Origin of the sequence: Micromonospora sp. NPDC005205, assembly GCF_040608275.1 — a bacterium.
Taxonomy (GTDB): domain Bacteria; phylum Actinomycetota; class Actinomycetes; order Mycobacteriales; family Micromonosporaceae; genus Micromonospora.
Map to the genome: position 1 here is coordinate 57,672 of NZ_JBEXHV010000011.1, position 196,324 is coordinate 253,995.

Sequence of the window (196,324 nt, forward strand, 5' to 3'; positions counted from 1 at the left end):
CCACGGTGACCCGGACCAGCACCCGGGGCCGGACCCCGCGCTCGCGGGCCAGCGTAGTGAGCCGGTCGATCTCGGTGAACGAGTCGACGATGATGCGGCCCACCCCGGCGTCCAGCGCGCGACCCAGCTCGGCGACCGACTTGTTGTTGCCGTGGAAGCCGATCCGCTCCGGCGGCATTCCCGCCGACAGGGCGGTGGCCAGCTCGCCGCCGGTGCAGACGTCGAGGAACAGCCCCTCCTCGGCGATCATCCGGACCACCGCCCGGCAGAGGAACGCCTTGCCCGCGTAGAAGATGTCCTCGGTCGGGAAGGCCGCCCGGAAGTCGCGGCAGCGCGAGCGCAGGTCGGCCTCGTCGAGGACGTACACCGGGGTGCCGAACTCGGCCGCGATGTCGCGGACGCTCAGGCCCGCGACGGCGACCGCGCCGTCCGCGCCGCGCGTCACGCTGCGCGGCCACAGCGTGGGCAGCAGGGCGTTCACGTCCTCCGGGGTACGCAGCCAGGCCGGCCCCCGGTTGCTGATGTCCGCGTGCAGCGCACCAGCCTCATGAGCCCTCATGTCACATCCTCTCGGGTGCGGAGACGCCGAGCAGGTGCAGGCCGTTGGCGATCACCGTGCGGGTGGCGTTGTTGAGCCAGAGCCGGGCGCGGTGCAGATCGGTGATCTCCTCGTCGCCCAGCGGCAGCACCCGGCAGTTGTCGTAGAACCGGTGGTAGGAGGCGGCGACGCTCTCCTCCAGGTAGCGGGCCACCCGGTGCGGTTCCCGCAGCTCGGCGGCGGTCGCCACCACCGCGGGGAACTGGGCGAGCGCCTTGAGCAGCTCGTTCTCCTTCTCGTGGGCGAGCAGCTCGGGGCGGAACGCGTCGGCGTCGCCCGGAACCAGCCCCACCTCGGCGGCGTTGCGGGCCACGCCCGCCGTCCGGGCTGCCACGTACTGCACGTAGTAGACCGGGTTGTCGCGGGTCGCCCGGGTCCACAGCTCGATGTCGATGTCGATCGGGGAGTCGCTGGAGTAGCGGGCCAACGCGTACCGGGAGGCGTCCACGCCGATCGCGTCGACCAGGTCCTCCAGGGTGATCACGGTGCCGGCCCGCTTGCTCATCCGCATCGGGGCGCCGTCGCGCAGCAGGTTGACCAGCTGCCCGATGAGGATCTCCAGGTTGCGCTCCGGGTCGTCGCCGAAGCAGGCGGACATCGCCTTCATCCGGCCGATGTAGCCGTGGTGGTCGGCACCCAGCATGATCACGACCCGCTCGAAGCCGCGCTCGCGCTTGTCCAGGTAGTAGGCGCAGTCCGCGGCGAAGTACGTCCACTCGCCGTTGGACTTGCGCAGCACCCGGTCCTTGTCGTCGCCGAAGTCGGTGGTGCGCAGCCAGGTGGCACCCTCGGACTCGTAGAGGTGCCCCTGCTCGCGCAGCCGGTTCAGCGCCAGGTCGAGCTCACCCCGGTCGTGCAGGTCCTTCTCGTTGAAGTAGGTGTCGAACTCCACCCCGAAGTCGCGCAGCGAGGAGCGGATCTCGTCGAACATCAGCGCGACGCCCTCGACCCGGAAGACCTCCTGGGCGGCGTCGTCGTCGAGCGAGGACACCTCCGGCCGGCGGGCCTGCACCTCGGCGGCGATCTCGGCGATGTACGCCCCGCCGTAGCCGTCCTCCGGCGCCGGCTCGCCCTTGGCGGCGGCGAGCAGCGACCGGGCGAACCTGTCGATCTGCGAACCGGCGTCGTTGAAGTAGTACTCAGTGCCGACGTCGGCACCGGTGGCCCGCAGCAGTCGGCTCAGCGCGTCACCGACGGCAGCCCACCGCACCCCGCCGATGTGCACCGGCCCCGTCGGGTTGGCTGAGACGAACTCCAGGTTGATCTTTTCGCCGGCGAGCCGGTCGCTGCGGCCGTACTCCGCGCCGGTCTCGACGATGACCCGGGCGAGCTGACCGGCGGCCGCCGCGTCGAGCCGGATGTTCAGGAAGCCCGGCCCGGCGATCTCGACCGATTTGACACCTTCTGCCCGGCTCAGTTCGTCCGCCAGGGCACCCGCCAGATCCCGGGGCGGGACGCCGACCTTCTTGCTCAACTGCAGCGCGAGCGTCGAGGCGTAGTCGCCGTGCTCGGGGTTGCGCGGTCGCTCCACCACAGTGCTCGCCGGCAGCGCGGCGCGGTCGAGCCCACGCTGCTCGAAGACGGCGTGGGCGGCGGCAAGGACGACCGAGGCTAGTTCTGCAGGAGTCACCCAACCATGTTATCGGGGGTAGACTCGGGCACTCGGCGGCTCCCCTGCGCGTCTACCGGCCCGCCACTCCCCTGACCGACCGACTTGACGAGGCACGATGAGCATCAGCACCCCGGGTGGCCCTGAGCGCCGCCCGACCGTGGTCAGCACCGGCAAGAAGCCGGCCGCGGGCCGGCCGGCGTCCGGCGCCAAGGCCAGTTCCGGCAAGCCGGCGGGCTCCCCCCGGGCCGGGGGCAAGGGCCCACGCAAGCCGGTCACACCGGTCAAGGTGAGCCAGGGCCGCGCCTGGGGCCCCATCGCGCTCTTCGTCGCGGTGGGCGTGCTCGCGGCCGGCATCATCGGCTACGGCGCCTGGGCGTCGTTCCAGGGCTCCAAGCCGTGGGACAAGCGGGCCAACGCCATCGACGGCATCACGAACATCCGCAAGTCCGACCCGGAGAGCCTGAAGTACGAGTCGCACAAGTCGGGCCCGCTGACGTGGAAGTACGCGCCGCCGGTGGGTGGCGTGCACAACGCCGCCTGGCAGAACTGCATGGGCGACGTGTACGACGCCCCGATCGCCAACGAGCACGCGGTGCACAGCCTGGAGCACGGCGCGGTGTGGATCACCTACCGCCCCGACCTCCCCAAGGACCAGGTCGACAAGCTCGCCGGCAAGGTACGCGGCGTCGAGAAGACCTTCATGAGCCCGTACGAGGGTCTGGACAAGCCGATCTCCCTGCAGGCCTGGGGCTACCAGCTCAAGGTCGACAACGCCGACGACTCGCGGATCGACGAGTTCATCAAGGACCTGCGGGTCAACGCCTCCGTCGAGGGCCCGACGGCGCTCTGCAACACCGGCATCACCGCCACCGGCACCACGCCGCGTGAGCTCCAGCAGCAGCCCCAGCAGTAAGGACGGCAATGACCGCTCCGGCGACCACCGACAGCGAGTACGACGAGATCCCGGCCGACCCGGACGAGGGCGGCCGGGCACCGGCGTCGCGCTACGGCGTGCTGGCGCTCGCCATCATGCTGGTGGTGGGGCTTCTCCTCGGCTACGCGGGTGGTCTGCTGACGCCGCGGCTCACCCGACCAGGTGACGCCTCGGTCGAGGCGGGCTTCGCCCGGGACATGACGACCCACCACGCGCAGGCGGTGGAAATGAGCCTGATCGCGTACCGGTCGGCGACCCTCCCCGAGGTGCGGCAGATCGCCGTCGACATCGCCACCGGGCAGCAGGGCGAGATCGGCGCGATGCAGACCTGGCTGCGCGAGTGGGGCCTCAGCCCTACCGCGTCGAACCCGCCGATGTCGTGGATGTCCGACGGGGCCACCGTCAAGGACGGTCTGATGCCGGGCATGGCCACGCCGCAGCAGATGACCGCCCTGCGCAACGCTCAGGGCATCGAGGTCGACAGGCAGTTCCTGACCCTGATGTACGACCACCACCTGGGCGGCATCCACATGATCGACGCGGCGCTCGGCGGGACCGACAACGCCGAGGTCGTGCGGGTGGCCCAGACCATGAAGAACACCCAGCAGAGCGAGCTGAACAACCTCCGGCAACTCCAGGCGCAGGCCAAGGGCTGACCGACCGGACGGGCGCAACGGCCCGCGTCCTCGCCGATCCGTGGCGGTGACGCGGGCCGCACCATGTGTCCCGTCCGCACCGACCTCCGCCGCACGGCCTTGATCGACTCGGGTTGCAGGAAACCGCGCCGTCCACGCGACCGGGACGCCCCGAGTTCCACGAACCCGAGTCGATCAAGGAGGCCAGACCCGCCGCGTATGACCTGAACACCCCTCTCGTCCCTTCTGGGCGTTTTGCGTGGCACAGGCGATTACGTTGCTTAGAGAGTTTTCTCCCCACATATCGTGACCAGTTGCGATTCGGGCTCGTTGCCCAAGACGTGGGGGTTGCACTCAGAGACGCACGGCGCTCGGTCACCAGTTGGTGCCGACGCCACACCATCGGTGGTGACGGGGCGGTGGCAGCCGTCCGTCGCGGACAGCGGCAGGGCGAGCCGGGAATGCTCAGCCGCGAACAGGAACTCGAGTTGATCGACATGCTGCGGGGCGTCCATCCCGACGAGTTCGGCCTGGACGAGGAGCTGTGGACGCGGCAGAGCCTCACCACGCTCATCCAGCGGCGCTTCGAGCTGCCGCTGGACACCGGCGCGGTCGGGGCGTACCTGCGGGCCTGGGGGTTGGGTCCGCGGGAACCGCGCGAGCGCGCCTGCGGGCTCTGCGTCAGCGCTGTGGAGCGCTGGGTGCGCAGCGAGTACCCGGCGATCACCCGGGCCGCCCAGGAGCACCTCGCGGAGGTCTACTGGATCGGCCGGGTCCGGCTGCGCGGCACCATGCCGGCGGCGGACGTGATCTCGGCGGTCTCGTCCCGTGGCCGGGTGCGCTTCATGATCACCACGCCGACGGTGGACCCGCCGCTCCCCCGCGACTTCGTGCTGCGACTCAGCGGCGAGGAGGAGCGCACCGTCCACCTGATCGTGGACGGCTCCTGGCCACGCAACGAGTGGCCGCGCCGGCTCCCCCGGCGAATCGTCCTGCACCCGCTGCCCAGTTGCGGGCGGGCGGTAGCTGCGGCCTGAGCACCGGGTGAGCCGGTTGCCGACACGATCGGCTCACCCGATACCGATTCGGCGTACACGGAGGAGGTTTGCTAGTCTTCTCCAGTCGCTGAGCCCCCGTAGCTCAGGGGATAGAGCACCGCCCTCCGGAGGCGGGGGCGCAGGTTCGAATCCTGCCGGGGGCACCACCGCTTGAGCAACACAGAAAGGCCTCTGACCAGGAAACCAGGTCAGAGGCCTTCTTCGTGTCTCCGACCGTCCCGGCCCGCCGGAGACCCGACCTTCGCCGGGTGTCAGGCCGGCACGGTCCCGTTCAGGTACGCGTTGATGATGTCGATCTCGGCCAGGTTGAAGGTGTCCGGCTGGGCGGCGGCCTGGTTGGAGTTGATGATCCGCTTGAACAGGTTGTAGTGGGCAATTGTCCGGAACCCGATGACGCGGTTGGGGGTGACCAGGAAACCGGTGCCGGAGGTGCTCCAGATGAGATACATCAATCCGTCCTTCGTGAGAACTTCGGGGGGAGATCCGGGCGCCCCGGCGTAGGGCGCGCCGGCGAGGACCGACTCCGGGTCGACGAGTGAGCCGCCGGGGCGGAACACCTCGAGGTGCAGGTGCGGCCCGGTCGAGCGGCCGGTGGTGCCGACCACACCGACCTGCTGCCCGGCGGCGACCTGCGCGCCCGTCCGGACCACGGGAGTGTCCCGCATGTGCCCGTAGAGACTCTGCCAACCATCGGCGTGGGTGATGACCGCGTAGTTGCCATAGCCGCTCGCGTTGTAGCCGACGCTGACCGTGCCGGCGGCGATCGACCGGACCGGATAGCCGAGGATCCCGGAGTAGCTGTAGTCGGTGCCGGCGTGATACTTCGTCTCGCCCGTGATCGGGTCGACCCGCGACCCGAACGACGACGTGATCGGGACCCACTTGTCGAACGGGCGGTTCCACCGGGGTGTGGCGCCGTACGCCGCTTCCGCGAGCCACGCCTCCGGGATGACGCCGGCGGCGAGCGCGGCCGTGATCACGCCGAGCAGATGACGACGGTTGATGTGCTGCGGCGAGTGCCCAATGTCCACCGCTGCTCCTTCGGTTTGCCGCACAGACGTCCTCGCTCCCATCGGAACGCGGGTGCTCAACGCTCAACATGAAGCGGTAGCGATGAGCCCGTCGCGGTGATGTGGATCTTAAGACAATCAATGTGTGGCCTGTCAAGACTGTTGCTCCGGGCATCCTTTGCTCTACCGCAAGATGGGTGTCGGCAACCTGCCGTCATCCTGCTGCTTCGGCGTAGCGGCGGGCGAGTCCCCCGAAGGCGGCCTTGAGCTCGGCCGGCCCGATCACCTCGATGTCCGCGCCGAACCTGCCGAGCGCGGCTGCGAGGCCGACCCAGGACCAGGAGCCCTGTGCGAGCCTGCAGCGGTCGGGGCCGAGTTCTTCGACAAGCCCGTCGCGGGTGTACGCAGCGACGACGGCGGCGGGAAGGTCGATGATGACCTCACCCACGCAGGGCCACGCTGAGCTGTCGGTGGAACCTCGGAAGCGGCCCGTGACGTACGTGGCGACGTCTCCCATGGGTAGTTGTCGTGGGGTGAAGCGTGGTCCGGTCGGTGTACGCGGGCTGACCCGGTCACAGCGGAAGGTTCGCCAGTCGTCCCGGTCGAGGTCCCAGGCGACGAGATACCAGCGCCCATTCCAGGTGACGAGGTGGTGGGGCTCCACGCGGCGAGGCGTCGCGTCGGTGGCGGCGCTCGTCGAGGCGTAGTCGAAGCGCAGAACCTCGCGGGCGTTGACGGCCGCGCCGATGGCTGTCAGCACGGTGCGGTCGACCGGGGAGTCCGGCTCGGTGGTGGGTTGTCCGACGGCGGTGACCTGGAGAGCGTCGATGCGGTGCCGCAGTCGGCTGGGCATGACCTGCCGCATGGTGTTCAGCGCTCGCGCCGCGCCCTCCTGGATGTCCGCCCCGGAGAGGGCTGCCACCTGGAGTGCGACGGCGATGGCCACGGCTTGATCGTCGTCGAACAGCAGCGGTGGCAGTTGGGCACCGGCGTCGAGCCGGTACCCGCCGTCCGGCCCCTTGAAGGCGCTGATCGGGTAGCCGAGCTCGCGCAGCCGGTCGACGTCGCGTCGCACCGTTCGCGGGCTCACGTCCAGCCTCTCGGCCAGGAGGCCACCCGGCCAGTCACGTCGGGCCTGGAGGAGCGAGAGCAGCGACAGCAGTCTCGCGGAGGTCGTGGCCATGCATCCGAGTCTGCCCCAGGTAGCGGACACAATCTGACCGCTACCCCTGCCATCGTCGGCGTTGCACCCGGGGCACCAGCCGCGGGTCACGTCACACGAGGAGCAGCAATGAGCATCAACACCGTCGCGCACATCAACCTTCGGGGCAACGCGCGGGCCGCCCTCGATTTCTACCGGTCCGTCTTCGGCGGGGACCTCGCCGCGGTGACCTACGCCGACGCCCACAACGTGCAGAGCCCGGACGAGGCCGACCAGGTCATGTGGGGTCAGGTCACGTCCGCCGAGGGCTTCCAGATCATGGCGTACGACGTGCCGTCGGCGCGGCCGTGGAGCCAGGGCGAGAGGCCGTTCTTCGTCTCGGTCCGGGGCAGCGACGCAGACGAGATCACCGGCTACTGGAAGAAGCTGAGCGAGGGCTCGACCGTCCTGGTCGACCTGGCGCCCGCCGGCTGGGCTCCCCTCTACGGCATGCTCACCGACCCGTTCGGCGTCACCTGGGTGCTCGACGTCGCCGTCGGGTACAAGCCTGCCTGACCAGAAGGAGCAGCCCACCGCCGATCACGAGGGATCGGCGGTGGGCTGCGGTGCCGCTCAGTGCGCCTCGGCCGGCACCAACCTCAGGTGCGGCCCGGATGCCGTACCCGCGTCCGGGCCGCCGGAGTCCGAGCGGCGCTCGCGGCGTTTGAGCCACTGGTCGACCACGAGGTTTCCGACGAGCCCGACGGCGCCCCAGATGGCGATGACCAGCAGATTCTGCCCGACGCCGACGCCGCCGAAGTACCGCAAGGATCGGGCGATGTCGACCGCCGCGGGCAACGGCAGCACGTCCTGAAGGGGGCGGAACACCTCGGGGACCAGGTACACCGACATGCCACCGCCGGAGGCGGGTACGCCGGCCATCATCAGCACCACCATCATCGGGATGATGCCCGCCAGGCCGACGGTACGGGTGAGCACTCCGGTGGCCAGGGAGACCGAGAAGATGGTCAGAGCGCCGTAGGCGATCGTCTCCAGGGCGTTGCCGCTGATCGCGCCGATGAGGACGTCGAAGAGGAACCACAGCCAGACGGACATGCCGATCGCCCAGCCGCCCAGCAGCGGCAGGAACTGGCGCAGGCGGCGCACGTGCGGGGCACCGCCGCGCAGGACGGCCAGGAACAGGAACCCGGCCATGATCCAGGACATGCCGACGTACATGCTGTTGCTGCCGCCGGTGTCGGTCTCGCTCAGGGGTTGCACGTCGGTGAGCATCAGCGGGAGGCCCTGGGCCGCGGTGATCGGCTGGAAGATCGCGCGGATCGCGGACTGTTGGCTGGCGTTGGCGGCGGACGCCGAGTACAGCGTCGCCGGAGTGTCCGGTGCCGACGGCAGGACGAAGGCGGCCACCACGTCGCGGGACTGGATCTGCTCGGTGGCTTCGGCGACCGTGTCGGCGACGGTGACGTCGAGGATGCCGTCGAGCTGCGCGTTGAGACCGGCAGCGGTCTGCTGAGCCTGCCCAGGGGCAGCGGCGACCACGACGACCGGGATGTCGTGCGGTTGCGGTTTGTGCATGGAGAACCCCATGGCACCCACGACGACCACGAGGATGGCCAGCGGGAAGCCCGCTGCGGCCACGTACCGGAACCGCTTGGAGCGCGGCGGCCCGCCGGCCAGAGCGGGGGCCTTCGCGTCGGGGTCGGTGATCGGCGGGACGCCGGGGATCATGTTCCCGCTCGCGCTGCGCTCCTTGAGCAGGCAGAGCGCGAGGGCGGCCACGATCCACACAGCCAGGACGATCAGGTGGGTGCCCAGACCGTTGCCGTCGAAGTACAGAACCGAGCGCAGCGCCTCACCGGCCGCCGGAAGCGGCAGCACACCATGGAGGAACTGGAAGAACCCGGGCATGTTGTGCACGGACAGGGCCAGGTTCGATGCGGGCATGCCGAACACGACCCAGAGCAGCATGCCGGGCAGCACCGCGAGGGGCCCGATCAGCTTGGAGAGCAGCAGCTGGGCCAGGCCGACGGCTGCGGTGGCGAGCATGCCGACGCCGAGGAAGGTGGGGTAGTGGCCGTCGACGGCACCCACGACGGGCCCGAGGATGAGCCAGATGATCGAGCTGGTGAGCGCGGACCAGCCGGCCAGCACGGGCAGGAACCGTCGCAGCCGCAGCAGGTGGGGGACGCCCATCACCATGATGCTCAACGGCACGTAACCGGCCAGCATCATGCCCATCGCCGCGAACAGGACCGCGATGCCGGCCGAGTCACCCGCGGGTAGCGGTGCGACGTCCTCGGTGGTGGCCCGCAAGCTGTTCTGGAAGACCACGGGCGCGAGCAACTGCTGAACGGTGGCGTTCTGCGAGGCTCCGGCCGCCGAGGCGGTGAGGATTGTCGCGTTGGCGCTGCCGTCGGTGGGCAGGACGAGCGCGCCGGCGACTTCCTGGTCGTGCAGCAGGTCGACGGCGTCGTCGCGGGTGGTCACCAGCGTGGCCTCGGTGCTGTCGCCCGAGTTGAGCCCGTCGACGAGGGCCTGCGCCGTGGCGCCGCTGCCGACGACCGCCACCGGCATGTCCCGGGGGTGCGGTGAGTGCATGGTCGACATGTAGGTCGCGAACATCATCGTGACCATGAGGAACGGCATCACGAACAGGGCGACCATTCGGATGATCTGTTCCTTGCGGTCCGCGCCGGGCGGGCGGCCGTCCACCACGTCGGCAGCCTCGATCACGGCTTCGGTATCCATGCACGCTCCAGCTCATATTTGTACGCCAAGTGACTTACAAACTGTAGGCGGCGGATGCCGGGAGCGGGAATCCGGCTAGGTTGACCTGAGTCACAGCCGGGCGAGGACACGAGGGGGCCGGTCATGAGGCGGTCCGAGGCGGCCCGCACCGCGCTGCTCGACGCGGCGGAGCGGCTGTTCGCCGAGTCGGGAGTCGCCGAGGTCTCCGACCGCAGGGTGGCTGAAGCGGCCGGCAACACCAACCATTCAGCAGTGCGCTACTACTTCGGCGGGCGCGAGGGCCTGCTCAAGGCACTGATGGCCCGCCACGTGCACGACGTGGCGCAGGTGCGCGCCGGCATGCCCCCAACCGAGGACTCCGTCCTCGGCGACATACGCGGTCTCGTGGCACCGAGCATGCGCGTCCTCGACCAGCTACCGCGCCCGAGCTGGCGGGCCCGGTTCCTCGATCACGTGCTGCACAACCCCGCCACTGAGCCGTTCATGCGGGAAGCCCAGGACACCACGCCACAGGCACTACAGCTGCGGGCCTCACTGGCCGCGCGACTACGGCACCTCGACCCGGACGTGGTCGCCGGTCGGGCGCGCCTGATCACCCGCATCGTCAGCACCGCGACAGCCGAGGTCGAGGCACTCGCCGAACGCAACGGAGAAGACCCCCGATGGCCCGAGGTCGGCGACTTCCTCGTCGACGCCATCACCGGAATGCTCAGCGCCCCCATCAGCCGGCCACGCCGAGCGGAGCGCTGATCGCCGTCCACGGGCTCACCTGCCGACGTACGCCGCCAGGTGCTCGCCGGTGAGGGTGGAGCGGGCGGCGACGAGGTCCGTGGGTGTGCCCTCGAAGACGATCCGGCCGCCGTCGTGGCCGGCGCCGGGACCGATATCGATGATCCAGTCGGCGTGCGCCATGACCGCCTGGTGGTGCTCGATGACGATCACCGACTTGCCGGCGTCGACCAGGCGGTCGAGCAGGCCGAGCAGTTGCTCGACGTCGGCCAGGTGCAGACCGGTGGTCGGCTCGTCGAGGACGTAGACGCCGCCCTTCTCGGCCATGTGGGTGGCCAGCTTGAGCCGTTGCCGCTCGCCGCCGGAGAGGGTAGTGAGCGGCTGCCCCAGGCTCAGGTAGCCGAGCCCGACGTCGGCGAGCCGCTCGAGGATGGCGTGCGCTGCCGGCGTACGCGCCTCGCCGGCGCCGAAGAACTTCTCGGCCTCCGTCACCGACATCGCGAGCACCTCGCTGATGTCCCGACCGCCGAAACGGTATTCCAGCACCGATGCCTGGAACCGCTTGCCCTCGCAGTCCTCGCAGGGGGCGGCGACGCCCGCCATCATTCCCAGGTCGGTGTAGATGACGCCAGCGCCGTTGCAGCTCGGGCAGGCACCCTCGGAGTTGGCGCTGAACAGCGCCGGCTTCACCCCGTTGGCCTTCGCGAACGCCTTGCGGATCGGGTCGAGCAACCCGGTGTAGGTGGCCGGGTTGCTGCGCCGTGACCCGCGGATCGCCCCCTGGTCGATCGAGACCACGCCCGCGCCGGCCGGAATCGAGGAGTGCACCAGCGAACTCTTGCCGGAGCCGGCGACGCCGGTCACGACGACGAGCACCCCGAGGGGTACGTCGACGTCCACGTCCTGGAGGTTGTTGGCGGTGGCGCCGCGGATCTCCAGCTTGCCGGTGGGCGTCCGCACCGCCTCCTTGAGAGCCGCCCGGTCGTCGAGGTGCCGGCCGGTGATGGTGCCGCTGGCCCGCAGACCTTCCACCGTGCCCTCGTAGCAGACGGTCCCGCCCTCCGTGCCCGCGCCGGGCCCGAGATCGACGACGTGGTCGGCGATGGCGATGGCCTCCGGCTTGTGCTCCACGACCAGCACTGTGTTGCCCTTGTCGCGCAGCTGGAGCAGCAGCTCGTTCATCCGCTGGATGTCGTGCGGGTGCAGCCCGATCGTCGGCTCGTCGAAGACGTAGGTGACGTCGGTGAGCGAGGAGCCGAGGTGCCGGATCATCTTGGTGCGCTGCGCCTCACCGCCGGAGAGGGTGCCCGACGGTCGATCGAGGGACAGGTAGCCCAGCCCGATCTCCTCGAACGAGTCGAGGAGGTGTTGCAGGCCGGCCAGCAACGGGGCCACCGACGGCTCGTCGATCCCGCGGACCCAGGCGGCCAGGTCGCTGATCTGCATCGCGCACGCGTCGGCGATGTTCCTGCCCTTGATCTTCGACGACCGGGCCTCCTTGCTGAGCCGGGTGCCGGCACACTCGGGGCAGGTCGTGAAGGTCACCGCGCGCTCCACGAAGGCGCGGATGTGCGGCTGCAAGGCGTCGATGTCCTTGGCGAGGAAGGACTTCTGGATCGACGGGATGAGGCCCGCGTACGTCAGGTTGATGCCGTCGATTTTGATCTTGGTCGGCTCCCGGTGGAGCAGGTCGTGCAGCTCCCGCTTGGAGAACTTGGCGATCGGCTTGTCCGGGTCGAAGTAGCCGCAGCCCCGGAAGATCCGGCCGTACCAGCCCTCCATGCTGTAACCCGGGATGGTGATCGCGCCCTCGTTGAGCGAGAGGTTGTCGTCGTAGAGCGCCGACAGGTCGATGTCGGTCACCGCACCCATGCCCTCGCACCGTGGGCACATGCCACCGAGACGGTTGAAGGTCGCCTTCTCGGTCTTCGTCTTGCCGGCACCGCGATCGACGGTGATCGCCCCGGTCGCCTTCACCGAGGGAACATTGAAGGAGTACGCGTTGGGCGAGCCGATGTGCGGCTGCCCGAGCCGGCTGAACAGGATGCGCAGCATCGCGTTGGCGTCGGTGGCGGTGCCGACGGTGGAGCGGGAGTTGGCGCCCATCCGCTCCTGGTCCACGATGATCGCCGTGGTCAGGCCATCCAGCAGGTCGACCTCGGGCCGCGCCAACGTCGGCATGAAGCCCTGCACGAAGGCGCTGTAGGTCTCGTTGATCATCCGCTGCGACTCGGCCGCGATGGTGCCGAACACCAGCGAACTCTTGCCGGAGCCGGAGACACCGGTGAACACCGTCAGCCGCCGCTTCGGGATCTCGACGCTGACGTCCTTGAGGTTGTTCACCCGCGCGCCCTGCACCCGGATCAGGTCGTGGCTGTCGGCGACGTGCGGCGCGGACCGCTGGATGGCCGTGCTCATCGTGTCTCCATCTGTCGGGCGCGCAGGACTCAGCGCACTTCCTGGATGCGGATCATGTTGCCGGCGGGGTCCCGGAAGGCACAGTCGCGCACGCCGTACGGCTGATCGGTCGGCTCCTGGACGACCTCGGCGTCGCTGGCCTCCAGCTTGGCGAAGGTGGCGTCGAGGTCGGTGGTGGCCAGGTTGACGCCGAAGTAGCTGCCCTTGGCCATCAGCTCGAGGATGGTCTGCCGCTCGTCGTCGGTGATGCTGGGGTTGGCGGCCGGCGGGTGCAGGACGATGGCGGTGCTGGGCTGGCCGACCGGCCCGACCGTGATCCACCGCATCCCCTCGTACCCGACGTCGAGGCGGACCTCGAAGCCGAGGATGTCGCGGTAGAAGGCCAGCGAGGCCTCCGGGTCGGTGTGCGGCAGGAAACTCGAGTGAATGGTGATGTCCATGCTGGTCACGCTAGTTGCGGCTCGGCGACCCGCGCTTCTCGATTCCTGACCGGTCTGGTCACCTGTTTCGCCACGCAGGACGGCATCCCGGCCGTCGCCTGCGCCGCCTGCCGCCGGTAGACGCTGGGCGGCACGCCCACCAGCTCGGTGAAGCGGGTGCTGAAGGTGCCCAATGACGAGCAACCGACAGCGAAACAGACGTCGGTGACGCTCAGGTCGCCACGGCGCAACAGGGCCATCGCCCGCTCGATCCGACGGGTCATGAGGTAGCTGTAGGGAGATTCGCCATAGGCGAGCCGGAACTCACGGCTGAGGTGCCCGGCCGACATGTGCGCGCCACGGGCGAGCGCCTCGACGTCCAACGGAGACGCGTACTCCCGGTCGATCCGGTCGCGGACCCGGCGCAGCCGCGCCAGGTCGGCCAGTCGCTGGGTCGCGTCGGATTTGCTGCTCACCTGCGAAATCGTGCCACAACCCACCGACAATCCGCCGCTCGCCGGGCGGGGCCGGCAGGCCGGTCAGCCGGCCTCGCGGCGGGCGCGGGCCCGGCGCTTCCCCTCGTGCATGGCCTGCACCCGGGCGACAGGGATGGTCCGACCCTCGGCGACCAGGTCGGCGGGGAGCGGTTGCGGGGGCGGCATCAGCGCGGCCCACGGGTCGCCGTTGGCGAGCAGTGCGGGCGCGGTCCGGATGGTGAAGTCGGCGGGGGTCACCTCGGTCAGGTCCGCCCAGTCGACCGGGAACGAGACCGGCATTCCGGGGCGCAGCCGGGGGCTGTACGCGGCGGCCACCGTCGCCCCGCCCGCCCGGGTGGCGTCCACGAAGACCCTGCCTCCCCGGTCCTCCTTGATGTACGCGGTGGTGGCCAGCGCCGGGTCGAGCCGCTCGGCGCGGACGGCGAGCGCCCGGGTGGCGGCGGCCAGCTCCTCGGCCGTTGGTTCGTCGGTCACCGGAACGAAGACGTGCACGCCCTTGGCGCCGCTGGTCTTGACCGCACCGGCCAGGCCGGCGTCGGCGAGCGCCTGACGGACCAGCAGGGCGGCGTCGACCGCCGCGCGGAACCCGTCGCCGTCCGGCGGGTCCAGGTCGAGGATCAGGTGGGTCGGGCGGTGCAGATCCGCCACGGTGGCCAGCGTCGGGTGGTACTCCACCGCCCGCTGGTTGGCGAACCAGAGCAGGGTGCGGCGGTCGTCGCAGAGGGCGTACGAGATCTCCCGGTGCGATGCCTCCGCCCAGACCGGCGCCCGGCGGACCCAGTCCGGGGTGTAGCGGGGCAGGTTCTTCTGCATGAACGGCGGCTGGCCGGGGCGGACCCTGATCACCGACAGCGGCCGGCCCCGCAGCTGCGGGAGGATCCGGTCGGAGACCGCGTCGAGGTAGTCGACCAGGTCACGCTTCGTCGCGTCGTCCCGGTCGGACAGCGGCTGGTCCAGGTTGGTCAGGGCCACGCCGTCCCGGGTCTCGTCAGCCTTGCTCACCCGACCACCCTCCCGGCCGCACCGCCGTCGGTCAACTGGACGCGGCGCTTCGGTACGGATCGATTCCGGCACCCACCCCGGCCGGCTCCGACGGGTCGGCCGCCGACGACGGCCGGGCCGGGCGTCGGGGCAGTGTGGTCAGCGCCACCAGCCACGCGGCGACCACGAGACCCACGGCCACGGCGAACGCCGTCCGGTAGCCGGCGGCGAGCGCGGCGGTCTCGGCCCAGCCGGCGGCCCGCAGCCCGTCGGTGCGGGTGGCGGCAATTGTGGCCAGCGCGGCCAGGCCGACCGCTCCGCCTACCTGTTGGGTGGTGTTGACCAGGCCGGAGGCGAGCCCGGCGTCGGTGTCGGTCGCGCCGGCCATGGCCACCGTGGTGACCGCCGGCAGGGTCAGGCCGCCGGCCACCCCAAAGATCAACATCGCGGGGAGTACGTCAGCGACGTAGGCGCCGTCGGCGGGCAGCCGGGCGAGCAGGAGGAAGCCGACGCTCGCCAGACCGAGCCCGACCAGCAGGACCATCCGGGCACCGAAGTGGGCGATCAGCCGACCGGCCAGGCCGAGCGAGACCACGGCGATCACGACCGGGGTGGGCAGGAAGGCCCAGCCGGTCGCGGCGGCATCCAACCCCAGCACCAGTTGCAGCTCCACGGCGAGCAGGAACTGGAACCCGAAGTACGCGCAGACCATGAGGAACTGCACGGCGTTCGCCGCCACCAGGCCCGGAACGCGCAGCACCCGGGACGGCACGAGCGGGGCCGCGGCCACCCGCTGGCGCAGCGCGAACCCGCCGAGCAGCAGCACCGCGAGGGCCACCGCGCCGAGCGTCCGGGGGCTGGTCCAGCCGTGCTCGCCCGTTCCGACGATGCCCAACACGGCGGCCATCAGACCGGCGGTGGCGAGCAGCGCGCCGGGCAGGTCCAGGCCGGCGCGCAGGCCGATCCCTCGTTCGGCCGGCAGCCGGCGGAGGGACGCGATGAGGATGACCGCCCCGATCGGCACGTTGACAAGGAAGATGGTCCGCCATCCGGCGGCCTCGGTGAGCACCCCTCCGGCGACCGTGCCGACCGACGCACCGGCCGCGCCGGTGAAGCTGAAGACGGCGATGGCGCGGGCCCGCTCGGCCGCTTCGGGGTAGAGCCGGACGATCATGCCGAGGCTGACCGCCATGGCCAGAGCGCCGCCGATGCCCTGCCCGAACCGCGCGCCCACCAGCAGGGCCGGCCCGGTGGCGACCGCGCAGGCCAGCGAGGCGACTGTGAACATCGCGACGCCGGCCAGGAAGACCCTGCGCCGGCCCAGCAGATCTCCGAGCCGGCCGGCGAGCAGCAGCAGCCCGCCGAACGCGACCAGGTAGGCGTTCACCACCCAGGCCAGGTCGGTGGCGCTGAAGCCCAGGTCGCGCTGGATGGCGGGCAGCGCCACCGCGACGACGGTGCCATCCAGGATGATCATCAAGCTGCCGGCACAGAGCACCAGCAGCGCCGGCCAGCGGGATGGGACGACACGTTCCACGGAACCCCTCCTTGGTGCACGGTTTGTTACCGAGGTCATCGTCTGTGACCATTAACCGCGGCGGAAGGAGGCACTTTGATGTCCCAGAGGAACAGCGATGTGTCCGCGCTGGTCAAGGCCGAGCTGACCTGCTCGGCCGAGAACGTGCCGTTCACCCCGGGCCAGGCTCGCGCGTGCACAGTCCGCGAGGTGCTCGACCGGGTCGGCGGCAAGTGGAGCATCGGCATCCTGGTGGCCGCCTCGCACGGCCCGGTGCGCTTCACCGAACTGGAGCGGCACATCGAGGGGATCAGCCGGCGGATGCTCACGCTGACGCTGCGCAACCTGGAGCGGGACGGCCTGCTGCACCGCACCGTCTACCCGACCGTCCCACCCAAGGTCGAGTACACGGCCACCCCGATGGCGCTGGAGCTCTACGAGTCGCTGGTCGCGCTGACCAGTTGGGCCGAGCGGCATCGGCGGGCCATCGCCGAGGCCCGGACCAGGTACGACGCCCAGCACGCCTGATGAAACCGGCCAGGGGTGTGGTGAACGCCACCGCTTCCATCTGACCGATCGGTCAGGGTCTGACCGATCGGTCAGGCATGCTGGTCTGCGGGAGGTGGACCGGGCATGGGCAGAGCGGTACCCGACACGCACGGCGAGATTCTCGCTGCGGCGGCGCGGCAGTTCACGGTGACCGGCTACCGGGGCACCTCCCTGCAGGACATCGCCCGGGAGGTCGGCTGCTCCAAGGCCACAGTGCTCTACCACTTCGCCAACAAGGAAGCCCTGCTCGCCGAACTGATGGCACCCGCGATCGAGGTGCTTCGCAGCCTCGACGACCAGCTCAACGGCCTGACCGGAGCTGCCGCCCAGGAGGTCGCCGCGCGGGGCTTCGTCGACCTCGCGGTGCGGTTCCGACAGGAGATCGCCGTACTGCGCGGCGAGTTCCCGGAGCTGCTGTGCCAGCCCGCCTTCGCGCACATCCAGGAGATCTCCGACCGGCTGCGGGACGCCCTTGCCGGGCACTCCGACCGGCCAGGCGCCCGGATCGCCGCGCTGGTGCTGCTCGCCGGCATCTCCGAGGCATGCGCCGAGTTCGCCGACATCCCCGACGACGAACTGCGCCTCGCCCTGCTCACCCTCGCCCGGCGGGCCGTCGAGCCCGTCGACGCACCAGTGCCCCATCCACCCACGACCGAGGACAAGGACTCCTGATGGCCACCCTGCTCTACCGGCTCGGCCGGGGCGCGCTGCGCCGGCGACGGCTCGTCGTCGCGCTCTGGCTCGTCGTACTCGTCGTCGCCGGCCTGGCCGCGGCGACCCTGCGCGGCCCGACGGCGAGCAACTTCACCATGCCCGGCACCGAGAGCCAGCGCGCGCTCGACCTGCTGGCCGACCAGTTCCCTGCGGCCAGTGGTGCCACCGGCACCATCGCGCTCAAGGCACCCGCCGACGGCCAACTGGCCACCCCCGACGGCCAGGCCGTGGTGCAGGAGCTGGTCCAGGAGGCCTCGACACTGCCCGGCGTGGTCGGCGCGGTCAACCCGTTCCAGGTCGGCGCGGTCTCGCCCAACGGCCGGTACGCGCTGGTCCAGGTTCAGTTCGCCACTGGCGGCGACGAGGTGACCGACGAGCAGCGCACCGCGTACGAGGAGGTCGGCGCGGCCGTCGAGGCGAAGGGTTGGCAGGTCGCCCCGGGTGGCGAGGTGCTGGGCGGTGAGCCGGAGATCGGCTCCACCGAGGCGCTCGGCGTACTGGTCGCCGCGATCGTCCTGATCATCACGTTCGGTTCACTGGTCGCCGCCGGAATGACCATGCTCAACGCGCTGATCGGCGTGGGTGTCGGCATGGCAGGTCTGTTCGCGCTGAGCGGTGTCATCGAGTTGACCAGCACCGCGCCGATCCTGGCGCTGATGCTCGGCCTCGCCGTCGGCATCGACTACTCGTTGTTCATCACCTCCCGGCACCGACAGAACCTGCTCGAAGGCCTGTCCCCGGAGGAGGCGGTCGGCCGCGCGGTGGGCACCGCCGGTTCCGCCGTGGTCTTCGCGGGCGCCACAGTGGTCATCGCCCTCGCCGGCCTGGCCGTGGTGAACATCCCGTTCCTCACCGTGATGGGTCTCGCCGCCGCCGGTACGGTCACCATCGCCGTGCTCGTGGCGATCACCCTCCAGCCCGCGCTGCTCGGCTTCGCCGGCAACCGGGTGCTCCCGCGCCGGCTGCGCTCCACTGTCGACTCCGCCGCGCCAGGTGAGCCGGTGGGCGAAGAGACGCTGCCGGTCGAGGACCGCTCCGGGTTCGGCTTCCGCTGGGCGCGGTTCGTCACCCGCTTCCGGGTGCCGGTCATCCTGGTCGCGCTGCTCGGCCTGGGGCTGCTCGCGCTGCCCACGCCGGACATGCGACTGGCTCTGCCGGACGCCAGTACGGCGACCGAGGGCTCACCGGCCCGGGTGGCGAGCGACCTGACCACCGAGGGCTTCGGTCCGGGCTTCACCGGCCGGCTCGCGGTGGTCGTGGCGGGCGACGACGCGCAGGCGACCGCAGCCGCGGTGCCGCAGGTCACCGCGATGATCCAGCGCACCGAGAACGTCCTCGCCGTGGCACCGCCGCAGCTGAGCCCGGACGGTCGGACCGCGCTGCTCGGCGTGGTGCCGAAGACCGGCCCGACCGACGAGGCCACCGAAACCCTGGTGCATGACGTCCGCGACGCGGTCGGCGGGGTGCAGGGCGCCGAGGTGCTGCTCACCGGCGCCACCGCCATTGGTATCGACGTATCGGAGAAGCTCTCCGACGCGCTGCCGATCTACCTGCTGCTGGTCGTCGGGCTCTCGGTGCTGCTGCTGATGTTGGTGTTCCGGTCGCTGCTGGTGCCGCTCAAGGCGGCGCTGGGCTTCCTGCTCACCGTGGCCGCCACGTTCGGCATCACGGTGGCGATCTTCCAGCAGGGCCACCTTGCCGACCTGGTCGGCCTGGACACCCCGGCCCCGCTGGTCAGCTTCCTGCCCATCCTGCTGATCGGCATCCTGTTCGGGCTGGCCATGGACTACGAGGTGTTCCTGGTCTCCCGGATGCGGGAGGACTTCGTGCACGGCGACACCGCGCGTGAGGCCACGATCAGCGGCATGGGCCACGGTGCCCGGGTGGTCACCGCCGCCGCGCTGATCATGATGTCCGTCTTCGGCGGCTTCGTGTTCCTCGAAGACCCGATCATCAAGTCGATGGGCTTCGCGCTCGCCATCGGCGTCGCCATCGACGCGTTCGTGGTCCGGATGACCATCGTCCCGGCGGTCATGTCGCTCCTCGGCGACCGCGCCTGGTGGCTGCCCCGCTGGCTCAACCGCGCCCTGCCCAACGTGGACATCGAAGGCGAAGGCCTGCGCGAGCACCTGGAAGACCGCACCCCCACGCGCGTCTGATCGCACCACCTCGGTCGATCATGGAGTTGTGGTGCCCGTCGTGCCCCGATCAGAGGCCTTCGTCCAGCACCACAACTCCATGATCGACGCCGACGGGCCCGGGTCAGACTCCTGCTGGGTAGGTTTCCATCTCGCCGGGGGCCGCTGGCACCGGTAGCGGGTGCAGTGCCGTGGTGTCGTCGCACCAGATGAAGGCGTCATAGCGGTCGCCCAGCCGGGTGGGCACGTAGTTGCCCCAGGACTCGAACGACGGGTCGTAGACGACCCCGATCGCCCGGTGGTCAACGGTTTCGGTGACCCAGCCCGGCTGATCGTCGCCGCCGAAGATCAGCACCGCCCGCTCCGGCATCAGCTCGTGCAACCGCCGCTCGATCGAGCCCTCCCGAGCCGGGGGCACCACCATCGCCTCGGGCGGCGAACCCCAGCGGGGCGCGGCGATCACTGTGCCCCGGTAGCTGCCGAAGCCGACCAGGGCCACCGCGTCCTCGCCGTGCCGCTCCCGGGCCAACTGGCCAATGTTGATCATCCCGTCGGCGGCCATGTCGGTGGCCCGCGCATCCCCGACGTGCGTGTTGTGCGCCCAGACGACGCCCCGGGCGTCCGGGCCGTACCGGTCCAACAGCCGATCCAGGGTGTCCTGCATGTGGGTGTCGCGGATGTTCCACGAGTCCGGACCGCCGGCCACCATCGCCCGGTAGTACCGCTCGGCGCCGGCCACCACCTCCGCGTTCTGCCAGGCCGAGAAGCGGTCCGGGCCGTCGGAGAGGGCGTGTTCACGGGTCCGGGCGAGCAACCGGACGACCTCCTCCTCGCACCGGGCGGAGACGAACCGGCTGGCCGCGCCGTACTCCTCGACCCTCTTGCCGTACGGCTCGAAACACCGGTAGGCGTCCTGCGCCGCCTCCAGCGACTTCGGGTCCTCCTCCCCCAGGTAGTCGAAGATCGCCTGCATCGACTCCCAGAGGCTGTACACGTCGAGGCCGTGGAACCCGGCCCGTTCCTCCTCCGGCAGCTCCAGGTTCCAGGCCCGCAGCCAGCTGGCGAACCGGGCCACCTCGGCATTGGCCCACATCCAGGTCGGCCATCGCTCAAACTGGTCGAGTGCGAGCTGCGGTTCGAGCGCGCCACCCGGCGCGGCCGTCACCGAACGGTGCACCCGATCGCAGTCGGGCCAGTCACCCTCCACCGCGACGAAGGAGAAACCACACTCCGCGATCAAGCGGCGGGTGAGCTGCTCGCGCAACCGGTAGTAGTCGTAACTGCCGTGGGTGGACTCGCCGATCATCACCACCCTGGCGTTGCGAACGCGCTCCAGCAACGGGTCGAAATCGCTCGGCGCGCCGAGCCGCTGAACCAGCATGCCAGCGGCTACCCGACCGCCGCTGCGGCAAACCGTGGGCGCGTCGCGGGCCGACACGCCGGCCGCCGGGCCGTCGTGGGCTCCAACCAAGCCGGTGTACGACCACCGCGAGCGGGTAGCCGGCCGACATGACCGTCACCGGGGTTCAGTTGCAGGAGTACCTGGCCGGGCTCGACTACCCGGTCTCGCGGGAGGACCTGATCCGCTGGGGTCAGGAGAACGGGGCCAGCACGGCAATGTTGCAGATGCTCCAGGCCCTACCACCCGAGCAGTTCAACAACCCGGACGAGCTGAACGCCGCCCTAACCACCCCCACCTAAACCCAACCAACCCCGCCCAACCCAACCCCGCCCAACCCAACCCCGCCCAACCCCGCCCAACCCCGCCCCGGTGATCATGAGGTTATTGCCATCCGCCACGGCGTGTCGCGCCGCTAACTTCATGATCACCGGGGCGACGGGCGGTGGGGTTGGGGGTTGGGGGTGGGGGGTTAGGGGTTAGGGGAGGGGGATGGTGCGGGATTCGGTTCGGGCGGTTTCGGCGGCGGCGAGGATGGCGACGACCTCGCGGCCGAAGCGGACGTCGCAGCGGTGGTCCCGGGTACCCGCCCGCACCTGCTCGACGAGTTGGTCGATGGCGACGCCGAACGCGGTGGCCGCGTCGTTCTCGCCGAACGGGACGTTCTCGATGCCGTTCTCGCCGTAGAACACGAACTCCCGGGCCATCGACTCGGTCGGGGCGTCCAGGGAGAGCGAGGCGCTGCTCGTGGCGCCGCCCTCGTGGGTGAGCAGCAGATGCACCATCCCGCTCGGTCCGTCCATCGCCGCCACCTGCGTCACCCGGCCCAGCACCGGCAGGAGGATCGAGAGCGCGTGCGGGGCGATGTCCCAGAGCGCACCGTGCTCCCGACGCCACAACGAGCCGCCGTACGGGCTGCCGTCCTGAAAGATCGAGGCGAACGCGGTCGTCCGGCCGTGCTGCCAGCCCCCGGCGGCGGCGGTGGCGGCGAGGAACGCTGTCACGTTCGGCTGGAACCGCTGGGTGAAGAAGACGACCGAGGCGACCCCGGACTCCTCGGCGGCGGCCACGACCCGGTCGGCGTCGTCCACGCTGAGCGCCAGCGGCTTGTCCAGCAGCAGGTGCCGACCGGCGCGGGCCGCCCGGACCGCGATGTCGGCCTGGATGTCCGGCGGCAGGGCGACGGCGATCGCCTCGCACTGCTCGATCAGCGCGTCGACGTCGGCGTAGGCGGGCACCCCGTACCGCTCGGCCAGTGCGGAGGCCCGCTCCGGGTTGCGACCCCACACACCGACCAGCTCCGCGTCGGGATGGGCGTGCAGCGCCTTCCCGTGCGTCTCGATCGCCCAGTGACCGGTGCCGAACAAGCCGAACCGCAGCACGTGTACCTCCGCTGTTTCCCCGCACCGCGACAACGCCACGGACGTGATCCACGCTAGTCGCCCTGGCGGCCGGAACGGCGGCGGGTTCGACCAATCGAAGCAGCTCACCTTGCATTTCCGTTTCGGTGGCCGAGCTACCCCCGCTGTCGGTGAGGCGCGGTCCACCGGCACCGCTCTCGGTAACGTCAGGTCCGATCACCGCCAGACAGACCAGGTACGGCGGGGCAGTCTCGACGGCATGCGGAGCTCGGATTCAGCGATCACCAGCGGTGTCGTGGCGTTTGAACACTGGTACGACTTCACCGAGGGCGGCCCGGTGCACCGCGCGCTGCTGCCGTTCCCGTCGACGGCGCCCGCCCCGTTCGAGGTCGCGCGCTGGTCGGTGGCCCCGAACACCTCCAACGACCTGGATGTCCATCGCTCCCGTGAGGTGTGGATCATCGTGTCCGGGACCGGAACCCTGACGTTCGCCGACCAGGCGCGTGTCCTGCGGGCCGGCGACGTCGCGGCGTTCGACAGCAGGGTTCCGCATCAGATTCGGAACGACGGACCGGACCCACTCCTCGCCGTCTCCGTCTACTGGCTGCAAGCAGGCGACTGACGCCCGGTGGGCACCGGGGCCGCAGACCCCTCGACGGGCGCGCGTCACACGCGGAGAGGCAGGGCACCCCTTTACTACGACGGTTAGTAGGCTGTGCCGGTGACCGAGGCAACGACCGGGTGGTGCCGGTGACCAGCGCGGGCGTCGATTCGCCGGTGGACGGGATCGTCGCGGCAGTGCCGATCGTGCTGTCGCTGCTCGTGGCGGTGTGGGCGCTGGTGGCTGCGGTACGCCACCGGCCGCCGGACCGGGTGCAGTTCGTCGGTCTGGCCGTACTCGAAGTGGCGTTGCTGGTGTTGAGCGTGCTGGCGCTCGTCGCGGTCGGCGGCGGGGATCGGCCCGGCGAGCCCGGCGCCTTCTTCGGCTACCTGGTCACGCTGGTGTGTCTGCCGCCACTGGCCTGGGTGCTGGCTCGGATGGAACCGACCCGCTGGGGCTCGGCGATCGTGTGCGCGGTCTGCCTGGTGGCCCCGGTGGTGGTGGTCCGGTTGCAGCAGACCTGGGAGGTGCTCGGTGGTTGAGACAGGATCGGCTCGACAGCGCACGAACTCCGGCCCGGGGCGGCTGCTGATCGCCGTCTACCTGCTCTTCGCCATCGCGGCGACGAGTCGGGCGGGTTTGCAGATCGCCACCAAGTTCGACGAGGCGCCGGTGGCGTACCTGCTCTCCGGGGTGGCCGCGCTCATCTACATCGTTGCGGCGGTGGGGTTGGCCCGCGCCGGGCACACCGGCCGTCGGGTCGCGCTGGCGTGCTGCTCGGTGGAGCTGGTCGGGGTGGTCGCGGTCGGCATCCTGAGCCTGGTCGACAAGGATCTCTTCCCGGACGAGACGGTCTGGTCGCAGTTCGGCAGCGGGTACGGCTACATCCCGCTGGTGCTGCCGGTGCTCGGCCTGATCTGGCTCTGGCGCACCCGCCGCGCACCCGCCTGACCCACCGCGCCGCACCCGCCCGACGCGCTCTCGGCTGACCCGGCGCCAGGCCCGGCGACGAGGGCGCCGGCTTGTCTGCCGGAGCGCCCTCGTCGGGAGTACGGGTCAGTTCCGTGGGCCGCCCGCGACGTAGATGACCTGACCGGACACGAAGCCGGCGCCCTCGCTCGCCAGGAACGAGATGGTGTGCGCGACGTCCTCCGGGCGGCCGGGGCGGCGGACCGGGATCTCGGCGGCGGCGTGCTTCTGGAAGTCGTCGAAGTCGACCTTCATCCGGGCGGCGGTGGCCGCTGTCATGTCGGTGACGATGAAGCCGGGTGCGACGGCGTTCACCGTCACCCCGAACGGACCCAGCTCGATGGCGAGCGTCTTGGTGAAGCCCTGCAGACCGGCCTTGGCGGCGGCGTAGTTCGCCTGGCCCCGGTTGCCCAGCGCCGAGGTGCTGGAGAGGTTGACGATCCGCCCCCACTTCTTATCCACCATGTGCTTCTGGGCGGCCTGGCTGAACAGGAACGCGCCGCGCAGGTGCACCCCCATCACCGTGTCCCAGTCGGCACTGGTCATCTTGAACAGCAGGTTGTCGCGGAGCACACCGGCGTTGTTGACCAGCACCGTGGGCGCGCCCAACTCGGCGGCGACGCGGCTCACCGCCGCCTCGACCTGGTCGCGGTCGGACACGTCGGCGCCCACCCCGAGCGCCCGACCACCGGCCCCGGCGATGGCGTCCACCGTCTCCTTGGTGGCCGCCTCCTCGATGTCGACCACGGCGACGGCCATTCCGTCGGCGGCCAGCCGTCGGGCGGTGGCCGCGCCGATGCCGCGTGCGGCTCCGGTGACGATGGCGACGCGGGACTCCTCCGACATGATTACCTCCCGGTAACTTGGGGTCGATCGGAGGAGCTTAACCTCAACAGGCCGACCCTCGGCATAGGCGAATCCACCGGTATCCGTGGCCGGAGACCTTGACCGCGCCGAGCTTGCCCAACTCTCCGTAACCACGGTCGGCGAGCACGTCGATGGGCAGGTCGGCCTCCGCTTCGAGGCTGCTGAGGTCCACCTCGACGTCGTCTTTGCCGAGGTTGTGCACGAAGACCATCGTTCCGGTCGGCCCGTCGGCCCGGTGCGCGAGCACTCCGGCCGGCATCGCCACGTCGATGTGGGTCGTCGAGCCGGAGCCGATCTCCGGGGCCTCCCGCAGCGTACGGATCATGCGCTCGAACCAGGCGAGCAGCGACTTGGCGTCGCCGCGCTGGGCCGTGACGTTGACGCTCTGGTACCCGAACTCACCCTTGTCGATCACCGGACGGACCAGCTTCTCCGGGTCCGCCGTGGAGAAGCCGGCATTCGGCTGGTACGACCACTGCATCGGCGTACGGATCGCCTCGCGACCGGGCAGCGACAGGTCCTCGCCCATCCCGATCTCCTCGCCGTACCGCAGCACCGGAGTGCCGCGCATCGAGAACTGGAGGGCGTACGCCAGTTCGATGTGCCGCCGGTCGTTGCCGAGCATCGGGGCGAGCCGGCGACGGATGCCCCGGTCGTAGATGCGCATGTTCTCGTCCGGGCCGAACTTCGCGTACACCTGGTTGCGTTGTTCGGTGGTCAGCCGGGACAGGTCGATCTCGTCGTGGTTACGCAGGAAGGTGGCCCACTGCCCGCCGACCGGCAGCTTCGGGGTGTCGCGCAGCGCCTCGACCAGCGACTCCGGGTCCTCACGGGCGAGGGCGAGCATGAGTCGCCCGTTGAGCATGAAGTCGAAGAGCATGTGGATCCGGTTGCCGGAACCGCTGGCGTCGCCGAAGAACGTCGGCAGCTGGTCCGGCTCGACGTTCGCCTCGGCCAGCAGGACGGCGTCGCCGCGGCGCCACTGGACGTGTTGGCGCATCTCGGTGAGGAACTCGAAGTCCTTCGGGGAGTTCGGGTTGCCCGGCTCGGTCAGCTCGATGATGAAGGGCACCGCGTCCATCCGGAAGCCGGAGACGCCGAGCTGGAGCCAGAACGACATGATCTTCTTGACTTCGGCCCGGACCTCCGGGTTGGCGAAGTTGAGGTCCGGCTGGAACTTGTAGAACCGGTGGTAGAACCACGCCTTGGCGGTCCGGTCGTAGCTCCAGGTCTCGTCCTGCTCGCCGGGGAAGACCATGCCCTGGTGCCGGTCGGCCGGCTCGGTGTCGGACCAGAGGTACCAGTCCCGGTAGGGCGAGTCCGGCGAGGAGCGGGCGGACTGGAACCACGGGTGCTCGTCGGAGGTGTGGTTGACCACCAGGTCGATGATCACGCGGATGCCCCGGTTCTGCGCCTGGTGCAGCAGCTCGGCGAAGTCGCCGAGAGTGCCGAAGCGCGGGTCCACGTTGTAGAAGTCGGTGGCGTCGTAGCCGTCGTCGCGGTTGGGTGACGGGTGGATCGGGTGCAGCCACAGACAGGTCACGCCGAGGCGGGCCAGGTAGTCCAGCCTCCCGATCAGGCCACGGATGTCACCGACCCCGTCGCCGTCGGAGTCGGCGTACGTGTCGATGTCGAGGCAGTAGACGACAGCTTCGGAATACCAACGGTCACCCATGCCGAAGAAATCTCTCCAGTTGATCATCGCGGCAAACCAGCCGGGCCGACCGGCGACCGGCGACCGGTTACCGTGCCCGTCATGGAGAACGACCTCGTGCCGCCGAGCGAGTTGTTGGACTGGTCCCGGGGCAGCTGGCTGCACCCGCCGGTACGCGTCGAGGAGGGCCCGGCCGGCGAACTGGTCGTCGAGCCGGCCGCGGAGAGCGACTTCTGGCGGCGGACCAGTTACGGCTTCGTGCACGACGACGGCCCGGCCCTGCTGGCGCCGCTGCCGGTGGGCACCGCCATGGAGGTGAGCTTCCGGCTCGACTTCTCGGCGCAGTTCGACCAGGCCGGCGCGTTCGTCCGCGTCGACGAGCGGACCTGGACCAAGGCCGGCGTCGAGGTGAGCGACGGCGAGGCGCAGCTCGGCGCTGTGGTGACCCGGGAGTTCTCCGACTGGTCGGTGGCGCCGGTGCCGGAGTGGGCGGGCCGGGAGGTGACGGTCCGGGTCAGCCGGGCGGGTGACGCGGTGACCGTTCGCGCCCGGGTCGACGACGAACCGTGGAGACTGGTCCGGCTCGCTCCGCTGGACCCGACGGCGGAGGCCCTGGCCGGCCCGTTCTGCTGCGCGCCGTCCCGCGCCGGTCTGACAGTGGTGTTCACCGGTTGGCGGCAGGGTCCGGCGGACACCGCGCTGCACCCGGAGGTGTGAATCGGGCCCGGCTGGGTATGACCCTCCGATCCCCGACAGCCGACCGGAAGGACCACCATGGCGTACGCCCAGACTGGCGATCCGTCCGAATTCACTGGGTTGACCGGTTGGGTGGCCTCGGTGATCGAGGCGATGGGCCCGGTCGGGGTGGCGCTGCTGGTGGCGCTGGAGAGCATCGTCCCGCCGATCCCCAGTGAGATCGTGCTGGCGCTCGCCGGCTTCCTCGCGCACGAGGGCAAGTTCAACGTCTTCGTCGTGGTGCTGGCCGCGACAGTCGGTTCGCTTGTCGGCGCGCTGGTGCTCTACTGGCTCGGCGCGGCGCTGGGCGAGGAACGACTCAAGCGCTGGTTGGACCACATTCCCCTGGTGGACAGCGACGACCTGGAACGGGCCGACAAGTGGTTCGAGCGGCACGGCCGGTGGGCGGTGCTGATCGGCCGGGTGGTGCCGGTGGTCCGCAGCCTGGTCTCCGTGCCGGCCGGGGCCAACCGGATGCCGATGGGTGAGTTCATCCTGCTCACCACGATCGGCAGCGGGGTGTGGAACGGTCTCATCGTGGGGGCCGGCTATGCGCTGGGCAGCCGTTGGCAGGACGTCGCACGTTACAGCGACTGGTTCAACTACGCGATCGTCGCGGTCTTCGTCGTGATGGTGGCCAGTTGGGCGATCCGCAAGGTCCGCAAGCGTCGGGAGCGCGACGACCGGCGGTCGGTGACCGCCGGTCGCTGATCCGCTGTGCCGCTGGCGTTTCGGAAGGCCAGCGGGGGTGGTCAGGGCAGGGTGTCGAGGTGCGGTCCCACCGTGTTGGCGAAGCCGTTGCCGTTGCTGACGTCCCAGTTCACCGACCAGGTCATCGCGCCCCGGATGCCCGGGTAGGTACGCGGCGGGCGGAAGCTGCCGCAGTTGGTGCCCCGGGCCAGGCAGTCCAGGGCGGCGTTGACCACGCTGGGCGCGACGATGCCGCCGCCGGCCGCCCCAGCTCCGGCGGGCAGACCGAGGCCGACCTGGTCGGGGCGGAGCCCGGCCTCCAACTGGATGCAGGCCAACGCGACGATGAAGTTCACGGTGCCCTGGCCGTACGCGGCGTTCTGGTCGCAGCCGAGCATCGCGCCGGAGTTGTAGTACTGCGTGTTGACGACGGTGAGGATGTCCTTGATGTCGAGCGCCAGCTTGAAGTAGCCGCCGGCCGGGTTCTGCATGTCGATGGTCTGCGGCGCCATCGCGATGATCAGGCCCGATCCGATCTTGGCCCGCAGGGCGCGCAGCGCCTGCGCCATGTACGTCGGGTTCAGTCCGTTCTCCAGGTCGATGTCGATCCCGTCGAAGCCGTACCTGGCGATCAGCGCGGCGGCCGTGTCGGCGAACGCGGTGGCCGAGGCGGCGTTGTTCACCGTGACCCGGCCGGTCTCGCCGCCGACGGAGAGGATCACCCGCTTGCCCCGGCTGTGCAGGGTGCGGACGTCGGCGGTGAAGTCCGCGTCGGTGTAGCCGCCGAGCGAGGCGGCCAGTCCGGGGTCGACGCCGAAGGTGAGCGCGCCGGGCGTCGAGGTGGCCTCGGCGAAGGCGACCGCCACCAGGTCGTACTCGGTGGGGACGTCGCGCAGCCGCAGCTCGACCGCGGGGTTGTCGAAGTTGTGCCAGTAACCGGTGAGCAGGTGCTTCGGCAACCCACCGGTGGGTGGGTCGGTCGGCGGTGGGGTGGTCGGCGGAGGCGTCGTCGGCGGCGGCGTGGTGGGTGGTGGCGTGGTGGGTGGTGGCGTGGTGGGTGGTGGCGTGGTGGGTGGTGGCGTGGTGGGTGGAGTGCCGCCGCCGCAGGACACGCCGTTGAGCTGGCAGCCACTCGGCGAACCGGAGCCGCTGGCCAGGAAGCCGAAGGAGACCGACGCACCCGGGGCGACGGCGCCGTTCCAGGACCTGTTGGTGAAGGTGTGCCGCTGGCCGGTGGAGCTGAGCAACGCGTCCCAGTAGCTGCCGAGGGTGGTGCCGGACGGCAGGTCGAAGGTCAGGTTCCAGCCGTTGATGGTCGAGCTGCCGCCGTTGGTGATCGTGTACTTCCCCTCCCAGCCTGAGCCCCAGTCGGCGGTCTTGACGAAGCTGGCGGTGGCGCCGGCGGCGTACGCGGGCAGCGCCACCCAGGCCGCGCCGAGGGTGGCCGCGAGGGCGGCGACGAGGGACAGGACAAGGGATCTGGAGCGTTTCATGCGACCCTCCGGGCCCGGACGGGCATTTATGGACGTCAACGTTGCCGCTAATTATTAAGACAGTTAACTGTTTCTGTCCAGAGCACCCGTCGGGGAGGCCTGCGGGCGGCGGAGCACCGCCTGCTCACCTGCCGACCACACGCTCGTGGTGACCAGGTAGATCACCGCGGCGAGCGGCAGCACCAGCGCCACCAGCACCGTCGTGAACGGCAGCAGGGGCAGCAGCCGGCCGAGCGTGGCCGCCCCCGGCCCCTCGGTCGGCGTACCGGCCACCGTGCCCACCGCCGCCGCCGCCCGCCGGGCCCGCCGCGACGACCACCAGGCCACCGCCAGCAACACCACCAGCAGTACGCCGAACAGCGGTCCGGCAGCACCGGCCAGCCCGTCGCTGAGATGGTGACCCAGCGGCACGCCGGCCAACCGCTCGTCCAGCAGCCCGGTGCCGCCCTCGCTGGTGCTGAACAACCGGTACAGCACCAGCAGGAACGGCGCCTGGATGAGCAGCGGCAGGCAGCCGGCGACCGGGTTCGCGCCGGCCTCGCGGTACAACGTGAAAACCTCGCGCTGAAGAGTCGCCGGGTCGTCCGCGTACCGCTGCTGAAGCTCACGCACCTGCGGGGCGAGCGCCGCACGGCGCCGCTCACCGCGGACCTGCGCGACGGTCAGCGGCGAGATCAGCAGCCGCACGGCGATGGTGAGGAGCACGATGGCGGCGGCTGTCGCTCCGCCGCCGGCCAGTGGTTCGAGCAGTTCGGTGAGCCAGTTCAGCGCGCTGCCGGCAGCGGCGACAGCGTCGTGCAGTGGTGCGAAGGCAAGCATGGGAAACCCCTCGGTCCGATTCCGGTGAGGCCCTCCCCCGGGCGGCGTCCGCCCAGCGAGGGGGGCCGGTGACGGCGGGATCGGCCGCGCGGCGGCGAGGCGCTACGCGGCCGAGGGGTGCCCCGGAGCACGGGGACGAGGTCGACCCGCCGCATCCGGGTCGATCTGGCGGGGCATTCGGCGACTGCGGGAGCGGGCCCGCAGTCCGGCCGACCGCGGCCCGGCACCGGGCGCGCCCGCCCGGTCGCGCACCCGGGCCGCGAGCACCACCGCGAGCATCACCAGGGCGGTCAGCGCGGCCCCCGCCAGCAGGTCGACAGGGCGGCCCGCGAGCAGGGTGAGCTGGGCGAACGCGGACATCCACGCGACCCCGACATAGCCCAGCAGCACCGGCACGGGCTCAGCATAGGACCCGCTGTCTCGTCACCCGGCCGAATCGGCGGCCCGCCTTCGAGGACGACGTACCGCCGCCACGTTTCCCGGCATCGCCACGTTGGGTAACCAAGCGAAGGACCGACGCGGACGGACCGCGAACGGCAGAAACGGATGGGTGATGTCGATGACCGGTCAGGTGGCGGACGCGCTCAGCGACAGGGCTGCGGCCACCGGGTTGCTCACCGTGGGTGTCGAGGAGGAGTTCCTGCTCGTCGACCCGCACACCGGGGCCGCCGTTCCGGCCGTGGACCTCGTCATGGAGCAGGTGCCGGCCGAACTTCGCGGGCAGGTGGAACGGGAGTTCCAGACCAGTCAGATCGAGATCGGCAGCCCGCCCGGCCTGGAGCTCTCGTCGATCCGACACTCCCTCGGCGTACTGCGTAAGGCGCTCTCCGACGCTGCCGAGCGGGCCGGCGTACGCCTGCTCGCCATCGGTACCGGCCCGGTCGACGGCCCGGTGCCACCGGTGGTCGACAAGCCACGCTTCGACCGCATGATCGAGCGCTTCCGGCTGCTCGTCCCCGGCCCCGGCAACAACGGCATGCACGTCCACGTCGGGGTGCCCGACCCGGACACCGGCGTGCAGGTGCTCAACCACGTACGGCCGTGGCTGCCGATGCTGCACGCGGTGACCACCAACTCGCCGTTCTCCCGGGGCGAGGACACCGGCTACGCCAGTTGGCGCTCCGTCGAGTGGGAGCGCTGGCCGTCGGTGGCGCCGACCCCGTTCCTGGAGTCGCACGAGCACTACCAGCGGCTGATCCGTCAGTTGATCTCCAGCGGGGTGATGCTCGACGAGGGGATGCTCTACTGGTACGCCCGCCTGTCGGCGAAGTACCCGACCGTCGAGCTGCGGATCGGCGACGTCTGCCCGTCGGTGGACGACGCGGTCCTTGTCGCCGCCCTGGTCCGGGCGCTCGTCGCCACCGCCATGGCGGATGTCGAGGCCGGCCGACCGGCGTTGCAGACCGACCACCACCTGCTGGTCGGGGCGCACTGGCGGGCCGCCCATGACGGCCTGGAAGGCGAAGCCGTCGACGTCACGAACGGTGAGCTGCGCCCGGCCTGGGAGCTGTTGGACCGGTTCGTGGAGCGGATGCGGCCGGCGCTGGAGCAGCACGGCGACTGGGCCGAGGTGAACGACCTGCTGGGCGGCCTGCGCCGGCACGGCAGCGGCGCGGCGCGGCAGCGTGCGGTGTTCGAACGCACCGGCCGACTCACCGACGTGGTGCAGGACGTCGCACGGCAGACCCGCGGCTGATCACCGCGTGACAAGATGAGCCCGTGGCGCAACGGCTGATCGTCATCGGCGGGGACGCCGCCGGAATGTCGGCGGCGTCCCAGGCCCGCCGCCGCCGTGACCGTGGCGACCTGGAGATCGTGGTCTTCGAGCGGGGCAACTTCACCTCCTACTCGGCGTGCGGCATCCCGTACTGGATCAGCGGCCTGGTGCCCGGCCCCGAGGCGTTGATCGCCCGCGACCCGGAGACGTTCCGCACCGAGTACGCGATGGACGTCCGGATGCGCCACGAGGTCACGGCCATCGACCTGGAACGCCGCGAGGTCGTGGCCCGGGATCTGACGGGCGGCGGCGAGGTCCGCGAACGCTTCGACGACCTGGTGTACGCCACCGGCGCGGTGCCGGTGAAGCCGCAGTGGGCGGTCACCGACGCGGACGGCGTGTTCGGCATGCAGACCCTCGACGACGGTGCGGCGCTGCGGCACTGGTTGGACGCCGAGCCGCAGCCGCGCCGGGCAGTGGTGGTCGGCGGCGGTTACATCGGCGTCGAGATCGCCGAGGCGCTGATCCGACGCGGCCTCACGGTGACCCTGGTGGAGGCGGGCGAGCAGCCCATGGCGACCGTCGACGCCGAGATGGCCGAGCTTGTCAGCGAGGCCATGCGCGGCCTCGGCGTCACCATCCGCACCAGCCTGCCGGTGACTGGCCTGGAACAGCGGGACGGCCGGGTCTCCGCGGTGATCACCGCCGAGGGGCCGATCCCGACCGACGTCGTGGTCCTGGGCCTCGGCGTACGCCCCAACACGGCGCTCGCCAAGGCCGCCGGGCTGCCCCTCGGACCGACCGGCGCGATCCGGGTGGACCGTCGGATGCGGGTGCCCGAGCACCCCGGCGTCTGGGCGGCCGGTGACTGCGTGGAGACCCTGCACCGGGTCAGCGGGTTGCCGGTGCACGTGCCGCTCGGCACGCACGCCAACAAGCAGGGCCGGGTCGCCGGGATCAACATCGGCGGCGGGTACGCCACCTTCACCGGCGTGATCGGCACGGCTGTCACGAAGGTCTGCGACCTGGAGGTGGGCCGGACCGGCCTGCGCGAACGGGAGGCCACCGCCGCCGGCTTCGAGTTCGTCTCGGTGATCGCCGAGTCGACCAACCGGGCCGGCTACTACCCCGGCGCCCGGCCGATGACGGTCAAGCTGATCGCCGAGCGCCCCAGCGGTCGGTTGCTCGGCGCGCAGATCGTCGGTTGGTCCGAGGCGGCCAAACGGATCGACACGCTGGCCGTGGCGTTGTGGAACGGCATGACGGTGGACGATATGACGCAGCTGGACCTGGGCTACGCTCCGCCGTACGCGCCGGTCTGGGATCCGGTGCTCATCGCTGCCCGAAAAGCGGTCGACGCGCTCGCCGCCCTCGACCGTTGACCCGCGCCCGCCGTGGAGGACCACCCCGTGACCCAGACCCCGACCCGACCGACCGTGCGTCGGCGTCCCACGATGGTGGACGTGGCCCGGCGGGCCGACGTCAGCCTGAAGACGGTCTCCCGGGTCGTGAACGACGAGCCGGTGGGGCAGGAACTGGTCGGCCGGGTGCTGGCCGCCATCGCCGAGCTGGGCTTCCGACGCAACGACATCGCCCGTAACCTGCGCTCCCGGCAGCTCAACGCCACCGTCGGGCTGCTGATCGAGGAGATCGCCAACCCGTTCTACGCGACCATCGCCAGCGTCGCCGCCGAGATCGCCGCCGCGCACGGCACCATGCTGATCACCGCGTCGTCGGAGGAGGACCCGGAGCGGGAACGCGCCCTGCTCCAGGACTTCACCCAACGCCGCGTCGACGGTCTGCTGGTGGTGCCGGCGGGCCTGGACCACTCGTTCCTGCGTCGCGAGGTCGAGCTGGGCATGCCTGTGGTGTTCCTGGACCGGCCGCCGCAGGGGCTGCACGCCGACGCCGTGCTGTTGGACAACCGGGGTGGCAGCCACGCCGGGGTGAGTGCGCTGCTCGACGAGGGGCACCGACGGGTAGGTCTGCTGCTCGGCGCGCCGAGCGTGCCCACCATGCGGGAGCGGCTGGCCGGGGCGCGGTCGGCGCTGGACGCTGCCGGCGTCGAACCGGACGAGTCGCTGATCCGCGAGCGGCTCATCGCGCCAGAGGAGGCCGGTCGAGCGGTCGCCGCGCTGCTCGACCTCCCGGAGCCGCCCACCGCGTTCTTCTGCGCCAACAACCGGCTCACCGTCGGCGCGCTCCAGGAGCTGCACCGGCGGGGCAGCGACGCCGCCCTTGTCGGTTTCGACGACTTCGAGCTGGCCCACCTGATGCCCCGACCGCTGACCGTCGTCGCCTACGACACGAGAGAGCTGGCCAAGGTGGCCACCGAACGCCTCTTCCAGAGAATCGCCGGAGACGACACCCCACCCGACACGACAGTCCTCCCCACCAGGCTCCTCAAACGCGGCCTGACCTGACCCCGCGCCCGTCCGGGTCGCCCTGCCCACGTTCCTGCCCCGCCCCTGCCCGCCCTGCCCCTCGTCGATCATGGACTTGTGGTGCCTCACATATGCCGCAAAGCGGTGTTGAACGCCCACCACAAGTCCATGATCGACCGGGGCCGGGCCGGGCCGGGCCGGGCGGTAGCGCCGGTCAGGTTGCGGGGGTCAGGAGGGCTTCGACCTCTGCTTTTGTCGGGGGGTTGGCGCCTCGGCGGGCGCAGGTCAGAGCGGCCACCGTGGCGGCCTGTCGGAGCACCGCACCCCACTGCTGCGGAGTCACCGCGGCGAGCCGGTCGGCCGGGCGGTCGCCGAGCGCGTCGAGGTCGGCCAGCGCGGCCAGCAGGCCACCGGTGAACGAGTCGCCGGCGCCGACGGTGTCGACCACCGTGGTGCGGACCGCCGGCTCCTCGTGCAGCGAGCCGTCGGGCGCGAGCAGCAAGGCGCCGTCCCCGCCCCGGGTCACCACGGCGCAGGACACACCGGCGGTACGCCATTCGGTCATCACGTCGGCCACCGAACGGTCCGGGTAGAGCCAGGCGAGGTCCTCGTCGCTGGCCTTGACCAGGTGCGCGATGCGAACCTGCCGGCGTACCCGCTCCTGCTCCGCCGCCCGGTCGGTGACGATGCTCGGGCGCAGGTTGAGGTCGATGGAGACGGTGAGCCCGTCCCGCTGGTGTTCCCGGGCGAGCAGGCCCTCCAGCGCCTCCGCGCCGGGCGCCAACGCGAGCGCGAGGGAACCACTGTGCAGCGCGATCGCCGGTGACCCCGCCAGCTCGGGCAACTCCTGCGGCGTCCACTGCCAGTCGGCCGCACCGGCCAGCCGGAACTCGTAGCTGGCCTGCCCGGCGGCGTTCAGAGTGGCCACCGCCACCGACGTGGGCTCCGCGGCGCGTACCGCCCACTCCAGGTCCACCCGGTTGGCGCTCAGGTGCTCGACGAGTTGCCGACCGTAGTCGTCGTCGGCGAGTCGGGCCAGTAATCGTACCGGCTGGTCGAGCCGGGCCAGGGTGACGGCGACGTTCGCCGGCGAACCACCCGGGACGGCACGCTGCCCCTCGGCCGTGACGACCAGGTCGATCAGCGCCTCACCCGCGACGACGATCACGCGGTCACCTCCCCCGGTGCGAGCGGGCCGGTGCCGCCGAGCCCGTCGGCCGCGCGGGACAGCAGTACCGCCTGGTAGGCGTGGTAGACGTCCGGCCGGCCGTGCCAGACCGTGTCGGCGGGCAGGTTCTGCGCGTCCAACTCGTGCCGCCATCCGGTCTGGTCGATGAGATTACGACGGGCGTACGCCCAGAAGACCCGGTACCAGTCGAGGTAGACCGCGTCCCCGGTACGGCGACGCAGGGTGATCGCCGCGCCGATGGCCTCGGCGAGAACCCAGTGCATCCGGGAGCGCACCACCGGCTGGTCGTCCCAGTCGATGGTGTAGACGAAGCCGTCCGCGCCGTCGACCGCCCAGCCGCGACGCACGGCGGCGGCGAACAGGGCACGGGCGTCGGCGAGCAGCCAGCGGGGTGGCTGCGGCAGCACCGCCTCCAACTCCAGCAACAGTCGGGCCCACTCCAGCCAGTGTCCGATCGTGGAGCCGTACGGCCGGAACGGGTCGGCGGGCTGGTCCCGGTTGTAGTCGGGCAGCGGCGTCCAGTCGGTGGTGAAGTGCTCGGGCAGCCGCCAGTCGTGTCGGGCCGCCTCACCGTGCACGAGGTGGGTGGCGATCCGCAGGGCCCGGTCTGCCCAACTCGCGTCACTGGTGGCGGCGGCAGCGGCGAGGAACGCCTCGACCATGTGCATGCTGCTGTTGGCGCCCCGGTAGTCCTCGGTGACCGTCCAGTCCCGGTTCCACGATTCGCGGACAGCGCCGGCGTCGTCGTCCCAGAACCGGTCCCGCACGACGGCCAGCACGTCGGCGAGCAGCCGGTCCGCGCCGGGGCGTCCGGCGCGCGCGGCGCTGGAGGCGGCGAGCAGCACGAACGCGTGGTCGTAGCCGGCCTTGCGGTCGTTGACGGGTACTCCCTGCTGGTCCACCGCACCGAACCAGCCGCCGTACCGGTCGTCACGCAGCAGCGTGCTGAGCGCGGCGATCCCGTGGTCGACCAGGGCGGCGGCGTCCGGGTCGCCGTTGCGGTGGGCGAGGGCGGCCACGTGGGTCATCCGGCAGGTGATCCAGGTGTGGATTGGTTCTCCGCGATCCGGGGTGCGGTCGTCGGTGAGCCACCAGAAGCCGCCCTCGGGCCGGACCGAGCGGCGGGCGGTGTCGAGCAGCGTCCGGGTCTGGTCGACGAGGAACTCGTCCAGCTCGGGCAGGTCTGGTGACCCCGGCGGAGCAGGGGTCGTTGCGGCGTCGGATCGGGGCACGTCGGTCATCTCAGCTGGTCACCGTGGGGTAGGAAAGGGACATACGGCCAGGATCGGCGAACGGACCGGGTCCGCGCCGCAAAACTGCCAACGGTACGCCACGAATCGACTGGCAGGGGTCGGCGCGCAGCTAGAGGGTTTTCCTCCTATTTGACCGTTGACATCGTTGTCACCGCTCAACCCTGCTCCGGCAGCCGGCCGACTGTCAATTCCGGCTGCGTCACACCGACCCAGAGCGGCTCCGCTCAGTAGTAGTCGTCGATCGGCCGGCGTGCCTCGTCGAACAGCGCCGGCCCCTCGTAGCGGACCGGGGGCAGCGGCGGGGTGGCCGGCTTGACCTCCTCGAACTGCTCGGTGGACAGCGCGTACACCACCCGCCCGAGGCCGGACCGGTCGATTGCCGTCGCGCACATCGCGCAGGGCTGACAACTGGTGAACATGGTGGTGCCGGCGGCCACCTCGGGAGTGAGTTCCCGAGCCGCCCAGCGGGCCAGCTTCAACTCCGGGTGGGCGCTGATGTCCGCGTCGGAGACCACTGTGTTGTGGTCCTCGATCAGGACGACGCCGGCCGCGTCGACAAGCAACGAGCCGAACGGCCGTTCGCCGGAAGCCCCCGCCCGCCTGGCGATTTCGACGGCATGGCGGAGAAACTTCTCGTCGTCGGGGGTCATCGCTCCTCCTGGGTTCTGCGATGTGCGGCCACTGCCGCAAGGGTCCGCCACGCGCGTTCGGGCTGGCGGATCTCGGTCAGGTCGCCGTTGAACGGGTCCAGCACCACCGTCTCCGCGCCGAGCACACGAAGCTGGTCCAGGTCGGCGACGATCTGGTCGATGGTGCCGACACCGGCGAGCCGGTCCGGGCCGGTGATCGGTTCCCGGGTCTCCTGGAGCGCGATCCGCGGCACCAGCGCGGGCACCGGGCGACCCAGCTCGCCGGCGATGTCCTTCAGTCGTCCGACCGCGTCGGCCAGCCGCCCCGGTGTGACCCGCAGCGGGTGCCAGGCGTCACCGAGCAGTACCGCGCGGCGCATGCCGGCCTCGCTGTTTCCACCGACCCAGATCGGGATCGCTGCCGTGTCGTAGTCGTCGGCGTCCTGCCAGGCCGCGCGCATCGTCCGCAGGTACTCGTCGGTCAGAGCACCGCGCTGCCGGAACGGCACGCCGAGCGCCTCGAACTCCTGCCGGGCCCAGCCAATGCCGACACCGAGGACGAGCCGGCCGCCGCTGAGCCGGTTGAGGTTCGCCGCCATCCGGGCGGTGAGCAGCGGGTGCCGGTACGGGACGATGAGCACCGTGGTGCCCAGCCGAACCCGGCTGGTCACCCCGGCCAGCCAGGACAGCGTGGTGAACGGCTCGTAGAACGGCGCCGGATACTGCTCGGCCACGTCCGGGGTCACCGCGATGTGATCGGAGACCATCAACAGGTCGAAGCCGAGACCCTCCACCGTCTGCGCCCACCGACGCAGCACGTCGGGGTCGGTGCCCGGGGCGAAGTTCGGTACGTTCACACCAATCTGCACCCGTCCACGCTAGCCACTGTGGACCGGTGTGTGAACGCCGCAGCCCGGCTGAGTCACCTGGCAGCCGCCGCGGATCGCCGCACAACTCAGGAGCGCCGGATGGATCTGCCCGAGGGACTCGACTGGGTACGAGGATCACCGGCCGGTTGCGCCTGGCTGGCCGCACTCCCGACGTGGCTGAACGAGTGCGCCGAGCGCTGGTCGCTGCGGGTCGGGCCGCCCTTCCGGCAGGCGTACGCGTCACTGGCGCTCCCCGCCCACCTGCCCGATGGCACCGCTGTGGTGCTGAAGCTCCAGTACCCCGACGAGGAGAGCCGGCACGAGGCCGACGCGTTGGCGCTCTGGGACGGCGTCGCGGCGGTCCGCCTGCTCGCCCACGACCCCGGGCGGCGTGCCCTGCTGCTCGAACGCTGCCAGCCCGGCACTCCCCTGCACGACCTTGCGCCGGACCGAGCGCTGGACGTGGTGGTCGGACTGCTCCCCCGGCTCTGGCGACCGGCCGACACGCCGTTCACCCCGTTGGCACGCGAGGCCGCCGGCTGGATCGACCGGATGCCCCGGGCCTGGGAACGGGCCGGCCGACCGTACGAGCGACGACTGCTGGATGCGGCGCTCGACCTGCTCACCGGCCTGGCGTCGAGCCAGGGCGAGCAGGTGCTGGTCAACCAGGACCTGCACGCCGGCAACATCCTCGCCGCCAACGCGCTCGGCGGCGACGGGCTCGGCGGCGACCGAGGGCCGTGGCTGGCGATCGACCCGAAGCCGCTGACCGGGGAACGGGAATTCTCGGTCGTGCCGATGGTGCGCGGTCCGGAGTTGGGCCACTCACCGGCCGCCGTCCGGCATCGATTGGACCGGCTCAGCACCGACCTGGGACTGGACCGGGAACGGGTCCGAGGCTGGACGATCGGACACACCCTGTCCTGGGGCCTCTCCGACGAAACGGTCTTCCCCGAGAAGATGGAGGTGGTCCGCTGGCTGCTCGACGGCGACTGAAGTCCAGCAGCGCGCGGGTTCCCGCACCCGCCCCAACTCCGCGATCTTGCACTTTCTGTCCCGACACAGCGCGCCTATCCACCCATGCCGACAACAGAAACCGCAAGATCGGCGGCGCGGGGCGCGGGGCGCGCGGGCGCGGGGCGCGGGCGCGGGCGCGGGGCGCGGGCGCGGGGCGCGGGGCGCGGGGTGGCCCGGGTGGGTGGGTCAGCTGGTCTGGCAGGTGCGGCACCAGTACAGGTTTCGGCCGGCCAGTTCGCCGCGACTGACCTCGGTGCCGCAGACGTGGCAGGGTGCTCCCGGGCGGCGGTAGACGTACACCTCGCCGCCGTGCCGGTCCACCCGCGCCGGCCGGCCCATTGCCTCTGGCAGGTGCGCGTCGCGGACCGTGTCGATCCGACCGTGCTCGACAGCGAGCCGCATCAAGCCGACCAGGTCGGCCCAGAGCGCGTCCCAGCCGGTCCTGGTCAACTGTCGGCCCGACATCGTGGGCGGCAGCCCCGCCCGGAACAGCGCCTCGGTCACGAAGATCAGACCGGTGCCGGCCACCACCGACTGGTCCAGCAGCAGAGCGGCGAGAGGGGTGGGGCTGCGGGCGATCCGGGCGTACGCCCGCTCCAGGTCGGCGTCGGCGCGCAACGGATCCGGCCCGAGACGGTCCCGCAGCGCGGCCACCTCGGGTGGGGTGAGCAGCTCACAGGCCGTTGGCCCGCGCAGGTCGAGCCAGTGCCGGTCGCTGGCCAGCCGGAGTCGCACCTGCCCGACCGGCTCCGGCGGCTCCCCCGGCCCGTCGGTGAACTTGCCATACAACCCGAGGTGTACGTGCAACGTCAGCTCGCCGGCGTAGTGGTGCAGCAGGTGTTTCCCGTACGCTTCGGTGCCCTCCAGCACTGTCCCGGAGAGCCGGGCGGCACCTTCGGCGAAGCGGCCCTGCGGGCTGGCGGCGAGCAGCTTGTCCCCGGCGAACAGCTCGGCGTGCCGGGCTGCCAGGCGATGGATCGAGTGTCCCTCTGGCACAGGTGCCAAGGATAGCCAGCCCCGCCCGACCGGCCCGCGCGCTGATCCGCACCGGGCCAGCCGCCGCCCCGATGGACAGAGCCCCCGCCGCGCTGATCCGCACCGGGCCCGCCGCCGCCTCGATCGACCCGGTCCCCGTCGCGTTGATCGACTCGGGTTTCAGGAAATCGGGGTGTCCGCGGAGACGGGAAACCGCGACTTCCGGGAAACCGAGTCGATCAAGGCCGAGCCGAGGCTGGTCCGGGCCAGGCGGGGCGGCCGGCGAGGCCGGTCTTGGCGGCCGGCGAGGCCGGTCTTGGCGGCCGGCGAGGCCGGTCTTGGCGGCCGTACCCAGGATTGGTGTCAGGAAACGCCCAGGTGGGTAGTTGAGGGCCGACACCGCGTGGGTGCCACCCTTTCCGTCGGCCACCACGCATTCATCAGGAGGTGTGTAGTGGTCAGGATTCCTTCGCTGTCCCGCCGGTCCGAGCCGGCACCGACGCGGGACGAGAACCTCGACGGCCGCGTGGACGGCCGCGACACCCCGGTCACCGAGACCGCCCAGTCCGACGACAGCGTCGGCCGCCCGGTGGTCACCGACCGGGACGCCGACCAGACGACGTACCGCAGCGCCGGCACGACCGACGGCCAGACCAGTGAGGCCGAGCGGCGGGCCAACGAGCGTGCGGCGGTGGCCCGAGCCGCCACCGGTCGACCGGCGGAGGTCGACTCCCGGGGCACCGCCCACCCGGTCGCGCCCGAGCCCTCGAACGGCACGACCCGCCCGGTCGCACCCGAGCCCGTGAACGGCACGACCCGCCCGGTCACGCCGGAGCCCCGCACCGGCACCACCAGCAAGGTGGAGACCGAGGCCCGGCCCGCCGTCGCCCCGACCACGGCACGCACCGCCGAGCGGGACGCCGACCTCGAAAGCACCACACGTCGGCCCGACACCACCGACCGGACCAACACGGACCGCACTGTCGACCCGACCCCGACCCCGGGCACGACCACGCCTGAGCCGCCGGTGACGCGTGGCCCGAAGCCGCGGGCCAGTCTGCTCGCCACCCTCGGCCTGATCGTCTCGGTCGTCGGTGCGACGTTCGTACTGACCGGAACCTTGGCCGGGTACGGCATCGGGCTCGGCGCGTTCGGCGCGGTGCTGTCGGTGCTCGGCCTGATGGCAACCCGCCGCCGGCACGTCGCCGGCAAGACCGACGCGCTCTTCGGTGTGCTGATCGGTCTGGCCGCAGTCGTGATCGGGGTGCTCGCGATGACCGGCCAGTTCGACTGGCCGACCACCGACGGCGACTGGGTGCAGCGCTTCCGGGAGTGGCTTGACTCACAGTTTGTCGATCGTTTCTAGCGGGCACTGTTCCGCTCGCCGGTGATGCACCGGCGAACAGCCGGCGGTTCGCCGGCAACCCGATCAGTCCGGTGGTTCACCGGCCGGGGAGACACCCTTTCAGGGGCGGCGGTTCGCCGCCCCTGAAGTGTTTCCAGGGTCGGACGGCTCCGGTCCGGGTCACTGCGGCGATCTCGCCCGTCACCCGGAGATCCGCGCCTCTCGACTGCCGGACGAACCACGTACGCCAGCCTTTGCTCTGCTGCCCTATGTGCGCCAGCGAGGTCGGGGCCAGGCGTTCGACGAGCGGCGCCAGGAGTGGCCGGCAGATTCCGCTACTGGTCCGCGAGGGCGGCGCCGTCTGGTGGCGCACATAAGGCAGCAGAGCAAAGGCTGCGAACGAGCCTCCCGGCCCTGCCTCCCGGCTCTCGGCTCCCGGATCTCGGCTCCAACGCAACGAATCGCCTCAGAGGTCTCGCCACACGCAACGGATCTACGCTCTGCGCAACTCCTAGTGGTGGATCCTGCCGCTCACGCCGCATACCGTTGAGCAACGGCGCCAGCCCGTGGGCCACGGTGGCCGGGCGCGCCCGACCCCTGGGAGCAGGACAATGACGATGGACGCCACCAGCCAGCGCCTGTTGATGTGCCGGCCGACGTACTTCGCCGTCGACTACGCGATCAACCCCTGGATGGACCCGAACGCGCCGGTCGACGCCGCGCTGGCCGTCGGGCAGTGGGAGCAGCTGCGCCAGACGTACCTTGACCTGGGCCACACCGTCGAGGAGATCACTCCGGTGCCCGGCCTGCCCGACATGGTCTTCGCCGCCAACGGCGGCACCGTGATCGACGGCAAGGCGATGGCCGTGCAGTTCCGGGACCCGCAGCGCGCCGACGAGGCGCCAGCGTTCCGGGCCTGGTTCGAGGCCGCCGGCTTCGAGACGTACGACCCGAAGCACGTCAACGAGGGCGAAGGCGACGTCCTGCTGGCCGGTGACCACCTGCTGGCCGGCACCGGCTTCCGTACGGCGCACGCCGCGCACGCCCAGTTGCAGGAGGTCTTCGGCTACCCGGTGATCACCATGCAACTGGTCGACCCGCGCTTCTACCACCTGGACACCGCGTTGACAGTGCTCGACGAGCGGACCGTGGCGTACCTGCCGGAGGCGTTCTCCGCGGGCAGCCAGGCCGTGCTGCGCCGGCTCTTCCCCGACGCGGTGCACGCCACCATGGCCGACGCCGAGGTGCTGGGGCTGAACGCGGTCAGCGACGGGCGGCACGTTGTGCTGCCCGCGCAGGCCACCGACCTGGCCGCCAAGCTGCGCGACCGGGGCTACGAAACCATCGGGGTCGACCTGTCCGAGCTACGTAAGGCCGGCGGCGGACCGAAGTGCTGCACGCTGCGACTCCGTCAGGGAAAGGCAAGCAAGTGATCGTGGATGACAAGCTGCGTACGCCGGGAGCGGTCCGGGACGCCGAGCGCTGGACCGCGCACAACTACCACCCCCTGCCGGTGGTGATCTCGTCCGCCGAGGGCGCCTGGCTCACCGACGTCGACGGCCGCCGCTACCTGGACTGCCTGGCCGGCTACTCGGCGCTGAACTTCGGTCACCGGCACCCGCAGTTGATCGCCGCCGCGCACGCCCAACTGGACCGGCTGACGCTGACCAGTCGCGCGTTCATCCACGACCAGTTCGCCGACTTCTGCCGGGAGCTGGCCGAGCTGTGCGGCAAGGACCTGGTGCTGCCGATGAACACCGGCGCCGAGGCGGTGGAGACCGGGATCAAGGTGGCCCGCAAGTGGGGCTACCAGGTCAAGGGCGTGCCCGCCGGCCAGGCCAACATCGTGGTCGCCGAGGGCAACTTCCACGGCCGGACCACCACCATCGTGAGCTTCTCCACCGACGAGGACGCCCGCGCCGACTTCGGGCCGTACACCCCGGGGTTCACTGTCGTGCCGTACGGCGACCTGGAGGCGCTGACCGCCGCGATCGACGAGAACACAGTGGCCGTGCTGCTGGAGCCGATCCAGGGTGAGCAGGGTGTGGTGGTGCCACCGGAGGGCTACCTGCCGGGCGTACGCCAGGTCTGCACCGAGCGCAACGTGCTGTTCATCGCCGACGAGATCCAGTCGGGTCTGGGGCGTACCGGCGCGACCTTCGCCTGTGACCACGAGGGCGTCGTGCCGGACATGTACCTGCTCGGCAAGGCGCTCGGCGGCGGCATCGTGCCGGTCTCCGCGGTGGCTGCGAACGCCGACGTGCTCGGGGTGCTCAAGCCCGGCCAGCACGGCTCCACGTTCGGTGGCAACCCGCTCGCCTGCGCGGTGGCGATCGAGGTGGTCCGGCTGCTGGCCACCGGCGAGTTCCAGCGCCGCTCGGCCGAGCTGGGTGAGCGGCTGCGGGCCGGCCTGGAAGGGTTGGTCGGCAAGGGTCTGGTCGGGGTACGCGTCCGCGGCCTGTGGGCCGGGCTGGACATCGACCCGGCGCTGATGAGCGGTCGCGAGGCGTGTGAGCGGCTCGCCGAGCGCGGAGTCCTCGCCAAGGACACCCACGGCTCCACCATCCGGCTCGCCCCACCCCTGGTCATCACCGAGGAGGAGATCGACCTGGCGGTGACCCAGCTGGCCGAGGTGTTGGCCGGCTGACCAGGGAACGTGCTGAAGGGCGGGCGTCGGAGTTCCGACGCCCGCCCTTCGCGTCAGGGGCGGGGCAGGCGCATCGCCATCGTGGGTGCCTCGGCCATCACCGAGGTGGGAGTGAACGGAGCGCCGGTGGGCAGCTCCTCGGCCCGACCGATCTGCACCCCCGGGTACAGCTCGATCATGTCGTTCTCGCCCAGCACCCGGGACTGCTGCGGCGCCAGCGGGATCCGGTCCGACTCGGTCATCGAACCGCCCGGCCGGATGCCCGAGCCGTTGGTGCTGACGTCGGTCACGATGACCTCGCCGACCCGCAGCTCGAAGCGGACGTGACCACGGCTGATCCAGCGCCGGGCCTCGTCGTTGAGCCACTGGCCGAGCATGATCCCGCCGTCCTGCTCGGGAGCCCGACCGGCAACGATCGGCTGTTCCTCGCTGAGCACGAACCGCCGTCGGACCAGGCCGCCGACGCGCACCGCGAGCACCTCGGTACGCGGACGCGGGCCGCCGTCACCGAGCCGTGCGCCGTGTCGGGGGCAGGTCGGCACGCCGTTGCGCAGCGCGGGCGGCGGCTGCGCGGCGGGGCTGCGGTCGGCACCCCCGGCCAGGTCGGCGAACGCGCCACCCCCACCACCGCCGCCGAACAGCGCGCAGCCCGACTCCGGGCAGCGCCACTGGCGGGCCAGCAGCTTGACGCCGGTCGGCGACCGTTTGCCGGCCACCGGCGAGTGGCCACCACCGACGTGCGCGATGAACACCGGCCCGCCGGCGCCGGGCACCGGCGCGACCACCCGACCGGGCTGCTCGACCAGCCACGGGAAACGCCCGCGCAGCCCGTCGAAGCGGACCCGGCTGAGCACCGGCAACCCGAGCAGGTCGGCGACCTCCAACATCCGGTCACCCGGGTTGTCCAGCACCTCGACGAGCCCGTCGTCGGCCCAGCGGCGAACGACCATCCGCTCGTTGGAGGTGAGGTCGGCGTCGGAGAGCAACGCCCGGTGCACCACCGCGTAGACCTGGACGCTGTCCTCCTCCAGCTCGCGGGAGAGCGCGTCGATGACCATGCCGAGGCGCAGCAGGCTGGCCGGCCGACCACCGTCGATGTCCTGGTAACGGATCACCTCGGCCAGGTCGATCACGGCTCGGGCCAGTGACGGGTCCGTGCAGACCCGGCCCTCGATGGCATCCAGAACCTTGCTGATCTCGAATCTCATGCCGCACTCCGGACGATGTCGTCAATTCGCCGGGCCAGCTCGATGTCCCGGTGGGTGACCCCACCGGCCGAGTACGTGACACAGCGGAAGGTCAGGGTCCGCCATCGGATGTCGATGTCGGGATGGTGGTCGAACTCCTCGGCCACCGTCGCCACCCGGTCCACCACCGCGATGGCCGCCGGGAAACTGCCGAGCTGGACGGTACGACCGATGCCGGTCGGGTCACCCGACCAGTCGGGCAACCGGCTCAGCTCTTCTCGCACCGCGTCCGCGGTGAGCAGGTCTGCCATGACCAGACCCTACCGGTGGCGCGTCCGGCGAGCCGGATCCGCTCCCTCGAGCCCAGGGTTTCCGCCAAGCGGTGCCGGCCAGGAACACGACGGCGGGGCGGCATCATCAGATGCCGCCCCGCCGATCGATGTCGTGACGGCCGCGTAACGGCCGGTCTGGTCAGCCGCGCAGCGGCGCGCCCACCTCGTGCAGGTGACCGAGTGCCTGCCGGTACGACTCGACAAGCCCGGTCTCGGCGTACGGGATCCCCTGCTCGACGCAGTAGGCCCTGACGATGGGCTGGGCCCGGCGCAGGTTGGCGCGGGGCATGTTCGGGAAGAGGTGGTGCTCGATCTGGTAGTTGAGACCGCCGAGGGCGGTGTCCACGAGTCGGCTGCCGCGTACGTTGCGGGAGGTCAGCACCTGCTTACGCAGGAAGTCCAACTCGTCTTCGGCGGTCGGCATCGGCATGCCCTTGTGGTTCGGCGCGAACGCGCACCCCATGTAGAGGCCCCACAGGGCCTGGTGCACGACGGCGAAGAGCAGCGCCTTGACCGGGGACATGACCGCCAGCAGCAGCGCGACATAGCCGACGGTGTGCGCAAGGAGCAGCGCCGCCTCGGCCGCCCGGTACCGCATCGGCACGGTGTACCCGCCGTTCGGCTCCCGGCCGACGATGGCCCGGATGCTCGCCACGTGCAGGTTCAGGCCCTCCAGCAGGAGCATCGGGAAGAAGAGGTACGCCTGCCGCTTGGCCATCCAGCGACCGATCCCACGGGTCTCCAGCGCCTGTTCGTGCGTCCACACCAGGGCGCCCGCGCCGACGTCCGGGTCCTCGTCCTCGTGGTTCGGGTTGGCGTGGTGCCGGTTGTGCTTGTCGACCCACCAGCCGTAGCTGAGCCCGACCGCCGCGTTGCCGGCGAACAGGCCCACCAGCTCGCTGGGGCGACGCCGACGGAACATCTGGCGGTGCCCGGCGTCGTGGCCGAGGAACGCGACCTGCGTGGTGGCCACCGCCATCAGGGCCGCGAGGGGAAGCTGCCACCAGGAGTCGCCGAGCAGGAACACGGCCACCCAGCCGGCCACGAAGGCGCCGAGGGTGAGCACGATGCGGGTGACGTACCAGCCGGGGCGCCGCTCCAGCAGGCCCGCCTGGCTGATCAGTCGGGACAACTGTGCGTAGTCACTGCCTCGCCGTCGTACCGGCGGTTCCGCCACCGCTCCGAGCGCCATCGCTGCTCCCGTTCCACTTGCGCCCGCGCCAGGATGGTTCGGGCTTGCTGTCAAGTCTCCTGATCGCGGTAGCGGTGAGTAACCCCGACAGCCCCCGAATGGGGGGTAGGGCAGGCCCTACCCCTACGGGTTCGGCTCAGCTCAGTCGGCCCACCGCGGCGCGCAGTCGAGCCAGGTCACGTCGACGCCGCTCGTAGGTGGCGGCGAGCCCGACCAGTGCCAGCCCGCCGATTCCCAGGTAGATCCACCGGGGCAGCAGATCCCACCCCCGGGCCAGCTCGTGCAGCGCCAGCAGCGTCAGCGCTCCGCCGCCGAGCAGCACCGGCGCCTGCCACCGGCGGGTTGCGCCGGCCAGCACCGCGCCGGTCGCCGCCGCGCCGAGCAGCAGTCGCCGCCAGGGCTGTGGGTCCGCCCCGGCCAGCACCGACACGAGGCTGGGCAGCAACGCCGCGACCAACCCCGGGCCGAGGGCCGGCCAGCTGGTCAGCCCCGGCCGGGTGCGCAGCGCCAGCAGACCCGCTCCGATGGCGAGCGCCGCGGCCGGCAGCGTGTACGCCTCCAGCACTGTCACCCCTCCGGCTGCCAGCAGCACCCAGGCCCCGAGCAACTCACTGCCGGCGGCGATCCCGGCGAACGCCCACCGCCGGCCGGCCGGTTCACCCCGGCGCAGCAGCCGCAACGCGACGGCGGCACCCCAGAGCACGCAGATGGTGGCGAGGTGCCGCGCCGCCTCGACGGCGAGCACCGCCGCCACCAGCGCGACGGCCTGCGCGGCGGCGTCCAGCACCCGTCCCAGCCGGACCCGCGTCGGGGTGACCGCGGCGGCGACCAGCACCAACGCGGCCACCCCCAGCAGTGGATACGAGGCAGCCCGCAGGGGCAGCCCACCGGCGAGGGGCGCGGTCACCGCCAACGCGGACGCCGCGCCCACGGCGGCGAGACAGCCGGCGACCCGTACCTCGAACCGGCGCGCGCCGGCGGCGACCGCGACCGCCGCCACCAGCAGCGCCCCCTCGGCGGCAAGCGTCCCGGCCCGGGTGGCCAGCAGACCGAGCACACCGGAGGCCACCAGCACCACGCCCACCGGCACGGCGACCGGTGTGAGCGCCGGGCGCGCGGCGGCCAGCGCGGTGAACAGCAGCGCCGCCAGGCCGGCGAGCAGAACGGCGGCCGGTAGCACCGGCCACGGCGCGCCGATCGCGATGAGCAGCACCGGCAGCGCCGCCGCGAGGAACGGCAGCGCGGCCGGCACCGGCAGGCCGACCCGCCGACCGGCCAGCGCACCGGCCACCGCCAGCACGACCAGCGCGAACCCGACCGGGAGCACCGTCGGGTCGGCGACGACGGTGGGCGCCCCCGACCACACCCGGCCCCAGCCGCCGTAGGGCGACCCGAGCGCGGTCAGCACTGTAGGCAGGGCCGCCAGGACGGCGACCACCGCCAGCGTTCCGCCGGCCGCCAGTAACAACGCCGACCGGGCCGACTCGCGCCCGTCAACCGCCGGCCGCTTCCCGAGGGCCGCCTGGCCGGAGGCGCTCGCCGACGGCAGCCAGCCGGCGACGAACGCGACACCCAACGCGGCCAGCGCCGCGTACGGCGCGAGCGGCTCGTCACCCGCCGCGACCAGCGGCGCGAGGCCGGGCACGGTCACCGCGGCGACGGCGCCGGTCACCGCGTACCCGATCAGCTCCACCCGGTGGCGACGGACCGCGAGGGCCGCGACCAGCGACAACCCGGCGGCGGCCAGCGCGAGCCGGGCCTGCCACCAGGGCGGCCCGCCCACGACGAACGTCGCCACCGCCGCGATCGCGGGCAGCGCGAGCTGCCCGACCAGCAGACCCGTACCGGCCACCTCCCGGTACGCGCCGGCCCCCTGTCGGACGGCCAGCGCCAGCCCGACCACGGCGAGCACGCCGAGCGCCACCAGGGCACCGGCCGGGGCGGCCAGGGCGACCAGCAGCCCGTGCCCGAGCAGGACTGCACCGCCGAGCGCACGCGAGCGCAGGGCGACGGGCGGGGTGGTCGGACGGGCCAGTACGGCGAGCAGCAACGCGACCCCGCCGACCAGGTCGATGGCCACCACCTGAGGCCAGGAGGCCGTCCAGCCGGCGGGTACGGCGAACAGCACCGCCGCCGCGCCGGCCGTGGCGAGCACCGCCCGCGTGCTGGCAGGGAGCAGCAGCACCGTGGCGCCGATCGTCAGTGCCACCGCCGGTGCCAGCTGCCAACCCCAGCTCAGGTCCGGCCCCGTCCCAGCCCCGCCCCAGGGCGGCAACGACCGGCCGACTGCGGCGACCGCCAGCCCGACGGTGATCAACAGGGTGACCTGCGCCGTGCCGGCCGCGACGAACAGCGCGCCGGCTCGCGGACCGGTCCGCCAACCGCCGCCACCGTCCACCGCCGCCAACGCCGGCAGGAACCGCACGGCGGCGGCCATCCCCAGCGCCACAGTCGCCGCCGCGAGCAGCAGCACTGACGGCCGCAGCTCCGCCACCGGACGCAGCAGGGCGGCGGCGAGCACCGGCACCAGCAGCCCTGCCGCCACCGCCCGCAGCGCCCGCCCCCCGACGAGCCAGGCCGCGCCGAACCCGGTCAGCGCGACCAGCAACAGCGGCACCCCGGCCAGCAGTGGCGAGCCCCCCGCCCGCCCACCGACCAGCGGCACCACCGCGCACGCCGAAGCGCCCACCAGCGCGGCGACGTGACCGGTGCCGGCCAACACCCGGCCGACGAGCTGCGCCGCTCCTCCCCGACCACGCAGCGCGGCCAGCACGGCCAGGTTCAGCGACGCCACCCCGAGCAGGACCAACGCCCACCCCGCCGCACCCAGCCCGGCCTCGGCGGCGAGCAGCGGCAACGCCGGCTGGGCGGCCACCAGGGCGGCGAACCAGGGCCCCGTCAACCCGCTCCACCGGCCGTACGCCACGGCGACCGCCGCGCTGGCCCCCCCGACCAGCGCGGCGTACCGGCTGCCCGGCCAGCCGGTCACGCCCGCCAGGTCCACCGACCAGGCCGCGTAACCGTCCAGCACCACCAGCAGCAACCCCACCGCGGCGAACGTCTCCGCCGTGCCGCGCAGCCCTCGGCGGACCGCCAGCAGCGGTACGCCCAGCGCGAGCGCGGTGAACGCCACCAGAATCAACGCCCGGCCGGCGACCCCCACCGCCGCCCAGGCGACCGCGGTGAACACCACCGCCGCGGTGCCCAGCAGGAGTCCACCGAGGACGAAGAGCAGACCCTGGACCGTCCGGGTCGAGGTCTCCGCCGCACCCGGCCGCGAACCCGTCGCGACGCCGGGGCCCGGGCCGATGAACGGCGCCGGGCCGGCGGCAGGCACCGGGCGCGCCACGACCGGGGCCGCCAGCCCGGCGCGGACGACCGCGGCCAGTTCGGCTCGCCGCCCGGACACTGTCGACAACCGTCCGGCCAGCTCGGTGTACGTGCGACGAGCCCGCTCCACCTGCGGCTCAAGCTCGGCGACCTCCCGGCTCAGCCGAACCACCTCGGCGGCGATCGGGTCGGGTGCGCGCCGGCAGCCGGAGCATCCGGCGCTCAGATCGGCCGGTGCGCCGCAGGCGGGGCAGGGGTAACGGGTGTCGTCCACCGGGTCATCATCGACAACCGACCGGGGTGCGACCCAGAGTGCGCGTACTCAGGATCGGGTGTGCTCGTACACCCAGGTGGCGTAGTCGGGGTTACCGCTCTCCACCCTGGACACCAGGATCTCCGGCACCTCGTACGGGTGGCTGACCCGGATCTGATCCAGCAACGCGGTGAGCCGATCCGGTGCGGTCTTGAACTGCACCGACCACTCGGTGCTCGTCTCCATCCCGGACCGCCACCAGTAGGTACTGTCCACCTGACCACCCACCTGGGCGCAGGCGGCGAGCCTGCCGGCGACGGCCGCAGCCGCCAGCACGTCGGCGACCGAACGCGCGTCCACCACCGTTGTCACCACGCAGATCTCGTCCACGCCCGCACCCTACGCGGACATTTACCGATTAGCGGCGATCCAGGCATCAATCTGCGCCCACCAGTCGAAGAGCCAGTCGATGCGTTGCTGCCGTCCGGTCGGTACGTCCTCCGGCGGCACGGACCAGAACCTCATCACGATCCGCTTGTCCATCGGCAGTTCCCGCCACACGTCGGCGACGGTGAGCATCCGGTCCAGACCGGTGTGGGCGACGAAGATGACCCCGGCGTCGGGTGCGGCGTCCAGCGCGGCGAGCATCCCACCGGGCTGCGGGGCGAGCACGTGGCGCATCCGCTCGGCGCGCAGGGCCATCCGTTCCAGGCCGAGGGAGCGCAACCGGGCGATGGCGCGCAGCCGTCGCCGGGGGGTGAAGTTGCCGCCCTCGGGGAAGATCACGAACGCGTCGTTGTCGTCCAGGCCGGTGGCGAGGTGCCCGACCTGGCGTACCGTCTCCTCGCCGCGCTCCGGAGTCGGCGCGATGAACCGGTTGGGCAGCCGGTTGAGCAGCACGTCGATCGCCGGATCCCACTGGAGGCTGTCCTTGAGGACGATCCGAGGCTCCCGGTGGAACCAGTTGACCAGCCCGTGGATCAGGATGAACGAGTCGCCCGGCCCGGCGTGCCGACAGAGCACCAGCTCGGGCCGGCCGGGCAGCGCAGTGTCCGGGTCGGTGCCCACCACGTCGATGCTCAACCGCAGTGTCCACCGTGCCTGCCAGAACAGCACCCGCAGGAACCAGCCGGCCAGCACGTAGTGCGCGCGCTGGAAGGCCGGCGACCGGGTCCGCCAGCCGAAACCGGAGACGACCCAGAGCACGAAGAGCGCGAGCAGCGCGGCAGCGTCCCAGACCAGGTAGAAACAGCCGATCCAGAGCAGTCGCAGTGGACGCAACCGGCCCGGGACCAGCGGCGACGCGGCAGCGGCCAGCAGCGCCCAGATCGGCAACGTGGTGACCACGAGGAAGGCGAGCAGCACGACGGCGGGCGCGAACAGCAACCGACGCAGCCACCGCGGAGGTAACGGCATCAACGCTCCTGGTGGGCGGCGAGGTAGCGCCGGGAGGCCGTGTACGCGCGACTGATCCGACGTCCCACCGCCGCCATGTCCCGGTACGCCCACGGCGTGTCGTCGCGGGGGTTGAGCCCGCCGGTCGGCAGGACGTGCACCTCCACCCCCTCCGGCAGAGCCGCCAACTCCCGGAAGAAGCGGTGCCGGCGGGAAATCTCGAACGCGACCTGCGCGATCTCCCACGGCCGACGGGGTGGAGTCAGCTCCCGTTCGATCCGACCGACCTGGAGGACGTAGATCCGGCGGGCGCCGACGGCCACCGCCTCGCCGATGGGGATGGAGTTGACGATGCCGCCGTCCACGTAGTGCGCGCCGTCGATCTCCATCGGCGGTAGCAGGCCCGGCACCGAGGCCGACGCCATCACCGCCGGCACCACCGGACCACTGTCGAACCAGTGCTCGGCGGCTCGCTCGATGTGGGCGGCACAGCACCGGAACGGCACCCGCAGGTCGGCGAAGGTGGTGTCCACCCCCAGCTCGGTCTCCAACAGGCGGCGCAGCGGCCGGGGCGAGTGCAGGTGGGTGCGGGCGGCGAAACGGCGCAGCTGCCGGGCGACCGAGTCGCCGTACACCTCGCTCGCCTCGGGTGAGGCCCAGAGCCGGACCAGCCGGTCGGTCACCGCCTCGGACGGGTCGGCGGCGACCAGCGCGCCGTTGACCGCGCCGATCGAGGTGCCGAGGACCATGTCGGGTTGGATGCCGGCCCGGAACAGGGCACGCAACATGCCGACCTCGACCGCGCCGAGCACTCCCCCGCCGCCGAGCACGAACGCCACCGGTCCCCCCGCCATGTCGTCCATCCTGGCACGGGCCCGCCGCCGACCGGTGGGCCGCTGTCGGCCGGCGGTCGGCGCACGGCAGGCACCGTCCGTCGACGGCCGGCGGCGACGGCGTTGACAGGCAGGACACATTCGCGCAACCTGATACCGCTCCCACCCCTGAGGCAGGTGCGATCCGTGAAGGCAGCGCTGCATCCGGGCCGATTGCTGGCTCGCAGATACCGACTTCTGGACCAGATCGGCGCCGGTGGCATGTCGGTCATCTGGCGTGCCCGGGACGAGGTACTGGACCGGGTGGTCGCGCTCAAGGTGCTCGCCCCGTCACTCGCCGCGGACGCGCGGTTCCGGGGAATGGTGCGCGAGGAGGCACGGGCCGCCGCCCAGTTGGTGCACCCGCACCTGACCTCAGTGCACGACTACGGCGAGACGGTCGACCCGGACGGCTCGATCACCTCGTTCGTGGTGATGGAGCTGCTCAACGGCGAGGAGTTGAAACTTCGGCTCACCGAGGGGCCGCTGCCGTGGACCGAGGCGGTCCAGGTGGGCGCGCAGGTGGCGGACGCGCTGGCGGCGGCGCACCGGCTCGGCATCGTGCACCGGGACATCACCCCCGCCAACGTGATGATGACCGGGACGGGCGTCAAGGTGCTCGACTTCGGCATCGCCACCCGGATCGGCGCGCCCGACGAGGACGAGGACGGCGAGACCTTCGGCACCCCGGCGTACGTCGCACCGGAACGTCTCGACGGCGCGCCGGCCCAGCCGTCCACCGACGTGTACTCGCTCGGCGTGCTGCTGCACGAGGCGCTCACCGGCCGGGTCCCGTATCCGGCGGACACCTGGGAGCAGCTCAGCGCCGCGCTGGCCAGTGGCCCGCCGCCGACGCTGGCCGATCTACCGGACCTGCCCGCGCCGGTGGCCGAGATCTGCCTGCGCAGCCTCGCCCGGAATCCGGCCGACCGGCCGACCGCCCGGCAGGTCGCCACCGCGCTCCGCGACCATTCGCTGCCCGCCGAGCCCTCGACGGCGACCATCCGGGTGCCCACCCAGCCCCTGCCACCACAGTCGACCGCCGTCGCGACGGCCGGCGTCCCGGCGGCGGCGCGACTGGATGGAGCCGCCTCGGACGGCGGAGCCTCCTCCAGCGAGGGCGAGCCGCCGACCGGGTCGGGCTGGTCGCGGCGGCGACTGGTGTTGCTGCTGCTGGTGCTGGCCGTCGGGGTGACAGTGGCCGGGGTGGCGCTGCTGCCCGAACAGCAGCCGACCCGCCGGGCGCAGCCCTCCGCCGGGCCGGTGACGACCCCGTCGACCGACCCGCCGACCCCCCAGCCGTCCACGCCGATCACGTCCGCCCCGCCGACCCCGACGCCCTCGACGAAGCCGACCGCCGGGGCGCCCACCTCGAACCCGGGCACCCTCACCGAGGTCGCGAGCCGGGTCGACGGGTTGATCGGCACCGGGCTGAGCGCCGGCGAGATCCGCGAGGACGTGGCCCTCGACCTGCGCAACGAGCTGCGCAACCTGACCGTCGCGGTCAGCTCCGGCCGCGAAGAGCTGGCGCCGCCGGTGGCCCGGCTGCGCGCCAAGGTCGCCGTCCGTCTCGGTGAGGGCGGCATCAGCGCGGCGTACGCCTCCCGGCTCGACGCCGCCATCGCCGAGCTGGGCGCGACCGGCGCCTGACCCGGCGACACCGGTGGGTCAGCGCACCGGCACCCGGGCCGGTTCACGGACGTCGTGCCGGCCGAGGCCGAAGCGCCGATAGACCTCGGCGTAGCCGCTCGCCATCCGCTCGACCGAGAAGTTCCGGGCCACGTGCGCCACGCAGTCCTCCGGGTCGAGTCGCTCCGCCGCGAGCAACGCCGCGGGCAGCTCCTCCGACCGCTCGACGACGAGCCCGGTCAGCCCCGGCCGCACCAGCTCCGGCACCGCACCCCGGTTGAGCGCCACCACCGGCGTGCCGGTGGCCATCGCCTCCAGCATCACCATGCCGAACGGCTCGTCCCACTGGATCGGCATGATCAGGCAGCGCGCGTCGACGAGCATCCGCAGCGTCGTCGCGCGGTCCGCGTTGAGCACCACTGTCACGTCCTCGTCGACCATCGGCGCGACGACCTGCTCGTAGTAGCGGCGCTCGGCCGGCTCGTTGCACTTGCCGGCCAACACCAGGGGCAGTCCGGCCGCCCGGCACGCCCGGATGGCGGTGTCCGGGCCCTTGTCCGGGCTGAACCGGGCCAGCCACAGCACCGGCCCCGCGCCGGGCGTGTGCTTGCGCGGGAAACCCCGGATGTCGAGTGCGTTGTGCACGGTGCCGGCCCAGGGCAGGCTCGGGTTCAGCCGACGCTGGGCGTGCGAGATGGCCACCAGCGCGACGCCCGCGTCGATGTCGCTCAGCACGTCGCCGTACTCCCCCACGGGGTTGCCGTGCACCGTCGCGACCGTCGGCACGGCCCGACGGCCGGCGACCAGCGGACCGATCGTGGTGTGGTCGTGGATCACGTCGAAGTCGGCCGGGCTGATCAGCCGATTCACCCGGGCCAGGTGTGCCAGCTCGGGCAGTGACTCGCCGAGCCGCTCGTACTGGACCTCGGCCACTGTGGAGACGAAGCCGTCGGCCGCCGTGCCGTGGTCACCTCCGGCGCCGAACAGGGTCACCGAGTGCCCCTGCCCGCACAGCGCGTCCACCAGGCCGGCGACGACCTGCTCAAGGCCGCCGTAGCCGGGCGGCGGCACTGACAACCACGGCGGAACCACCATCGCGATGCGCAACGACCGCTCCTCGGGGCGGCCCGCAGGCGGGTGGTTCACGGCCACGAGTCCTCCCCGTTGCTCCCCGGTACGGCGGCACCGCTGGTCGGCGGGGGTTTCCCGGTGGCGTCCGAGGTAAACCGGACATGGCGGACGGCGATCACCCGCCCACCAGGAGCTGGTCGTGGACCACCCGCACCCCGGGCGCGGACCACGCCACCCGTTCGACCTGGTCACGTTCCCACCAGGAACGGACCACCCCGGCGAGGACCAGCGTGTCGCCGTCCACCTCGACGGTCACCCGCTCGCCGCCGAGCGTGCGCAGCAACGCCCGCTGGACGTCCCGCCGCAGCCGCTCGGCGTCCGGTGGCGCTGCGGGTCGTACCTCGATCAGGTTGGTGATCCCCCGGCCGCCGTCGAGCCGGCGCACCTCGCCCTCGGCGGCCCGCCGCTGCCACCCGAACTCGACCTCGCCGCGCAGCATCAGCCAGCCGTTGGCCACTGTCACGTCCAGCCGTTCGGCGGGCACGAAGCTGTCCCACTCCAGGGCGCGGGTGGCGGCGTCGGCGACCTCGGCGTCGGTACGCCCCGGGGTGCCGGGCAGCCGCACCTCCATCTCGTCGGCCACCGCCCGTACGCCGCGAACCCGCTGTGCGCATCGCGTCGCGGCCCAACCGCGAGCGGCACCGTCCACGAACCCGGTCAGGGTGACCACGCCCTGGTCGACCGTCACCCCGACATCGTTCGGTTGCAGTTGGGGGTCCCAGGCCAGCTCGGCCAGGACGTCGCGTTGGATCCGCTGGTCCTCGCGGACACCCGCCACCTCGGTCATGGCACTCCACCCCCGGTTTCGGTCGTCGCCCTGCGAACGTGCCGGGCGGACGGGTGACGGCGGTTCACCCGATCCGGGTGAACCGCCGTCCGGTCGTAAAGAAGCGGCGGGTGACGGAGCCGACCCCCTCGGCCCCGCCACCCGCCGCTGGAGGGAGGAAGCAGGTTCAGTAACTGGTCAGGACGTCTCGGCGAGCGTCACGGTCGCCGACTTCTCGACACCGTTGCGCTTGAACTGCACCTCGACCCGGTCGCCGACCTTGCCGGCCTGCACCGCGCCGACCAGGTCGTCCGAGTCGTTGACGGGCTTGTCGCCGAACCGGGTGACGACGTCGCCGCGCTGGAGGCCGGCCTTCTCCGCCGGGCTGCCCGGGGTGACCGACGCGACGAGGGCGCCGCCGCCCTCGGCCGGGTTCACGCCGACTCCGAGCGACGGGTGGCTGACCTTCTCGCCACGCTGGAGCTTGCCCGCGACGTCCTTGGCCTTGTTGCTGGGGATGGCGAACCCGACACCGATGTTGCCGGTGCTCTGCCCAGAGGTCGCGATGGCGGTGTTGACGCCGATCACCTCGCCCCGGGTGTTGACCAGCGCGCCGCCGGAGTTGCCGGGGTTGATCGGGGCGTCCGTCTGGAGCAGGCCGGAGATCGAGCTGACCGCCTGGCCCTGCTGCTGGGTCGGGTCCTGCGGCTGCCCCTCACCGGCCCGGATGGTGCGGTCCCGGGCGCTGAGGATGCCGGAGGTCACCGAGCCCTGCAGACCGAGCGGGCTGCCCAGGGCGAGCACCTGGTCGCCGACCTGCATGGCGTCGCTGTCGCCGAACTTGGCCGGCTTGAGGTCGCTCACCCCGTTGGCCTTCACCACGGCCAGGTCGGTCTTCGGGTCGGTGCCGATGATCTTCGCGTCGGCGGTCTTGCCGTCGGCGAAGACCACCCGCACGGCGTCGCCGGTGGCGGACGCGACCACGTGGTTGTTGGTCAGCACGTACCCGTCGGCGCTGAGCACCACTCCGGAGCCCTCACCGCTGCCGGTGGTGATCGAGACGACGCTGTCCTGCACCGACGCGGCGATCTTCGGCAGGTCCGCGCCATTGATCACGGGAGCCGCGGAGTAGGTGCGGGTGATGCCGCCGCCGTCGCCGTCGAGGGCGAGCGCGAGCGCACCACCCGCGACACCGGAACCGAGCATCAGGGCGAACACCGCCACGCCGGCACCGGCGAACTTGGCGATTCGACCCGGCCGGGGGCCGCTGCCGGGCGGCGCGACCTGCGGGCCCCACGGCGGGACCGGCTGGCCCGGGTGCTGTCCGAGGTGCTGCTGGTGCTGCGGGTGCTGCCCGGGGTGCTGCTGGTGCTGCGGGTGCTGCGGGTGCTGCCCGGGGTGCTGCTGGTGCTGGGCGTACGGCATTCCCGGCTGGCCCCCGCCGGCCCAGCCGGACTGCTGGCCCTGGTACCAGGGGGCACCGGGATAGTGGCCGGCCGGCTGCGGGTAGCCGGGCTGGCCAGGCGCCGGGTGACCGGAGACCGGGTACGGCGGTGCGGACGGCGTGGCAGCCGGGCGCTCGTAGCCGGTCGACGGCTCGTACCCGGTCGGCTGGCCGGCGGGCACGGCGTACCCGGGGGGCGCGGCGGCCGGGGTGGCGGCGGTGGTCTCCGCGTCACCGGTGGTGGAGGCGACCGTCGGGTCGCCGCCGGTCGAGACGACCGGTACGGGAGTGGTCGGGGAGTCGGACTGCACACGCTCGTCGCGCGGCAGCTCGGCGGTGGGGTGCGACGGCTCGGCGTCGGTGGGGGCCGGCCGGCGCTGCGGGTCGGACTCGAACTCGGTCATGCCACTACCTTCTCCCCCGGCACTGCAATCAACCTGGAACCGTCCTGGAAGTTGGCTGAAAGTCACTCGCCCGATCCGTCGACCTGTGGCAGCAGCGGCAGCCGCACCCGGAAGGTGGCCCCGCCGCCGGGCGTCTCGGCCACCTCGACCAAGCCGTGGTGGGCGGCGACCAGCGCCGCCACGATGGCCAGGCCAAGGCCGGTCCCGGTGTTGCCGTCGGCTCGTCGGGTACGGGCCGCGTCGGCCCGGTAGAACCGTTCGAAGACGCGTTCCGCCTGCTCGGGCGAGAGACCGGGGCCGGTGTCGACCACCTCCACGACGGCGAAGCCCCCGGGTTCGGCGCGCAGCCGTACCCGGACATCAGCCTCCGGTGGGGTGTGCGTGAGCGCGTTGGTGACCAGGTTGCCGATCACCTGCCGCAGCCGCGCGTCGTCGGCGGAGACGACGAGCGGGCCGGATTCGGGCGCGATCTCCAGCTCGATCCGCCGGTCCGGTGCCATCGCCCGCGCCGCCTGCACCGCGTCGGAGGCGAGCACCGGCAGCTCGACCGGGGTCAGCGAGAGCGGTCGTTCCATGTCCAACCGGGCGAGCAGCAGCAGGTCCTCCACCAGCAGTCCCATCCGGGCGGCCTCGTCTTCGATCCGGCGCAGCAGGCCGGCGGTCTGCTCCGGTTCGCGGGCCGCGCCCTGCCGGTACAGCTCGGCGAAGCCACGAATGGTGGTGAGCGGAGTCCGCAGCTCGTGCGAGGCGTCGGCGACGAACTGCCGCATCCGCTCCTCGGAGCGGATGGCCCGCGCCTCGGACGCCTGAGCTGCGGCGGCGGCATCCCGGGCGGCGCTCTCCGCCCATCGGGCCGAGGTCTCCGAAGCGGCTCGGGCGGTGAACGCCGCCTCGATCTGGGTGAGCATCGCGTTCAGCGCGCGCGACAGCCGGCCCAGTTCCGAGGTTGGCTCGGCCTGGCCCTCCTCCGGGTCGGGCACCCGACGGGTCAGGTCACCGCCGGCGATCGCGGCGGCGGTCTGTTCGATCTCGACGAGGGGCTTGAGGCTGGTCCGGACGATCGCGGCGCCGACCGAGGCCAGCATGATCAGCACTGCGCCACCGACCAGGAGGTCTATCCAGACGAGCTGCTTCACCGCCCGGTCCACCTCGGTCAGCGGCTGACCCACGGCCAGCACCGAGCCGTCCGGCTGGGGGGCGTAGTACACCCGCCAGCGGGTGAGGCGATCGTGTGAGATGACGGTGCGCGGCTCGCCCTCCGCCGCCTCGAAGTCCTTGCGGGTGGCGGGAAACGTGGGCAGCTGTGCGGGGTAGAAGTTGCGCGTGTCGTACTGGGGGTCGTACACCTGCCGCTCGTCGGCCACGATCACGACGTAGTCGCTGGGCAGCATCGCGCCGACCTCACCGCTGCGCAGCTTCTGAAGAAACTGGCCGAGGCCCTGGGCGGTCGACCGGACCTGCCCGTCGACCTGGCCCTCCAGGTAGTTGCGGAGGAAGTACGCGGTCAACGAGCTGATCACCAGAAGTGCGACGGCGACCAGCGCGAGCACCGAGGCGACCAGCTTCACCCGCAGCGGAACGCTGCGCACCCGCCCCTTCGCCTGCTGGACTGCGTTCACGCCGCCGGCTTGCGCAGGACGTACCCGACCCCGCGAAGAGTGTGGATCAGCCGGGGCTGGGTGGTGTCGACCTTGCGCCGCAGGTACGAGATGTAGGACTCGACGATGTTGTCGTCGCCACGGAAGTCGTAGTTCCAGACGTGGTCGAGGATCTGCGCCTTGGACAGCACCCGGTTGGCGTTGAGCATCAGGTACCGCAGCAGCTTGAACTCGGTCGGCGAGAGCTGCACCCGCTGGCCGGCCCGGTGCACCTCGTGGGTCTCCTCGTCCAGCTCCAGGTCGGCGAAGGTGAGCCGGGACGGGGCCTGCTCGCCGGTGGTGGTGCGACGCAGCACGGCGCGGATCCGGGCGGTCAGCTCCTCCAGGCTGAACGGCTTCGTGACGTAGTCGTCGCCACCCAGGGTCAGCCCACGGATCTTGTCGTCGGTGGCGTCCCGGGCGGTCAGGAACACCACGGGGGTACGCGTGCCGCCCTCGCGGAGCATCCGGATGACCTCGAAACCGTCGAGGTCGGGGAGCATCACATCGAGTACCACCAGGTCGGGCCGGTGGTCCTTGGCGGCGTTGAGCGCCGCGCTTCCACTTGTCGCGGTGGCCACGTCGAAGCCCGCGAACCGCAGGCTCGCGGAGAGCAGTTCGAGGATGTTGGGGTCGTCCTCGACGACAAGCAGTCGCGCCTCGGTCTGGGTAGCGGGCATGGGCCCATCATCGGTGACGTCACTGCGCCACCGCTGGACGCTTCCTGCAAAAAGGCTGTGAGTCGCCGACCGGCCGACGACGCCGGTCAGCGCAGCAGGCGACGCAACCCGTCCAGGGCGCCGTCGAGCAGCCGGATCGCGGTGCGCAGCTGGGTGTCGCTGAACTGTCGGGCGCGCATCAGCCGGCCCACCTCGGCGGTGAACGCGGCCAGCCGCTGATCGAGCTCGTCGAACAGCTCGGCCTGCGGCCCGCCGGTCGACGCCGGCCTGGGCGGCGGTGCGGGCGCCTCCCACCGGGCCCGCCGGGTCTGCCGGGTGGCCTCGCTCAACTCCCGCTTGAGGTCGCGTGCCGATCCTCGTACCTCGCTGCGGATCTCGCCGGCCAGGCTGGAGAGGTCCGCCACGGAGGCCGCGATGTCCGTTTCCAGCGCTGTCAGCTCACCGGCCCGCTGGCGCAGCTCCGCCCGGCCAGCGTCGGTGATGTCGTACGTCTTGCGGCCCCCGGCCGCCGTGTGGCTGACCAGACCCTCGACCTCCAGCCGTTGCAGGCGGGGGTAGATGGTGCCGGCGCTGGGCGCGTACAGACCGAGGAAGCGGTCCTCCAGGAGGCGGATCAGCTCGTAGCCGTGCTTCGGGCCGTCGTCGAGGAGCTTGAGCAGGTAGAGCCGGAGCCGCCCGTGGCTGAACACGGCGGTCACGGCAGCTCCTCTCCATCGTCGTCGACGGCTCGGGCGAGCAGGGCGATGCTCCCCGAGGTCGCGGAAGCCCAGAGCTTACCGTCGCCGGCGCCGAGCACCCCCTCGCTGCTGGGCAGCGGGAACGTCGAGCTGTGCAGCTGCGGAAAGCCGCTGGTGATCCGGCCGGAGGCGGTGTTCAACTGGACGGCGAGGTCGCTGTCCGCGCGGACCCGGACGGTGATGCTGCCCGAGATGGTGGTCAACCGGATCTCACTGCCCCGGGGGTTGTCCAGATCGCAGGTGATGGCGCCGGAGACGGTCTGGGCCCGCACCCGGTCGGCGGCGCTCTCGGCGAGGATCACCTCCCCGGAGATCGTCTCCACTGTGAGATCACCGCGGACGCCGAGCGCCTCCACCGGGCCCGAGGTGAGCTTCGCCGAGGTGCTGCCGCGCAACCCCATCAGGGTGATCTGGCCGGCGACGACGTGGGCGGTGGTCTGCCGACGCAGGCCGGAGGCGACCAGCGAGCCCGCGACCAGGCCCAGATCGGCGAGGACGTCGGCGGGCACGGCGATGGAGACGTCCACCCGGGGATAGCGGTGGATCATCCGGAACCAGCGCAGGACGTCGGGCCAGCCCCGACCACGCTCCTGGCGGACGCTGAGCCGACCGTCGGTGTGGTCGATCAGGACCGGCCGACGGCCGACCTGGGTCACGTCGATCCGGGTCGGCCCGTCGGTGGCGACCACGTTGAGCCGCCCACTGATCAGTCGAACGTCCAGCCGGACGACCGGAGCGTCCACTGTGAGCCGTTGCGGGCTCTCGACCGTCCAACCGGCCATGGCGTCCCCCTCTCGACGACGCGCGGAAGGCACGCCGAACAGAAGGAGACTGTAACGCGATACATCGCGACACCACAAGACTGTGGCGACTCTCGCGCCGCCGAGGCGGTAGGGGCGGGGGCGGCAGGCGTACCTCCCCTAGGCAGCCAGGTCCAGGTCGCTGCCCGTGGCGGGCGGTGGCACGGAAACGGCCTGGGTCGCCGTCGGGACCGGCCGCAGCCGGGCCCGCGCCACGGCACCCGCCGTGGGCACCAGGTGTACGGCCGACTCGGCGGCCCGGGCCAGCAACCGCCGGTCGGCGTCACGGGCCGGGTGCAGCGCGGCGGCGATCGTCACCGAGACCACCAGCTCCCGCGCCGCCACCACCCGTGCCACCGATCGCAGCAGGGTGTCCGCGCCGAGGAAGGCCGCTGCCGTGGTGGTCGACCCGGTGGCCGCACAGCTGTAGGTGAGCCGCAGCGGGACCACCGGGCTTCCCGTGTCGATGGCCGCCTGGAACGTCGCGGGCCGGAACCCACCGCCGGGGCGGCAGTCGGTGGCACCGTTCCCGGCACACCACGTCGTACCCTCCGGGAAGACCGCCACCGACCGCCCTGCGCGCAGCGCGTCGGCGACCCGGGCGACGGTCCTCGGCAGCGCCAACGGCCGGGCGCGGTCCACGAAGACCGTGCCCGCCGCCGCGGCCAGCAGACCAACCACCGGCCAGGAGCGGATCTCCCGTTTCGCCACCATCCGGGTGGGCGCGACCGCCAGCACTGCCAGGATGTCCAGCCAGGAGGCATGGTTCGCGACCAGCAGCGCGCGCCGCCGGGGCAACCGACCCCGGACCACGAGGCGGACGCCGAAGGCGCGCACCGTGGTCCGCGCCCAGCCACTGACCAGCGCCTGCCGTTCCGGAGTGGGGAGCACCGGCAGCAGCGCCACCACCGGAATCCCGGCCAGCAGCATGCCGAGCACGGCGACCAGCCGGAGCACCCGGCGGGCCAGCGGCACCGTGGGCACCTCGCCGGCCGCTGGCAGGCAGTCGTCGTCGCAGCCCGAGGAGGGCCGCCACAGGTCGAGCGGCACGGCGCTCACCGCTGCTCACCGCCCAGGAAGTGCCGCAGGTAGCGAGGGTTCATCCGGTCCAGGGAGAAGAGGACGTAGAAGTCCGCGCACCCGAAGTCGCTGTCGTAGGACGGCTCGCCGCAGATCCACGCGCCGAGCCGGAGGTAGCCACGCAGCAGCGGCGGAACCGCCACCCGCCCGGCCGGGGCACCGGCGACCGGGACGGCGGCAGCCGGCTCGGTGAACCAGGGTCGCAACGGGCGGACCCGCAGCGGCGGCGGCGACAGGTGCCGGGCCCGGGCCTGGGTCCACACCTCGGCCACCGTCCGCCCGCCGTCAGCCACCGGCACCGACGCGCAGCCGCCGAGCCAGTGGGAGCCGCGTAGGTGCAGGTACCGGATGATGCCGGCCCACATCAGGTTGATCACCGCGCCGGAGCGGTGGTCCGGGTGCACGCAGGACCGGCCCGCCTCGACCAGGTCGTCGCGGAGCGGGTCGAGCGGCCTCAGGTCGAACTCGTCCTCGGCGTAGCGCCGGCTGGTGCGCCCCGGCGGCAGCAGCCGGTACGTGCCGACCACCGCGCCGGTGCTGTCCTCGCGGACGATCAGGTGGTCGCAGTACGCGTCGAAGGGGTCCACGTCCAACCCGGCCTCGCCGGGAAGGAGGGTGGCGCCGAGCTCGGTGGCGAACACCTCGTGGCGCAGGCGTTGCGCGGCCGCGACCTGGGTGGGGTCGTCGGCGATCAGCAGGGTGTATCCGCTGGTCTTCAGGGGTGCGCCAGCGGCATGCAGAACGGCCATGGGATCTGTGTAAGGGCCCGGGTTGCCATTCACGGGGACCACTGGTGTCGGCAGGATGAACGCCGGCCGGCAGATGGCTCTCACCGCGATCGTGCGAGGCTGCGATACGGCCCGGCGACGACGCCGGCACGTTCCACCGGAGGCCGACAATGCGCATCGAAACCCGCTACAACGGGCCCGCCGGTTCCGGCAACGGCGGCTGGAGCGCGGGGATCTTCGCCGCCGAGGCGGGCGGCGGCGGGCCGGTCGAGGTGACGCTGCGCCGGCCACCACCGCTGGAGACCGAGCTGACCCTTGTCGACGGCGAGGTTCGGGACCCGGCCGGCGAGCTGGTGGCCGAGGTACGCCCGGCCGGGGTGATCGACGCCGTCGTACCCCCTGTCGACCTGGAGACGGCGGTCGCCGCCGCGGCCCGATACCCCGGCCTGGTCGAGCATCCGTTCCCCACCTGTTACGTCTGCGGGCCGCAGCGGGCCGACGGGCTGCGGATCTTCCCCGGCCGACTGCCGGACGGGCGGACCGCCGCCCCGTTCCGCGCGCCCGCCCAGGTCGGCGCGGCAACGGTCTGGGCTGCGCTGGACTGTCCCGGTGGTTGGGCGGTGCTCGCGCCGGGCCGCCCGTACCTGCTGGGCCGGATCGCCGCCGTGGTCGCGGCGCTGCCCGGGCCGGGCGACGAGTGTGTGGTGACCGGGGCGTTGCTGCGCGTCGATGGGCGCAAGGCGCTCGTGCACACCAGCCTGTACGGCCCGGACGGGTCGTTGCTCGGCGCGGCGCGGGCAACCTGGATCGCCCGCTGAACCCGGGCCGTAGTCCGCAGGGATGAGTCGCCTCCGCCCCGCGACGGAGGCAGACGTACCGACCGCGCCTGATTGACCTTGTTGCCACGGGCCGTCACGCTGTGCCACGGCGTACCTCTACGCCACACACGGGAGGAGAACGATGACTGACGGGCAGCGAAGCCCCACCAGCGACGGTCAGATCGTGGTGTCCGGTCTGACGAAGCAGTACAAGAACGTCCGGGCGGTGAACAACCTGTCCTTCACAGTGGCGCCGGGACGGGTGACCGGCTTCCTCGGCCCGAACGGCGCAGGCAAGACCACCACGCTGCGCATGCTGCTCAACCTGGTCACGCCGACCGCCGGCACGGCCACCATCAGCGGCCAGCGGTACACCGACCTGGCCACCCCGCTGCGGCAGGTCGGGGCGGTGCTGGAGGCTTCCAGCGCGCACAAGGGCCGCACCGGCATCAACCACCTGCGGGTCATCTGCGCGGCGGCCGGGCTGCCCAGGCAGCGGGCCGACGAGGCGTTGGCCCTGGTCGGGCTGACCCCGGCGGCGAAGCGCAAGTTCAAGGGTTACTCGCTGGGCATGAAGCAGCGGCTCGGCATCGCCGCCGCGATGCTCGGTGACCCCCGCGTGCTGATCCTCGATGAGCCGGCCAACGGGCTGGACCCGGAGGGCATCCGGTGGATGCGTGGGTTCCTCAAGAACCTCGCCCACGAGGGTCGTACGGTGCTGGTCTCCAGCCACCTGCTGTCGGAGATGCAGTTGCTCGCCGACGACGTGGTGATCATCGCGGCCGGGCAGTTGGTCCGGCAGGGTCCGGTCGACCAGGTGCTCGGGTCGATGGCCCAGGGCGCCAGGGTCCGGGTCCGCACCCCGCAGGCCGAGGTGTTGACCGCCGCCCTGAAGGCGCAGTCGGCGACCGTCGAGACCGACGAGCAGGGTGTGCTGCTGGTCGGCGGGGTGGACGCCCCGACGATCGGTCGATCCGCTCTCGCCGCCGGGGTCGAGCTGCACGAACTGACCACCGAACGGCCCGATCTGGAACGGGTCTTCCTGGAGCTGACGGCCGGAAAGGCGGGCATCCGATGAACCTGGTCCGATCGGAGCTACTCAAGATCCGTACCACCAGCACCTGGTGGTGGCTGGCTATCGGCGCGCTCCTCTCGATCGCCCTGGCGTTCGCGATCAACGCGTGGTTGGCCGTCACGGCGCTCGGCGGTGACGCCGAGAACATCGGCGTCAGCCCCGAGCAGGCGACCGCGCCGGCGCAGGCGGCGAACCTCTACACGTCGGGCCAGTACCTCGGGCTGATGTTCGTGATGCTCATCGGCATCCTGATGGTCACCAACGAGTTCTTCCACCAGACCGCGACCACGACGTTCCTGACGACCCCCCGGCGAACGTCGGTCATCGTCAGCAAGCTCGTCGCCGCCAGCCTGCTCGGCTTCATGTTCTGGCTGGCCACCACGCTGATCGACCTGGCCGCTGGCGCGATCTTCCTGTCCGCGAACGACTACGGCACTCAGCTCGGTGAGTGGCCGGTGCAGCGGGCGCTGCTGTTCAACCTGCTGGCCTACGCCATCTGGACGATCCTCGGGGTGGGCATCGGCACGCTGATCACCAACCAGCTCGGAGCGGTGATCACGGCGGCGGTGCTCTACCTGATCGGCACCCAGGTGGTGGGTCTGCTCTTCCTGCTCCTGTCGAACCTCCTCGACAGCGAGGCGGTGCTCAAATGGCAGGTGGTCTGGCCCGCTGTGGCATCCCAGGTCATGATCACGGAGGGCACCTCGGAGTTCACCCCGTCCTGGTGGGTCGGGGCCCTGGTGCTGATCGGCTACGCGCTGGTCAGCGGAGTCGTCGGAATCCTGCTCACCCGACGGCGCGACATCGCCTGACGGCGTCTGCGACCCCGGGGCGGCAACGAGCTGGCCGTTCCGGGGTCGGGCGTCCGCTCGGCGTCCAGCCCCTGGTGTTACCAGTTCGACACGGTGTGCGCAGGCGTTGCTGAACTTCTGGCATCTTCTGTGAAACCGGCCACGGGACCGAGGCGGAAATGCCTGCGGGATCGGTACGGCGTAGCCTGGGATACGTCTAGTCCGTGCTCCTCATCGGGCGCGGCGGACCCACCGCGTGCCACACAAACCCGCGTGAAAGAGGCGATTACCGGCCGTGTCGACCCAGCAGACTTCGCAGGAGAACCCACTGGCGGGTTTCGGCCCGAATGAGTGGATCGTCGAGGAGATGTACCAGCGTTACCTCGCCGACCCATCGAGCGTTGATTCGGCCTGGCACGACTTCTTCGCCGACTACCGACCGGCACCGGGAGCGGGCACCCCGCGCGGCGCCGAGTCGTCGGACAAGCCGGCCGCCGCCCCGGAGCCGGACGGTCAGCCGGAGGCAGCCGCCACCGTCGCCCAGCCGAGCGCCCCGGCCAAGCCGGCGACCACGAGCAAGTCGGCCGCCGCCCAGCCGGCGCCGGCCAAGCCCTCCGCCCCGGCCACGCCGAAGGCCGCGCCGGACAAGGCGCCGGAGAAGGCCGCTGCGGCCAAGCCGGCCGCCAAGGCCGCCGCGCCGACCGCCGACGGCCCGCAGACCACGCCGTTGCGGGGCGTCGCCGCGAAGATCGTCCAGAACATGGACGCCTCGCTGAGCGTGCCCACCGCGACCAGCGTTCGCGCGGTCCCGGCGAAGCTGCTGGTGGACAACCGCATCGTGATCAACAACCACCTCGCCCGTGGGCGGGGCGGCAAGGTCAGCTTCACCCACCTGGTCGGCTACGCGATGGTGCGCGCGCTGGTCCAGCACCCCGAGATGAACAACTCCTTCACCGAGGCCAACGGCAAGCCCGCGGTGCTCCGCCCGGCACACGTCAACCTCGGCATCGCGATCGACCTCGCCAAGCCGGACGGCAGCCGCAACCTGGTGGTCCCCTCCATCAAGGGCTGCGAGCAGATGGACTTCCGGCAGTTCTGGCAGGCGTACGAGGACGTGGTCCGACGGGCGCGGCGCAACGAGCTGACCATGGAGGACTACTCCGGCACCACCATCTCGCTGACCAACCCGGGTGGCATCGGCACCGTGCACTCGATGCCGCGGCTCATGCAGGGGCAGAGCGCGATCATCGGCGTCGGCGCGATGGAGTACCCGGCCCCCTACCAGGGGATGTCCGAGGCCACCCTCGCCGAGCTGGCGGTCAGCAAGATCATCACGCTGACCAGCACGTACGACCACCGGATCATCCAGGGCGCGCAGTCTGGCGAGTTCCTCAAGGTGATGCACGAGCTGATCCTGGGCGAGCACGGCTTCTACGACCAGATCTTCACCGCGCTGCGCATCCCGTACGAGCCGGTGCGCTGGATGCGCGATGTCGCTGTCAACTCCGAGGGTCAGATCAACAAGACCGCCCGGGTGCACGAGCTGATCCACGCCTACCGGGTGCGCGGTCACCTGATGGCCGACACCGACCCGCTGGAATTCAAGATCCGCAAGCACCCCGACCTGGACGTCCTCCAGCACGGGCTCACCCTGTGGGACCTGGACCGCGAGTTCCCGGTCAACGGCTTCGCCGGCCGGCAGCGGATGAAGCTGCGCGAGATCCTCGGTGTGCTGCGCGACTCGTACTGCCGCCGGGTCGGCATCGAGTACATGCACATCCAGGACCCGGAGGAGCGTCGCTGGGTCCAGGAACGGATCGAGCGCAAGTACGAGAAGCCGTCCGCGGACGAGCAGAAGCACGTGCTCAACCGGCTCAACGCCGCCGAGGCGTTCGAGACCTTCCTGCAGACGAAGTACGTCGGCCAGAAGCGCTTCTCGCTGGAGGGCGGCGAGTCGCTGATCCCGCTGCTCGGCGAGGTGCTGGAATCCTCGGCCGAGAACGGGCTGGACGAGGTCGTCATCGGCATGGCCCACCGGGGTCGGCTCAACGTGCTGGCCAACATCGTCGGCAAGCCGTACGAGAAGATCTTCTCGGAGTTCGAGGGTCACCTGGACCCGCGCTCGACGCAGGGCTCCGGCGACGTGAAGTACCACCTGGGTCAGAACGGCAAGTTCACCACCCCGGGCGGCGAGCACGCGGTCAAGGTGTCGGTGGTGGCCAACCCGTCGCACCTGGAGGCCGTCGACCCGGTGCTGGAGGGCATCGTCCGGGCCAAGCAGGACCGGATCGACCTCAAGCTGGAGGGCTACACCGTGCTGCCGCTGGCGGTGCACGGTGACGCCGCCTTCGCCGGGCAGGGCGTGGTCGCCGAGACGCTCAACCTGTCCCAGCTGCGCGGCTACCGCACCGGTGGCACCGTGCACGTCGTGGTGAACAACCAGGTCGGCTTCACCACCGCACCGGAGTACAGCCGGTCCAGCCTCTACAGCACCGACGTGGCCCGGATGATCCAGGCGCCGATCTTCCACGTCAACGGCGACGACCCGGAGGCAGTGGTCCGGGTGGCCCGGCTGGCATTCGAATACCGGCAGACGTTCAACAAGGACGTCGTGATCGACATGGTCTGCTACCGCCGGCGCGGGCACAACGAGGGCGACGACCCGTCGATGTCCAACCCACAGATGTACAAAATCATTGATTCGAAGCGCTCGGTCCGCAAGCTCTACACCGAGGAGCTCATCGGTCGCGGTGACATCACCGTGGAGGACGCGGAGGAGCTGCTGCGCGACTACCAGGCGCAGCTGGAGAAGGTCTTCAAGGCCACCCGGGACGCCGCCTCGGCACCGCGCCAGCTCAACCGGCCGCGCCGCGAGGAGGAGCCGGAGCCGCAGGTCGACACCGCCACCGACGCGTCAGTGGTCAAGGCCATCGGCGAGGCGCACATCAACCTGCCGGAGGGCTTCACCCCGCACAAGCGGATCCAGCAGCTGCTGGACCGGCGGGCCAAGATGTCCGTCGAGGGCAACATCGACTGGGGCTTCGGCGAGATCATCGCGCTCGGGGCGCTGCTGCACGACGGGGTCACCGTCCGGCTCGCCGGGCAGGACTCCCGCCGCGGCACGTTCGTCCAGCGGCACGCCTCCGTGGTCGACTCCCGCACCGGCGACGACTACCTGCCGCTGAAGTCGCTCACCGGCGATGGCGACCGCTCCCGGTTCTTCGTGCACGACTCGCTGCTCAGCGAGTACGCGGCGATGGGCTTCGAGTACGGCTACTCGGTGGAGAACATCAACGCCCTCGTCGCCTGGGAGGCTCAGTTCGGCGACTTCGTCAACGGCGCCCAGTCGGTGATCGACGAGTTCATCTCGTCCGGTGAGGTGAAGTGGGGTCAGCGCTCCGCCATCACCCTGCTGCTGCCGCACGGCCACGAGGGTCAGGGCCCGGACCACACCTCCGGCCGGCCCGAGCGGTTCCTGCAGATGTGCGCCGAGGACAACATGCGGGTGTCCATCCCGACGACCCCGGCGAACTACTTCCACCTGCTGCGCCGCCAGGCCCTGTCGCCCAAGCGCAAGCCGCTGGTGGTGTTCACGCCGAAGTCGCTGCTGCGGCACAAGCTCTGCGTCTCGTCGGTGGAGGACTTCACCACCGGCACCTTCCAGCCGGTGCTGCGCGACACGGCCGCCCCGGCACCGGAGGCGGTGAAGCGGGTTCTGCTCTGCTCCGGCAAGGTCTACTACGACCTGTTCCAGGCCCGGCAGGAGCGCGGCGTCACCGACACAGCGATCCTCCGGCTGGAGCAGCTGTACCCGCTGCCGGTGGAGGAGATCCGGGCCGCCCTCGCGCAGTTCCCGAACGCCGAGGACTTCGCCTGGGTGCAGGAGGAGCCGGCCAACCAGGGTGGCTGGTCGTTCGTCGCGCTCAACCTGCTGGAGCACCTCACGGACGTTCGGCTGCGGCGGATCTCCCGTCCGGCCGCCGCTGCTCCGGCGGTCGGCTCGGCCAAGACCCACGAGGTCGAGCAGAACGCGCTGATCGAGGCGGCTCTCCCCCGCCCGTGACCTGACCTGAGCACGGAAGCCGGGGTAGGGCCGTTTCACCACGGTCTTACCCCGGCTCTCGTAGGTCCCGCCAGCCGGTTGACCATTCACCCACCACCCGCCCGGCCCGCGCCGGGCCGAGCACGAGGACGTACCCATGTACTTCACCGACCGTGGCATTGAGGAGCTGGTCGAGCGCCGGGGCGAGGAGCAGGTGACCCTGGAGTGGCTCGGCGAGCGGCTGCGCGACTTCGTCGACCTCAACCCCGACTTCGAAACTCCCATCGAACGCCTGGCCACCTACCTCGCCCGCCTGGAGGACCCCGACGACGAAGACGCCTGACCCCGTTCCGCACCCGGTGATCAAGAAATTTCGGTCACGATGGGGGCCGGGGCTGACGCAAACTTCTTGATCAACGGGCAGGGGGTGGGAACGTGGCTCGGAGTGTTTACCTGACCAGCGTGGGGTCCGGCGGGGGTAAGTCGACGATCGCCCTCGGGTTGGCGGAGTTACTGTCCCGCCAGGTCGGGCGGATCGGCGTGTTCCGACCGTTGGTGGCCGACAGCGGCAAGGACCCGATCCTCGCCCTGCTGAGCGAGCGCTACCGGGTCGAGGTGCCGCTGTCCGAACTGGCCGGGGCGAGCTACGCCGAGGCTTCGGCACTGGTCGCAAACGGCCGACGGGAGCAGCTCATCTCCGCCATCGTCGAGCGCTACCGGGCGGTGGAGCGGCAGTGCCCGGCGGTGGTCGTGGTGGGCAGTGACTTCGACGAGCCGGGCGACCCGGCCCACCCCCGGGAGCTGGCCTTCAACGCCCGGCTGGCCACCGAGTTCGGCAGCGTGGTGGTGCCGGTCGTGGACGGCTTCGGGCAGGAGCCGGCGGCTGTCGCGTCGGCGATGCGGGGGGCGTACCACGATCTGGCCGACCTCGGCGCGACGGTGCTCGCGGTGATCGCCAACCGGGTCACCGAGCCGATGACGCTGCCCGAGCTGCCGGTCCCCGCGTACGCCATCCCCGAGGTGCCGAGCGTGTCCGCGCCGACGGTTGCCGAAGTGGCGACGGCCCTCGGCGCCACCCTGCTGGCCGGGGACGACGCCGCGCTCGGTCGCGACGTGCTGGACTTCGTGGTCGGCGCGGCACACGTGCCGACCCTGCTGGGCCACCTCACCGAGGGCGCCCTGGTGATCACCCCCGGGGACCGGGCCGACCTGCTCGTCGCCGCGAGCGCCGCGCACGTGGCCGGACAGGTGTCGGTGGCCGGACTGGTGCTCACCCTCGGCGAGCAGCCCGACCCCAGGGTCATGCGGCTGGTGGAGGGGCTCAACACCGGCTTGGCGGTGCTCTCCGTGCGCAGCGACAGTTACGACACGGTGGCCGCGTCCAGTCGCATCGAGGGCCGGCCCAGCGCTACCAATCCCCGCAAGGTGGAGGCCGCGCTCGGCGCGTTCGAGCGCTGTGTGGACACCGACGACCTGGCCCGTCGGCTGCGGGTCAGCCGGTCGGCGCGGGTCACCCCACTGATGTTCGAGAACGAGCTGATCGACCGTGCCCGCTCGAAGCCCCGGCACCTGGTGCTGCCGGAGGGCACCGACGAGCGGGTCCTGCGCGCGGCGGAGATCCTGCTACGGCGTGGAGTGGCCGAGCTGACGGTGCTCGGCCGGCCGGACGACATCGTCCGACGCACCCGGGAGTTGGGCATCGACCTCGGCGCCGTGCGGGTCGTCGACCCGGGGGCCAGCGAGTGGCGCGACGACTTCGCCGCCGAGTACGCCCGGCTGCGCGCCCACCGCGGCGTCACCGCCGAGTTGGCGCACGACATCGTCGCGCAGCCGAACTACTTCGGCACGCTCATGGTGGCCACCGGCCGAGCCGACGGCATGGTCTCCGGCGCCACCCACACCACCGCCGCGACCATCCGGCCGGCGTTCGAGATCATCCGTACGCTGCCGGACGTCTCGGTGGCCTCCAGCGTCTTCTTCATGCTGCTCGCCGACCGGGTGCTGGTCTACGGGGACTGCGCGGTCAACCGCGACCCGGACGCGGCCCAGCTCGCCGACATCGCGATCTCGTCGGCCGACACCGCCGCCCGGTTCGGGATCGAACCCCGGGTGGCCATGCTGTCGTACTCGACCGGCAGCTCCGGCGCGGGCGCCGACGTGGAGAAGGTCGCCGCGGCAACCGCGCTGGTCCGGCAGCGCCGGCCCGACCTGCTGGTCGAGGGGCCCATCCAGTACGACGCGGCGATCGACCCGGCGGTGGCGGCCACGAAGCTGCCCGACAGCCCCGTCGCGGGGCACGCCACGGTCTTCATCTTCCCGGACCTGAACACCGGCAACAACACGTACAAGGCGGTGCAGCGCTCGGCCGGGGCGGTCGCCGTCGGACCGGTCATGCAGGGCCTGCGGCGGCCGGTGAACGACCTGTCGCGGGGTGCCACGGTTCCGGACATCGTCAACACCGTGGCGATCACCGCCATCCAGGCGGCCACCGAGGAGGCGTCGTGAGTCGGGTGCTGGTGCTCAACTGCGGGTCGTCGTCGGTGAAGTGGCGCCGCTACGACGGGGACCAGGCAATCGACCACGGCACCGTCGAGCGGATCGGTGAGCCCGGTGGCGGCCCGGCGGACCACGCCGAGGCGGTCCGGCAGATCCTGGACGGGCTGGACCTGACCGGGCTGACGGCGGTCGGACACCGGGTGGTGCACGGTGGCCGGAGGTTCAGCGCGCCGGTGCTCGTCGACGACGCGGTGCTGGCCGCGATCAAGGATCTGGTGCCGCTCGCCCCGCTGCACAACCCGGCCAACCTGGCCGGCATCGAGGTGGCCCGCGCGGCGCTGCCGGACGTCGGGCAGGTCGCCGTCTTCGACACCGCGTTCCACCACACCCTGCCGGAGGCCGCCGCGACGTACGCGATCGACCGGGACACCGCCGAGCGGTACGACATCCGCCGGTACGGCTTCCACGGCACCTCACACGCGTACGTGTCCCGGCGCACCGCCGAGCTGCTGGGCCGCCCGTACGAGCAGGTCAACACGATCACCCTGCACCTGGGCAACGGGGCCAGCGCCTGCGCGGTGGCGAACGGCCGCAGCGTCGCCACCTCGATGGGCATGTCCCCGTTGCAGGGGCTGGTGATGGGCACCCGCAGCGGCGACGTGGACCCGACCGTGATCTTCCATCTGCGCCGGGAGGGCGGGCTGTCGGTGGACGACATCGACGACCTGCTCAACCACCGCAGCGGCCTGCTCGGGCTGACCGGCGTCAACGACATGCGCGAGGTGCTCGAACGCCGGGCCGCCGGTGACCGGGCGGCGGCGCTGGCCTTCGACGTGTACTGCCGGCGCATCACCGAGTACGTCGGGGCGTACTACGCGCTGCTCGGCCGGGTCGACGCGATCACCTTCACCGCCGGGGTCGGCGAGCACGCCGCGCCGGTGCGGGCCGCCGCGCTGGCCGGCCTGGGCCGGCTCGGCATCACTGTGGACGACGCCCGCAACGACGGCGAGGGCGACCGGTTCATCTCGCCCGACGGCGCCGAGGTGAGCGTCTGCGTCATCCGCACCGACGAGGAGCGGGAAATCGCCCGGCAGACCCGGGACGTGGTCGGGGCAGCCTGACACCACTGAGGCGCGCACCCCCGGGAGGCCCGAGGGTGCGCGCGAGTCGGTGAAGCCCATTCAGTGCCGGGGCCAGCCAGGCGGCTCGATCAGCCGGTCGCCAGCCAGGCGGTTCGGTCAGCCGGTCGCCAGCCAGGCGACGAGTGCCACCAGCACCACGACGACCACTGCCGCGCCGATGATGAGCGGCAGGCGGGACGGAGCCTCCGTCGGCGTCGCAGTCTCCGGCGTCTGGTTGAAGGCGCGGAACGCCTCGGTGTTGCCGCTGGGGTCCGTGTAGTTCTCAGGCATGTCGGTGACCCTAGCGAAGCTGGTCACGCCGCACCGTCCCCGGCCCGCTGCGTCCCAGGGGTGGACCCGGCCGGCGGAGGCGACCCGACCGGGTGGCGGGTGCACCCGAGCCGGACGGCGGGGACGCTACGCCCACCCAGGCACCTACCGTGGAACGATGGGGGCGGGCCGGCTGATGGCCGCACTGGTGACAGCGCTGCTGACCGGTTGTGCGCCGGCCACCGCCGTGGCTGGCGGGGCCACCGGGCCGGCGTCGGCGCGTCGGGCGCCCGAGGGGTCGTACGCCGTCGGCGTGCATACGCTCACCCTCGATCCGCGCTCGGCGCGCCCTCTGCCGGTGACGATCTGGTACCCGGCGTCGACCGGTCAGGTGGCGGCCGGACGGTTCCCGGTGGTGATCTACAGCCACGGGCTGGGCAGCCGACCCGAGCTGCACGCCGGCCTGACCACCCGCTGGGCGGCGGCCGGTTTCGTGGTGGCCGCACCCGCGTATCCGCACACCCGACAGGGTGCCGCCCACTTCACCCGGGCCGACGTACGCCACCAGCCGGCCGACGCCTGGCGACTGATCCGGTATCTGGGCGACCTCGACCGGAGCCCTGTCGATCCCCTCGCCGGGCACCTCGACCTGACCTCGGTCGCCGCCGCCGGGCACTCGGCGGGCGGCTTCACCACCTCCGGCATGTTCAGCGAGGGCCACCCGGCCCGGCTACGCGCCGGGATCGTGATCGCCGGCGGTGGGCTGCCGGGCAGCTTCGCCGGACCGGCAGCGCCGGTGCTCTTCGTGCACGGCACCGCCGACCCGGTGGTGCCGGTGACGGTCGGCCGGGCCGCGTACGCGCGCACCCCCGGGCCGGCCGCGTTCCTCAGCCTGCTCGGCGGGGACCACGGCGCGTACCTCGCGCCGGACCACCCGGGCTTCGCCCCGGTCCTCGCCACCACCACCGACTTCCTGCGCTGGACCCTCTACGGCGACCGGGCCGCCGCTGCCCGCCTCCCCGCCGACGCCCACTCCCCCACCCTGACCCGTTACGAGTCCCGCCCGGCCCACTGACCCCGACCGACACCGGTACGGTCGTCCGGTGGACGAGCTTGCGCGCCGGCAGTTGGCGAGCATCGCCGAGGTCATCGAGGTGACCGGTGCGGACGGCATCCCGGTGTGGCTGCGCGGCGGCTGGGCGATGGACTTCCAGCTCGGCGCGGTGACCCGCCCGCACGTCGACGTCGACTGGTACTGCTGGCGCGGCGACGCCGACCGGCTGGCCGGCCTGCTGCTGGCCCGGGGCTGGCTTCCCGACCCGAGGATGCCCGTGGAGTCGCAGCTCGACCTGTTCGCCGCCGACGTGGAGGTCAGCTTCGCGTACCTGGGTCGCGACGCCGCCGGCCGACCGACGGTGGGCGCCGGGTCCTGGACCGGCACTCCGCTGCCGGCCGGGATGCTGGACGCCCCACCCGGCCGGATCGGCCCGCTGTGCGCGCCGACCATCTCGGTGGCGGCCCAGATCGAGTTCAAGCAGATGTACCCGGTCTGGATGCCGGAACGTCCCCGCCGCCCGAAGGACGCCGACGACCTGGCCCGGCTGCGCCAACTCGCCTCGGCTCCGTGACGCTTCCCCGGAAACGGTGGGTGAGTCGACGGGCACACCGCGTCGAAGTCCACCGGGCACGTCAGCGGGGCGAGGCACAATCGGATTCATGCCACGTCGCGTCACCCCCGCCCTGCTGGCCAGCGCCGTGCTCATGGCCGGTCTGGTCGGCTGCTCGGCGGACGCCAGAAAGACCGAGAGCCAGCAGGCGCCCGTCGAACCACCGCCCGCCGCCACGCCCACACCGCAGGTTCCCGCCGGCAAGGCCCCGCAGCGTGCCTTCGCGGTCGGCGTACGCCAGCTCAAGCTGAACCGGGACGGCCGCGCGCTGCCGACGACGCTCTGGTACCCGGCGGCCGGGCAGTCCGGCGGCGCGGCCAAGCGGTCGGCGACGGCGGCAGAGGGCCGGTTCCCGGTGGTGATGTTCAGTCACGGCCTGGGTGGGCGACCGGACGACTACGCCACGCTGCTGACCCGCTGGGCGGCGGCGGGTTTCGTGGTGGCCGCGCCCACGTTCCCGCACACCTCGCGGGGCGCGGACAACAACGTCCTCGACGTGCTCAACCAACCCGCCGACGTGTCGTACGCGCTGGACCAGGTGCTGGCGCTGGACGGCAAGACCGGCGACGCGTTGCGCGGGCGGCTGGACGGCGAGCGGGTGGCCGCAGCCGGGCACTCGGCGGGCGGGGTGACCACCATCGGCCTGTTCACCGCGAGCCGGGACAAGCGGCTGGACGCGGGTGTGGTGTTCGCGGGCACGGCGCTGGGCGTGGGCACCGCGTTCGCCGGTGCCGCCGCACCGCAACTGTTCGTGCACGGCGAGTTGGACGAGGTGGTCGAGTACGCGGCGGGCCGGGCCGCGTACGACAAGGTGCCCTGGCCGAAGGCGATGCTGAGCCTGCCCAAGGGCGACCATGGGCGGACGATGCTCAAGGACAAGGCCGCGCTGCGGGTGGTGTCGGACACGTCGATCGAGTTCCTGCGCTGGTCGCTCTACGGAGACGCGGATGCCAAGAAGCGCATCTCCACCGACGCGACGCGCGGCGACATCGCCACCTTCGACGACCACCTCTGACCGCGCGCCCGACGCGCCCGCGCCGCGAGCGCTCCGCCGCGCCCGCGCCCGCGCCCGCGCCCAAGATCTGCGCAACATCGGGGATGTTGCCGCCTCGGGACACCCGGGAGGCAGCAGTTTCCCCGATGTTGCGCGGATCTTGACGTGAAGGCCGCAGGGCCGGGCGTCAGGCGGTGTGGTCGATGACGACCTTGCCGAAGGCGTCGCCGGAGTGCAGGCGGGCGAAGGCGTCCTCGACCCGGCTGAACGGGATGACGCTGTCCACCACCGGGCGCACCTCGTTGTCCGAGCAGAAAGCCAGCAGCTCGTACAGCTCGCCGGGCGTGCCCATCGAGGTGCCCAGGATCTCCAGCTGCATGGCGAAGACCCGGCGCAGGTTGACCGACGGTTCGTGCCCGGCTGTCGCGCCGGAGACCACGATCCGGGCCATCGGCGCGGCCGACTTCAGCGAATGGTCGAAGGTGGCCGCGCCGACCGTCTCGATCACCACGTCGACCCGCTCCGGCAGCCGGGCACCCGGCTCGAAGGCGGTGGCGCCGAGGGCCGAGATCCGGTCCCGCTTGACGGCGTCGCGGCTGGTCGCGTACACCCGCTTGCCCATCGCGACGGCGAGTGCGACGGCCGCGGTGGCGACGCCGCCGCCCGCGCCCTGGACCAGCACGCTGTCGGCGTCCGCGACGCGTCCCTTGGTGGTCAGCATCCGCCACGCGGTCAGCCAGGCCGTGGGCAGGCACGCCGCGTCGGTCGCCGCCATGCCGTCGGGCAGCGGGATCAGATTCGACCGGGGTACGACCACCCGCTCGGCGAGCGTCCCGGCAAAGTGCTCGGAGAGGATGGAAACCCCGCGCGGGTCACCCGGCGTGACGACCACGGGGTACACGACCACCGGGCGTCCCTCCGGGTCCAGCCCGACCGCGTCGCAGCCGAGGATCATCGGTAGCTGGGCCTCGGTGAGACCGACCCCGCGCAGCGACCAGAGGTCGTGGTGGTTGAGCGAGGTGGCCCGCAACTGCACGGTCACCCAGTCGTCGGCCGGCGGGGTCGGCTCGGGCCGCTCGCCGACGGTGAGCGCGGCGAGCGGATCGGCGTCGTCGAAACGGGAGGCAAAGGCAGCACGCATGATCGGCACGGTAACAAGCTGAGCGCTCGTTAAGAAGCCGTGCGCGTGGGCCAGCGGCGCCTGCGGGGCCGGAGCGCCCCTGGCCCACGCCTGCGGTTACCGGGCGGCGCCGAGGCGCCCCGGGCCTACGCGTGCGGTTTACCGGCGGGCGACGCCGTCGCGGCGGGCGGCTTCGGCGACCGCCTCGGCCACTGCCGGCGCGACACGCGGGTCGAGCGGGGACGGAACGATGGCGTCGGCGGTCAGGGACTCCGCCACCACACCGGCGATGGCGTCCGCGGCGGCGACCTTCATGGCCTCGGTGATCCGGGTGGCACCGGCATCCAGCGCGCCGCGGAACACCCCGGGGAAGGCCAGCACGTTGTTGATCTGGTTGGGGTAGTCGCTGCGCCCGGTGGCGACCACCGCGACGTGCCGGGCGGCCACCTCGGGGTGCACCTCGGGAGTCGGGTTCGCCAGCGCGAACACGATCCCGCCGGGCGCCATCTGAGCCACTGCGGCCTCGGGGATCTGCCCGCCGGAGACCCCGATCAGCACGTCCGCGCCGCGTAGCGCCTCGGTGATGTCGCCGTGGCGGCCGTCGGCGTTGGTGCTCGCCGCCAGCTCGGCCTTGGTGCCGGTCAGTTCAGTGCGGTGCCGGCCGATGATTCCCTTGGAGTCGCAGACCACCACCTGGTCGGGGTTGACGCCCCCGGCGATCAGCATCTTCGTCACGGCCACGCCGGCCGCGCCCGCGCCGCTCACCGCCACCCGCAGGTCACCGAGCTTGCGGTCGAGCAACATCGCGGCGTTGCGCAGCGCGGCCAGCACCACGATGGCGGTGCCGTGCTGGTCGTCGTGGAAGACCGGGATGTCCAGCGCCTCGTCGAGCCGACGCTCGATCTCGAAGCAGCGGGGCGCGCTGATGTCCTCCAGATTGATCCCACCGAACGAGGGCGCCAGTGCCCGCACCACCGCGACGATCTCGTCCACGTCCTGGGTGTCCAGGCACACCGGCACCGCGTCCACCCCGGCGAACTGCTTGAACAGCACCGCCTTGCCCTCCATCACCGGCAGCGCGGCCCGGGGGCCGATGTTGCCCAGCCCGAGCACCGCCGAGCCGTCGGTGACCACCGCTACCGTGTGCGACACCCAGGTGTAGTCGTCCACCAGGGCGGGGTCGGCGGCGATCGCCTCACACACCCGGGCCACCCCCGGGGTGTACGCCAGGGAGAGGTCCTCCCGGCTGGTGAGCGGCACGGTCGAGGTGACGGCCATCTTGCCGCCCCGGTGCAGCAGGAAGACGGGATCAGCGGGGTCCACGGTGGACGAAGACATGGTGGTGACTCCAGGATCTGTCGAGCAGATGTGAGGCGGCCTGCCCCGCCGCGAGGTGGGCGGCGAGCGGTGGCACGCGGTGCGGGGGGTCACCCGGGCACTTTCCGAGCATAGTGTCGACACCACCCTCCGGATGTGAGCAGGGTCATAACTGACGACGAGGCACCCGTCCGGGGCGCGGCCAGTAGCGGGCCACCACCCGTCCACGTACGTCGGCCACCCCGTACGCCCGGGAGTCATCGGTGATCAGGTCGTTGTCGCCGCGTAGCCACCAGCCGCCGTCCTGCGGTCGGACCGCACGCTTCACCACCAGCAGATCGGGCCGGGTCCGGAAGACCGCGACCACCACGTCGCCGGCTCGGATCGGGCGGCCACCGGGACGAACCAGCACCGCGTCACCGTGGCGCAGAGTCGGGGCCATGGACGGGCCGATCACCAGGACGGCGGTCAGCGGCCTCCGCAACCGGGGCACCTCAGCCGGGTGATCGGCGGCCACTGGTTTCACCTCCACCCGGTTCGGGGAGCATTCCCAGGAGTAATGTCGCCTTTGATCATCGCAAACTTCCCATGGAGGATCCTGATGCGACTTCCGCGCATCCTTGCGCCCCGCGTCACCGCGAGCGCTCACTGCGACCTGCCGTGCGGTGTCTACGACCCGGCACAGGCCCGGATCGAGGCCGAGTCGGTCAAAATGATCTGCGAGAAGTACCAGTCGAACACCGACCCGGAGTTCCGCACCCGCGCCGTCATCATCAAGGAGCAGCGCGCCGAGCTGGTCAAGCACCACCTCTGGGTGCTGTGGACCGACTACTTCAAGCCGCCGCACTTCGAGAAGTACCCGAACCTGCACAGCCTGTTCAACGAGGCCACCAAGCTCGCCGGCGCCGGCGGCGTCAAGGGCAGCCTCGACCCGGCCACCGCCGACAAGCTGCTCGCGAAGATCGACGAGATCTCGAAGATCTTCTGGGAGACCAAGAAGGCGTGACCTCCCCGGTCATTCCGACGATCCGGCCGGTACGTCCCGAGGACGTGCCGGCCGTCGTCGCCATGGTGCACGAGTTGGCCGAGTACGAACGCGCCCCGGAGCAGTGCCACCTCACCAACGAGCAGCTGACCTCGGCGCTCTTCGCGGCTGCTCCGGGTAGCGGCGCGCCGAGCCGCAGCGGTGGTACGACCGCTGCGGCGCTCTTCGGTCACGTCGCGGTCGACGAGCACGACGAGCCGGTCGGCTTCGCGCTGTGGTTCCTCAACTTCTCCACCTGGGCCGGCGTGCACGGCATCCACCTGGAGGACCTCTACGTCCGGCCGCCCGCCCGGGGCACCGGAGCGGGTCGACTGCTGCTCGCCGCGCTGGCCGACATCTGCGTACGGCGGGGCTACCAGCGGTTGGAGTGGCAGATGATCGATTGGAATCCGGCTGCCGGCTTCTACGCTTCGATCGGCGCCGAACAGATGAGCGAGTGGGTTGCCTACCGGCTCAGCGGCACCGCGCTCCGCGAGCTGGCCGAGCAAGCCACCACCGCCGGCACGCGTAATGGGCGACCGACCGGGTAGAGTCCCCGACCGGGGGGATGAGGCGTGACTCAACTGACTGGCCAACCAGCGACCGACGACGACGTGGTGCACCTCACGGTGCCTGCCGACGGCGGTTACCTCGGCGTGCTCCGCACCGCCACCGCGGGTCTCGCGGCCCGGTTGCAGTTCGCGCTCGACGAGATCGAGGATCTGCGGATCGCTGTCGACGAGGCGTGCGCCATGCTGCTCGCCATCGCCACCCGCGACGCCGAGTTGGAGTGCCGCTTCGCGGTCACCGACGACGCGCTGACGGTCGAGGTGACGGTGCCGACGGTGCGCGGTGCCACCCTGCCCGCCGAGTCGTCCTTCGCCTGGAAGGTGCTCACCGCGCTGACCACCTCGGCGTCCGCCACCTCCGCCGGCGATCGGGCCACTATCGCGCTGCTCACCCGTCGCTCCGGCGGCTACTGACCGGTCCGACGCACTGGCGCGGTCACTCGAAGCCGAGGGCGCGGGTCGTCGGTGGGCAGATCAACAGCCAGGCCACGCCCAGGCCGAACACCATCAGCGGCACGCCCAGCCAGCCCAGGCCGGCCTGGATCATGAACCACCCGATCGGCAGCAGCATCAGCTGAAGCACGATCGCGGGGGCTCGTGCGCCCGCCTGACGCCGTAGCAGCGCCCGACCCAGGGCCCAGAGCGCGACGGCCGCCCCGACGGCGAACACGGTCACCAGCAGTGCCGCCAGCAGGTCGGTGCGGGTGGCGGTGAGGTCGGCCCAGACCAGCCAGACGGCGATCAGCCCGACGACGGCGGCCTCCGCCCACAGCAGCCGGACCGCCCAGCGGAGCGTGACGGGGATCGGGGCCGAGTCGATGGTCACGCGCGCCACGATACCCGGGCTGCCGGGAGGTACAGTGCCGCCCATGCGGGCCGTCCTGGTGGTCAATCCAAAGGCCACCACCACCAGCGAACGCAGCCGGGACGTGCTCGTCCGGGCGCTGCGCAGCGAAGTCGATCTCAGTGTGCGCTACACCCGTCGGCGTGGGCACGCCGTGGCGCTGGCCCGGGAGGCAGCCGCTGAGGGCGTCGACCTGGTCGTCACCCTGGGTGGCGACGGCACAGTGAACGAGGTGGTGAACGGCCTGATGACGGCCGAACCGCCGACTCGCGCCGACGACGCGCCGATGGCCGAGCGGCTGCCCGCGCTGGCGACCGTCCCCGGTGGCTCGACCAACGTGTTCGCCCGCGCGGTGGGTCTGCCCCGGGAATGGCCGGAGGCGACCAGCATGATCCTGGAAGGGCTGCGGCTGGGCCGGAGCCGGACGGTGGGGCTGGGCCTCGCCGACGACCGCTACTTCACCTTCTGCGCCGGCTTCGGCCTGGACGCCGCGGTGATCCACCGGGTGGAGCAGGCCCGGCGGAAGGGTCGGGTCTCGACGCCGTCGCTCTATCTGCGTTCGATCATGAATCAGTACTTCTTCGCCTCGGACCGCCGGCACCCGGCGATCGTCCTGGAGCGTCCGGGCGAGCCGGCGGAGGCCGAGCTGGCCACCGTCATCATCCAGAACACGGCACCGTGGACGTACCTGGGCGACCGGGAGGTCAACCCGAACCCGGCGGCGTCGTTCGATCTCGGGCTCGATGTGCTGGCGTTGCGTCAGCTCCGGGTGGCTAGCACAACACGGACAGTGACGCAGTTCCTGTCCCGGCAACCGGATCCACGCGGTCGGCAGGTGTTACGACTCCATGACACGCCGGAGTTCACGCTGGTCTCAGGCCGTCCGCAGGCATTCCAGCTGGACGGGGACTATCTCGGCGAGCGGGAGAAAGTCAGATTCACCTCCGTTCCCGCCGCACTGAGAGTAATCTGCTAGGTCTCGGGTACTGCCCTTGGTCGACACGGTGGCCACAACCGATCGACTTGGTCGCCGCCACACCGAGGAGCAGGTGCCGGAAATGTCAGCAATGTCACGCGGACTGTACTATATTGATCCTCGACTGTGGCACGGCGGGTAACCAGGAAAGCGCTGGAACCCGGACAAATAGGTTGTGGGCTTGCTCACCGCCCGGAGTTTTTCCGAGCGTCACCCTTGACATCGCGACTGTTCGTGAAAGTATTCACAAGCGAACTTGAGTTACCGGGACATTGCCTGGATATGCTCGTCAGGTTGAGCTGTTCCAGCAGGTCCCCGGCGCTGAACGCCTGCTCACGCACTGCCGAATGGACAGACGCTAACTGTCACCATCGGCACTGCGGATGCATATAGGAAAAGCACGACAAGCAATTGTTCGCCACCCATCCAGAATGAGGAGTGTTGCCGCCATGGACTGGCGTCACCATAGTGTCTGCCGCGACGAGGACCCCGAGCTGTTCTTCCCGATCGGGACGTCCGGTCCGGCTCTCCTGCAGGTCGAGCAGGCCAAGGCCGTCTGCAGGCGCTGCTCCGTGACCGACCAGTGCCTTCAGTGGGCACTCGAGTCTGGTCAGGACGCCGGCGTCTGGGGCGGAATGAGCGAGGAAGAGCGGCGCGCCGTCAAGCGGCGCGGCGGTCTCCGGGTGCTGCGCGCTCACTCCGCCTGATCCCCAACGACACAGCTGTACGCCCCGGTGGGTTCGCCCGCCGGGGCGTTCTGCCGTCCGGCACCGGATCACACAGTGTCGGCACCGTGGATCCCACAGTGCCGGCCGGCACGGGTCAGCCCGTGGACGGCCGGCCGGCACGGGTCAGCCCGTGGACGGCCGGCCGGCACGGGTCAGCCCGTGGACGCCAGCGCGGGCCGGTCGTCGACCCGACGCAGCACCAACTCGACCAGCTCGGGCGCGTCGGTCAACGGCGCGGCGACCGCCACCGCACCCGCCGCCCCGGCCGCCTCGGTCACCGCGTCATGGAACAGCCCCGGCGCCAGGAAGTACGCGGACACCGCGACGCGGCGCGCGCCGGACGCCCGCAACCGGGACACCGCCACACCGGCAGCCGGTGGAGCCGCCGAGGCGTACGCCACCCGGCAGGGCACCCCGAACTCCACACCGAGCGCATCAGCGACCCGGCCCACCGACCGTCGCGCCCGCGCGTCCCGGGTGCCCGCCGCAGCCAGCACCAACGCGTTGAAGCGGCCCTCACGCGTCTCGCCCAGCCGCCGACACAGCCCGGCCAGCAGCCCAGGATCGGGCGTGTCGTCCGCCGGCCCGAGCACATCGGTGACCCGTACCGACAGCGGTGGCCCGGACCGCGCCGCCGCGGCGACCGCCGCCGGGATGTCCACCCGATGGTGGTACGCGGCGGTCAGCAGCAGCGGCACCAGCACCGCCCGGCGGTGACCGGCCACGGCCAGGTCGCGCAGCACCTCGGTCGGCCCCGGCTCGGTGTGGTCCAGCCAACTCGCCAACACCGGTGTGCCCGGCCGGGCCGCCGACACCGCCCGAGCCAGCGCCCGGGTGGCATCGGCCGCCCGTGGATCACGGCTGCCGTGCGCGACCAACACCACCGGATCCGCCCCGCCGGCCGCACCGAGGCCGGTCGGGGTCGTCGCCGGGGAGGTCAGACGTGCAGCCCGCACTCGGTCTTCTCGAACATGGCCCACCGGCCGGCCCGCGCGTCCTCGCCGGCCTTCGTACGGCGGGTGCACGGCCAGCAGCCGATCGACCCGTAACCCTGCTTGAACAGCTCGTTGACCGGCACGTTGTAACGGGCGATGTAGGAGTCCACATCCTGCTGCGACCAGGCCGCGATCGGGTTGACCTTGACCTTGCCCCGACGCGCGTCGAAGGTCACCACCGGTGTGTTGGCCCGGCTCGGCGACTCGTCCCGGCGCAGCCCGGCAGCCCAGGCGTCGTACCCGGTCAGCGCCCGTTCCAGCGGCTCCACCTTGCGCAACTGGCAGCAGTCGTCCGGCGACTTGTTGAACAGCCGGGGGCCGTACTGGCCGTCCTGCTGCCCGACGGTGAGCCGGGGCCGGATCGACCGGACGTTCACCGGCAGCGTCCGGGCGACCTCGTCGCGTACCCGCAGCGTCTCGGGGAAGTGCAGGCCGGTGTCGAGGAAGACCACGTCCACCCCGGGAGCCACCCGGGAGACCAGGTGCGCCAGCACGGCGTCGGCCATCGAGCTGGTCACGCAGAACCGCTCACCGAAGGTCTGCGCCGCCCAGCGGGCGATCTCCAGCGCCGGGGCGCCCTCCAGGTCCCGAGCGGCCTGCTCGGCCAGGGCCCGCAGCTCGTCCGGGTCGCGCCGGGCCGGGTCGGCCGACGTCGAGCCGCCCGGACCCACCAGGCGCAGGTTCGCAGCCGAGACGAGACTCATGAGGTCACCGCCCGACTCAGCAGCCCGGTGAACTTCACCGAGAAGACCCGGGTGCAGGCGTGGCACTCCCAGGCGCCGTGACCCGCCTCGTGCGGCCGCAGGTCCTCCTCGCCGCAGTACGGGCAGTACAGGGGTGCCGCTCGGTTCTCGCTGCTCACCGCAGTTCCTCCTCGTCGACTCTGATCACCCAGTTGGCGAACGTCTCGCCCTCGCTCCGACCGGCCAGGTAGCGAAGGGCCAGCCGTTCCACGTACTCCGGAAGTTCGTCGGCGGTGGTCTTCAGGCCGCGAAGCTTGCGGCCGAAACCGGCGGTCTGCCCCTGGGCCATGCCCAGCCCGCCGCCCAGGTGCACCTGGAAGCCCTCGACGTGTCGGCCGTCCGGGCCGACCACCAGTTGACCCTTGAGCCCGATGTCGGCCACCTGGGTACGCGCGCACGCGTTCGGGCACCCGTTGATGTGGATCGAGATGTCCGCGTCGAAGTCGCGCAGCCGCTGCTCCAGCCGGGCCACCAACTCCTCGCCGCGGGCCTTCGTCTCGACGATGGCGAGCTTGCAGTACTCGATGCCGGTGCACGCCATCGTGCCGCGCCGCCAGGCCGACGGCCGGGCCTCCAGGCCGATAGCGCGCAGCCCGTCGATCAGCGACTCCGTCCGCTCCGACGGCACGTCGAGCACCAGCAGTTTCTGGTACGGGGTGAGCCGCACCCGGTCGCTGCCGTGTGCCTCGACCACGTCGGCCAGCTGGCTGAGCTGCGCGCCGGAGACCCGCCCGACCACCGGAGCGGCGCCCACGTAGTGCCGCCCGTCGGCCTGCTCGTGCACGCCCACGTGGTCGACCGGCTTCGACGGCAGGACCGGTGCCGGACCGTCGAGCAGCGTACGACCGAGGTAGTCCTTCTCCAGGACCTCACGGAAGCGCTCCACGCCCCAGTCGGCCACCAGGAACTTCAACCGGGCCCGGTTGCGCAGCCGGCGGTAGCCGTAGTCGCGGAAGATCCCAACCACCCCGGCCCACACGTCCGGTACCTCGGCCAGCGGCACCCAGACGCCGAGGCGCTTGGCGAGCATCGGGTTGGTGGAGAGGCCCCCGCCGACCCAGACGTCGAAACCGGGCCCGTGCTCCGGGTGGTCGACGCCGAGGAAGGCGATGTCGTTCGACTCGTACGGGGTGTCCACCAGCCAGGAGATCGACGTCTTGAACTTGCGGGGCAGGTTGGAGAACTGCTTGTCGCCGACGTACCGGGAGACGATCTCGTCGATCGCGGGGGTCGGGTCGAGCAGCTCGTCGCGGGCCACCCCGGCGACCGGGCTGCCCAGCACGATGCGCGGGCAGTCGCCGCACGCCTCGGTGGTCTGCAGACCGACCGACTCCAGCCGACGCCAGATCTCCGGCATGTCCTCGACCCGGATCCAGTGGTACTGGATGTTCTGCCGGTCGGTGATGTCGGCGGTGTCCCGCGCGAACTCCCGGGAGATGTCCGCGATCACCCGCAGCTGGGCGAGGCTGAGCTGCCCGCCGTCGATGCGGACTCGGAGCATGAAGAACTCGTCCTCCAGCTCGTGCGGCTCCAGCACTGCGGTACGCCCACCGTCGATGCCCGCCTTGCGCTGGGTGTAGAGGCCCCACCAGCGGAACCGGCCCCGCAGGTCCTGCGGGTCGATCGAGGCGAAGCCCCGGTGCGCGTAGATGGTCTCGATGCGGGCCCGGACGTTGAGCGGGTCGTCGTCCTTCTTGATCCGCTCGTTGGGGTTGAGCGGCTCGCGGTGGCCGAGCGCCCACTGACCCTCACCCCGTGGCCGGCGCGGCGCTCGGGTCGGACGAGCCGTCGGGTCCTCGGAACGGGCCGGGATGCTGCTGACCGCCATCGCGGCGTCCTCCGTTGTCTGCTGTGCCTCGGGATACGCGGGGCGCGGCGGCCGGCCCGGCGAAGCGGGCGGGACAACGGTGTCTTCAGACAGCCGGCGCGGAGCGCGCCCGAGACGGATTGGTCGGGCGTCGTCAGTAGGCCGGACAGATCGCGCTGCGCACGCGGCCGTAATCGACGTGGCGACGTGCCACGAAGCGGCGGACGACTGCGGCGGTCATGGGCCCATGCTGCCACACCCCATGGGGGCCGGCCAATGTCCGCGTGCTGGATCCCACATCACGGGCCGAGTTCTCGCGACGAGCGTGGCAGGCTCGAACCGTGGGGCAATTGTCCGAGAGGTCGGCCGGGACGGCGTGGGAGCACCTGCGCCGCCTGCCGGTCTGGCTTGCCCCGGCGCTGGTGACCCTGGCGGTGACAGTGACCGGGCTGGGCTCCGCCCAGCTCTGGCGCGACGAGCTGGCGACGTGGAGTGCGGCCACCCGGTCGCCCGGCGACCTGGCCCGACTGGCCGGCACCATCGACGCCGCCACCGGGCCGTACTACCTGCTGATGCACCTCTGGACGGGGGTCTTCGGCGACTCCACCATCGCCCTGCGCGTACCGGCGGTGTTGGCGATGACGGTGGCCGCCGGGCTGCTCGCCGTGCTCGGCGCGCGGCTCGTCGACCGGCGCGGCGGCCTCTTCGCCGGGCTGTTGTTCGCGGTGCTCCCCGGCACCTCCCGCTACGGGCAGGAGGCTCGCCCGTACGCGCTGGCCACCATGCTCGCCGTGCTCGCCACACTGCTGCTGGTGAGCGCGCTGCGCCGACCGAGCTGGGCCCGTTGGGCCGGTTACGCGGCCGCCGTCGCCGCTCTCGGGCTCATCCACCTGATCGCGCTCACAGTGCTGGCCGCCCATGCGCTGGTCGTCCTCGTCGCCTGGTGGCGCGGCCCGACCCCGGCCGGCATCGTCACCCCGGCCCAGCCCGACGCCGCGCGGGACCGGCGGGTGTGGCGGTGGCTGGTCGCCGTGCTGCCGGTCGCGCTACTGGCCGGTCCGCTGCTGGTGAAGGCGCGGACCCAGCAGTCCCGGCAGTTGGACTGGGTCCACCTGGCCCGGCTGGACGACCTGACCGCGCTGCCCGGCGGCGTGGCACAGAGCAGCGTGGTGGGTGGCCTGCTGCTCGGGGTCGCCGCGCTGGGCGCGGCCCGGCTCGGGCGGCGCGCCCTGCTGCCGGTCAGCGCGGTGCTGCTGCCCGTACTGCTGCTCTTCGCCGCCGGCACTGTCGTACCGCTGTGGGTGCCTCGGTATCTGGTCTTCGTGGTGCCCTTCGCGTGCCTGCTGGCGGGCGCGGCGCTGGCCGCCGTGGCCGCTCCGGCGGCGCTCGTCGTGGTGGTGCTGGCCGGGCTGCTCGGCCTGCCCGATCAGGCCGCGCTGCGACGGACCCACGAGTGGCCGCGCAGCGCGCCGGTGGACTACGCGGGGGCGGCCCGGGTGATCGCCGACGGTCAACGCCCCGGTGACGCGGTGGTCTACTCACCCCGGCACAGCTGGCTCTTTCTCGATCTCGGCATCGAGTACCACCTCAGCGACCCACCACGCGACGTGCTGGTCACCGAGGACGAGGTCCGCCGCGGCGATCTGTGGGCCGCCGAGTGCCCCCAGCCGGAACCGTGCCTGGCCGGTACGACACGGGTGTGGCTCGTCGTCTCCGGCCGGCACGCCGAGCCGCTGGCCGCCGTGCCCGACGCCAAGGGCGACGCGCTCCGCAGGGACTTCACCGTCGCCCAGGTCTGGCAGCGCCCCGGCCTCACCGTCGCCCTGCTGACCAGCCGCCCCGACCGCTGACCCGACCCCCAGGTGCCGGCGGGGGTCTGCGGCGGGGATCTGCGGCCGGAGCGGACATCAGGATGGGCGTGATGCCTGTCAGTCATCAGGATGACTCACCGTCATCAGGCGTATCGAGGTGGACGGGCCCGGTCGCCCGCCCCACCGGAGGCGGCAGAGCGGGTCAGGTCTGCGAGCGGCCGTCGTGGGTGGTGGTGCGGGCCAGCGGGATTACCAGCATGGCCTCGGTGCCACCGTTGGCGCCGGCGCGCAGTTCGATGGTGCCGCGCAGCTCCCCGGTGATCAGGGCCCGGACGATCTGGAGGCCGAGCCGGCTGCCGCGTTCGGCGTCGAAGTCCGGGGGTAGGCCGCGCCCGTTGTCGGTCACCGAGACGTGCAGCATCTTGCGGAACCGGTGCGCGGAGACCACGACCTCGGGGCGCAGCGACGGGTCCACCTCGGCAGGGGCGACCGGCACCATGCCGGAGGCGGAGGCCACCAGGGTCTCCTCCTCCGCCTCGTCGGCCGGCGGGAAGCCGTGCTCGACGGCGTTGAGCAGCAACTCGTTGAGGACCATCACCAGCGAGGTGGCGATCTCCGCCGGCAGCACCCCGAAGCTGCCCCGCCGGCGCATGCCGACGCTCACCTCGGTCGCCGCGACCTCGGTCGCCGCGCTGGCCACCCGGTCGACGATGCCGTCGAACTCCACCGCCTCGTCGCTGGACATGGAGAGCGTCTCGTGTACAAGGGCGATCGACGCGACCCGGCGTACCGACTCCTCCAGCGCGACCCGCGCCTCCGGCATGGCCACCCGGCGGGCCTGCAACCGCAGCAGCGCGGCCACCGTCTGGAGGTTGTTCTTCACCCGGTGGTGGATCTCCCGGATGGTGGCGTCCTTGGTGATGAGTGCCCGGTCCCGGCGGCGGACCTCGGTGATGTCCCGGACCAGCACCAACGCTCCGATCGGCACCCCGGCCGGCATCAGCGGCAGCGCCCGGGTGAGCATCGTGGCACCCCGTGCGTCGATCTCCCGGCGGGGTGGCGCCTCACCACGCAGCGCGGCCAGGATGCCGTTCGAGGCCTCGGTGCCGTCCAGCGGGTCACCGGCCAGCCGACGGTGCAACGCGGCCAGGTCCTCCCCCACCAGGTGCGAGGCGTAGCCCAGTCGGCGGTACGCGGACTGCGCGTTGGGGCTGGCGTAGGTGACCTTGCCGCCGGCGTCGAGCCGGACCAGGCCGTCGCCGACCCGGGGCGCCGAGGTGGTCTCGCCCGGATGCCGTGGCGGCGGGAAGGTGCCGTCCGCGATCATCTGCGCCAGGTCGTCGGCGGTGGTGAGGTAGTTGAGCTCCAGCTGGCTGGGCGTACGCGCGGTGGAGAGGTTGGTGTCCCGCCCCACCACGGCGATCACCTCGCCGGCCTCCCCCTCGGCGGTACGCAGCCGGACCGGGATCGCCTCGTGCCGGGCCGGCACGTCGCCGTACCAGACCGGGTCGCCCTCACGCCAGATCCGAGCCTGGGAGTACGCCACCCCCAGGTGGGCCACCTCCGGCCCGCCGACGATCCGACCCACCTGGTCGTCCTGGTAGGCGGTAGGTGCGGTGGTCGGGCGCACCTGGGCGACGCAGAGGAATGTGCCCTCGGCGTCGACCGGCACCCAGAGCAGCAGGTCAGCGAAGGACAGATCGGAGAGCAGTTGCCAGTCGCCCGCGATCCGGTGCAGGTGGTCGATGTCGGCCGGACGGAGATGGGTGTGCTCCTCGGCGAGGTCGCGCAGCGTGGACACGGTGACCAGGGTGCCACGCCACGCCTCACATCGTCGCGGTGACCTTCTTCAACCCGCGCGGCGCGTCCGGGTCCTCGCCCCGCGTGAGCGCCAGGGCCAGCGCCAACCGCTGCATCGGCAGGATGTCCAGCAGCGGGGCGTACCGCTCGTCGACCTCGGGGACGGCCAGCCGGGTGGCGCCCGGAACGTCAGCGGAGCCGACCACCACGACGTCGGCGCGGCGTTCCCCGAGGCGGGGCAGCACCTCACCCATCGACCGGCCGCCGGGGCCGGAGCCCACCACGGCGAGCACCGGGACCTCCGGGTCGGTCATGGCGAGCGGGCCGTGCAGCAGGTCGGCGCCGGAGAAGGCGAGCGCCGGCAGGTACGAGGTCTCCATCAGCTTCAGCGCCGCCTCCCGGGCGGTGGGGTAGGCGTACCCCCGGCCGGTGGTGACCAGCTGACGGGCGAACCGGTAGCGCGGGGCGAGCTGGGCCGGGGTGCCGTCGGCAAGGGTGCGGGCGGCCAGCTCGGGCAGTGCGTCGAGCGCCTCCCGTTCGGCGTTCGGGAGCACGCCGTCGCCGGCCCGGATCCCCTCCACCAGCATCAGCAGGGCGAGCAGCTCCGCGGTGTACGTCTTGGTGGCGGCGACCGCCCGCTCGTGCCCGGCGGCGATGTCGACGCTCAGCTCGGCCACGTCGACCAGCGGCGAGTCGGGAGCGTTCGTCACCGCGAGGGTGAGCGCACCGGATGCTCGGGCGGCGCGCAGCACCTCGGCCAGGTCGGGCGAACCGCCGCTCTGGCTGACCCCGACGACCAGCGCGTCGGAGAGGTCGGGGCGGGCCCCGAAGAGGGTCACGACGCTGGGCGAGGCCAGCCCGGCGGGCAGGCCGAGCCGGATCTCGGTCAGGTAGGCCCCGTAGAGCGCCGCGTGGTCGGAGGTGCCCCGCGCGGTGAAGACCACGTGCCGTGGCCGACGTTCCGCGACGACCGCCGCCACCCGGGCGATCTCGGCGGCGTTGGCGGCGGAGAGCAGGCGCGCGTAGCCAGCTGGCTGCTCGTCGATGTCGGCGGCCATTCCAGCCCCTGCACGTGTCACGGAAACCCCTCCCCCTGCGCGGTTGCCGCGCGATTCTTGCTCAGTCTTGCACTTTTAAGCGTATCTCAGCAATCGAACGAGCAGGACTGCGCAGCTGATCACCAGTTGATCTCAATATCAACTACGCTTTACCCGTTGCATCCGGTCTAACTGCCACGAGAGGACGACGTGCCCGAGGGAACGGACGATCCCGCGCTCTCCGCGACGGAGGAGCTGGCACTGGCCCGCCTGGCACTCGACGAGGGCGACCTGCACCACGCCGCCGGCCACCTCGCCGGCGCGTTGGCACGGGCCCCCACCCTGCCGGAGGTGCACGAGACCCTCGCCCGGCTCGCCGTGTCGAGCGGCGGCGGCCTCGACCTCTTCCCGATCAACCACCACACCTTCGTCGGTGCGGTGGTCGCCCGCGCCCACCTCCTCGCCACCGCCGGGCGTCCCGCCGAAGGGCTGGAACTGCTGGCCGCGGCGACGTCGTACGCGCCCGGCACCGAGTGGGCCGGCGTGCCCTGGGTCACCGCGCCCGAGCTGACCGAACGACTGGAACCGGAGCACATCGCCCGCGTCCTCATGCAGGTCTGCGCCGCACTGCCCGACCCGGTGCCACGGATCGGCCGGGCCCCGCTGACCCCGTACCTCACGCTCGCCCGCAACGCGGCGACGGTGCACCCCGAACACGGCCTGCTGCTGGGCGCGGCGTCCGCGCTGGCCCGGCGCCTCGGCGAGGTCGAGCTGGCGGTCCGCTGGGCCACCCGAGGGGTACGCGCACAGCCCTCGAAGATGGGCGAGGTGTGGCTCGGGTACGCGTACCGCAGCTCGGGCCGGACCCGCGACGGCCTCGCGGCCCTCGGTCGGGCCGTCGAGCTGGACCCCGACGACCTGGCGATCTACGCGGACATCGCCGGCACCCTGGCCGAGATCGGCCGGCTGGACGAGGCGTTGGAGTGGACCGAGCGGGCACTGGCGCGCGATCCGTCGTTCGACTGCGCGGTGCACACCGCTCACCGCCTGCGGCACCTGCGCGACGGTGACCTCGCCCACCTGGTCGCGCTCGCCGACTTCGTACGCGACCACCCGGACGACAGCCACGAGCACGGCGACCTGGCCCAGTGCTGCCGAGGTCGGCCCTGGCTCGGCCAACTCACGCCGGCCGGCGGGCCCCTGGTCGACGCGATGCGCCAGGCGGTGGCCGATGACGACAACGGTCTCGGCGGTGCCGTACGCCTGTCCGCCGCCGCCCCGCCGAGCGCGGTCGGGACGGCGATCTCCACAGCCCCCGGGCTGCGGATCGAGGTCGTCGGCGCGCCGGAGCCCGACCCGCGCGAGCCCCGGCGGGAGTCAGCTCAGCGGTTGTGGCACTACGCGGACACGGTGCCCACACCCGCGCTGGCGGCGCCCTCGGCGACGGCTGTCGAACGGATCGGGCAGATCGCCCATCCGGCGTGGGCACATCCGCCGGCGGCGTACGACGCCGCGGTGGGTCTGGCCGGCCTCGACGTGGACGACCTGCTCGGTCTGTTGGTGCACCCGCCGGCGGCACCGGCGAACGCGGTGGGTCGGCTGCTGGCGGCCCACGACCCGTCGGTCTGGGTGCGTGGAGTCCAGGTGTGGGCCTGTCTGGGGCTGCTGCACCACCGCACCGACGAGCCGTGGGAGGGCTCGACCCGACGCCGGGTGCTGCTCGATCTGATCTGGGGCGTCGAGGACTGGGTCACCGAGGCGGCCCTGTTCGCACTGGTCACCGCCGCCTGGGTGGACCCTTCGGTGCGACCGGACGTGGCCCGGGTGGTGGCGGAGCGGCTGGCCGACGCGGCTGACGTGGCGCGCAGCCGACCGGTCCCGATCGCCGCCTCGCTGGCTCACCTGGCACTCGCCGCCCCGCAGTTGGATCCGGCGACGGCGGCACTGGCCACCGAGCTGCTGAGAGCCAACTCCCCCCGGCTCCCCCGCCCTCGCAACCCCCTGCGCCGCCTCTGGCAACGCCTGCTCCGCCGCTGATTCCCCGCAACCCCGCGATCTTGCACTTACTGTCGCCGTTTTGTCGGAAACAGTGCTTGTGCACGCGCACAAAGTGCAAGATCGCGGGGTTTGGGCGTCAGGCGACCGGGGCCTTGCCGAGGGCGACCTCGGCGTCCTCCTCCGGAGTGGCCTGCGGCGGCGCCTCGTTCGCGGTGCGCAGCGGGATCTCCTTGATGAACCAGGCGAGCACCGGGATCGCGACGGTGAACAGCACCGCCCAGAGGAAGACGTGCGAGATCGAGTCGGCGAGACCGCCGAGCACCGCCTCGCGCGCCTGGGCGGGCAGTTCCCTGAGCTTCGCCAGGTCCATCCCGCCTCCCCCGCCTCCGCCATCGAAGGCCGCGCCGGCGGCGGAGTCGGCGAGCCGGTTGGCGAAGATCGCGCCGAACAGCGAGATGCCGAACGAGCCGCCGATCGACCGGAAGAACGTCGCCGCGCCACTGGCCGCGCCGAGGTCCTTCTGCTCCACGCTGTTCTGCGCGATCAGCATCGACGTCTGCATCAGGAAGCCCATACCGGCGCCGAGCACGACCATGTACAGCGAGGACACCAGCTTGCTGGTGTTGACGTCGAGCATCGACAGCAGCGCCATGCCCGTGGTCATCACCACGCCACCGATGATCGGGTACGCCCGGTACCGTCCGGTCTTCGTGATTGCCCGGCCGACGACAAGCGAGACGACAAGCATGCCGAACATCAGTGGCAGCAGCAGCAGGCCACTGTTCGTCGCCGACGCCCCCTGCACCGTCTGCTGGTAGAGCGGCAGGAAGTTCATCGCGCCGAACATCGCGAAGCCGAGCAGGAAACCGATCAGCGAGATCAGCGCGAAGTTGCGGTTGGCGAAGAGCTTCAGCGACAGGATCGGCTCCGTCACCCGGCGCTCGACCAGGCCGAACGCCACCAACGCGACGACGGCCAGCACGGCCAGGCCGAGGATCTGCGGCGACGTCCAGTCGTACTCGTTGCCACCCCAGGTGGTGATCAACACGATCCCGGTGATGCCGACCGAGAGCAGCCCGGCGCCGAGCCAGTCGATCCGGTGCTCGGTGCGGTACTTCGGCAGGTGCATGGTGCTGATCAGCACGAGCAGCGCGATACCACCCAGCGGCAGGTTCACGTAGAACGCCCAGCGCCAGGAGAGGTGGTCGGTGATGAATCCGCCGGCCAGCGGGCCGGCGACCATGGCGATGGCCATGATGCCGGCGATCATGCCCTGGTAGCGCCCGCGCTCGCGGGGCGGGACCAGGTCACCGATGATCGCCATCACGCCGACCATGAGGCCGCCGGCGCCGAGGCCCTGCACGGCCCGGAAGGCGATGAGCTGGACCATGCCGTCCTCTGGACCGCCGAGCATCCCGGAGCCGGCCATGCCACAGAGGGCGGAGCCGACCAGGAAGACGACGACCGAGGTCAGGAAGACCGACTTGCGGCCGTAGAGGTCACCGAGCTTGCCCCAGATCGGGGTGGAGACGGTGGTGCCCAGGACGTACGCGGTAACCACCCAGGTGAAGTGGTTGAGCCCGCCGAACTCGCCGACGATCCGCGGTAACGCGGTGCTGACGATCATGTTGTCGAGCATCGCGAGCATCATCGCGATCATCAGCCCGAACAGCACGACCCGGATGTTGTTGGGTCGCGTGCCGGCCTGGGTTGCCTGAGTCATGGGTAAGCTCCCCCCGAAGATTGCCGTACTTACTTGCCGCCCGGCTAGTCACCTTACTAGCCGCACGGTAAGTTGGGTACGAGGAACGGTCAAGCCATTTGGGGGGCGTGGGTGAGCGAGAGCACAGGCGGCGGGACGCGGGAACGGATCAAGGCCGTCGCGCTCGAACTCTTCACCGAGCAGGGGTACGAGAAGACCTCGCTCCGGGAGATCGCCGAGCGCCTCAACGTCACCAAGGCCGCGCTCTACTACCACTTCAAGAGCAAGGACGACATCGTCGCCAGCTTCGTCGAGGACCGGCTGGAGCGGATGGACGCGCTGACCGCCTGGGCCGCCACCCAGCCCGCGACCCTGGCCACCCGGCGCGAACTGATCTCCCGCTACGCCGACACGATGTTCGACGGCACTCAGCCGTCGGTGATGCGCTTCTTCGAGCAGAACCAGACCGCGCTCAAGAGCCTCTCCTCCGGCCAGAAGATGCGCGGCCGGATGATGGAGCTGGCCGAAGCGCTCTGCCGCGGCGACGACTCCCCCGCCGCCCAGCTACGCGCCGCGCTGTCCCTGTTCGCGGTGCACACCAGCTGGTTCGCGGTCCGCGCGCCGCACATCAGCGACGACGAACGCCGCAAGCTCGCCCTGGAGGTGGCCGACGAACTGCTGGCCGCCATCGGCACGCAGCCCGACGCCTGACCATCTCGTGATCGATGTGGCCGGTCCGGCCTGTCGGTGGTCCGCCGGCCGGCCGACCTGAGCCCGCCGGTCGCCGGCTCAGCCGCGCGTCAGCTCCAGCCGGAGGCCGAGCAGGTCCACACCCGGCAAAGGTGACCAGTCCTTCTCCGGCGAACGGACGAAACCGCGCCGCGAGTAGAGCCGGTGCGCCGAATCGGCCATCCCCGCCCGGACGCAGATCGCCACCGCCGTGCAACCCAACTCGGTCGCCCGGTCGACACACGCCTCGACCAGTGCGGCACCCACACCCCGCCCCTGAGCGCCCGGGTCGACGGCGAGCATCCGGAACTCGGCCTCGCCCGGCCCGGCCAGCTCGGCGAACGGGCTGCCCGGCAGCACGAACGTGACCGAGCCGAGCACCGCCCCGGTCACCTCGTCGACAGCGACCAGCACCTCGCCGCTGGCCGCCCGGGTCGACACGTCGGCCAGCACCTCGCCGTACCCGTGTTCGCCCTTGAGCTGGCCGTCCGCCTCGTACGCGGCGACTGTCAGCCGGGCCACGCCGGGGAAATCGACCGACTCGGCCGAACGGACCCGCAGCCCGGTCAAGCGATCACGGCGATCAGGTCACCGTCCTGCACGACGTCGCCCTCGTTGACGACGAGCTGCTGGAGCACACCATCGGACTCGGCGACGACCGGGATCTCCATCTTCATCGACTCGAGGATCACCAGGGTGTCGCCCTCGGTCACCGTGTCACCCGCCGTGGCGACGACCTTCCAGACGTTGGCCACCATCTCGGCGCGGATCTCCTCGGCCATGTCCAGGCCCTCCCTCTTCGCGACGTGCCTGCCGATGTATCCAATCATGCGTCGACCGGCGGTGGGCGGGCAGCGGCGCAGCCGGGATGACAGGCCCGCCCTGGGGAAGGCGGCGGGTGTCGACCGCACTACCATCAGCGGGTCGGACCCGACGCCGGACCGCCGGTGGCCGCATCCGCGCCGAGGTCGTGCGCAGGACGGATCCGACCCGTCACGAGGAGGTCAGCATGGCGAAGAAGTCCAGGAAGAAGAAGGCTCGTAAGAAGAGCGCCGCGAACCACGGCAAGCGTCCCAACTCCTGAACGGGTCGGCGGGCCGACTGCCCGTCGTCGCTCAGCCGGCCGAGGCCGGGTACACCGGTGGCCCGGGTCGACATCGACCCGGGCCACCGGTCTTGCCAGCTGGTGCCGACGCTCGGTCGGCGGGCTCAGACGATCAGTCGGCCAGCTCACGGGAGTCGCTGGTCTCGAAGACCACCAGCTCGGTGAGCTTGACCCGCAGCCGCTCACGCAGCTCATCCGGCGCGGTCTCGTTGCCGCAGCAACGCGCCACCAACGCCCGCACCTCCTGCTCCAGCCCGTACTCGCGCAGGCAGGGCCCGCACTCGTCCAGGTGGTGCCGGATCAGCGAGCGACGTTCGTCGGCGCACTCCAGATCCAGGTAGAGATACACCTCCGCGAGCACTTCGCGGCAGTCCGTCTCGTGCGGCTCCCCACAGCTCACGTCACACCTCCCGGCCGGCAGCGGCAGTCGAGCCCTTCGCCGAGCGGGCCGCACTGAAGCCCCGCTCCCCGGCGTAACGCTCGAGCAGCTTGCGCAGATTACGACGGCCCCGGTGCAGACGCGACATCACGGTGCCGATCGGCGTGCCCATGATGTCCGCGACCTCCTTGTAGGAGAAGCCCTCGACATCGGTGAGATAGACGGCCAGGCGGAACTCCTCCGGCAACTGCTGGAGGGCCTCCTTGACGTCACTGTCCGGCAGCCGGTCCAGTGCCTCGGTCTCGGCCGAGCGCAACCCGCTGGAGGTGTGCGACTCGGCCTCGGCGAGCTGCCAGTCGGTGATCTCCTCGGTGGGCGCCTGGATCGGCTGGCGCTGCCGCTTGCGGTAGGAGTTGATGTAGGTGTTGGTCAGGATCCGGTAGAGCCAGGCCTTGAGGTTCGTGCCCTGCTCGAACTGGTGGAAGGCCGCGTACGCCTTCAGGTACGTCTCCTGGACCAGGTCCTCGGCATCCGCCGGGTTGCGTGTCATCCGCAGCCCAGCAGCGTAGAGCTGATCGACGAATGGCATCGCGTCCCGCTCGAATCGGGCCCTGCGCTCGTCCGTCTTCTCGGTGGTCAACCGCACATCCCCTCGCGTCGGATGCTTTCCCGCCGAGGATACGCGCACGGACCTGCCCGCAGATTCACTTCCGGCCGGTGTGCCCGTGCTCACCGCACCCACCCCGCCCGGTCCCGCTGTCGCGGGCCATTCCGGGCCGTCCAGCAGCCGCTTCAGCTGCCGGGCGTCCCGCTCGTCCCGTTCCAGGCTTCGTGTCTCGGTTGGCACCGGTCACCCCCCTCGCAGAAAAGTCGTCCGGGGGTAGTAACGCGAGATGACCACTGGGGCATTCCGGCCGCCCCTCCCCGTTCCTGGTCCCGGCCCCGACGGCGGCCGGCGCTGGGACCAGGAAGGGCCTGGGAGGACTGGTGTCACCGGCCCTGCTCGGGCCGGCGGCACCAACGGATGCAACGACCCGTGCCCGCGCCGGAAACGGTCGACCCGGCGAGCCGGGCGCGACGGGTCAGCCGGCCGCCCAGCCCTGGGCGGACAGCCAGTCGCGCACGACGGCGGCGGTGCCGGCCGGATCGCGGCGCAGGTCGTGCGTCTCACCGGGACGACTCACCACCTGCACGGTCGGTCCCGGCTCCGGCGTCCCGAACGGATCCCGGTCGCCGTTGACGACCAACGTCGGCAGGCCGGTGCCCAGTTCGGCGGCGCGGGAGCGTTCCGGCCGGCCAGGCGGGTGCAGTGGAAAGGCCAGTGCGACCACACCCACCGCGCCCACCGCACGGGCCGTCCGACAGGCCACCCGTGCGCCGCTGGAACGCCCACCGACCACCACCGTCGGCACGTCGGCGTGCCGGGCGCGCAGCTCGGCGAGCACCGCCGTCCAGGCCTCGTCGAGGTGACCTGCCGGTGCCGGCGCACGTCGACCGGCGACCCGGTACGGCTGCGTCACCCGGACCACGGCCAGGCCGGCCGCCACCGACGCGTCCCGGACCGCGAGCAGGTCGGGTGCGTCGACGCTGCCGCCCGCGCCGTGCCCGAGGACGAGCAGGGCGGTGGCCGGGCGGACCGGCAGGTCGGTGTCGATCCACGCCGGGCCGCGCGGGGTGTCGATCTCGTTGCTGGCTGGCACCGGCCTATTCTGCGCCGCCGGACGGGTATCGCGTGCGAACCGGGCCGCCGATCAGCTCAGCGGGACCAGGGCGAGCAGGCGATCGCGCACCGGCGGGCCGGCGTCGTCGATGGCGTCCGGATCGGGTTCGACCTCCCCGCGCCAGGCGACCAGCATCGCCCGTCGTTCCCGCGGCGTGGTGCCGCCCCACACGCCGTGGCAGTCACCGACGTCGAGGGCCCACGCCAGGCAGGACCCCTGCACGTCACAACTGCGACACAGCGCGACGGCGGCGTCCGCCGGCTCGTTCGGTGCCGGAAAGAATGTCTCCGGATCGACGCTCTGGCAGGTTCCTCTGGTGCGCCACGCGTCGTCCTGTCGCCGTTCTCGCACGGCCCGCAGCAGTCGCGGATCTCGCCGCGCCGCTGCCACCTCGTGCGGGCGCGGCATACGTGCCCGTGTCATCCGCCCACCTCCCCCGTGGGACCGGCAAAAGCTGTGGACGTCGTCCGCCCCGTGCGGACCGACAGCCACTACCGGCGCTGTGTTCTATCGCACTTCGCAACCCCGGGACAAGGGTCTGCCGGGAACATGACTGAACAGCCAGGAGACGAATCGCGCGAACCCTGGCAAATCGGCGGCCGACTATGCGCCGCAGCGTCAGAACAGGGTCAGCTCCTGCGGTGACACCGTCGGCGCCACCGCCACCCGCGCGGTCAGCTGCGGCCCGTCGTTACGAACGTCCCCCACCGCCGCACCCACCGGCCGGATCTCCAACCCCGCCAACTGCTCCGCCGACGCCTCGGTGAGCAGCCGCCCCGGCTCGTCGGTCGGCGCGAGCCACGACGACCACCGCTCAGCTGGCAGCAGCACCGGCATCCGGTCGTGCACCTCGGCCAGGTCGCCGAGCGCCGTGGTGGTCAGCACGCTGAAGGTGAGCCGGGTCTCGGCGTCGGACTCCCAGACCGACCAGATGCCGGCCAGCGCGAGCACCGAGCCGTCCCGGGGGGTCATGAAGTACGCCTGTCGCCCGCCGTCGGGCAGCCGGACCCACTCGTACCAGCCGTCGGCCGGGACCAGGCAACGGCGACGGGAGAAGGAACCCGCGTACGCCCGGCTGGTGGCCACCGTCTCCGCCCGCGCGTTGATCATCCGGGCGGCTCCCGACGCGGACCGCGACCAGTGCGGCAGCAGACCCCAGCGGCCGACGCAGAGGCTGCGGTGCCCCTCCGGGCTGACCCGGACCAGCGGCACCCTGTCGGTCGGCGCGACGTTGTGGTCCGCCCGAACCAGGCCGTCGGAGTCGTCGGACGACTCGAACAGCGCGCTCAGCTCGCCGGAGCTCCGGGTCGTCGCGTACCTGCCGCACATGGGGCACACGCTAACGCGTCGGAGGCCCCGTCGGCTGTCCCGCCAACCGGGAGTACGAACGCCGGGTACCGCCGCCCGCCCGCCGACACGGCAGAATGTAACGGTGGGCAACCTGACCGCGACCCGGCCGCCGCAGCCGTGGACCGCACCGACCGCATCCGACCCGGTGGCGGCGACGCTGCGCCTGCCCGGTTCCAAATCGATGACCGCCCGGGCCCTGGTGCTCAGCGCGCTGGCCGCCGGCCCGTCGACGCTGGCCCGGCCACTGCGCGCCCGCGACACCGAGTTGATGGCCGCCGGCCTGCGGGCGATGGGCGCGCACGTCTCGATCAGCGACGACGAGCGCTGGCTGGTCCGACCGCACCCGCTGGCCGGCCCCGCCCACGTCGACGTCGGGCTGGCCGGCACCGTGATGCGGTTCGTGCCACCGGTGGCGGGCCTTGCCGACGGCCAGGTCACCTTCGACGGTGACCCGTACGTGCGCACCCGCCCACTCGGCCCGCTGGTCGACGCGCTGCGCTCGCTGGGCGTCCGGATCGACGTCACCGGCACCGGCAGCCTGCCGCTGACAGTGCTCGGCACCGGCCGGGTCACCGGCGGCGAGGTCGTGATCGACGCGTCCGCATCCAGCCAACTCGTCTCCGGGCTGTTGCTGGCCGCCCCGCGCTTCGACCGGGGCGTCGTGGTCCGCCACGTCGGGCGGCCGGTGCCCTCCGCGCCGCATCTTCGGATGACGGTGCAGATGCTGCGGGCCGCCGGCGCGGCGGTCGACGACAGCACCCCCGACGTCTGGGCCGTCGAGCCCGGCCCACTCACCGGGCGCGGCTGGGACATCGAACCGGACCTCTCCGGCGCCGTGCCGTTCTTCGCCGCCGCACTGGTCACCGGCGGTGAAGTCACCTTGCAGGGCTGGCCGCACAGCAGCGCGCAGCCGGTCGAGAAACTCCGCTCGCTGCTGCAGCGGATGGGCGGCGAGGTCACCCTCTCCACCAACGGGCTGACCGTCCGTGGCACCGGCGTGGTGCACGGTCTGACCGCCGACCTCTCCGACGTCGGCGAGCTGACCCTCGTGCTGACCGCGCTGGCCATGCTGGCCGACTCGCCGTCGGTCTTCACCGGCGTCGGGCACATCCGCGGCCACGAGACCGACCGGCTCGCCGCGCTCGCGCGCGAGTTCGGCGGGCTCGGAGCGGACATCACCGAAACACCTGACGGGTTGGAGATCCGGCCCCGACCGCTGCGCGGCGGCGTCTTCCGCACTTACCACGATCACCGCATGGCGCACGCCGCCGCGGTGGCCGGGCTCGCCGTTCCGGGCATCGAGGTGGACGACGTGGGGTGTACCTCCAAGACAATGCCCGAGTTCCCGGCACTATGGTCAGCGATGGTGACCGGCAAGTGAGCGTCCGGACGCTCACCAAGAGCTGACGCGAGAAGAGGACAGGTCCTGGCGACCAAACGGCGGGAGTACGACGAGGACGACGTGCGGGTCCGGCCCGGAAAGTCGTCGCGCCCACGTACGCGCACCCGCCCGCAGCACGCCGACGCGGTGGACGGGTTCGTCATCGCCGTCGACAGAGGGCGCTACACCTGTGTGCTCTCCGGGGCCGAACGCGGCGTGGTCGGCGCCGAGCTGCCCACTGTCACCGCGATGCGGGCCCGCGAGTTGGGCCGCAAGTCGGTGGTGGTCGGTGACCGGGTCAGCCTGGTCGGCGACACGTCCGGCGCGGAGGGCGCGCTCGCCCGCATCGTCCGGATCGCCGAACGTCGCTCGGTGCTGCGCCGCACCGCCGACGACGACGAGACCACCGCCGAGGGCCGGCTGGAACGGGTCGTGGTGGCCAACGCGGACCAGTTGGTGATCGTGAGCGCCTTGGCCGACCCACCGCCGCGCACCGGGTTCATCGACCGCTGCCTGGTGGCCGCGTACGACGCGGACGTCGAGCCGCTGCTCTGCCTCACGAAGGCCGACCTGGCCGGGCCGGAGGAGGTGCTCGGCTACTACACCGAGCTGGAGCTGCCGTACGTGCTCAACCGCCCCGACTCCGACCTCGACGCGCTCCGCGCGCTGCTCAGCGGCAAGGTGTCGGTGCTGGTCGGGCACTCCGGCGTGGGCAAGTCGACGCTGGTCAACCGCCTCGTTCCGGACGCGCTGCGCGCGGTCGGCGTGGTCAGCGCGATCGGCCGGGGCCGGCACACCTCGACCAGCGCGGTGGCGCTGCGGTTGCCACCGGTGCCCGGGATCGACACCGACCCGGGTTGGATCATCGACACCCCTGGGATCCGCAGCTTCGGGTTGGCGCACGTCTCGGCCGACAGCCTGCTGCACGGCTTTCCGGACCTGGTCGAGGGCACCGTCGACTGCCCACCGAACTGTCCCCACACGGCCGACGAGGCCGAGTGTGGGCTGGACGCCTGGGTGGCCGCCGGTAAGGCCGACCCGCGCCGGCTGGCCTCGTACCGTCGGTTGCTCGCCTCCCGGGCCGGCGAGGGCGACTCGCGCGGCGACAGCGACCAGCGCGGCCCCGGCGAGGATGACCGGCGCGGCCCCGACGAGTGACGCGACGGGCGTGGGCTAGGTTGCCGGCATGACCGGGTACGCCGACGACCTCGCCCTCGCCCACCTGCTCGCCGACCGGGCCGACGCCATCGCCACGGCCCGGTTTCGCGCGCTCGACCTGCGCGTCGAGGCGAAGCCCGACCTGACCCCGGTCTCCGACGCGGACACCGCTGTGGAGCGGGAGATCCGCGCCCTGCTGGCCGAGCATCGGCCGGCCGACGGGCTGCTCGGTGAGGAGTTCGGCGCGCAGCCGTCCGCCGACCCGAACGGCCGCCGGTGGATCATCGACCCGATCGACGGCACCAAGAACTTCGTCCGTGGCGTGCCGATCTGGGCCACCCTGATCGCGCTCTACGACGGCGACCGGCCGGCTGTCGGCGTGGTGTCCGCACCAGCGCTCGGACGACGTTGGTGGGCCAGCGCGGGCGCGGGCGCGTACGCCGGGCCGGGCCCCGCGGCCGGTGAGCGGATCGGCGTGTCCGCGGTGCGCGGGGTGGCGGATGCCAGCTTCTGCTACTCCTCGTTGAACGGGTGGGAGGAAGCCGGGCGGCTCGACGCGGTGCTCGACCTGATGCGGGACAGCTGGCGCAACCGGGCGTACGGCGACTTCTACGGCTACATGCTGTTGGCCGAGGGGGCACTGGACGTGATGGTCGAGCCGGAGTTGTCACTGTGGGACGTGGCGGCGCTGGTGCCGATCGTCACGGAGGCGGGTGGCTCGGTCACGGATCTGGCCGGACAACCGGCTCCCGCCGGTGCTCCGGGCACCGACAGCAGCGTGGTCGCCACCAACGGTGTGCTGCACGCCGACATCCTCGTGCGCCTCAACCGACCAGCCGAGCGCTGACCCCCGGCAACCTCTATCCTCGCCAGGTGGTCTCCTCCGGTTGGTGCTTCCTCGCGGTGATGATCGTCGCGTACGGCTTCGCCAATCTGCTCCAGTCGGTGGCGGCGGCCCGCACCACCGTCCACCACACCTTCGATCCGGGCCTGCTTCTGCGCCTCGCTGGGCACCGGACTTACCTGGTCGGTCTCGGCTGTCAGATCGCCGGTTTCGTGCTCGCCTTCCTGGCCCGGCGGGACCTGCCGCTGTTTCTCGTGCAGGCCAGCGTGGCCGCCGGGCTCGGGGTGACCGCCATCCTCGGGGTGCTGGTGTTGAAGTGGCGGCTGCCGGCGGCGGAGGTGGTGTTGCTGGCGCTGCTCTTCGCGGGGATCACCGCACTGGTGTTGTCCGCCCGGCCGGCGCCGTCGAAGCAACTCGGCACCGCCGGCTCGATCGCCCTGCTGGTGGCACTGGGCGTGATAGCGGTGCTCGGCTTCTTCGCCGTCCGGCTGCACGGGGCGCCGGGCTCGGTGGCCCTCGGCTCACTGGCCGGGCTGGCGTTCAGCTCGGCCGCTGTCGCCGCCCGGCCACTGGCATCCGCGCCGTCCGCCGAGGCGTTCCTCGCCGACCCGCTGTTCTACCTGCTGATCGCCCACTCGATAGTGGGTCAGCTGCTGCTCGGTCTGGCCATGCAGCGCGGCTCGACGACCGCCGCGGTCGCCGCGATGGACGCCGCCGGCGCGGTGCCGGCCGCGATCGTCGGCCTGCTGCTGCTCAACGACAAGATCTGGCCGGGGCGGGAGTGGCTGGCCGCGGTCGGCTTCCTGGTGACCCTGGCCGCGGTCATCGGCCTGACCCGGTACGCCGAACCGCAGCAGCACCGTTCGGTGACACGCCGTCGGGACCCCGCCATGGTCGGTGCCGGCCAGCCGGGCTGACCGTCCGGCACCGCACCACGGTTGAAGGTCCCGCAGCACCGCCGACTCACGCCTCGACGGGCTTGCGGCGGCTCACCACCCGTTCGTAGAGGCGTTCCAGCGCACCGGCGGTCCGCTCCCAGGTGTAACTGCTGCGCACCCGGTCCACAGCGGCGTGCCCGTACGCGAACCGACCGGCGTTGTCGCCGAGCAGCCGGCGCAGCGACACTCCGAGTGCCCGTACGTCACCGGGGGGCACCAGGCGGCCGGTGACCTCGTCGACGACGGCGTCCGCCAGACCGCCCATCGCGTAGCCGATCACCGGCACACCGCAGGCCATCGCCTCCAGCGAGACCCGTCCGGCCGAGGAGTAGTGCGGCGTGCAGGCGACCACGTCCGCCGACCGGTACCAGGTGGCCATCTGGTCGTGCGGCACCGCCCCGACGAGCCGTACCTGGTCGACGACGCCGAGCTGTTCGGCCAACTCGCGCAGCCGTCGCGCCTCGGCGTGGTTGACCAACTGGTCGGCCGGCGGCCCGCCGGCGATCACCAGCTCGGCGTCACCGACCAGCCGCATGGCCCGGATCAGGTCCTCCTGGCCGTGCCCGGCGGCCAGCGAGCCCACCGAGAGGATCCGGGACCGCTGTTCGCGCGGTGCCGCCTCGCCGTCGGGATGGAACAGGTCGATGTCGACGCCGGCCGGCACCAACGCGACCGAGCTGCGTTGCAGACCCATCCGGGTCAGCTCGTCGACCTCGTCGTTGGACTGGGCCACGGCGATGTCGACGGCCCGGGTCAACGCGCGCTCCAGCGTGATCCGCTGGCCCGGCCCGTCGTAGTGACCACCCAGGTGACGCAGCTGTTCGATGCCGAGCGAGTGGAACGTCTGCACCACCGGAATGTCGGTCTCCCGGACGGCGTGCGCGGCGGCCAGGCCACCGACCCAGTAGTGCCCGTGCACCACCTCGGGCCGCCAGGACCCCGACCACTCGTCGGCCAGCCAGCGGCCGACCTCCGTCACGTACGGGATCAGCTCGGCGGTGGGCAGTGGGGTGGGCGGGCCGGCGGGCACCTGGTGCACCTGGTAGCCGTCGACGTTCATCGTCGCCGGCAGCGTCGGGTCGTCCCGGCGCACGTAGAGCCGGACGTCATGGCCTCGCTCGGCCAGCTCGGCGGCGACCCTCGCGGTGTGCTGTCGGGTGCCTACGGGCGGGCCGTCGGCGTGGCGGTAGGAACTGGCGTGCGCGCAGACGAGGCCGACGCGCATGGGTCACCTCCCTGCGATCTTTCCTCGGCGGTGGTCCTCCCGGTCAGAGCGTCCCATTAACCCCGCGACGCTGAGCCGAAACCTGGCAGATCAGGAAGAGTCCCCGCGAGTGCCACCGACACTTGCGCCACGGCAAGCACACGCGACACGCGACAGCACTTCGACGATGATCGACAAGCCGTCGTCGGTGTGACCAGGCCCGGCCGGGGGTACCGCTCAGAAATGCCGCTGACCCGCAGTCTCGACGATTCGACAGTGGTGATCACCGGTGCGTCCAGCGGGATCGGCACGGCGACCGCGTACGCGCTGGCCCGCCGTGGTGCCGCCGTCGTGCTGGCCGCCCGCAGCGAGCCGGCCCTGCTACAGGTCGCACAGCGCTGCCGGGAGTTGGGCGGCCGGGCGCTGGTCGTACCGACCGACGTCACCGAGTTGGAGTCGGTGCGGCGGCTGGCCGACCAGGCGGCGGCCGAGTTCGGCCGGATCGACGCCTGGGTGAACAACGCCGCGGTGAGCGCGGTGGGACTGTTCGACGAGATCCCGGTCGCCGAGTTCCGCCGGGTGCTGGAGGTCAACCTGCTAGGAACGGTGCACGGCATCAAGGCGGCCCTGCCCTACCTGGGTGCCGCCGGCGGCGGTGTACTGGTCAACAACGCCTCGGTGCTGGCCGAGGTGGCAATGCCGTACCAGTCGGCGTACAACGCCACCAAGCACGGCATCCGTGGGCTGGCCGACACCGTCCGACAGGAGCTGCGGGTCACCGGTCGCGGTCACATCTCCGTCTGCACCGTGCTGCCCGCCACGATCGACACCCCGTTCTTCCGGCACACCGGCAACCACAGCGGGCGGGAGCTGGTGCCACCCCCTCCGATCTACCCGCCGGAGGTGGTGGCCGAGACCATCGTCCGGCTGCTGCGGCGGCCTCGCCGCGAGGCGTACGCCGGCGGCGCCGCCCGGCTGATCGGCCTGCAGTGGCGGCTGGCGCCCGCGCTGGTCGAGCGCACCCTCGGCTGGTACGCCCACCGGACCCAGTTCGGCCCGGGTGCCCGGGTGGACAGCAGCGGCAACGTGTTCCACAGCGATGCTCAGGCGCGCCAGGACGGTGGCTGGCACGGTCGGCGGCGACAGTTGGCGCGGATGACCGCCGCGTTCGGTCTGGCCGCCGCCGGCACCGCTGTCGGCACCCTGGCGGCCATCAACCGCCGTTCCCGGTCGGACCGCTGATGGCCGATGTCGAGCGCCCGAATGCGCTGACCGTCACCGGCGCGCACAATGGGGCGATCATGTCGAGCTGTCTCGTGGAAATCGACGAGTCGTCAGCGGTGGTCCGACTGACCGGCGTGCTCGATGCCGCCGGTGCCGAGGCGGTACGCGGCGCGCTGCTCGCCCGTCTGCTGGCCCGGCCCGGCCCGGTGGTGGCCGACGTGACCGGCCTGCGGGTCGTCGACGCGGCCGGACGCGGCGTCTTCGCCGACGTACGCCGGGAGGTCGCCGACTGGCCCGCCGCGGACCTGCTGCTGTGTGACCCGGCGGTCGACGGGCCCGCCCAGCCGGACGCCGCGCTCGCCGGGGTGCCGGCCTGGCCGACGCTCGACGGGGCGCTGGCCGCTGTGGCGGCGACACCACTGGCGGCGGTCCTCACCGCCGAGCTGGCTCCGACGGTGGGCGCCGCCAGGCAGGCTCGCGAACTGGTCAACACCGGTTGCGAGCGCTGGGGTATGCCGACGCTCACCGACCCGGCGTGCATCGCGATCACCGAGATGGTCAACAACGTGGTGGCGCACGCCCGGACCCCGATGACGGTTCGGCTGGCACCCCGGGAGACCACCCTGCACCTGGCGGTTCGCGACCACTCCCCGCGTCAGCCGACGTTCGCCGGGATTTCCCCACCAGACCGGGCCGGCGGTCGGGGACTGCTGCTGATCGACACGGTGGCCCGCCGCTGGGGCAGCACTGCCGTACCGGACGGCAAGGTCGTCTGGTGTGTGCTGCACCCCGACGACGAGGCCGCCTGACGGGGCTTTCGCCGTCGGCGCCCGATTCGGCGCCGTACCGTCGACTGCCGCCCGGTTACGGCGGCAGGGCAGCGGGTAGTGATCAGACATGCGCGACAACGAGTACCCGACCCCCGTGTCCGACACCGAGGCGCAAGGGCTGCCCGACACCGCCGATGACGACTCGACCGCCAACGACGACGTCCTCACCGGGCGCGAGGCGGACGGCCCGGACCCGGCCCAACTGCCCGGCGACCGGACGCCGGTGGCGGTGGACCGGTTCGGCACGACCGCCGAGGAGCAGCTCGACGGTGAGTCGTTGGACTACAAGCTCGGCCGCGAGGTCTACGAGCGCCCGGCGGACGACCCGCTGGCCGGCACCATCGACCCGAAGATCGCCTTCGAGGCGGACAACCTGGAAGCCGCGGCGGAGGCTCAGCTGGACGCCGACGTGATGGATCCCGGGCCGACCTCGGACCCGAACTCACCGGTCTCCCTCTATGACCACGGTCAGCTCGGCACCGTTGCCGACGCCACAGTGGGCCGGCTGGTGGAACCCGACGAGGGGGCGCACACCGACCAGGAGACCGACTCGGTGGCGTACGACGCCGGATCGGCCGGGGGCGGAGCCACCGCCGAGGAGCTGGCCATCCACGAGACGGAGCCGCCGCGCTCGGTCTGACGTCGCTCAGTCGTCCAGACCGCGTTCGATGGCGTACCGGGTCAGCTCGACCCGGTTGTGCAGTTGCAGCTTGCCCAGGGTGTTCTGCACGTGGTTCTGCACAGTGCGGTGCGACAGGCCGAGGCGCTGGGCGATCTGCTTGTACGACATCCCCTTCGCCACCAGCCGCAGCACCTCCGTCTCCCGTTCGGTGAGCTGGGGCGTCGCGGGTTCGGCAGCGCCGGCCGGGCCGGTCCCCCGCCCCGGTCCGGCGGCCAGCCGGCGGTACTCGCCGAGCACCAGCCCGGCCAGGCCGGGAGTGAAGACCGTGTCGCCGGCCGCGGTGCGGTGCACCGCCTCCAGGAACTCGGCGGGCGCTGTCGACTTCACCAGATAACCGGTGGCCCCGGCCTTCACCGCGTCCAGCACGCTCTGCTGTTCGCCGCTGGCGCTGAGCATCAGCACCCGTACGGCGGGCAGCGCCGCGCGCAACCCCAGGATCACCTCGACGCCGGAGATGTCGGGTAGTTGCAGGTCGAGGACGACGACGTCGGGCTGGGCCGCGGCGGCCACCCGGATGGCCTGTCGTCCCTCGCCGCTGGTCGCCACCACCAGGAAACCAGCCTCGGTCAGGTCGCGGGCCACGCCCTCCCGCCACATCGGATGGTCGTCCACCACCATCACTCGGACCGGGTTCGCCGCCGTCACCTCGGCACGCTCAGCTCGATCTCGGTGCCCGCCTCGGGGGCGGACACGATCCGCACGGTGCCGCCCACGTCGACCACCCGTCCCCGAATCGACTGGGTCACGCCGAGCCGACCCTGGGCGGCCGCCTCGTCCAGCCGGCCATCCGGAATGCCCGGCCCCTCGTCGCGGATCGACACGGTCACCGTCGCCCCCTCGTCCTCGATCAACACCCAGGCCCGCCCGCCGGCGTGCCGCCCCACGTTGTCCAGGGCCGCGCCGGTCGCGGCGGCCAACTCAGCGGCCACCCGTCGGGGCAGCGGCACCGGGCTGGCCGGGGCGGACAGCGCCACCGCCGCCGAGGCGTACCGGCCGAGCAGGGTCCGCAGGTCCACCGCCTCGCCGCCGTCCGGGAGGCTCGCGGCGGCCGGGCCGGCCCCGGCGATCAGCGCCCGCAGAGCAACCTCCTGCTCGCCGGCCAGTCGGGCCAGCTCGCCGGCCTCCCCGGGCAGGTCGGCGCCGCGCCGCTGCACCAGCGCCAGCACCTGGAGCACCGAGTCGTGAATGTCCCGGGCCAGCCGCTCCCGCTCCCGGGTGGCGGCCTCCAGCTCCACCGCGCGCTGCAACCGCTCCTCGGCGCTCACCGCGAGTCGGGCCACATGCCCGACCACCACCCCGGCGAGCAGCATCAGGATCACCCCGGTGAACGAGGACTGACCGATCCGCTCCCTGGTGGCCAGGTCCGCGCCGGCGACCAGCAGCGCGGCGACAGTGCCCCGCCGCCGGCCACCGGAGACGGCCCAGGCCAGCACCGGGCCGGCCATCCAGGCCACCCCCAGGGTGGGTACGCCGTGGGCGAGCGCCGTCCGGCCGACCACCCACGGGGTGGCCAGCACGATGGCCACCACCACCCCGAGGTCGGCCAGCAGCAGCGGCCAGCGCCGCCAGGTCGGCCGGGCGTACCCGACCGCTGTCGCGCCCGTCCAGGCGATCATCAGAAGGATCAGGGCACCGACGGCGTACGGGTGGGCGTACCGGTCGGCGTCGCGCACCGCGAGCACGCAGACGTACGCCAGGGAGGCCAGTCTGAACACGGTGAGCGCACGCCACAGCGGCACCTCGAACCCACCCGGCGGCGACGGCATGGCGGTCAGGATGCCACAACCGGGCCGGCACACGGCGAGCAGCGAGTGCGGTTCAGGAAACCCTGACGTACGGTGGAAAAGCCGCGAATTACTCCGAGATGTGCCGCCGGGACGGGCCCATGACAAACGCAGATCCGCACGCACCGCGTACGGTTGTGCCCATCGAACCTGCCCTCCTGATCGCCGAAGCCTTTGACCAGGCCCAGGTGACCGAGATTCGACACTCGGTCACCTCCTGCGCGCATGCCTCCGGCCTCAGCGGCCAACGGCTGGACGACTTCGTGCTCGCGATCAACGAGTTGATCACCAACGCGGTGCGGCACGGCGGCGGGCGCGGCTGGCTGCGACTCTGGCACGAGTCGGGTGCGCTGGTCTGCGAGGTCGCCGATCACGGGCACGGGATCAGCCCGCAACGCCTCGGCGACCGCAGTCGGCCCGCCCCGGACACCGCCGGCGGCTGGGGCCTCTGGCTGGCCCGCGAGCTGAGCGACGCGATGGAAGTGGTCACCGGCACCGCCGGCACCACCGTCCGCATAACCACCGGCCTGACCAGCCACAACCACACCCCGCACTAACCCACCCCCGGCCTGACCGCCCCACCCCGCTCCGCCTCGCCACGCCGCGTTTCGCCACGCCCCGGCCCGGCCCGCTCCGTCGATCACGGAGTTGTAGTGGGTGACAAAGTCCTCGAATGACACCAAAACGGGCACCATAACTCCATGATCCACCGGGCGTGGCCGCGATCTTGCACTTACTGTCCCGACATTGGTGGCACTCCACGCTTTTCGACAACCGAAACTGCAAGATCGGCGGAGGCAGGTACGGCGCGGGGCAGGGCGCAAGGCCCGCGGGGCAGGGCGCAAGGCCCGCGGGGCAGGGCGCAAGGTGCGCGGGTCGGTCAGGCGAAGAGGGCTGAGACGGATTCTCCGTTGTGGATTCGGCGCGTCGCCTCGGCCAGGGCGGGGGCCACCGACAGGACCTGCAGCTTGGGGACCCGCTTGGCGGCCGGGATGGGCACCGTGTTGGTGCAGACGATCTCCAGGACGCCGTCCTGGTCGCTGAGCCGCTGCAACGCGTCGCCGGAGAAGAGGCCGTGCGTGCAGGCGAGCCGGATCGACCGGACCTTCAGACCGCGCAGATGCTCCATCAGCTCGACCACCGTGCTGCCCTTGGCGATCTCGTCGTCCAGCACGATGACGTCCCGGTCGGTCACGTCGCCGATCACCGCGCTGATCTTGACCAGGTCGTCGCTGAACCTCTGCTTCGCCCCGGCCGCGACCGGAGTGCCGAGCAGCCGGGCGAAGGCTGCGGCCTCCTTGGCGTTGCCCAGGTCGGGCGAGACCACCACGGTGTTGCTGAGGTCGTAGCGCCGGAAGTGGGTGGCTAGCTCCCGCAGCGCGTGCAGGTGATCCACCGGCACGCTGAAGAAGCCGTGCACCTGCGGCGAGTGCAGGGTCATCGCGAGCACCCGGTCCGCCCCGGCCGAGGTGAGCAGGTCGGCGACGAGCCGCGCGCCGATCGAGATCCGTGGGGCGTCCTTCTTGTCCGAGCGGGCGTACGCGTAGTGCGGCAGCACCACGGTGATCCGACCGGCGGAGGCGCCCCGGGCGGCGTCGATCATCAGTAGCAGCTCGACCAGGTGCTCCTGCACCGGCGGCACCAACGGCTGGATCAGGAAGACGTCCCGCTCCCGGCAGTTGGCCTGCAACTGGACTTCCAGACAGTCGTTCGCGAACCGGGAGACCCGCACCGGGTGCAGCGGCACCCCCAGGTGGGCGCAGATCTCGGCAGCCAGGTCGGGATGGGCGGTTCCACTGAAAACTGCGATGTCGCGCACGTTCGCACATCGTAGGGGAAGCCGACGGCCGCCGACGGCGGCGGGCCGGAACCCGCCGTGACGCCTGTCGCGCCGCGCCGCAGTCCGGGTACGGTGCTGCGGTGACCCCCCAGTACGTCGCCGCCATCGACCAGGGCACCACTTCCTCGCGGTGCATCGTCTTCGACCGGGCCGGGGACATCGTCGCCGTGGCCCAGCGCGAGCACCGGCAGATCTTCCCCCGACCGGGGTGGGTGGAGCACGACGCCGAGGAGATCTGGGACAACGTCGAGCAGGTGGTCGCCGAGGCGCTGCGGGCCGCCGGCACCGACGCGTCCGGGCTGGCCGCTGTCGGCATCACCAACCAGCGGGAGACCACCGTCGTCTGGGACCGGGCCACCGGCCGCCCGGTGGCCAACGCCATCGTTTGGCAGGACACCCGGACGGGGCCGCTGCTGCGCGAGCTTGCGTCGGCGTACGGCGAGGAGCGGTTCCGGGCCCGCACGGGCCTGCCGCTGGCCACCTATTTCGCCGGGCCGAAGCTGCGCTGGCTGCTCGACGAGGTCGAGGGCCTGCGCGAGCGCGCCGACCGCGGCGAGGTGCTCTTCGGCACCATGGACAGCTGGCTGATCTGGAAGCTGACCGGCGAGCACGTCACCGATGTGACTAACGCCAGCCGGACCATGCTGATGGACCTCACGACCCTCGACTGGGCCCCGGATCTGCTGGACGCGATGGGTGTTCCGGCGGCGATGCTGCCGGAGATCCGCTGCTCCGCCGAGGTGTACGGCACGGCGAGGGGGGTGCTCGCCGGGGTGCCGGTGGCCAGTGCGCTCGGCGACCAGCAGGCCGCCCTGTTCGGGCAGACCTGCTTCCAGCCGGGTGAGGCGAAGTGCACCTACGGCACCGGCAGCTTCCTGCTGCTCAACACCGGCGCCACCCCGGTCCCGTCGACGCACGGTCTGCTCACCACCGTCGCCTACCGGATCAAGGACCAACCACCGGCGTACGCCCTAGAAGGCGCCATCGCGGTCACCGGCTCGCTGGTGCAGTGGCTGCGGGACAACCTCGGGCTGATTTCCACGGCCGCCGAGGTGGAGGAGTTGGCCAGCACCGTGAACGACAACGGCGGCTGCTACGTGGTGCCGGCGTTCTCGGGACTGTTCGCCCCGCACTGGCGCAGCGACGCCCGGGGGGTCATCGCGGGCCTGACCGGTTACATCACCAAGGGACACCTGGCGCGTGCGGCGCTGGAGGCGTCGGCGTGGCAGACCCGCGAGGTGGTCGACGCGATGAACGCCGACTCTGACGTGGCGCTGCGTCGTCTCCGGGTGGACGGCGGGATGACCGCGAACGGCCTGCTCATGCAGTTCCTCGCCGATGTGCTCGACGTGCCGGTGGTCCGTTCCCGGATCACCGAGACCACCTGCCTGGGTGCCGCGTACGCGGCCGGTCTGGCGGTCGGCTTCTGGCCGGACCTGGCCACACTGCGGGCGCAGTGGCGCTCCGACGCGCAGTGGGAGCCGGCCATGGCTCCGGACCTGCGCGAGAAAGAGCTGCGCCAGTGGCGCAAGGCAGTGCAGCGCACCCTCGACTGGGTGGAGTGAGCCGGTCACTCCCAGCGGTTGCCGGTGAGCTTCTCGTAGACGTCGATGTAGCGGGCCCGGGTCGCCTCGACCACCTCGGCCGGCATGTCCGGGGCGGGGGCCTGCTTGTTCCAGCCGCTGCCGGTGGCCCAGTCCCGCACGTACTGCTTGTCGTAGGAGAACTGCACCCGGCCCGGCTGGTACGACTCGGCCGGCCAGAACCGCGACGAGTCGGAGGTGAGCAGTTCGTCGGCGAGGACCAGGGTGCCGTCCGGCGCCCAACCCAGCTCGATCTTGGTGTCGGCGACCAGGATGCCCCGGTCGGCGGCCAGCTCGGCGCCGCGCCGATAGATGTCGATGGTGATCTGCCGGAGCCGCTCGGCGGTGGCCTGACCCACCTTGTCCACCACGTCGTCGTACGTGATGGGCTCGTCGTGCTCGCCGGCCGGGGCCTTGCTCGACGGCGTGAAGATCGGCTCGGGCAGGATCGATGCCTCGCCGAGCCCGCGCGGCAGCTCCACGCCGGAGACCGCGCCGGTCTTCTCGTACTCCCGCAGGCCGCCGCCGGTCAGGTAACCGCGGGCGACGCATTCGACCGGGAGCATGTCCAGCCGCTGGCAGCGGATGGCCCGCCCGGCGAACTCGGCGGGCACGTCGGTGGCCGAGATGACGTGGTTCGGCACGAGGTCGGCGAGCTGCTCGAACCACCAGAGCGAGAGCGCGGTGAGCAGACGACCCTTGTCCGGGATCGGCGTCGGCAGCGCCACGTCGTAGATCGAGATGCGATCCGAGGCCACCAGGATCAGGTCGTCGCCGTCGGCGTAGACGTCCCGGACCTTGCCCGAGTGCAGAAGTTCCACGCGCCCTAGTACACCACGCGAGATCGCGGGGCCTGATTCGACCACCCGGCCGAGGGTGACCGGACGGACGTTGACACCTTCGTGTGCTGCCTGCGTGAATGGTCCGACCGCCACCCCCGTAGGTCCAGGAGAGCCCCGTGCCCGTTGTTCGCCCCTCGCTCGACCGCCTCGGCGCGGACCCGGGTCGGCGCCGACTGCTCAGCGCGCTGCTCGGCGCACCTCTGCTCGCGTCCGGCGGGCTGGCGGGGTGCAGCGACGACGCCGCCACCTCGACCCAGGACGGGCCCGTCGAGCTGTCGGTCTTCTGGTGGGGTGGCACCAAGCGGGCGGAGCTCACCGAGAAGGCGCTGCGGCTCTACTCGGATCGCAACCCCCGGGTCACCTTCCGGGTCACCTGGCAGGGCGCCGACGGCTACTACGACCGGCTGGCCACCCAGGCGGGCGGCGGGAACGTACCGGACCTGATCCAGATCGACGACGCCATGCTGACCGAGTACACCCAACGTCAGGTCATCCTCGACCTCACCGACCACCACCTGGATCTTCGGGGCCTGCCGGAGGGTCTGATCCGCTACGGCACGGTGGAGGGGCGGACGATGGCGGTGGCCGCCGGGCAGACCCACGCCGTGGTGGTGTTCAACCGGGACCTGCTGCGGGAGCTGGAGATGCCGGAGCCCCGCGCCGGGATGACCTGGCCCGACTACATCTCCTGGGCCACGCAGGTCACCGAGGCCAGCGACCGCCGGGTGGCCGGCACGATGGACGGTTCAGGCGACTACCGGGCACTCTGGCTCTGGTTGAGGTCGCAGGGCGGCGAGTTCTACCGGGGCAACCAGCTCGGCTTCGGCGCGGACGAGCTGATCGCGTGGTTCGAGTTGTGGCAGCGCGCGCGTCGGGACCGGGCCACGCCGAGTGCGGCCCTGGTCGAGCAGGCCGACAGCGGCGAGCCGGCCCGGCAACTGGTGGTGAGCGGGGCGACGGCGGCGTCCTTCGCCTGGTCGCACCAGCTACCGGAGCTGCAACGACTCACCGAGTCCGAGTTGGGCATCGTCGGCTTCCCCGGCCCACCGGGGGCTCAGTGGGCGCGGGCGTCGATGTACTGGGCAGGGTTCCGGGGCACCCGCCACCCGGACACGGTCGCCGACGTGATCAACTTTCTGACCACCAATGGTGAGGTCGGCGCCGTTCTCGGCCACGAACGTGGGCTGAACGCCAGTGCCCAGGTCCGCCGCTACGCCGAGGGCAGCATCACCGACCCGGCCCAGCGACGTGCCGCCGAGTTCGGTGCCAGCATCGCCGACCTGCTCGGGCCGGCGCCGGCGCCGCCACCCCAGGGGCACGCCAAGGTGCGCACCCTGCTGGTCGCCGCCGCGGAGCGCATCCGCGTCAAGCGCGACGGCACCCGCGAGGCCACCGCGCGTTTCCTGTCCCAGGCCATCGCGGCCCTGGCGGCGGTGAGCACCGGCGGCCAGACCGGAACCGGCCGCTGGTGACCCTCCGGCGTCGCAGGCGCGGCCAGCGCAGCGAGCGCGGTCAGCGCGGCGGGCCACCCCGGCGGTTACGCATCAGACGCAACACCAGGAACACCACGATCGCGACCACCACCAGGCAGCAGAGCAGCGGGAGCACCCCGAAGCCACTGCGGCCTCGCCGCCGGGCGGCCTCCACCACGAGTTCGCCAGTGCCCGTCGACGCCCAGGCTGCGACCGGCACGAAGACCGCCAGTACGACCGCACCGAAGACCGCGCTCAGGCGGCCCCACCACTTACCGAATGAAGACATGTGCCCATCCTCGCCGAAGGGCGCAACCTCGGCACGTCGGTCCACGCCGAATCATGGGACCGGATGGTGCGGAAGCTCCCCGGCTGGTGCGCAACGCGCTCGCAACGTCCCGGCAAAGATGATGATCTTTACATGAATCTCTCGAGGTGATCGGATTCGCCTCATGCTCACCTCTTTAGGCAGTGCGCGGATCTCTCGCACCCGAAGATCTGCGGCGGCAGCGGTCGGCGTCACAGTCGTCGCCGCTCTCCTCACCCCCACGGCGGCGCACGGCGCCCCACCACCCCCACCGCCGCCGACGAGACCCGCTCCGAGCGGCGACGCGGACCGCACCCCCGTCACGGTCACTCTGATCACCGGCGACCGGGTGACGGTGACCCCGGGGGTCCACGGCGCAACCGAATCGGTGGACGTCAAGCGCGCCCCGGGCGCCACCGGCTCCGTACGCATCTCCACTGAGGGCCGGGACACCTACGTGTACCCGGACGAGGCGTTGCCGTACCTCGCCACCGGTCGACTCGACAAGCAGCTGTTCGACGTCACCCAGCTCATCGCCCAGGGCTACGACGACGCGCGGACCGCCGACCTTCCCCTGATCCTCACCCGCACGACGGGTACGGCGAAGCTCAGGACCGGCACCACGCTGCCGGGCGCGCAGACCACGCTGGAGCTGCCATCCGTCCGTGGTGAGGCGATCCGCACCCGCCGATCGCAGGCGGCGGACTTCTGGTCGGCCCTCACCAGTGGACAGTCGCCGACCGGCCGCAGCGCTGCCACCCCGGCGCCCTCCTTCGCGGCCGGCGTCGACAAGGTGTGGCTCGACGGCAAGGCGAAGGCCACCCTGGCCGACACCACCGCCCAGATCGGCGCGCCTGCGGCGTGGGCCGCGGGTGGCACCGGCAGCGGCGTCCGGGTCGCCGTCCTGGACAGCGGAGTGGACACCACCCACCCGGATCTCGCCGACCAGGTGGTGGCCTCCCGAAGCTTCATCGCCGGCCAGGACGTGATCGACCGGAACGGGCACGGCACCCACACCGCGTCCACCGTCGCCGGGACGGGCGCCGCCTCCGGCGGCAAGGAACGAGGCGTGGCCCCCGACGCCGACCTGGTGATCGGCAAGGTCCTCGACGAGTACGGCAGCGGGTCCATCTCGGGGATCATCGCGGGCATGGAGTGGGCGGCACGGGCCGAGCACGCCAAAGTGATCAACATGAGCCTCGGCGTGAGCGCCTGGCACACCCAGGACGACCCGCTGAGCCAGGCCGTCAACCAGCTGACCGCCGAGACGGGTGCGCTCTTCGTCGTGGCCGCCGGCAACAGCGGGCCAGACCCGTACACCCTCGGTGCGCCAGGCACCGCGGACGCCGCGCTGACCATCGGCGCGGTGGACACCTCCGACCACCTGGCGGGCTTCTCCAGCGTCGGGCCCCGGATGAACGACGAGGCCCTCAAGCCCGACATGACCGCACCCGGGGTGGACGTGCTGGCGGCACGCTCGCAGCACATCCCCTGGGGCGAGGGCTACTACTACACCGACAGTGGCACCTCGATGGCAGCGCCGCACGTCGCCGGGGCGGCCGCCCTGCTGGTGCAGAAGCACCCGTCCTGGAGCGCGCGGCAGCTCAAGGACGCGCTGATGGGCACCAGCGTCCGCACGCCCGACTACGACGCCTACCAGGCCGGTAGCGGTCGGTTGAACGTCGCCGCCGCCTACCACCAGGACCAGATCGTCGCGTCCGGGTCGGTGGACGCCGGACTCGTCGGTTGGGGCAGCGCGCCACAGCCGATCAAGCGGACGATCACCTACGCCAACACGACGGACAGCCCGATCGCGTTGGAGCTCTCCGTCGATCACGGCACCGCCCCCGTGCAGACGTTCACGGCAACCGCCGACCGCGTCACGGTGCCCGCTCGGGCCAGCGCGACTGTCGACGTCGTGGTGGCCCCGGCCGGCCTCTCCCCCGGCAGGTACTCCGCCCAGGTCACCGCCCGCTTCGCCGCCGGCGAGGTGCACACGGCCGTCGGGGTCGCCGTCGAGTCCAAGAAGTACGACCTCACCATCCACCTGAAGGACCGCGCTGGCCAGCCCATGAGCGGCGAGGTCGAGGTCGTCAACGCCGAGACCGGCTCCGCCTTCATGTGGGTGCCGGACGGAAAGCTCACCGCCCGCCTGGCGCCCGGCTCCTACACCGTCGTCGCGGCGGCGGACGTGGAGGGTCTGCACGGGCCCCGCTCTCTCGGGCTCGCGATGCTGACCGCTCCCGAGGTCGACCTGACGACCAACCGGGTAGTGGAACTCGACGCCGCGCAGGCCCGCCAGGTGAAGGTGGCGACGCCCCAGCCGACCGCCGTCGTCAACAGTCGAATCGATGTCTACCGCTCCTTCACCTCGAGCGAGCCGACGCCCACCGACTGGAGCGCCCTGCGCGAGACGTTCTGGCCGGGTGCCGCCTACGACAGCCTGTGGGCCCTGCCGACCAGGGACAAGGTGCGCAAGGGCAGCTTCGTCTTCACCACCCGGATCCGCGCCGAGCAGACGCCACTGGCGATCAGCTACCAGGGCCGGCAGCTCAGCGACCCGCTCGCCCAGCCCGGTTCCCCGCCCCTGCCCGACGGCACCTCGCGCCTGGACGCCGTCTTCGCGGGTGCCGGCGGCACCGCCGACTACGCCGGCCTGGCCGCCCGCGGCAAGGCCGTGGTGGTCCGCGGCAACGAATCGGTGACCCCCACGGACCAGGCAGCGGCGGCGCACACCGCCGGCGCGGCGATGCTCGTCGTGGTCAACGACCGCGCGGGTCGCCGGAGCGAGTGGTACGGCAACTCCGACGCCGTGACGACCGGACCGATCCCGGTGGCCTCGGTGACAATGGACGAGGGCGAGGCGTTGATCCAGAAGATCACCGCCGCCGGCCGCAACCCGGTCCGACTGGTAGTGGTCGCCCACCCCCGGGCGAAGTACCTGTACGACCTTGTGGACTACCACAGGGGCGGGGTGCCGAAGGACCCGTCCGCCAAGACCGACCCGCGCAACCTCGCCCGGATCGATCTCACCTTCTCCCCGCCGCCGGGGAAGCAGTCCAGCGAGACCCGGATGGACTTCCCGCCGTACGAGTACGCGGCGGCACGGCCGTTCCCGTTCGAGCCGGTCGCGCCGGGGCCGCGTACCGACTGGGTCTCCGCGGGTGGCGGCATCAAGTGGATGCAGTACGCCGACGTCGCCGACTGGGCGCGGTCCAACACGGAGGCCATCGCCTACCGGCCGGGCAGTGTCCAGAAGGACCGCTGGTTCGGGCCCATCACCCGGCCACGGATGCTCAGCACCGAGATCCCGTTCCGTGGTGAGACCGCCATGAGCGCCTACATCCAGGGCTTCGGCGACGCGGGCGCCGCCCACAGCGGCGGGGCCAGCATGTCGCAGATCGCCACGTTCTATCAGGGCGACAAGCAGCTGACCCAGTTCGACGGCTGGCCGGAGATCGGCGCGGGTGAGCTGTCGCCGGAGAAGCTGCCGTACCGACTGGTCGTCGAGACCAAGGGCAAGCCCGAGTTCAGCCCGTACTCGACCGCCACGCACACCGAGTGGAGCTTCATCTCCGGCGGCACCACCGAGGTGCAGGCCATCCCGTTGGTCCAGCTGGACTACGGGACGGACGTGGACTTCGCGGGTCGGACGAAGCGCCGGACCGACTTCTCGATCACGCCAGTGGTGGTGGGCAGCACCAAGGCTCGGGATGCCGTGTCGTCACTTGAGTTGGAAATCTCCTACGACAACGGAGTGACCTGGCAGCGGCAGAACCTGCGGGAGAAGAAGGGGACCTGGCAGGCGTCGTTGAACGCGCCGCCCCGGGCCGACTTCGTGTCTATCCGGGTCACCGCCAAGCAGCGCAACGGTGGCGGCGTCACCCAGAGCGTCACCCGGGCCTTCGGCCTGCGGTAGACCCCCCCGGGGGTCGGTGCCGACGAGGTACCGGCCCCTGCGGGGCCCTCGCTTCTGACAGCGGCACCAAACAAGTCCGGCCCCCACACTGTGGGGGCCGGACTTGTATCACTTTCAGTGGTAGCGGGGACAGGATTTGAACCTGCGACCTCTGGGTTATGAGCCCAGCGAGCTACCGAGCTGCTCCACCCCGCGTCGACTGGTTAAGACTAACTCACCCGTTCCGGGCGATGATCAGTGGGGTCGCCATCCGCTGTTGCCAGCACCCCGGGATGTCGAAAGCCCGCCTCCGGTGAACCGGAGACGGGCTTCGAACTGGTGTTTCTCTCGTAGCGGGGACAGGATTTGAACCTGCGACCTCTGGGTTATGAGCCCAGCGAGCTACCGAGCTGCTCCACCCCGCGTCGGTTCACTAACCGTAGCGCACCAACCCGGGACACCGCAAAGCGACTCCGATACCGCCGACACAGACAGCTCTGACCTGGGCGTTGTCAGTCGAGCCAGTTCTCGATCGCCGCGACCGCCCGTCGACTGTCAGCATCGACCTGGGACCGAACGGCGACCGTGTGCTCCCAACCCTGCTCCCAGAGCACCGTCACCACGTCGCCGACCCGGACCGCCCGGACCAGCCGAACCTCCTCCGTACCCGGCTCACCCATCCCGTCCGGCATCGGAGCCCGCATCTCGAACAGCACCGACCCGTCCCCGTACGCCCCCGAGGCCAGCAGCCGCTGTCGCCACGTCCTGTTGTCGTCGGGCAGCAACTGGTCGGGGCAGCCGCGCACCGCCTGCCGCAGCTCCCGCAACGCGTCGTCGGCACGACCTGCCCGGTAGATGGTGATGGTGTGCCGGTAACTACCGTCCGGCACGTGCCCAGTCGGCGTCTCCGGCATCTTGTAGGCCAGGTAGCGACCACGGCGTTGGACCATGGCCGAGTCGCTGGGCAGGCGCGCACCGCACAGCGTCGGCAGTGCCGGACCCTCCCCCGAGGATTCCAGTCCGGTCCGGTTCGGGGCCGCCAGCAGGAAGAAGGCGCGGTCCGGGATCGAGGTGGGCGGCCGAGGTGCCGCCGGTCCGGTGGTGACCGGCTGCGACGGCGTACCGCCCGCTGTGGTCCGCGACGGTAGCGGTGCCGAGGGAGTCGGCGTGGGTGACGGCAGGGAGGTCGCCGTCGCCCCGGTCGGCGACGGGCCAGGGATGTCGGCGGGCGGCGGTGCGGAACCGTCCGCCGGGTACGCCAGTCGGCCACCGACGACAACCCCGCCCACGAGCAGCGCCACCGCGAGCGTCGAACCGGCTACCCGTGCTCGGGCCCGCCGGTCGGCGAACCGCCGAAGGGACTCGGGGCGGGTCAGCTCGTGCCCGTCCGCGACGGTGCCGAGCGACCGGTACAGGTCAGAGAGTTCAGCTGACATCGTTCGCCTCCAACTCCACGACGCTGAGGTCGGGCAGCAGCGCGGCCAGCCGGGACCGGCCCCGGGACAGCCAGGACTTCACGGTGCCGACCGGGACGTCGGTCTCCCGGGCGATCTCCTCGACGGACATGTCGAAGAGGTAGTGCAGGGCCAGTGCCTGCCGGTGCGTGGCGGGCAACTGCCGGAGCGCTCCGACCAGGAGCACCCCGTCCTCGCTGGGTGGGGGTGCGACCGCCGGCGGTCCGGTACGACTCAGCACCACCCGCCAACGGTGCAGGCGCCGCCAGCGGTCGGTCGCCAGCCGGGCCACCACGAGCCGCAGCCACGCCTCCGGCGCCGGATGCGACGACAGTCGCCCCCACTGCCGCCAGGCCCGGGTGTACGCCTCCTGCACCAGGTCCTGCGCCTCACCGTGGTCGCCAGCGACCGCGTAGCCGTACCGCAGCGTCCGGCGGGCGGTGCTGCGGTAGAAGTCATCGAAGCTCTGCGCGTCCCGCACCACTGTTCCCCCTCGTCCCCACCCCGTTGCAGTGAGGACGGCGGACCGGCACCGCAGGTTGCGGGCCCGGGCGGTGCTGTCGGTGACGTGACAGATACGCACAGATCAGGCCAACGGCCGAGCCCCCGCCCCTCGGACCTGATGCGGTCCGAGCGACGGGGGCTCGGGGAGGAACTGCGTGCGGTGGCGGGTCAGCCTCCAGCACTCGGGCTGGCACCCGGCGCACCAGCGGCCTGCTGCGCCTGCTGGAACGCGGTGAGCGCCTCGTCGAGGGCCTTCAGCGCACGCCCGTACCGCTCGAAGTCGCCCGACGTCTGCGCGGCCCGGACCTCGGTGATCGCGGTCTGCACCCGGTCCGCGGCGGCACCCAGGTCACCGGTCGGCGGTGGGGTGCCGGCGCTCGGAGTCGGCGATGGCGATGCCGTCCCCGAAGGCGTCGGAGTCGGCGTCGGGGTCGTCGGGTTGCCCCCGGTCGTCGGCGGCGGTGACGTGCCCTGCCCGGCCTTCTTACCCTGCTCGACCAACTGCTTGATGCCGTCGTTGATGTTGTCGGCGAGCGCCACGAAGGAGCCGCCGTCACCGTACGAGAGCAGCACCTTCTGCAACAGCGGGTACGCGTCCTGCTGGTTGCTCTTCACGTAGACCGGCTCGACGTAGAGCATCCCGTCGGCGAAGGGCAACGAGAGCAGGTTGCCGTACTGCACCTGCGCCTGGTTGCTGGAGAGCAGGTTGAGCTGCTGACGGATGTTCGCGTTGTTGGTCATCTGCTGGTGCACCTGCACCGGGCCGGAGATCCGGGTCTGATCCGGCAACTCCAGCACCTCCAGTCGGGGCTGCCCGTCGACGTACGACCCGGAGATCAGCGCGGCGAGGTTCTGCCGGCCGTTCGGGGTGACCGCCGAGGTGAGCTGGAACCGGGGGCTCTCCTGGCCGGGGAACTGGGTGAACAGGTAGTACGGGGGCTGCTTCTGACCGCTGTCCGGGGCGTCCGGCACGTTGGGCACCTGCCAGAAGTCCTGTGCGGAGTAGAAGTCACCCGGGTTCGTCACGTGGAACTTGGTGAGCAGGTTGCGCTGCACCTTGAACATGTCCGCCGGGTAGCGCAGGTGCTCGTTCAGCTCGACCGGGATCTCCGCCTTCGGCAGCACCAGGTCGCCGCCGAACGCCTTGTTCCACGCCTTGAGCACCGGGTCGGTGTCGTCGTACTCGTAGAGCTTCACGGTGCCGTCGTACGCGTCGACTGTGGCCTTGACCGAGTTGCGCATGTAGTTGACGTCTTCGCGGGCCAACTGGAAGGTGCCCCGGTTGGTCAACTCGTCGGTGGTCTCGGTCTGCAGGTTGACCCGCTCCGCGTACGGGTAGGAGGCGGCCGTGGTGTAGCCGTCCACGATCCACTGCACCCGACCGTCGACCACTGCCGGGTACGGGTCGCCGTCCAGGGTGAGGAACGGCGCGACCTTCTCCACCCGGTCGCGCGGGTTGCGCACGTACAGCAGCTTGGAGTCCTTGTTCACCGCCTCGGAGAGCAGGAAGTTCGACTCCTGCTCCTTGATGGAGTACAGCAGTCGCCGGGTGAAGGAGCCGATCTCCACACCGCCCTCACCGGTGTAGGTGTAGGACTCGCCGCCACCCTCACCGACCGGCCTGTCGAACTCGGCCTTCTTGTTCGGGTCGGACTGCCCGACGATGGCGTAGTCGTCTGCCGCCATCCGCTCGCCGTAGTAGATGCGCGGTTGCTTGGCCGGAATCTGCTCGGTCTGCGAGGAGCACGCCTCCTGGGTCTTCTCGCCGAGGAACCCGGAGACGAAGAACGGCTGCCCGCCGCAGACCACCTGGTTGGCCGGGGCGGCCACCAGCCCGTACCCGTGGGTGTAGACGGTGTGCCGGTTGATCCAGGTGTTCTGCTGGTCGGTCAGCTCGCCGTAGTTGATCTCCCGGACGCCGACCACGTAGTCGGAGACCTTGCCGTTCACCCCGTACCTGTCGATGTCCAGCTTCGGACCGAAGTCGTAGAAGCCACGCACCTGCTGGAGCTGGGTGTACGTCTCGCTGACCAACTGCGGGTCGAGCAGCCGCACGTTCGACACCACCGAGGTGTCGGTGGCCAGGTTCGCCGGTGGGGTGAGGTTGTTCGCCGCGTACGGGGTCGTCTCGGTGGCCCCCAACCCGAACGCCGCGCGCGTCGCGTCGATGCTGCGCTGGATGTACGGCGCTTCCTTGTCCTTGGCGCTCGGCTTGACCTCGAAGGTCTGCACCGCCCAGGGGTAGATGCCGCCGATGGCCACCGCAGACACGCCGAGCAGCGCCAGCGAGATCCCCGGCCAGACCAGGTTGCGCATCCAGGCGTTGGAGAACACGAGGATCGCGATGGCCACCACGATCGAGATGTAGGCGAGGATCTCCTTCGCCGGCAGCAACGCGTTGACGTCGGCGTAGCCGGCGCCGTACAACTTGGCGCCCTCGTTGTACTCCAGCAGCATGGCCCGCCGGTCCAACACGTACGCGATCGCCTTCAACAGCACGAAGACCGCGACCAGCGTGCTCAGGTGCGCGCGGGCCGCGTTGCTCATCCGGTCGCCGACGCCCTGCAGTCGGACCCCGCCGAAGAGGTAGTGCACCGCCAGCGCGCCGATCACGGCCAGCACCACAGCGGTGAAGGCGACCCCGAGCAGGTAACGCCAGAACGGCAGTTGGAAGACGTAGAAGCCGATGTCGACCCCGAACTCCGGGTCCTTGATGCCGAAGTCACCGCCGTTGCGGAACAGCAGCCACTGGTTCCACCGGTTCTGCGCGGAGAGACCGGCGAAGAGCCCGACCACCGCGGCGGTCAGCGAGATCCAGGTGCCGAGACGCGGGCTGAGCAGCATCCGGTAGCGCTCGAGGGTCGCCTGCTCGACCGAGTGCGGACGCAGTCGCGGGCGCAACCGGTAGGCCAGCCACAGGTTGCCACCGACGATCACCGCCATGCCGAGGCCGATGGCGAGGAAGAGCACCAGCCGGGTGAGCAGGACGCCGGTGAAGACCTCGGTGTAGCGGACCTCGTCGAACCAGAGCCAGTCGGTCCACGCCTGGACACCCCAGCCGAGCAGGGTGAAGAGCACGAACACCCCGACCAGGACCGCGATGGTGACGCGCCCGCGCCGGCTCATCCTCGGGAGGGGGCTGCTGCTACGCATGACCACTGTTGGCTCCGCACGCTCGATATGATCGGCTCCGACCAGGCACCCAGAGTACGGGGTGTTCCTGAGCGTGTCGGGGCACGGTCACACCGGTCAGCAACGCGTCGGCTGACCACCCGCGCGCAACGTCTCCAGAGCGGTCATCGCCTCGTCCAACGAGCCCACCCGCAACAGCGGCAGATCGGGCTGCGGATTGCGGACCGCCTCCGCGCAGTTGTCCGCCGGCACCAGGAAGACCTTCGCCCCGGCGCGCTTGGCACCGACCAGCTTCTGGGCGATCCCACCGATCGGCCCGACGGCGCCCTCGTCGTCGATGGTGCCGGTGCCGGCGATGATCTTACCGCCGGTGAGATCGGCCGGGGTCAACTTGTCCACGATCCCCAGGGCGAACATCAGACCGGCGCTCGGCCCACCGATGTCCCCCAGGTCGATGCCGAGCGTGAACGGGTGCGGCTGCTGCTGATCGATCTCGACACCGATCCGCGGGCGGCCGTCCTGCTCCTGACTGGTCACCGTCGCGGTGGCCGGCGTGCCGTCACGGGTGTAGCCGATGGTCAACGCCGTGCCCGCCGGCTTGGCCCGGACCAGCTCGGTGACCTTCGCCGCCACCGGCACCGGCTGGCCGTCGACCGACGTGATCAGATCGCCGACCTTCAGCGCACCGGCCGCCGGGCCGTCCCCGGCCACCGTCTTGATCACTACCTGCACCGGAAAGCCCAGCTCCCGCAGCGCTGCGGTCTCCGCGCTGGTCTGCGACGCCTTGAAGTCCTCGGCGTTGCGCTGCTCGACCTGCTCCGTCGACTCCCCCGGCGGGTAGACCAGCTCACGCGGCACCACCGCCTCGTCGTCGGAGAACCAGCCCGCGATGGCCCCCCGCAACCGCACGGAGGGTTGCACCCCCACCGTGGTGAGCCGCAACTGGCCGGCCGAGGTCGAGGTCTCCCGACCGGTGACCTGGATGACCTCCTTGCCGTCGGTCGTACCGAGGGTGTTGACGGTCGGCCCCGGGCCCAGCACCACGTACGGAATCGGCACCCGGAGCACCCCGATGCTCAGCAGGGCGGTGAACAGGGCACCGAGCAGGACCGTCAGGCCACGACGTCTCATGCCGCAGAGCGTACCGACCGGTTGCGGCCCGCCCGCCGGATGCGCCACGCGACTTCGCCCTCAGCGCAACGCCAGCGACGGCTACCTGGGGCGCGGTCCGCGTACCGTAGATGTCGTGCCTGATATTCCGTTCGGTTTCGCGCTCCCGGGTGGGCAACCACCAGACCCCAACGATCCCGCGCAGATGCAGCAGTTCATGTCGCAGTTGCAGCACCTGCTCTCCGCGCCGGGCAGCGGGCCGGTCAACTGGGACCTGGCCCGGCAGGTAGCAGCCAGTCAGCTCGCGGCCGCCGGTGACCCGGCGGTGTCGATGTACGAGCGCAACGCGGTCGAGGAGGCGCTACGCCTCGCCGACCTGTGGTTGGAGCCCGCCTCGGCGTGGCCCAGCGGCATCCAGAACCCCGTTGCGTGGAACCGCAACGAGTGGATCTTCAAGACGCTGGACGTGTGGCGCAAGCTGTGCGACCCCGTCGCCAGCCGGATGGTCGGCGCGATGGGCGACCTGGTGCCACCGGAGGCGCGCGCCCAGCTCGGCCCGATGCAGTCGATGGTGGCCTCCCTCGGTGGCGCGCTCTTCGGCGGTCAGCTGGGCCAGGCCCTCGGCTCGCTCGCCGCGGAGGTGCTCTCCGCCGGCGACATCGGGCTGCCGCTCGGCCCGGCCGGCACGGCCGCGCTGATTCCGGCCAACATCCGGGCGTACGGCGAGGGCCTGGAGCTGCCCGAGGACGAGGTCCGCCTCTACGTGGCGCTGCGCGAGGCCGCCCACCAGCGGCTGTTCCAGCACGTCCCGTGGCTGCGTGGGCATGTGCTCAGCGCTGTCGAGATGTACGCCTCGGGCATCCGGGTCAACCGGGAGGCGATCGAGGAGGCGATGGGCCGGGTCGACCCGACCGACCCCGAGTCGATGCAGGCGATCGCCCTGGAGGGCATCTTCACCCCGGAGGACACCCCGGCGCAGAAGGCCTCACTGGCCCGCCTGGAGACCGCACTCGCCCTGGTCGAGGGCTGGGTGTGCCACGTCGTCGACAGCGCCGCCAGCGACCGGCTGCCGAACGTCGTCCGGCTGGGCGAGGCGTTCCGCCGTCGCCGGGCCGCCGGCGGTCCCGCCGAGCAGACCTTCGCCGCGCTGGTCGGTCTGGAACTGCGGCCCCGCCGACTGCGGGAGGCCGCGGCGCTCTGGGCCGCGCTCACCGAGCACCGTGGCATCGAGGGCCGCGACGCCGTCTGGGGCCACCCGGACCTGCTCCCGTCGGACGACGACTTCGCCGATCCGGTCGCCTTCGCGATGAACGACATGGATCTCAGCGAGCTGGACAGCTTCGACTTCACCGCCCCCGGCGGGGTGGAGGAGAAGGCCCCCGGCCAGTCGGATCAGTCGGGGCGGCCCGGTCCGTCCGACGAGACCGACGGCGAGGGCGACGCCAGGTCCTGACCCCCGCCCGTCGACGGCCTGCGCCGCGGGTGCCCGCAGATCCACAGCGGGCACCCGCAGCATGTTCGGCGGTGCCGACGGTTCAGGTGGGTCAGCCTGCCCCGGAGACGTTCAGGTGGGTCAGCCTGCCCCGGAGAGGTTCAGGTGGGTCAGCCTGCCCCGGACAGCAGGGCGCGGGTCGCTTCCCAACCCTCGAAGGCCGGGTCGAGCGTGGCCAGGTCAGCCGGGCCGCGCAATCGTCGCCAGCCGGTGGTGACCGCCACGTCACCCGGGCGCGGGGCGTTGGCGCGCGCCTCAGCTGGCGTCGCCGTGTCCAAGTCCAGCGTCGGCAGCCAGTCGGGCGCGGGTAGTCGTACCGCGACCCCGAGCAGACCCGGGCCACCGCCCTCGACCGGAGCCACAGCGACCGGCCGGCTGGTGAGTGGGCGAAGCAGCTTGCCGACGGTCAGGGCGGGCAGGTCGGGCACGTCACTGACCAGCACGGCCGCCTGGTCGTACCCCTTCAGCGCGGCGAAGACGGCGTTCGGCGTCGGCTCGGCCACCTCGTACACCGCCGTTCCGGGCCACACCAGCGCATCGGCCAGGGCCCGGTCGGCCGGGGTCACCGCGACCGCGACCTCCACCTCGTTGAGCGTGGCGAACAGGTCGATGACGTCTTCTGCCAGCGCCGCTCGCCACTGCGCCAGGTCGACGCCGGGCGGCGACCAGTGCACCGGCCCGAGCAACGCCACCACCACCCGTCGCGCCATCCCCCGACCCTAGCGCCCCACCCCACACAGCCACCCGACCCGCCCGACCCAGGTAGCTGAGCGGGACCCACGGCATGATCGACTCGGTTTCACTGGAGTCGCGGTGTCCCGGAGCTCCCGACAGCGCGGTATTCAGGAACGCGAGTGGATCTTCGGGGCGGCTGTGTGCGGTCAGGTGGGGAGCGGCGCGCAGGAGGAGGCGGCGGCGACCCCTTCGAGGTAGCCGCGGGCGCGTTCCGACTTCGGGTAGCGACCGACAAGCGCCCAGAACCGGGCGTTGTGGCTGGGCACGATGAGGTGCGCCAACTCGTGCAGCAACACGTAGTCGATCACCCAATCGGGCATCTCCTGGACGCGGTGGGAGATGCGGATGCTGCGGTCCGCCGGCGTGCAGGAGCCCCACCGGCCGTTCTGGTTGGTGACCCATCTGACGCTGGCCGGCACCGCCTTCGAGGCGTACCCGGTGAGGTAGAGATCGATGAGCCGGTTGGCGCGGGCCAGCAACTCGTCGTCGGACCGGGCAAGGCGCCCCTCCCGGGCGGCGAGCCGGGCGAGCATCCGGTCGACCCACTCGCTCTCCTCGGCGCGGGAGAACTGGTCGGGGATGAGGACGACCACTCGCTCACCGTCACGGTACGCGGACACCGTGCGTCGTCGACGCTGACTGCGTCGCACCTCGACGACCGGCTTGCGCGTGCCCGCCATCACTGGGCCGCGCAGCCTCGACTACGTGTCACGAAGGAAAGCTAATGCCCACTGACCAGGGGACCGCAAGGGTCAACCACCCGACACGCGCCCAGAAAATGGTGATTGGTCGCCAGGCGTCCCGAAAATTTCTTGACCGCAGCGCCAGCACGCCATCTCGTCACCCTTGGTGAACGTCGACGGCGCCGGTTCGCAGCACATCTCCTACCGTAGGTGATCACCGCTCCGGATGCGCTTCGGAGGTACTCGCACGGGTGGCTGTCAGGGTTTGGTCGGCGTGTCCCCGCCAAACTGACTTATCCGACCTATTTCGCCATGCACACTCTCGACGTCGACTTGCTCACAGTGTCGATGCACAGCTGACATGGAACTGCCCAGACCTGGGTAGGGTCCGCGGACCAGCGGTCACGAAGGTGGCCGCGGAGTGAGACCCAGCGCCGGCGCCCCGTGTGGCCCGCCGCCGGGCACCCCGCCGGGACGGTTATGACCGGCGGACGAGACGAGGAGGGCACCGTGGCCGACCAGGCCCAGACGACCTACAACGGTTACTGCGTGAAGTGCAAGGAGAAGCGGGACTTCGAGGGGCACGTCGAGGTCTCGAAGACCGGAATGAACATGGCCAAGGGCAAGTGTCCGGTATGCGGTACAACAGTGAACCGCATCCTGGGCAAGGCCAAGGTCTGACCCGAACGGGTGGACGGGGGTGGGGTGGCCGAGTGGCCACCCCACCCCCGTTGCCAGGCCGGGAGTGGTGACACCGCTGCGGTAGCCCTGTCGGGTGGCCGACAGCAGGTGGGAAGGGCTGTGGAAAACTCGTGAAATCCTGTGGATAGCGCTGGATAGCGGCCTGACCGCCTGTGGACAACGATCGACCGAACGCGAAGATGCGGTCACGATTCGTGACCATGAGCCGCACCGTACTGCCCCGCCCCACCCTGCTGCCCGGCCTCAACCGGCTCTGGCGGGACCGACACACCCTCCAGCTCGGCGTCGGCCCCGGGCCGGCCGCCCTACTGGAGTTGGCCAACCCCCGCGCCGCCCACCTGCTCGACCTGCTCGACGGCACCCGCAGCGAGCGGACCGTGCTGATCCAGGCGGCTTCCGCCCAGGTCAGCGTCGACGACGCGCGTACCCTGCTCGACACCCTGCGGGCAGCCGGCCTGTTGGTGGCCGCGCACAGCCTGCTCCCCCGCGACCTGACCGGCCCGGTCCGCGCCCGGCTCGCGGCGGAGGCCGGCGCGCTGGCCCTGGCCGCCGCCCGACTGCCCGGCACCCCCGCGCAGGTCCTGCGTAGGCGGCGGGCGGCCCGCGTCCTGCTCACCGGTGCCGGGGCGCTCGGCGGGCCGCTGACCGTGGCACTGGCCCAGTCCGGCGTGGGGCAGGTGATTCCCCAGCTCACCGGCTCGGTACGCCCCGTCGATCTGGTCGGCACGGGCATCCCCGCCGCCGAACTGGGTCGGCCGCTCGCACCGGCCGTGCGGGCCGCGGTCAACCGCGTCGCACCCGGCACCGGCACCCGTCCGAGCCGCGCCGGGCGGATCGACCTGGTGATCCAGCTCGGCACGGACCGGCCCCCGGCGCTGCTGGCAGCCGGTCTCGCCCAGCGCCGGCAGCCGCACCTGCTGGTCACACTGCGCGAGGGCGTACCGGTGATCGGGCCGTTGGTCCGCCCACCCGCCGGGCCCTGCCTGCACTGCGTCGAGCTGCACCGGGCCGACCGCGACCCGGACTGGCCCCGGCTCGCCGCGCAACTCGCCGCCGCCGAGCCGGTGGCCGCCGCCACGACCGGGGCGCTGCTCGTCGCCTGCGGGTACGCCCTGGCCGAGGTGCTGACGCAGCTGGACGGCGGCCACCCGGAGACGCTGGGCAGCGCCATGGAGATCACCGGCGCCGGCCGTTTCCGTCGTCGGGGCTGGCCGCCACACCCGGCGTGTGCGTGCTCGCGAGGGCGAGTGTCCGCACCAGCCCAGCCGCAGAGCAGCAGCGGGGCCCTTCGGTCGGTAACAATGACCGGGTGACCGACATCCCGCGCCGCGCCGTGTCCCGCACCGCCAAGCTCGCCGCCCTGCCGCTCGGCTTCGCCGGCCGGACCGTTCTCGGGATGGGTAAGCGCGTCACCGGGCTGGCCTCCGACGTGATCTCCGCGGAGATCCAGCAGCGCACCGCCGAGCAGCTGTTCAGCGTGCTGGGCCAGCTCAAGGGCGGGGCGATGAAGTTCGGCCAGGCGCTGTCGGTCTTCGAGGCCGCCTTGCCGGAGGAGATCGCCGCGCCCTACCGGCAGGCGCTGACGAAGTTGCAGGAGGCGGCGCCACCACTGCCGGCCGCCAGCGTGCACAAGGTGCTGGCCGAGCAGCTCGGCCCCGACTGGCGGGACCTGTTCGTCGAATTCAACGACGTCCCGGCCGCCGCCGCGAGCATCGGTCAGGTGCACCGGGCGCGGTGGCGCGAGCCGGGCTTCGACGAGTCGGGCGAACCGAACAGCCGCGACGTGGCGGTCAAGATCCAATATCCGGGGGCCGGCGACGCCCTGCTCGCCGACCTCAAGCAGCTCTCCCGACTGGGCGGAATGTTCCGGGCCATCCAGCCCGGCCTGGACGTCAAGCCGCTCCTGGCCGAGCTTCGCGAACGGATCACCGAGGAGTTGGACTACGAGTTGGAGGCCGAGTCGCAGCGCACCTTCGCCGCCGCGTACGCCGACGACCCGGAGATCTACATCCCGGAGGTGATCAATGCCTCGCCCCGGGTGCTGGTCACCGAATGGGTGACCGGCACCCCGCTGGCCGACATCATCCGCGAGGGCACCGAGGAGGATCGGGACGAGGCGGGTCGGTTGATGGCCACCCTGCATCTCTCCGCACCGCAACGGGCTGGGCTGCTGCACGCCGACCCGCACCCGGGAAACTTCCGGCTGCTGCCCGACGGTCGACTCGGGGTGATCGACTTCGGCGCGGTGGCCCGGATGCCGGAGGGCACCCCGGAGCCGATCGGTCGTATCGCCGCGACGGCGCTGCGCGGCGATGCCGACGAGGTCGTGGCGGGGCTGCGGTCGGAGGGGTTCATCGGCTCGGCCGAGGAGATCGACGCCGAGGGGGTGCTCGACTTCATCCGCCCCATGCTGGAGCCCATAGCGGCGGACGGTTTCCGATTCACCCGGGCCTGGCTACGGGCCGAGGCGGGTCGACTGGCCAGCCCTCGCTCCCCCACGTACCAGCTGAGCAGGCAGCTCAACCTGCCGCCGTCGTACCTGCTGATCCACCGGGTGACGCTCGGGTCGATCGGGGTGCTCTGCCAGTTGGAGGCGAAGGCGCCGTACCGAAGCATCCTGGAGCGCTGGCTGCCCGGTTTCGCCCCGGTCGCCTGACCGTCGAGGCCCGGGGCGGCTGATCACGTCGAGGCCCGGGCGGCTGATCACATGGGGAAGGGCGGGTGCCGGTCGGCACCCGCCCTTCTGCGTGGGGTGGTACTAGAGAACGCCCAGGTCGCGGGCCGCCTTGTTGCGGCTGTTCATGGCGACGGTACGGGCGGATCGGGTTGCCTCAGTGCTCGTGGTGGTACGACCGGCCTGAGGCCGACGCATTCGAGCCCGGGACAACGCTTCGTGGAGTAGTTGCATCTCGAAGGCTCCACTCGGAACGTTCAACATCGTTTTCTCACTCACTGCCGGTGTGCCACCGGCGTAGTTGGAACGGGTCGGGAACATGTCAGGCTGCCAGCCGGACCGCGCCACGCACCTCGGACAGCCCACTGGCCGCCAGGCGCGCCTCGGCCTCGACCCGAAGCTCGGCGTCACGGGCGACGTCCTCCTTACGCGGACGGCCACGGGGCCGCTTACGCGGGACAACCGCGCCACGCTCGAAGATCTCGCCGCCCCAGACGCCCCACGGCTCCGCTCGCTCAACGGCTCCGGCCAGGCATTCGACACGCAGCGGGCAGTCCCCGCAGAGTGACTTGGCCAGCTCGAGCTCGGTGGGCGAGTCGGAGAACCACAGGTCGGGGTCGAACTTCCGGCAGGGCAGGTTCGCCTCCATCTCGACGCTCATGTCGAGGGGGGCCAACGCCAGACTCATCTCCCGGTCACCTCTCTCTCACTTCGATCTCGTGGATCGCATTCCGACGTACTTACGGCGGGCAAAAAACTGAGGCCGCGGATCCCGGTAAGCGGGTTCCGCGGCCTCGAGGTGAGCCGGAGTCTGATGGTCAGACCGGTTTACCTCGAGGTGGAACGCCGCGGACATCCATGCGCTTCTTGGCGACCCGGATGCCATTGCCCGTGAAGCCACTGGTCCCCTCGACTCCAGCGGGCGCGACGGTCAGGGTCAGCTCGGCCTGAACCTGGTGCACCTGTGGAACCGACGGTCGTGCAGCCGCAAGGGCCACCCGGACAGCCGACAGCGGAGCGCAGACAGACGGCATCGCCGCCAGACGCTCATAGGTGAAGATCTTCACGGGTGCCACCTCCCTCACGTTCCTCGAATCGACTGGACCGACCTCGTGAGCAGCCGGAATGGCGCCGCTCGCGTGGTGTGTTCTGAGGCTATTCCTCGCGCCGGGGCGAGGGCAAACGAATTTACGACGAGATTTCGAAAGTTTTCTCCGGGCAGACATCGTCCACCCCGGCGCCGGCTACGAGGGCCAGCACCGACTCCCCGTAGAGGCCCAGCTTGCGAGGACCGATACCGGCGATGGCGATCAGCTCCTCCGACCGGCCCGGTCGCCGCTCGGCCAGGGCGACGAGCGTCGCGTCGGTGAAGACCACGTAGGCCGGGACCTTCTGCGCACCGGCCATCCGCTGCCGCCACTCGCGCAGCCGTTCGTGCAGCTCATCGTCTATGTCGGACGGGCAGGTGGGGCAGCGGCCGAGCTTGCGGTCCGGGCCGGCGAGCAGGGTCGCGCCGCAGATCCGGCAGGAGACGATCTGGGTTCGCCGTCGCTCGGGACCTCGGGCCGGACCGGTGCCGCTGCTCGCCCGTTCCGTGCCACCGGAGCGGTCCAGTTGGGGCAGGAACCGCGACGGCCGCCGGGCTCGTCCGCCCGGCGAACGCGCCGAGGCGTACGACAGCCAGAGCCATTCCCGGGCGCGGGTGATCCCGACGTAGAGCAGCCGGCGCTCCTCCTCGACCTGTTCGACGGTCTTGGCGTAGGTGGTGGGCAGGGTGCCCTCGGCGAGCCCGACCAGGAAGACGGCGTCCCACTCCAGCCCCTTGGCCGAGTGCAGGGACGCCAGCGTCACGCCGTCCACAGTCGGCACGTGCTGCTGGGCGGCCCGGCGCGCCAACTCCTCGGTGAAGTCGGTGAGGGTGACCGGGCGCTCCACCGAGGCGGCCTCGCCGATCGGCACGACCTCGGGGGTGGCCGCGTACTCCTCGGCGAGCTGGACCAGCGCGGACAGCGCCTCCCATCGCTCGCGGGCGGCGCCGCCGGCCGGGGGCGCGTCCGGGGCCCAGCCGACGGCGGTGAGCGCCTCGACGACGGCGGTCGGCAGCGGCGTCTCCCCCGGGATCGAGCGGGTGGACGCCCGCAGCGCCACCATCGCCTGGCGCACCTCGGTCCGTTCGAAGAACCGCTCGGCGCCCTGCACGACGTACGGCACCTCGGCCTCGGTCAGCGCCTTCTCGTACGCCTCGGACTGCGCGTTGACGCGGAACAGCACGGCGATCTCCTTCGCCGGTGTGCCCGCGTCGATCAGCGACCGGCAGCGCGCGGCCACCGCGTTCGCCTCGGCCGGCTCGTCGGTGAAGATCCGCAGGTCCGGCTCGGGGCCGGGTGGGCGCTGCCCGCTCAACTCCAGCCGCAGGCGCGCCTCGGTGCCCCGGGCCTGGGAGATCACCGCGTTGGCCAGCCCGACCACCTGCGGGGTGGAGCGGTAGTCACGGACCAGCCGGACCACTGTGGCGTTGCGGTGCCGGCGGGGAAAGTCGACCAGGTACGCCGAGGTCGCCCCGGTGAACGAGTAGATCGTCTGGCTGGCGTCGCCGACCACGGTCAGGTCGTTGCGGCCGGCCAACCAGGCGTCCAGCAACCGCTGCTGGAGTGGGTTGACGTCCTGGTACTCGTCGACCACGAAGTGCCGGTACTGGCTGCGGATCTGCTCGCCGACGTCCGGGTGCTCCTCGATGCCCCACACCGCGGCCCGCAGCATGTCCTCGAAGTCGATCACGCCGTTCGACCGTTTGAGCTGCTCGTACGCGGTGAACACGTCGGCGACCTTCGTCGGCTCGTGCGGTGTGTCGCGCAGGGCCCGGGCAGCGGCCACCACGTATTCGGTCGGCTCGACCAGCGACGACTTCGCCCACTCGATCTCGCCGGCCAGGTCGCGGGCGGCGGCCCGGTCGGTGCGCAGGCCGACCCGCGCGGCGGCGAGGGTGACCAGTCGTACCTTGCTGTCCAGCAGTTCGGGCATGGCGCGGCCGGCCAGCAGCCGGGGGGCGAAGTACCGCACCTGGCGCAGCGCGGCCGCGTGGAATGTCCGCGCCTGGACACCCTGCGCCCCGAGCAGAGTGAGACGGTGTCGCATCTCGGCGGCGGCCCGGGCGGTGAAGGTGACAGCGAGCACGTGGCGGGGGGAGATTTCCCCGGAGAGAGCCCGGTGGGCGATTCGGGAGGTGACCGCCCGGGTCTTGCCGGTGCCGGCGCCGGCCAGGATGCAGACCGGGCCCGCGGGCGCGGTCACGGCGGCCCGTTGCTCCGGGTCCAGCCCGGCGAGCACCTGTTCCGACGCTGAGTGAACCACCACAACCAGGAATCATCTCAGCTCCTCCCAGCGTTGCAGCGAACAGCCTCGGCTTGATCCCCAAGTCGCGGCCGGAGGAGTTGGAGGATCCGACCATGCTGACGATGTATTCCACCCCCTGGTGCGGCTATTGCCACCGGCTGAAGTCGCAGCTCGACCGGGAGGGCATCGGGTACGAGGTGGTCGACATCGAGCAGGACCCGAAGGCCGCTGACTTCGTGATGAGCGTCAACGGCGGTAACCAGACGGTGCCGACGCTGCGTTTCGCCGACGGCAGCGCCCTGACGAATCCCTCGATCACCCAGGTGAAACAGCACCTGGAGACGCTCAACGCCTGATCCGCCGGTTCATTCTCGGTGCGCGGCCGCCCCACCCGGGGCGGCCGCTCGTCGTGTTCGGGAACGGGTCACGGTGACCACTGTCGGTGGGTGCCGCAAGCCCGGGCCGGTCGGCGTCCTCGGCGGGACGACGGGGTGCCGGGAGCCCTGGTCGGTCGGCGTCCTCGGCCGGACGGCGGGGTGCCGGGAGCGTCGGGCGGGTGGGCGGCGTCGGCGGGCTGGCCCCGGCCGGGGCGCTCAGGTGCCGGCCCCGCCACAGGTAGCTGCCGGCGGCCAGGGTGGCCACCCCGACCAGCGCGAACAGCAGCCGGTAGTCCAGGAACCCGACCAGCAGGGCCCCCGCCCCGATGGAGACCGCCTGCGGCCCGCGGACCACCGCCTGGGTGGCGGCGGCGACCCGGCCGACAAGCGAAGGCGGCGTGCGGCGCTGGATCAGCGTGTGCAGACCCACCATCGTCAGCGGAAGCGAGACCCCGGCCAGCAGCACCGCCGCGAACCCGAGCCACAGATTGGGGAACGCGAGCGCGAGCGCGGCCGGAGAGAAGAAGGCGACCCCGGCGGCCAGCGTGCCGACCTCTCCGAGCCGGCGGACCAGCGTCGGTGAGCAGAGTCCACCGAGCAACCCACCGATGCCCTGCACTGTGAACAGCACCCCCACGAACGCGGCATCCCGGTTCAGCCCCTGGTCGACGTAGGCGAAGATGAGCGACTCGCTGAAGCCCATCACCAGTGACCCGAGCCCGTAGCCGAGCAGGGCCCGCCGCAGGGCCGGCTCGTCGGCCAGGTGCCGCAGACCGGCACCCAGTTCGGCCGGCCACCGCAGCCGGACGGCCGGTGGTCGCTGTTGCGGAGTGGGCAGCGCGGTGACCACCGCCGCCGCGATCAGAAATCCGACCATGCCGATCCCGGCCAGCGCCCATCCGCCGAGCGCCGCGTAGAGCGCCGCGCCCACCAGCGGGCCGACAAGTCGAATTCCCTGACGTACGGTCTGCAGGACGCCGTTCGCCTCCGCCAGCAGCTCGATCGGCACCATCTCGCGGATGAGCCCACTGAGCGCCGCGCCGAGCGTGATGGACGAGAGTCCGTACAGGGCCGCCACCAGATAGACGATCCAGACGTCGCCCGCGTCGCGGACGGTGAACAACGGGGCGAGCAGGGCTGCGGTGAACACGTTCGCGGCCACGAAGAACGGTCGGCGCGGGTAACGGTCGACAACCCAGCCGACCAGCGGCGCCATCGTCATCGGAGCGATGACCGCGAAGATCGTGGCACCGGCCAACCCGTTCGAGCCAGTCAGATCCTTGACCCAGATGGCGAGTGCGAGCAGCAGGATCGACTCGGCGGTCATGCTGGCCAGCAGACCGCCGAAGAGCAGGCGGAAGTCGGGTCGGCGCAGGATCGTGCGCATGGGTCCCTCCGGCGGAATGGCGTGCCCGGGTGGGCGAGGTCGACGGGCGCGACCGCGGGTCCGTCGTCATCCGGCATTCCCGTGGTGCGATTTTCGCAAGACACGCCCTCGCCGGAACCTCCGACACCGGTCGCGCCGTCCATACTGACCGTGGGGGGCGAATTTCATACAGTTACCGTCGCGTCTGCGTCGGTCGACGGGAAAGAGGACACTGTGCCTCCTGCCGCACCCAGCCCGATCCTGCGTCGTCGCCGGTTGGGCATCGAACTGCGCCGCCTACGTGAGGCCGCGGGCCTCACCGGCGATCAGGTAATCGAGCGTATCGGTTGGGCCTCCGCGTCCAAACTGTCCCGCCTTGAGAACGGCCGCAGCCGACCGGACCCGCAGGACGTCGGCGACCTGCTCGACCTCTACGGCGCCGACCAGGCACTGCACGACGAGTTGCTGGGCATCACCAACGAGGCCGGCGACATGCGCGGCTGGTTGAAGAACTTCCCGGTGATGACGCAGCAACAGCGCGGTTGGGCCGAGTTGGAGGCGGGCTGCGCGGAGATCTCCGAGTACAACCCGGTGCTGGTGCCGGGCCTGTTGCAGACCCCCGGTTACGCCCAGCTCCGGATCGTGTCGGCCCGGCAGGTGAACGCGGGCGCGGGCGAGCCGGAGCCCGGCGACGAGCCGGAGACCGAGGTGCAGGCGCGGCTGGCCCGCCAGTCGCTGCTGACCCGCGAGCCGCACGCTCCCCGCTACACGGCCGTGTTGGAGGAGGCGGCCCTCGGCCGCCGGGCCGGGCCGCCGGAGGTGCTGCACGAACAGCTGCTCCAGCTCTGCGAGTTGGCGCTGCTGCCGAACGTGGCCCTGCACGTGCTACCCCGGGACACCCAGATCGGCGATTGGTACCTCCCGCCGACCGCCTTCTCGGTCTATCGGTTCGCCGATCCCCTCGATCCGGAGACTTTGGCCATCGAAGGTGGCTTCACCGACGTCATGTCGACCGAGGCAATCACGCTAAATCGCTATAAAGTGGTGTTCGAGTGGCTATGCAAGGCGGCACTTGACGCCTCGGACACCCTCTCCTGGCTGATCGAGGCGACGGGACGGCTGACCGAGGCGGCGCCCCCATCCACAGTGGCGTTCGGTCCGGCAACGGCGCCGACCCAACGCCGCCGGGAATCGGGGCGACTGACGGACCGGTGATCCACGGGGGACCTGCCGTCGGGACGTGCGGCACCACTCGTCCCATCGGATCGCTGCACACCAGGAGCAGAACCATGAAGGAAATCCGCAACACGCCATCCGTCTCCGCCCACTCGTTGGCGGACGCCCCGTGGCGTACCAGCACACGCAGTCAGACCTCCAACTGCGTGGAGGTCGCCCCGCTGGCCGCCGGCCCGTCGGCGGTCGCCCTGCGCGACAGCAAGGACCGGGGCGGCCCGGTGCTGCTGTTCAACCGCGCGGGATGGCTCGGCTTCATCACCGGGGCGAAGAAGGGCCAGTTCGATCTGAACTGATCCGGTGACTGGTACGGGGCCGTCGGCACACTGCCGGCGGCCCCGTCGCGTCGTACCCGCAGGCTCGGTCGCTCCGCGACCCGCGACCCTGCTGAGCAGGCATCCGCCGATCGGACGAGGCTCGAAACCGATAGGCGCGTTTCAGTTGCTGCGACGAACACGGGGCGTAACATGGCCTCGAGTACGTGGAACTTCCACACTGGCTCATCCGTCGCGGTTCATCCGGAGACCCTCATGCGGTTCCTGATCGTTCGCACCGACATCCGCGCCGTCGCTGACGGGGACATCGCCGCCGCCTGGGCGGACGGCCACCGACTTCGCGACGAGACGACCACGCCCGAGCCGCGCCGGCAGACCGTGCACGCCGAGAACCGGGACGCCGCGCTGCAACTGGCCCGCGCCCTGGCCACCGTCGGCGCGGTCCGCGCCGGCAAGCAACGGGTCAAGGTCCTTCCGCTGATCGAGTCGCGGCCCGCCTTCCGACACAGACCGGGCCGCACCGGCACCTGATTCCACAGGTCGTCCGTCGTGGTCGGACCGGCTCCCCCGCCGCGTTTGATCGCACCCGCTGACCACGACGGCCCGTGTTCCCGGCCCGTGACCGCCGCGGCAACGGCGGCCACGGGTCGGGACCGTGCTCAGCTGTCGGCGTCCGTCCAGCCGTCCAGCCAGCGGTGGATGAGAAACAGCGCTATCGACGACGGAGGCGGCAGGATCAGCCGGGCACCGTCGCCCACGTCCACCGTCTGCCCGGCCAACGCCGCCCCGATCTCCTGTCGGGAGAACCACCGGGCGTACGCGATCTCGGACGGGTCGACCCGCACCGGCTCGGCCGGGTCGGCGGTGGCCAGGAAGCCCAGCATCAGCGAACCGGGGAACGGCCAGGCCTGGCTGCCCACGTACCCGATGCGCTCGACGCCGATGCCCACCTCCTCGCGGACCTCGCGCAGCACAGCCGCCTCCGCCGACTCCCCTGGCTCGACGTAGCCGGCCAGGCAGGAGTAGCGGCGACCACCCGGGGTGCCCTGCCAGCCGGCGTTGTTGCCGAGTAGGCAGTGGCCGTCCGGGCCGTCCACGCCGTCGTGAACGAGCACGATCATCGCCGGGTCGGTACGCGGCCAGATCCGCCCACCGTTGCGGTCCACCCGGGACCAACCCGCCTCGTCCATCGCGGTCGGCGCGCCGGTACTCGTCGAGTAACCGTGTCGAGTGTGCCAGTTGACCAGCGCCAACGCGGTGGTGAAGATGCCGGCCTCCCGGTCGGCGAGCAGGTGACCCACCTCCCGGAGGTGGACCGCCCGGGTTCCCGGGATCGCCGGAAGAGGCGCGTCGACAGCGAAGACCGGCACCCCGTCCGGCTCGACACCCAGGAACATCGCCACCGACTCCGACCCGGCGGGCACGTCGGCCGCCCCGAACAGCACCAACGTCGGAGGCGACGTCTCGGTGCGGGCCAGCGTCCGACCCTCGTCGGTCGAGTCGAGCAGCAGCACCCGGGCGCGCAACCACGCCTCGGTCAACCACTGCGGGTCACCCCGCCGGTGCGCGGCCCGATCCAGCGTGGACCGCGCCAACGGCGGCGCCGCTTCCCCGCTCACGCCAGCGCCCCGCTGCTGAGCCCCATGGCCTGCTCGCTCACGCCTGCTGCTCGGTCTGCACAGTGGTCAGCGCGGCCAGCCCCGGGGTCACCCGCTCCGCGTCGCCGAGCACCACGATCGCCGCCCGGGCCGGGGCCAGGTAGCGGGCCGCCGCCTGCGCGACGTCGTCGATGCTCGCCTTCGCCAACCTCGCCGCGTACTCGGCGAGGAAGTCCAGGCGCAGACCGTTGCCGGCGTACGCGCTGGTCAACGCCGCCAACCCGGCCTGGGTGGACATGCCGAGCTGGAGGGTGCCCAGGGCGTACTGCCGGGCCTGCTCCAACTCCTCGGGCTTCGGCGGCAGCGACGCCAACCGACCCAGCTCGTACGTCGTCTCCAGCAGCGCCGGGCCGGTGACCTCGGTGGCCACGTCGGCGGCGGCGACCAGCACCGAGCCCGCGACGGAATGCTCGATCAACGAGTGCGGGCCGTACGTGTAGCCCTTGTCCTCGCGGATGTTCTCCACCCACCGGGAGGAGAAGTAGCCGCCGAAGATCAGGTTGGCCAGTTGCAACGGGGCGTGGTCCGGGTCGGTGCGCGACACCGCCGGCAGCGCGATCCGCAGCGAGGACTGCACCGAGCCCGGCCGGTCGACCAGCAGCAGCGGCCCCGGCTCCAGCGGCGGTGTCGCCGGCAGTTCGGCCACCCGCCCGGCACCCGACCAGCCACCGAGCGCCTGCTCGGCCGCGTCCAGTGCCTTCTCCGGCTGGACGTCACCGACCAGCACCAACTGCGCGCCGGTCGGGTGGACCCGCTCCGAGTGCAGGGTGCGCAGCGCCGCCGGTCGGACGGCACGGATCTGGCCGGGCTCCGGCGTCTGCGTCGCGTACGGGTGCCGGCCGTAGATCCGCTTGAGCAGCGCCTCCCGGGCCAGGTGCGAAGGCTGGCTCTGTGCCACCTGGATCCGGTCGACGAGTCGGTCCCGTTCGGTGGCCACCTCGTCACCGGGGTAGCTGGCACCGGTCAGCACCTCGGCCAGCAGCTCCAGCATCCGGTCCAGGCCGGTGACCAGGCCGGCGCCGGAGAGCATCAGCCGGTCCGGGTCGACGCCCGCGGAGAGCCCGCCGCCCACCTTCTGCAACTCGGCGGCGATCTGCACGCTGGACATCGACTCGGTGCCGGAGAGCATGGTCTGCGAGAGCATCGCGCCGCGGGCCAGGTGGACCCGGCCGAACGGCACCCAGAGCCGCAGTTCGACAAGGGGTACGGCGGGCCGGCGTACGGCGATCACGGTGAGCCCGTTGCGCAGTGTGCGCTCGGCCTGCTTGGGCACCTTGAGCTTGCGGTTCGGCCCGAGCGGCGGCAGCGTACGCGGGCCGGCAGGAGAAGTAGCGATACTCACTGTGTCACCTTCGTTCGCGACTGTGGGGCTCGCAGAACCGGCTCACTCCTCGCGCTCACCGAACGCCTCCGGCGATGACCTCGATGGCGGCCCGGCGCTCGGGGCGCAGGGTGGCCGCGGCGGCCCGGACCTGCTCCTCGGTGACCTCGCCGACCAGCCGGGGCAGTTCGTTGAGCAGACCCGGTTCGCCGCGTTGCTGCTCCAGCACTGCCATGCGTAGCGCCCGACCGAGCACCGCGTCGGTGTCCCGCAGCAGGTGGGTCGCCATCCGCGCCTGGGTGCGGGCCAGCTCGCCGTCGGTCAGCCCGTCGGTGGCCAGCCGGTCCAGTTCCTCGTCGATGGTGCGCAGCACCTTGTCCACGTCGCCACCGGGCGGCAGGTGCGCCTGCAACAGCAGCGCGGTGGGGTCGCGGACGTCGAACGGGTCGCCCATGAAACCGAGGTATCCGCCGAGGCTGGTCACCGTGCGATCCCGCTGCACCAGTCGTTCGACCAGCCGCGACGCGTCGCCGTCGGTGAGCACCTCGGCCAGCACCACGTACGGCAGGTAGCCGTCGAAGTCGGTGACCGGGTCGGGCACGCGCCATGCGCCGGCCACCGCCGGCAGCGGCGCCAGGGCGTCGGTGTACGAGGTGCGCCGCTCGGCGGTCAGGTCGGGCTCGGTGAAGTCGGGCCGTTGCGGTGCCGGCCGGGCCGGCACGTCGCCGAAGTGCCGGGTGACCAGTTCGGTCGCCTCGGCCACGTCGATGTCCCCGCTGACGGCCAGCACGGCGTTGCCGCTGGCGTAGTAGCGGCGGAAGAAGTCCGCGGCGTCGGCGACGGTCGCCGACTCCAGGTCGTCGAAGGAGCCGTAGCCGTCGTGGGCGTTGGGGAAGGTGTCGAACATGACCGGAGGCAGGGTCAGCCAGGGGAAGCCGCCGTACGGCCGGTTGAGCACGTTGACCCGGATCTCCTCCTTGACCACGTCGACCTGGTTACGCAGGTTCTCCTCGGTCAGCCGGGGGCCCCGCATCCGGTCCGCCTCCAGGAACAACGCGCGTTCCAGCGCGTTGCTCGGCAGCGTCTCGAAGTAGTCGGTGTAGTCCAGGTGGGTGGAGCCGTTGAAGGTGCCGCCCGCCCCCTGCACGTGCCGGAAGTGGGCCAGCTTCTCCAGGTTCTCCGAGCCCTGGAACATCAGGTGCTCGAAGAGGTGGGCGAAGCCGGTACGCCCCTCCGGCTCCGAGCGGATGCCCACGTCGTAGACCACCGCCACCCCGATAACCGGGGCACTGCGATCGGGGGTGAGCACCACCCGCAGGCCGTTGTCGAGGGTGAACCGCTCGACCGGATACTTCGTCGCTGGAATTCTGGATCTCCGCGCCGCCACGGAGTCGACCCTAGCGCGTCGACACCTCCGCCACCCGCGACCTTCCCGGAGCCGCCGCGACCGGGGCTGTCACCAGGGGCAGCACCTCGGCGCCGACCCGCTCGGCCTCCTCGCGGTGCGGCCAGCCGGAGAGGATGAACTCGTCGACGCCGAGCGCGGCGTACTCGTCGATTCGGGCCGCGACCTCGGCGTAGCTGCCGACCAGCGCGGTGCCGGCGCCCTCGCGGACCAGGCCGACGCCGGCCCAGAGGTTCGGTGCGACGGTGAGCCCGTCGGTGCGGCCGGCGTTCAGCGCGGCCATCCGGGTCTGACCGACCGAGTCCATCCGACGGAACCGGGCCTGGGCGGCGGCGATCCGCTCCGGGCTCATCCCGGCCAGCAGCCGGTCGGCCTCGGCCCACGCCTCGGCGCTGGTGGGGCGGGCGATGACGTGCAGCCGGAGGCCCGTGCGCACTGTGCGGCAGTGCTCGGCGGCGAGCGCCCGGACCCGGGCGACCCGAGCCGCGATCGACGTTGGTGGTTCACCCCACATCAGGTACACGTCGGCCTGCCGGGCGGCCACCGTCTCGGCAGCCGGGGACGCGCCGCCGAAGTAGACCGGCGGCGGCGCGGCGAGTGGGGTGGCCAGGCCGCCGCCGTCGACCCGGTAGTGCTGTCCGGCGTAGTCGAACGGCCGGCCGGCCCAGGCACGGCGAAGCACCTCGACGAACTCGCCGGTGCGCGCGTAGCGGTCGTCGTGCCCGAGGAAGTCGCCGTACGCCCGCTGCTCGGCCGGGTCGCCCCCGGTCACGATGTTGAGCGAGAGCCGGCCGCCCGAGACGGCCTGGAACGCCTCGGCCTGCTGGGCGATCAGGGTCGGCAGCGCGAACCCGGCCCGGACCGCGACCAGCATGCCGAGCCGTTCGGTGTGCTGGGCGACCGCGGCGCAGACGATCCACGGGTCGGGGCAGCCGGCGCCCACCGGGGTGAGTACGGCGGTGAACCCGTTCGTCTCGGCCGCCCGGCCAACCTCGGCCAGGTAGGCCACCGTCGCGGCCCGGTCGTGCCTGGCGGCACCCGCGGTGACGGTGGCGGCACCGACCTGGTCGCCGTCGCCGGAGGTGGGCAGGAACCAGTGGAAGGTCATCGCGAAGTCGCCTCTCTAGCCGGTGACCGAACGCCGATTACCCTAGCAAGCTGGTAGGAAATACCGACATAATTGAGATGCGCCATCCCGCTATGTGGATGGGCCTTGACGCTGACCGCAGCCTGGCCCACTCTTCCTACCAACTAAGTAGGAATACTGCGGATTGGATGGACGATGAGACGGCTCCCCCTGCGCCGGTTGGTCACCCTGGCCACCCTCGCCGTGGTCGGCGCGGCGACCCTGGGCAGCACCGCCGCGTGCGGCGACGACAGCGAGGGCGCGGGCGGCAGCTCCGGCCCGGTGACGCTGCGCCTCGGCTACTTTCCCAACATCACCCACGCGCCGGCCGTCGTCGGCGTGGAGAAGGGCATCTTCACGGAGAAGCTCGGCACCAACGTCAAGCTGGACCCGAAGACCTTCAACGCCGGCCCGGCCGCCATCGAGGCGGTCTTCTCCGGTGCGCTGGACGCCACCTACATCGGTCCGAACCCGACGGTGAACGCCTTCTCCAAGTCCAAGGGCGAGGCCGTCCGGGTCATCTCCGGCGCGGCCTCCGGCGGGGTGGCGCTGGTGGTCAAGCCCACCATCACGGGTGTGCAGGATCTGAAGGGCAAGAAGATCGCCACCCCGCAGCTGGGCAACACCCAGGACGTGGCGATCCGGTACTGGCTCAAGCAGCAGGGCCTCACCACCACCAAGGAGGGCGGCGGCGACGTCAAGATCGTGCCGCAGGAGAACGCCCAGACCATCGAGACGTTCAACAGCGGCGCGATCGACGGCGCCTGGGTGCCCGAGCCGTTCGTCTCCCGCCTGGTCAACGCCGGCGGCAAGGTGCTCGTCGACGAGCGCGACCTGTGGCCGGACAAGAAGTTCGTCATCACCAACCTGCTGGTGAGCACCAAGTTCCTCAAGGCGCACCCGGACGTGGTGCAGAGGCTGGTCGACGGTCAGGTGGCCGCCAACGAGTTCGTCAACACCAAGCCGGACGAGGCGCAGCAGGCCATCTCCGACGCGATCGGCAAGATCACCGGAAAGCCGCTCGACTTGAAGCTCATCAAGCAGGCGTGGCCGACGTTGGAGTTCACCAACGACCCGATCTCGTCCTCCCTGAAGGCCGGGCTCGACCACGCCGTCGATGTCGGCCTGACCGAACCGGTCGACCTCAAGGGCCTGTACGACCTGAAGTACCTCAACAACGCGCTCAAGGCGCAGGGCAAGCCCGAGGTCGTCCAGCCATGACGTCGACCACGACGACGCCGCAGAGCGCGACCACAGCGGTCGCGCTCTCCGGCGTGACAAAGGTGTACGGGCGCGGGGCGAACGCCGTCCTGGCCCTGGACGGAGTGTCGCTGGACGTCGCACCCGGCGAGTTCGTCTGTCTGGTCGGCGCGTCCGGCTGCGGCAAGAGCACCCTGCTCAACCTGGTGGCCGGGCTGGACCGGGTCAGCGGCGGGCAGATCACCCTGGGCGGCGACGTCAACCCGGGCCTGATGTTCCAGGAGCCGGCGCTCTTCCCGTGGCTGACCGTCGACGCCAATGTGGAGGTGCCCCTCAAGCTTCGCCGACTGCCCCGGGCCCAGCGTCGCGAGCGGGTGGCCGAGCTGCTGCGCACCGTCCACCTGGCCGACTTCGGCCGTAAGCGCCCGCACGAGCTCTCCGGCGGGATGCGGCAGCGTGTCGCGCTCGCCCGCACGCTGGCCCTGGACACTCCGGTGCTGCTGATGGACGAGCCGTTCGGCGCGCTGGACGCGATGACCCGCGACATCCTGCACGACGAGCTGGAACGGATCTGGTCCGAGCGCAAGCTCTCGGTGCTCTTCGTGACGCACAACGTCCGCGAGGCGGCCCGGCTGGCCGACCGGATCATCCTGCTCTCCAGCCGACCCGGCCGGATCATCTACTCCACCGAGGTGAACATCCCGCGCCCTCGCCGGATCGACTCCCCCGAGGTCGCCGCCATCGCCGCCGAGGTCACCGAGCGGCTCCGTACGGAGGTGGGCCGCCATGGCCAGTGACACCCTCACCAGCTCGGCGCGTACCGACGCGGAGATCACCGGCCTCGACGCGCTGGAGATCGCCGGTCGGGACAAGGAGGTCTCCCGGGGCACCCGAATCTGGGCGGCCACCTGGCCCAAGCTCGCCGCACTGGCCATCGCCATCGCAATCTGGCAGGCCGTGGTCTGGACCGGGTGGAAGGACCCGTGGGCCCTCCCGGGCCCAGGGCCGGTCTTCGCCGACCTCGCCGACTACTTTCTGAGCCAAGCGCTCTGGGACGGGCTGGCCACCACGGCACGGCGTGCGGTGATCGGCTTTGCCGCCGCAGTGGCCGTCGGCCTGCTGCTCGGCCTCGGCGTCTCTCGGTCGAAGGTGCTCCGGGCCGCCATCGGGTCCATGATCACGGCACTACAGACGATGCCGTCGATCGCCTGGTTCCCCCTGGCGATCCTGCTCTTCGAACTCAGCGAACAGGCGATCTTCTTCGTGGTGGTGCTCGGTGCCGCACCGTCCATCGCCAACGGTGTCATCCATGGCGTGGACTACGTCCCGCCGCTGCTGCAGCGTGCCGGCCGCAACCTGGGTGCCCGAGGTCTGAACCTGTACCGGTACGTCATCGCGCCAGCCGCGCTGCCCGCGATCGTCGCCGGCCTCAAGCAGGGCTGGGCCTTCGCATGGCGCAGCCTGATGGCCGGTGAATTGCTCGTGGTCATCGCCGCGCGAACGTCGATCGGCGCTCAGCTCACCTACGCGAGGGATTTCTCGGACGCGGAACGGCTGATGGCCATCATGATCGTCATCCTGGTCGTCGGACTCCTCGTGGACACCGCGTTCGGCGCTGCGGACAAGGCGATCCGGCGCCGCTGGGGCGTACTGGACCAGGCTGGTCAGTGACGTGTTCGTCTCCGCGCGCAGCGACTACGCGCTCCGGGCGATGCTCGCCGTCGCCGCCGCCGGTGGTGGCGGCGACGGCGACCGGGTCGGCGAGTTGGCGAAGGCGGCCAGCCTGGCCGAGGTGCAGGACATCCCGCTCAGCTTCCTGCAGGGCATCCTGCTCGATCTGCGCCGGGCCGGTCTGCTGCACAGCCATCGCGGCGCCGACGGCGGGTACGCGCTGACCCGCCCGGCCGACGAGATCACCGTCGGAGACGTGCTGCGTGCGGTCGGCGGGTCGCTCACCACGGTGCGCGGTCTGCCGGCCGAGCGGGCCGGCTATCACGGAGTGGCCGCCGGGCTCACCGACGTCTGGCTGGCGGTGCACGGGGCGATCGCCACTGTGGTCGACAGCACCACCCTGGCCGACCTGCTCACCCACGCCCCCGTCAGCCCCATCCCCACACCCCCCGCCTGACCCCACCCCACCCGGCCTCGCCCGGCCTCGCCCGGCCTCGCCTCGCCTCGCCTCGCCTCGCCTCGCCTCGCCTCGCGATCTTGCACTTTCTGTCGTGACGTAGGGGGCGTAACGGCCCATACCGGCAACAGAAACTGCAAGATCGGCGCGGTGGGTGTGGGGTGTGGGGTGTGGGGCGATGTGGTCGGGTCGGTGCCCCGCCGACCCGACCACATCTCGATACCGATCCTCACCGGGCCTGCCCCTCCGCCGGCACCGGTAGGCCGGTTGCTGCTCAGCCCACGTGTGCGGTCGACGGGCCGAGGCCCGGGTCGCCAGGACTGCGCAGCTCCACCAGACCGGCGGGAGCGTTACCCGCCGGGGTGGCATGCCAGGGCGCGAAGGCCGCAACCATGGCGAGCAACAATCCGGCGAGCGCGACGGCGACCACCAGGATCAGTTCACGCAGCGCACCCGAGCCGGCTTCGCCCGCCATGGTCACCCCTCCCGAGCCGGGCCCCCCGCCCGACTTCCCCCCGTCGGTCAGCCTTGACCACGACCGACCGGGGCGCAGTCGGCCAGCCGACCCGGGAAAGGCTGATTACCGACTCAGCCGAGGGGCCACCCGGCGCGGCCGGCTGACCGGTCGGGCCGCGCCGACAGCCGACCGGCCGGGGTCACCGCACAGAAAAAACCGACCCACCCCGCCGAAGCGGGACGGGTCGGTCGACGCGCAGAGGATCAGACGGTACTGGGGCGACGCGGCCGACGGGACCGGCCCGACGCGCGGTGCGCCGGACGGGCGCCACCGTCGGTGGCCGAGCCGCCGGAGGTACGGGTCCGAGAGGCGGGTGCCGGCGGAGCGACGATGGTCACCGGCACACCGGACGGCTCGCGGGCACCGGTCACCCGGGCCAGCGATCCGTCACCCGCGCGCACCTGGACCGACTCGGGCCGGATACCGGCGGTGGCCATCAGGCGGGACACGTCCCGGCGCTGCTCCGGCAGGACCAGGGTGACCACGGAACCCGACTCGCCGGCCCGGGCGGTACGGCCGCCGCGGTGCAGGTAGTCCTTCGCCTCGGTCGGCGGGTCCACGTTGACCACCATGTCCAGGCCGTCCACGTGGATGCCCCGGGCTGCCACGTCGGTGGCGACCAGAGCGGTCACCTGACCGTTGCGGAACTGCTCCAGGATCCGGGTGCGCTGCGGCTGGGACTTGCCGCCGTGCAGCGCCGCCGCGCGTACGCCCTTGGAGAGCAGCTGGCGGGCCAGCCGGTCGGCGCGGTGCTTGGTGCCCATGAACAGGATGGTGCGGCCCTCACGGGCGGCGATCCGGGTCAGCGCGTCGGGCTTGTCCAGCGCGTCGACGTGCAGCACGTGGTGGGTCATCGCGGTGACGGTGGCGGTGCCCGGGTCGACCGAGTGGGTGACCGGGTTGCTCAGGAAGCGGCGGACCAGCCGGTCCACGCCACCGTCCAGGGTGGCGGAGAAGAGCATCCGCTGCCCCTGCGGCGCGACCTGCTCCAGCAGCTTGGTGACCTGCGGCAGGAAGCCCATGTCGGCCATCTGGTCGGCCTCGTCCAGCACGGTGATCTCGACCTGGTCGAGCCGGGCGTCGCCGCGGTTGATCAGGTCGTGCAGCCGGCCGGGGGTGGCGACGACCACCTCGGCGCCGGCGCGCAGAGCGTCGGCCTGCCGCTGCAACGACAGCCCGCCGACGACGGTGGTGCAGCGCAGCCCGACGGCACGGGCGTACGGGGCCAGGGCGGTGGTGACCTGCTGGGCCAGTTCGCGGGTCGGCACCAGCACCAGGGCGAGCGGGCGACCGGGCCGGGCCTTGCGGCCGGCGGTGCGGGACAGCAGCGGAAGCCCGAAGGCGAGGGTCTTGCCGGAGCCGGTACGACCCCGGCCCAGCACGTCCCGGCCGGCGAGCGAGTCGGGCAGCGTCGCCGTCTGGATCGGGAACGGCTCGTTGATGCCCTGCGCGGTCAACGCGGTGAGCAGCGCCGGTGCCAGCCCGGTAAGAGCGAACGAAGGAATAACTGTGGTCATGCGAAAGCCTTCCTCGACGCGGAACGTGTCGAGGGAGGGCGCCGAAGTCGGCGCTGTCAACCGGCGGCGCAAGGCAGCCAGGACTCACAAGCACGAACCGATTGGAGTACGGGCCGGCCCGCCGCCGGGCCGCCGCCTGCTTGCGCAGGCGACAGCGGGGCGGGCCGGTCCCGTCACCGTCACACCCGGAGGGCGGGACAGGTAATACTGACCGATCCGAAGATCAGAGCGGGCGGATGTTCTCCGCCTGCGGGCCCTTCTGGCCCTGGGTCACCTCGAACTCGACCCGCTGGTTCTCGTCCAGGCTCCGGTAGCCGGAGGACTGGATCGCCGAGAAGTGGGCGAAGACGTCAGCGCCGCCGCCGTCGGGGGTGATGAAGCCGAAGCCCTTGTCAGCGTTGAACCACTTCACGGTGCCAATAGCCATGTGTTTCGTCTCCTTGACGGAACGTCGGACACGCACTTGTTGCGTGCCCGAAGAGGAGCGCTCCGCGCGGGGATGCGCGAATCGCCTGTCGCTTCTGGTCGCCCCGCCCGGAGAACTCCGGACACAACAAAGAGCGCCTGGGGCCACAATCCCGCCAGGCGCACACAGAGTCTCTGGTAACCAAAACTGCAACCCGGATAAGCTACCACGGTTTTCCCCGCAGTGGTCAATGTTGGCCAGAATCTTCGGGCAACTGGGCGATCAAAGCCGTGAGGCCCGTCACATCCAGCAGGTCGGCGGGCCGGACGGTGACCCCGTGGCGGACGTAGTGGAACGCCGCGCCCACCCGCTCGACCGGCACGCCGGCCAACTCCGCCCAGGCCAGCCGGTACACCGCCAGCTGCACGGCGGCCACGTCGGCTGCCGGCCCGGTGGGCTGCGCACCGGTCTTCCAGTCGACCACGTCGAACCGGCCACCCGGCCGGGCGAAGACCGCGTCCATCCGGCCCCGCACCACCACTGAAGCGATCACCGTGGCGAAGGGCACCTCGACCTCCACCGGTGACCGGTCGGCCCACTCGCTGGCCAGGAACCGCTCCTGAAGCTCGACCAGCGCCTCGTCGGGTGCGGCATCGGCGTCGGCCGCGCCGGGCAGCTCGTCCAGGTCCAACAGGCGGTCGGCGCCGAAGCGCTGCTCCAACCAGGCGTGGAAGGCGGTGCCTCGACGGGCGTACGGGTTGGGTTCGGACGGCACCGGGCGACGCAGCGTACGCGCCAGCGCCGCCGGATCACGCCGCAGCGCTACCAGCTGGGTGACGCTCAGCGCCCCGGGCAGCGCCACCTCGACCGCACCGGAGAGCCGGGTCAGCTCGGCGCGCTCCGCCAACAGCAGGTCCGCCTCGCGCTGCCAGCGCGCCACCTCCGGATCCACCTCCGGCTCGACCTGCTCGACCTGCTCGACCTGCTCGACCTGCTCGACCTGCTCGACCTGCTCGACCTGCTCGCCTGACTCGACCGTCGAGCCGATCGGCGTGACCGGCCCGGCGAGCACCGGCCCGGCCGGCACAGGAAGCACCGGCCCGGCCGGCACAGGGAGCACCGGCCCGACCGGCCCGGGGAGCGCCGCCGCCGGGCCGTCGGCCATCAGGCGACGCACCAGCCCGGCCGCCTCGGCCAACGCCGGCCGGCGACCGCCCAGCGGGTCGGCCGGCCACTCCGCGCGGAGCACGACCTCGGCCGTGGGGTTCGTCGCGTCCGGGGTCGGCGCGGGCGCCCACGCGTCGATCAGGTGCCCCGGCCCGCCGTCGAGGCAGGCGTCGTACACCTCCCGCAGGAAGACCGACGGACCTCGCGGTCGCTTCGTGCCCTCTCCCCACCAGTAACCGGAGCAGAGCAGCAGCCGGCGCGGCCGGGTGACCGCCACGTACGTCAGCCGGCGTTCCTCCCGCTCGTCGTGGGCCCGCCACGCGTCGGTGAAGTCGGTCACCGCCCGCGCCACGGCCCGCTGGTCGCCCGCCTCGTCGAGCGCCAACTCGGGCAGCCCGTCGGCGTCGCCGCGCAGCGGGAACGGCAGCACGCCCAGCCCACCCAACCAGTGGTCGGAGTTGCGGACCGGCCCCGGCCACAGCCCACGACTGAGCCCGGCCACCGCCACGACGTCCCACTCCAGGCCCTTGGCGGCGTGCGCGGTGACCACCTGCACCGCGCCCTCCACCACCTCGACCTCGCCCGGCGCCAGACCGCGCTCCTCGTCCTCGGCGGCGGCCAGGTAGGACAGGAACCCGGACAGGGTCGCGCCGGGTGTCTCCCCGCTGAACCGGGCCGCCACGTCGCCGAGCGCGTCCAGATGCCCCCGGGCCAGGCCCGCGTCGCCGGCGCCGTCCCGGCCGGCCCGCACCGCGACCTCCACGTCCAGGCCGATGGTCCGCTCGATGTCCGCGATGAGGTCCGGCAGCGCCTGGTCCAGCCGGTAGCGCAGCAGCGCCAACTCCCGGCCGTACGCGCGCAGCCGCGCGAAACCCTCGGCCGAGTACGCCTGCGCCGGCCCGAGGTCGGCCAACGCCTCCACCAGGGTCGCCTCGTCCAACAGGTCGGGACTGATCTCCGAGGCCTCGTCGGCGGCCACCTGTCGCCGGGCGTTCGCGATGGCCCGGGCTCGCCGGTGCAACGCCACCAGGTCACGTGGCCCGATCCGCCAACGGGCGCCGGTGAGCAACCGCAGCAGCGCGGCGCCATCGGTCGGGTCGGCCAGGACCCGCAGCGTGCAGACCACGTCACGTACCTCGGGGGTGTCCAGCAGGCCGCCCAGCCCCACCACCTCGACAGGTAGGCCCCGCTCACGCAGCGCCGATTCGATCGCCGGAATCTGGCTGCGCACCCGGACCAGCACGGCCGTCGTCGGACGGCGCTCCACCGGGATGTGTTCAGGGGCGGCGCCCGGCATCCCGGCCGCGCCACGCCAGGCGGCGAGCACGCTGTCGGCGATCCAGGCAGCCTCGTCGGCGTACGTGGGCAGCATCGCGCAGTGCACGGTGCCGCCGGCTGCGCCGCCCGGGCTGCGGTGCGGGATCGGGTCCCGGACGGTCAACGCGGAGCGCAGTTCCGGCACCCGGGCACCCGCCGCCCGCAGCGGGGTGGAGAGCGCGTTCGCCACCCGGAGGATCTCCGGGCGGTTGCGCCAACTCGTGGTGAGGCCCAGCGCCGGGGCCGGCTCACCGTTGGCGCGGGCGAACTCGGTGGGGAACCGGTCCAGGGTGCCCGCGCTGGCCCCCCGCCAGCCGTAGATCGACTGGCACGGGTCGCCCACCGCGGTCACCGGGTGCCCGCCACCGAACAGCGCGTTGAGCAACACCACCTGTGCGTGGCTGGTGTCCTGGTACTCGTCGAGCAGCACCACCCGGAAGCGGTCCCGCTCGATCACGCCGACCCCCGGGTGGTCCCGGGCCACCCGGGCCGCCCTGGCGAGCTGGTCGGCGAAGTCCATCGCCTCGAAGTCCTCCTTGCGCCGGGTGTACGCCCGCACCAGCGGCAACAGGCGCAACCGGGTCTGCTGGAGGGTGAGCGCCTTACGCACGTCGGCGTACACCCGACCCGGCCGGGACTGCACCTCGGCGAAGAACCGACCGGTCCAGGCCGCCAGGTCGTCCGGCGCGACCAGATGCTCGTCCAACTCCCCGGCCAGCGCCAGCACCGCGTCGGTGATGGTGCTCGGCATCCGGTCCACAGCGGACATGTCGCCGTCGTAGTTGCGCACCAGCAGGTCGACCAACTGCCAGCGGGACGCCTCGGTGAGCAGCCGGGTGGACGGCTCGTAGCCGGCCCGCAGCCCGTGCTCGGTGACGATCCGCCCCGCGTATGAGTGGTAGGTGGAGACGGTGGGTTCACCCGCGAGCGGGTCGTCCAGCGGGTCCCGCCCCTGCCTGCCGAGTCGGCGGATCAGCTGGTCGAGCCGGGTTCGTACCCGATGGGCCAGCTCGCCGGCCGCCTTGCGGGTGAAGGTCAGCCCGAGGATCTGCTCCGGCCGCACGTACGAGTTGGCCACCAGCCAGACCACCCGGGCGGCCATCGTCTCGGTCTTGCCCGACCCGGCGCCCGCGACCACCAGCAGCGGTTCCACCGGGGCGGCGATGATCGCGGCCTGCTCCCGGGTGGGCGCCGGCAACCGCAGCAGCTTGGCCAGCTCCACCGGTGTGTACCGGGGGCCGGAGTCCGCGAGTCGGGGCGTCGGCGCGGGACCCGCGCCGAACAGGGTGGGCTGACTCACCGTGCCGTCTCAGTTCCCAACACCGGCGCACTCCTCGCCCTCACGGGTGCCGTCCCAGGTCGCGACTGGGTTCGCACGCTCACTCCTCGCCCTCGCCTGCGCGTCGGACGGTGGGCGGCTCGACGACCTGGCGGCCCTGCCCGGAGACCGGGCAGCTGGTGCGCACCGGGCAGACCCGGCACTTCGAGTTGGCCACCGCGGCGAACGTGGCGGCTGCCATCGTATCGGCGGTCCGTCGCACCAGCGCGGTCGCCCAACCGGCCGCCGGCCCCTCGCTGGCGGCCGGCTGATTCTGCTCCCTGGCGTCCTTGGCGGAGGTCCCGAGCTGCACCAGCGCGGCGCCCCCGGACTCGTCACCGAACTCGGCGAACGCCCCTGCCTCCACCGCCGCCTGGTAGGCGCCGAGCTGCGGGTGCTCGGCCAGATCGGTGCCGGTGACAGCTGTGGACTTGCCGGTCTTCAGGTCGATCACCACGAGCCGCCCGGCCTCGTCGACCTCCAGCCGGTCGACCCGACCGGTCAGGTCGACCGGCCGGTTCGGGTCGTCCAGGCGGACGGCGAACTCGTGCTCGATGGCGAGCAACCGGCGCGGATTGGTGGCCAGCCAGCGCAGCAGCTTGTCGACCATCGCCTCGGCGCGTTCCCGCTCCGGCCCGGCCATCCACCGGGCCGCCAGCTCGATCGCGTCGAACCGGGCGGCCACGTAGTCGAGCAGCGCGCCACGGTCGGCGCTGGCGTCCTCGGCGAGCATCGCGGCGGCGTGCACCAGGTTGCCCACCCCCTGCGCGGTGCTGGTCGGGCCGCTACCGCCGTGCCGTTCCAGCAGCCAGCGCAGGCTGCACCGCAGCGCACTCTCCATGGCCGACGGGGTGACCCGCACCGGGTCGCCGTCGTCGACGAGCGGCCGGTCGTCGGAGAGAACCCGCAACCCCCACCAGTCGTCGGGGTGCGCGCCGGGCACCCCGGCGGCGGCGAGCCGGGCCAGCTCGGCCGCCGCGGCGCGCCGCCGGGCCGCCGGGGCGGCCGGGTCGGTGATGGCGGTACGGAGTTCCGCGACCAACGCCGGCAGGGTGAGCGCCCGGGGTGGACGGGTCACCGGCAGCGCCCCGGGGCGGTCCGGCTCCTCGTCGCCGGTCTCGCCCGCCGCAGCGCCCCCGTTGCCGCCGGACGACGGCTCGGTGCGGGGACCGGGCGGGGTCGGTGGGGCCGGAGGCGGCGCGCTCGGCGGGGTGGGCGGGGTCGGTGGCGTGCTCGGCGGGGTCGGTGGCGTGGTCGGCGGGGTCGGTGGCGTGCTCGGCGGGGTGGGCGGTGCGCTCGGCGGGGTCGGTGGCGGGATGCTCGGGCCCAGCTCGTGCAGGAACCGGCTGGGTTGCTCCTCGTGGTCGTCCCCGCCGACGGCGGCCGACGCCACGGCGCTGACCAGCAGCCGGTGGCGGGCCCGACTGATGGCGACGTGGAAGAGCCGACGCTCCTCGTCCAGCAGAGCCGAGGTCTGACCCACCACGTTCGCCGCGGTCGCCCCGTCGACCGACCGGCCGGCCAGCACGTCGACCAGTCGCTCGGAGCCGAGCAGGCTGCCGCGCAACCGCAGGTCCGGCCAGATGCCCTCCTGCACACCGGCCACCGCGACCAGGTCCCATTCCAGGCCCTTCGCGGCGTGCGCGGTCAGCAGGCGTACCGCCGCTCCCCGGTCGGCGGTCGGGGCGATGGTGTCGGCCGGCAGGTCCTGGGCGAGCACGTGGTCGAGGAAGACCTCGGTGCGGGCACCGGGCAGCCGGTCGGTGAACCGGGCCGCCGCGTCGAAGAGGACCAGCACGGCGTCCAGGTCGCGGTCGGCAGCCTCGGCCCGCCGACGCCGGGCCAGGTCGCCCTCACCGGCCTCCGGACGCCCCTGGTTGATCGCGCCGGCCCACCGCTCGGCGAGGCCACTGGCGTGCCAGACGGCCCACAGCACCTCCTCGGCGGTCGCGCCCGGCCGGGCAGCGACCTCGCGTGCGATGGCCAGCAGCCCGGCCACCGCCTGCGCCGGCTCCGCCCAGTGCCGCTCGATGCCGGCCAACTCCTCCGGATCCTGCAGTGCCTCGACGATCAGCTCCCCGGAGGGACGGCGGTCACCGCCGGCCAACGCGAGCGCGCGAAGGCCCTGCCGCAGCCGCCGTTCGGCCAGCGGGTCGGCCCCGCCGAGCGACGAGTGCAGCAGCGCGACCGCCGCCTCCTCGTCGAGTCTTTCCGGCTCCAGCGCGCAGCGCAGCAGGAGCAGCAGCGGTGCGACCGCCGGTTGCAGGTGCAGGGGCAGATCCTCACCGTGCACCACTGTGGGTACGCCGGCAGCGTGCAGCGCCCGTCGCAGGGTGGGCAGCTGCAACGCGGTTGACCGCACCAGCACCGCCATCCGTGACCACGGCACGCCGTCGAGCAGGTGTGCCGAGCGCAGCGCGTGGGCCAGCCAGGCGGCCTCGCTGGTCGCCGAGCGGAAGGTGTGCACCTCGACCACGCCGGGCGGCGCGTCCGGCAGGGGGTGCAGCCGGCGGTGCGCGGCCGGGCCCCGCAGCCGGCGACCCAGTCGGGCGATCGCCGTGAGCAGACCCGGCCCGGCCCGGTACGACGTGGTCAGCAGCACCTGCGCGGCCGGCGCACCGGATGCCGTCCGGAACCGGTGCGGGAACGTCGCCACCCCGGCCGGGTCGGCGCCCCGGAACGCGTACGTGGAGGAATCCGGGTCGGCGAACGCGACGAGCGACTTGCCACCGCCGGCGATGACCGAGAGCAGCTCGAGTTGGGCGGGGTCGGTGTCGGCCAGCTCGTCGAGGTAGACGTACGCGAGCCGACGACGCTCGGCGGCCAGCAACTCCTCGTCGTCGCGCAGTAGCCCGGTGGCCGCCCGGACCAGCTCAGCCGGGTCGTACGCGATGGAGCCCCGGTTGCTGACGTCGCGCAACGCGAGCACGGCGACGTACTCCCGCAGGAAGCGGGCGGCGGCCGGCCAGTCGGCGCGGCCGAGCTTCTCACCCAGCCGGGCCAGGTGGATCGGGCCCACACCGCGTTCGGCGGCGCGCATGAGCAGGTCGCGCAGTTGGCCGGCGAACGCCCGGGTGCGCAGGGCGGGGCGCAGGTCGGTGGGCCAGCCGACCGGGTCGTCCTCGGGCTCCTCGCCCACCACGTCCAGCAGCTCACGGATGATCAGATCCTGTTCGGGGCCGGTGAGCAGCCGGGGCGACGGTTCGCCCCGCTCGGCGGCGGCGCGGCGGAGCAGCCCGAAGGCGTACGCCGGGAAGGTGCGCACCAACGGCTCGCGCAGCACCCGGTGGCCGTCCTGGGCGATCCGAGCCTCGATGCGTTGTCGCAGTGCGGTGGCACCTCGGCGGCCGAAGGTCAGCACCAGGATCCGTTCGGGGTCGGCCCCCTCGGCCACCCGGGCGGCGACCGCCTCGACCAGCGTGCTGGTCTTGCCGGTGCCCGGGCCGCCGAGCACGAGCATCGGCCCGTCGGTGTGCCCGACCACCTCGGCCTGCACCGGATCGGCCCGCCAGCCGCCGCCGACGGCCAGCTCGGCCCCGGCCACGCGATCGGGCCCACCCGGCGTGCCGACACCGCCCACTGACGTGCCGTCGCTGGCGAGCACGGAAGCACTGTCAGGCGTCGCCCCGTCCCCCCGCGCCGGCCCTCCGGGCCGCCGCACCAACCGGTACGCCTGCATCAGCTCATCCCATCAGACCCATACGACAACCAACCCGACCCCTACCCCCACACCCCGCCCCCGCCCCCGCCCCCGCACACCCCACCCCCATCTACCCCTGTCGATCATGAAGTTAGCGGCGCGACACGCCGACGGACACGCCGCTAACTTCATGATCACCGGGGGCGGACCGAGAGCCGGGCGGGCCGAGGGCGGGCGGGGGTGGGGCGGGCGGGGGTGGGGCGGTCAGGTCAGGTGGGATTCCAGGACGTCGAGGGCCTCGGTGACGGTGGTGGTGACCGTCAGGAGGTCGCGACCGGCGGGCTTGAGGAAGGTCTGGTCGGCCAGCGCGTCGAGCCAGTCCAGCAGGGGGCGGTAGAACCCGTCGGTGTCGATCAGCACCATCGGCTTGGTGTGCTGGGCGAGGGTGGCGGTGGTCCAGACCTCGAACAACTCGTCCAGGGTGCCCAGCCCGCCGGGCAGGGTGAGGAAGGCGTCCGACTTGTCGATCATCAGGGTCTTGCGGCTGGCCATCGAGTCGGTCACCAGCAGCTCGTCCGAGGCCAGGTCGGCGACCTCCAGGTCGACCAGCGACTGCGGGATCACGCCGACGGTGCGCCCGCCGGCCGATCGGGCGCCGTCCGCCAGCGCGCCCATCATGCCGACGCAGCCACCACCGCTGACCAGCGTGTGCCCGCGCCGGGCCAGCTCCGCGCCGGTCTCGGCGGCCAGGTCCAACCAGCGCTGATCGAGGGTACGAGAGGAGGCGCAGAAGACGCAGATCGCCGCCATCAGTCGTGGTCCCGAGCCTGTTCGGCTGCCGCCTGCTGGTCTGCGCCGGCGCGGGCGACGGCCTCCTCGCGGACCGCCTCCTGCTCGGCGGAGAGAGCGGCCTCCGACGCGACGATGTACCGGACCGCCTCGTTGACGTCGTCGGTGAGGCAGATCAGGTCCAGGTCCACCGGCCCGATCTTGCCGGTGGCGGCCATCGTGTCGCGCAGCCAGTCCAGCAGGCCCTGCCAGTAGGCGACGCCCATGAGCACCACCGGGAACCGGGTGACCTTGCCGGTCTGCACCAGGGTGAGCGCCTCGAACAGCTCGTCCATCGTGCCGAACCCGCCGGGCAGTACGACGAACGCCTGGGCGTACTTGACGAACATCGTCTTGCGGGCGAAGAAGTAGCGGAAGTCGATGGCCAGGTCGACCCAGTCGTTGATGCCCTGCTCGAACGGAAGCTCGATGCCGAGCCCCACGGAGAGCCCATTGGCCTCGCTGGCGCCCCGGTTGGCGGCCTCCATCACGCCGGGCCCACCTCCGGTGATCACCGCGTAGCCGGCTCGGGCCAGCGCACCGCCCAACTGCTCGGCCAACTGGCACTCGGCGCTGTCCGGCGCGCTGCGCGCCGAGCCGAAGACGCTGACCGCTGACGGCACGTCGGCGAGGGTGTCGAAACCCTCGACGAACTCGGCGAGGATGCGCAGCGCGCGCCAGGCGTCCTTGGTCTTCCAGTCGCCGCGCCCCCGTGAATCAAGCAGTCGCTGGTCGGCGGTGCTGCTCGGGATCGCCCCTCTACGCAGGGTGACCGCACCGCGATGCCGCTCCTGTCCGGGACCGCGACCGGCCTCCCGCCCGTTGCTCTGGCTCATGGGGCAACCGTAGTGGAGCAGCACCGCCCGGGTGCGCGGGGCGGGGACGCCGAGAAATTGTTCGGGATCATGGGCAACTATTCGGCGCTCCCGTACGTCTTACTATTCACATACCGGGTATGCCCCGGCGCGCGCCTTCGGGGGAGGAGACAGCGTGATCAGTAACAGCGAGATGATCCGGATTCGTCGCCAGATGCAGCGACGGATCCGAGACGTGGTGGCCGAACGCCGCCGCACCCGCCAGCAGAACCCGATCCCCATCTCCCCCACCCCGTCCGGAGCCGATCAAGAGGTTTGCGTCGCCGACAACGGGCCAGGCTGACGCAAACCTCTTGATCACCGGGCGCTCCGGCGGGACCGGGGCAGGATCGGGGCAGGGGCAGGGGCAGGGCGGGTCAGGCTGGGGCTAGCCAGCGGTGCAAGGTTGCCGCGCCGTCGCGGATCTTGCTGATCTCGACGTGCTCGTCGGGGTGGTGGGCGAGGTTCGGGTCGCCCGGGCCGAAGTTCAGCGCGGGAATGCCCATCGCCGCGAACCGGGCCACGTCGGTCCAGCCCAGCTTGCCGATCGGCGCGGCGCCGACCGCCGCCAGGAACTCCTTCGCGGGGGCCGCGTCGAGCCCGGGCGCGGCACCGGCAGCAGTGTCGGTGACTTTCAGCTCGAAGCCGGCGAACACCTCACGCAGGTGCGCCTCCGCCTCGGCCGGGGTGCGGTCCGGGGCGAACCGGTAGTTGACCTCGACCTCACACAGGTCGGGGACCACGTTGCCGGCCACCCCACCGTTGATCCGCACCGCGTTCATGCCCTCGCGGTAGTCGCAGCCGTCGATGGTGACCCGGCGCGCCTCGTACGTCTGGAGGCGTCGCAGCACCTCGCCGGCGGCGTGGATGGCGTTGACCCCGTGCCAGGAGCGCGCCGAGTGGGCGCGTACGCCGGTCGTGGTGACCACCGAGCGCATGGTGCCCTGGCAGCCCGCCTCGACGATTCCGTACGTCGGCTCCAGCAGCACGGCGAAGTCCGCCTGCAACCACTCCGGGAATGCCTGGGCGACGAGGTTGAGCCCGTTGTACTTGGACTCGATCTCCTCGGCCTCGTAGAAGAAGTACGTCACGTCGTAGCGCGGCTCGGGCAGCGTCACCGCCAGGTGCAGCGCGTACGCGGTGCCGGACTTCATGTCGGAGGTGCCGCAGCCGTACATCAGGTCGCCGCGCATCGTCGACGGGAAGTTGTTGTTCAACGGCACCGTGTCGAGGTGCCCGGCCAGCACGACACGCTGCGACCGACCGAGGTCGGTACGGGCCATCACCGTGTTGCCGTGCCGGTGGGTGGTCAGGTGCGGTACGGCCCGCAGCACCTCTTCGACACAGTCGGCGATCGCCTTCTCGTTGAGGGACACGGACTCTATGTCGACCAGAGCGCGGGTCAGCTGCACCGGATCGGCGAGGACCTCGGGGGTCAGCGGGTTCTCCATGGTTCGCACGGTACCTTCAGGTCTGTCAGCGCGAGGAGCGAGCCGAGGTCAGCCCGGCCGTGACCGAGAGGTGTAACAGTGACGTCCGCAGATTCCGCCTGGGGCATCGGCCTGGCTACGGTCACCGCAGACGAGCAGGTGCTCGACACCTGGTACCCGACCGGCAAGCTGGGCCTGGGCGAGCTGCCGCTGGTCGCCGGCGAGGACAAGGCGGACGTGCTCGACCTGCCGCCGGCCGCGCTCGGTGACCGGCCCCTGCCTGGCCTGCGTACCGTGCAGGTCGTGACCGTGATCGGCTCGTTGGACGACCCGATCAAGGACGCCTCCGACGCGTACCTCCGGTTGCACCTGCTCTCGCACCGCCTGGTGCGACCCAACCAGCTCAACCTGGACGGCATCTTCGGCAAGCTGGCCAACGTGGCCTGGACGTCCGCCGGGCCGTGCCCCCCGGAGCGGGTGGACGAGCTGCGGGTGATCGAGCGCGCGGCGGGCCGGCACCTGTCGGTGTACGGGGTGGACAAGTTCCCGCGGATGACCGATTACGTGGTGCCCTCCGGTGTGCGGATCGCCGACGCCGACCGGGTCCGTCTCGGCGCGCACCTGGCCGCCGGCACCACGGTGATGCACGAGGGCTTCGTGAACTTCAACGCCGGCACCGTCGGCACCTCGATGGTCGAAGGCCGAATCGTGCAGGGCGTGCTGGTCGGCGACGGTTCCGACATCGGTGGCGGGGCCTCCATCATGGGCACCCTCTCCGGCGGCGGCACCGACAAGATCAGCATCGGTGAGCGCAGCCTGGTCGGTGCGAACGCCGGCGTCGGGATCTCGCTCGGCGACGACTGCGTGGTCGAGGCCGGCTGCTACATCACCGCCGCGTCGAAGATCACGCTCCCTGACGGCCGGGTGGTCAAGGCTCGGGAGCTGTCCGGCGTCGACGGCCTGCTGTTCTGGCGCAACTCGGTCACCGGTGGGCTGGAGGCCCGGCCGCGCACCGGGCGGGGCATCGAGCTGAACGCGGCCCTGCACGCCAACGACTGACGGCCCCGCCGGGTCCGCGGCGCTCGGCCGCGGACCCGGACGGGGTACGCCTCAGCGCAACCGGTACGCCTGGATGATCCGTTGGGTCACCGTGTTGCCGGCGGTGTCCCGGGCGGTGGCCCGCAGCGACACGTGGCCGGCGCCGGCCGGATGCCGCAACAGGGCCGACCAGCCCTCGGTCGAGGTGCGGACCAGCTTCGCCCTGCCCCAGGTCTTCCCGCCGTCGTAGGAGACGTCGACGGTGAGCTTCTCCACCCGGCTGGCCGCTGCGCCAGGCTGCCGCTGCACCCGTACCGGTACGACGAAGCCCTGACCGGCCGGAGCACTGTTGTCGACCCGCAACGGCGGCGCGAAGCGCACCGCCGACAGGGGCAGCCGGGCCGGCGTCTCACCGGCGACGTGCCTCGACCGGAAGGTCCAGCTGGATTCCACATCGGTGCTCAGGTCGGTGAAGCTCCGCTTCGCCGACGTGACGAGCCGGTAGTCCGCAGCACCCGGTGGCACTGTGAACTCCCCGTAGCCGGCGTACTCGCTCTCGCCGACCAGCTTGCCGTTGCGCCAGAGCTTGGTGTGCTCACTGTCGGTCAGCGAGGCGCCGGGGTGTCCGGCCGCGTCGCTGTACATCGGCACATCGGCCAGGATGGTGTCGCCGACCCGGGAGACGCTCTGGTGCGGCCAGCGCGGTTTCGGGAAGGACGGTGAGTACGGCGCCTGGTTCCAGATCTCCTGGACCGTCCGGCCTGCCCGGTAGGCGGTGGGGACGGAGAAGAGCGCCGCGTTCGGGTTCAACCAGCCTTCCTCGTCCACCGTTCCGAAGTAGATTTCGGATTCCCACTTCACGTTCCTGGTGTTGTAGTACTCGACCCGCTGGCCGGGCACGACGGTGGGCAGGACCACAGCGGAATAGCCGACGTTGTACTCCAGCTCGGGGAACACGAGCCGCTCGGCCACCGTGCCCGGGTGGCCACCGCGGAACTTGTGCACGACGGTGGCCAGGTCCCGCCGGGTGTAGTCGCGGACGAACCCGGTGGGCATCCGGCCAGGGATCGCCTCGGCCAACGCGTACAGGTACGGGCTCTTGTCCGCCTCCGGCGTGGTCCAGTTGCTGCTGACGGTTGCGACGAACTTGTCGGCGCTGACCGGCTTGCCGATCTGACCGCTGGTCAGGCCGGTGAACGTCTCCGCCCAGAGCCCGACCCCGTACCCACTGCCGTCGTCGGCGGTGAAGTTGCCGCTGAGGTCGATCAGTTGCGGAACGGCGGTCCGGTCCGGCACGGTCGTCCGTACCGGCCTGGCCCGGCGAGCGTCCACGACGATCCGAGTGTCCTGATCGACAGTCAGTTCGGGCTGCGCCAACAGGGACATCCCGCGCTGCTCATCTTCCGGCCCAGGCTCGAAGACGAGGCCGGTCAGGCCGTAGTGGCCCTTGGGCACCCGCACGGTGGCCACCCCGTCGGAACTGACGACGTCCCAGAAGCCGAAGGTGTCCAATCCCACCAGTGACGTCCAGTGGTCCGCGGTACGCGCGCCGGCACGGTTCAGGTGCTCCACTGTGAGCGTGTAGCTCTCCACCTCCCGGTTCACGGCCAGCGGAGTGACAGCTACCGCAGCACCGGAACGGGCCACGATCCGCCCGGTCCAGTAACCGTCGGCGTCGCCGACCCGGGTGTCAGTGGTGACGGTCGTGGCGGCCGTGCCACCTGCCGGCACTGTGAGTTGGTCGGCGCCCAACTGGAAGAGACCGACCGGCAGCGCCCGACCGCCGGGGCCGGCGCCCTCGATGCTCAGGTCCACGGTGACCGGGGCCGGACCGTCGTTGCGCCAGGTCACCGTGCGGGTGATCGGAACGTCGTCAGTGTGCGGCCAGAGCGTGCGCCCGAACGAGACGCTCACCGGGTCGGTGGTGAGCTGCTGGGTGATGGCGTGTGCGACATCGACCCGCCCGGCACCCTGCTGGTAGGCGGTCTGGTCCGGGTGCGGCTTGGCGGCTGCCATCAGGGTGGCCTTGAGCCGGTCAGCGCGCCATCCGGGGTGCTGCTGGGCCAGCAGCGCGGCCGACCCGGCCACGTGCGGGGTGGCCATCGAGGTGCCGGAGAGCGTGACGTAGCGGTCCCCCACCGGATCACCGATGACGCCGTTGGCGGACCGGGCGGCGACGATGTCGACGCCGGGCGCGGTGATGTCCGGCTTCAGCGCGTCGTCGCCGACTCGCGGGCCCCGGCTGGAGAAGTCGGCCAGTTCGTCGTCGCGGTCCACCGCGCCCACTGCGAGCCCGGCGTCGGCGCTGGCCGGGGAGCCGACCGAGCCGTCCGAGCCGTCGTTGCCCGCGGCGAGAACGAAGAGCGTGCCGGTCTGCGCGGTCAGGGTCTGCACCGCCTCCTCCAGCGGGTCGACCTCCGGGGTGTCCCAGCCGCCGAGGCTCATGTTGATCACTGCGGCCTTCTTCTCGACAGCGGCCCACTGCATGCCGGCGAGGATCGCCGAGTCGGGGCAGCCGTTGTCCTCGCAGACCTTGCCGTCCAACAGCGTCGCGTCCGGTGCCACGCCCCGGTACTTGCCGTCGGAGGCCGCGCCGGAGCCCGCGATCGTCGAGGCCACGTGGGTGCCGTGGCCGACAGTGTCGCGAGCGTCGGTGGCCTCCGTGAAGTTGCGCGCCTCGGCCACCTTGCCCGCCAGGTCCGGGTGGGTCGCGTCGACGCCGGTGTCCAGCACCGCGACTGACACTCCGGCGCCGGTGAACCCGGCCGCCCAGGCGGCGGGCGCGCCGATCTGCGGCACGCTGTGGTCGAGGCTTACCTGTCGACGCCCATCCAGCCAGATCCGCTCGACGCCCCCCGCCGCGTCGAGCCGGGCCCCAGCGGGACCGGTGGCGAGAGTCGCCCACACCGCGCCGAGGGACGACTTGTCGCTGTTCAGGGCGGCACCGCGGATCACCGGCAGGTCGCGGGTCAGCCGCGTGCCGGGCAGGGCGGCCGGGGCACGCCGGGCGGTCCCCGTCGAGCCGTACGACACCAGCAGCGGCAGGGTGCTGCGCCTGGTGTCGTCGTAACCCGCCTCGACCAGCCCGGTGATGTCGAAGAGTCGCCGGTCCACCCGGCCGGAGCGCAGCAACGGCAGCGCGTCCGTCGGCGTCACGGTGAGGCGTCCGCGCTCGCGCTGGACCAGGAACTGCACGTCCTCGCGGCCGGCGCCGCGCCGGACCGAGGCACCGGACGCGGTGACTGTGACCCGGTCACCGGTGATCAGCGTGACGGTGGTCGAGCGGTTGGCGATGGGTCCACCCGGAGTGGACTGTTTGTCGGTGCCGCCCGGTGGGGCGGGCGCGGCGGCAGTGGCTGAGGCGGGAGCCGGCGCGGAGAGCGCCAGCGCGAACACGAGGCCGAGAGCGGCCAATCTTCTTCCCTGGTGCAACGGATCCTCCTGGTCAAGCGTCTTGATGGATGGAGTCACATTGACAACCCAGAATTGCATACCGAGTATGTAAAAAGAAGGCCAGAAAGTGACGGACCCGCCACGAGCCGACGAACCGGCCGGCATGATCGGGCGGTGACCTCCATGAAGGACAGGATGCTCGTCGGCGAGCCATACATCGCCGACGATCCCGAAATCATCGCGGATCTGGACCGGGCCGCCCGGCTGATGGAGCGCTTCAACACCACTCCCGCGGCCGATCCGCAGGCCCGGATCGCGGCACTGGGTGAACTCCTCGGCGAACTCGGCGAGGACACCTGGATCCGCCCACCGTTCTACTGCGACTACGGCTGGCAGATCCGGATCGGCCCCCGCAGCTTCGTCAACTACCAGTGCGTCTTCCTCGACGTCGCACCGATCACCATCGGCGCCGACGTCCAGATCGGACCGAACGTCCAACTGCTCACCCCGACGCATCCGGTCGAGCCCGGTCCGCGACGGGACAAGTGGGAGGCGGCCAAGCCGATCACCATCGGCGACAACGTGTGGCTCGGCGGTGGCGCGATCGTGCTGGCCGGCGTGACGATCGGCGCGAACACCGTCGTCGGCGCGGGCGCGGTGGTCACCCGGGACCTACCGGCCAACGTGGTGGCCGTCGGCAACCCGGCCCGGCCGGTCCGCGAACTGGACTGACTGCGGCGGCCCTCGACGGCCGGTCAAGCCGAGTCCGGCCCGGACGCTCAGGCCGCTCCGACGGGTCAGGCCGCCGGGGGCTCCGACAGGCGGACCACCAGATCGGCCCGGTCGGCGGTGGGGGTGATGAGGGCCGCGTTCGACTCGTCGCTGCCCAACGCCCAGGCCCGCGCCTGCTCCGGTGATCGACCGTACGCCTCGTGCCGGGCCGTCAACCGGCGCTGGCGCAGCTCGGCGTCCAGGTCCAGGAACCACGCCTCGTGCAGCAGCGGCCGGATCTCCTGCCACGGGTCGTCCGGCAGCAGCAGGTAGTTGCCCTCGGTCACCACCAGCCGCACCGACGGCGGCACCTCGATCGCCCCGGCCACCGGTTCCTCCAGCTCACGCCGGAACTCCGGCGCATGGACCGAGGTCGGCTCCAGGCGGCGTAACCGGCGCAGCATCGAGACGTAGCCATTGGCGTCGAAGGTGTCCACCGCGCCCTTACGGTCGGCGCGGCCCAGCCGGTCCAGCTGCGACTGGGCCAGGTGGAAGCCGTCCATCGGCACCAGGCGGGCGGTCGGCCCGACCTCGCGCACGATCAACTCGGCCAGCGTGGACTTCCCCGCGCCGGGCGCCCCGGCGATGCCGAGCAGTTGCCGTGGGCCGGCCTCAGCCAGCGACAACGCCCGTCCCACCAGCTCGTCGACGGACAGCACCTCGGCCGGTGGCATCAGTCGAGGACCGGATCGCTGATGGTGAACCGCGCCTGCACCGCCGCCTGCACTGTCTGCGGCTGCGGGTCCAGCTCGAGCTCCGGCGGGCCACCACCCGCGCCGCCACCCCCGGCGAACGCCGCACGGGCGAACATCGGCCGGTCCGCCGGGCCGGTGTCGGCCAGCTCGATCAGAGCGGTGACCCGGGCGCCGAGCGCCTCCGCGTACTCCCGGGCCCGCAGCAGTGCGTCGCGGATCGCGGCGTGTCGCGCCTCGCGGTGCGCGGGGCTGTCCGGACGAAGCTCCCACCACGGACCGCTCACCGAGACCTGGTCCTGGTCGGCCAGCCGGAGCATCAGCTCACCGAGGGCGGTGAAGTCGGTGACCGTGACCGTCGTGGTGACGCTGCCGAGCCATCCCACCACACGCTCGCCCGAGCGCTTGGTCTGCGGCCGGACCCACAGATCGCCGGTCTCCCGCCGGGCCACCGCCGGCTCGGAACCGTCCAACAGCACCCGGACGGCAGCGGCCCGCTCGGCGAGCTGAGTCAACGTCGCCTCCCGATCCCGATCACGGGCCGTCACCGTGACCGCGAACCGGGCCAGCTCGGGTGGCACCTCCCGGGTCACCTCGCCGCGCACCTGCACCACCGGGCCGTCCATCGCCATGCCTGTCAGCCTAGTCAGCCACGGGGAGCCACGCGGTGTAGGAAACCGTCCCGGAGTCGACCTGACACCCGGTCAGGTGCCCGCCGACGTCGCCCAACCCGCGCAGCCAGGTCACCTCGACGTCGTGGTCGCCGTCGACAGCGAACTCCCGGGTCTGACCGGCCAACCGCCGACCCGACAGCGCCGACCGGGCCGCTCTCGCCTCGGCGTACCGGGCGATGAGCGCGGGCGCGTCGTCGGCCCGCAGGGCGGCGGCCAGCCCGTCCAGGAAGGCGCGGACCTCGTCCAACTCGTGCAGGACCCGGTCGCGGTTGCCGAGCAGCATGTTCGCGGTCCGCTCCGCCGGTGTGCCGGCGACCCGCGTGCCGTCGGAGAAACTGCCAGCCGCCAGCGTCAGCACCGCGTCGCGCAGCGGCGCCCGCTGCGTCGCCCCGGCCAGCGCGCCGGCCAGCAGGTGCGGCACGTGCGAGGCGAGCGCGGCCGCCGAGTCGTGCGCCGACGCGGACATCGGCACGACCCGGGCTCCGAACAGCTCCACCAGCAGCCCGGTCAGCCAGCGGAAGGCGTCGGTCGCGGTGCCCGGCGCCGGGCAGAGCACCCAGGCGGCACCCGCCAGCAGGGTCGGCGAGGCGGCGGTCAGACCGGCGGACTCCGCACCGGCCATGGGGTGCCCGGGGACGAACCGGTCGGTGAGCCCGAGTCGGTCGGCCGCCTCGGCCACCTCGACCTTGGTGCTGCCGACGTCGGTGAGCACGCAGCCGGGCGCGGTCAGCTCGGCCACCAGGGCCAGGGTGCCCGCAAGAGTGGGCAGCGGGCCGCAGAGGAACACCACGTCCCGCCCGGCCACGGCCTGCTCGATCGTGGCCGGGGCGACCACTCCCCGGTCCTGGGCCCGCTCCCGGGTCGCCGGGTCGGGATCCCATCCGACGACGTCCAGGCCGGCCTCGGCCAGGCGTAACAGCGCCGAACCGCCGATCAGGCCAGTACCGATCACCGCTGCTCGCACCCCGGCGTACCGCCCGGTCGTGCCGTCGGTCATCGCCGGCCGCCCGGGGTCAGGCCCGCAGCCGGCCGGCGACCGCCGCGACATGCTCGTCGGACTCGGTCAGCGCAACGCGGACGTGCTGCCCGGCGGTGGGGCCGTAGAAGATGCCGGCGGCGACCAGGATGCCCCGCCGAGCCAGCCAGTCGACCGTGTCCCAGCAGTCCTCACCTCGGGTGAGCCAGAGGTAGAGGCCCGCCTCGGAGTGTTCGACGGTGAACCCGGCACCGGTGAACGCCGCGGCGAGCACCTCCCGCCGGGCGCGGTAACGCTCCCGCTGCTCCTCGGCGTGTCGCTCGTCCCCCAGCGCGGCGACCATGGCCGCCTGCACCGGCGCGGGCACGATCATGCCGGCGTGCTTGCGGACCTTCAGCAGCTCGGCGACGAGCGCCTGGTCACCGGCGACGAAACCGGCCCGGTAGCCGGCCAGGTTGGAACGCTTGGATAGCGAGTGCACAGCGAGCACACCGGCGTAACTGCCGCCGCTGACCTGCGGAGACAACACCGAGACCGGGTCGGCCGACCAGCCCAGGGGCAGGTAGCACTCGTCACTCGCGACCACCGCGCCACGTTCGCGGGCCCAGTCGACCACCTTGCGCAGGTGCGCCGCGGGCAGCACCCGGCCGGTCGGGTTGCCGGGCGAGTTGACCCAGACCAGGCGAACCCGCGAGGTTGGCCCGACCGCCGTGAGCGAGTCGGCACGGACGACTGTGGCACCGGCCAGCCGGGCGCCATCCTCGTAGGTGGGGTACGCGACCGACGGCACCACCACCACGTCACCCGGGCCGATGCCGAGCAGCGTGGGCAGCCAGGCCACCAGCTCCTTCGAGCCGATGGTCGGCAGCACACCGAGACCGTCGACGCCGGCGCCACAGGCCCGGGACACCCACGCCGCGATGGCGGCCCGCAACGCCGGGGTGCCGGCGGTCAGCGGGTAACCGGGAGCGTCGGACGCGTCAGCCAACGCCCGCCGGATCACCTCGGGCACCGGGTCGACCGGCGTACCCATGGAGAGGTTGATCAGGCCCTCCGGATGCGCCGCGGCCAACGTGGCCGCGGCGTCCAGGGTGTCCCAGGTGAACTCGGGCAGCCGCGACGAGACCGGCGCGGGCCGGTTCAGTGGCCCTCGCCGCGCGGCGGCTGCGCGGCGACGAAGGTGGCGTCCTTCTCCACCTTGCCGACCTTCGAGGCGCCACCGGGCGAGCCCAGGTCCTCGAAGAACTCGTAGTTCGCGCCGGTGTAGTCCTTCCACTGCTCCGGGACGTCGTCCTCGTAGAAGATCGCCTCTACAGGGCAGACGGGCTCACAGGCACCACAGTCGACGCACTCGTCGGGGTGGATGTAGAGCATCCGATTGCCCTCGTAAATGCAGTCGACCGGGCACTCCTCGATGCATGCCTTGTCGAGCACATCTACGCACGGCTCGGCGATGATGTAGGTCACCGGTCTTCTCCTCCGCAAGACTCGCCGCGATCTCCCGCGACGGTAAGAGCCTAGTATCTCGCCGGGGAGGGGGTCGATCGTGCTCCGACAGCAGGATGTGGGACACCGAATCGTGGTCCGCCGGATTGTGGGGATTCGCGAGGGCCGCCCGCAATTTTCCGATGCCCTCGGCGAGCTGGTCGAGCTGAGCGAGACTCATCTCACGCTGGCCACCGCGCAGGGGCCGCTTCGGGTCCCGGTGGCGCAGGTCCACCGCGCCAAGCGCGTCCCGCCGACCCGTCGGCCGACCGCCGCGGCGGTCGTGGCGCTGGAACGGGCCGCCGACGAGGCCTGGCCCGCACCGATCCGGGGCCGACTGGGTGACTGGCTGCTCCGGTCGGCCGAGGGCTGGACCGGGCGCGCCAACTCGGCGCTGCCGATCGGCGACCCGGACCGACCACTGGCCGCCGCGGTCGACGCCGTGGAGCGTTGGTACGCCGAGCGAGGGCAACCCGCCTTGATCAACACGCCGCTGCCCCTCGCCGCCCCGGTCGGCGCCGAACTGGACGACCGCGGCTGGGGCACCCGCCCGCCGACGCTGGTGCAGACCGCGCCGCTGCCAGTGCCGGCGTCGACGCCCGCCAGCGGCCAGGCCGACGGGTGGGGCAGTGCGGTCGTCGATCTGGCCACCGCGCCCAGCGACGAATGGCTGGCCATCGCCGCCGGCCGCAAGGGCGGCCTGCCGGACGCCGCCCGACACGTCCTCACCGCCGTGGGCCAGGTCCGCTTCGCCCACGTGTACGCCGACAACGCCCTGGTGGCCGTCGGCCGCGGCACCGTGACCGGCCAGGGGCGCTGGTTGGGCCTCAGCCTGATCGAGGTGGTACCGGCGGTCCGCCGTCAGGGGTTGGCCCGCCGCGTGATCCACGAGCTGATCAGCTGGGGCGTGTCAGGTGGCGCGACGCACGCGTTCCTCCAGGTCGAGCAGCGCAACGCGGCGGCGGTCGCGCTCTACCAGCGGCTCGGCTTCGTCACCCACCACACCTACCTGACCCGGGTCGCCCCGAACTGACTCGCGAGGCGCGTCGAGCCGGCGGTGTCAGCGGCGGACGACCCGGCGGGGCTTCGCGGCCTTGACCTCGGCGTACCGCTTGAGCTGCTGAGAGCGGTAGTCACGGCCGAGCGCGGTGAGCACCAGATAGCCGATCAGCAAGCCGGCGCCGCTGGCGAGCAGGTAGAGCCAGATCTGGGCGAAGAACGTCCCCGCGCCGCCGGCGAACGGGTCGTGACCGACCAGCAGGGGCCCGACCAGCACTGTCAGCAGCAACGCCACCGGCACCACGAGGGCCATGTCGGCGGCCCAGCCCGCCAGCGGTCGGCGACGACCCCAACGGAAGGCGACCACGGCCAGGATCAGGCCGATCACCGTGAACATCGCCAGCGACACCCGGTCGGCGGCGGTGTCGTCACCGTCGAAGCCGAGCCGGATGATCAGTCGGGCGACCACGTTGACCGCGAACAGCGCTGCAACGAGCACCCCGAGGTCACGCCACCGCTTGTCCATCGTCGGACCCTCCTGCCGTACGCCCCGTCGCGGGGTTCGCATCCCTGGCAGGAATATCTACCACTCTTACCTGGGAGCCGTCATCACCCCGCAGCGGCCGGAACCAGCCCGGCGTCAGCCGCCGAGCATGGTCGGCTGTGGGGCGAGGATCTGCCGGAAGCCCATCACCGCGAAGGTCATCGCGCCGGCCACGATCATCGCGAGCCCGACCCAGTTGTCGCCGGCCAGCAACAGGTCTCCCTCGTTGGTTCGGATGGCGGCGACCGCCATCAGCGCGAACCACGGCACCGCCGGCAGCGCCACCGCCCAGCGACGGCCGACCGCCTCGTACGCGAACCAGCTCAGCAGGATGTTGGCGCCGATGGCGAGGAGCACCGACACGCCGACCAGTTGCCCGCCGACGCGGAGCGTGGCGAGCAGCAGCTCCAGTACGCCGGTCAGCACACCAGCGAGGACCACGACGATCCCACCGACCAGCCGGACGCCCAGGTCCAGCAGGCGCGGCGGTGGCCCCGCCGGGGGCGGGGCTTGCTGGTCCTCCACGACCGTCATCGGTGCGGCCGGCAGGGTCACCGGGAACCCGCCGCCGCGACCGGGGACCGGTCCGGGGCGGTCTCCGCGGGCAGGCCGGCGAAGAGGTCGTCCTCCCAGCCGTACGGCCCGGCGCCGGGGCCCTTCTCACCCAGCGCGAGGGTGAAGAACTCCACGCCCATGAACTCGCCACCGAAGTTGCCGGCGATCGAGTAGAGCCACGAGTTGGCCGGGATCTGGGTGGCGTGCGCCCGCATCGCGGCCTCCTTGGCCGTGTGCTGGTCGGTGCCGTCGATCCGGGCGGCGATCTGGGCGTCCGGGGTGCCGAAGGGCAGGTCGGCGATGTCCTCGATGCCGCCGAACGGATTGTCGGACGACTCGGCGAAATGCGTCATGCCGGCCTCCAGGACGCTGAGCGGCAGGGCCGTCCAGTAGACCTTGAGCGGGGCGCAGCCCTCCCCGGCGGCCAGCTCGACGGCGCGCATGGCCACCCGGTGCGCCTGGATGTGGTCGGGGTGGCCGTAGAAGCCGTTCGGGTCGTACGTGACGAGCACCTGCGGGCGTACCTCTCGCAGGATCTCCACGAGGTGCCCGGCGGCCTCGTCGAGGTCGGCCTGCCAGAACGCCCGGGGGTGCTCGTTCGTCGCGAGCCCCATCATCCCGGAGTCACGGTAGCGGCCGGCGCCGCCGAGGAAACGGTGGTCGCTGACGCCGAGCGCGGCGCACGCGGCGGCCAGCTCGGCCAACCGGTACCCGCCGAGCTGGTCGGCCTCGGCGGCGGCGAGCTGCGCCAGCGCTGGCACGTGGATCTCGCCCTCCTCGCCGAGCGTGCAGGTCACCAGCGTGACGTGCGCGCCGTCGGCGGCGTAGTGGGCCATCGTCGAGCCGGTGCCGATCGACTCGTCGTCGGGGTGCGCGTGGACCAGCAGCAGGCGGCGGTCGGGCAGCATCGTCACGACGGTCACTCTAACTGGCGGTTCGGCCCAGCCAACGCTGACGCGTCCGCCCAGGTCGGCCACATCACCCCCGCTCCCGCTCTACGATTTGGCGTGTGGACTTTCCGGAGCTGGCCGCCCGCACCCGCCGGTTCAGCCACGGCGCGCCACGCGCTGTCTCGGTGGCTGAGGACGGCTCCCGGGTGATCTTCCTGCGCTCCGCCGGCCCCGAGGATCCGGCGGACGCGCTCTGGCTGTTGGACGTGGGCACCGGCGAGGAGCGGCTGGTCGCCGATCCGGCGACCCTGCTGGGCGAGGGCGGGGACGTCCGCTCCCTCTCCCCCGGCGAACGCGCGCTCCGCGAACGGCTGCGGCTCAGCGCCGCCGGCATCGGCTCGTACGCGTTGGACGCGGCCGGCCGGGTTGCGGTGTTCGCGCTGGCCGGGCGGTTGTTCCGGGCCGATCTGGTGCACGGCGACGTGGTGGAGGTGGCGACCGTCGGCCCGGTGCTGGACCCACGTCCGGACCCGAGCGGGCAGCGGCTGGCGTACGTGACGGACGCCGCCGAAGGGGTGCGTCGGGGCGAACTGCGGGTGATCGACCCCGACGGCACCGACACCCTGCTGGCCGGCGAGGACGCCGGGGTGAGCTGGGGGCTGGCCGAGCACATCGCGGCGGAGGAGTTCGGCCGGTTCCGGGGGTACTGGTGGTCGCCGGACAGCCGTTCGGTGCTCGCCGCCCGGGTCGACGAGTCCCGCCTGGAGCGGTGGCACCTGCACGACCCGGCCGAGCCGGCGAGCCCGCCGACAGCCGTCGCGTACCCCCGGGCCGGTGGGCCGAACGCGGAGGTCAGCCTGCACCTGCTGGACCTGGACGACGGCTGGGTCGACGTGCACTGGGACCGGGAGACCTACCCGTACCTGACCGGGGTGAGCTGGGGTGAGGGCACTCCGTTGATCACCGTGCTGCGCCGTTCGCAGCAGCACGGCCTGGTGCTGGCGGTCGACCCGCGCACAGGTGAGACGCAGGTGCACGCCGAGCTGGCCGATCCGCGCTGGGTCGAACCGATCGCCGGCACCCCCGCGCACCTGCCGGACGGCCGCGTACTGGTCGGTGGGGAACTGGCCCACGACGGGTACGACGCCCGGTGCCTGTTCGCGGACGGCACCCTGCTCACCCCGCCGTCGCTGTACGTACGACGGGTGGTGGGTCGGCTGCCGGCCGCCACCGGCCCGGCCGACCTGCTGGTGGAGGCGAGCGACGGCGAGCCGAGCGAGCGGCACCTGTTCCGGGTCCGCACCACCATCGGCGGTGGGGTGGACGCGCGTCGAATCACCACCGACTCCGGCTGGTACACCGCCGCCGTCGGCGGGGACGTGCTGGCCGTCGGGGTCGCGTCGCTTGATCACGCCGGGGTGCGCTGGACGGTGCGTCGCGGCGATCAGGAGATCGCGGAGTTGCGCTCGTTCGCCGCCGCCCCGCCGTACTCTCCGCTGCCGCTGCTCGAACGGGTGACCGACCGGCGGCTGCCGGCGGCGGTGCTCTACCCGGACAACCACGTGACGGGCCGGCGGCTGCCGGTGCTGTTGGACATCTACGGCGGCCCGGGGCACCAGGAGGTCGTGGCGGCCCGGGCCGCGTGGTTGGAGCGGCAGTGGTGGGCCGACGCCGGGTTCGCGGTGGTCACCATCGACAACCGGGGTACGCCGGGCGTCGCGCCGTCGTTCGAGAAGGCGATCCACCGGCGGGTCGCCGACGTGATCCTGACCGACCAGATCGACGCGCTCACCGCGCTCGCCGGCAAGCACCCGGACCTGGACCTGGGACGGGTGGGCGTGCGCGGTTGGTCGTTCGGCGGGTGGCTGGCCGGCTTGGCGGTGCTGCGTCACCCGGAGCTGTTCCGGTGCGGGATCGCGGGTGCCCCGGTGACCGACTGGGCGCTGTACGACACCGCGTACACCGAGCGTTATCTGGGGTTGCCGGAAGACGGCCAGGACATCTACGCGCACCATTCGCTGGTCGAGTTGGCCGCCGAGCCGGTCACCAGCCCGGAACACGCCCGCCCGTTGCTGCTGGTGCACGGCATGGCGGACGACAACGTGGTGGCCGCGCACACCCTCCGGCTCTCGGCTGCCCTGTTGAGCACCGGCCGACCGCACGCCGTGCTGCCGCTGACCGGGGCTACGCACATGGCCGCGAACGGCACCGCCGAGCGGCTACTCCCCCTGGAGCTGGAGTTCCTCCGCACCCACCTGCTGTAACTGCCACGATCACCAACGCTCCACGAGGTGTTCCCGGCCCGGTGGCGGGTCGTACGGTTCCGGCCAGTAGTCGATGATCTTGCTGATCAGCCCCTGCCCGGACATCTCAAGCCAGACGCACGCGTCCTGCTGCTCGCCGCCGACGCGAACGTCGAGCAGCAGGGCAGCGAGACGACCATCGGCGATCACCCGTCGCGGCCGCAGGTGCCAGTCACCGGGATACTCGCTGTTGAACCGCAGGAACGCGTCCTTGCCGCGAACGCGCTCCCGAGTCTGCGGCATCTCGTAGACCACGTCATCCGTGAGCAGGGCGGCCAACCCGGACCAGTCGCGGCGCTCCACGAGATCAACGTAGGCGTGGGCGGCCTGCCGGGCCGTCGAGGTGTCGTCCACGGCGCGAACCCTAGCCCCCGCCAGCGACAAATCTGGCGAGCCGTCGGTGCATCAACGGCCCCACCAGACCGATGTCCGGTGTGGCCGTGGCCGTGGCCGTGGCGGCCCGCACCAGGCAGCTCCGGGCGGACACGTTGCGGCGGTTTCTGACGCAATCGGCGTCGCGGGATCTCAGGCGCGTGCGTCGTATCGGGTCCGGGCTTCGAAGACGCGGTCCATGTGCGACTCGGCCCAGTCCTTGATCGCGATCATGACCGGGAACAGTTCATGGCCGAGCGGGGTGAGCTCGTAGTCGACACGGACCGGCACCGAGGCGGTGACGGTGCGGGTGACCAGTCCGTCACGCTCCAGGGTGCGCAGGGTCTGGGTGAGCATCTTCTGGCTGACGCCGGCGATGCGCTGGGCGAGCTCGCCGTGCCGCTGCGGGCCGTGGACGAGCGCTGGGATCACCAGGGCGACCCACTTGTCGGTGAGTCTGCTCAGCAGCTCACGGGTCGGGCACTGGTCAAGGAACGCGTCGTAGTCACGTTTCGCCTGGTCACGGCGTTGCGCCGCGGTCGACGTCGCCATCTTTCCTCCTTTGGTGCCCTAGGCACTTTAAGGTACCTACTTTCTCACAGTGCTGATGATTCGTACGGTCGTGGTGAGAACGAAATCCACGAAGGAGCCGGCGATGCGCGCAGTCAGCTATGCACAGTTCGGAGGACCGGAGGTCCTGCACGTGGCCGAGATGCCGGTGCCCGAGCCCGGGCCGGGGCAGGTACGGGTGCGGGTCACGGCGTCGGTCGTCCATCCGGTCGATCTGATGGTCCGCTCCGGTCGGTTCCCGGCGCCGTTGCCGACCAGCCTGCCGTACACGCCCGGTTGGGACGTTGCCGGCAGCATCGACGCGGTCGGCCCATCGGTCGACGAGTACGCGATCGGCGACGAGGTCATCGGCTTCTCGCCATGGCTGCAGACCACGGCCGGCGCCCACGCCGAATACGTGGTGCTCGACGCCGCCTGGCTGACCTCCGCGCCCGCCGGTGTCCCGGCCACCGAGGCGGCGACCCTGCCTACCAACGGCCTCGCCGCCGCCCAGGCACTCGACCTGCTCGCGCTCCCCGCGGGTTCGAAAGTGCTCGTCACCGGCGCCGCCGGGCAGGTCGGTGGGTTCGTTCTGGCGCTCGCCCGGTCGACCGGTCTGCACGCCACAGGACTCGCCGGGGCCAACGACCGCGAGTTCGTCGAGTCGCTGGGTGCGGCGTTCCTGTCCCGCACCGACGACCCGACGGGCACGTTCGACGCGGTCATCGACCTGGCGGTGATCGGCTCCTCGCTGCTGGACCTCGTTCGGGACGGCGGCGGCTACGTGGCCGCGTCACCCCCGCTCCGCCCGGAGCCGGTACGCGGAATCCGGACCTTCGCGCTGGAGGTGCTACCGGACGGAACCCGGCTCGGCGAACTGGTCAAACTCGTCACCAGCGGCGACATCCCGCTCCGGGTCGCTGACGTGTACCCCTTCGCCGACGCGGCGAGCGCCCACGAGCGGCTGGCCCAGGGCGGGGTGCGCGGCGGCGTGGTGATCGTCCCCTGATCCGGGGCGAAAGCGCGGCTGTTACGCCCCGGTTGGCCTACCTGGCGGTGCGGGCGAGTCGGGCGGAGTGGCCGGTTGGGTGCTCCTCTGGCTGGCAGGCCAGCCGCGTCCGCTCCCGTCGAGGATGTACGGGGTCAGGAGACCGAGGGCGGCCAACGGTGTCGGCGCCACTCGTGCCATGTCGCGAAACCAGCAGGTGGGTCATCGACAGGCTCGCTGCCGTCCAGCTCGCCGGGCGTCGGGATGTCGATGCCGGCAGCCCATTCGGCGAGTTCCGCGTCGGACATCGGCCACGTGGTGTGCGGCGCTTCGGCCTGCCGCCGATCCAGTCGCCGGCGCTGCTCGACTGGACCGACCTCGAGGTAGCGCAGCTCCACGAGCGCGCCCAGGTCTGCTGCCGCCTGGCGCAGGGCGGAGCGCTCGTCCCGACTCCAGAGGCCAAAGTCGATCACCACGTTGTTGCCGAGCTCGAGCGCCCGCAGCCCGATCTCGATGAGTCGTCCCTCGATCACGTCCTGAGCCGACGACGGATTCTCAGGCCCGTAGAGAGCCTTCACCCATTCGTCCTTCGTGAGACGAAGTGCCGCCGACTCGATCTCGATGCGCCGAGCGGCGGTGGTCTTCCCCGTGCACGGCAGCCCTACCGTCAGGAACAGTGTTGGTCGCGCCATCGACGCCCCTTCCGTTCGAACGCCCATCGCCGGCCCTCTCCGCGACTCGGCCACCCGCTCCGGCTCTCCGGGACGCTATGGGATCGGCGGTGCCGGCCGCGCCGCGTCATACGCCCGTACGGCAGTGGACGAGACGGCGGCCAGGTGCGGACGGGGCGGCAGCCAGACGGTCTGGATGCCGAGTTGCTCGTTCATCGCGGCGAGCTGGTACTCGTAGCGGAGGTCGGCAGCGGTGCGCACGCCGCGAACGATGACCGTGGCACCTCGACGCGCGCAGTAGGCAGCGGTCAGCCCGGTCGAGGTGTCCACCTCGACATTGCCCCAGGCCACCGGCATGGCGTCGCGTACGCGGGCCGCCCTGGCCGTGGCCTCGGCGGTTGGTCGCTTGTCGGCGTTCACCGCCAGCAACACGATGACCAGGTCGAACATCATCCGGGCACGCGCCACCAGGTCGCCGTGGCCGGGGGTGAACGGATCGAATGTGCCGGGATAGACCGCCAGCGAACCGCGCACCGGCAGCACCGGCACAGCCGTCACCGCGACTCCAACCGCATGGCCCCGATCATCCCAGCCGTACTGGCCCCGACCCAACTCCGATTCGGCGATCTTGCACTTCCTGTCGCGACACAACAGGCATTCCACTCATGTTGACGACCGAAACTGCAAGATCGGCGCGGCCTTCTCGATCGACTTACGTTGATCTATCGGGGTGGGGCGTCCTGCTCACAGCACTCCGAGGTTGATGGCGAGCTGGGTGATCGTGGCTGGGGCAGCCGGGTCGCGGGCGACCCGGGCCACCACGTCCCGGGCGGCCGGCCGGTCGCGGATCTCGGCGGGTGCGATGCGTTCGGCCCGCAGCAGGACCCGGGCCGCGTTGGTGACGTCGTCCGTCAGAAGGTACGCGCGCGCCGCGTCGATCAGATGGCCGGCCCGATGCTCGACCGGCAGCCATCGCCACCCGTCCCGTCCGATCGCCAACTCGTGCCGGGCGACCCCCTGGGGCCCGTCGCCCAACTCCACGGTGGCGGCGACCTGCGCCAACTCGACGGCCGTCGGCCCGAACGCCGTCCGGTGATGGTCGTGTCCGTCGCCTACCGGGACGGCCAACTCGGCGGCCTCATCCAGCAGGTCATCGACCACCCGCTCGTCTCCCGCCCTGGCCGCGATCAGGGCGGCCTGTACAAGCAGCGATCCACGCAGCGACATCGCTTCCGGCGTGCCACTGGCGATCTGGGAAGCGGCGGCCAGCATTACTGCCCCTGCCCGCGCCGATGCCCGCAGCACCTGGCCGAGCTGCACCGCCGCGCAGGCCAACATCACCCGGTCATCGGCGGCGGCGGACATCGCCCGGTCAGCGGCCAGCCACGCGAGGCTCCCCTCACCCAGCTTCACCAGCAGCGCCGCGGTCACCCGATACGCCTCGACCACCGCTGCGCGCCCGGCCTCGGGGTCCAGCGCGTAGGCGCGGTCAACCTCGGTCACCAACGTGGGCAGCAGCTCGACCAGACGTGGGTACCGGGCGTGCTGGTAGGTCATCCACGCGTGCCGCACCTCCCGAGCCAACCGATCGGGCGACATCACGTCACGGTCCGCCGGGCGACAATAAGCCATTGGGTACGCCGACAGCGCGGCCCGAATCCGCGCCACTCCCTCGCGACGTTCCGCCGCCCCGGCGGACTGGACGTCACGACCGAGCAGCGCTGCGGGATCGACCCGCAGCACCGCCGCGATCTCCCGGATGGTCGACACCCGTTCCAGTGAACGGACCCCGCGCTCGACCTTGTCCACCCAGCTCTTGGACTTCCCCAACCGATCCGCGAACGACTGCTGCGACAACCTCCGCCGCACCCGCAGGTAGGCGACACGCCGACCGATCGGCACTGGATCACGGTCCACCACGCCACCGCCGATCCGGCACCGCCCGAGTCGTCTCCTGTACCGGTATCCGCTCGGCCTCGGCCTGCGCGAGCAACCGGCGTTTGGCTTCTTCCCGTTCGGCCGCATCGATCTGCTCTCCCTGGCTGACCAACTCGTCATCAGAACTGGGCATCATCACCTCCGCTGCTGGGCGCATCGGCAGGCTCAGCCGTCGCGTTCCATCCACAATGACGCCGAGCCGTCGCCAGGCGCGACGGCATAGAGTGCGACAACACGGGCACTTTGCTGGCGACATTAAGGCGACGCATCGCTATTGTGGCGAACATGAATGCCCCGAACACCGCTCTACGCGCGGTCCGCACCGGGATGCGCATGAGCCAGGACGACTTCGCCCGCGCGCTCCAGGCCGCCGGCCGTCGCGTCGGCGAGCCCAACGACGCGAACAAGAGGCTGGTCCAGCGCTGGGAGTCTGGCGCGATCGCCGCACCGCGGCCGGTGTACGCCCGCGCCCTGGAAGTCGTGACCGGCCTGCCGGTCTCGCTGCTCGGCTTCGCCGCGATACCCAATGGCGATGTCGTCGACGACCAACACGGTGGCCACGACCTGACCTCGCCCATGTCGAGCCTGGCCACACCAACGCCCAAGCCGCTCACGGTCCACGCGTCGTACGACGGCGTCTGGCTCAGCCGCTACCAGTACCACTCCAGTGGCCGGAGGGAATCATTCGCCGGGCAGCACTTCGTGGTCGTACTCCAGCACGGCGACCGACTGACAGTACGAAGCCTTCCTGGCTCGGCGGCATCCTCGCTGTCAATGGATCTGACCGTTGACGGTGCCGTGGTTACCGGCACCTGGGTCGAGCAGACCGACGCGGCCGGCTACTACCGAGGCGCCCGGTACCACGGCGCAATCCAGCTACTTGTGGAGCCCACAGGCCGACGGATGGCCGGGAAATGGGTCGGGTTCGGCAAGGACATGGACGTCAACACCGGGCCGTGGGAGCTGACCTTCCGAGATGCCTCCACGTCCAAGGCGAGGCTCCACCAGTACAACACCTCGCCGGAACAGCACGATTCGCCGAGCAGTTCGCAGCCGGCGGCGCGGATGGCGTAGGGCCGATGCGTCATCAAGAGGCCATTGCGCGACCTTCACGCGAGGAACTGGTTGGCGGCTTCGATGAGCAGGCTGCGGGTGCCAGGTTCGGAGCCGCTGTGGCCCGCGTCGAACAGCACGACGCGGTAGCCGGACGGGTCGAAGTACTGCCGATTGCCGGGGAGCAGACCACCGCCGGGGCCGCCGTGCAGGAACACCGCGGGTTTGCCGCCGGGGTTTCCACACAGTTCCCAGTACAGCGTTACCGTGCCCGACGCTGAGCATCCCGGAGTCGTACGGCTCGATGGGCGGGTACCAGTCCATGACAGCAGGGTCCCCTCCCGACGACGTTGTCGGAAGGGGACCCTGCTGGTCTGCGGTGTGACTTACGGCTTGACGTACGCGTTCACGAACGACGGGTAGCCGAAGACGCTGGAGATGAAGATCCCGCCGGCCTTGGATCCGTGCACGTTGTAGGCCACGTCGACGTAGAACGGCACCACCGGTGCGTGCTCCTTCATGATCCGCTCGTCGAGCTTGGCCCACTCCGGTCCCTGGTCGGCCGGGGGCATGGCCAGGATGCGGTCCATCTCAGCGTTGATCGTCGGGTCGTTGAAGTAGGACTGGTTGCTGTTGCCCTCGGCCTTGATGGTCCGGCCGTCGTAGAGCACCGGCAGGATCGAGGCCCCGCTGGGCCAGTCCGCCGCCCAGTTACCGATGTACAGGTCCCAGGGGTTGTTCTTCTTCTTGATCTCGTCGAGCTTCGCGTCGTCCGAGATGTTCCGGACGGTGATCTTGAAGCCGGCCCGCTCCAGGTTCGCCTTGAGCTGGGCACCCTGCTGCTGCTCGGTCGAGTTGTCGGCCACACCGAGAACCAGCTCCGGCGTCTTGCCGCCGAGCAGCTCCTTGACCTTGTCGACGTTGCCGTTGGCGCCCGCCGGGTACGCGTCGTATGCCTTGTAGCCGATGGTGGCCGGCGGCATCAGCGTGGTCAGCGGCGCGGCGACGGTCTGACCGCCGAGCGCCTTGATCATGCCTTCGCGATCGATGGCGTAGTTGAGCGCCTGACGCACCTTCAGGTCGGTGACCCGCTGGTTGTTGATGACGAGCTGGTTTGCGCTCGGAGTCGGCGAGAGGAGCGTCCGGGACTTCAGCGACGCGTCCCCGGCCACCTTGGCGACCAGCGAGGCGGGCACGGTGTTGAAGGCGAGCGCGCTCTGGTCGGCGCCGTTGTCGGCGATCACCCGGTTGTTGGCGGCGTCCGCGGTGGGGCCGAAGGTCCAGACGAACTGGTCCGGATACTGGTGCCGGACCGGATCGGTCTTCGGGTCCCAGTTGGGGTTGCGGTCCAGGGTGATCTGCACGCCGACCTGGTTCTTGGCGACCTTGTACGGGCCGGACGAGAACGGCTGCTTGTCCAGGTCGACGCCGGTGTCCTTGTCGGCGGGCAGCGGCGCGGTGGTCGGCAGCGAGACAGCGAACGGCAGGTCACAGCGGGGCTTGGCGAACTCGAAGCGCAGCGTCTTGGCATCCGGCGTGCTCAGGCCGGGGGGCAGCGACGTCTTGTTCTTCTTGAAGTCCCACTTGGTGTCGAACTGCGCGGTGTCGGCCAGCCACTCCTGGATGTAGGTCGGGCCGCCGGAGAGGTCCGGGTCGAAGGAGCGGGCGATGCCGTACGCGATCTCCTTGGAGGTGATCGGTCGGCCGTCCTCGAACTTCACCCCGTCCTTGACGGTGAATTCCCAGACCTTGCAGTCGTTGTTGACGTTCTTGCCCGGCGTCTCGGCCAGGTCGCCCACCAGGACCAGGCCGCCCTTGCCGTCGTCCTTCCAGGTGGTCAGGTAACGGGACCAGAGGGGGTTGGCCATCAGACCGGCGAACGAGTACGTCCGCTGCGGGTCCAGGTGGGAGATCGGCGACTCCCGGATGACGCTGAAGACGCCGCCCTTCGCAGCGCCGCTCACCTCGGCAGCCGGCCCCTGCGAGTCCTTGGGGTCGGTCGCGATGACCCCGCTCTGCTTCCGGTCAGTGTTCACCGTGGTGCCCTCGCCCGTGTTCTTCGAGCACGCACCCAATGCCACCACCAGAGCGATCGCGCCGCCCGCGGCGGCCACCACGCGTGGTCTCATGAATACCCCCTTCACCCATGTGCCGTGCGGTTTCGTCGGGGCGAGAACCGCCGACGTCCCGAGGATCGTAAGGAAGAAAACCTACGAGTTGTGTAACAGTTGTCGATAAATTTCGCCATCGGTGGGCGTGGCGGACACCCGGCCGTCAACGCAACCGCACCCGGGGGTCGATGGCCGCGTAGAGCAGGTCGACGAGCACGTTCGCCAGGACCACGAAGACGGCCGCGATCAGCACCGTTGCCATGATCGTGGGCAGGTCACCCGAGCGCACCGCGTCCACCGCCGTACGCCCCAACCCCTGGATGCCGAACGTGGTCTCGGTGATCACCGTGCCGCCCAGCGCCCCGCCCACGTCCAGCCCGGCGATGGTCACCACCGGAGTGATCGCCGCGCGCAGCGCGTGTCGCCCGTACACAGTGGGTTTGGCCAGGCCCTTGGCCCGCGCGGTCCGGACGAAGTCCTCGGACAGCGTCTCCAACATCTGCGCCCGCGACAACCGGGCATAGATGGCCGAGAAGAGGAAGGCCAGCGCCACCCAGGCCAGCACCAGCCCGCTGGCCCACTTCGCCGGGTTGTCGAATATCGAGGTGTAGCTGGGCACCGGCAACAGCCGCAGGTTGTAGACGAACACCAGCAGCAGCACCGCGCCCACGAAGTACAGCTGCAACGAGGCGCCGGTCAGCGAGAAGCCGATGGCCAGCCGGTCCAGCCAGGTGCCCCGCCGCAGCGCGGAGACCATGCCGAGCCCCACGCCGAGCAGCAACCAGAGGATGGCCGCCGGGATCACGATGCTCAGCGTCACCGGCAGCACCCGGGCGATGGTGTCCGAGACGGCCTCGTTGGTGACGTACGACCAGCCCAGGCAGGGTGCGTCGCACCGGCCGCCCTGGGCGCTGCCCAGGTCCCGACCGGTCACGATGCCCTTCATGTAACCGGCGTACTGGCTGATCAGCGGATCGTTCAGGCCCAGGTCGTCGCGGACCCGCTCCAGCCGCTCCGGGTTGCAGTTCTTCGAGCAGATGCTGCTGACCGGGTCGCGCGGCAGGGCGAAGAACATCAGGAAGGTCAACACGCTCACCGCGAAGAGGGTCAGCGTGGCGGAGAAGAGTCGCTTGAGCAGAAATCGCGCCATGATTTTGACCCCTACCGGGACGACTTCGGGTCGAGCGCGTCCCGCAACGCGTCGCCGAAGAGGTTGAAGGCGAACACCAGCGCGAAGATCGTGATGCCCGGAAAGAACACGTACGCCGGGTCGGTCTGAAGGAAGTCCAGACTGCGGTAGATCATTCGGCCGAAGCTCGGCGTCTCGTCGCTGAGGCCGACGCCGATGAATGACAGCGCCGCCTCGCTGGTGATGAACTGCGGCACCGCCAGGGAGAAGGACACCAGGATCGGCGCCCAGATGTTCGGCAGCAACTGCCGGAAGAGCATGTGCCCCAACCCGGCCCCGCTGGCCCGGGCCGCCTCCACGAACTCCCGCTCGCGCAGCGCGATCACCTGCCCGCGAACCAGCCGGGCCGTGCTGGTCCAGCCGAAGATGGCGAAGACGGCGATCAGCACGCCCACCCCGAAGGCGGACGACACCTGCCCCCGCTCACCGTAGAAGCGCAGCGTGATGGTGGGCGTGAGTGCCAGCGCGATGATCAGGAAGGGCATGGCCAGGGTCAGGTCGGTGATCCAGTTGATCACCGCGTCGAGCCAGCCGCCGAGGTAGCCGGCGAGCGCCCCCAGCACGATCCCGATCGTCGCGGTGATCAGGGCCGCCGCGAACGCGATGAACAGCGAGGTCCGCAGCCCGTAGATCAGCCGGATGAAGATGTCCCGGCCCAGCCCCGGCTCCAGACCGAACCAGTGCTCGCCACTGACCCCGCCGGCGTACCCCAGCGGCATGCCGAAGCCGTCCAGCATGTTCTGGAACTGCTCCCGCGGGCCGACCCCGTAGACCATCTCGATCAGCGGAGCGGCCAACCCCAACAACAGGAAGAAGACCAGGAGTACGCCGCTGATCACCGCCGTCCGGTCGCGGCGCAGCCGCAGCCAGGCGAGCTGACCGGGCGAACGGCCCACGACGCCCTTGGTCGCGGCTCCGCCCTCGTCGCCACCGGACTCGATCTCGGCCAGCGCCACACCCTCCACCGGGGACAGGCTCACGACGACACCTCCTCGACGTTAGCGTCTGCCCGTGCGGGGCCCGCTTCCCCTTCGGGGCCCGTGCTGGCCACTTCCCCTTCCGGGCCCGTGCTGGCCGCTTCCCCTTCTGGGAAGTGACACGCGGTGGCCTGGTTGCCGCCGTCACGCGGGATCAGCGCGGGCTCCTCGGTGGCGCAGATGTCCTGCGCCTTCCAGCACCGGGTGCGGAACCGACAGCCCGACGGCGGGTCCAGCGGGGTGGGTACGTCACCGGTCAGCCGGATCCGCCCCGCCGGGCCGAGCTGGGTGACGTCCGGGATCGCCGAGAGCAAGGCCCGGGTGTACGGGTGCTGTGGGCGCTCGTAGATGTCCGCCCGGTCGCCGATCTCCACGATCCGCCCCAGGTACATGACCGCGACCCGCTGGCAGAAGTGCCGGACCACGGCCAGGTCGTGTGCGATGAACACGAAGGCCAGGCCAAGCTCGCGTTGCAGGTCGCGCAGCAGATTGACGACCTGCGCCTGGATCGAGACGTCCAGCGCGCTCACCGGCTCGTCAGCGACGATCAGCTTCGGCCGCAGGGCCAGCGCGCGGGCGATGCCGATGCGCTGGCGTTGACCACCGGAGAACTCGTGCGGATACCGGTTGTAGTGCTCCGGGTTCAGCCCGACCAGCTCCAGCAACTCCTGCACACGGGCCTTGATGCCACCCGGCGGCTTGATTCCGTTGACCTGTAGCGGCATCGCCACGATCCGGCCCACCGTGTGTCGAGGGTTCAGCGAGGCGTACGGGTCCTGGAAGATGATCTGGAGTTCCTGGCGCAGTGGGCGCAACTCCCGGCGGCCGGCGTGCGTGATGTCCCGCCCGTCGAACTCGATGCTGCCGCTCGTCGGTTCCAGCAACCGCACCAGCATCCGACCGGTGGTGGTCTTGCCGCAGCCCGACTCCCCCACCAGGCCGAGCGTCTCGCCCGGGCGCACGTCGAAGTCGAGCCCGTCGACCGCCCGCACCAGACCGGTGGCGCGCAGCCCCTGGCGTACCGGGAAGTGCTTGCTCAGACCGCGTACGCGCAGCAGTGGTTCGTCGGTCATCGGGCCACCCCCACGGATGCGACGTCCTCGGCGTAGAACGCGGCGCGCTCCTCGGCGCTCAGGTGGCAGGCGACCAGGTGGCCATCGGCCCCGGCTGGGCGCAGCTCGGGCACCTCGGTGCGGGAGCGGCTGCCGGCGCGGTCCGCGTACCGGCAGCGTGGGTGGAACGCGCAGCCCGACGGCAGGTTGATCAGGCTGGGCGGGTTGCCGGGGATGGGCACCAGGTCCGCGTCCGCGTCGCCGTGCAGCGACGGCACGCTGGAGAGCAACCCCCAGGTGTACGGATGCTGCGGCGCACGGAGCACCTGCTCGACGCTGCCCCGCTCGACGGCCCGCCCGCCGTACATGACCAGCACGTCGTCGGCGACCTGGCCGACCACGCCGAGGTCGTGGGTGATCAGGATGATCGCGGAGTGGAACTCGGCCTGGAGGTCGGCGAGCAGGTCCAGGATCTGCGCCTGCACTGTGACGTCCAACGCGGTGGTCGGCTCGTCGGCGATCAGCAGCGCCGGGTCGTTGACCAGGGACATCGCGATCATCGCCCGCTGGCGCATGCCGCCGGAGAACTCGTGCGCGTACTGGTCGAAGCGACGCGCCGGCTGCGGGATGCCGACCCGGTCCAGCATGTCGACAGCACGCTGGCGGGCCTCGCGCCGGTTGGCCTTCGGGTGGTGCACCCGGTACGCCTCGGCGATCTGCCGGCCCACCGTGTAGTACGGGTGCAGAGCCGACAGTGGATCCTGGAAGATCATCGCCATGTCCCGGCCGCGCAGCCGGCGTACCTCCTCGTCGGCGAGGCCGACCACCTGCCGGCCACCCACGGAGATCTCCCCCGTGATGGTGGTCCGTTTCGGGTCGTGCAGGCCGAGGATCGCCAGCGAGGTGACGCTCTTGCCGGAGCCGGACTCACCCACGATGCCGAGGGTGCGGCCCCGCTCGACGGCGAACGACAGCCCGTCGACCGCGCGCACCACGCCGTCCTCGGTGTCGAACCGGACCCGAAGATCACGCACCCGCAGGTAGGCGTCCTGGTCGGAGCGCTGTGCCGGCACGGCGGGACGGTCGTCCGGGTTTCCGGACGGCGAGGGTTCCGAGCTGTCCACGGCCACCTCCCTCAGTGACGAAGAGAACTTACAGCAAAGTCCCGAGGGTGAAAATAAGCTACAAAGCCGGCACGTGTCAGCGGGCCCGAGCGTAACGAGTCGGCATCGGCCCCGCACCCCCGTCACCTCGCCATCCACACCCGTTCATGCCGCGCCCCGCGCCAAGATCTGCGCAACTTCCCCGATGTTGCTGCCTCCGACACGCGAGGAGGCAGCAACATCTCCGATACTGCGCGGATCTCGACAACGAACCACCGCCCCTGAGAGCAGGAGCGGGGTTTGGTACGCCCACCGCCGCCAAGGTCACGCTCGAACCAGGATCCAGTGGCATCGCCGACGCGCCGACACCACTACAACCAGGATGTTGCGCGATCTTGCCCTCCGCGGAGCGCCGGGAACGCCTACATCTGCGTAGAGCTCGATCTTTGGCGACTCAGCCTTGACGGTTACCCCTTTCTGACCGGGCAATTCATCCTGTGCTCGCACGTCAGGTGCGACCTGGGCGATCCGGAATGAGCTGCACTGAACAGATGATTCCCGCCAGCATCTTTGGCCACGCGCTGCCATGGACCGAGTCGGACTACCTCGCCCTCGGTGAGACAGCCCAGCGGATCGAACTCCTCGACGGCAGCCTGCTCATCGGACCACCGCCGTCCGTCCGACACCAGGTGATCGTCCGTGGTCTGACGGCCGCGTTGGAACCCGGCTGCGCGGCGGCGGATCGCACTCTGCTTCCGGTGATCAACCTACGACTGAGCGGCACGCGGATCCTCAACCCCGACCTTGTGGTGACGGCGGAGCTGGATCTCACGGCCGACTGCGTGCCGGCGGACCCGGTCCTGCTGGTCGGGGAGGTCACCGCACCACACACCGCCACCATCGACCGGGTGCTGAAGCCGCACCTGTACGCCACAGCCGGGATCGAGTGGTATCTCCTCGTTGAGCAAGAAAGCCTGAGCGTGAACCTCTACCAGCTACAGGGGGCCCACTACGTAGAGCGGTCGACCACCAGGATCGGCGAGGTGTTGGAGCTGACTGAGCCGGTGAAGGCCATCATCCGGCCGGAGGAACTGCTCCCCTGACGGGTGTCGGTCCGCTGGCCTAGGGTCGGTCCATGACCGAGTTCGACGCGGCCGCCGCCGCCGTCCAGGCCGCCCTCGACGCGGGCGCCCGGTACGCCGACGCCCGGGTGATGCACCGCCGCTACGAGTCGATGACCGCGCGCAACGGTGACGTGGAGGAACTGACCCAGGACGAGAGCATCGGGCTCGGGGTCAGAGCGCTGGTCGGGGCGAGTTGGGGCTTTCACGCCGTACCCGATCTGTCGGACGCCGCCGCCCGCGACGCCGGCCGGCGCGCGACGCGGACCGCCATGGCGAGCGCGCGGGTGCCGGGCCCTTCGGTCGACCTGGTGCCGGTCCAGGCTGTGACCGCGAGCTGGGCCTCCGGCTGCCAGATCGACCCGCTCGGGGTGCCGCTGTCCAACAAGGGCGATCTGCTCGTCGACGCGACGCGCACGATGGCCGAGCACGGCGCGGACCTGGCCGAGGGCCTGTACCAGATCTGGGACACCACGAAGTGGTTCGTCTCCAGCGAGGGCCACCGGATCGACCAGCGGATTCGCGAGTGCGGCGGCGGCATCTCGGCCACCTCCATCGGCGACGGCGAGACGCAGCGCCGGTCCTGGCCGAGCTACCGCGGCCAGTACGGCACCACCGGGTGGGAGCTGGTCGAGTCGCTGGACCTGGCCGCGCACGCCGCGCAGATCGCCGAGGAGTCCCGGGCGCTGCTCACCGCGCCGGCCTGCCCGGCCGGCGAGACAGACCTGATCCTCGGCGGCGAGCAGTTGGCCCTGCAGATCCACGAGTCGGTCGGGCACGCCATCGAACTGGACCGGATCCTCGGCTGGGAGGCGGCCTTCGCCGGCACGTCCTGGCTGGACCTGGCCCAGCTCGGCTCGCTGCGTTACGGCTCGGAGCTGATGAACATCACCATCGACCCGACGATCCCGGGTGCGCTGGGCAGCTTCGGTTTCGACGATGAGGGCTCCCCGGCGGTCAAACGGGACGCGGTCCGGGACGGTCGCTGGGTGGGTGTGCTCGCCGGCCGCGACTCCGCAGCCATGGCGAGCCTCGACTACGGCGGCAGCGTACGGGCCGACGGGTGGGCCCGGCTGCCGATGGTGCGGATGACCAACGTCGGTCTGGAACCCGGCCCGCACACGCTGGAGGAGATCATCGCGGCCACCGACGACGGCGTGCTGATGGACCTCAACCGGTCCTGGTCGATCGACGACAAGCGGCTCAACTTCCAGTTCGGCTGCGAGGTCGGCTGGGAGATCAAGAAGGGGCGGCGGGGGCGGATGCTGCGCAACCCCACGTACACCGGAATCGGCCCCCTGTTCTGGCGCTCGATGGACATGCTCTCCAGCGAGACGGTCTCCTGGGGCACGCCCAACTGCGGTAAGGGCCAGCCCGGCCAGATCGGGCACACCGGCCACCCGGCCGCGCCGGCCCGGTTCCGCAACGTCCGCGTGGGGGTCTCAGCATGACCGAGTTGGAGCTGGCCGGGCAGGTGGTGGAGCTGGTTCGGCGTCTTGGCGGGCCGGCCGCGCAGGCCGAGGCGGTGGTGACGCGGGCGGACCTGGCGCTGACCCGGTTCGCCAACTCGGGCATCCACCAGAACGTCTCCGAGTCCACCGTCGGGGTCCGGCTGCGGGTGCACGTCGACGGTCGGACGGCTGCCGGTGGCGGCAGCGTGGTCACCGCCGACGGGTTGTCCGATCTGGTGGAGCGCACCCTGGCCGCGGCGCGGCTCTGCCCGCCCGACCCGGGTTGGCCGGGGCTGACCCCTCCCACGCCCACGCCGGACGCCCCGCCCGTCGACGAGGCCACCGCGCACGCTGAGCCGGACCAACGGGCCGATCGGGTGGGGGCGTTCGTGGCCGCCGCCGGGGGCCTCAGCACCGCCGGTTACTGCCGCACCGCGCACCGCTCGTCGGCGTTCGCCAACTCGGCCGGACACTCGGCGTACGGCCGCTCGGTGGAGGCGGCGATGGACGGCATCGCCCGCCTCGACGGCGCCGACGGGGTGGCCCGGCGCAGCGCCGACCGGCTGTCCGACCTCGACGGCGCCGAGTTGGGCGCGCAGGCGGCCGCGAAGGTGCGGGCGGCGGCCGACCCGGTCGAGCTGCCGCCGGGGCACTACGAGGTGGTGTTCGAGCCGGCTGCGGTGGCGGACCTCCTGCAGAACCTGTCCTTCTTCGGCTTCAACGGCAAGCGGTACGCCGAGCGGCAGTCGTTCGCCGAGCCGGGCGCGGCCCAGTTCGACAGGGCGGTGACAGTGGTGGACGACCCGCTGGGCGGGTCCGGGTTGCCGTTCGACGCGGAGGGCACCGGCCGCCGGGCGCTGACGCTCGTCGAGGCGGGCACCACCCGGGCGGTGGCGCACGATCGCCGGACCGCCGCCGAGGCGGGCGCGGAGTCCACCGGGCACGCGGTCGCGGGGGGTGCCACCTGGGGCCCGATGCCCCGCAACCTGCGGTTGACCGGCGCGGTGGCGGGTCCGGCCAGTGCAGTGGGCCGGAGCACCACCGGCGCGGCGGCCGGGGCGGTCGTCGACGCGGACACCGCCGCGTTGGTGGCCGGCGTACGCCGAGGGCTGCTGGTCACCGATCTCTGGTACACCCGGGTGCTCGACCCGAAGAGCCTCGTCGTCACCGGCTTGACCCGCAACGGCGTCTGGCTGATCGAAGACGGCACTGTCGTCCGGGCGGTCCGTGACCTGCGGTTCACCGAGTCGTACCCGCGGGCGCTCGGGCCGGGGGCGGTGCTCGGGCTCGGCGCGCGGGCTGCGCGCCAACCGGACCGGGTGGACGGTGCCTGGTGGGCGGCGCCGTCGCTGCGGCTGGCGTCGTGGCACTTCACCGGAGGAGCATCCGGCTGACGTTGTCGGCCACGCTCGCTGATGGTCGACGACGCGCGCCAAACCGGCGCGTCGAGGGCTTTTCCGCAGGCCAGACACACGGGACACTCCCTTGCGCGGACGGCTCGCGGAGATCGGCGTAACGTGTGTCACTTAGCTGCGTCGGTCGATCCGGCGTGGTCGTTGGTGTGCGCATGACGTGGCAGCGGGTGCGGGTTCGCCGGTCCGCGTGCCGACCGGAGAGAGACCAGCCCGCCCGTACGGGCCCGTCGAGGAGACGACTCGAATGACTTCAACGGCAACGAGGCCGAAGGGGGCGCGGGCGCGCGCCGCCATCGCGGCGAAGACGTTGCGTACCGACCGATGGTGGTTCGCCCCGCTGATCACCGTGATCGGGCTCAGCGCCTGGGTCGCGTACGCGACGGTCCGGGTCTTCATGCACAAGTGGTACTGGGTGGACCAGTTCCACTACCTGACCCCGTTCTACTCCCCGTGCGTGACCGACCGGTGTGTCGAGGAAGCCTCGCACTTCGGCCGGTTCCTGCCCGGCTGGTGGATCATCCCGGACGCCGCGCTGACCCTGCCGTTCCTGCTGCTGTTCCGGCTCACCTGCTACTACTACCGCAAGGCGTACTACCGGTCGTTCTGGCTGTCGCCGCCGGCCTGCGCGGTCCCGGACGGGCACAAGGAGTACGGCGGTGAGACCCGTTTCCCGCTGCTCGGGCAGAACCTGCACCGCTACTTCTTCTACGCCGCCGCGATCATCTCGCTGATCAACACCTGGGACGCGATTCTCGCCTTCCACTCGCCGAAGGGCTTCGGCTTCGGGCTGGGCAACATCATCCTGCTGCTCAACGTGGTGATGCTCTGGGCGTACACGATCTCCTGCCACTCCTGCCGGCACATCATCGGCGGCCGGCTCAAGCACTTCTCCAAGCACCCGGTGCGGTACAAGGCCTGGACCTTCGTCTCGGCGTTGAACGTCCGGCACATGCAGCTCGCCTGGATCACCCTCGGCACCCTGGCGCTGGCCGACTTCTACATCATGGCGCTCGCTGCCGGCTGGTTCTCCGACCTGCGGTTCATCAACTAAAGGGCCCCTGACATGACCACAACCACTCGCATCGAACGACACCACTACGACGTCGTCGTCATCGGGGCCGGCGGCGCCGGTCTGCGCGCGGCGATCGAGGCCCGGCTGGCCGGCAAGAAGACCGCGATCATCTCCAAGTCGCTGTTCGGCAAGGCGCACACGGTGATGGCCGAGGGCGGCGCCGCCGCCGCGATGGGCAATGTGAACAGCCGGGACAACTGGCAGGTGCACTTCCGCGACACCATGCGCGGTGGCAAGTTCCTCAACAACTTCCGGATGGCCGAGCTGCACGCGAAGGAGTCGCCGCAGCGGATCTGGGAGCTGGAGACGTACGGTGCGCTCTTCGACCGCACCAAGGACGGCAAGATCTCGCAGCGCAACTTCGGTGGCCACGAGTACCCGCGCCTGGCGCACGTTGGTGACCGGACCGGGCTGGAGCTGATCCGCACCCTCCAGCAGAAGATCGTCTCGCTTCAGCAGGAGGACCAGCGGGAGTTCGGCTCGTACGACGCCCGGATCAGGGTGTTCTCCGAGACGACCATCACCGAGCTGCTGCTCGACGGTGACCGGGTGGCCGGCGCGTTCGGCTACTACCGCGAGTCGGGCGAGTTCATCCTCTTCGAGGCGCCGGCGGTCGTGCTTGCCACCGGCGGCGTCGGGCGCTCGTACAAGGTCACCTCGAACTCCTGGGAGTACACCGGGGACGGGCACGCGCTGGCGCTGCGCGCCGGGGCGACGCTGATCAACATGGAGTTCCTCCAGTTCCACCCGACCGGCATGGTCTGGCCGCCCTCGGTGAAGGGCATCCTGGTCACCGAGTCGGTGCGCGGTGACGGCGGCGTCCTGAAGAACTCCGAGGGCAAGCGGTTCATGTTCGACTACGTCCCCGACGTCTTCCGCAAGCAGTACGCGGAGACCGAGGAGGAGGCGGACCGCTGGTACACCGACCCGGACAACAACCGACGCCCGCCGGAGCTGCTGCCCCGCGACGAGGTGGCCCGGGCCATCAACAGCGAGGTCAAGGCCGGCCGGGGCTCCCCCGCCGGTGGCGTCTTCCTGGACATCGCGAGCCGACGTTCCGCCGACGAGATCCGCCGCCGGCTGCCGTCGATGTACCACCAGTTCAAGGAGCTGGCCGACGTCGACATCACGGCCGAGCCGATGGAGGTCGGCCCGACCTGCCACTACGTGATGGGCGGCGTCGAGGTCGATCCGGACTCGGGTGCGGCCTTCGGCCACGTACGCGGGCTGTTCGCCGCCGGTGAGGTCTCCGGTGGCATGCACGGCTCCAACCGCCTCGGTGGTAACTCCCTGTCCGACCTGCTGGTCTTCGGCAAGCGGGCGGGCGGACACGCGGCCAGCTACGCCGACGGGCTGACCGCCCGACCGAAGGTGGCCGTGAACGAGGTCGAGGCGGCCGTGGAGACCGCCCTCGCGCCGCTGCAACGGGACACCGGCGAGAACCCGTACACCCTTCAGCAGGACCTCCAGGCGGTGATGGGGGATCTGGTGGGCATCATCCGCCGGGAGGGTGAGCTGGCCGACGCGCTGGTCCGGCTCGCCGAGCTGCGTGAGCGGGTGGCCAAGGTGAGCGCGGCCGGCGGCCGACGCTACAACCCGGGCTGGCACCTGGCCCTGGACCTGCGCAACATGCTGGTGGTCTCGGAGTGCACCGCGAAGGCGGCGCTGGAGCGGCAGGAGTCGCGCGGCGGGCACACCCGGGAGGACTACCCGACGATGGAGCCGAAGTGGCGGCAGGTCAACCTGGTCTGCGCGCTGGACGGCGACACCGTGCAGCTGACCCGCAAGCCGCTGCCGAAGATGCGGTCGGAGCTGATCGGCCTCTTCGACCGGGCCGAGCTGGCCAAGTACCTCACCGACGAGGAGCTCGCCGACTTCGACGCCCTCGTTGACGACGCTGGAGAGGCGGACAACCGATGAGCGGGAAGCGTCAGTTCCGGATCTGGCGGGGCGACGAGAGCGGCGGCGACCTCCAGGACTACATGGTGGAGGTGAACGAGGGCGAGGTCGTCCTCGACGTCATCCACCGCCTGCAAGCCACCGATGCGCCCGACCTGGCCTGCCGGTGGAACTGCAAGGCCGGCAAGTGCGGCTCCTGCTCGATGGAGATCAACGGCAAGCCGCGGCTGGGTTGCATGACGCGGATGTCGACCTTCGGCGACGACGAGACCGTCACTGTCACCCCGCTGCGCACCTTCCCGGTCATCCGGGACCTGGTCACCGACGTCTCGTTCAACTACGAGAAGGCACGGGAGACCCCGGCGTTCGCCCCTCCGACGGACGTGGCTCCGGGCGACTACCGGATGCAGCAGGTCGACGTGGAGCGCTCGCAGGAGTTCCGCAAGTGCATCGAGTGCTTCCTGTGCCAGACGGTCTGCCACGTGATCCGCGATCACGAGGAGAACAAGCAGGCGTTCTCCGGTCCGCGGTACTTCATCCGGGCGGCCGAGCTGGACATGCACCCGCTGGACGCCCGGACCGACCGCAAGGAGTACGCGCAGGCCGAACAGGGCCTCGGCTTCTGCAACATCACCAAGTGCTGCACCGAGGTCTGCCCCGAGCACATCAAGATCACCGACAACGGGATCATCCCCATGAAGGAACGGGTCGTCGACCGCAGGTACGATCCCCTTGTGTGGCTTGGTAGCAAGATCTTCCGTCGGGGCGAGACGCCCCAGACCAGCGTGACCACCGCCCGTCAGGGCTCGGCGACGCCGGGCTCCGCCCGGGGTGGGGTGCACTCGCACGCGGGTGGCTCCCACGACTCGGGGGCTGAGGCGCAGGCACAGAGCGGCGTCAACTGGCACCGGGAGGTGCCCCACCCGACCGCTCCGGCGGTCGACGACCGGGGCAAGCTGCCGCTGACCGAGCTCACCTTCGACCGGGCCGCCGCGCCGTCGCCCTTCGGCGACGACGTGACCTTCCCGCTGCCTCCGGAGCACCTCAACTTCGCTCACCCGGAGCAGGACAACAAGCACTGACCACCTGAACAACAACGGGGGCCGTGGCAGCTGCCACGGCCCCCCCCCCCCCCCCCCCCACCCCCACCCCCCCCCCCCCCCCCCCCCCCCCCCCCCCCCCCCCCCCCCCCCCCCC

The 196,324-nt window shown here is 71.6% G+C and carries 182 protein-coding genes, 3 tRNA genes and 1 pseudogene (1 of these 186 running past the window's edge); 78 read left to right on the forward strand and 108 right to left on the reverse strand.

Annotation, left to right across the window (positions count from 1 at the left end; all coding sequences use genetic code 11):
- Together lysA and argS are read right to left on the reverse strand one after the other, a co-directional pair.
- A protein-coding gene (gene lysA / locus ABZU43_RS20525; RefSeq protein ID WP_355008082.1) for a diaminopimelate decarboxylase crosses the window boundary here: on the reverse strand, positions 1-559 show its start. The gene continues 827 nt to the left of window position 1, outside the view; only the first 559 of its 1,386 coding nucleotides appear in the window; the start codon lies at positions 557-559; the stop codon falls past the left edge of the window.
- A 1-nt stretch (position 560) separates the two neighbouring features.
- Positions 561-2,228 carry an arginine--tRNA ligase gene (argS, locus tag ABZU43_RS20530; RefSeq protein WP_355008083.1) on the reverse strand — a complete coding sequence of 556 codons (1,668 nt, stop codon included), beginning with the start codon at positions 2,226-2,228 and terminating at the stop codon, positions 561-563.
- 97 nt (positions 2,229-2,325) lie between these two features.
- Between argS and ABZU43_RS20535 the strand changes: the two genes are divergently transcribed.
- The 4 genes from ABZU43_RS20535 to ABZU43_RS20550 all read left to right on the forward strand — a co-directional run bounded on the left by ABZU43_RS20535 (position 2,326) and on the right by ABZU43_RS20550 (position 4,983).
- Positions 2,326-3,123, forward strand: coding sequence for a DUF3105 domain-containing protein (locus tag ABZU43_RS20535; protein WP_355008084.1), 798 nt, complete (start codon positions 2,326-2,328; stop codon positions 3,121-3,123).
- A gap of 8 nt (positions 3,124-3,131) precedes the next feature.
- Complete coding sequence (locus tag ABZU43_RS20540) at positions 3,132-3,800, forward strand: DUF305 domain-containing protein (RefSeq protein ID WP_355008085.1); 669 nt, start codon at positions 3,132-3,134, stop codon at positions 3,798-3,800.
- Positions 3,801-4,120: 320 nt separating this feature from the next.
- Positions 4,121-4,816 (forward strand): winged helix-turn-helix domain-containing protein, encoded by a 696-nt coding sequence (locus tag ABZU43_RS20545; protein ID WP_355008086.1) that lies wholly within the window; start codon positions 4,121-4,123, stop codon positions 4,814-4,816.
- 92 nt (positions 4,817-4,908) lie between these two features.
- Positions 4,909-4,983, forward strand: a tRNA-Arg gene (locus tag ABZU43_RS20550).
- Positions 4,984-5,088: 105 nt separating this feature from the next.
- On the opposite strand, the gene ABZU43_RS20555 is transcribed toward ABZU43_RS20550, so the two are convergent.
- Together ABZU43_RS20555 and ABZU43_RS20560 are read right to left on the reverse strand one after the other, a co-directional pair.
- On the reverse strand, positions 5,089-5,868 hold the full coding sequence (locus ABZU43_RS20555) for a M23 family metallopeptidase (protein ID WP_355008087.1): 780 nt from the start codon (positions 5,866-5,868) through the stop codon (positions 5,089-5,091).
- A 193-nt stretch (positions 5,869-6,061) separates the two neighbouring features.
- Positions 6,062-7,030, reverse strand: coding sequence for a YafY family protein (locus ABZU43_RS20560; protein WP_355008088.1), 969 nt, complete (start codon positions 7,028-7,030; stop codon positions 6,062-6,064).
- Positions 7,031-7,138: 108 nt separating this feature from the next.
- Between ABZU43_RS20560 and ABZU43_RS20565 the strand changes: the two genes are divergently transcribed.
- Positions 7,139-7,564 carry a VOC family protein gene (locus ABZU43_RS20565; RefSeq protein WP_355008089.1) on the forward strand — a complete coding sequence of 142 codons (426 nt, stop codon included), beginning with the start codon at positions 7,139-7,141 and terminating at the stop codon, positions 7,562-7,564.
- A 57-nt stretch (positions 7,565-7,621) separates the two neighbouring features.
- On the opposite strand, the gene ABZU43_RS20570 is transcribed toward ABZU43_RS20565, so the two are convergent.
- The gene (locus ABZU43_RS20570) at positions 7,622-9,757 is read right to left on the reverse strand and encodes an ABC transporter permease (protein ID WP_355008090.1); all 2,136 of its coding nucleotides are present in this window, start codon (positions 9,755-9,757) and stop codon (positions 7,622-7,624) included.
- A gap of 123 nt (positions 9,758-9,880) precedes the next feature.
- Between ABZU43_RS20570 and ABZU43_RS20575 the strand changes: the two genes are divergently transcribed.
- Positions 9,881-10,507, forward strand: a complete 627-nt coding sequence (locus tag ABZU43_RS20575; protein WP_124855056.1) for a TetR/AcrR family transcriptional regulator — start codon at positions 9,881-9,883, stop codon at positions 10,505-10,507.
- Between the two features lie 15 nt (positions 10,508-10,522).
- Here ABZU43_RS20575 and ABZU43_RS20580 read toward each other — a convergent pair whose 3' ends face one another.
- From ABZU43_RS20580 to ABZU43_RS20600, 5 genes are all read right to left on the reverse strand, one after another.
- Positions 10,523-12,904: an excinuclease ABC subunit UvrA gene (locus tag ABZU43_RS20580; RefSeq protein ID WP_355008091.1), complete on the reverse strand. Its 2,382-nt coding sequence runs from the start codon at positions 12,902-12,904 to the stop codon at positions 10,523-10,525.
- 29 nt (positions 12,905-12,933) lie between these two features.
- Positions 12,934-13,344: a VOC family protein gene (locus ABZU43_RS20585; protein WP_355008092.1), complete on the reverse strand. Its 411-nt coding sequence runs from the start codon at positions 13,342-13,344 to the stop codon at positions 12,934-12,936.
- Between the two features lie 5 nt (positions 13,345-13,349).
- On the reverse strand, positions 13,350-13,799 hold the full coding sequence (locus tag ABZU43_RS20590; protein WP_355008093.1) for a helix-turn-helix transcriptional regulator: 450 nt from the start codon (positions 13,797-13,799) through the stop codon (positions 13,350-13,352).
- Between the two features lie 63 nt (positions 13,800-13,862).
- Positions 13,863-14,822, reverse strand: coding sequence for an ATP-dependent DNA ligase (locus tag ABZU43_RS20595; RefSeq protein ID WP_355008094.1), 960 nt, complete (start codon positions 14,820-14,822; stop codon positions 13,863-13,865).
- 31 nt (positions 14,823-14,853) lie between these two features.
- Positions 14,854-16,338 (reverse strand): MFS transporter, encoded by a 1,485-nt coding sequence (locus ABZU43_RS20600; RefSeq protein WP_355008095.1) that lies wholly within the window; start codon positions 16,336-16,338, stop codon positions 14,854-14,856.
- 75 nt (positions 16,339-16,413) lie between these two features.
- Here ABZU43_RS20600 and ABZU43_RS20605 point away from each other — a divergent pair, with 75 nt between their 5' ends.
- From ABZU43_RS20605 to ABZU43_RS20615, 3 genes are all read left to right on the forward strand, one after another.
- Positions 16,414-16,845 (forward strand): helix-turn-helix domain-containing protein, encoded by a 432-nt coding sequence (locus ABZU43_RS20605; protein ID WP_355008096.1) that lies wholly within the window; start codon positions 16,414-16,416, stop codon positions 16,843-16,845.
- A 105-nt stretch (positions 16,846-16,950) separates the two neighbouring features.
- The gene (locus ABZU43_RS20610; RefSeq protein ID WP_355008097.1) at positions 16,951-17,538 is read left to right on the forward strand and encodes a TetR/AcrR family transcriptional regulator; all 588 of its coding nucleotides are present in this window, start codon (positions 16,951-16,953) and stop codon (positions 17,536-17,538) included.
- A complete protein-coding gene (locus tag ABZU43_RS20615; protein ID WP_355008098.1) occupies positions 17,538-19,739 on the forward strand; it encodes an MMPL family transporter in 2,202 nt (733 codons plus the stop codon). The genes ABZU43_RS20610 and ABZU43_RS20615 overlap by 1 nt, the downstream gene beginning before the upstream one ends.
- Positions 19,740-19,842: 103 nt before the next feature.
- Here ABZU43_RS20615 and ABZU43_RS20620 read toward each other — a convergent pair whose 3' ends face one another.
- On the reverse strand, positions 19,843-21,099 hold the full coding sequence (locus ABZU43_RS20620; protein WP_355008099.1) for an erythromycin esterase family protein: 1,257 nt from the start codon (positions 21,097-21,099) through the stop codon (positions 19,843-19,845).
- 128 nt (positions 21,100-21,227) lie between these two features.
- On the opposite strand from ABZU43_RS20620, the gene ABZU43_RS20625 reads away from it, so the two are divergent.
- Positions 21,228-21,419: a DUF2795 domain-containing protein gene (locus ABZU43_RS20625; protein ID WP_355008100.1), complete on the forward strand. Its 192-nt coding sequence runs from the start codon at positions 21,228-21,230 to the stop codon at positions 21,417-21,419.
- A gap of 177 nt (positions 21,420-21,596) precedes the next feature.
- Here ABZU43_RS20625 and ABZU43_RS20630 read toward each other — a convergent pair whose 3' ends face one another.
- Positions 21,597-22,499: a Gfo/Idh/MocA family oxidoreductase gene (locus ABZU43_RS20630; protein ID WP_355008101.1), complete on the reverse strand. Its 903-nt coding sequence runs from the start codon at positions 22,497-22,499 to the stop codon at positions 21,597-21,599.
- 274 nt (positions 22,500-22,773) lie between these two features.
- Here ABZU43_RS20630 and ABZU43_RS20635 point away from each other — a divergent pair, with 274 nt between their 5' ends.
- The 3 genes from ABZU43_RS20635 (at position 22,774) to ABZU43_RS20645 (ending at position 24,030) form a co-directional block, all read left to right on the forward strand.
- Positions 22,774-23,100, forward strand: a complete 327-nt coding sequence (locus ABZU43_RS20635) for a cupin domain-containing protein (RefSeq protein WP_355008102.1) — start codon at positions 22,774-22,776, stop codon at positions 23,098-23,100.
- A 128-nt stretch (positions 23,101-23,228) separates the two neighbouring features.
- Positions 23,229-23,621 (forward strand): hypothetical protein, encoded by a 393-nt coding sequence (locus ABZU43_RS20640; RefSeq protein WP_355008103.1) that lies wholly within the window; start codon positions 23,229-23,231, stop codon positions 23,619-23,621.
- Entirely contained in the window at positions 23,614-24,030 is a 417-nt protein-coding gene (locus tag ABZU43_RS20645) for a hypothetical protein (protein WP_355008104.1), read from the forward strand. The genes ABZU43_RS20640 and ABZU43_RS20645 overlap by 8 nt, the downstream gene beginning before the upstream one ends.
- 105 nt (positions 24,031-24,135) lie before the next feature.
- Here ABZU43_RS20645 and fabG read toward each other — a convergent pair whose 3' ends face one another.
- Both fabG and ABZU43_RS20655 read right to left on the reverse strand, forming a co-directional pair.
- A complete protein-coding gene (gene fabG, locus ABZU43_RS20650; protein WP_355008105.1) occupies positions 24,136-24,894 on the reverse strand; it encodes a 3-oxoacyl-ACP reductase FabG in 759 nt (252 codons plus the stop codon).
- A 43-nt stretch (positions 24,895-24,937) separates the two neighbouring features.
- Positions 24,938-26,590 (reverse strand): alpha-amylase family protein, encoded by a 1,653-nt coding sequence (locus ABZU43_RS20655; protein WP_355008236.1) that lies wholly within the window; start codon positions 26,588-26,590, stop codon positions 24,938-24,940.
- Between the two features lie 81 nt (positions 26,591-26,671).
- Here ABZU43_RS20655 and ABZU43_RS20660 point away from each other — a divergent pair, with 81 nt between their 5' ends.
- Both ABZU43_RS20660 and ABZU43_RS20665 read left to right on the forward strand, forming a co-directional pair.
- Positions 26,672-27,286 carry a DUF1349 domain-containing protein gene (locus ABZU43_RS20660; protein ID WP_355008106.1) on the forward strand — a complete coding sequence of 205 codons (615 nt, stop codon included), beginning with the start codon at positions 26,672-26,674 and terminating at the stop codon, positions 27,284-27,286.
- A 57-nt stretch (positions 27,287-27,343) separates the two neighbouring features.
- Positions 27,344-28,015: a DedA family protein gene (locus tag ABZU43_RS20665; RefSeq protein ID WP_355008107.1), complete on the forward strand. Its 672-nt coding sequence runs from the start codon at positions 27,344-27,346 to the stop codon at positions 28,013-28,015.
- Between the two features lie 41 nt (positions 28,016-28,056).
- Here ABZU43_RS20665 and ABZU43_RS20670 read toward each other — a convergent pair whose 3' ends face one another.
- The 3 genes from ABZU43_RS20670 to ABZU43_RS20680 all read right to left on the reverse strand — a co-directional run bounded on the left by ABZU43_RS20670 (position 28,057) and on the right by ABZU43_RS20680 (position 30,702).
- Positions 28,057-29,487 (reverse strand): cellulose binding domain-containing protein, encoded by a 1,431-nt coding sequence (locus ABZU43_RS20670; protein ID WP_355008108.1) that lies wholly within the window; start codon positions 29,485-29,487, stop codon positions 28,057-28,059.
- A gap of 63 nt (positions 29,488-29,550) precedes the next feature.
- The gene (locus ABZU43_RS20675; RefSeq protein WP_355008109.1) at positions 29,551-30,306 is read right to left on the reverse strand and encodes a membrane protein insertase YidC; all 756 of its coding nucleotides are present in this window, start codon (positions 30,304-30,306) and stop codon (positions 29,551-29,553) included.
- A gap of 102 nt (positions 30,307-30,408) precedes the next feature.
- Positions 30,409-30,702 (reverse strand): DUF6412 domain-containing protein, encoded by a 294-nt coding sequence (locus tag ABZU43_RS20680; RefSeq protein WP_355008110.1) that lies wholly within the window; start codon positions 30,700-30,702, stop codon positions 30,409-30,411.
- A gap of 154 nt (positions 30,703-30,856) precedes the next feature.
- On the opposite strand from ABZU43_RS20680, the gene ABZU43_RS20685 reads away from it, so the two are divergent.
- From ABZU43_RS20685 to ABZU43_RS20695, 3 genes are all read left to right on the forward strand, one after another.
- On the forward strand, positions 30,857-32,002 hold the full coding sequence (locus ABZU43_RS20685) for a glutamate--cysteine ligase (protein ID WP_355008111.1): 1,146 nt from the start codon (positions 30,857-30,859) through the stop codon (positions 32,000-32,002).
- A gap of 23 nt (positions 32,003-32,025) precedes the next feature.
- Positions 32,026-33,405, forward strand: a complete 1,380-nt coding sequence (locus tag ABZU43_RS20690) for an FAD-dependent oxidoreductase (RefSeq protein WP_355008112.1) — start codon at positions 32,026-32,028, stop codon at positions 33,403-33,405.
- A gap of 72 nt (positions 33,406-33,477) precedes the next feature.
- Positions 33,478-34,446, forward strand: coding sequence for a LacI family DNA-binding transcriptional regulator (locus ABZU43_RS20695; protein ID WP_355008237.1), 969 nt, complete (start codon positions 33,478-33,480; stop codon positions 34,444-34,446).
- Positions 34,447-34,621: 175 nt separating this feature from the next.
- On the opposite strand, the gene ABZU43_RS20700 is transcribed toward ABZU43_RS20695, so the two are convergent.
- The 4 genes from ABZU43_RS20700 to ABZU43_RS20715 form a co-directional block, all read right to left on the reverse strand.
- Complete coding sequence (locus tag ABZU43_RS20700) at positions 34,622-35,575, reverse strand: carbohydrate kinase (RefSeq protein ID WP_355008113.1); 954 nt, start codon at positions 35,573-35,575, stop codon at positions 34,622-34,624.
- Complete coding sequence (locus tag ABZU43_RS20705; RefSeq protein WP_355008114.1) at positions 35,572-36,837, reverse strand: AGE family epimerase/isomerase; 1,266 nt, start codon at positions 36,835-36,837, stop codon at positions 35,572-35,574. Before ABZU43_RS20705 ends, ABZU43_RS20700 begins: the two co-directional genes overlap by 4 nt.
- A 236-nt stretch (positions 36,838-37,073) precedes the next feature.
- Entirely contained in the window at positions 37,074-37,499 is a 426-nt protein-coding gene (locus ABZU43_RS20710) for a nucleoside deaminase (protein WP_355008115.1), read from the reverse strand.
- A complete protein-coding gene (locus tag ABZU43_RS20715) occupies positions 37,496-38,347 on the reverse strand; it encodes an LLM class flavin-dependent oxidoreductase (RefSeq protein WP_355008116.1) in 852 nt (283 codons plus the stop codon). Before ABZU43_RS20715 ends, ABZU43_RS20710 begins: the two co-directional genes overlap by 4 nt.
- A 99-nt stretch (positions 38,348-38,446) precedes the next feature.
- On the opposite strand from ABZU43_RS20715, the gene ABZU43_RS20720 reads away from it, so the two are divergent.
- A complete protein-coding gene (locus tag ABZU43_RS20720; protein WP_355008117.1) occupies positions 38,447-39,343 on the forward strand; it encodes an aminoglycoside phosphotransferase family protein in 897 nt (298 codons plus the stop codon).
- Positions 39,344-39,550: 207 nt separating this feature from the next.
- Here the strand turns inward: ABZU43_RS20720 and ABZU43_RS20725 are convergent, their stop codons facing one another.
- Entirely contained in the window at positions 39,551-40,360 is an 810-nt protein-coding gene (locus ABZU43_RS20725; protein WP_355008118.1) for a DNA-formamidopyrimidine glycosylase family protein, read from the reverse strand.
- Positions 40,361-40,793: 433 nt separating this feature from the next.
- Here ABZU43_RS20725 and ABZU43_RS20730 point away from each other — a divergent pair, with 433 nt between their 5' ends.
- From ABZU43_RS20730 to rocD, 3 genes are all read left to right on the forward strand, one after another.
- Positions 40,794-41,705, forward strand: a complete 912-nt coding sequence (locus ABZU43_RS20730; RefSeq protein WP_355008119.1) for a DMT family transporter — start codon at positions 40,794-40,796, stop codon at positions 41,703-41,705.
- A 596-nt stretch (positions 41,706-42,301) separates the two neighbouring features.
- A complete protein-coding gene (gene ddaH / locus ABZU43_RS20735; RefSeq protein ID WP_355008238.1) occupies positions 42,302-43,117 on the forward strand; it encodes a dimethylargininase in 816 nt (271 codons plus the stop codon).
- Positions 43,117-44,331 (forward strand): ornithine--oxo-acid transaminase, encoded by a 1,215-nt coding sequence (gene rocD / locus ABZU43_RS20740; RefSeq protein WP_355008239.1) that lies wholly within the window; start codon positions 43,117-43,119, stop codon positions 44,329-44,331. The genes ddaH and rocD overlap by 1 nt, the downstream gene beginning before the upstream one ends.
- Before the next feature lie 53 nt (positions 44,332-44,384).
- On the opposite strand, the gene ABZU43_RS20745 is transcribed toward rocD, so the two are convergent.
- From ABZU43_RS20745 to ABZU43_RS20775, 7 genes are all read right to left on the reverse strand, one after another.
- On the reverse strand, positions 44,385-45,539 hold the full coding sequence (locus ABZU43_RS20745; RefSeq protein WP_355008120.1) for an FHA domain-containing protein: 1,155 nt from the start codon (positions 45,537-45,539) through the stop codon (positions 44,385-44,387).
- On the reverse strand, positions 45,536-45,829 hold the full coding sequence (locus ABZU43_RS20750; RefSeq protein ID WP_355008121.1) for a 4a-hydroxytetrahydrobiopterin dehydratase: 294 nt from the start codon (positions 45,827-45,829) through the stop codon (positions 45,536-45,538). Before ABZU43_RS20750 ends, ABZU43_RS20745 begins: the two co-directional genes overlap by 4 nt.
- Before the next feature lie 160 nt (positions 45,830-45,989).
- Positions 45,990-47,042, reverse strand: a complete 1,053-nt coding sequence (locus ABZU43_RS20755; RefSeq protein WP_355008122.1) for an acyl-CoA desaturase — start codon at positions 47,040-47,042, stop codon at positions 45,990-45,992.
- Positions 47,043-47,178: 136 nt separating this feature from the next.
- The gene (locus tag ABZU43_RS20760; RefSeq protein WP_355008123.1) at positions 47,179-50,646 is read right to left on the reverse strand and encodes a hypothetical protein; all 3,468 of its coding nucleotides are present in this window, start codon (positions 50,644-50,646) and stop codon (positions 47,179-47,181) included.
- A gap of 48 nt (positions 50,647-50,694) precedes the next feature.
- Complete coding sequence (gene cutA / locus ABZU43_RS20765; protein WP_091406014.1) at positions 50,695-51,015, reverse strand: divalent-cation tolerance protein CutA; 321 nt, start codon at positions 51,013-51,015, stop codon at positions 50,695-50,697.
- A 21-nt stretch (positions 51,016-51,036) separates the two neighbouring features.
- The gene (locus ABZU43_RS20770; RefSeq protein WP_355008124.1) at positions 51,037-52,041 is read right to left on the reverse strand and encodes a 1-acyl-sn-glycerol-3-phosphate acyltransferase; all 1,005 of its coding nucleotides are present in this window, start codon (positions 52,039-52,041) and stop codon (positions 51,037-51,039) included.
- Positions 52,041-52,874 carry a patatin-like phospholipase family protein gene (locus ABZU43_RS20775; protein WP_355008125.1) on the reverse strand — a complete coding sequence of 278 codons (834 nt, stop codon included), beginning with the start codon at positions 52,872-52,874 and terminating at the stop codon, positions 52,041-52,043. The genes ABZU43_RS20770 and ABZU43_RS20775 overlap by 1 nt, the downstream gene beginning before the upstream one ends.
- Positions 52,875-53,039: 165 nt before the next feature.
- Between ABZU43_RS20775 and ABZU43_RS20780 the strand changes: the two genes are divergently transcribed.
- Positions 53,040-54,542: a serine/threonine-protein kinase gene (locus ABZU43_RS20780; RefSeq protein ID WP_355008126.1), complete on the forward strand. Its 1,503-nt coding sequence runs from the start codon at positions 53,040-53,042 to the stop codon at positions 54,540-54,542.
- 18 nt (positions 54,543-54,560) lie between these two features.
- Here ABZU43_RS20780 and ABZU43_RS20785 read toward each other — a convergent pair whose 3' ends face one another.
- The 9 genes from ABZU43_RS20785 to ABZU43_RS20825 form a co-directional block, all read right to left on the reverse strand.
- The gene (locus ABZU43_RS20785; protein WP_355008240.1) at positions 54,561-55,616 is read right to left on the reverse strand and encodes a glycosyltransferase family 4 protein; all 1,056 of its coding nucleotides are present in this window, start codon (positions 55,614-55,616) and stop codon (positions 54,561-54,563) included.
- 151 nt (positions 55,617-55,767) lie between these two features.
- Entirely contained in the window at positions 55,768-56,439 is a 672-nt protein-coding gene (locus tag ABZU43_RS20790; RefSeq protein WP_355008127.1) for a BON domain-containing protein, read from the reverse strand.
- Positions 56,440-56,616: 177 nt separating this feature from the next.
- Positions 56,617-58,266, reverse strand: coding sequence for a trypsin-like peptidase domain-containing protein (locus ABZU43_RS20795; RefSeq protein ID WP_355008128.1), 1,650 nt, complete (start codon positions 58,264-58,266; stop codon positions 56,617-56,619).
- 62 nt (positions 58,267-58,328) lie between these two features.
- Positions 58,329-59,885, reverse strand: coding sequence for a HAMP domain-containing sensor histidine kinase (locus ABZU43_RS20800; RefSeq protein ID WP_355008129.1), 1,557 nt, complete (start codon positions 59,883-59,885; stop codon positions 58,329-58,331).
- Positions 59,882-60,583, reverse strand: coding sequence for a response regulator transcription factor (locus ABZU43_RS20805; protein ID WP_030336721.1), 702 nt, complete (start codon positions 60,581-60,583; stop codon positions 59,882-59,884). Before ABZU43_RS20805 ends, ABZU43_RS20800 begins: the two co-directional genes overlap by 4 nt.
- A gap of 86 nt (positions 60,584-60,669) precedes the next feature.
- Positions 60,670-61,281, reverse strand: a complete 612-nt coding sequence (locus ABZU43_RS20810; RefSeq protein WP_355008130.1) for a PadR family transcriptional regulator — start codon at positions 61,279-61,281, stop codon at positions 60,670-60,672.
- Positions 61,278-62,102: a DUF4097 family beta strand repeat-containing protein gene (locus tag ABZU43_RS20815; RefSeq protein WP_355008131.1), complete on the reverse strand. Its 825-nt coding sequence runs from the start codon at positions 62,100-62,102 to the stop codon at positions 61,278-61,280. The genes ABZU43_RS20810 and ABZU43_RS20815 overlap by 4 nt, the downstream gene beginning before the upstream one ends.
- A 138-nt stretch (positions 62,103-62,240) precedes the next feature.
- The gene (locus ABZU43_RS20820; protein WP_355008132.1) at positions 62,241-63,179 is read right to left on the reverse strand and encodes a lysophospholipid acyltransferase family protein; all 939 of its coding nucleotides are present in this window, start codon (positions 63,177-63,179) and stop codon (positions 62,241-62,243) included.
- On the reverse strand, positions 63,176-63,949 hold the full coding sequence (locus ABZU43_RS20825; protein WP_355008133.1) for a GNAT family N-acyltransferase: 774 nt from the start codon (positions 63,947-63,949) through the stop codon (positions 63,176-63,178). The genes ABZU43_RS20820 and ABZU43_RS20825 overlap by 4 nt, the downstream gene beginning before the upstream one ends.
- 149 nt (positions 63,950-64,098) lie before the next feature.
- Between ABZU43_RS20825 and ABZU43_RS20830 the strand changes: the two genes are divergently transcribed.
- The 7 genes from ABZU43_RS20830 to ABZU43_RS20860 all read left to right on the forward strand — a co-directional run bounded on the left by ABZU43_RS20830 (position 64,099) and on the right by ABZU43_RS20860 (position 74,271).
- Positions 64,099-64,746 carry a hypothetical protein gene (locus tag ABZU43_RS20830; RefSeq protein ID WP_355008134.1) on the forward strand — a complete coding sequence of 216 codons (648 nt, stop codon included), beginning with the start codon at positions 64,099-64,101 and terminating at the stop codon, positions 64,744-64,746.
- Positions 64,747-64,888: 142 nt separating this feature from the next.
- A complete protein-coding gene (locus ABZU43_RS20835; protein ID WP_355008135.1) occupies positions 64,889-65,824 on the forward strand; it encodes an ABC transporter ATP-binding protein in 936 nt (311 codons plus the stop codon).
- The gene (locus tag ABZU43_RS20840; RefSeq protein ID WP_355008136.1) at positions 65,821-66,633 is read left to right on the forward strand and encodes an ABC transporter permease; all 813 of its coding nucleotides are present in this window, start codon (positions 65,821-65,823) and stop codon (positions 66,631-66,633) included. The genes ABZU43_RS20835 and ABZU43_RS20840 overlap by 4 nt, the downstream gene beginning before the upstream one ends.
- Before the next feature lie 274 nt (positions 66,634-66,907).
- Positions 66,908-70,675, forward strand: a complete 3,768-nt coding sequence (locus ABZU43_RS20845) for a multifunctional oxoglutarate decarboxylase/oxoglutarate dehydrogenase thiamine pyrophosphate-binding subunit/dihydrolipoyllysine-residue succinyltransferase subunit (RefSeq protein ID WP_355008137.1) — start codon at positions 66,908-66,910, stop codon at positions 70,673-70,675.
- A gap of 136 nt (positions 70,676-70,811) precedes the next feature.
- Positions 70,812-70,997, forward strand: coding sequence for a DUF6104 family protein (locus ABZU43_RS20850; RefSeq protein ID WP_355008138.1), 186 nt, complete (start codon positions 70,812-70,814; stop codon positions 70,995-70,997).
- 92 nt (positions 70,998-71,089) lie between these two features.
- Positions 71,090-73,159, forward strand: coding sequence for a phosphate acetyltransferase (gene pta / locus ABZU43_RS20855; RefSeq protein WP_355008139.1), 2,070 nt, complete (start codon positions 71,090-71,092; stop codon positions 73,157-73,159).
- Complete coding sequence (locus tag ABZU43_RS20860; RefSeq protein ID WP_355008140.1) at positions 73,156-74,271, forward strand: acetate kinase; 1,116 nt, start codon at positions 73,156-73,158, stop codon at positions 74,269-74,271. The genes pta and ABZU43_RS20860 overlap by 4 nt, the downstream gene beginning before the upstream one ends.
- A gap of 117 nt (positions 74,272-74,388) precedes the next feature.
- Here the strand turns inward: ABZU43_RS20860 and ABZU43_RS20865 are convergent, their stop codons facing one another.
- Positions 74,389-74,562, reverse strand: a complete 174-nt coding sequence (locus tag ABZU43_RS20865; protein ID WP_355008141.1) for a hypothetical protein — start codon at positions 74,560-74,562, stop codon at positions 74,389-74,391.
- Positions 74,563-74,719: 157 nt separating this feature from the next.
- Between ABZU43_RS20865 and ABZU43_RS20870 the strand changes: the two genes are divergently transcribed.
- From ABZU43_RS20870 to ABZU43_RS20880, 3 genes are all read left to right on the forward strand, one after another.
- Complete coding sequence (locus ABZU43_RS20870; protein ID WP_355008142.1) at positions 74,720-75,616, forward strand: alpha/beta hydrolase; 897 nt, start codon at positions 74,720-74,722, stop codon at positions 75,614-75,616.
- A gap of 28 nt (positions 75,617-75,644) precedes the next feature.
- Positions 75,645-76,169 carry an aminoglycoside adenylyltransferase gene (locus ABZU43_RS20875; RefSeq protein WP_355008143.1) on the forward strand — a complete coding sequence of 175 codons (525 nt, stop codon included), beginning with the start codon at positions 75,645-75,647 and terminating at the stop codon, positions 76,167-76,169.
- 88 nt (positions 76,170-76,257) lie between these two features.
- The gene (locus ABZU43_RS20880) at positions 76,258-77,223 is read left to right on the forward strand and encodes a chlorophyllase (protein WP_355008144.1); all 966 of its coding nucleotides are present in this window, start codon (positions 76,258-76,260) and stop codon (positions 77,221-77,223) included.
- 166 nt (positions 77,224-77,389) lie between these two features.
- Here the strand turns inward: ABZU43_RS20880 and ABZU43_RS20885 are convergent, their stop codons facing one another.
- The 3 genes from ABZU43_RS20885 to ABZU43_RS20895 form a co-directional block, all read right to left on the reverse strand.
- Entirely contained in the window at positions 77,390-78,352 is a 963-nt protein-coding gene (locus tag ABZU43_RS20885) for a zinc-binding dehydrogenase (protein ID WP_355008145.1), read from the reverse strand.
- 129 nt (positions 78,353-78,481) lie between these two features.
- Positions 78,482-79,660 carry an NADP-dependent malic enzyme gene (locus ABZU43_RS20890; protein ID WP_355008146.1) on the reverse strand — a complete coding sequence of 393 codons (1,179 nt, stop codon included), beginning with the start codon at positions 79,658-79,660 and terminating at the stop codon, positions 78,482-78,484.
- Positions 79,661-79,805: 145 nt separating this feature from the next.
- Positions 79,806-80,156: a S24/S26 family peptidase gene (locus tag ABZU43_RS20895; RefSeq protein ID WP_355008147.1), complete on the reverse strand. Its 351-nt coding sequence runs from the start codon at positions 80,154-80,156 to the stop codon at positions 79,806-79,808.
- Positions 80,157-80,240: 84 nt separating this feature from the next.
- Here ABZU43_RS20895 and sodN point away from each other — a divergent pair, with 84 nt between their 5' ends.
- Genes sodN through ABZU43_RS20910 form a run of 3 tightly spaced genes read left to right on the forward strand, consistent with a single transcriptional unit; the run spans position 80,241 to position 81,646 of the window.
- Positions 80,241-80,645 carry a superoxide dismutase, Ni gene (sodN, locus tag ABZU43_RS20900; protein WP_030490383.1) on the forward strand — a complete coding sequence of 135 codons (405 nt, stop codon included), beginning with the start codon at positions 80,241-80,243 and terminating at the stop codon, positions 80,643-80,645.
- On the forward strand, positions 80,642-81,214 hold the full coding sequence (locus ABZU43_RS20905; protein ID WP_355008148.1) for a GNAT family N-acetyltransferase: 573 nt from the start codon (positions 80,642-80,644) through the stop codon (positions 81,212-81,214). The genes sodN and ABZU43_RS20905 overlap by 4 nt, the downstream gene beginning before the upstream one ends.
- Positions 81,215-81,238: 24 nt before the next feature.
- On the forward strand, positions 81,239-81,646 hold the full coding sequence (locus ABZU43_RS20910) for an ATP-binding protein (protein ID WP_355008149.1): 408 nt from the start codon (positions 81,239-81,241) through the stop codon (positions 81,644-81,646).
- Positions 81,647-81,668: 22 nt separating this feature from the next.
- Here ABZU43_RS20910 and ABZU43_RS20915 read toward each other — a convergent pair whose 3' ends face one another.
- Complete coding sequence (locus ABZU43_RS20915; protein ID WP_355008150.1) at positions 81,669-82,058, reverse strand: hypothetical protein; 390 nt, start codon at positions 82,056-82,058, stop codon at positions 81,669-81,671.
- 43 nt (positions 82,059-82,101) lie between these two features.
- Between ABZU43_RS20915 and ABZU43_RS20920 the strand changes: the two genes are divergently transcribed.
- Positions 82,102-83,052: a diacylglycerol kinase family protein gene (locus ABZU43_RS20920; RefSeq protein WP_355008151.1), complete on the forward strand. Its 951-nt coding sequence runs from the start codon at positions 82,102-82,104 to the stop codon at positions 83,050-83,052.
- Positions 83,053-83,501: 449 nt separating this feature from the next.
- On the forward strand, positions 83,502-83,759 hold the full coding sequence (locus ABZU43_RS20925) for a WhiB family transcriptional regulator (RefSeq protein WP_088950012.1): 258 nt from the start codon (positions 83,502-83,504) through the stop codon (positions 83,757-83,759).
- Between the two features lie 173 nt (positions 83,760-83,932).
- Here the strand turns inward: ABZU43_RS20925 and ABZU43_RS20930 are convergent, their stop codons facing one another.
- From ABZU43_RS20930 to ABZU43_RS20945, 4 genes are read right to left on the reverse strand one after another with little or no spacing between them, the layout of a single operon-like run.
- A complete protein-coding gene (locus ABZU43_RS20930) occupies positions 83,933-84,721 on the reverse strand; it encodes a CbiX/SirB N-terminal domain-containing protein (protein WP_355008241.1) in 789 nt (262 codons plus the stop codon).
- Positions 84,718-85,479: a phosphoadenylyl-sulfate reductase gene (locus tag ABZU43_RS20935; RefSeq protein WP_355008152.1), complete on the reverse strand. Its 762-nt coding sequence runs from the start codon at positions 85,477-85,479 to the stop codon at positions 84,718-84,720. The genes ABZU43_RS20930 and ABZU43_RS20935 overlap by 4 nt, the downstream gene beginning before the upstream one ends.
- Complete coding sequence (locus tag ABZU43_RS20940; RefSeq protein WP_165435836.1) at positions 85,476-85,637, reverse strand: hypothetical protein; 162 nt, start codon at positions 85,635-85,637, stop codon at positions 85,476-85,478. Before ABZU43_RS20940 ends, ABZU43_RS20935 begins: the two co-directional genes overlap by 4 nt.
- A complete protein-coding gene (locus tag ABZU43_RS20945) occupies positions 85,634-87,346 on the reverse strand; it encodes a nitrite/sulfite reductase (protein WP_355008153.1) in 1,713 nt (570 codons plus the stop codon). The genes ABZU43_RS20940 and ABZU43_RS20945 overlap by 4 nt, the downstream gene beginning before the upstream one ends.
- Positions 87,347-87,666: 320 nt before the next feature.
- Here ABZU43_RS20945 and ABZU43_RS20950 point away from each other — a divergent pair, with 320 nt between their 5' ends.
- Positions 87,667-89,175, forward strand: a complete 1,509-nt coding sequence (locus ABZU43_RS20950) for a glycosyltransferase family 39 protein (protein ID WP_355008154.1) — start codon at positions 87,667-87,669, stop codon at positions 89,173-89,175.
- Positions 89,176-89,338: 163 nt separating this feature from the next.
- Here the strand turns inward: ABZU43_RS20950 and ABZU43_RS20955 are convergent, their stop codons facing one another.
- Together ABZU43_RS20955 and ABZU43_RS20960 are read right to left on the reverse strand one after the other, a co-directional pair.
- Positions 89,339-90,937, reverse strand: coding sequence for a histidine kinase N-terminal domain-containing protein (locus ABZU43_RS20955; protein ID WP_355008155.1), 1,599 nt, complete (start codon positions 90,935-90,937; stop codon positions 89,339-89,341).
- A 25-nt stretch (positions 90,938-90,962) separates the two neighbouring features.
- Positions 90,963-91,994, reverse strand: a complete 1,032-nt coding sequence (locus ABZU43_RS20960) for an SIS domain-containing protein (RefSeq protein ID WP_355008242.1) — start codon at positions 91,992-91,994, stop codon at positions 90,963-90,965.
- 189 nt (positions 91,995-92,183) lie between these two features.
- On the opposite strand from ABZU43_RS20960, the gene ABZU43_RS20965 reads away from it, so the two are divergent.
- The gene (locus ABZU43_RS20965; RefSeq protein WP_355008156.1) at positions 92,184-94,010 is read left to right on the forward strand and encodes a tetratricopeptide repeat protein; all 1,827 of its coding nucleotides are present in this window, start codon (positions 92,184-92,186) and stop codon (positions 94,008-94,010) included.
- Positions 94,011-94,107: 97 nt separating this feature from the next.
- Here the strand turns inward: ABZU43_RS20965 and ABZU43_RS20970 are convergent, their stop codons facing one another.
- Positions 94,108-95,694, reverse strand: coding sequence for an MDR family MFS transporter (locus ABZU43_RS20970; RefSeq protein WP_355008157.1), 1,587 nt, complete (start codon positions 95,692-95,694; stop codon positions 94,108-94,110).
- Between the two features lie 111 nt (positions 95,695-95,805).
- Here ABZU43_RS20970 and ABZU43_RS20975 point away from each other — a divergent pair, with 111 nt between their 5' ends.
- The gene (locus ABZU43_RS20975; RefSeq protein ID WP_355008158.1) at positions 95,806-96,384 is read left to right on the forward strand and encodes a helix-turn-helix domain-containing protein; all 579 of its coding nucleotides are present in this window, start codon (positions 95,806-95,808) and stop codon (positions 96,382-96,384) included.
- 78 nt (positions 96,385-96,462) lie between these two features.
- Here ABZU43_RS20975 and ABZU43_RS20980 read toward each other — a convergent pair whose 3' ends face one another.
- Complete coding sequence (locus tag ABZU43_RS20980) at positions 96,463-96,972, reverse strand: GNAT family N-acetyltransferase (protein ID WP_355008159.1); 510 nt, start codon at positions 96,970-96,972, stop codon at positions 96,463-96,465.
- Positions 96,969-97,190 carry a biotin/lipoyl-binding carrier protein gene (locus tag ABZU43_RS20985; protein WP_181518367.1) on the reverse strand — a complete coding sequence of 74 codons (222 nt, stop codon included), beginning with the start codon at positions 97,188-97,190 and terminating at the stop codon, positions 96,969-96,971. Before ABZU43_RS20985 ends, ABZU43_RS20980 begins: the two co-directional genes overlap by 4 nt.
- Positions 97,191-97,300: 110 nt before the next feature.
- Between ABZU43_RS20985 and ABZU43_RS20990 the strand changes: the two genes are divergently transcribed.
- Complete coding sequence (locus tag ABZU43_RS20990; RefSeq protein WP_355008160.1) at positions 97,301-97,486, forward strand: hypothetical protein; 186 nt, start codon at positions 97,301-97,303, stop codon at positions 97,484-97,486.
- Positions 97,487-97,619: 133 nt separating this feature from the next.
- Here the strand turns inward: ABZU43_RS20990 and rsrA are convergent, their stop codons facing one another.
- From rsrA to ABZU43_RS21015, 5 genes are all read right to left on the reverse strand, one after another.
- Positions 97,620-97,907: a mycothiol system anti-sigma-R factor gene (rsrA, locus tag ABZU43_RS20995; protein WP_030336658.1), complete on the reverse strand. Its 288-nt coding sequence runs from the start codon at positions 97,905-97,907 to the stop codon at positions 97,620-97,622.
- 1 nt (position 97,908) lies between these two features.
- Positions 97,909-98,733 carry a sigma-70 family RNA polymerase sigma factor gene (locus ABZU43_RS21000; RefSeq protein ID WP_112583674.1) on the reverse strand — a complete coding sequence of 275 codons (825 nt, stop codon included), beginning with the start codon at positions 98,731-98,733 and terminating at the stop codon, positions 97,909-97,911.
- 235 nt (positions 98,734-98,968) lie between these two features.
- Positions 98,969-99,586 carry an alpha/beta family hydrolase gene (locus tag ABZU43_RS21005; protein WP_355008161.1) on the reverse strand — a complete coding sequence of 206 codons (618 nt, stop codon included), beginning with the start codon at positions 99,584-99,586 and terminating at the stop codon, positions 98,969-98,971.
- 51 nt (positions 99,587-99,637) lie between these two features.
- Entirely contained in the window at positions 99,638-100,030 is a 393-nt protein-coding gene (locus ABZU43_RS21010) for a WhiB family transcriptional regulator (RefSeq protein ID WP_091406097.1), read from the reverse strand.
- 195 nt (positions 100,031-100,225) lie between these two features.
- Entirely contained in the window at positions 100,226-100,936 is a 711-nt protein-coding gene (locus ABZU43_RS21015; protein ID WP_355008162.1) for an SOS response-associated peptidase, read from the reverse strand.
- A gap of 103 nt (positions 100,937-101,039) precedes the next feature.
- Here ABZU43_RS21015 and aroA point away from each other — a divergent pair, with 103 nt between their 5' ends.
- From aroA to ABZU43_RS21035, 4 genes are all read left to right on the forward strand, one after another.
- Positions 101,040-102,338, forward strand: coding sequence for a 3-phosphoshikimate 1-carboxyvinyltransferase (gene aroA, locus ABZU43_RS21020; protein ID WP_355008163.1), 1,299 nt, complete (start codon positions 101,040-101,042; stop codon positions 102,336-102,338).
- Positions 102,339-102,419: 81 nt separating this feature from the next.
- Positions 102,420-103,496, forward strand: coding sequence for a ribosome small subunit-dependent GTPase A (gene rsgA, locus ABZU43_RS21025; protein WP_355008164.1), 1,077 nt, complete (start codon positions 102,420-102,422; stop codon positions 103,494-103,496).
- Between the two features lie 28 nt (positions 103,497-103,524).
- On the forward strand, positions 103,525-104,343 hold the full coding sequence (hisN, locus tag ABZU43_RS21030) for a histidinol-phosphatase (protein ID WP_355008165.1): 819 nt from the start codon (positions 103,525-103,527) through the stop codon (positions 104,341-104,343).
- Between the two features lie 59 nt (positions 104,344-104,402).
- Positions 104,403-105,257, forward strand: a complete 855-nt coding sequence (locus ABZU43_RS21035; protein ID WP_355008243.1) for a hypothetical protein — start codon at positions 104,403-104,405, stop codon at positions 105,255-105,257.
- A gap of 46 nt (positions 105,258-105,303) precedes the next feature.
- On the opposite strand, the gene ABZU43_RS21040 is transcribed toward ABZU43_RS21035, so the two are convergent.
- Positions 105,304-106,503, reverse strand: a complete 1,200-nt coding sequence (locus ABZU43_RS21040; protein ID WP_355008166.1) for a glycosyltransferase — start codon at positions 106,501-106,503, stop codon at positions 105,304-105,306.
- Positions 106,504-106,725: 222 nt separating this feature from the next.
- Between ABZU43_RS21040 and ABZU43_RS21045 the strand changes: the two genes are divergently transcribed.
- The 3 genes from ABZU43_RS21045 to ABZU43_RS21055 all read left to right on the forward strand — a co-directional run bounded on the left by ABZU43_RS21045 (position 106,726) and on the right by ABZU43_RS21055 (position 109,176).
- A complete protein-coding gene (locus tag ABZU43_RS21045; protein WP_355008167.1) occupies positions 106,726-107,724 on the forward strand; it encodes an SDR family oxidoreductase in 999 nt (332 codons plus the stop codon).
- Positions 107,724-108,515 carry an ATP-binding protein gene (locus tag ABZU43_RS21050; RefSeq protein WP_355008168.1) on the forward strand — a complete coding sequence of 264 codons (792 nt, stop codon included), beginning with the start codon at positions 107,724-107,726 and terminating at the stop codon, positions 108,513-108,515. Before ABZU43_RS21045 ends, ABZU43_RS21050 begins: the two co-directional genes overlap by 1 nt.
- A gap of 88 nt (positions 108,516-108,603) precedes the next feature.
- A complete protein-coding gene (locus ABZU43_RS21055) occupies positions 108,604-109,176 on the forward strand; it encodes a DUF5709 domain-containing protein (RefSeq protein WP_355008169.1) in 573 nt (190 codons plus the stop codon).
- A gap of 6 nt (positions 109,177-109,182) precedes the next feature.
- Here ABZU43_RS21055 and ABZU43_RS21060 read toward each other — a convergent pair whose 3' ends face one another.
- Together ABZU43_RS21060 and ABZU43_RS21065 are read right to left on the reverse strand one after the other, a co-directional pair.
- Positions 109,183-109,836, reverse strand: a complete 654-nt coding sequence (locus ABZU43_RS21060; protein WP_355008244.1) for a response regulator transcription factor — start codon at positions 109,834-109,836, stop codon at positions 109,183-109,185.
- Between the two features lie 23 nt (positions 109,837-109,859).
- The gene (locus ABZU43_RS21065) at positions 109,860-110,984 is read right to left on the reverse strand and encodes a DUF5931 domain-containing protein (protein WP_355008170.1); all 1,125 of its coding nucleotides are present in this window, start codon (positions 110,982-110,984) and stop codon (positions 109,860-109,862) included.
- A gap of 119 nt (positions 110,985-111,103) precedes the next feature.
- Between ABZU43_RS21065 and ABZU43_RS21070 the strand changes: the two genes are divergently transcribed.
- Entirely contained in the window at positions 111,104-111,559 is a 456-nt protein-coding gene (locus tag ABZU43_RS21070; protein WP_355008171.1) for an ATP-binding protein, read from the forward strand.
- A gap of 323 nt (positions 111,560-111,882) precedes the next feature.
- On the opposite strand, the gene ABZU43_RS21075 is transcribed toward ABZU43_RS21070, so the two are convergent.
- Positions 111,883-112,821, reverse strand: coding sequence for a ribose-phosphate pyrophosphokinase (locus ABZU43_RS21075; RefSeq protein WP_091406120.1), 939 nt, complete (start codon positions 112,819-112,821; stop codon positions 111,883-111,885).
- A gap of 101 nt (positions 112,822-112,922) precedes the next feature.
- Here ABZU43_RS21075 and glpK point away from each other — a divergent pair, with 101 nt between their 5' ends.
- Positions 112,923-114,407: a glycerol kinase GlpK gene (glpK, locus tag ABZU43_RS21080; RefSeq protein WP_355008172.1), complete on the forward strand. Its 1,485-nt coding sequence runs from the start codon at positions 112,923-112,925 to the stop codon at positions 114,405-114,407.
- Between the two features lie 5 nt (positions 114,408-114,412).
- On the opposite strand, the gene ABZU43_RS21085 is transcribed toward glpK, so the two are convergent.
- The gene (locus ABZU43_RS21085; RefSeq protein ID WP_355008173.1) at positions 114,413-115,246 is read right to left on the reverse strand and encodes a phosphoribosylaminoimidazolesuccinocarboxamide synthase; all 834 of its coding nucleotides are present in this window, start codon (positions 115,244-115,246) and stop codon (positions 114,413-114,415) included.
- A 137-nt stretch (positions 115,247-115,383) separates the two neighbouring features.
- On the opposite strand from ABZU43_RS21085, the gene ABZU43_RS21090 reads away from it, so the two are divergent.
- Complete coding sequence (locus ABZU43_RS21090; RefSeq protein ID WP_355008174.1) at positions 115,384-116,739, forward strand: extracellular solute-binding protein; 1,356 nt, start codon at positions 115,384-115,386, stop codon at positions 116,737-116,739.
- Between the two features lie 40 nt (positions 116,740-116,779).
- On the opposite strand, the gene ABZU43_RS21095 is transcribed toward ABZU43_RS21090, so the two are convergent.
- Entirely contained in the window at positions 116,780-117,028 is a 249-nt protein-coding gene (locus ABZU43_RS21095; protein ID WP_030336617.1) for a hypothetical protein, read from the reverse strand.
- 163 nt (positions 117,029-117,191) lie between these two features.
- Here ABZU43_RS21095 and ABZU43_RS21100 point away from each other — a divergent pair, with 163 nt between their 5' ends.
- Entirely contained in the window at positions 117,192-120,965 is a 3,774-nt protein-coding gene (locus ABZU43_RS21100; protein ID WP_355008175.1) for a S8 family serine peptidase, read from the forward strand.
- Between the two features lie 118 nt (positions 120,966-121,083).
- Here the strand turns inward: ABZU43_RS21100 and ABZU43_RS21105 are convergent.
- The 6 genes from ABZU43_RS21105 to ABZU43_RS21130 all read right to left on the reverse strand — a co-directional run bounded on the left by ABZU43_RS21105 (position 121,084) and on the right by ABZU43_RS21130 (position 127,165).
- Positions 121,084-121,160 (reverse strand) — tRNA-Met (locus ABZU43_RS21105).
- Positions 121,161-121,295: 135 nt separating this feature from the next.
- Positions 121,296-121,369 (reverse strand) — tRNA-Met (locus ABZU43_RS21110).
- A gap of 87 nt (positions 121,370-121,456) precedes the next feature.
- Positions 121,457-122,380 (reverse strand): hypothetical protein, encoded by a 924-nt coding sequence (locus ABZU43_RS21115; protein WP_355008176.1) that lies wholly within the window; start codon positions 122,378-122,380, stop codon positions 121,457-121,459.
- The gene (locus tag ABZU43_RS21120) at positions 122,370-122,879 is read right to left on the reverse strand and encodes a SigE family RNA polymerase sigma factor (RefSeq protein WP_355008177.1); all 510 of its coding nucleotides are present in this window, start codon (positions 122,877-122,879) and stop codon (positions 122,370-122,372) included. The genes ABZU43_RS21115 and ABZU43_RS21120 overlap by 11 nt, the downstream gene beginning before the upstream one ends.
- A gap of 191 nt (positions 122,880-123,070) precedes the next feature.
- Positions 123,071-126,055, reverse strand: a complete 2,985-nt coding sequence (locus ABZU43_RS21125) for a UPF0182 family protein (protein ID WP_355008245.1) — start codon at positions 126,053-126,055, stop codon at positions 123,071-123,073.
- A 96-nt stretch (positions 126,056-126,151) separates the two neighbouring features.
- Positions 126,152-127,165, reverse strand: coding sequence for a PDZ domain-containing protein (locus ABZU43_RS21130; RefSeq protein WP_355008178.1), 1,014 nt, complete (start codon positions 127,163-127,165; stop codon positions 126,152-126,154).
- Positions 127,166-127,280: 115 nt separating this feature from the next.
- On the opposite strand from ABZU43_RS21130, the gene ABZU43_RS21135 reads away from it, so the two are divergent.
- Positions 127,281-128,597: a zinc-dependent metalloprotease gene (locus ABZU43_RS21135; protein WP_355008179.1), complete on the forward strand. Its 1,317-nt coding sequence runs from the start codon at positions 127,281-127,283 to the stop codon at positions 128,595-128,597.
- Positions 128,598-128,746: 149 nt separating this feature from the next.
- Here the strand turns inward: ABZU43_RS21135 and ABZU43_RS21140 are convergent, their stop codons facing one another.
- Entirely contained in the window at positions 128,747-129,346 is a 600-nt protein-coding gene (locus ABZU43_RS21140) for a hypothetical protein (protein ID WP_355008180.1), read from the reverse strand.
- Positions 129,347-129,517: 171 nt separating this feature from the next.
- Positions 129,518-130,051, reverse strand: a complete 534-nt coding sequence (locus ABZU43_RS21145; protein WP_355008181.1) for a M48 family metallopeptidase — start codon at positions 130,049-130,051, stop codon at positions 129,518-129,520.
- A gap of 513 nt (positions 130,052-130,564) precedes the next feature.
- Between ABZU43_RS21145 and ABZU43_RS21150 the strand changes: the two genes are divergently transcribed.
- The 3 genes from ABZU43_RS21150 to ABZU43_RS21160 all read left to right on the forward strand — a co-directional run bounded on the left by ABZU43_RS21150 (position 130,565) and on the right by ABZU43_RS21160 (position 133,412).
- Positions 130,565-130,735: a DUF5679 domain-containing protein gene (locus ABZU43_RS21150; RefSeq protein WP_167457767.1), complete on the forward strand. Its 171-nt coding sequence runs from the start codon at positions 130,565-130,567 to the stop codon at positions 130,733-130,735.
- A gap of 221 nt (positions 130,736-130,956) precedes the next feature.
- Positions 130,957-132,069: a TOMM precursor leader peptide-binding protein gene (locus ABZU43_RS21155; RefSeq protein WP_355008182.1), complete on the forward strand. Its 1,113-nt coding sequence runs from the start codon at positions 130,957-130,959 to the stop codon at positions 132,067-132,069.
- On the forward strand, positions 132,066-133,412 hold the full coding sequence (locus ABZU43_RS21160; protein WP_355008183.1) for an AarF/ABC1/UbiB kinase family protein: 1,347 nt from the start codon (positions 132,066-132,068) through the stop codon (positions 133,410-133,412). Before ABZU43_RS21155 ends, ABZU43_RS21160 begins: the two co-directional genes overlap by 4 nt.
- Positions 133,413-133,752: 340 nt before the next feature.
- Here the strand turns inward: ABZU43_RS21160 and ABZU43_RS21165 are convergent, their stop codons facing one another.
- The 3 genes from ABZU43_RS21165 to ABZU43_RS21175 form a co-directional block, all read right to left on the reverse strand.
- Positions 133,753-134,118: a WhiB family transcriptional regulator gene (locus ABZU43_RS21165; protein ID WP_030490434.1), complete on the reverse strand. Its 366-nt coding sequence runs from the start codon at positions 134,116-134,118 to the stop codon at positions 133,753-133,755.
- Positions 134,119-134,248: 130 nt separating this feature from the next.
- Positions 134,249-134,497 carry a hypothetical protein gene (locus ABZU43_RS21170; protein ID WP_355008184.1) on the reverse strand — a complete coding sequence of 83 codons (249 nt, stop codon included), beginning with the start codon at positions 134,495-134,497 and terminating at the stop codon, positions 134,249-134,251.
- Between the two features lie 121 nt (positions 134,498-134,618).
- Positions 134,619-136,784, reverse strand: a complete 2,166-nt coding sequence (locus ABZU43_RS21175; RefSeq protein WP_355008185.1) for an ATP-dependent DNA helicase UvrD2 — start codon at positions 136,782-136,784, stop codon at positions 134,619-134,621.
- A gap of 92 nt (positions 136,785-136,876) precedes the next feature.
- On the opposite strand from ABZU43_RS21175, the gene ABZU43_RS21180 reads away from it, so the two are divergent.
- Positions 136,877-137,119, forward strand: coding sequence for a mycoredoxin (locus tag ABZU43_RS21180; RefSeq protein WP_112681335.1), 243 nt, complete (start codon positions 136,877-136,879; stop codon positions 137,117-137,119).
- 214 nt (positions 137,120-137,333) lie between these two features.
- On the opposite strand, the pseudogene ABZU43_RS21185 reads toward ABZU43_RS21180, so the two are convergent.
- Positions 137,334-138,527 (reverse strand): annotated as a pseudogene (locus ABZU43_RS21185) (MFS transporter); the annotation flags it as partial.
- 213 nt (positions 138,528-138,740) lie between these two features.
- On the opposite strand from ABZU43_RS21185, the gene ABZU43_RS21190 reads away from it, so the two are divergent.
- The 3 genes from ABZU43_RS21190 (at position 138,741) to ABZU43_RS21200 (ending at position 140,545) form a co-directional block, all read left to right on the forward strand.
- Entirely contained in the window at positions 138,741-139,721 is a 981-nt protein-coding gene (locus ABZU43_RS21190) for a helix-turn-helix transcriptional regulator (protein ID WP_355008186.1), read from the forward strand.
- Positions 139,722-139,795: 74 nt separating this feature from the next.
- Positions 139,796-140,035: a DUF397 domain-containing protein gene (locus ABZU43_RS21195; protein WP_355008187.1), complete on the forward strand. Its 240-nt coding sequence runs from the start codon at positions 139,796-139,798 to the stop codon at positions 140,033-140,035.
- A 234-nt stretch (positions 140,036-140,269) separates the two neighbouring features.
- On the forward strand, positions 140,270-140,545 hold the full coding sequence (locus ABZU43_RS21200; RefSeq protein WP_355008188.1) for a hypothetical protein: 276 nt from the start codon (positions 140,270-140,272) through the stop codon (positions 140,543-140,545).
- A gap of 128 nt (positions 140,546-140,673) precedes the next feature.
- Here the strand turns inward: ABZU43_RS21200 and nudC are convergent, their stop codons facing one another.
- The 4 genes from nudC to ABZU43_RS21220 are packed head-to-tail and all read right to left on the reverse strand — an operon-like array spanning position 140,674 to position 145,506.
- On the reverse strand, positions 140,674-141,633 hold the full coding sequence (gene nudC, locus ABZU43_RS21205) for an NAD(+) diphosphatase (protein WP_355008189.1): 960 nt from the start codon (positions 141,631-141,633) through the stop codon (positions 140,674-140,676).
- Positions 141,634-141,670: 37 nt separating this feature from the next.
- Complete coding sequence (locus ABZU43_RS21210) at positions 141,671-143,014, reverse strand: pitrilysin family protein (protein ID WP_355008190.1); 1,344 nt, start codon at positions 143,012-143,014, stop codon at positions 141,671-141,673.
- 55 nt (positions 143,015-143,069) lie between these two features.
- Positions 143,070-144,380 (reverse strand): pitrilysin family protein, encoded by a 1,311-nt coding sequence (locus tag ABZU43_RS21215; protein WP_355008191.1) that lies wholly within the window; start codon positions 144,378-144,380, stop codon positions 143,070-143,072.
- A gap of 10 nt (positions 144,381-144,390) precedes the next feature.
- Positions 144,391-145,506: an LLM class flavin-dependent oxidoreductase gene (locus ABZU43_RS21220; protein ID WP_355008192.1), complete on the reverse strand. Its 1,116-nt coding sequence runs from the start codon at positions 145,504-145,506 to the stop codon at positions 144,391-144,393.
- 174 nt (positions 145,507-145,680) lie between these two features.
- Between ABZU43_RS21220 and ABZU43_RS21225 the strand changes: the two genes are divergently transcribed.
- Genes ABZU43_RS21225 through ABZU43_RS21240 form a run of 4 tightly spaced genes read left to right on the forward strand, consistent with a single transcriptional unit; the run spans position 145,681 to position 148,852 of the window.
- Positions 145,681-146,745 carry an ABC transporter substrate-binding protein gene (locus ABZU43_RS21225; RefSeq protein ID WP_355008193.1) on the forward strand — a complete coding sequence of 355 codons (1,065 nt, stop codon included), beginning with the start codon at positions 145,681-145,683 and terminating at the stop codon, positions 146,743-146,745.
- Complete coding sequence (locus tag ABZU43_RS21230) at positions 146,742-147,521, forward strand: ABC transporter ATP-binding protein (RefSeq protein ID WP_355008194.1); 780 nt, start codon at positions 146,742-146,744, stop codon at positions 147,519-147,521. The genes ABZU43_RS21225 and ABZU43_RS21230 overlap by 4 nt, the downstream gene beginning before the upstream one ends.
- Complete coding sequence (locus tag ABZU43_RS21235) at positions 147,511-148,395, forward strand: ABC transporter permease (protein ID WP_355008195.1); 885 nt, start codon at positions 147,511-147,513, stop codon at positions 148,393-148,395. Before ABZU43_RS21230 ends, ABZU43_RS21235 begins: the two co-directional genes overlap by 11 nt.
- Position 148,396: 1 nt before the next feature.
- Positions 148,397-148,852: an Rrf2 family transcriptional regulator gene (locus tag ABZU43_RS21240; RefSeq protein WP_355008196.1), complete on the forward strand. Its 456-nt coding sequence runs from the start codon at positions 148,397-148,399 to the stop codon at positions 148,850-148,852.
- Positions 148,853-149,126: 274 nt separating this feature from the next.
- Here ABZU43_RS21240 and ABZU43_RS21245 read toward each other — a convergent pair whose 3' ends face one another.
- From ABZU43_RS21245 to ABZU43_RS21275, 7 genes are all read right to left on the reverse strand, one after another.
- Complete coding sequence (locus ABZU43_RS21245) at positions 149,127-149,327, reverse strand: hypothetical protein (protein ID WP_355008197.1); 201 nt, start codon at positions 149,325-149,327, stop codon at positions 149,127-149,129.
- Positions 149,328-149,572: 245 nt separating this feature from the next.
- Entirely contained in the window at positions 149,573-150,886 is a 1,314-nt protein-coding gene (locus ABZU43_RS21250) for a DEAD/DEAH box helicase (RefSeq protein ID WP_355008198.1), read from the reverse strand.
- 223 nt (positions 150,887-151,109) lie between these two features.
- Positions 151,110-151,313, reverse strand: coding sequence for a cold-shock protein (locus tag ABZU43_RS21255; protein WP_007464836.1), 204 nt, complete (start codon positions 151,311-151,313; stop codon positions 151,110-151,112).
- Between the two features lie 226 nt (positions 151,314-151,539).
- Entirely contained in the window at positions 151,540-155,076 is a 3,537-nt protein-coding gene (locus tag ABZU43_RS21260) for a UvrD-helicase domain-containing protein (protein WP_355008199.1), read from the reverse strand.
- A gap of 79 nt (positions 155,077-155,155) precedes the next feature.
- Positions 155,156-158,773: an ATP-dependent DNA helicase gene (locus ABZU43_RS21265; protein ID WP_355008200.1), complete on the reverse strand. Its 3,618-nt coding sequence runs from the start codon at positions 158,771-158,773 to the stop codon at positions 155,156-155,158.
- Positions 158,774-158,998: 225 nt separating this feature from the next.
- Positions 158,999-159,544 (reverse strand): TIGR00730 family Rossman fold protein, encoded by a 546-nt coding sequence (locus ABZU43_RS21270; RefSeq protein ID WP_355008201.1) that lies wholly within the window; start codon positions 159,542-159,544, stop codon positions 158,999-159,001.
- Positions 159,544-160,398, reverse strand: a complete 855-nt coding sequence (locus ABZU43_RS21275) for a TIGR00730 family Rossman fold protein (RefSeq protein WP_355008202.1) — start codon at positions 160,396-160,398, stop codon at positions 159,544-159,546. Before ABZU43_RS21275 ends, ABZU43_RS21270 begins: the two co-directional genes overlap by 1 nt.
- Positions 160,399-160,552: 154 nt before the next feature.
- On the opposite strand from ABZU43_RS21275, the gene ABZU43_RS21280 reads away from it, so the two are divergent.
- Positions 160,553-160,720, forward strand: a complete 168-nt coding sequence (locus ABZU43_RS21280; protein ID WP_355008203.1) for a hypothetical protein — start codon at positions 160,553-160,555, stop codon at positions 160,718-160,720.
- Between the two features lie 73 nt (positions 160,721-160,793).
- Here the strand turns inward: ABZU43_RS21280 and dapE are convergent, their stop codons facing one another.
- Positions 160,794-161,867, reverse strand: coding sequence for a succinyl-diaminopimelate desuccinylase (gene dapE / locus ABZU43_RS21285; protein WP_355008204.1), 1,074 nt, complete (start codon positions 161,865-161,867; stop codon positions 160,794-160,796).
- A gap of 78 nt (positions 161,868-161,945) precedes the next feature.
- On the opposite strand from dapE, the gene dapD reads away from it, so the two are divergent.
- The gene (dapD, locus tag ABZU43_RS21290) at positions 161,946-162,905 is read left to right on the forward strand and encodes a 2,3,4,5-tetrahydropyridine-2,6-dicarboxylate N-succinyltransferase (protein ID WP_355008205.1); all 960 of its coding nucleotides are present in this window, start codon (positions 161,946-161,948) and stop codon (positions 162,903-162,905) included.
- Positions 162,906-162,956: 51 nt separating this feature from the next.
- On the opposite strand, the gene ABZU43_RS21295 is transcribed toward dapD, so the two are convergent.
- Positions 162,957-166,376, reverse strand: coding sequence for a S8 family serine peptidase (locus ABZU43_RS21295; RefSeq protein WP_355008206.1), 3,420 nt, complete (start codon positions 166,374-166,376; stop codon positions 162,957-162,959).
- Between the two features lie 75 nt (positions 166,377-166,451).
- Between ABZU43_RS21295 and ABZU43_RS21300 the strand changes: the two genes are divergently transcribed.
- Positions 166,452-167,009 carry a sugar O-acetyltransferase gene (locus ABZU43_RS21300; RefSeq protein ID WP_355008207.1) on the forward strand — a complete coding sequence of 186 codons (558 nt, stop codon included), beginning with the start codon at positions 166,452-166,454 and terminating at the stop codon, positions 167,007-167,009.
- 65 nt (positions 167,010-167,074) lie between these two features.
- Here ABZU43_RS21300 and ABZU43_RS21305 read toward each other — a convergent pair whose 3' ends face one another.
- Genes ABZU43_RS21305 through fdxA form a run of 5 tightly spaced genes read right to left on the reverse strand, consistent with a single transcriptional unit; the run spans position 167,075 to position 170,857 of the window.
- Positions 167,075-167,722 (reverse strand): nucleoside/nucleotide kinase family protein, encoded by a 648-nt coding sequence (locus tag ABZU43_RS21305; RefSeq protein WP_355008208.1) that lies wholly within the window; start codon positions 167,720-167,722, stop codon positions 167,075-167,077.
- On the reverse strand, positions 167,722-168,372 hold the full coding sequence (locus tag ABZU43_RS21310) for an SIMPL domain-containing protein (RefSeq protein WP_355008209.1): 651 nt from the start codon (positions 168,370-168,372) through the stop codon (positions 167,722-167,724). The genes ABZU43_RS21305 and ABZU43_RS21310 overlap by 1 nt, the downstream gene beginning before the upstream one ends.
- 10 nt (positions 168,373-168,382) lie before the next feature.
- The gene (locus ABZU43_RS21315) at positions 168,383-169,411 is read right to left on the reverse strand and encodes a prephenate dehydrogenase/arogenate dehydrogenase family protein (protein ID WP_355008210.1); all 1,029 of its coding nucleotides are present in this window, start codon (positions 169,409-169,411) and stop codon (positions 168,383-168,385) included.
- 16 nt (positions 169,412-169,427) lie between these two features.
- Positions 169,428-170,534 carry a succinyldiaminopimelate transaminase gene (gene dapC / locus ABZU43_RS21320; protein ID WP_355008246.1) on the reverse strand — a complete coding sequence of 369 codons (1,107 nt, stop codon included), beginning with the start codon at positions 170,532-170,534 and terminating at the stop codon, positions 169,428-169,430.
- Positions 170,531-170,857: a ferredoxin gene (gene fdxA / locus ABZU43_RS21325; RefSeq protein ID WP_030490464.1), complete on the reverse strand. Its 327-nt coding sequence runs from the start codon at positions 170,855-170,857 to the stop codon at positions 170,531-170,533. Before fdxA ends, dapC begins: the two co-directional genes overlap by 4 nt.
- A gap of 79 nt (positions 170,858-170,936) precedes the next feature.
- Between fdxA and ABZU43_RS21330 the strand changes: the two genes are divergently transcribed.
- Positions 170,937-171,908: a GNAT family N-acetyltransferase gene (locus ABZU43_RS21330; RefSeq protein WP_355008211.1), complete on the forward strand. Its 972-nt coding sequence runs from the start codon at positions 170,937-170,939 to the stop codon at positions 171,906-171,908.
- A gap of 27 nt (positions 171,909-171,935) precedes the next feature.
- Here ABZU43_RS21330 and ABZU43_RS21335 read toward each other — a convergent pair whose 3' ends face one another.
- The 3 genes from ABZU43_RS21335 to mshB form a co-directional block, all read right to left on the reverse strand.
- On the reverse strand, positions 171,936-172,400 hold the full coding sequence (locus ABZU43_RS21335; protein ID WP_355008212.1) for a hypothetical protein: 465 nt from the start codon (positions 172,398-172,400) through the stop codon (positions 171,936-171,938).
- 114 nt (positions 172,401-172,514) lie between these two features.
- A complete protein-coding gene (locus tag ABZU43_RS21340) occupies positions 172,515-172,952 on the reverse strand; it encodes a hypothetical protein (protein WP_355008213.1) in 438 nt (145 codons plus the stop codon).
- A 17-nt stretch (positions 172,953-172,969) separates the two neighbouring features.
- The gene (gene mshB, locus ABZU43_RS21345) at positions 172,970-173,896 is read right to left on the reverse strand and encodes an N-acetyl-1-D-myo-inositol-2-amino-2-deoxy-alpha-D-glucopyranoside deacetylase (protein ID WP_355008214.1); all 927 of its coding nucleotides are present in this window, start codon (positions 173,894-173,896) and stop codon (positions 172,970-172,972) included.
- Between the two features lie 86 nt (positions 173,897-173,982).
- On the opposite strand from mshB, the gene ABZU43_RS21350 reads away from it, so the two are divergent.
- Complete coding sequence (locus ABZU43_RS21350) at positions 173,983-176,127, forward strand: prolyl oligopeptidase family serine peptidase (protein ID WP_355008215.1); 2,145 nt, start codon at positions 173,983-173,985, stop codon at positions 176,125-176,127.
- Between the two features lie 9 nt (positions 176,128-176,136).
- Here ABZU43_RS21350 and ABZU43_RS21355 read toward each other — a convergent pair whose 3' ends face one another.
- On the reverse strand, positions 176,137-176,550 hold the full coding sequence (locus tag ABZU43_RS21355; RefSeq protein ID WP_355008216.1) for a nuclear transport factor 2 family protein: 414 nt from the start codon (positions 176,548-176,550) through the stop codon (positions 176,137-176,139).
- A gap of 141 nt (positions 176,551-176,691) precedes the next feature.
- A complete protein-coding gene (locus ABZU43_RS21360) occupies positions 176,692-177,090 on the reverse strand; it encodes a helix-turn-helix domain-containing protein (protein ID WP_355008217.1) in 399 nt (132 codons plus the stop codon).
- 103 nt (positions 177,091-177,193) lie between these two features.
- On the opposite strand from ABZU43_RS21360, the gene ABZU43_RS21365 reads away from it, so the two are divergent.
- The gene (locus ABZU43_RS21365) at positions 177,194-178,096 is read left to right on the forward strand and encodes an NADP-dependent oxidoreductase (protein ID WP_355008218.1); all 903 of its coding nucleotides are present in this window, start codon (positions 177,194-177,196) and stop codon (positions 178,094-178,096) included.
- A 134-nt stretch (positions 178,097-178,230) separates the two neighbouring features.
- On the opposite strand, the gene ABZU43_RS21370 is transcribed toward ABZU43_RS21365, so the two are convergent.
- The 4 genes from ABZU43_RS21370 to ABZU43_RS21385 form a co-directional block, all read right to left on the reverse strand.
- Positions 178,231-178,821 carry an ATP-binding protein gene (locus ABZU43_RS21370; RefSeq protein WP_355008219.1) on the reverse strand — a complete coding sequence of 197 codons (591 nt, stop codon included), beginning with the start codon at positions 178,819-178,821 and terminating at the stop codon, positions 178,231-178,233.
- Between the two features lie 21 nt (positions 178,822-178,842).
- Positions 178,843-179,304: a pantetheine-phosphate adenylyltransferase gene (gene coaD, locus ABZU43_RS21375; RefSeq protein WP_355008220.1), complete on the reverse strand. Its 462-nt coding sequence runs from the start codon at positions 179,302-179,304 to the stop codon at positions 178,843-178,845.
- Between the two features lie 186 nt (positions 179,305-179,490).
- Complete coding sequence (locus ABZU43_RS21380; RefSeq protein WP_355008221.1) at positions 179,491-180,663, reverse strand: helix-turn-helix domain-containing protein; 1,173 nt, start codon at positions 180,661-180,663, stop codon at positions 179,491-179,493.
- Positions 180,653-180,817 (reverse strand): hypothetical protein, encoded by a 165-nt coding sequence (locus tag ABZU43_RS21385; protein ID WP_355008222.1) that lies wholly within the window; start codon positions 180,815-180,817, stop codon positions 180,653-180,655. Before ABZU43_RS21385 ends, ABZU43_RS21380 begins: the two co-directional genes overlap by 11 nt.
- 143 nt (positions 180,818-180,960) lie before the next feature.
- On the opposite strand from ABZU43_RS21385, the gene ABZU43_RS21390 reads away from it, so the two are divergent.
- Complete coding sequence (locus tag ABZU43_RS21390; protein ID WP_355008223.1) at positions 180,961-181,758, forward strand: XRE family transcriptional regulator; 798 nt, start codon at positions 180,961-180,963, stop codon at positions 181,756-181,758.
- A 35-nt stretch (positions 181,759-181,793) separates the two neighbouring features.
- Here the strand turns inward: ABZU43_RS21390 and ABZU43_RS21395 are convergent, their stop codons facing one another.
- The 6 genes from ABZU43_RS21395 to ABZU43_RS21420 all read right to left on the reverse strand — a co-directional run bounded on the left by ABZU43_RS21395 (position 181,794) and on the right by ABZU43_RS21420 (position 188,139).
- Positions 181,794-181,955, reverse strand: coding sequence for a hypothetical protein (locus ABZU43_RS21395; RefSeq protein WP_355008224.1), 162 nt, complete (start codon positions 181,953-181,955; stop codon positions 181,794-181,796).
- 168 nt (positions 181,956-182,123) lie between these two features.
- Positions 182,124-183,866, reverse strand: coding sequence for an ABC transporter substrate-binding protein (locus ABZU43_RS21400; protein ID WP_355008225.1), 1,743 nt, complete (start codon positions 183,864-183,866; stop codon positions 182,124-182,126).
- 145 nt (positions 183,867-184,011) lie between these two features.
- Complete coding sequence (locus tag ABZU43_RS21405; protein ID WP_112604983.1) at positions 184,012-184,998, reverse strand: ABC transporter permease; 987 nt, start codon at positions 184,996-184,998, stop codon at positions 184,012-184,014.
- Positions 184,999-185,009: 11 nt separating this feature from the next.
- On the reverse strand, positions 185,010-186,017 hold the full coding sequence (locus tag ABZU43_RS21410) for an ABC transporter permease (RefSeq protein ID WP_355008226.1): 1,008 nt from the start codon (positions 186,015-186,017) through the stop codon (positions 185,010-185,012).
- Positions 186,014-187,087: a dipeptide ABC transporter ATP-binding protein gene (locus ABZU43_RS21415; protein ID WP_355008227.1), complete on the reverse strand. Its 1,074-nt coding sequence runs from the start codon at positions 187,085-187,087 to the stop codon at positions 186,014-186,016. The genes ABZU43_RS21410 and ABZU43_RS21415 overlap by 4 nt, the downstream gene beginning before the upstream one ends.
- Entirely contained in the window at positions 187,084-188,139 is a 1,056-nt protein-coding gene (locus ABZU43_RS21420) for an ABC transporter ATP-binding protein (RefSeq protein WP_355008247.1), read from the reverse strand. Before ABZU43_RS21420 ends, ABZU43_RS21415 begins: the two co-directional genes overlap by 4 nt.
- Positions 188,140-188,720: 581 nt before the next feature.
- On the opposite strand from ABZU43_RS21420, the gene ABZU43_RS21425 reads away from it, so the two are divergent.
- From ABZU43_RS21425 to ABZU43_RS21450, 6 genes are all read left to right on the forward strand, one after another.
- Complete coding sequence (locus tag ABZU43_RS21425; protein ID WP_355008228.1) at positions 188,721-189,272, forward strand: Uma2 family endonuclease; 552 nt, start codon at positions 188,721-188,723, stop codon at positions 189,270-189,272.
- Positions 189,273-189,304: 32 nt separating this feature from the next.
- Complete coding sequence (locus tag ABZU43_RS21430; RefSeq protein ID WP_355008229.1) at positions 189,305-190,741, forward strand: TldD/PmbA family protein; 1,437 nt, start codon at positions 189,305-189,307, stop codon at positions 190,739-190,741.
- On the forward strand, positions 190,738-192,135 hold the full coding sequence (locus ABZU43_RS21435; protein WP_355008230.1) for a metallopeptidase TldD-related protein: 1,398 nt from the start codon (positions 190,738-190,740) through the stop codon (positions 192,133-192,135). The genes ABZU43_RS21430 and ABZU43_RS21435 overlap by 4 nt, the downstream gene beginning before the upstream one ends.
- A 265-nt stretch (positions 192,136-192,400) precedes the next feature.
- A complete protein-coding gene (locus ABZU43_RS21440; RefSeq protein WP_124859396.1) occupies positions 192,401-193,207 on the forward strand; it encodes a hypothetical protein in 807 nt (268 codons plus the stop codon).
- 12 nt (positions 193,208-193,219) lie between these two features.
- On the forward strand, positions 193,220-195,148 hold the full coding sequence (locus ABZU43_RS21445) for a fumarate reductase/succinate dehydrogenase flavoprotein subunit (protein WP_355008231.1): 1,929 nt from the start codon (positions 193,220-193,222) through the stop codon (positions 195,146-195,148).
- Complete coding sequence (locus tag ABZU43_RS21450) at positions 195,145-196,209, forward strand: succinate dehydrogenase/fumarate reductase iron-sulfur subunit (RefSeq protein WP_355008232.1); 1,065 nt, start codon at positions 195,145-195,147, stop codon at positions 196,207-196,209. The genes ABZU43_RS21445 and ABZU43_RS21450 overlap by 4 nt, the downstream gene beginning before the upstream one ends.
- Positions 196,210-196,324: the final 115 nt, after the last annotated feature.

Excerpts from the sequence above, each read along its gene's own strand:
- ABZU43_RS20535 (WP_355008084.1), top strand. The coding sequence starts at position 2,326 with ATGAGCATCAGCACCCCGGGTGGCCCTGAGCGCCGCCCGACCGTGGTC.
- ABZU43_RS20540 (WP_355008085.1), top strand. The coding sequence starts at position 3,132 with ATGACCGCTCCGGCGACCACCGACAGCGAGTACGACGAGATCCCGGCC.
- ABZU43_RS20560 (WP_355008088.1), bottom strand. The coding sequence starts at position 7,030 with ATGGCCACGACCTCCGCGAGACTGCTGTCGCTGCTCTCGCTCCTCCAG.
- ABZU43_RS20565 (WP_355008089.1), top strand. The coding sequence starts at position 7,139 with ATGAGCATCAACACCGTCGCGCACATCAACCTTCGGGGCAACGCGCGG.
- ABZU43_RS20570 (WP_355008090.1), bottom strand. The coding sequence starts at position 9,757 with ATGGATACCGAAGCCGTGATCGAGGCTGCCGACGTGGTGGACGGCCGC.
- ABZU43_RS20575 (WP_124855056.1), top strand. The coding sequence starts at position 9,881 with ATGAGGCGGTCCGAGGCGGCCCGCACCGCGCTGCTCGACGCGGCGGAG.
- ABZU43_RS20580 (WP_355008091.1), bottom strand. The coding sequence starts at position 12,904 with ATGAGCACGGCCATCCAGCGGTCCGCGCCGCACGTCGCCGACAGCCAC.
- ABZU43_RS20585 (WP_355008092.1), bottom strand. The coding sequence starts at position 13,344 with ATGGACATCACCATTCACTCGAGTTTCCTGCCGCACACCGACCCGGAG.
- ABZU43_RS20610 (WP_355008097.1), top strand. The coding sequence starts at position 16,951 with ATGGGCAGAGCGGTACCCGACACGCACGGCGAGATTCTCGCTGCGGCG.
- ABZU43_RS20615 (WP_355008098.1), top strand. The coding sequence starts at position 17,538 with ATGGCCACCCTGCTCTACCGGCTCGGCCGGGGCGCGCTGCGCCGGCGA.
- ABZU43_RS20620 (WP_355008099.1), bottom strand. The coding sequence starts at position 21,099 with ATGCTGGTTCAGCGGCTCGGCGCGCCGAGCGATTTCGACCCGTTGCTG.
- ABZU43_RS20625 (WP_355008100.1), top strand. The coding sequence starts at position 21,228 with ATGACCGTCACCGGGGTTCAGTTGCAGGAGTACCTGGCCGGGCTCGAC.
- fabG (WP_355008105.1), bottom strand. The coding sequence starts at position 24,894 with ATGTCGGAGGAGTCCCGCGTCGCCATCGTCACCGGAGCCGCACGCGGC.
- ABZU43_RS20655 (WP_355008236.1), bottom strand. The coding sequence starts at position 26,590 with ATGGGTGACCGTTGGTATTCCGAAGCTGTCGTCTACTGCCTCGACATC.
- ABZU43_RS20660 (WP_355008106.1), top strand. The coding sequence starts at position 26,672 with ATGGAGAACGACCTCGTGCCGCCGAGCGAGTTGTTGGACTGGTCCCGG.
- ABZU43_RS20665 (WP_355008107.1), top strand. The coding sequence starts at position 27,344 with ATGGCGTACGCCCAGACTGGCGATCCGTCCGAATTCACTGGGTTGACC.
- ABZU43_RS20670 (WP_355008108.1), bottom strand. The coding sequence starts at position 29,487 with ATGAAACGCTCCAGATCCCTTGTCCTGTCCCTCGTCGCCGCCCTCGCG.
- ABZU43_RS20675 (WP_355008109.1), bottom strand. The coding sequence starts at position 30,306 with ATGCTTGCCTTCGCACCACTGCACGACGCTGTCGCCGCTGCCGGCAGC.
- ABZU43_RS20695 (WP_355008237.1), top strand. The coding sequence starts at position 33,478 with ATGGTGGACGTGGCCCGGCGGGCCGACGTCAGCCTGAAGACGGTCTCC.
- ABZU43_RS20705 (WP_355008114.1), bottom strand. The coding sequence starts at position 36,837 with ATGACCGACGTGCCCCGATCCGACGCCGCAACGACCCCTGCTCCGCCG.
- ABZU43_RS20710 (WP_355008115.1), bottom strand. The coding sequence starts at position 37,499 with ATGACCCCCGACGACGAGAAGTTTCTCCGCCATGCCGTCGAAATCGCC.
- ABZU43_RS20720 (WP_355008117.1), top strand. The coding sequence starts at position 38,447 with ATGGATCTGCCCGAGGGACTCGACTGGGTACGAGGATCACCGGCCGGT.
- ddaH (WP_355008238.1), top strand. The coding sequence starts at position 42,302 with ATGGACGCCACCAGCCAGCGCCTGTTGATGTGCCGGCCGACGTACTTC.
- ABZU43_RS20745 (WP_355008120.1), bottom strand. The coding sequence starts at position 45,539 with ATGAGATTCGAGATCAGCAAGGTTCTGGATGCCATCGAGGGCCGGGTC.
- ABZU43_RS20750 (WP_355008121.1), bottom strand. The coding sequence starts at position 45,829 with ATGGCAGACCTGCTCACCGCGGACGCGGTGCGAGAAGAGCTGAGCCGG.
- ABZU43_RS20755 (WP_355008122.1), bottom strand. The coding sequence starts at position 47,042 with ATGGCGCTCGGAGCGGTGGCGGAACCGCCGGTACGACGGCGAGGCAGT.
- ABZU43_RS20770 (WP_355008124.1), bottom strand. The coding sequence starts at position 52,041 with ATGCCGTTACCTCCGCGGTGGCTGCGTCGGTTGCTGTTCGCGCCCGCC.
- ABZU43_RS20775 (WP_355008125.1), bottom strand. The coding sequence starts at position 52,874 with ATGGCGGGGGGACCGGTGGCGTTCGTGCTCGGCGGCGGGGGAGTGCTC.
- ABZU43_RS20785 (WP_355008240.1), bottom strand. The coding sequence starts at position 55,616 with ATGGTGGTTCCGCCGTGGTTGTCAGTGCCGCCGCCCGGCTACGGCGGC.
- ABZU43_RS20790 (WP_355008127.1), bottom strand. The coding sequence starts at position 56,439 with ATGACCGAGGTGGCGGGTGTCCGCGAGGACCAGCGGATCCAACGCGAC.
- ABZU43_RS20795 (WP_355008128.1), bottom strand. The coding sequence starts at position 58,266 with ATGACCGAGTTCGAGTCCGACCCGCAGCGCCGGCCGGCCCCCACCGAC.
- ABZU43_RS20805 (WP_030336721.1), bottom strand. The coding sequence starts at position 60,583 with ATGCCCGCTACCCAGACCGAGGCGCGACTGCTTGTCGTCGAGGACGAC.
- ABZU43_RS20815 (WP_355008131.1), bottom strand. The coding sequence starts at position 62,102 with ATGGCCGGTTGGACGGTCGAGAGCCCGCAACGGCTCACAGTGGACGCT.
- ABZU43_RS20825 (WP_355008133.1), bottom strand. The coding sequence starts at position 63,949 with ATGGCCGTTCTGCATGCCGCTGGCGCACCCCTGAAGACCAGCGGATAC.
- ABZU43_RS20830 (WP_355008134.1), top strand. The coding sequence starts at position 64,099 with ATGCGCATCGAAACCCGCTACAACGGGCCCGCCGGTTCCGGCAACGGC.
- ABZU43_RS20835 (WP_355008135.1), top strand. The coding sequence starts at position 64,889 with ATGACTGACGGGCAGCGAAGCCCCACCAGCGACGGTCAGATCGTGGTG.
- ABZU43_RS20840 (WP_355008136.1), top strand. The coding sequence starts at position 65,821 with ATGAACCTGGTCCGATCGGAGCTACTCAAGATCCGTACCACCAGCACC.
- ABZU43_RS20850 (WP_355008138.1), top strand. The coding sequence starts at position 70,812 with ATGTACTTCACCGACCGTGGCATTGAGGAGCTGGTCGAGCGCCGGGGC.
- ABZU43_RS20865 (WP_355008141.1), bottom strand. The coding sequence starts at position 74,562 with ATGCCTGAGAACTACACGGACCCCAGCGGCAACACCGAGGCGTTCCGC.
- ABZU43_RS20870 (WP_355008142.1), top strand. The coding sequence starts at position 74,720 with ATGGGGGCGGGCCGGCTGATGGCCGCACTGGTGACAGCGCTGCTGACC.
- ABZU43_RS20880 (WP_355008144.1), top strand. The coding sequence starts at position 76,258 with ATGCCACGTCGCGTCACCCCCGCCCTGCTGGCCAGCGCCGTGCTCATG.
- ABZU43_RS20890 (WP_355008146.1), bottom strand. The coding sequence starts at position 79,660 with ATGTCTTCGTCCACCGTGGACCCCGCTGATCCCGTCTTCCTGCTGCAC.
- sodN (WP_030490383.1), top strand. The coding sequence starts at position 80,241 with ATGCGACTTCCGCGCATCCTTGCGCCCCGCGTCACCGCGAGCGCTCAC.
- ABZU43_RS20920 (WP_355008151.1), top strand. The coding sequence starts at position 82,102 with ATGCGGGCCGTCCTGGTGGTCAATCCAAAGGCCACCACCACCAGCGAA.
- ABZU43_RS20925 (WP_088950012.1), top strand. The coding sequence starts at position 83,502 with ATGGACTGGCGTCACCATAGTGTCTGCCGCGACGAGGACCCCGAGCTG.
- ABZU43_RS20935 (WP_355008152.1), bottom strand. The coding sequence starts at position 85,479 with ATGAGTCTCGTCTCGGCTGCGAACCTGCGCCTGGTGGGTCCGGGCGGC.
- ABZU43_RS20945 (WP_355008153.1), bottom strand. The coding sequence starts at position 87,346 with ATGGCGGTCAGCAGCATCCCGGCCCGTTCCGAGGACCCGACGGCTCGT.
- ABZU43_RS20960 (WP_355008242.1), bottom strand. The coding sequence starts at position 91,994 with ATGGCCGCCGACATCGACGAGCAGCCAGCTGGCTACGCGCGCCTGCTC.
- ABZU43_RS20970 (WP_355008157.1), bottom strand. The coding sequence starts at position 95,694 with ATGACTCAGGCAACCCAGGCCGGCACGCGACCCAACAACATCCGGGTC.
- ABZU43_RS21010 (WP_091406097.1), bottom strand. The coding sequence starts at position 100,030 with ATGACACGGGCACGTATGCCGCGCCCGCACGAGGTGGCAGCGGCGCGG.
- ABZU43_RS21015 (WP_355008162.1), bottom strand. The coding sequence starts at position 100,936 with ATGTGCGGCAGGTACGCGACGACCCGGAGCTCCGGCGAGCTGAGCGCG.
- hisN (WP_355008165.1), top strand. The coding sequence starts at position 103,525 with ATGACCGGGTACGCCGACGACCTCGCCCTCGCCCACCTGCTCGCCGAC.
- ABZU43_RS21035 (WP_355008243.1), top strand. The coding sequence starts at position 104,403 with ATGATCGTCGCGTACGGCTTCGCCAATCTGCTCCAGTCGGTGGCGGCG.
- ABZU43_RS21040 (WP_355008166.1), bottom strand. The coding sequence starts at position 106,503 with ATGCGCGTCGGCCTCGTCTGCGCGCACGCCAGTTCCTACCGCCACGCC.
- ABZU43_RS21045 (WP_355008167.1), top strand. The coding sequence starts at position 106,726 with ATGCCGCTGACCCGCAGTCTCGACGATTCGACAGTGGTGATCACCGGT.
- ABZU43_RS21050 (WP_355008168.1), top strand. The coding sequence starts at position 107,724 with ATGGCCGATGTCGAGCGCCCGAATGCGCTGACCGTCACCGGCGCGCAC.
- ABZU43_RS21055 (WP_355008169.1), top strand. The coding sequence starts at position 108,604 with ATGCGCGACAACGAGTACCCGACCCCCGTGTCCGACACCGAGGCGCAA.
- ABZU43_RS21060 (WP_355008244.1), bottom strand. The coding sequence starts at position 109,836 with ATGGTGGTGGACGACCATCCGATGTGGCGGGAGGGCGTGGCCCGCGAC.
- ABZU43_RS21065 (WP_355008170.1), bottom strand. The coding sequence starts at position 110,984 with ATGCCGTCGCCGCCGGGTGGGTTCGAGGTGCCGCTGTGGCGTGCGCTC.
- ABZU43_RS21070 (WP_355008171.1), top strand. The coding sequence starts at position 111,104 with ATGACAAACGCAGATCCGCACGCACCGCGTACGGTTGTGCCCATCGAA.
- ABZU43_RS21095 (WP_030336617.1), bottom strand. The coding sequence starts at position 117,028 with ATGTCTTCATTCGGTAAGTGGTGGGGCCGCCTGAGCGCGGTCTTCGGT.
- ABZU43_RS21100 (WP_355008175.1), top strand. The coding sequence starts at position 117,192 with ATGCTCACCTCTTTAGGCAGTGCGCGGATCTCTCGCACCCGAAGATCT.
- ABZU43_RS21115 (WP_355008176.1), bottom strand. The coding sequence starts at position 122,380 with ATGTCAGCTGAACTCTCTGACCTGTACCGGTCGCTCGGCACCGTCGCG.
- ABZU43_RS21125 (WP_355008245.1), bottom strand. The coding sequence starts at position 126,055 with ATGCGTAGCAGCAGCCCCCTCCCGAGGATGAGCCGGCGCGGGCGCGTC.
- ABZU43_RS21130 (WP_355008178.1), bottom strand. The coding sequence starts at position 127,165 with ATGAGACGTCGTGGCCTGACGGTCCTGCTCGGTGCCCTGTTCACCGCC.
- ABZU43_RS21140 (WP_355008180.1), bottom strand. The coding sequence starts at position 129,346 with ATGGCGCGACGGGTGGTGGTGGCGTTGCTCGGGCCGGTGCACTGGTCG.
- ABZU43_RS21145 (WP_355008181.1), bottom strand. The coding sequence starts at position 130,051 with ATGGCGGGCACGCGCAAGCCGGTCGTCGAGGTGCGACGCAGTCAGCGT.
- ABZU43_RS21155 (WP_355008182.1), top strand. The coding sequence starts at position 130,957 with ATGAGCCGCACCGTACTGCCCCGCCCCACCCTGCTGCCCGGCCTCAAC.
- ABZU43_RS21165 (WP_030490434.1), bottom strand. The coding sequence starts at position 134,118 with ATGAGTCTGGCGTTGGCCCCCCTCGACATGAGCGTCGAGATGGAGGCG.
- ABZU43_RS21180 (WP_112681335.1), top strand. The coding sequence starts at position 136,877 with ATGCTGACGATGTATTCCACCCCCTGGTGCGGCTATTGCCACCGGCTG.
- ABZU43_RS21195 (WP_355008187.1), top strand. The coding sequence starts at position 139,796 with ATGAAGGAAATCCGCAACACGCCATCCGTCTCCGCCCACTCGTTGGCG.
- ABZU43_RS21200 (WP_355008188.1), top strand. The coding sequence starts at position 140,270 with ATGCGGTTCCTGATCGTTCGCACCGACATCCGCGCCGTCGCTGACGGG.
- ABZU43_RS21220 (WP_355008192.1), bottom strand. The coding sequence starts at position 145,506 with ATGACCTTCCACTGGTTCCTGCCCACCTCCGGCGACGGCGACCAGGTC.
- ABZU43_RS21225 (WP_355008193.1), top strand. The coding sequence starts at position 145,681 with ATGAGACGGCTCCCCCTGCGCCGGTTGGTCACCCTGGCCACCCTCGCC.
- ABZU43_RS21230 (WP_355008194.1), top strand. The coding sequence starts at position 146,742 with ATGACGTCGACCACGACGACGCCGCAGAGCGCGACCACAGCGGTCGCG.
- ABZU43_RS21235 (WP_355008195.1), top strand. The coding sequence starts at position 147,511 with ATGGCCAGTGACACCCTCACCAGCTCGGCGCGTACCGACGCGGAGATC.
- ABZU43_RS21245 (WP_355008197.1), bottom strand. The coding sequence starts at position 149,327 with ATGGCGGGCGAAGCCGGCTCGGGTGCGCTGCGTGAACTGATCCTGGTG.
- ABZU43_RS21250 (WP_355008198.1), bottom strand. The coding sequence starts at position 150,886 with ATGACCACAGTTATTCCTTCGTTCGCTCTTACCGGGCTGGCACCGGCG.
- ABZU43_RS21255 (WP_007464836.1), bottom strand. The coding sequence starts at position 151,313 with ATGGCTATTGGCACCGTGAAGTGGTTCAACGCTGACAAGGGCTTCGGC.
- ABZU43_RS21265 (WP_355008200.1), bottom strand. The coding sequence starts at position 158,773 with ATGCAGGCGTACCGGTTGGTGCGGCGGCCCGGAGGGCCGGCGCGGGGG.
- ABZU43_RS21270 (WP_355008201.1), bottom strand. The coding sequence starts at position 159,544 with ATGGCGGCGATCTGCGTCTTCTGCGCCTCCTCTCGTACCCTCGATCAG.
- ABZU43_RS21275 (WP_355008202.1), bottom strand. The coding sequence starts at position 160,398 with ATGAGCCAGAGCAACGGGCGGGAGGCCGGTCGCGGTCCCGGACAGGAG.
- dapE (WP_355008204.1), bottom strand. The coding sequence starts at position 161,867 with ATGGAGAACCCGCTGACCCCCGAGGTCCTCGCCGATCCGGTGCAGCTG.
- ABZU43_RS21295 (WP_355008206.1), bottom strand. The coding sequence starts at position 166,376 with ATGCAATTCTGGGTTGTCAATGTGACTCCATCCATCAAGACGCTTGAC.
- ABZU43_RS21305 (WP_355008208.1), bottom strand. The coding sequence starts at position 167,722 with ATGCCACCGGCCGAGGTGCTGTCCGTCGACGAGCTGGTGGGACGGGCG.
- ABZU43_RS21310 (WP_355008209.1), bottom strand. The coding sequence starts at position 168,372 with ATGGCGATGGACGGCCCGGTGGTGCAGGTGCGCGGCGAGGTGACCCGG.
- ABZU43_RS21315 (WP_355008210.1), bottom strand. The coding sequence starts at position 169,411 with ATGACCGACGGCACGACCGGGCGGTACGCCGGGGTGCGAGCAGCGGTG.
- ABZU43_RS21335 (WP_355008212.1), bottom strand. The coding sequence starts at position 172,400 with ATGGACAAGCGGTGGCGTGACCTCGGGGTGCTCGTTGCAGCGCTGTTC.
- ABZU43_RS21340 (WP_355008213.1), bottom strand. The coding sequence starts at position 172,952 with ATGACGGTCGTGGAGGACCAGCAAGCCCCGCCCCCGGCGGGGCCACCG.
- ABZU43_RS21360 (WP_355008217.1), bottom strand. The coding sequence starts at position 177,090 with ATGGCGACGTCGACCGCGGCGCAACGCCGTGACCAGGCGAAACGTGAC.
- ABZU43_RS21365 (WP_355008218.1), top strand. The coding sequence starts at position 177,194 with ATGCGCGCAGTCAGCTATGCACAGTTCGGAGGACCGGAGGTCCTGCAC.
- ABZU43_RS21385 (WP_355008222.1), bottom strand. The coding sequence starts at position 180,817 with ATGCCCAGTTCTGATGACGAGTTGGTCAGCCAGGGAGAGCAGATCGAT.
- ABZU43_RS21400 (WP_355008225.1), bottom strand. The coding sequence starts at position 183,866 with ATGAGACCACGCGTGGTGGCCGCCGCGGGCGGCGCGATCGCTCTGGTG.
- ABZU43_RS21405 (WP_112604983.1), bottom strand. The coding sequence starts at position 184,998 with ATGGCGCGATTTCTGCTCAAGCGACTCTTCTCCGCCACGCTGACCCTC.
- ABZU43_RS21415 (WP_355008227.1), bottom strand. The coding sequence starts at position 187,087 with ATGACCGACGAACCACTGCTGCGCGTACGCGGTCTGAGCAAGCACTTC.
- ABZU43_RS21425 (WP_355008228.1), top strand. The coding sequence starts at position 188,721 with ATGATTCCCGCCAGCATCTTTGGCCACGCGCTGCCATGGACCGAGTCG.
- ABZU43_RS21430 (WP_355008229.1), top strand. The coding sequence starts at position 189,305 with ATGACCGAGTTCGACGCGGCCGCCGCCGCCGTCCAGGCCGCCCTCGAC.
- ABZU43_RS21435 (WP_355008230.1), top strand. The coding sequence starts at position 190,738 with ATGACCGAGTTGGAGCTGGCCGGGCAGGTGGTGGAGCTGGTTCGGCGT.
- ABZU43_RS21440 (WP_124859396.1), top strand. The coding sequence starts at position 192,401 with ATGACTTCAACGGCAACGAGGCCGAAGGGGGCGCGGGCGCGCGCCGCC.
- ABZU43_RS21445 (WP_355008231.1), top strand. The coding sequence starts at position 193,220 with ATGACCACAACCACTCGCATCGAACGACACCACTACGACGTCGTCGTC.
- ABZU43_RS21450 (WP_355008232.1), top strand. The coding sequence starts at position 195,145 with ATGAGCGGGAAGCGTCAGTTCCGGATCTGGCGGGGCGACGAGAGCGGC.